Annotated in this window: 202 protein-coding genes and 1 tRNA gene (2 of these 203 cut by a window edge); 119 read left to right on the top strand and 84 right to left on the bottom strand. The window is 62.5% G+C overall.

Translation table 11 applies throughout. The features are described 5' to 3' along the window. The 9 genes from LDN70_RS17220 to LDN70_RS17180 form a co-directional block, all read right to left on the bottom strand. Positions 1–444 carry the 5' end (the start) of a transglycosylase domain-containing protein gene (locus LDN70_RS17220; protein ID WP_142937981.1) on the bottom strand. 1,737 nt of this gene lie to the left of the window's left edge, so 444 of the gene's 2,181 nt are visible here — the first part of the coding sequence; it begins with the start codon at positions 442–444; its stop codon lies beyond the left edge, outside the window. A 108-nt stretch (positions 445–552) separates the two neighbouring features. Then, the gene (locus LDN70_RS17215; RefSeq protein ID WP_165450172.1) at positions 553–1,053 is read right to left on the bottom strand and encodes a sensor histidine kinase; all 501 of its coding nucleotides are present in this window, start codon (positions 1,051–1,053) and stop codon (positions 553–555) included. 192 nt (positions 1,054–1,245) lie between these two features. Continuing rightward, positions 1,246–2,211 (bottom strand): glycoside hydrolase family protein, encoded by a 966-nt coding sequence (locus LDN70_RS17210; protein ID WP_223940892.1) that lies wholly within the window; start codon positions 2,209–2,211, stop codon positions 1,246–1,248. Between the two features lie 109 nt (positions 2,212–2,320). Beyond that, positions 2,321–3,904 (bottom strand): carbohydrate-binding domain-containing protein, encoded by a 1,584-nt coding sequence (locus tag LDN70_RS17205; RefSeq protein WP_223940891.1) that lies wholly within the window; start codon positions 3,902–3,904, stop codon positions 2,321–2,323. Positions 3,905–3,948: 44 nt separating this feature from the next. Then, positions 3,949–4,737, bottom strand: a complete 789-nt coding sequence (locus LDN70_RS17200; protein ID WP_142937983.1) for a polyphosphate polymerase domain-containing protein — start codon at positions 4,735–4,737, stop codon at positions 3,949–3,951. Beyond that, entirely contained in the window at positions 4,734–5,462 is a 729-nt protein-coding gene (locus LDN70_RS17195; protein WP_166842397.1) for a DUF4956 domain-containing protein, read from the bottom strand. Before LDN70_RS17195 ends, LDN70_RS17200 begins: the two co-directional genes overlap by 4 nt. Beyond that, positions 5,462–6,643: a bifunctional glycosyltransferase family 2/GtrA family protein gene (locus LDN70_RS17190; RefSeq protein WP_223940890.1), complete on the bottom strand. Its 1,182-nt coding sequence runs from the start codon at positions 6,641–6,643 to the stop codon at positions 5,462–5,464. Before LDN70_RS17190 ends, LDN70_RS17195 begins: the two co-directional genes overlap by 1 nt. Then, positions 6,640–7,626 carry a phosphodiester glycosidase family protein gene (locus tag LDN70_RS17185; RefSeq protein ID WP_223940889.1) on the bottom strand — a complete coding sequence of 329 codons (987 nt, stop codon included), beginning with the start codon at positions 7,624–7,626 and terminating at the stop codon, positions 6,640–6,642. The genes LDN70_RS17190 and LDN70_RS17185 overlap by 4 nt, the downstream gene beginning before the upstream one ends. A 22-nt stretch (positions 7,627–7,648) precedes the next feature. After that, positions 7,649–8,278 carry a DinB family protein gene (locus LDN70_RS17180; RefSeq protein ID WP_223940888.1) on the bottom strand — a complete coding sequence of 210 codons (630 nt, stop codon included), beginning with the start codon at positions 8,276–8,278 and terminating at the stop codon, positions 7,649–7,651. 169 nt (positions 8,279–8,447) lie between these two features. Between LDN70_RS17180 and LDN70_RS17175 the strand changes: the two genes are divergently transcribed. Together LDN70_RS17175 and LDN70_RS17170 are read left to right on the top strand one after the other, a co-directional pair. Next, entirely contained in the window at positions 8,448–8,768 is a 321-nt protein-coding gene (locus LDN70_RS17175; RefSeq protein WP_223940887.1) for an MmcQ/YjbR family DNA-binding protein, read from the top strand. 9 nt (positions 8,769–8,777) lie between these two features. After that, positions 8,778–9,086 (top strand): hypothetical protein, encoded by a 309-nt coding sequence (locus tag LDN70_RS17170; protein ID WP_223940886.1) that lies wholly within the window; start codon positions 8,778–8,780, stop codon positions 9,084–9,086. 72 nt (positions 9,087–9,158) lie between these two features. On the opposite strand, the gene LDN70_RS17165 is transcribed toward LDN70_RS17170, so the two are convergent. Genes LDN70_RS17165 through LDN70_RS17150 form a run of 4 tightly spaced genes read right to left on the bottom strand, consistent with a single transcriptional unit; the run spans position 9,159 to position 14,283 of the window. Then, on the bottom strand, positions 9,159–9,971 hold the full coding sequence (locus tag LDN70_RS17165) for a bifunctional allantoicase/(S)-ureidoglycine aminohydrolase (RefSeq protein WP_223940885.1): 813 nt from the start codon (positions 9,969–9,971) through the stop codon (positions 9,159–9,161). A gap of 14 nt (positions 9,972–9,985) precedes the next feature. Further along, complete coding sequence (locus LDN70_RS17160) at positions 9,986–11,248, bottom strand: DUF6986 family protein (RefSeq protein ID WP_223940884.1); 1,263 nt, start codon at positions 11,246–11,248, stop codon at positions 9,986–9,988. A 1-nt stretch (position 11,249) separates the two neighbouring features. Next, positions 11,250–12,848, bottom strand: coding sequence for a malate synthase A (gene aceB, locus LDN70_RS17155; protein ID WP_223940883.1), 1,599 nt, complete (start codon positions 12,846–12,848; stop codon positions 11,250–11,252). A gap of 34 nt (positions 12,849–12,882) precedes the next feature. Further along, positions 12,883–14,283 carry an NAD-dependent malic enzyme gene (locus LDN70_RS17150; protein ID WP_142937992.1) on the bottom strand — a complete coding sequence of 467 codons (1,401 nt, stop codon included), beginning with the start codon at positions 14,281–14,283 and terminating at the stop codon, positions 12,883–12,885. 220 nt (positions 14,284–14,503) lie between these two features. Here LDN70_RS17150 and LDN70_RS17145 point away from each other — a divergent pair, with 220 nt between their 5' ends. Continuing rightward, positions 14,504–15,259: an IclR family transcriptional regulator gene (locus tag LDN70_RS17145; protein WP_142937993.1), complete on the top strand. Its 756-nt coding sequence runs from the start codon at positions 14,504–14,506 to the stop codon at positions 15,257–15,259. A gap of 209 nt (positions 15,260–15,468) precedes the next feature. Here the strand turns inward: LDN70_RS17145 and LDN70_RS17140 are convergent, their stop codons facing one another. Further along, complete coding sequence (locus tag LDN70_RS17140) at positions 15,469–16,986, bottom strand: nucleobase:cation symporter-2 family protein (protein WP_187697098.1); 1,518 nt, start codon at positions 16,984–16,986, stop codon at positions 15,469–15,471. A gap of 176 nt (positions 16,987–17,162) precedes the next feature. Next, positions 17,163–18,077, bottom strand: coding sequence for a factor-independent urate hydroxylase (gene pucL / locus LDN70_RS17135; protein WP_223940882.1), 915 nt, complete (start codon positions 18,075–18,077; stop codon positions 17,163–17,165). Positions 18,078–18,447: 370 nt separating this feature from the next. Here pucL and LDN70_RS17130 point away from each other — a divergent pair, with 370 nt between their 5' ends. Further along, on the top strand, positions 18,448–18,624 hold the full coding sequence (locus LDN70_RS17130; protein WP_014922716.1) for a hypothetical protein: 177 nt from the start codon (positions 18,448–18,450) through the stop codon (positions 18,622–18,624). A gap of 182 nt (positions 18,625–18,806) precedes the next feature. Here the strand turns inward: LDN70_RS17130 and LDN70_RS17125 are convergent, their stop codons facing one another. Together LDN70_RS17125 and LDN70_RS17120 are read right to left on the bottom strand one after the other, a co-directional pair. Beyond that, positions 18,807–19,736: a type IV toxin-antitoxin system AbiEi family antitoxin domain-containing protein gene (locus LDN70_RS17125; protein WP_223940881.1), complete on the bottom strand. Its 930-nt coding sequence runs from the start codon at positions 19,734–19,736 to the stop codon at positions 18,807–18,809. Positions 19,737–19,889: 153 nt separating this feature from the next. Beyond that, positions 19,890–21,236, bottom strand: coding sequence for an 8-oxoguanine deaminase (locus LDN70_RS17120; protein ID WP_223940880.1), 1,347 nt, complete (start codon positions 21,234–21,236; stop codon positions 19,890–19,892). Between the two features lie 412 nt (positions 21,237–21,648). Between LDN70_RS17120 and LDN70_RS17115 the strand changes: the two genes are divergently transcribed. From LDN70_RS17115 to LDN70_RS17095, 5 genes are all read left to right on the top strand, one after another. Then, entirely contained in the window at positions 21,649–22,143 is a 495-nt protein-coding gene (locus LDN70_RS17115; RefSeq protein ID WP_142937997.1) for a nucleoside deaminase, read from the top strand. A gap of 15 nt (positions 22,144–22,158) precedes the next feature. Further along, complete coding sequence (locus LDN70_RS17110) at positions 22,159–23,715, top strand: NCS2 family permease (RefSeq protein ID WP_223940879.1); 1,557 nt, start codon at positions 22,159–22,161, stop codon at positions 23,713–23,715. A 346-nt stretch (positions 23,716–24,061) separates the two neighbouring features. Beyond that, positions 24,062–25,321, top strand: a complete 1,260-nt coding sequence (locus LDN70_RS17105; RefSeq protein ID WP_223940878.1) for an XdhC family protein — start codon at positions 24,062–24,064, stop codon at positions 25,319–25,321. Then, complete coding sequence (locus LDN70_RS17100; RefSeq protein ID WP_142938000.1) at positions 25,312–26,250, top strand: FAD binding domain-containing protein; 939 nt, start codon at positions 25,312–25,314, stop codon at positions 26,248–26,250. The genes LDN70_RS17105 and LDN70_RS17100 overlap by 10 nt, the downstream gene beginning before the upstream one ends. Further along, complete coding sequence (locus LDN70_RS17095; RefSeq protein WP_166842412.1) at positions 26,240–29,083, top strand: molybdopterin-dependent oxidoreductase; 2,844 nt, start codon at positions 26,240–26,242, stop codon at positions 29,081–29,083. Before LDN70_RS17100 ends, LDN70_RS17095 begins: the two co-directional genes overlap by 11 nt. Positions 29,084–29,164: 81 nt before the next feature. Here the strand turns inward: LDN70_RS17095 and LDN70_RS17090 are convergent, their stop codons facing one another. After that, entirely contained in the window at positions 29,165–29,632 is a 468-nt protein-coding gene (locus LDN70_RS17090; RefSeq protein ID WP_223940877.1) for a GNAT family N-acetyltransferase, read from the bottom strand. Between the two features lie 19 nt (positions 29,633–29,651). Continuing rightward, on the bottom strand, positions 29,652–30,290 hold the full coding sequence (gene nboR / locus LDN70_RS17085) for a nicotine blue oxidoreductase (protein ID WP_142938003.1): 639 nt from the start codon (positions 30,288–30,290) through the stop codon (positions 29,652–29,654). Between the two features lie 161 nt (positions 30,291–30,451). Here nboR and LDN70_RS17080 point away from each other — a divergent pair, with 161 nt between their 5' ends. Continuing rightward, positions 30,452–30,643, top strand: a complete 192-nt coding sequence (locus tag LDN70_RS17080; RefSeq protein WP_044569301.1) for a YegP family protein — start codon at positions 30,452–30,454, stop codon at positions 30,641–30,643. 85 nt (positions 30,644–30,728) lie between these two features. Here the strand turns inward: LDN70_RS17080 and aceE are convergent, their stop codons facing one another. Beyond that, entirely contained in the window at positions 30,729–33,494 is a 2,766-nt protein-coding gene (aceE, locus tag LDN70_RS17075; RefSeq protein WP_223940876.1) for a pyruvate dehydrogenase (acetyl-transferring), homodimeric type, read from the bottom strand. Positions 33,495–33,784: 290 nt separating this feature from the next. Here aceE and LDN70_RS17070 point away from each other — a divergent pair, with 290 nt between their 5' ends. From LDN70_RS17070 to LDN70_RS17050, 5 genes are all read left to right on the top strand, one after another. Then, positions 33,785–35,350: an NCS1 family nucleobase:cation symporter-1 gene (locus LDN70_RS17070; RefSeq protein ID WP_142938014.1), complete on the top strand. Its 1,566-nt coding sequence runs from the start codon at positions 33,785–33,787 to the stop codon at positions 35,348–35,350. Positions 35,351–35,428: 78 nt separating this feature from the next. After that, positions 35,429–36,190: an aspartate/glutamate racemase family protein gene (locus LDN70_RS17065; protein ID WP_223940875.1), complete on the top strand. Its 762-nt coding sequence runs from the start codon at positions 35,429–35,431 to the stop codon at positions 36,188–36,190. Positions 36,191–36,215: 25 nt separating this feature from the next. Continuing rightward, positions 36,216–36,983, top strand: coding sequence for an SDR family oxidoreductase (locus LDN70_RS17060; RefSeq protein ID WP_142938016.1), 768 nt, complete (start codon positions 36,216–36,218; stop codon positions 36,981–36,983). A 128-nt stretch (positions 36,984–37,111) separates the two neighbouring features. Then, complete coding sequence (locus LDN70_RS17055) at positions 37,112–38,122, top strand: endonuclease domain-containing protein (RefSeq protein ID WP_223940874.1); 1,011 nt, start codon at positions 37,112–37,114, stop codon at positions 38,120–38,122. Between the two features lie 179 nt (positions 38,123–38,301). Beyond that, a complete protein-coding gene (locus LDN70_RS17050) occupies positions 38,302–39,789 on the top strand; it encodes a cation:dicarboxylate symporter family transporter (RefSeq protein WP_142938017.1) in 1,488 nt (495 codons plus the stop codon). Between the two features lie 68 nt (positions 39,790–39,857). On the opposite strand, the gene LDN70_RS17045 is transcribed toward LDN70_RS17050, so the two are convergent. Continuing rightward, positions 39,858–40,256 (bottom strand): sterol carrier family protein, encoded by a 399-nt coding sequence (locus LDN70_RS17045; protein WP_223940873.1) that lies wholly within the window; start codon positions 40,254–40,256, stop codon positions 39,858–39,860. A 20-nt stretch (positions 40,257–40,276) separates the two neighbouring features. Next, entirely contained in the window at positions 40,277–41,293 is a 1,017-nt protein-coding gene (locus tag LDN70_RS17040) for an asparaginase (protein ID WP_166842419.1), read from the bottom strand. 34 nt (positions 41,294–41,327) lie between these two features. Between LDN70_RS17040 and purD the strand changes: the two genes are divergently transcribed. Continuing rightward, complete coding sequence (gene purD / locus LDN70_RS17035) at positions 41,328–42,686, top strand: phosphoribosylamine--glycine ligase (protein ID WP_187697100.1); 1,359 nt, start codon at positions 41,328–41,330, stop codon at positions 42,684–42,686. Between the two features lie 2 nt (positions 42,687–42,688). Continuing rightward, the gene (locus tag LDN70_RS17030; RefSeq protein ID WP_223940872.1) at positions 42,689–43,627 is read left to right on the top strand and encodes a phosphoribosylaminoimidazolesuccinocarboxamide synthase; all 939 of its coding nucleotides are present in this window, start codon (positions 42,689–42,691) and stop codon (positions 43,625–43,627) included. Positions 43,628–43,702: 75 nt separating this feature from the next. On the opposite strand, the gene LDN70_RS17025 is transcribed toward LDN70_RS17030, so the two are convergent. Further along, the gene (locus tag LDN70_RS17025) at positions 43,703–44,968 is read right to left on the bottom strand and encodes a helix-turn-helix domain-containing protein (RefSeq protein ID WP_024818003.1); all 1,266 of its coding nucleotides are present in this window, start codon (positions 44,966–44,968) and stop codon (positions 43,703–43,705) included. Positions 44,969–45,095: 127 nt separating this feature from the next. Between LDN70_RS17025 and LDN70_RS17020 the strand changes: the two genes are divergently transcribed. Further along, complete coding sequence (locus LDN70_RS17020) at positions 45,096–45,320, top strand: hypothetical protein (protein ID WP_142938020.1); 225 nt, start codon at positions 45,096–45,098, stop codon at positions 45,318–45,320. Between the two features lie 201 nt (positions 45,321–45,521). Here LDN70_RS17020 and LDN70_RS17015 read toward each other — a convergent pair. From LDN70_RS17015 to LDN70_RS16995, 5 genes are all read right to left on the bottom strand, one after another. Continuing rightward, a tRNA-Pro gene (locus tag LDN70_RS17015) sits at positions 45,522–45,598 on the bottom strand. A gap of 98 nt (positions 45,599–45,696) precedes the next feature. Next, a complete protein-coding gene (locus LDN70_RS17010) occupies positions 45,697–47,529 on the bottom strand; it encodes an ABC transporter ATP-binding protein (protein WP_223940871.1) in 1,833 nt (610 codons plus the stop codon). Beyond that, positions 47,526–49,325 carry an ABC transporter ATP-binding protein gene (locus LDN70_RS17005; protein WP_223940870.1) on the bottom strand — a complete coding sequence of 600 codons (1,800 nt, stop codon included), beginning with the start codon at positions 49,323–49,325 and terminating at the stop codon, positions 47,526–47,528. Before LDN70_RS17005 ends, LDN70_RS17010 begins: the two co-directional genes overlap by 4 nt. 165 nt (positions 49,326–49,490) lie before the next feature. Further along, positions 49,491–50,438, bottom strand: coding sequence for a metallophosphoesterase (locus LDN70_RS17000; RefSeq protein WP_223940869.1), 948 nt, complete (start codon positions 50,436–50,438; stop codon positions 49,491–49,493). Between the two features lie 2 nt (positions 50,439–50,440). Beyond that, a complete protein-coding gene (locus LDN70_RS16995; RefSeq protein WP_223940868.1) occupies positions 50,441–52,789 on the bottom strand; it encodes a transglycosylase domain-containing protein in 2,349 nt (782 codons plus the stop codon). On the opposite strand from LDN70_RS16995, the gene sp36 reads away from it, so the two are divergent. From sp36 to LDN70_RS16980, 3 genes are read left to right on the top strand one after another with little or no spacing between them, the layout of a single operon-like run. Next, positions 52,788–52,943: a Sp36 family protein gene (gene sp36 / locus LDN70_RS16990; RefSeq protein ID WP_011775990.1), complete on the top strand. Its 156-nt coding sequence runs from the start codon at positions 52,788–52,790 to the stop codon at positions 52,941–52,943. The genes LDN70_RS16995 and sp36 overlap by 2 nt on opposite strands. Positions 52,944–52,945: 2 nt before the next feature. After that, positions 52,946–53,482, top strand: coding sequence for a RidA family protein (locus tag LDN70_RS16985; RefSeq protein WP_142938025.1), 537 nt, complete (start codon positions 52,946–52,948; stop codon positions 53,480–53,482). A gap of 17 nt (positions 53,483–53,499) precedes the next feature. Beyond that, entirely contained in the window at positions 53,500–54,411 is a 912-nt protein-coding gene (locus LDN70_RS16980; RefSeq protein ID WP_142938026.1) for an NUDIX hydrolase, read from the top strand. Between the two features lie 95 nt (positions 54,412–54,506). Here LDN70_RS16980 and aroQ read toward each other — a convergent pair whose 3' ends face one another. Together aroQ and LDN70_RS16970 are read right to left on the bottom strand one after the other, a co-directional pair. Further along, complete coding sequence (aroQ, locus tag LDN70_RS16975; protein WP_166841849.1) at positions 54,507–54,971, bottom strand: type II 3-dehydroquinate dehydratase; 465 nt, start codon at positions 54,969–54,971, stop codon at positions 54,507–54,509. 129 nt (positions 54,972–55,100) lie between these two features. Beyond that, positions 55,101–56,285: a MarP family serine protease gene (locus tag LDN70_RS16970; RefSeq protein WP_223940867.1), complete on the bottom strand. Its 1,185-nt coding sequence runs from the start codon at positions 56,283–56,285 to the stop codon at positions 55,101–55,103. Between the two features lie 233 nt (positions 56,286–56,518). Here LDN70_RS16970 and LDN70_RS16965 point away from each other — a divergent pair, with 233 nt between their 5' ends. Further along, complete coding sequence (locus tag LDN70_RS16965) at positions 56,519–57,196, top strand: Crp/Fnr family transcriptional regulator (RefSeq protein WP_011775987.1); 678 nt, start codon at positions 56,519–56,521, stop codon at positions 57,194–57,196. Positions 57,197–57,296: 100 nt separating this feature from the next. Here the strand turns inward: LDN70_RS16965 and LDN70_RS16960 are convergent, their stop codons facing one another. The 4 genes from LDN70_RS16960 to LDN70_RS16945 all read right to left on the bottom strand — a co-directional run bounded on the left by LDN70_RS16960 (position 57,297) and on the right by LDN70_RS16945 (position 62,953). After that, positions 57,297–59,480, bottom strand: a complete 2,184-nt coding sequence (locus LDN70_RS16960; RefSeq protein ID WP_223940866.1) for an alpha-galactosidase — start codon at positions 59,478–59,480, stop codon at positions 57,297–57,299. Between the two features lie 154 nt (positions 59,481–59,634). Continuing rightward, positions 59,635–60,984, bottom strand: a complete 1,350-nt coding sequence (locus LDN70_RS16955) for an ABC transporter substrate-binding protein (RefSeq protein ID WP_223940865.1) — start codon at positions 60,982–60,984, stop codon at positions 59,635–59,637. A gap of 70 nt (positions 60,985–61,054) precedes the next feature. After that, complete coding sequence (locus LDN70_RS16950; protein ID WP_142938031.1) at positions 61,055–61,981, bottom strand: carbohydrate ABC transporter permease; 927 nt, start codon at positions 61,979–61,981, stop codon at positions 61,055–61,057. A 9-nt stretch (positions 61,982–61,990) separates the two neighbouring features. Then, on the bottom strand, positions 61,991–62,953 hold the full coding sequence (locus LDN70_RS16945; protein ID WP_464093493.1) for a carbohydrate ABC transporter permease: 963 nt from the start codon (positions 62,951–62,953) through the stop codon (positions 61,991–61,993). Between the two features lie 214 nt (positions 62,954–63,167). On the opposite strand from LDN70_RS16945, the gene LDN70_RS16940 reads away from it, so the two are divergent. Continuing rightward, complete coding sequence (locus LDN70_RS16940) at positions 63,168–64,367, top strand: Gfo/Idh/MocA family protein (RefSeq protein ID WP_223940864.1); 1,200 nt, start codon at positions 63,168–63,170, stop codon at positions 64,365–64,367. A gap of 14 nt (positions 64,368–64,381) precedes the next feature. Further along, positions 64,382–65,401: a LacI family DNA-binding transcriptional regulator gene (locus LDN70_RS16935; RefSeq protein ID WP_142938033.1), complete on the top strand. Its 1,020-nt coding sequence runs from the start codon at positions 64,382–64,384 to the stop codon at positions 65,399–65,401. Between the two features lie 29 nt (positions 65,402–65,430). On the opposite strand, the gene LDN70_RS16930 is transcribed toward LDN70_RS16935, so the two are convergent. From LDN70_RS16930 to acs, 4 genes are all read right to left on the bottom strand, one after another. After that, the gene (locus LDN70_RS16930) at positions 65,431–66,801 is read right to left on the bottom strand and encodes an FtsX-like permease family protein (RefSeq protein ID WP_223940863.1); all 1,371 of its coding nucleotides are present in this window, start codon (positions 66,799–66,801) and stop codon (positions 65,431–65,433) included. Continuing rightward, positions 66,794–67,540: an ABC transporter ATP-binding protein gene (locus LDN70_RS16925; protein WP_223940862.1), complete on the bottom strand. Its 747-nt coding sequence runs from the start codon at positions 67,538–67,540 to the stop codon at positions 66,794–66,796. The genes LDN70_RS16930 and LDN70_RS16925 overlap by 8 nt, the downstream gene beginning before the upstream one ends. 106 nt (positions 67,541–67,646) lie before the next feature. After that, entirely contained in the window at positions 67,647–68,435 is a 789-nt protein-coding gene (locus tag LDN70_RS16920; protein ID WP_166841862.1) for a DeoR/GlpR family DNA-binding transcription regulator, read from the bottom strand. A 178-nt stretch (positions 68,436–68,613) separates the two neighbouring features. Further along, positions 68,614–70,659 (bottom strand): acetate--CoA ligase, encoded by a 2,046-nt coding sequence (gene acs, locus LDN70_RS16915; RefSeq protein WP_223942676.1) that lies wholly within the window; start codon positions 70,657–70,659, stop codon positions 68,614–68,616. Positions 70,660–71,129: 470 nt separating this feature from the next. Here acs and LDN70_RS16910 point away from each other — a divergent pair, with 470 nt between their 5' ends. From LDN70_RS16910 to LDN70_RS16900, 3 genes are read left to right on the top strand one after another with little or no spacing between them, the layout of a single operon-like run. Beyond that, positions 71,130–72,659: a hypothetical protein gene (locus LDN70_RS16910; RefSeq protein ID WP_223940861.1), complete on the top strand. Its 1,530-nt coding sequence runs from the start codon at positions 71,130–71,132 to the stop codon at positions 72,657–72,659. Between the two features lie 11 nt (positions 72,660–72,670). Continuing rightward, positions 72,671–73,465 (top strand): endonuclease III, encoded by a 795-nt coding sequence (gene nth / locus LDN70_RS16905; protein ID WP_223940860.1) that lies wholly within the window; start codon positions 72,671–72,673, stop codon positions 73,463–73,465. Next, complete coding sequence (locus LDN70_RS16900) at positions 73,462–74,139, top strand: NUDIX hydrolase (RefSeq protein ID WP_142938038.1); 678 nt, start codon at positions 73,462–73,464, stop codon at positions 74,137–74,139. Before nth ends, LDN70_RS16900 begins: the two co-directional genes overlap by 4 nt. A gap of 15 nt (positions 74,140–74,154) precedes the next feature. Here LDN70_RS16900 and LDN70_RS16895 read toward each other — a convergent pair whose 3' ends face one another. Both LDN70_RS16895 and LDN70_RS16890 read right to left on the bottom strand, forming a co-directional pair. Then, positions 74,155–74,355: a YegP family protein gene (locus tag LDN70_RS16895; protein WP_142938039.1), complete on the bottom strand. Its 201-nt coding sequence runs from the start codon at positions 74,353–74,355 to the stop codon at positions 74,155–74,157. A gap of 185 nt (positions 74,356–74,540) precedes the next feature. Next, positions 74,541–76,232: a bifunctional 3'-5' exonuclease/DNA polymerase gene (locus tag LDN70_RS16890; protein ID WP_223942675.1), complete on the bottom strand. Its 1,692-nt coding sequence runs from the start codon at positions 76,230–76,232 to the stop codon at positions 74,541–74,543. 137 nt (positions 76,233–76,369) lie between these two features. Here LDN70_RS16890 and ssd point away from each other — a divergent pair, with 137 nt between their 5' ends. From ssd to LDN70_RS16855, 7 genes are all read left to right on the top strand, one after another. Next, positions 76,370–77,527, top strand: a complete 1,158-nt coding sequence (ssd, locus tag LDN70_RS16885; protein WP_223940859.1) for a septum site-determining protein Ssd — start codon at positions 76,370–76,372, stop codon at positions 77,525–77,527. Then, positions 77,524–78,852 carry a TadA family conjugal transfer-associated ATPase gene (locus tag LDN70_RS16880; protein ID WP_223940858.1) on the top strand — a complete coding sequence of 443 codons (1,329 nt, stop codon included), beginning with the start codon at positions 77,524–77,526 and terminating at the stop codon, positions 78,850–78,852. Before ssd ends, LDN70_RS16880 begins: the two co-directional genes overlap by 4 nt. A 131-nt stretch (positions 78,853–78,983) precedes the next feature. Continuing rightward, on the top strand, positions 78,984–79,646 hold the full coding sequence (locus LDN70_RS16875) for a type II secretion system F family protein (RefSeq protein ID WP_223940857.1): 663 nt from the start codon (positions 78,984–78,986) through the stop codon (positions 79,644–79,646). After that, positions 79,646–80,242: a type II secretion system F family protein gene (locus tag LDN70_RS16870; protein ID WP_142938042.1), complete on the top strand. Its 597-nt coding sequence runs from the start codon at positions 79,646–79,648 to the stop codon at positions 80,240–80,242. The genes LDN70_RS16875 and LDN70_RS16870 overlap by 1 nt, the downstream gene beginning before the upstream one ends. Before the next feature lie 160 nt (positions 80,243–80,402). After that, on the top strand, positions 80,403–80,834 hold the full coding sequence (locus LDN70_RS16865; RefSeq protein WP_142938043.1) for a DUF4244 domain-containing protein: 432 nt from the start codon (positions 80,403–80,405) through the stop codon (positions 80,832–80,834). Then, on the top strand, positions 80,831–81,214 hold the full coding sequence (locus tag LDN70_RS16860) for a TadE family type IV pilus minor pilin (protein WP_166841838.1): 384 nt from the start codon (positions 80,831–80,833) through the stop codon (positions 81,212–81,214). The genes LDN70_RS16865 and LDN70_RS16860 overlap by 4 nt, the downstream gene beginning before the upstream one ends. 74 nt (positions 81,215–81,288) lie before the next feature. Continuing rightward, positions 81,289–81,570 carry an Rv3654c family TadE-like protein gene (locus LDN70_RS16855; protein ID WP_464094740.1) on the top strand — a complete coding sequence of 94 codons (282 nt, stop codon included), beginning with the start codon at positions 81,289–81,291 and terminating at the stop codon, positions 81,568–81,570. A gap of 55 nt (positions 81,571–81,625) precedes the next feature. Here LDN70_RS16855 and LDN70_RS16850 read toward each other — a convergent pair whose 3' ends face one another. Together LDN70_RS16850 and LDN70_RS16845 are read right to left on the bottom strand one after the other, a co-directional pair. Then, on the bottom strand, positions 81,626–83,950 hold the full coding sequence (locus LDN70_RS16850; protein WP_502773822.1) for a DEAD/DEAH box helicase: 2,325 nt from the start codon (positions 83,948–83,950) through the stop codon (positions 81,626–81,628). Positions 83,951–84,052: 102 nt separating this feature from the next. Next, positions 84,053–84,745, bottom strand: a complete 693-nt coding sequence (locus LDN70_RS16845; protein WP_166841835.1) for a GNAT family N-acetyltransferase — start codon at positions 84,743–84,745, stop codon at positions 84,053–84,055. Positions 84,746–84,918: 173 nt separating this feature from the next. Between LDN70_RS16845 and trhO the strand changes: the two genes are divergently transcribed. Further along, complete coding sequence (gene trhO, locus LDN70_RS16840; RefSeq protein WP_223940855.1) at positions 84,919–85,815, top strand: oxygen-dependent tRNA uridine(34) hydroxylase TrhO; 897 nt, start codon at positions 84,919–84,921, stop codon at positions 85,813–85,815. Between the two features lie 8 nt (positions 85,816–85,823). On the opposite strand, the gene LDN70_RS16835 is transcribed toward trhO, so the two are convergent. Continuing rightward, a complete protein-coding gene (locus LDN70_RS16835) occupies positions 85,824–86,354 on the bottom strand; it encodes a DUF6023 family protein (protein WP_223940854.1) in 531 nt (176 codons plus the stop codon). A gap of 65 nt (positions 86,355–86,419) precedes the next feature. Beyond that, the gene (locus LDN70_RS16830; RefSeq protein ID WP_223940853.1) at positions 86,420–86,863 is read right to left on the bottom strand and encodes a DUF6023 family protein; all 444 of its coding nucleotides are present in this window, start codon (positions 86,861–86,863) and stop codon (positions 86,420–86,422) included. A gap of 152 nt (positions 86,864–87,015) precedes the next feature. On the opposite strand from LDN70_RS16830, the gene LDN70_RS16825 reads away from it, so the two are divergent. The 7 genes from LDN70_RS16825 (at position 87,016) to proC (ending at position 95,869) form a co-directional block, all read left to right on the top strand. After that, entirely contained in the window at positions 87,016–88,665 is a 1,650-nt protein-coding gene (locus LDN70_RS16825) for a DUF7059 domain-containing protein (protein ID WP_142938051.1), read from the top strand. Continuing rightward, positions 88,662–89,369, top strand: a complete 708-nt coding sequence (locus LDN70_RS16820; protein WP_142938052.1) for an ArsR/SmtB family transcription factor — start codon at positions 88,662–88,664, stop codon at positions 89,367–89,369. Before LDN70_RS16825 ends, LDN70_RS16820 begins: the two co-directional genes overlap by 4 nt. A gap of 123 nt (positions 89,370–89,492) precedes the next feature. After that, on the top strand, positions 89,493–92,216 hold the full coding sequence (gene topA, locus LDN70_RS16815; protein WP_166841834.1) for a type I DNA topoisomerase: 2,724 nt from the start codon (positions 89,493–89,495) through the stop codon (positions 92,214–92,216). A 66-nt stretch (positions 92,217–92,282) separates the two neighbouring features. Then, positions 92,283–92,717: an SseB family protein gene (locus tag LDN70_RS16810; RefSeq protein WP_142938054.1), complete on the top strand. Its 435-nt coding sequence runs from the start codon at positions 92,283–92,285 to the stop codon at positions 92,715–92,717. 89 nt (positions 92,718–92,806) lie between these two features. Beyond that, the gene (locus LDN70_RS16805; protein ID WP_142938055.1) at positions 92,807–93,931 is read left to right on the top strand and encodes a Ppx/GppA phosphatase family protein; all 1,125 of its coding nucleotides are present in this window, start codon (positions 92,807–92,809) and stop codon (positions 93,929–93,931) included. Position 93,932: 1 nt separating this feature from the next. Further along, a complete protein-coding gene (locus LDN70_RS16800) occupies positions 93,933–94,766 on the top strand; it encodes a sugar phosphate isomerase/epimerase family protein (RefSeq protein WP_166841831.1) in 834 nt (277 codons plus the stop codon). Positions 94,767–95,038: 272 nt separating this feature from the next. Next, positions 95,039–95,869 (top strand): pyrroline-5-carboxylate reductase, encoded by an 831-nt coding sequence (gene proC, locus LDN70_RS16795; RefSeq protein WP_142938057.1) that lies wholly within the window; start codon positions 95,039–95,041, stop codon positions 95,867–95,869. 69 nt (positions 95,870–95,938) lie between these two features. On the opposite strand, the gene LDN70_RS16790 is transcribed toward proC, so the two are convergent. Continuing rightward, the gene (locus tag LDN70_RS16790) at positions 95,939–96,577 is read right to left on the bottom strand and encodes a potassium channel family protein (RefSeq protein WP_011775951.1); all 639 of its coding nucleotides are present in this window, start codon (positions 96,575–96,577) and stop codon (positions 95,939–95,941) included. 40 nt (positions 96,578–96,617) lie between these two features. Next, positions 96,618–98,051 carry a TrkH family potassium uptake protein gene (locus LDN70_RS16785; protein WP_142938058.1) on the bottom strand — a complete coding sequence of 478 codons (1,434 nt, stop codon included), beginning with the start codon at positions 98,049–98,051 and terminating at the stop codon, positions 96,618–96,620. 102 nt (positions 98,052–98,153) lie between these two features. On the opposite strand from LDN70_RS16785, the gene LDN70_RS16780 reads away from it, so the two are divergent. The 3 genes from LDN70_RS16780 (at position 98,154) to gdhA (ending at position 101,619) form a co-directional block, all read left to right on the top strand. Beyond that, complete coding sequence (locus tag LDN70_RS16780) at positions 98,154–99,380, top strand: acetoin utilization protein AcuC (RefSeq protein WP_223940851.1); 1,227 nt, start codon at positions 98,154–98,156, stop codon at positions 99,378–99,380. 79 nt (positions 99,381–99,459) lie between these two features. Further along, complete coding sequence (locus tag LDN70_RS16775; RefSeq protein ID WP_223940850.1) at positions 99,460–100,074, top strand: ArsR/SmtB family transcription factor; 615 nt, start codon at positions 99,460–99,462, stop codon at positions 100,072–100,074. Between the two features lie 207 nt (positions 100,075–100,281). Then, entirely contained in the window at positions 100,282–101,619 is a 1,338-nt protein-coding gene (gdhA, locus tag LDN70_RS16770) for an NADP-specific glutamate dehydrogenase (protein WP_142938061.1), read from the top strand. Positions 101,620–101,699: 80 nt separating this feature from the next. On the opposite strand, the gene LDN70_RS16765 is transcribed toward gdhA, so the two are convergent. Next, positions 101,700–103,031 (bottom strand): alpha-hydroxy acid oxidase, encoded by a 1,332-nt coding sequence (locus tag LDN70_RS16765; protein ID WP_284705256.1) that lies wholly within the window; start codon positions 103,029–103,031, stop codon positions 101,700–101,702. 90 nt (positions 103,032–103,121) lie between these two features. On the opposite strand from LDN70_RS16765, the gene LDN70_RS16760 reads away from it, so the two are divergent. Continuing rightward, positions 103,122–103,820, top strand: a complete 699-nt coding sequence (locus LDN70_RS16760) for a FadR/GntR family transcriptional regulator (RefSeq protein ID WP_223940849.1) — start codon at positions 103,122–103,124, stop codon at positions 103,818–103,820. 16 nt (positions 103,821–103,836) lie between these two features. On the opposite strand, the gene LDN70_RS16755 is transcribed toward LDN70_RS16760, so the two are convergent. Continuing rightward, positions 103,837–104,868, bottom strand: coding sequence for a LacI family DNA-binding transcriptional regulator (locus LDN70_RS16755; RefSeq protein WP_166841818.1), 1,032 nt, complete (start codon positions 104,866–104,868; stop codon positions 103,837–103,839). 180 nt (positions 104,869–105,048) lie between these two features. Between LDN70_RS16755 and LDN70_RS16750 the strand changes: the two genes are divergently transcribed. Genes LDN70_RS16750 through LDN70_RS16730 form a run of 5 tightly spaced genes read left to right on the top strand, consistent with a single transcriptional unit; the run spans position 105,049 to position 110,993 of the window. Next, positions 105,049–106,461: a Gfo/Idh/MocA family protein gene (locus LDN70_RS16750; protein WP_223940848.1), complete on the top strand. Its 1,413-nt coding sequence runs from the start codon at positions 105,049–105,051 to the stop codon at positions 106,459–106,461. A 27-nt stretch (positions 106,462–106,488) separates the two neighbouring features. Then, a complete protein-coding gene (locus LDN70_RS16745; RefSeq protein ID WP_142938066.1) occupies positions 106,489–107,496 on the top strand; it encodes an NAD-dependent epimerase/dehydratase family protein in 1,008 nt (335 codons plus the stop codon). After that, positions 107,493–108,398, top strand: coding sequence for a 5-dehydro-4-deoxyglucarate dehydratase (locus LDN70_RS16740; RefSeq protein WP_166841815.1), 906 nt, complete (start codon positions 107,493–107,495; stop codon positions 108,396–108,398). Before LDN70_RS16745 ends, LDN70_RS16740 begins: the two co-directional genes overlap by 4 nt. After that, complete coding sequence (locus LDN70_RS16735) at positions 108,398–109,561, top strand: mandelate racemase/muconate lactonizing enzyme family protein (RefSeq protein WP_223940847.1); 1,164 nt, start codon at positions 108,398–108,400, stop codon at positions 109,559–109,561. The genes LDN70_RS16740 and LDN70_RS16735 overlap by 1 nt, the downstream gene beginning before the upstream one ends. Beyond that, positions 109,542–110,993, top strand: a complete 1,452-nt coding sequence (locus LDN70_RS16730) for an aldehyde dehydrogenase (NADP(+)) (protein WP_223940846.1) — start codon at positions 109,542–109,544, stop codon at positions 110,991–110,993. Before LDN70_RS16735 ends, LDN70_RS16730 begins: the two co-directional genes overlap by 20 nt. Positions 110,994–111,069: 76 nt before the next feature. Here LDN70_RS16730 and LDN70_RS16725 read toward each other — a convergent pair whose 3' ends face one another. Genes LDN70_RS16725 through LDN70_RS16715 form a run of 3 tightly spaced genes read right to left on the bottom strand, consistent with a single transcriptional unit; the run spans position 111,070 to position 115,519 of the window. Then, complete coding sequence (locus tag LDN70_RS16725; RefSeq protein ID WP_223940845.1) at positions 111,070–112,215, bottom strand: M24 family metallopeptidase; 1,146 nt, start codon at positions 112,213–112,215, stop codon at positions 111,070–111,072. Beyond that, entirely contained in the window at positions 112,212–114,275 is a 2,064-nt protein-coding gene (locus tag LDN70_RS16720) for a DUF6807 family protein (RefSeq protein ID WP_223940844.1), read from the bottom strand. Before LDN70_RS16720 ends, LDN70_RS16725 begins: the two co-directional genes overlap by 4 nt. Continuing rightward, complete coding sequence (locus tag LDN70_RS16715; RefSeq protein ID WP_223940843.1) at positions 114,272–115,519, bottom strand: acetylxylan esterase; 1,248 nt, start codon at positions 115,517–115,519, stop codon at positions 114,272–114,274. The genes LDN70_RS16720 and LDN70_RS16715 overlap by 4 nt, the downstream gene beginning before the upstream one ends. A gap of 370 nt (positions 115,520–115,889) precedes the next feature. Here LDN70_RS16715 and LDN70_RS16710 point away from each other — a divergent pair, with 370 nt between their 5' ends. The 3 genes from LDN70_RS16710 to LDN70_RS16700 all read left to right on the top strand — a co-directional run bounded on the left by LDN70_RS16710 (position 115,890) and on the right by LDN70_RS16700 (position 119,377). Beyond that, positions 115,890–116,834: a carbohydrate ABC transporter permease gene (locus LDN70_RS16710; protein ID WP_142938071.1), complete on the top strand. Its 945-nt coding sequence runs from the start codon at positions 115,890–115,892 to the stop codon at positions 116,832–116,834. Next, positions 116,827–117,765, top strand: coding sequence for a carbohydrate ABC transporter permease (locus tag LDN70_RS16705; protein ID WP_223940842.1), 939 nt, complete (start codon positions 116,827–116,829; stop codon positions 117,763–117,765). The genes LDN70_RS16710 and LDN70_RS16705 overlap by 8 nt, the downstream gene beginning before the upstream one ends. 235 nt (positions 117,766–118,000) lie before the next feature. After that, positions 118,001–119,377, top strand: a complete 1,377-nt coding sequence (locus tag LDN70_RS16700; protein ID WP_223940841.1) for an ABC transporter substrate-binding protein — start codon at positions 118,001–118,003, stop codon at positions 119,375–119,377. An 84-nt stretch (positions 119,378–119,461) separates the two neighbouring features. Here LDN70_RS16700 and LDN70_RS16695 read toward each other — a convergent pair whose 3' ends face one another. Further along, entirely contained in the window at positions 119,462–121,498 is a 2,037-nt protein-coding gene (locus LDN70_RS16695; RefSeq protein ID WP_223940840.1) for a beta-galactosidase, read from the bottom strand. A 206-nt stretch (positions 121,499–121,704) separates the two neighbouring features. On the opposite strand from LDN70_RS16695, the gene LDN70_RS16690 reads away from it, so the two are divergent. From LDN70_RS16690 to LDN70_RS16670, 5 genes are all read left to right on the top strand, one after another. Beyond that, complete coding sequence (locus LDN70_RS16690) at positions 121,705–122,991, top strand: ABC transporter substrate-binding protein (protein WP_223940839.1); 1,287 nt, start codon at positions 121,705–121,707, stop codon at positions 122,989–122,991. Between the two features lie 30 nt (positions 122,992–123,021). Continuing rightward, positions 123,022–123,972 carry a carbohydrate ABC transporter permease gene (locus LDN70_RS16685; RefSeq protein ID WP_166841807.1) on the top strand — a complete coding sequence of 317 codons (951 nt, stop codon included), beginning with the start codon at positions 123,022–123,024 and terminating at the stop codon, positions 123,970–123,972. After that, positions 123,969–124,892 (top strand): carbohydrate ABC transporter permease, encoded by a 924-nt coding sequence (locus LDN70_RS16680; protein ID WP_166841806.1) that lies wholly within the window; start codon positions 123,969–123,971, stop codon positions 124,890–124,892. The genes LDN70_RS16685 and LDN70_RS16680 overlap by 4 nt, the downstream gene beginning before the upstream one ends. A gap of 22 nt (positions 124,893–124,914) precedes the next feature. Further along, on the top strand, positions 124,915–125,556 hold the full coding sequence (locus LDN70_RS16675; protein ID WP_223942674.1) for a Poxvirus protein I5: 642 nt from the start codon (positions 124,915–124,917) through the stop codon (positions 125,554–125,556). 104 nt (positions 125,557–125,660) lie between these two features. Next, positions 125,661–126,935, top strand: a complete 1,275-nt coding sequence (locus LDN70_RS16670; RefSeq protein ID WP_223940838.1) for an MFS transporter — start codon at positions 125,661–125,663, stop codon at positions 126,933–126,935. 69 nt (positions 126,936–127,004) lie between these two features. Here the strand turns inward: LDN70_RS16670 and LDN70_RS16665 are convergent, their stop codons facing one another. Next, entirely contained in the window at positions 127,005–129,131 is a 2,127-nt protein-coding gene (locus LDN70_RS16665; protein ID WP_223940837.1) for a DUF6807 family protein, read from the bottom strand. A 264-nt stretch (positions 129,132–129,395) separates the two neighbouring features. On the opposite strand from LDN70_RS16665, the gene LDN70_RS16660 reads away from it, so the two are divergent. From LDN70_RS16660 to LDN70_RS16645, 4 genes are all read left to right on the top strand, one after another. Continuing rightward, positions 129,396–130,403 (top strand): acetylxylan esterase, encoded by a 1,008-nt coding sequence (locus tag LDN70_RS16660; protein WP_223940836.1) that lies wholly within the window; start codon positions 129,396–129,398, stop codon positions 130,401–130,403. A 220-nt stretch (positions 130,404–130,623) separates the two neighbouring features. After that, positions 130,624–131,760, top strand: a complete 1,137-nt coding sequence (locus tag LDN70_RS16655) for a 3-deoxy-7-phosphoheptulonate synthase (protein WP_223940835.1) — start codon at positions 130,624–130,626, stop codon at positions 131,758–131,760. A 154-nt stretch (positions 131,761–131,914) separates the two neighbouring features. After that, on the top strand, positions 131,915–132,127 hold the full coding sequence (locus LDN70_RS16650) for a helix-turn-helix domain-containing protein (RefSeq protein WP_017199160.1): 213 nt from the start codon (positions 131,915–131,917) through the stop codon (positions 132,125–132,127). Positions 132,128–132,292: 165 nt separating this feature from the next. Then, positions 132,293–132,391: a 30S ribosomal protein bS22 gene (locus tag LDN70_RS16645; protein ID WP_003792170.1), complete on the top strand. Its 99-nt coding sequence runs from the start codon at positions 132,293–132,295 to the stop codon at positions 132,389–132,391. A gap of 231 nt (positions 132,392–132,622) precedes the next feature. Here the strand turns inward: LDN70_RS16645 and LDN70_RS16640 are convergent, their stop codons facing one another. The 3 genes from LDN70_RS16640 to LDN70_RS16630 form a co-directional block, all read right to left on the bottom strand. Next, positions 132,623–133,585: a DUF559 domain-containing protein gene (locus LDN70_RS16640; protein WP_223940834.1), complete on the bottom strand. Its 963-nt coding sequence runs from the start codon at positions 133,583–133,585 to the stop codon at positions 132,623–132,625. 147 nt (positions 133,586–133,732) lie between these two features. Beyond that, complete coding sequence (locus tag LDN70_RS16635; protein ID WP_142938092.1) at positions 133,733–134,596, bottom strand: HAD family hydrolase; 864 nt, start codon at positions 134,594–134,596, stop codon at positions 133,733–133,735. Positions 134,597–134,691: 95 nt separating this feature from the next. Next, a protein-coding gene (locus tag LDN70_RS16630; protein ID WP_142937384.1) for an IS3 family transposase occupies positions 134,692–135,908 on the bottom strand; the annotation gives its coding sequence in 2 pieces (ribosomal slippage) (positions 134,692–135,644 and positions 135,644–135,908; 1,218 coding nt in all). Between the two features lie 229 nt (positions 135,909–136,137). On the opposite strand from LDN70_RS16630, the gene LDN70_RS16625 reads away from it, so the two are divergent. Both LDN70_RS16625 and LDN70_RS16620 read left to right on the top strand, forming a co-directional pair. Further along, a complete protein-coding gene (locus LDN70_RS16625) occupies positions 136,138–136,392 on the top strand; it encodes a glutaredoxin family protein (RefSeq protein ID WP_142938093.1) in 255 nt (84 codons plus the stop codon). Positions 136,393–136,468: 76 nt separating this feature from the next. Next, positions 136,469–137,176, top strand: a complete 708-nt coding sequence (locus LDN70_RS16620) for a redox-sensing transcriptional repressor Rex (RefSeq protein ID WP_223940833.1) — start codon at positions 136,469–136,471, stop codon at positions 137,174–137,176. Positions 137,177–137,223: 47 nt separating this feature from the next. Here LDN70_RS16620 and LDN70_RS16615 read toward each other — a convergent pair whose 3' ends face one another. The 3 genes from LDN70_RS16615 to LDN70_RS16605 all read right to left on the bottom strand — a co-directional run bounded on the left by LDN70_RS16615 (position 137,224) and on the right by LDN70_RS16605 (position 139,696). After that, positions 137,224–137,970, bottom strand: a complete 747-nt coding sequence (locus LDN70_RS16615; RefSeq protein ID WP_223940832.1) for a YhjD/YihY/BrkB family envelope integrity protein — start codon at positions 137,968–137,970, stop codon at positions 137,224–137,226. A gap of 261 nt (positions 137,971–138,231) precedes the next feature. Continuing rightward, on the bottom strand, positions 138,232–138,954 hold the full coding sequence (locus LDN70_RS16610; protein ID WP_223940831.1) for a hypothetical protein: 723 nt from the start codon (positions 138,952–138,954) through the stop codon (positions 138,232–138,234). Positions 138,955–139,144: 190 nt separating this feature from the next. Continuing rightward, positions 139,145–139,696, bottom strand: coding sequence for a YceI family protein (locus LDN70_RS16605; protein WP_024817916.1), 552 nt, complete (start codon positions 139,694–139,696; stop codon positions 139,145–139,147). Positions 139,697–139,903: 207 nt separating this feature from the next. Here LDN70_RS16605 and LDN70_RS16600 point away from each other — a divergent pair, with 207 nt between their 5' ends. The 10 genes from LDN70_RS16600 to LDN70_RS16555 all read left to right on the top strand — a co-directional run bounded on the left by LDN70_RS16600 (position 139,904) and on the right by LDN70_RS16555 (position 154,009). Further along, positions 139,904–140,569, top strand: a complete 666-nt coding sequence (locus LDN70_RS16600) for a histidine phosphatase family protein (protein WP_166841797.1) — start codon at positions 139,904–139,906, stop codon at positions 140,567–140,569. A 4-nt stretch (positions 140,570–140,573) separates the two neighbouring features. Further along, the gene (locus LDN70_RS16595) at positions 140,574–141,179 is read left to right on the top strand and encodes a TlpA family protein disulfide reductase (protein ID WP_142938097.1); all 606 of its coding nucleotides are present in this window, start codon (positions 140,574–140,576) and stop codon (positions 141,177–141,179) included. Positions 141,180–141,184: 5 nt separating this feature from the next. Then, positions 141,185–141,940, top strand: coding sequence for a cytochrome c biogenesis CcdA family protein (locus LDN70_RS16590; protein WP_166841796.1), 756 nt, complete (start codon positions 141,185–141,187; stop codon positions 141,938–141,940). Beyond that, entirely contained in the window at positions 141,940–143,655 is a 1,716-nt protein-coding gene (gene resB / locus LDN70_RS16585; protein ID WP_223940830.1) for a cytochrome c biogenesis protein ResB, read from the top strand. The genes LDN70_RS16590 and resB overlap by 1 nt, the downstream gene beginning before the upstream one ends. Next, on the top strand, positions 143,655–144,722 hold the full coding sequence (gene ccsB / locus LDN70_RS16580; protein WP_223940829.1) for a c-type cytochrome biogenesis protein CcsB: 1,068 nt from the start codon (positions 143,655–143,657) through the stop codon (positions 144,720–144,722). The genes resB and ccsB overlap by 1 nt, the downstream gene beginning before the upstream one ends. A gap of 210 nt (positions 144,723–144,932) precedes the next feature. Then, positions 144,933–147,065 carry an Hsp70 family protein gene (locus tag LDN70_RS16575; protein WP_223940828.1) on the top strand — a complete coding sequence of 711 codons (2,133 nt, stop codon included), beginning with the start codon at positions 144,933–144,935 and terminating at the stop codon, positions 147,063–147,065. Positions 147,066–147,068: 3 nt separating this feature from the next. Next, entirely contained in the window at positions 147,069–148,961 is a 1,893-nt protein-coding gene (locus LDN70_RS16570; protein WP_223940827.1) for a LuxR C-terminal-related transcriptional regulator, read from the top strand. A 172-nt stretch (positions 148,962–149,133) separates the two neighbouring features. Further along, positions 149,134–150,486 carry an IniB N-terminal domain-containing protein gene (locus LDN70_RS16565; RefSeq protein ID WP_223940826.1) on the top strand — a complete coding sequence of 451 codons (1,353 nt, stop codon included), beginning with the start codon at positions 149,134–149,136 and terminating at the stop codon, positions 150,484–150,486. Positions 150,487–150,635: 149 nt separating this feature from the next. Next, positions 150,636–152,537 carry a dynamin family protein gene (locus LDN70_RS16560; protein ID WP_223940825.1) on the top strand — a complete coding sequence of 634 codons (1,902 nt, stop codon included), beginning with the start codon at positions 150,636–150,638 and terminating at the stop codon, positions 152,535–152,537. Further along, on the top strand, positions 152,534–154,009 hold the full coding sequence (locus LDN70_RS16555; protein WP_223940824.1) for a dynamin family protein: 1,476 nt from the start codon (positions 152,534–152,536) through the stop codon (positions 154,007–154,009). The genes LDN70_RS16560 and LDN70_RS16555 overlap by 4 nt, the downstream gene beginning before the upstream one ends. On the opposite strand, the gene LDN70_RS16550 is transcribed toward LDN70_RS16555, so the two are convergent. Next, entirely contained in the window at positions 154,006–154,608 is a 603-nt protein-coding gene (locus LDN70_RS16550) for a hypothetical protein (protein ID WP_166841789.1), read from the bottom strand. The two genes, LDN70_RS16555 and LDN70_RS16550, sit on opposite strands and share 4 nt — an antisense overlap. 5 nt (positions 154,609–154,613) lie before the next feature. Beyond that, positions 154,614–155,054: a PLD nuclease N-terminal domain-containing protein gene (locus LDN70_RS16545; RefSeq protein WP_223940823.1), complete on the bottom strand. Its 441-nt coding sequence runs from the start codon at positions 155,052–155,054 to the stop codon at positions 154,614–154,616. Positions 155,055–155,141: 87 nt separating this feature from the next. On the opposite strand from LDN70_RS16545, the gene LDN70_RS16540 reads away from it, so the two are divergent. Further along, the gene (locus LDN70_RS16540; protein ID WP_142938107.1) at positions 155,142–155,453 is read left to right on the top strand and encodes a DUF4229 domain-containing protein; all 312 of its coding nucleotides are present in this window, start codon (positions 155,142–155,144) and stop codon (positions 155,451–155,453) included. A gap of 73 nt (positions 155,454–155,526) precedes the next feature. Here the strand turns inward: LDN70_RS16540 and LDN70_RS16535 are convergent, their stop codons facing one another. The 5 genes from LDN70_RS16535 to LDN70_RS16515 all read right to left on the bottom strand — a co-directional run bounded on the left by LDN70_RS16535 (position 155,527) and on the right by LDN70_RS16515 (position 159,826). After that, positions 155,527–156,408 (bottom strand): 1,4-dihydroxy-2-naphthoate polyprenyltransferase, encoded by an 882-nt coding sequence (locus LDN70_RS16535; protein ID WP_142938108.1) that lies wholly within the window; start codon positions 156,406–156,408, stop codon positions 155,527–155,529. Between the two features lie 60 nt (positions 156,409–156,468). After that, positions 156,469–157,608, bottom strand: coding sequence for an AMP-binding protein (locus LDN70_RS16530; protein ID WP_166841787.1), 1,140 nt, complete (start codon positions 157,606–157,608; stop codon positions 156,469–156,471). 8 nt (positions 157,609–157,616) lie between these two features. Continuing rightward, positions 157,617–158,567: a 1,4-dihydroxy-2-naphthoyl-CoA synthase gene (locus tag LDN70_RS16525; protein ID WP_223940822.1), complete on the bottom strand. Its 951-nt coding sequence runs from the start codon at positions 158,565–158,567 to the stop codon at positions 157,617–157,619. A 21-nt stretch (positions 158,568–158,588) separates the two neighbouring features. After that, a complete protein-coding gene (locus tag LDN70_RS16520; RefSeq protein ID WP_223940821.1) occupies positions 158,589–159,026 on the bottom strand; it encodes a VOC family protein in 438 nt (145 codons plus the stop codon). Between the two features lie 71 nt (positions 159,027–159,097). Then, complete coding sequence (locus tag LDN70_RS16515; protein WP_166841784.1) at positions 159,098–159,826, bottom strand: CPBP family intramembrane glutamic endopeptidase; 729 nt, start codon at positions 159,824–159,826, stop codon at positions 159,098–159,100. A 51-nt stretch (positions 159,827–159,877) separates the two neighbouring features. Here LDN70_RS16515 and LDN70_RS16510 point away from each other — a divergent pair, with 51 nt between their 5' ends. Genes LDN70_RS16510 through LDN70_RS16500 form a run of 3 tightly spaced genes read left to right on the top strand, consistent with a single transcriptional unit; the run spans position 159,878 to position 162,429 of the window. After that, positions 159,878–160,822, top strand: coding sequence for a metal ABC transporter substrate-binding protein (locus LDN70_RS16510; protein ID WP_223940820.1), 945 nt, complete (start codon positions 159,878–159,880; stop codon positions 160,820–160,822). Then, on the top strand, positions 160,819–161,553 hold the full coding sequence (locus tag LDN70_RS16505; protein WP_223940819.1) for a metal ABC transporter ATP-binding protein: 735 nt from the start codon (positions 160,819–160,821) through the stop codon (positions 161,551–161,553). The genes LDN70_RS16510 and LDN70_RS16505 overlap by 4 nt, the downstream gene beginning before the upstream one ends. Before the next feature lie 3 nt (positions 161,554–161,556). Beyond that, entirely contained in the window at positions 161,557–162,429 is an 873-nt protein-coding gene (locus LDN70_RS16500; protein WP_142938115.1) for a metal ABC transporter permease, read from the top strand. Here LDN70_RS16500 and LDN70_RS16495 read toward each other — a convergent pair. Together LDN70_RS16495 and LDN70_RS16490 are read right to left on the bottom strand one after the other, a co-directional pair. Continuing rightward, complete coding sequence (locus LDN70_RS16495) at positions 162,416–163,279, bottom strand: DUF4097 family beta strand repeat-containing protein (RefSeq protein ID WP_142938116.1); 864 nt, start codon at positions 163,277–163,279, stop codon at positions 162,416–162,418. The genes LDN70_RS16500 and LDN70_RS16495 overlap by 14 nt on opposite strands. Next, positions 163,279–163,788 (bottom strand): histidine kinase, encoded by a 510-nt coding sequence (locus LDN70_RS16490; protein ID WP_142938117.1) that lies wholly within the window; start codon positions 163,786–163,788, stop codon positions 163,279–163,281. The genes LDN70_RS16495 and LDN70_RS16490 overlap by 1 nt, the downstream gene beginning before the upstream one ends. Positions 163,789–163,992: 204 nt before the next feature. On the opposite strand from LDN70_RS16490, the gene LDN70_RS16485 reads away from it, so the two are divergent. From LDN70_RS16485 to LDN70_RS16470, 4 genes are all read left to right on the top strand, one after another. After that, on the top strand, positions 163,993–165,657 hold the full coding sequence (locus LDN70_RS16485; protein ID WP_223940818.1) for an ABC-F family ATP-binding cassette domain-containing protein: 1,665 nt from the start codon (positions 163,993–163,995) through the stop codon (positions 165,655–165,657). 139 nt (positions 165,658–165,796) lie between these two features. Continuing rightward, positions 165,797–166,144: a molybdopterin oxidoreductase gene (locus LDN70_RS16480; RefSeq protein WP_142938119.1), complete on the top strand. Its 348-nt coding sequence runs from the start codon at positions 165,797–165,799 to the stop codon at positions 166,142–166,144. Next, a complete protein-coding gene (locus LDN70_RS16475; protein WP_223940817.1) occupies positions 166,144–167,049 on the top strand; it encodes an NAD(P)/FAD-dependent oxidoreductase in 906 nt (301 codons plus the stop codon). The genes LDN70_RS16480 and LDN70_RS16475 overlap by 1 nt, the downstream gene beginning before the upstream one ends. 220 nt (positions 167,050–167,269) lie before the next feature. Continuing rightward, on the top strand, positions 167,270–168,733 hold the full coding sequence (locus tag LDN70_RS16470; RefSeq protein WP_142938120.1) for an amino acid permease: 1,464 nt from the start codon (positions 167,270–167,272) through the stop codon (positions 168,731–168,733). 183 nt (positions 168,734–168,916) lie between these two features. Here the strand turns inward: LDN70_RS16470 and LDN70_RS16465 are convergent, their stop codons facing one another. Continuing rightward, entirely contained in the window at positions 168,917–169,786 is an 870-nt protein-coding gene (locus LDN70_RS16465; protein ID WP_142938121.1) for a DUF1295 domain-containing protein, read from the bottom strand. Positions 169,787–169,880: 94 nt separating this feature from the next. On the opposite strand from LDN70_RS16465, the gene LDN70_RS16460 reads away from it, so the two are divergent. From LDN70_RS16460 to LDN70_RS16385, 16 genes are all read left to right on the top strand, one after another. Next, positions 169,881–170,360 (top strand): MarR family winged helix-turn-helix transcriptional regulator, encoded by a 480-nt coding sequence (locus tag LDN70_RS16460; protein ID WP_223940816.1) that lies wholly within the window; start codon positions 169,881–169,883, stop codon positions 170,358–170,360. Further along, the gene (locus LDN70_RS16455; RefSeq protein ID WP_223940815.1) at positions 170,357–172,225 is read left to right on the top strand and encodes an AMP-dependent synthetase/ligase; all 1,869 of its coding nucleotides are present in this window, start codon (positions 170,357–170,359) and stop codon (positions 172,223–172,225) included. The genes LDN70_RS16460 and LDN70_RS16455 overlap by 4 nt, the downstream gene beginning before the upstream one ends. Continuing rightward, positions 172,222–172,641, top strand: a complete 420-nt coding sequence (locus LDN70_RS16450; protein WP_142938124.1) for a DUF2177 family protein — start codon at positions 172,222–172,224, stop codon at positions 172,639–172,641. The genes LDN70_RS16455 and LDN70_RS16450 overlap by 4 nt, the downstream gene beginning before the upstream one ends. 45 nt (positions 172,642–172,686) lie before the next feature. Next, complete coding sequence (locus LDN70_RS16445; protein WP_142938125.1) at positions 172,687–173,145, top strand: SRPBCC family protein; 459 nt, start codon at positions 172,687–172,689, stop codon at positions 173,143–173,145. After that, positions 173,145–173,801, top strand: coding sequence for a pentapeptide repeat-containing protein (locus LDN70_RS16440; RefSeq protein WP_166841776.1), 657 nt, complete (start codon positions 173,145–173,147; stop codon positions 173,799–173,801). The genes LDN70_RS16445 and LDN70_RS16440 overlap by 1 nt, the downstream gene beginning before the upstream one ends. Positions 173,802–173,943: 142 nt before the next feature. Next, positions 173,944–175,170: a thiolase family protein gene (locus tag LDN70_RS16435; protein WP_223940814.1), complete on the top strand. Its 1,227-nt coding sequence runs from the start codon at positions 173,944–173,946 to the stop codon at positions 175,168–175,170. Continuing rightward, on the top strand, positions 175,170–176,000 hold the full coding sequence (locus tag LDN70_RS16430) for an enoyl-CoA hydratase/isomerase family protein (RefSeq protein WP_223940813.1): 831 nt from the start codon (positions 175,170–175,172) through the stop codon (positions 175,998–176,000). Before LDN70_RS16435 ends, LDN70_RS16430 begins: the two co-directional genes overlap by 1 nt. Next, positions 175,997–176,860: a 3-hydroxyacyl-CoA dehydrogenase family protein gene (locus LDN70_RS16425; RefSeq protein ID WP_223940812.1), complete on the top strand. Its 864-nt coding sequence runs from the start codon at positions 175,997–175,999 to the stop codon at positions 176,858–176,860. Before LDN70_RS16430 ends, LDN70_RS16425 begins: the two co-directional genes overlap by 4 nt. Positions 176,861–176,885: 25 nt before the next feature. Beyond that, positions 176,886–177,482 carry a GNAT family N-acetyltransferase gene (locus LDN70_RS16420; RefSeq protein ID WP_142938130.1) on the top strand — a complete coding sequence of 199 codons (597 nt, stop codon included), beginning with the start codon at positions 176,886–176,888 and terminating at the stop codon, positions 177,480–177,482. Positions 177,483–177,633: 151 nt separating this feature from the next. Continuing rightward, positions 177,634–178,554: an SGNH/GDSL hydrolase family protein gene (locus LDN70_RS16415; protein WP_166841772.1), complete on the top strand. Its 921-nt coding sequence runs from the start codon at positions 177,634–177,636 to the stop codon at positions 178,552–178,554. A 159-nt stretch (positions 178,555–178,713) separates the two neighbouring features. After that, entirely contained in the window at positions 178,714–179,451 is a 738-nt protein-coding gene (locus LDN70_RS16410) for a tyrosine-protein phosphatase (RefSeq protein ID WP_142938132.1), read from the top strand. Continuing rightward, positions 179,444–180,457, top strand: a complete 1,014-nt coding sequence (locus LDN70_RS16405) for a glycosyltransferase family 2 protein (protein ID WP_223940811.1) — start codon at positions 179,444–179,446, stop codon at positions 180,455–180,457. Before LDN70_RS16410 ends, LDN70_RS16405 begins: the two co-directional genes overlap by 8 nt. Positions 180,458–180,591: 134 nt before the next feature. Further along, a complete protein-coding gene (locus LDN70_RS16400) occupies positions 180,592–182,778 on the top strand; it encodes an MSCRAMM family protein (RefSeq protein WP_502773821.1) in 2,187 nt (728 codons plus the stop codon). 167 nt (positions 182,779–182,945) lie between these two features. Continuing rightward, the gene (locus tag LDN70_RS16395; RefSeq protein ID WP_223940809.1) at positions 182,946–184,856 is read left to right on the top strand and encodes a carboxypeptidase-like regulatory domain-containing protein; all 1,911 of its coding nucleotides are present in this window, start codon (positions 182,946–182,948) and stop codon (positions 184,854–184,856) included. Positions 184,857–185,067: 211 nt separating this feature from the next. Next, positions 185,068–187,167 (top strand): phenylacetic acid degradation bifunctional protein PaaZ, encoded by a 2,100-nt coding sequence (gene paaZ / locus LDN70_RS16390; protein ID WP_223940808.1) that lies wholly within the window; start codon positions 185,068–185,070, stop codon positions 187,165–187,167. 50 nt (positions 187,168–187,217) lie between these two features. Continuing rightward, positions 187,218–188,434, top strand: a protein-coding gene (locus tag LDN70_RS16385) for an IS3 family transposase (protein ID WP_223940807.1) whose coding sequence is annotated in 2 segments (ribosomal slippage) — positions 187,218–187,482 and positions 187,482–188,434 — 1,218 coding nt in all. Because the reading frame shifts where the segments join, the coding sequence is not laid out codon by codon here. A gap of 352 nt (positions 188,435–188,786) precedes the next feature. On the opposite strand, the gene LDN70_RS16380 is transcribed toward LDN70_RS16385, so the two are convergent. Genes LDN70_RS16380 through LDN70_RS16370 form a run of 3 tightly spaced genes read right to left on the bottom strand, consistent with a single transcriptional unit; the run spans position 188,787 to position 191,242 of the window. Further along, entirely contained in the window at positions 188,787–189,389 is a 603-nt protein-coding gene (locus tag LDN70_RS16380) for a TetR/AcrR family transcriptional regulator (protein ID WP_062071921.1), read from the bottom strand. 37 nt (positions 189,390–189,426) lie between these two features. Next, positions 189,427–190,776, bottom strand: a complete 1,350-nt coding sequence (paaK, locus tag LDN70_RS16375) for a phenylacetate--CoA ligase PaaK (protein ID WP_223940806.1) — start codon at positions 190,774–190,776, stop codon at positions 189,427–189,429. 7 nt (positions 190,777–190,783) lie between these two features. After that, the gene (locus tag LDN70_RS16370; protein ID WP_142938136.1) at positions 190,784–191,242 is read right to left on the bottom strand and encodes a hotdog fold thioesterase; all 459 of its coding nucleotides are present in this window, start codon (positions 191,240–191,242) and stop codon (positions 190,784–190,786) included. A 108-nt stretch (positions 191,243–191,350) separates the two neighbouring features. Between LDN70_RS16370 and LDN70_RS16365 the strand changes: the two genes are divergently transcribed. Beyond that, on the top strand, positions 191,351–191,929 hold the full coding sequence (locus LDN70_RS16365; RefSeq protein ID WP_142938137.1) for a GNAT family N-acetyltransferase: 579 nt from the start codon (positions 191,351–191,353) through the stop codon (positions 191,927–191,929). Here the strand turns inward: LDN70_RS16365 and LDN70_RS16360 are convergent. Further along, positions 191,922–193,475 carry a putative bifunctional diguanylate cyclase/phosphodiesterase gene (locus LDN70_RS16360; RefSeq protein ID WP_142938138.1) on the bottom strand — a complete coding sequence of 518 codons (1,554 nt, stop codon included), beginning with the start codon at positions 193,473–193,475 and terminating at the stop codon, positions 191,922–191,924. The two genes, LDN70_RS16365 and LDN70_RS16360, sit on opposite strands and share 8 nt — an antisense overlap. A gap of 2 nt (positions 193,476–193,477) precedes the next feature. Beyond that, the gene (locus LDN70_RS16355) at positions 193,478–194,530 is read right to left on the bottom strand and encodes a hypothetical protein (protein ID WP_142938139.1); all 1,053 of its coding nucleotides are present in this window, start codon (positions 194,528–194,530) and stop codon (positions 193,478–193,480) included. A 107-nt stretch (positions 194,531–194,637) separates the two neighbouring features. Between LDN70_RS16355 and LDN70_RS16350 the strand changes: the two genes are divergently transcribed. Next, entirely contained in the window at positions 194,638–194,808 is a 171-nt protein-coding gene (locus LDN70_RS16350; protein WP_017199100.1) for a hypothetical protein, read from the top strand. Positions 194,809–194,976: 168 nt separating this feature from the next. Here the strand turns inward: LDN70_RS16350 and LDN70_RS16345 are convergent, their stop codons facing one another. Next, the gene (locus LDN70_RS16345) at positions 194,977–196,620 is read right to left on the bottom strand and encodes an ATP-binding protein (protein WP_142938140.1); all 1,644 of its coding nucleotides are present in this window, start codon (positions 196,618–196,620) and stop codon (positions 194,977–194,979) included. A gap of 218 nt (positions 196,621–196,838) precedes the next feature. On the opposite strand from LDN70_RS16345, the gene LDN70_RS16340 reads away from it, so the two are divergent. Both LDN70_RS16340 and LDN70_RS16335 read left to right on the top strand, forming a co-directional pair. After that, a complete protein-coding gene (locus tag LDN70_RS16340; RefSeq protein ID WP_166841768.1) occupies positions 196,839–197,222 on the top strand; it encodes a DUF7793 family protein in 384 nt (127 codons plus the stop codon). A gap of 19 nt (positions 197,223–197,241) precedes the next feature. Further along, entirely contained in the window at positions 197,242–198,051 is an 810-nt protein-coding gene (locus LDN70_RS16335; RefSeq protein WP_223940805.1) for a class I SAM-dependent methyltransferase, read from the top strand. 60 nt (positions 198,052–198,111) lie between these two features. Here the strand turns inward: LDN70_RS16335 and LDN70_RS16330 are convergent, their stop codons facing one another. Beyond that, a complete protein-coding gene (locus LDN70_RS16330) occupies positions 198,112–200,331 on the bottom strand; it encodes a S9 family peptidase (protein WP_223940804.1) in 2,220 nt (739 codons plus the stop codon). A gap of 192 nt (positions 200,332–200,523) precedes the next feature. Between LDN70_RS16330 and LDN70_RS16325 the strand changes: the two genes are divergently transcribed. From LDN70_RS16325 to LDN70_RS16305, 5 genes are read left to right on the top strand one after another with little or no spacing between them, the layout of a single operon-like run. Further along, positions 200,524–201,321 carry a glycosyltransferase gene (locus LDN70_RS16325; RefSeq protein ID WP_223940803.1) on the top strand — a complete coding sequence of 266 codons (798 nt, stop codon included), beginning with the start codon at positions 200,524–200,526 and terminating at the stop codon, positions 201,319–201,321. After that, positions 201,318–202,781, top strand: a complete 1,464-nt coding sequence (locus LDN70_RS16320; protein WP_223940802.1) for a glycosyltransferase family 4 protein — start codon at positions 201,318–201,320, stop codon at positions 202,779–202,781. The genes LDN70_RS16325 and LDN70_RS16320 overlap by 4 nt, the downstream gene beginning before the upstream one ends. Before the next feature lie 40 nt (positions 202,782–202,821). After that, a complete protein-coding gene (locus LDN70_RS16315) occupies positions 202,822–205,854 on the top strand; it encodes a glycosyltransferase family 39 protein (RefSeq protein ID WP_223940801.1) in 3,033 nt (1,010 codons plus the stop codon). A 2-nt stretch (positions 205,855–205,856) separates the two neighbouring features. Then, a complete protein-coding gene (locus LDN70_RS16310; RefSeq protein WP_223940800.1) occupies positions 205,857–207,002 on the top strand; it encodes a glycosyltransferase family 4 protein in 1,146 nt (381 codons plus the stop codon). After that, on the top strand, positions 207,003–207,821 hold the full coding sequence (locus LDN70_RS16305) for a PIG-L deacetylase family protein (protein ID WP_223940799.1): 819 nt from the start codon (positions 207,003–207,005) through the stop codon (positions 207,819–207,821). Here the strand turns inward: LDN70_RS16305 and LDN70_RS16300 are convergent. Then, positions 207,813–208,733 (bottom strand): GGDEF domain-containing response regulator, encoded by a 921-nt coding sequence (locus LDN70_RS16300; protein WP_142938147.1) that lies wholly within the window; start codon positions 208,731–208,733, stop codon positions 207,813–207,815. The two genes, LDN70_RS16305 and LDN70_RS16300, sit on opposite strands and share 9 nt — an antisense overlap. Then, the gene (locus tag LDN70_RS16295) at positions 208,730–212,236 is read right to left on the bottom strand and encodes a hybrid sensor histidine kinase/response regulator (RefSeq protein WP_223940798.1); all 3,507 of its coding nucleotides are present in this window, start codon (positions 212,234–212,236) and stop codon (positions 208,730–208,732) included. The genes LDN70_RS16300 and LDN70_RS16295 overlap by 4 nt, the downstream gene beginning before the upstream one ends. A 218-nt stretch (positions 212,237–212,454) precedes the next feature. On the opposite strand from LDN70_RS16295, the gene LDN70_RS16290 reads away from it, so the two are divergent. The 3 genes from LDN70_RS16290 to lepB all read left to right on the top strand — a co-directional run bounded on the left by LDN70_RS16290 (position 212,455) and on the right by lepB (position 214,366). Further along, positions 212,455–212,877 (top strand): VanZ family protein, encoded by a 423-nt coding sequence (locus tag LDN70_RS16290; protein ID WP_223940797.1) that lies wholly within the window; start codon positions 212,455–212,457, stop codon positions 212,875–212,877. Between the two features lie 96 nt (positions 212,878–212,973). After that, the gene (locus LDN70_RS16285) at positions 212,974–213,615 is read left to right on the top strand and encodes a hypothetical protein (protein ID WP_223940796.1); all 642 of its coding nucleotides are present in this window, start codon (positions 212,974–212,976) and stop codon (positions 213,613–213,615) included. A 28-nt stretch (positions 213,616–213,643) separates the two neighbouring features. Beyond that, complete coding sequence (gene lepB / locus LDN70_RS16280; protein ID WP_223940795.1) at positions 213,644–214,366, top strand: signal peptidase I; 723 nt, start codon at positions 213,644–213,646, stop codon at positions 214,364–214,366. A 13-nt stretch (positions 214,367–214,379) separates the two neighbouring features. Here lepB and LDN70_RS16275 read toward each other — a convergent pair whose 3' ends face one another. Next, on the bottom strand, positions 214,380–215,360 hold the full coding sequence (locus LDN70_RS16275) for an LCP family protein (RefSeq protein ID WP_223940794.1): 981 nt from the start codon (positions 215,358–215,360) through the stop codon (positions 214,380–214,382). A 500-nt stretch (positions 215,361–215,860) separates the two neighbouring features. On the opposite strand from LDN70_RS16275, the gene LDN70_RS16270 reads away from it, so the two are divergent. Continuing rightward, the gene (locus tag LDN70_RS16270) at positions 215,861–216,874 is read left to right on the top strand and encodes a LysM peptidoglycan-binding domain-containing protein (RefSeq protein WP_223940793.1); all 1,014 of its coding nucleotides are present in this window, start codon (positions 215,861–215,863) and stop codon (positions 216,872–216,874) included. A 10-nt stretch (positions 216,875–216,884) separates the two neighbouring features. Here LDN70_RS16270 and LDN70_RS16265 read toward each other — a convergent pair whose 3' ends face one another. Beyond that, a complete protein-coding gene (locus tag LDN70_RS16265) occupies positions 216,885–217,481 on the bottom strand; it encodes an arsenate reductase/protein-tyrosine-phosphatase family protein (RefSeq protein ID WP_142938154.1) in 597 nt (198 codons plus the stop codon). Positions 217,482–217,670: 189 nt separating this feature from the next. Between LDN70_RS16265 and paaA the strand changes: the two genes are divergently transcribed. Genes paaA through LDN70_RS16235 form a run of 6 tightly spaced genes read left to right on the top strand, consistent with a single transcriptional unit; the run spans position 217,671 to position 222,591 of the window. Continuing rightward, positions 217,671–218,666, top strand: a complete 996-nt coding sequence (paaA, locus tag LDN70_RS16260; RefSeq protein ID WP_024817856.1) for a 1,2-phenylacetyl-CoA epoxidase subunit PaaA — start codon at positions 217,671–217,673, stop codon at positions 218,664–218,666. Further along, positions 218,666–219,097, top strand: a complete 432-nt coding sequence (gene paaB, locus LDN70_RS16255; RefSeq protein WP_142938155.1) for a 1,2-phenylacetyl-CoA epoxidase subunit PaaB — start codon at positions 218,666–218,668, stop codon at positions 219,095–219,097. Before paaA ends, paaB begins: the two co-directional genes overlap by 1 nt. A gap of 11 nt (positions 219,098–219,108) precedes the next feature. After that, entirely contained in the window at positions 219,109–220,026 is a 918-nt protein-coding gene (gene paaC / locus LDN70_RS16250) for a 1,2-phenylacetyl-CoA epoxidase subunit PaaC (RefSeq protein ID WP_223942673.1), read from the top strand. Between the two features lie 5 nt (positions 220,027–220,031). Then, complete coding sequence (gene paaD, locus LDN70_RS16245) at positions 220,032–220,589, top strand: 1,2-phenylacetyl-CoA epoxidase subunit PaaD (protein ID WP_223940792.1); 558 nt, start codon at positions 220,032–220,034, stop codon at positions 220,587–220,589. A gap of 8 nt (positions 220,590–220,597) precedes the next feature. After that, positions 220,598–221,803: a 1,2-phenylacetyl-CoA epoxidase subunit PaaE gene (gene paaE, locus LDN70_RS16240; protein WP_142938157.1), complete on the top strand. Its 1,206-nt coding sequence runs from the start codon at positions 220,598–220,600 to the stop codon at positions 221,801–221,803. A gap of 8 nt (positions 221,804–221,811) precedes the next feature. Further along, positions 221,812–222,591, top strand: coding sequence for an enoyl-CoA hydratase/isomerase family protein (locus tag LDN70_RS16235; protein WP_223940791.1), 780 nt, complete (start codon positions 221,812–221,814; stop codon positions 222,589–222,591). Positions 222,592–222,646: 55 nt separating this feature from the next. On the opposite strand, the gene LDN70_RS16230 is transcribed toward LDN70_RS16235, so the two are convergent. Beyond that, complete coding sequence (locus LDN70_RS16230; protein ID WP_223940790.1) at positions 222,647–223,096, bottom strand: hypothetical protein; 450 nt, start codon at positions 223,094–223,096, stop codon at positions 222,647–222,649. 12 nt (positions 223,097–223,108) lie between these two features. Then, the gene (locus LDN70_RS16225; protein ID WP_223940789.1) at positions 223,109–224,668 is read right to left on the bottom strand and encodes a chitinase; all 1,560 of its coding nucleotides are present in this window, start codon (positions 224,666–224,668) and stop codon (positions 223,109–223,111) included. A gap of 157 nt (positions 224,669–224,825) precedes the next feature. On the opposite strand from LDN70_RS16225, the gene LDN70_RS16220 reads away from it, so the two are divergent. Then, positions 224,826–227,195 (top strand): glycosyltransferase family 2 protein, encoded by a 2,370-nt coding sequence (locus LDN70_RS16220; RefSeq protein ID WP_223940788.1) that lies wholly within the window; start codon positions 224,826–224,828, stop codon positions 227,193–227,195. 74 nt (positions 227,196–227,269) lie between these two features. On the opposite strand, the gene LDN70_RS16215 is transcribed toward LDN70_RS16220, so the two are convergent. Continuing rightward, positions 227,270–229,738, bottom strand: coding sequence for a choice-of-anchor L domain-containing protein (locus LDN70_RS16215; protein ID WP_223942672.1), 2,469 nt, complete (start codon positions 229,736–229,738; stop codon positions 227,270–227,272). A 372-nt stretch (positions 229,739–230,110) separates the two neighbouring features. Further along, a protein-coding gene (locus LDN70_RS16210; protein WP_223940787.1) for a PQQ-binding-like beta-propeller repeat protein crosses the window boundary here: on the bottom strand, positions 230,111–230,686 show its final stretch. Its footprint extends 810 nt past the window's final position; only the last 576 of its 1,386 coding nucleotides appear in the window; its start codon lies beyond the right edge, outside the window — the gene reads right to left on this strand; its stop codon occupies positions 230,111–230,113.

Below are 230,686 nucleotides of genomic sequence, written 5' to 3'. Positions count from 1 at the left end.
GGTGACGTACTGCTGCGTCAAGGTGGAGGCGCCTTGCCGGGTGCCCTGTGTCAGGTTGGAACTCAGCGCCCGCATGATGCCTTGGGCGTCCACGCCCGCGTGCTCGTAGAAGCGGTTGTCCTCAATGGCGATGATCGCTTCGCGGATGAACGGGGACATCTCCTCCAGCGGGACCTTTACCCGGTTCTCCGCATAGAAGGTGGCAATGAGCTGCCCGTCCGCGGAGACCACGGTGCTGGAAAGCGAAGGTGAATCAACGTTCAGCTCGCTCGGCAAACTTTGATAGAACCCCAGGGAACCGCCCACGGTGGTGCTGGTGAAAGCAACCACGGGTGCCAGGAATCCTGTGATCAGAACTCCGCAGAGGGTGCTCACGAAGAAGAACCCGAAGACCCTCAAAAGGACCTTGCCAAGACCTATCTTTGGACCCTTGTTCCGCGCCATTTTCGTGCCAATCCGTAGGGATAACCCGGCTGAAAAGTAGCTATAGAATACGTCCGGCAAAGCTGCGCGGCTACGGGTTGGGCGCCCGAATATGGTCCCAAATAGGACTCAATCCAGCGGCAGAGTGACCCTCACACTGGTGCCCCGCCCAACCGCGGAGTCGATGTCTACTGTCCCGCCGGCGTCGTGTACTGCTATGGACATCAGAAGCAATCCGAATCCGTGCCTGCGGCCGCTGGGCGCGGCGTGGATTTCGAAACCGCAGCCGTCGTCCGTGATGGTGAGCTGGATGCCGTGGTAGACGGCGTTGAGTCGGACCGTGAGCTCGCTGGCATTGGCGTAATTGAGGGTGTTGCTGAAGGTCTCCTGAGCCACGTGATACAGGAGGGCGGCGGCTGAGGAGGAGATCTCGATGCCGTGGTGCGGGGTGTGCCAATGGACGGTGACGCCCTCGCGCCGAAGCGGTGCAGCAAGCCGGTCGATGCATCCGGCGACACCCAGCGCATAGAAATCCACGGGGTGCTGGTCCTGGATGATGCCTTTGATGGCTATCACCTCGGTGAGTGCTGATGCCTGTTCCATTGCTTCCCCCACATCGTTGTGTTTCATATCTGGAATTCGTTGCCGAAACCCCTTGGTATTGGTGCTTCGTGCTTCCAGCGTGGCGCTGCTATATCAAGGAAGCTTTTCGATTGGCTCAAGTTCGCATCAAGTTTGCGGGGAGCCTTAAGGGGGACGGCCTGCCCGTGTGGAGGCTCGACGGCGGCACGTCGCTTACCGTCGTCGAGCCCTGTTGCGAAGCTACGCGCTCTCGGGCTGCTTCAGTACCAGCAGGCTGTCCGCGTTCCGATCGCACTGCAGCACGCCCTCATGGACGGTGAGTTCGGCAACGAGCACCGATGACCGCCGGCTCTCGACAGTCGGGTGGCTCGCACCGGCGCGGCTGGGGTGCGTGAAGTAGAAGATCCATCCGCGGCCATGGTTGACAACCACGTCTGCGTGGAGGCCCGGCCCCACATCATCGGTCCGTGCGAAGGTGTCGCCGATGGCTGCGTCCAGGATGACCCCTTGTTTCTCCCATGAATCGAGATCGTCAGAGCGGTACACTTCCTGGCCGGACCACGTGTCCACGATCATCCAGTACCAGCCGCCCAGGCGGAAAACGTTGGCCCCTTCGTGGCCCGAGGGTGTGGTCAGTACGTGGCCCCGGACCTTCCAATCGAAGAGGTTGTCGCTGTCCGCCGCCCAGGTTTCCGAGCCTTGCACCTCGTCCTTAAACCACATGCGGAATCCGCCGCCGGGGAGTGGGTGCACGCAGGCGTCGATGACCCGGTTGGAGCTCAGCGGAACTAATCCGTGGTGGGTCCATGCCAGAAGGTCCGGGCTGGTGTAGTGGTGGATTTCCATGGAATGCGGATTGCCGTGGGCGGGGATGCCGCGGATGTAGCTGACGTACATGTGGAAAGTGCCCGCGTGCTCGAAGACTTCGGGTGCCCAGAAAGTGTTGTGGCCCCATTCGAAGTCAAGGCCCTCAAGGGTTCCGCGGTAGTCCCAGTGTGTGCCGTCCGTGGATGATGCAACTCCGAGCTTGGAACCGTAGAGCCAGCTGAGTCCGTCCTCGAACGGGACCGTGGTGCGGCGGTTGGTGTAGATCATCCACCAGGCCTGCTCGCGCGGGTTGTAGATGACGGTGGGATCTGCGGCACCGTCCTCGATGGGGTCCCTGAAGAGTGGTGACTTCACCGGGGATTGGGTTTGGTTGCTCACGTAGTTCCTTGCTGATGGGCTGTGTTAGCGCCAACAAATTAAACCTAAGCAACACTCTGAAACACGTCAATGGGGGACTGGTCCGAAATCCAGTCCCCCATTGTCTGACTTACCAGCGGCCGCCGCCACCACCGGGACCTTGGGCCTGCGTGTACTGGCCCGCGGTCGCGGTGCCTTGTTCTTCTGCGCCGTCGATGGAGCCTGTGGTGACGCCGGCTTCCGTGTCAGCACTGCCTCCCGTGTACACCGTGTACGTCGCACCGTCGGTGATCGCGGCGGAGGAGAACACCAGGGATGCGATGGTTTTGGTGGTCACGAATGTCACCACCACCGCTCCCGTGGCGTCTACGATGTGCACAGGCGTGCCGGAAGACACCGAAGAGTCGAAGGTCAACTGCACACCGGACTGCGTGGAAGAGGTGCCCGGGGTCACCGCCATTCCGGCACTGCCTGCCGCTGCTACGGTGCCGCCGGTCACGGTCAGTTCACCGTTCACATCCAAGGCCCCGTTGCCGTCGTTGGTGGGGCCGTTGACCACCACGGTCCCGCCGGAAATGCTGGCGTTGCCGTTGGAGTCCAGGCCGTCACCTTCTGAGTTGATGGTGAGGTTTCCGCCGGAGACGTCCACGGTGTAGTCGCCAACGGTCTCCCCGCCGCCCATACCGCCACCCATTGGACCTCCGCCGCCTGCCGTGCCCGCATCGGTACTGGTCGAAGAGCCACCCGAGGCGTTCACGCCGTCGTCGTTCGCTGTGACGGTGACGTCGCCGCCGGAGACCACAATGTGCTGCGCTTCCAGTCCTTCCTCCGACTCGGCCACGGTGACTGTTCCGCCGGAAACGGTGAGGGTGTTGAACGCCTTCACGCCGTCGTCGCCCGCGTTGACTGTCAACGAGCCGCCGCTGACCAACAGCCACCCCCGCCCCTCGTCGGTGTCGTTGTCTGCCTTCACGCCGTCACCGCCTGCGGTCACCTGGTACGCGCCGTCCAGCAGCACTGTGTAGTCCTTGCCGCGAATGCCGTCGTCCACGGCGTCCACGGTGACCTTGCCGGCAGCCATCACCAGGCCGTCCTTGGAAACGATGCCGTCGTTGGATTTCCCGTTGACGGTGAGGGCACCGGTCCCGGCGATGGTCAGGTCCGCCATGGAGTAGAGGGCTGCATTGGGGGAGTCCTCGCCCTGGTCGGCGTAGGTGGTGGCATCCGTTAACGTGTTGGTGCTGCCCTCGTCCAAGTACACGATCGCTTCGTCGGCGCTCTGCACTACAAACGGCGAGCCGGTGGAGTTGCCCAGTTCCACGCCGTCCAGAATGATGCGAACCGTATCCTCCTCACCGGCTGCAACCACGATCTGCCCGTCGCTCAGCGAGCCGCTGAGGCGGTACGTTCCCGCGGCGCTGATGGTGACGGTGTTGCCGTCTACAGCCACGCCGGTGGAGGACGACGACGTCACTTTACTGCCGCCGTCGGACAGGCTGATTGCCACTTCCGTTGCGGCGTCCCACGTGAGGTCGTCGCTGTCGTAGTGGGTGTCTTCTTCAATGGTCCCGGCCGTTACGGCCTGCTGGGTGGTGCTGGTTGACGTGCCGGTGGTGCCGGTGGACGTTGAGCTGGTGGCGGCCGTGGAGCAGCCGGCCAAGGAAATGGCCAGGGCGACGGCGGCAACGGAAAGGGAAGTGCGGAAGGAGCGCATAGTGGATTCCTAAGTCTGTGGAGGGAAAGTCTGTGGAGGGAATGTCAGTGGAGGGGGCGCAGGGGCATCCTGCGTCGAAGGGTTTGATTCCAGCGGTTGGCCGGAAGCTCGGGGTGGAGTGCGGCCATGCCGGTGGCGAACTTGGAGATGCGGCAAGGCCGGACGCCGTGTGCCCACAGGTGCTTGTCCAAAGGGCCGGGCGCTGAGCCGGACTTCGTCTCCACCACCACCGCGTTGTCCAAAACCCAGGGATGGCCGTCTGGGCTTTGCCACGTGACGTCGGAGTCGATGGTCGCGCGGCTTCCGGACTCGGGGAGGAAGAGTGTGGTGCGGTCGTAGCGGGTGGAAAGCACCGGCTCCAGCGGTCCGATGCTCATGTCACCGATGGCCGCGGCCAGCGTCTCATTCACGTAGGCCAGGCCCTCTTCCGTGAGCCGGTCCCGGTCGCCCAGCTCATAGGGGATGCGCTCCTTGACGGTGGCCTCGCGAGCGCCTTCGGTCTTCACTTCCAGGAAGCTGACCGCGCTGTCCAGGTAGGTGCGGGTACGGATCTTGAACCGCCTTCGCCTGCCGTGCGCGGCGAGCATGTAGCTGTCCAACTCGGCGGTGTCGAAGTACACGGAGTCGTAAGCGAACGTGCGGTTCCCTTCCATGTCCAAGACCCGGGCCTCGGAGCTGAAGGTGCTCAGGACCTTGCGTGCCGTTGCCGAAGGAACCAGATACTTTCGGTCCACCCGGGTCAGCAGGGCGGCTTCGGTAGTGAGCTCTTCAAGCCCGACGGCGGGAAGCTGGCTCAGTTGCGGGATGATCGGTTCGGCGTCGATGCGGCTCATGCGACACCGGCCGAGGTGGGTACGGATTGCTGGGTGTGCTGGGGTGCTGGCTGAGCGGAGTGAGCCGGCTGAACCGGCTGCGCGGACTGGGCCGGGAGTTCCTCCGGAGCCGGGGTCAACGCACCGGCTGGTTGGTTGAAGCCAAGCTGGGCGTGCCGCGGCTGGGATAGGTCCTCATGGAGGGGCCGCACCGCGTATCGTACGTCCACGATCGTTTTGTCGTTCACCAGGTCCAGTTCCTGAATGGTGGCCGAGTGGACAGTGCCGTGGAGGACTTCTTCCAGCCGGGCGTAGAGCTCGGGTTCGTTGTTGATGGCCCGGTCCAGCACCACCACCTGGTGGCGGTAGGCCGGGAGGACCCGGGGGTTGTCGCCGACGAACATCACCAGCAGGACCAACGCCATGAGGGACAGCGTCAGCCAGAGAGGTTCGACGCCGATGCCTGCGATCAAGCCCAGCGCCAACGCCGAGAAGTAGTAGGCCACCTCGTGCTGGGCCAGTTCCGTGGACCGGAGCCGAATGATGGAGAGAACACCAAACAAACCCAGCCCCAAGCCAACGCCTGCGGCCGAACCGGACAATGCCGTGGCGACTGCCAGGACGCCGACGTTCATGCCCAGGTAAGAAACAACCAGGTCGCGGCGCCTGTGCCGGCGGAGGTAGAGGGCAAGCGTCAAAATGGTGATGGCGGCCAGGTCTGCCGCGATGAGGATGATGGTATTCATCAGTTACTCCGGAATCTCTTGGGGGATTGATCTCCACTTTTCCCGACCATGCTGTGCTGAAACTGTGCCGGGACCAAGGCTGGGATATGTGTTTCGACCACGGTCGGTTCCAATGGTTTGGGCCCTGTTGTTTGGGCGGCGTGAACCGTTGACGCGGCATGTCCCTTGCGCGCAAACAGGAAGCGCTGTTGCACTGCATAGCTGACTCCCAGCAGCGTCATCTCGGTGGCAAGCTTGGCCAGCACGTCTGGAACGGCGAGGGAGGTGAGGGTCCACATAGCGGCGTAGTTTGCGGACAGGAGGACCACAACCAGCGCAACGTATCCTGTGGCGGCGGCGCGGAACGAGGTGTCCCTGCCGTGCTCAAAGACCATCCGGCGGTTGATGAGGAAATTCACCGTGGCACTGACCAGACGGGCTCCCACCACCGCCAGAAGCAGCGAGTCCGTGAACGCGCTGAAGATCAGGAACATCACCAGGTCCACCACGAATGCGGACAGCGAGGACCCCAGGAACTTCAGCAGCGGGGCGTAGATCCTGATGGAGTCGGCGATGGGCCGGAAATGCGAGCCCGAATTGTGGTCCAGGTAGACGGTTGCGATCTCCACTGTGACGATGCCGTAGCCGGCTTGCTTCGACTCGAGCAGCAGGTTCAGCTCGTACTCGTAGCGTTCGCCGCGCACGGTCAGCAACCACGGGAGCATGTCAGCCCGGTACCCGCGGAGGCCGGTTTGCGTGTCCGTGATCCCTTGGCCGGTGGCGAGCCTGAACAGACCCCGGGTCACTGTATTGCCGAATCGGCTCCGGGCGGGGACGTTTCCGGTGAAGTTCCGGCAGCCCAGGACCATTGCAGCCGTGACGTGACGGACGCGGTCGGCAACGGCAAGAATGTCGGCCACTCCGTGTTGGCCGTCGCTGTCCGCGCACACCACGTTGTGGCCGGGAAAACGCTCTGCGATGAAGGCAAAGCCACTCTTGAGCGCGTGGCCTTTTCCGCCGTTCACGTCGTAACTGAGCAGGTGGCACCCAAGCCGCGAAACGGCGTCGAACGTTTCCTGATAGTCCGGCCCTGAACCGTCATCCACCACCACCATGGTGAGCCACGGGTCAGCCGTCTGGAGGTTCCGCACAAGCGTGATGAGCTGGTGGTCCGGCTCGTAGGCCGGTATCAGGATGATCATGACTGGGCGATGTAGAGGATGTCCGAGGTGCCGCGCTCTTTGTTTTCGCCGAGCGGGTTGTTCACCAGGGAGCCGTTGAAGTACATGGTGGAGGAGCCGCCGCCGTCCACGTTGTACGCGGTGGTGGCGCCCAGGTCCTTCATGATCTGGGCCAGGCCGGACATGGTGACGCCGGAGCTGTAGCCGGGGCTGCGGCCATCCACCACCACGAACACCAGGTGGTTCTCATCGATGACACCTACAGCGGTGCGCGGCTGTTCGCCCTGGATGGAGTGGTTGCCGAAGTTCGTATCAACCTCCACGTCCTCGATGCCGGACGCGATCTGACCGTTGTCCAGCAGCGACGGCCCGAACGAGAGCGTGTTCCACACGCCGTCCGCGATGAGCTGATCAGCGGTAGTTGTGGTCTCGTCGTAAACCTTGACCGTGCCGTCCTTGTAGAACGCCAAGCCCGGCCGCGCGCCCTCGTCCCGGTACACCACGCCGTTACGGATCACGATGCCGGTGTCCCGGAAGCCGTAATAGTCGCCGTTGATCGCGAAAATGGCGTTATGGTCCTCGGCGATCGCGGATGTAGTTTCGGTGATGTTCTCGCCGTACGTGTCCTCGGCAAACGCCGACTTCAGCGTGGTGGCATCATCAAGCACGACGTCGGCAACGTAGTACGTCACGGTGTCGTCACCGGTGCCTGTGGTCACCGTGGAGATGGTGACCCCCGTGTCCCCGGAGGCGTAGGACGTATCGGTGACCACGGCGCTCGCCGACGTTTCTGCGGAAGCCTCATCCGCCGTCGTTGTTGTTGTGGTGCCGGCCTGGCTCGCCTCGTATTCGGAGACGTTGGTGATCTCAGCGTGTGGGACCACAAACCGGTCCAGGGCCCAGGCGGCGGCACCCCCGGCAGAGAGAGTGACCGCCAGAACGGCGGAGATCACGGCGCGCCGTGTCCGGCCGCCCTTACGGTGTTCAGTCTGTGGAGAAGTCATGCCTCATTTCTACGGAGCGAGGCTACGCCGGAGGTTTGCCCAAGATATGCGGGGGCTGTGAAGTTTCAGGTTTGCTGTGGCCCGCCTCCAGAGCTGCCTGTTCAATGCGTGCACGGTGGGCTGCCCATTCTTCCGTGGTCCGGCTGGGGATGTTCGGATCCCCAGGCCTCTGCCCCATGGAGCCGTCAATGAGTTCGCGGATGATGTCCGCGTGCCCAGCGTGCCGGGCTGTCTCAACACACATGTGAACCAGAATCTGGTGCAGCGTCACGTTCTTCTTCTCCTCCGACCACCATGGCACCGCACCCGGCGCATCCAAGGGGAGGGATTCGATGGTTTCATCGCTGTGTTTGGCGGAGAAATGATGGAGTTCCAGGATCTGCTCGCGTGTTTCGGTCACCGGCACCCACATATCGGAATCCGGTTCGGCATCCTCGGCCAGCCAGGGCAAGTCCCGTCCGCTGGGCCTGCCGAAGACTTCCCCGAAATACCCCAACTCCACGCTGGCTACGTGTTTTACCAGGCCCAGCAGGTTGGTCCCCGTGGGCGTCATGGGCCTCCGGGCATCGTATTCACTGAGGCCATCCAATTTCCCCAGCAGGTCCGCCCTGCGGAGTCGCAAATAAGTGAGCAGCGTGGCTTTGTCATCCATGGGTGCACTCTATCCACGTTCCCGCCCCGCCCCACCCGCCCCCGCGCGACTTCGCCGGAGCAGTGCGACTTCGCCGGAGAGGTCCGGCGGTCTCGCACACCTCCAGCGGTCAAGCACGTTTCCGGCGAAGTCGCTTGCGGCAGCATGAACGCCAATGCCACAGTGAACCATGGCCACAGAAGAGGATGTCAGGAGAATCTGCCTGGACATGCCGGGCGTCAGCGAACGACTGAGCTGGGGGCAGCCGGCATGGTTTGCCAAGTCCCTCATGGCACGGATCTGGGAAGAGGGGGTTGTCACGGTCAAGACTGATGAACGCGAGGCGCTCGCAGCCATGGAACCGGATACCTTCTTCTGGACCCCGCATCACGAGCAATCCCCGAAGCTCCTGCTGGTCCGGCTCGAACGAATCGAGACGGACGAGCTCGACGAACTGCTCCAGGAGTCTTACAGAATCGCCGGCGCCCCGTCGGGTCGGCACGCAGACTAGACTCGGGCCATGGGGGACAACAACACACTTGGGGAACACAACACACCGCGGCCTGCACGCAGAGTCTCTGCCGTCGTCGTGCCTTTGCTGGGCTTGATCGCCGTGATCGTGGGGGTGGTGGTGGCGTGGAACAACCAGAGCACGGACTTCGGCTGGTTCGCCTATGCGCCGCTGAGCGAGACAGTGTTCATCGGGAACGGCGCGGCCATGGTCAGCCAAGGGACGCAGCTCGGGCTCGCCGTGACAGTCCTGGGCCTGTTGGTCCTCGCGTTCTGGGCGGGGCTCAGAATCGGCCGCCGCCGTCACCAGAATCGCTGAGTTCGCCGGAGAAACGCTAAATCGCCGGATAGCTCCAGCGAACTGGCAGCTTTCCGGCGATCTCGGCGCACATCAGGTGAGCTTCACCTGGCGGTTCATGTCTTTGTACAGCAGGTAACGGAACTCGCCCGGACCACCCGCGTAGCAAGCCTGCGGGCAGAAAGCACGCAGCCACATGAAGTCGCCGGCCTCCACCTCAACCCAGTCGTTGTTGAGCAAGTACATGGCCTTGCCCTCCAGGACGTACAGGCCGTGCTCCATGACGTGCGTCTCCGGGAAGGGGATCACACCGCCGGGCTGGAACGTGACGATGTTGACCTGCATGTCGTGGGCGAGGTCGCTGGAGTCCGTGAAGCGCGTGGTCTTCCAGACGTCGTCGGTGTCCGGCATGGAGGTGGGCTCCACGTCCTTCTCGTTGGTGACGAAGGACTTGGCTTCGAAACCTTCAAGCCGCTCGTAGGCCTTGCGGATCCAGTGGAAGGAGACGATGTCGTTGGACACGTTCTCCAGGCCCCACTCTGAACCGGCGGCCAGGTAGGCGTACCCGCCCTCTTCGAGGTGGTGCAGCTCGCCGTCGAGGGTGAGGTTGACCTGGCCCTTGGTCACGAAGATGACGCCTTCAACGCCGGACTCGAACTCGGCCTTCGGTGCGCCGCCACCCGGAGCGATCTCCACGATCAGCTGGGAGAACGTGGTGGCGAAGCCGGAGATTGGCCGTGCGATGATCCACGAGCGCGTGTTGGAGAAGCCCGGCAGGTTGCTGGTGACGATGTCCGTCATGACGCCCTTGGGGATCACCGTGTAAGCCTCGGTGACGATGGCCCGTTCGGTGGTCAGTTGGGTCTGCGGCGGCAGGCCGCCCTGCGGGTAGTAGTACTTGCCCATTCGAGTTGCTCCTATCAGTGGGAAGTCGGTTGTGCGAGCCGCGGGTGCGCCAGCGCGGTCAGCTGTGAAAGTTCGACGCCGGCAAGCGCCTTGACCTCGTCGGTCCCCACTGCGCCACACTGGACGCCGCGGAGGACGAAGCCGGCCAACGCGCGGGCCGTGGCGGGCTCGTCCATGACGCCGCCTTCTGTGCGCTCCACGTAGTTGCGGAGGCGCAGGGCCGCGGCGGGCAAGCCTTCGCGGTAGAAAGCGTATGACGCCGAGAAGCGGCTGGGCAGCTGCGCGGCGTGGAGGTCCCAGCCCTGGTAGTAGCCGTTTTCCAGTGAGCGGCGGACCAAGCGGCCATGCAGCTTCCAGGCGTCTTCAACAGCGTCACCCACGGGGATGATGTTGGTGGAACCGTCGGACAGGCGGATGCCCGTGCCGGCGACAGCGAGCTGCATGACCTGCTTGGCGAAGTCGGCCACTGGGTGCTCCATGGACTGGTATTCCGCGGAAATTCCGAGCGAAGCGCTGTAGTCGTAGGTCCCGTAGTGCAGGGCGCTGATGCGGCCCGGAACCACGTGGGGGAGCTGCGCCACGGGAGAGTTCCCGTCTGCGCCGATGATGAGCTGCGGCGTTTCCACCTGCACCTCAAAACGGAGCCGGCCAGCGGGGAGTCCCAGGACTTCCTCAAGGCGGGACACTGCGAAGTCCATGGCCTGCACCTGGGCCACGGTGGTGACCTTGGGCAAGGTAAGGATCAGCCCTGCGGGGAGCTCCCCGGCGGCAGCCAACGTGGAGACGAAGAGGTCCAGCGTCCGCAGGCCACGGGCCCGAGTGGGGGCTTCGAAGCACTTGAAGCGGATGCCGATGAACGGCGGAGCTGTTCCGGCCGCAACTGCAGCGGCAACAGCCTGGGCGGCAGCAACGGCGTCGGCGTCTTCTGCCTCGTCGCCGCGGTCACCGTAGCCGTCTTCGAAGTCCAAACGCAGGTCCTCGATCGGTTCGGCAGAAAGCTTCGCAGCTACACGCTCCGCAACAGCAATTGCGAGGTCTGGCTCCTGGCCCAACAGCTGACCGAGCTTTTCCAGGCCACCGTGGGCCTCCGCCGTCGTCAGCGCCTGGGCGCCCCAGTCCGCCACGAAGGTGGGCGTGAAGCGGTCGGCCGGGATGTAGACGGTGTGGATGGGCTGGCGCGAGCCGTCGTCGCCGGGGTAGTTGCGGTCCAGCAACTGGTCCGTCGCCTCGAGCTGGGATTCGATGTGAGCCAGATCAGAGGAAGAGAATGAACCCATCTCAGCCCACCAACTCATACGCGGGCGTGGTGAGGAAGTCCGTGTAATCGTCGGACAAGCAGATGTCCTCGATCAGCTTGGACGCAGGCTCGTAGTACTTTGCGAAGTTCTCGTCGCCGAATTCAATGCGCAGGCGTTCGGTTTCCTCGCCCAGGATCCTGGTCACCAGTTCGCGGGTAACAGTGTTGCCCGTGTCCGCCAGGATGGACTTGTTCCGCAGCTGCTGCCAGACCTGCGAGCGGGAGATCTCCGCCGTCGCTGCGTCTTCCATCAGGTTGTGGATGGCAACTGCGCCGCTGCCGGAAATCCACACGCCGGTGTAGGCGACGGCGACGTAGAGGTTCAGGCGCAGGCCTGCCTCGGTGACGGTGCCGCCGGCGGAGGCGACGTCGATCAGCTGCTCAGCGGTGACGTTCACCTCGGGGCGCTGCTTGTCCAGCTGGTTGGGCCGGTCGCCCAGCACGGAGTCGAAGACTTCGCGACAGGTGGGGACCAGGTCCGGGTGGGCAACCCAGGAGCCGTCGAAGCCATCGTTCGCTTCGCGGGTCTTGTCGGCGCGGACCTTGTCGAAGGCTGCGGCGGTGACATCCGGCTGCTTGCGGTTGGGGATGACGGCGGCCATGCCACCCATGGCGAAGGCGCCGCGCTTGTGGCAGGTCTTGACCAGGAGTTCGGTGTAGGCGCGCATGAACGGTGCCGTCATGGCCACGGTGGCGCGATCCGGGAGCACGAACTCTTCGCCGGCATCACGGAAGTACTTGATGATGCTGAAGAGGTAGTCCCAGCGGCCGGCGTTCAGGCCGCTTGCGTGGTCACGCAGTTCGTACAGGATCTCGTCCATTTCGAACGCTGCCGGGATGGTCTCGATCAGCACGGTGGCGCGGACGCTGCCCTGGGGAACGCCGAGGTAGTCCTGTGCGAACACGAAGACGTCATTCCACAAGCGGGCCTCAAGGTGGCTCTCCATCTTGGGGAGGTAGTAGTACGGGCCGTGACCGTTTTCGAGCAACTGCTTGGCGATGTGGAAGAAGTGCAGGCCGAAGTCAACCAGCGCACCCACGGCGGGGGCGCCGTCGAGCAGTACATGGCTTTCCTCCATGTGCCAGCCACGGGGGCGGGCCACCACAACTGCCAGGGGAGCGTCCGTGCGGAGACGGTACTCCTTGCCCTCGGGGGAGGTGAAGCTCAAAGTGCCCCGGGCGGCGTCGCGGAGGTTGAGGATCGCGTCAACAACGTTGGACCAGGTGGGCGTGCTGGCGTCTTCGAGGTCAGCCAGCCACACCTTGGCGCCGGAGTTCAGCGCGTTGATGGCCATCTTGGCCGGGGTTGCCGGGCCGGTCATCTCAACGCGGCGGTCCTGCAAAGCTGCAGGTGCCTCGGCGACCTTCCAGTCGCCGTCGCGGATGTCCTGGGTTTCCGGGAGGAAATCGAGGCGGGAGGTGTCCGCAACCTGCTGGCGCTTGGCCTTGCGGGCCTGCAGAAGGTCATTACGGGTGCCGGCAAAGCGGGTGTGCAGTTCTTCGATGAAGGCCAGTGCCTCCGGGGTGAGGATCTCCTCGGCGCGATCGATCGGCCGGGGATCAGTGACTGTAATAGCCATGTGAGCGGATTCCTTTTTCTAGGGTGCGCTGGTGCTACAGCGCGCTGGCGGCGTTTGCGTGCGCGGCGGCTGCCACCGCAGCAGCAACATCGGCAGCAACATGGGGATCGAAGACGCTGGGGATAATGTAACTCGCGTTGAGCTCATCGTCAGCCACCCGGTTGGCAATTGCTTCGGCGGCGGCCACCAGCATGTTCGGGGTGATGTCCGAGGCCCCTGCGTCCAGCAGCCCGCGGAAGAAGCCGGGGAATGCCAGCACGTTGTTGATCTGGTTGGGGAAGTCGCTGCGGCCGGTAGCAACCACGGCTGCGTGCTTGGACGCTACAACGGGGTCAATTTCCGGGGTCGGGTTGGCCATGGCGAACACAATTGCGTCCTCGGCCATGGAGGCAACCTGCTCTTCGCCGATCACGTGCGGGGCGCTGACGCCGATGAACACGTCCGCACCCTTGAGGGCGTCATGCAGGCTTCCGGAGAAGCCTTCTTCGTTGGTGTTCGCGGCGATCCAGCTGCGGTGCTCGTCGCCGTATTCCTCGCCGGAGTGGATGGCGCCGGAACGGCCGGCGGCGATGATGTGCTGCGCGCCCTGGGCCTTGAGGAGCTGGATGATGGCCGAGCCGGCAGCGCCTACGCCGGAGACCACGATCTTGACCTCGGAGAGCTTCTTGTCCACAACGCGGAGGGCATTGACCAGGGCAGCGAGGGTGACAATCGCGGTGCCGTGCTGGTCATCGTGGAACACCGGGATGTCCAGTTCTTCGCGGAGGCGGTTCTCGATCTCAAAGCAGCGCGGTGCGGCGATGTCTTCGAGGTTGATGCCACCGTAGACCGGGGCCATGGCCTTGGCGATCATGATGATTTCCTCGGTGTCCTGGGTATCCAGGCAGACCGGCCAGGCGTCAACGTTGGCGAACTGCTTGAACAGTGCGGCCTTGCCTTCCATCACGGGAAGGGCTGCGGCGGGGCCGATGTTGCCCAGGCCCAGGACGGCCGAACCGTCGGTGAGGACGGCGATGGTGTTGCGCTTGACCGTCAGGTTACGGGCGGCGGCCGGGTCTTCTGCGATCGCCATGCAAACGCGGGCGACGCCGGGAGTGTAGGCACGCGAGAGGTCGTCGCGGTTGCGCAGGGCTACTTTGGGGACGACCTCGAGCTTGCCGCCGAGGTGCATGAGGAATGTGCGGTCCGAAACGTGCTGGACCGTGACGCCGTCGAGTGCGTTCAAAGCGTCCTTCACGCGGGCTGCGTGGTCGTCATCGGTGGTGTTGCACGTGACGTCAACAACGATCTTCTCGTGGTGGGATTCCGTGACGTCCAGCGCGGTGATTGCTGCACCGGCGGCGCCGACTGCTGCGGCAAGTTCGCTGGTTGCGGTGAAGCTCGACGGTGCGGCGACGCGCAGGGTGATCGAGTTTCCGGGGCTCGGATTCGCCATTGAAATTCCTCCTGTTAGGCCCGTTCCCGGGCCGCCGTTCCAACTGAATGTTTTCGTATTATGGATATTATTATCTACAAAGTGGAAACACAACCCCTTGCTTGGTCATGTTCGGTGTCATCGCGCAGCTTGCACGCGTGCTGTATGTTGGGTGTTCTAAGCAATTCTTTTCACGATGCGGATAAGAGTTGTCGGAATCTGAGTCATTGGAGACAAGGGAATGGCTGAAAAAGCCTCCGGAGGCGTGCAGTCTGTTGAGCGCGTCTTTGAACTGCTGGAATTGATCACGGACGCGGGCGGCGACGTCACGTTGAGCGAGCTCTCGTCGTCCACTGACCTGCCCCTGCCTACCATCCATCGCCTGCTCCGGACCCTGGTGTCCCTTGGCTACATCCGGCAGCTCCCCAACCGCCGCTATGCCCTGGGCCCGCGGCTCATCCGCCTCGGCGAAGGAGCCAGCAAGCAACTCGGCGCCGTGGCCCGTCCGCAGCTCAAGACCCTGGTGGAGCGGCTGGGCGAGACGTCCAACATGGCCGTCCTGGACTCGGACATGGTCATTTACGTGGCACAGGTCCCGTCCATGCACTCCATGCGCATGTTCACCGAGGTTGGCCGGCGCGCCCACACGCACGACACCGGCGTGGGCAAAGCAATTCTCGCCCAGCTGGATGACGAAGTGGTCCGTGGCATCGTGGCCCGCACCGGCATGCCCACTCCCACGGCCAAGAGCATCGGTGACATCGACTCCCTGCTTGCGGACCTGGCACTGATCCGTGAGCGTGGGTACTCCATCGACGAGGAAGAGCAGGAACTGGGCGTCCGGTGCTTCGCCATGGCCGTTCCCAACGCACCCACGCCCACGGCGATCTCCGTCTCGGGCCCGATCACACGCGTTGACCAGAGCTTCGCGGACCGCGCCGTGCCCATGCTGCGCGAGGCTGCCCTGGCGATCTCCGCGGAGCTCAACCAAAACTAACCCCCGCCTCCCGCGCGCGGAATGGCAAAAGATGGCAACGTTTCCCAGAAACATTGCCATCTTTTGTCGTTTCGGCGAGGTCCTGGAGCGGGCTAGTGGCCAAGCCGCAAAGGCGAGAGCCGCCGTCGTACATACCATGCCAAGGCGACAACAGGCGGCAGTGTCCCCCAAGGAAAACACTGCCGCCTGCTGTCATCTGCGGAAGGGTGCTAGTGCTCAGAAGCGCTGGACGTCTTGAGCGGGACTTCCTTGCCGTCGGCGTCAATCAGCTTGCCGTTCTCAAAGCGGTCGCCTTCGCTGAGGCACTTGATGTCCTCTTCGCTGACAACGCGGTCAGTGCCCGCCACAAACACCGACTGGTTGTCCGAGTTGCCGGCCTTGAAGTGGTTGAAGAGGATGTTCAGCAGGATGGCCATGACGGCAGCCGAGCTGATGCCGGAGTGGAAGATCGTGGCGAACCAGGAGGGGAACTGGTCGTAGAACTTCGGGGCGGCGATCGGGATCATGCCGAAGCCAATCGAGGCCGCCACGATGATCAGGTTCATGTTGTTCTTGTACTCAACCTTGGCCAGGGTACGGATACCGCTGGCGGCCACCGTACCGAAGAGCACGACGCCGGCGCCGCCCAGGACGGGCGTCGGAACCGCTGCGACTACTCGCCCAAGAATCGGCAGGAGACCGAGGATCACCAGGATGAGGCCGCCGGCACTGACCACGAAGCGGCTCTTGATGCCCGTGATGGCCACGAGACCAACGTTCTGGGCAAAGGCACTCTGCGTGAAGGAATTGAACAGCGGGGAGATGGCGCTGGAGAGCATATCTGCGCGGAGGCCGTCGCCGATGCGGCGTGAATCAACCTTGGTGTCCACGATCTCGCCCACTGCGATGATGTCTGCCGAGGTCTCAGTGAGTGTCACCAGGATGACGATGAGCATGGAGATGATCGCGGCGATTTCAAACGTGGGAGCGCCGAAAGCGAACGGCGTGGGGAATGCGACGATGTCGCCCTGGCCAACCTTGGAGAAGTCAGCCATGCCCGCAATCAACGCGATGATGGTGCCGATGACCATGGCCAGCAGGATGGAGAGCCGGGAGATGGCGGCGTTGCCAACCTTGCTCAGGAGCAGGACAACACCCATGGTTGCTGCGGCCAGGCCGATGTTGGCCATGCTGCCGTAGTTGTCAGCCTTGGCGTTGCCACCCATGGCCCAGTTCGCGGCCACCGGCATCAGGGTGAGCCCAATGGTGGTGATGACTGTGCCGGTAACTACGGGCGGGAAGAATTTGATGATCTTGGAGAACAGGGGTGTGATTGCCAGGCCAATCAACGAGGCAACAATCACTGATCCGAACACCGCTTGGATCCCGCCGCCACCTTGGACGATCGCCACCATGGTGGAGACTCCGGCGAACGACACGCCCTGGACCAACGGCAGCTGCGAGCCGAACCACGGGATGCCCACCGTCTGCAGGATGGTGGCCAGGCCGCCAACGAACAAACAGGCGGCGATCAACAGGCCGATGTCCTGTGAGTTCATGCCGGCCGCCGCGCCGATGATCAGGGGCGGGGCAATGATTCCGCCATACATGGTGAGGACGTGCTGGAAGCCGTAAGCGAAGGTGCTTCCGATGGAGAGTCGCTTGTCCTCGGGCCGCTCGGGTCGTCCTGCGCGTTCTGCGCGGGACGAGGTGGTATTCGCGGGGCGGGACTTCTTCTTGATGTTCATGGCAGACTTTCTGGGTTCATGGCAGACGTCTTCGTCTGGCTAACTGTGTCTGGCTAACAAATCTTTGGTTTTTGGGGTTGGCATTGTGTGCAGGTCCTGCCTTTACGGGGCGCCGTTGGGGGGACCTGCACACAAACCCTTGAGATGGTGCGGCTTAGTCCGCGTTTGGTGCGGGTTTAGCAGAAGCCGGCGATGCCGCTCCATGCCACCGGTGCAGCCTCGATGTTCTCGCGCTGGACCGTGGCTTCGATGAGGCCGTACGGGCGATCCGCGGCGAAGAAGACCTCGTTGGGGTTGTCCAAGCCGAACGGGCTCAGGTCAACCAGGAAGTGGTGCTTGTTGGGCATGGAGAACTTGATCTCATCCACTTCGCTGTGTGCTTCCAAGACCTTCTTGCCCATGTCGAACAGCGTCTGCTGCAGTGCGTGGGAGTAGTTCTCGGTGAAGCCTTCAAGCAGGAGTGCCTTGATGTCCTCGTAGCTCTTGTTGAAGTCCGTGCCGGCGAAGTCCACGTTGGTGTTGTAGCGCCAGCGGGCGGATACATCGGTGGCCAGGATGCGGTCGGTGGTCTCCGGCAGGGTGGTGTACTTGTCGCGCGGGTAGCCGACAAAACCGGACTGCGTGGTCTTCAGGACGGTCAGGTCCTTGAGGCCGCTGATGACGTGCGTGGTTGCGCCATCACGGACGACGACGGCGGTACGCACCTCTTGCCCGTTGCGGACGAAGCTGTGGTCGTGTCCCTCGCCGTGGGCCTGGATGCGATCCCAGCTGTAGGCTTCGGCTTCCCAGCGGCCACCGGTAACCCAGTCGAATCCGCCGGTGAAGTGGTCTGCGAGGCGAAGCAGGAAGGACTCGGGTGAGCCGATGCCTTCACGGGCGAAGGCGTAAACCGTGTTCTTCTGGGTGTCGGTGGCAACGACGTGGCCGTTGTCGCCTTCGAGGTGGGCCGCCTGGAAGTCACCGCGCAGCTGCGAGGTGACGTTCAAATCTTCGATGTGGTGGCGGTCGGTATCCCGGGTGACCTTGACGACGCGGACTTCTGCTTTGCCGTACTGGTTTTCGCCGAGGACGATGTTGTTGCTCATGGTCATATCCCAACTTCTGTGAGGTGGAACCTAGGTTCCATCAATGAAATTAAGCGCGTGTTTCCACTGCGTTTCTGGTGGAGCCGACCCAACAAAAAAGAGCCGACATCCATTGATGCCAGCTCATTACGACCCTGCCTGCTGCTCTCAGGTTACGTGACCTACGCCACGAACTCATTCGAGAGTAGCGCACTATTTCGTCTTGTGTATACGGGTTCCCGTGGATCGTTATGAACCATCCAAATGTGACCGGGGCAACTCGGTATGGCTTCTCGGGGGTCTTGACGGCTCGTTTCCCGACTGCCTACACTTTCCACATAACAATAAAAGTTTTCCGAAGAGCGGAAACTGAGTGCATGTGAAAGAGGAGGAACAGATGGACTCGAAGGATACGAACAACGTCGTGGAATTCCCGGCGCCGGGTCAGGAGCTGTACCTGCCTTTCGGTGCGACAGATCCGGACTTCTACATTCCGGCCGACTGTGACCGCAAAGCCGGCGGGTTCTCCCGTTGGCTGCGCGCGCTCCCTGTGTTCGGCCGGCAGCGCCCCTAGGCACTTAGGGGCGCGGACTCTGCGCAACAGAGCCAAAGAGGCGGGCGATACCTGGGGAGGTATCGCCCGCCTTTCCGCATGCTGCCTGCACCGCCTCCGCTCCGCCGCCCGTTTCGACCCTTCGCTGCGTAGGGTGCCGTGCGCGACATCGAGTGCGCAGCGAGCCCACGAATTGGGTGGCCCTATTCCTGGAGAGCGCGCAGGAGTCGAACCTTGAACTCGTGCTCGCGGAAAAGGTCCTGCCACGTGATCCGGATGAACCTCCAGCCGAGTTCCATGAGGGCCTTTTCGCGCTGGCGCTCCCGGTAGATCACTTCGTCGGTGGGGGCGTAGTCGAAGTACTTGACCTTCCCGTCAAACTCCAACGCCAACCTCTTCGCACGCCACGCGAAGTCCAGGCGGTGTTTGCCCTTATTGGTAATTACCTCAACTTGCAGCTCAGGCATGGCGATTCCCAGCCGTTGGATCAGTTCACGGGTAAGCGTTTCACCTGGTGATTCCGATTTTTGATCGGCATTCTCCAGAGCCCTTCGAAGATTAATGACGCCATTCCGCCCACCCAGGCTGTGGCACATGTCCTGCAAAACAAGGGCGTTGGCACCCATCCTGAGCGCGTGGTCCACCACGATGAGGCATTGCTTGAAGTTGAGCATGAGGCAACAGTCCACGACGGTTCGTTCCAGGGACGTGCATGGCATGCCCTGCACGGTTTCCACCTCTAGGGGACTCAATGCCCGCGTGTGTGGAATAACGTCAACGCCGTGCGAAGTGCGGGATGGGGTTGTCACGGTGTTGATGTGTACGCGGTCATCCACATCCCAGAGAAACAAGCCGTGGAGGCGGGCGGCGGAGGTGTGGCTGTAGACAAAGCCGCCGGCCGCCGTCGTGAGTGTTCCGTGGGCATGTGCGGCAATCAGCTGACGGCTTCGAATCCAGGGTTTCTGCGCCTCCCAGGTGCTGCCGCGGATGTAACAGCCTCGGCGAAGCCGGACCAAAACTCCGCTCCGCACCAAGGCTGCAATTTTCCGATCATTGAATCCGGCAGCGTGAAGTTCTTCTGTTCGCCACAGATCCATACCTTCAGGGAGTTTGCGCTGGGTAATCCTCGTCATCTGACCAGCCTCGAAGGTGCGCGGCTCGGGGAAAAGGATCCAATTGCCCTATGTGGAAAACGCCCGATTCGTGGAATCGCTGCGTGCTGTGCCGAACGCACGGCATAGTACGCAGCGAACCATCGAATCGGGCGAGGCCTCAGCGCCCCGGAGCTACCCCGCCACCAGCTTCCGGGCCGCGGCCGAGTGCTCGGCGATCAGCCCGGCCACATCCAGCCCTGGAATCGCGCCATCAACAACCCGCCAAACACCCCCAACCATCACACGATCAGCGCGGTCAGCCCCGCAGAGCAACAACGCAGCTACGGGATCGTGGCTGCCGGAGAAACGCAGCTCGTCCGGCTTGAACAGGGCGAGGTCTGCTTGGAAACCCGGAGCCAACTGGCCGATATCGGAGCGCCCCAGGACTGCGGCGGAGCCACGGGTGGCCCAGCCGAGTGCACGTTCCACGGGAACGGACGCTCCGTAGCGGAGCCGCTGCAAATACAGGGCCTGCCTGGCTTCAAGGATCATGTTGGAAGCGTCATTGGACGCAGATCCGTCCACACCCAGACCCACGGGAACACCCGCAGCCTCGAGTTCCAGGACCCGCGCGGTGCCGGATGCCAGGCGCATGTTCGACGTCGGGCAGTGGGCCACCGCTGTTCCGGCAGCACCCAACCGCGCAATTTCCTCGTCATTGAAGTGGATGCCGTGTCCAAGCCAGGTACGTGAACCCAACCAGCCCACGGACTCCAGGTAGTCCACGGTCCGCAGCCCAAACATGGACTGGCAGAAGTCTTCCTCGTCGATCGTTTCGGCAAGGTGAGTATGGAGCCGGACGTCGAACCGTTCGGCCATGGCAGCGCTTTCGGCCATGATTTCCTTGGTCACCGAGAATGGCGAGCAGGGGGCGAGGGCGATCTGAACAACTGCCCCGTCACCCGTCTCGTGGTACCGGCGAATGAGCCGTTCGCTGTCCGCAAGGATCGCCTCAGGTGACTGGACCGTGGTGCGGGGCGGCAGCCCGCCGTCGTCCTCTCCCAAGGTCATGGAGCCGCGGGTCAGCGTGGCCCGCATTCCGATGGCCCGGACTGCGGCCACTTCGATGTCGATTGCGTCTTCCATGCCGTCGGGGAAGAGGTAGTGGTGGTCGGCGGCGGTGGTGCAGCCTGAAAGCAGCAGCTCGGCCAGTGCCACTTGCACGGCTAGTTCGAGGCTGCGCGGGGTGAGCCGGGCCCATACCGGGTAGAGGTTCTGCAGCCAGGGGAACAGGGGCGCGTTGGCCACGGGACCCCAGGCGCGGGTGAGGGTTTGGTAGAAGTGGTGGTGCGTGTTGATGAGCCCCGGGAGAACCACGTGCCCGGATGCATCAAAAACGGTTGCGGGAGAAGAAGGTTGCCCGCCCGAAGGCACCAGCTCAATGATGGCGCCGGAGTCGGAAACCACCAGGCCGCCGCCGGCGTCGTGGTCATTTGCGGTGAAGATACCCAGCGGGTTCTTGATCCAAAGTGGGGTCATTGCAGGTTCCTTGTCTGGTCGGCATGTATGCGTTCCAGCTCAGTTAGGCCCTGTCTGCTGATCCAGGTTGCCGGACCGTCAGAACGCGGCCCAGTCCGAAAAGCGTAAAGTGCTCGACGACGGCAGTCAACGCTTGCGGGCGGGCTGCGGTCATATTCGGGCACCAGGACCGCAGGGTAAGTAATTTCGCATGACGAAATTAAGTTTTCAAAAAACTATGGCGCGGCTCACAAACCTGGTGCTACGCTCTAACTGCCAAAGGCGGGCACCCGGACCTCGGGAAGCTATCTACCAGGCGCAACTTAACCTTCATCGCACATGCTGAAGCCTGGTAACCAAGCTAACTGGAGCTCATCTCTGTAGCGCCCCCAAACAGGTCACCTGGCTTCCTCAGCACTAAGGAAGTCGCAACATGAGTACAACCGTCACGGCCGAGCAATTCCTGGCCACATCCATTGAGCTGGCAACAGCCAATGTCCTCAACAGTGGGGGCCCCTTCGGCGCCGTCATTGTCACCGCGGACGGACGAGCCTTCGAAGGCGTCAACCGCGTCACCGCCACGAACGATCCCACCGCACACGCAGAAGTCACGGCAATCCGTAACGCCTGCCGCGAACTGGGCACCTTCGATCTCAGCGGAGCAACCCTCTACACCAGCTGCGAGCCATGCCCCATGTGCCTGGCCTCCGCACTCTGGGCACGCGTTGACCGCGTGTTTTTTGCCGCAGACCGTCACGACGCCGCATCCGTTGGCTTCGATGACGCCGTCTTCTACGAATACTTCGAGAACGACAACCGGGACGCGCTGATGCCGGTAGCCAAGCTGGAACTGGGCGACCCCCAGGCTCCGGAGGCCCTCCAGCCGTTCACCACATGGAACACGCTTGATTCCAGGATTGACTACTAGGGCCCGGTGGCTGACATGACAATCCTGGACAATTCAGCTGAGAAGCAGGCTGCACTCTTTCCCAAGGGAGACGGCGCAGAGCCCACAGCTGCAAAGCACACGGCAACCGGCTTGGCAGATGGCAACAAGAAGCCCCCGGTGTCGAACTCCTTCCTGGATAAGTTCTTCCAGATCTCCAAGCGTGGCTCCACGTTGGCCCGCGAATTCCGCGGCGGCTTGGTCACCTTCTTCACCATGGCGTACATCGTCATCCTCAATCCGCTCATCCTGGGTGGTTTCTCGGCAGACAACGCCCCTGTGGACGTTGCCGGGGGGTGGCTGTCGGCTGCGCAAGTAGGCGCCGTCACCGGCCTGACCGCCGGCGTCATGACCATCATTTTCGGTCTCGTCGCGAACCTCCCGTTCGGCCTTGCCGCCGGCCTGGGCATCAACTCGTTCCTCGCCGTCGCGGTCATTCAGGAAGTCACGTGGCCCGAAGCCATGGGCCTGGTGGTTATCAACGGCATCCTGATCGTCATCTTCGGTGCCACCGGAGCCCGGACGGCGATCTTCAAGGCAGTCCCCAAGGAGCTCAAGGCCGCCATCACCGTTGGCATCGGCCTGTTCATTGCCTTCATTGGCTTCGTGGACTCCGGCTTTGTCCGCGCCACCACAGGCGGACCGCCGGTTCAGCTGGGGGACAACGGCTCCATCACGTCCATCCCCACCCTCGTCTTCATTGTTGGACTGCTGACCATGGGCATCCTCGTGGCACGCAAAATCCAGGGCGGCCTGCTGATCGGCATCGTCGCCACCACTGTCCTCGCCGCTGTAGCCGAGGCCGTGTTCCGGATTGGTCCCGGAAGCGCCCAGAACCCCGGCGGCTGGCACCTGAATGTCCCCATCCTGTCCAGCCAGCTGGTTTCGGTCCCGGATCTGAGCCTGGTAGGCCAGTTCGATCTGTTCGGCTCCTTCGCCAGGATCGGCGGATTGGCGGCCACCATGTTGGTCTTCACTTTGGTGTTCACCAACTTCTTCGACGCTATGGGCACCATGACGGGCCTGGCCAAGAGCGCTGGCGTGGCACACAAGGACGGTACGTTCCCCAAGCTGAAGTCGGCCTTCATTGTTGAAGGCATGGGCGCAGTGGTGGGCGGCGCAACGTCCGGTTCGTCCAACACCGTGTACATCGACTCGGCGGCGGGCATCGGCGAAGGCGCACGCACCGGCCTGGCCTCAGTGGTCACCGGCTTGCTGTTCCTGGGTTCCATGTTCTTCACACCGCTCACCTCCGTGGTTCCGCTGGAAGTTGCAGCTGCAGCCCTGGTGGTAGTGGGTGCCATGATGATGGCCCAGATCCGGGAGATCAAGTTCACCAAGTTCTCCATCGCACTCCCGGCGTTCCTGACCATCGTGACCATGCCCCTGACGTACTCCATCGCCAACGGCATCGGTGTCGGCTTCATCTCCTTCGCCGTCATTAGCGCGGCGTCGGGCAAGGCCAAGAAGGTCCACCCGCTGATGTGGGTTGTCACGGCGGGCTTCATCATCTACTTCGCCCGGGGCCCCATCAACGCCCTGATGGGCGTCTAACCAGGAGCCGCACCCCGCGCCGGCGGGCACCATTCCGGCACTCTGATCGACGGTCCGCCGGTACCCACCGCACGAATAGGCGTCCGCCGTCGTGGTCCTTCCCGCCTTTACGGACTGGAAAAGGCACGACGGCGGGCGGCGGCTGGTTACCGCGCGCTCCGTCAGGGAACGGGGGCAGGGAGATGAAGCCCTTGCCCCCGTTCCTATGAACTCTTGCTGATTGAACTTTTGCTGATTACCTGCGACTACCCCTCAACATCCTCTGTCAATGAGAATATGAGGCAAGATCGCGCACTGCTCCGGACGGGCCACCCCGCCGGGACACCTGGAATAAGGATGTGTTGCCATGCTGGATCTGATGCCTTCACTGGGCAGCTGGCGGCCTGCGGTCTCCGGCCAATTGTGTGCTGTGGCCACGATCGTAGGGACCGGCGGCTCCGTGCCGAGGCCCCTGGGGACTTCCATGATGGTCTCCGAAGACGGCGAAATCCTGGGCAGCTTGTCCGGAGGTTGCGTGGAAGGCGCCGTGGTGGAGGCGGCCTTGGAAGCAATGCGCGACGGCGGCCCTCGCCTTGAGTCTTTTGGCTACAGTTCCGAGGACGCGTTCGCCGTTGGACTCACCTGTGGAGGGGAACTGGAAGTCCACATCCAGCCGCTCATGGCTGGATCGCCCGAACTTTCCGTGTTTGCTGAAGCGAAGCGTCCAGCGGCCCTGATCCGCCGGCTCGATGCTGAGGGGGGAGTCATGGTGGTCCATGATCCTGTCCGGTTCCGTGCCATGGAATCCGAGGAACTCGCCAAATTGCTGGGCGACCACCCCTCCACACTTTTCGCTGCCGCTGCCCAGCTGGAGCCGCTGCTCCAAGGCGGCCGTGCCGGCCTGGTTCGCTTGGCGCCGCCGGAGGGATGCATCGATGGCTGGATGACCACCGAAAGGCTGGCCATGCCTCCACAGGAAGAAGCCCAGCCGGAGCCCATCACGCTGTTTGTCGAAAGCCGTTTGCCGGCAGCACGGATGCTGATCTTCGGTGCCAACGACTTCAGCGCAGCCCTTCTGCCTGCCGGGCAGCTGCTCGGCTACAACGTCACCCTTTGCGACGCCCGGCCTGCCTTCTCGACGCAGAGCCGCTTTGCCGGAGCAGAGCAAGTGGTCACCGAGTGGCCGCACCGCTACCTCGAATCGGAGGCAGCGGCAGGACGCATCGACGCCCGCACGGTGGTGTGCATCCTGACCCACGACCCCAAGTTCGATGTCCCCTTGCTCGAAAGCGCCCTCCGGTTGAGGCTGGCATATGTTGGGGCAATGGGCTCGCGGCGCAGCCACCGCCAACGGATCGACGCCCTGCTTGAGGCAGGCACGCCGTTGGAGTCCCTGGAACGGCTGCACTCGCCCATCGGCCTGAACCTCGGCGCCGTGACTCCTGCCGAGGTCGCCGTGTCCATCACGGCAGAAATCATCGCCCACCGCGGTGCCGGCGGACAAACCAGCACCCCCGGGTTTCCTTCCCTCAGGGACAGCACCGGCCCCATTCACCCAGCCCCGATTAGTCCAACCCCGATACAGGCGGCTGCCCAACACCTCACTCAGGAGGACCCATGGACATGAACACGATCGAGGCCGTGGTCCCCACCACGGACCCGGCACAATGGCGCGACGGCGACGCCTGGCTCGCCGGAGGAACGGTCCTCTTCTCCTACGGCAGCAACGTCCTGAAGCGGCTCCTTGACCTCGGCCAAGCAGAATGGCCCACTATCACTTTCACTGACCAGGGCGTCGAACTGGCCGCCACCTGCACTGTCGCGGAGCTCTACGCCCTGCCGCTGGCCGCGGAAGCAGCCAACCGTGAATGGCCCGGACTGGCACTGATCCGCCCGTGCTGCGACTCGTTCGTGGCCTCGTTCAAGATCTGGAACATGTCCACCGTGGGTGGCAACATCTGCACCGGCCTGCCGGCGGGGCCAATGACCTCACTCTGCGCAGGCCTGGACGGCGTCGCCACCATCCTCAGCCCGGACGGCAGCAGCCGGGATGTTCCGGTGGCGGATGTCGTCACCGGGGATATGCAGACTCTCCTGGCACCGGGGGAACTGCTCCGCAGCATCCATCTTCCCGCGTCCGCATTGTCCGCCCGCGTCGCTTTCCGGCGTTTATCGCTTAGCAACCTTGGCCGTTCCGGTGTGCTCCTGATCGGGCGGCTCGATCCCGACGGCGCCCTGGTCATCACCGTCACCGCGTCCACTAAACGGCCTGTGCAACTGAGGTTCCCCGCAGGTCAGGTTCCTGACGCCGGGACGCTGGCTGACGCCGTCGGCGATTCCATTCCGTGGCCGCTGTACCACGACGACATCCACGGGCTCCCTGCCTGGCGGCGGGACATGACGTTCAAGCTTGCCGAGGAGATCAGGGCGGAGCTGCTGGGCGAGTCCATGAGCGTGTCCGGTGATTTTTGGCCGCCGCATAACACCTCGCCCCAGCTGTCCACCCAGCCCACCACATCAAGCACCCAGCAGAAGGAGGCCCCGAATGGCAATTGAGATCAACGGAACTGCCTCGCAGGCCACCCCCCGCCCCGGCCAGTGCTTGCGCACGTTCCTCCGCGAAGAGGGCAATTTTGGCGTCAAGAAAGGCTGCGACGGCGGTGACTGCGGTGCGTGCACCGTGCACGTTGACGGCATGCCCGTCCACAGCTGCATTTACCCTGCTGTCCGTGCCGAGGGCAAAGCGGTCACCACCATCGAGGGCCTCGCCTCCGCTGATGGGCTGCACCCTGTGCAGGAGCAGTTCCTGGAGGCCCAGGGGTTCCAGTGCGGTTTCTGCACCGCCGGCATGATGATGACCGCTGCAACGTTCGACGACGAGCAGCGCGCCAACCTGCCCCGCAACCTCAAGGGCAATCTGTGCCGCTGCACCGGCTACCGCTCCATCGCGGACGCGGTCTGTGGCCACGGCAGCGATCACCAGCACGACGCCGGTGCGGACGTTTCGGGGGCCCAGACAGTTTCGGGGGCGCATTCCGTGTCGGGTACTCAGCCGCCAGTCGCTGTAGAAGCGACGCCGGGCCAGCTCGGCGACAACGTTCCGGCACCCGCCGGCCAGGCGATCGTCACCGGAACTGCCCGTTACACCCTTGATGTTCCGGCTGAGCAACTTCCGGGCTTGCTGCACATGAAGTTGCTGCGTTCGCCGCACCCGCATGCCCGGATCGTGTCCATCGACAAAGCGCCTGCTCTGGCAGTTCCCGGCGTCGTGGCGGTCTTCACTTATGAGGATGCTCCGCAGCTTCTGTTCTCCACAGCCCAACACGAGAATTACACGGACGACCCCGACGACACCCGTGTGCTGGACAACGTGGTGCGGTTCATCGGGCAACGGGTTGCAGCGGTGGTGGCTGAGTCCGTGGGCGCAGCCGAGGCTGGTGCGCGGGCCTTGGAAGTGCAGTACGAACTCCTGGAACCGGTGTTCACTCCGCAGGAAGCCATCCTCCCCGGCGCCCCGGCGATTCACGGTGAAAAGGACGGCGTCTTCTCCCGGATTTCCCGCCCGCATCACAACGTAGTGGCCGAGGTCCACGCCGAACTGGGTAGCGTGGCCGACGGCTTCGCGGCTGCCGACTTTATCCACGAGCACACCTACAAGACGCAGCGGGTCCAGCACGTGGCCATGGAAACCCACGCGTCCATTGCCTGGCTTGATGAGGATGGCCGCTTGATGATCCGGTCCTCCACGCAGGTTCCCTTCCTGGTGAAGAGGACCCTGAGCCGGGTGTTCAACCTGGCGCCGGAGACCATCCGCGTAGTTGCCGGCAGGGTTGGCGGCGGATTCGGCGGAAAACAGGAAGTCCTCACTGAGGATCTTGTAGCCCTCGCGGCCCTGGCCCTTCGCAGGCCGGTGCAGTTGGAGTTCACCCGCACGGAGCAGTTCACGTCAACCACCACCCGGCACCCCTTCACCATCAAGCTCAAGGCCGGCGCCAGCCGCGATGGGTATCTCACAGCGCTCCAGCTGGACGTCCTTACCAACACCGGCGCCTACGGAAACCACGCTCCCGGTGTGATGTTCCACGGCTGTGGAGAATCGCTGGCCGTCTACAAGTGTGTGAACAAGAAGGTTGACGCCCACGCGGTCTACACCAACACCGTCCCAGCAGGCGCTTTTCGGGGCTATGGGTTGAGCCAGATGATCTTCGCGATCGAGTCGGCCATTGACGAACTCGCCATCGGCATCGGCATGGATCCGCTCGAGTTCCGGCTCAAGAACATGGTTCGGCCCGGCGATCACATGCTCTCCACAACACCCGAGCCCGAGGAAGACGTCCACTACGGCAGCTACGGCCTGGACCAGTGCGTGGCGTTGGTCCGGGACGCGCTGGACCGTGGCAAGGAACGCTACCGCGCCGCGGGCTTGGATGATCTGGGGCCGGACTGGGTGGTGGGGGAGGGCTCGGCCTTGTCCATGATCGACACCGTCCCGCCCCGCGGCCACTTCGCCCACACCCGGGTGAGCCTGGAAGCGGACGGAAGGTTCGCCGTCGACGTCGGTACTGCCGAATTCGGGAACGGCACCACAACTGTTCATGCGCAACTGGCTGCCACCGCGCTGGCCACGACCGCGTCCAAAGTGACCGTGCGTCAGTCGGATACCGACCTCGTGGAGCACGACACCGGTGCGTTCGGTTCTGCCGGCACGGTGGTGGCCGGGAAGGCGACGCTCGGGGCCGCGCTGGAACTCGCCACGCGGATCCAGACGGTTGCGGCGTCGTTGACGGGAGCCGCCCTGACGGATTGCCGTTTGGTGGATGGCGCCGTTGAATGCGGCGATCGCACGGTGGAGCTGAAAGAAATCGTCGACGCCGCCCGGCTGCAAGGCGTTCGGCTCGCCACGGACGGCAACTGGGGAGGAACGCCGCGGTCGGTCGCATTCAACGTGCACGGGTTCAGGGTTGCTGTTAATACGGGAACCGGTGAGCTGCGGATCCTGCAAAGTGTCCAGGCCGCCGATGCCGGTGTTGTGGTGAATCCGCGGCAGTGCCGCGGCCAGATCGAGGGCGGCATTGCGCAGGCGCTCGGCGCGGTGCTGTACGAGGAAGTGAAAGTGGACGACGCCGGACGCGTCACCACGGACATCCTGCGGCAATATCACATTCCGTCGTTCGCGGACGTGCCCCGGAGCGAGGTCTACTTCGCAACCACTAACGACTCCACCGGCCCTCTGGGTGCAAAGTCCATGAGCGAGAGCCCGTTCAACCCCGTGGCTCCCGCCCTGGCCAACGCGATCCGCAACGCAACCGGAATCCGTTTCGGCGAGCTGCCCATCGCGCGGGACAAGATCTACCTGGCGCTCCGCGACCGCACCACTGCGCCCGTGTAGCCCAACTCACCCACCCACCCCGCAACCAACTGAGTCGCAGCAGAGCGCGTTTTGAGCCGTCAAAACGCGCTCTGCTGCGACTTACTTGGGTGAGACGGTGAGCTCCATGAACACGCTGTTGGGATCCAGGGTGTAGTCCCCGAACGGCGGGCACTCCGTAAATCCGTGCCGGGCATATAGCCTGCGGGCAGGAGCAAAGTAGTCTTCCGTTCCTGTCTCCAGGCTCACGCGCTCGTAGCCCCGCCGGGCCGCCTCGGCCACAATGTGCTCAAGCATCAGCGTGGCCACACCACGTCCGCGGGCACTGGCTGTGGTCCGCATGGACTTGATCTCGGCGTGCCCGGAAGAGAGCACCTTCAGCGCCCCACATCCCAGCAGAACCCCGTCCTCGCGTGCAGTCCAGAACGTGATCGACTCGTGCGACAACGCCGAATGGTCCAGGGCATGAACACTCTCCGCAGGGGAGGTGGCGAACATATCGGCCAAGTGCTCGCTCAGGAGCTGATGGACATCAGGGCGCGCGAGATCATCAGTTTCGATGCGGATCATGCCCCTAACTTACCCGCCTCTACCCGTCCAAAAGATGCAGTTGATCCTTGGTGTCCAGGTCTTCGCCGGAGCAGAGGTCGCTGCAGTCCACCAAGTCCACCAGGCCGGGATGCGCCTTGAGGAAGGAGCGCGCACCCGTGTCACCATTCGCGGCTGCGGCCGCTTCGGAGCGAAGCCCGACGTCGATAATCACCGGGTGCCTGCGTTTCAGGTGGCCGTGCTCATCAGGGTATGCGGCTGCGGTGACCCGGCCGGGACGGTGGCTGCCCAGCAGCCTGCTCACCGCCGTCGGGGTTAACCCGGGCTGGTCCACCAGCGCCACCATGATGCTGTTGCCTGGCGTGGCCGCGTCAATGCCGGCGCGGAAGGAACCGGCCATTCCTTTGGCCCAGTTCTGGTTCTCCACCACCGTATGAGTGCCCAAATCGGTGCTCCGCCGGACGTGGTCGGCCTCCGCGCCGAGCACCACCACAACTTCGCGGCAGCCGCCGTCGAACAGGGTGTCGGCCAAGACTTCCACCAAAGTCCTGCCCCGGAAGGGGAGCAGCGCCTTGGGGCCACGGCCCAGCCGTGTTCCGGCGCCTGCAGCGAGGAGCACGCCCGTGGTGGGGGCCGTGCCGGTGTCAGTCATATCCTCACGATACGCGCGGCGGTCCATGCGGTCTCTAGCTCCTAGGGGTTCTTTCCAAGAGATCTACCAATATCGGTTGTAGATTACCGATCAGTAGGGCTTTTGGTCGCCAGAAATGGCCGATATGGTCTTTGAGGGAGTTATGAAGTCAGCTCGGTACGCAATGTCGCGTGAAAGAACAGGGGAAAATGGCTGGCAGTTTTGAAATTCTCAAGGCAGGAACCAACTCATTCCGGTTCCGGCTGACCGCGGAGGATGGAACGGTTGTGGCAGTGTCGCCACAGTTTCCGAATCTGAAAGCTGTAGTGGCTGGTATCAACGCAGTTCGCGAGAACGCGGCAACCGGCTTCGTGGTTGATAGAAGGAACCTGGGCACCTGAGCCCGATTCCGCAAAACCCGTTCAACCACAAATTGGCGGCAGTGTTCTTCACGAACACTGCCGCCGCTTGTGTTGTGCGGGCTGTTTAGGCGTCGCCGCCTGCTCCGCCGGTAGTACCGGCGTTCACGTCCAGCAACTTGTAGCGGTCAATGGCGTACGACGGCGCGCCCTCCTCTACCTCGCCCCTCGCCGCCAGCAACTGCAGGGTTTTGGCGACGATGGAGTGGGTGTCGTTTTTGAAGTAGCGGCGTGCGGCTTGGCGGGTGTCGGAGAAGCCGAAGCCGTCTGCTCCGAGGGAGGCGAAGTCGTTGGGGATGAATTGGCGGATTTGGTCGGGGACGGCTTTCATGTAGTCGGACACGGCGATGACGGGTCCGGTGGTGTCTTTGAGTTGTTCGGTGATGAACGGGGTGCGGGCGGGTTGGCCGGGGTTGAGGAAGGCGTGTTCTTCGGCGGCGAGTCCGTCGCGGCGGAGTTCGTTCCAGGAGGTCACGGACCAGACTTCGGCGGCGACTCCCCAGTCTTCGTTCAGGATCCGGGCTGCTTCGATGGCCCAGGGCACGGACACGCCGGAGGCGAGGATGTTCGCGGTGGGCCGGTTTGAGTCGCCTTGCGGGGCTTCTGCGAGGCGGTAGATGCCTTTGAGGAGTCCGTTGATGTCGAGGTTTTCGGGTTCCGCGGGTTGGGTGATGGGTTCGTTGTAGACGGTGAGGTAGTACATCACGTTCCGGTCTTCACCGGTGCCGTCAGTACTGTCGGGTCCGTACATTTCTTCGAGGCCGTGGCGGATGATGTGGCCGATTTCGTAGCCGTAGGCGGGGTCGTAGGTTTTCACGGCGGGGTTGGTGGAGGCCAGGATGGGGGAGTGTCCGTCGGCGTGTTGGAGTCCTTCGCCGGTGAGGGTGGTTCGTCCTGCGGTGGCGCCGATGATGAAGCCGCGGGTCATTTGGTCTGCTGCGGCCCAGAAGGAATCTCCGGTGCGTTGGAAGCCGAACATGGAGTAGAACACGTAGATCGGGACCAGGGGTTCGCCGTGGGTGGCGTAGGAGGTCCCGGCGGCGGTGAACGCTGCGACGGCGCCGGCTTCGTTGATGCCGGGGTGGATCAGTTGTCCGGCGGGTGATTCTTTGTAGGCCAGGACGAGGTCGCGGTCCACGGAGAGGTAGTTCTGGCCTTTGGGGTTGTAGATTTTCGCGGTCGGGAAGAACGCGTCCATCCCGAAGGTGCGGGATTCGTCCGGGACGACGGGAACGAACCGGGCGCCGAAGTTCTTATCCCGCATGAGGTCCTTCAACAGCCGGACGAAGGCCATGGTGGTGGCGGCTTGTTGTTTCCCGGATCCGCGTTTGGCCACTTCGTAGGATTTCGCTTCGGGGAGGGTGACTTCGGTGTGGGTGCGGCGGCGTTCGGGGACGAACCCGCCGAGCTCTGCCCGGCGTTCCATGAGGTATTTGATTTCGGGGGCGTCCATGCCGGGGTGGTAGTACGGGGGCCGGTAGAGGTCAGCGTCGAGTTGGTCATCGCTGATGGGGATCCGGAGGTGGTCACGGAAGGCTTTGAGGTCTTCCATGGTCAGTTTCTTCATTTGGTGGGTCGCGTTGCGGCCCTCGAAGTGGGGGCCCAGGCCGTAGCCCTTGACCGTTTTGGCCAGGATCACGGTGGGTTTGCCCTTGAACTCGGTGGCTGCCTTGTACGCGGCGTAGACCTTGCGGTAGTCGTGACCGCCGCGTTTGAGGCCCCAGATCTGCTCGTCGTCCAAATCCGCCACCATGTCTTTGGTCTGCGGGGATTTGCCGAAGAAGTGTTCCCGGACGAACCCGCCGGACTCGGCCTTGTAGGTTTGGTAGTCACCATCGGGGGTTTCGTTCATGATTTTCACCAACGCCCCGTCCTTGTCCGCTTCCAGGAGGGAATCCCACTCACGGCCCCAGACGACCTTGATCACGTTCCAGCCCGCACCGCGGAAGAACGCTTCGAGTTCCTGCATGATCTTGCCGTTACCGCGGACCGGTCCGTCCAGGCGCTGGAGGTTGCAGTTGATCACGAAGTTCAGGTTGTCCAGGTTCTCGTTCGCGGCGAGCTGGAGCAGGCCACGGGACTCGGGCTCGTCCATTTCCCCGTCGCCGAGGAACGCCCAGACCTGCTGATCGGAGGTGTCTTTGATGCCACGGTTCTGCAAATACCGGTTGGACTGGGCCTGGTAGATCGCGTTCATCGGGCCGATACCCATGGACACGGTGGGGAATTCCCAGAAATCAGGCATCAGGCGCGGGTGCGGGTAGGAGGACAGGGCGTGGCCTTCTTTGGACTTTTCCTGACGGAACCCGTCCAAGTCCTCTTCCGTGAGGCGGCCTTCCATGAACGCCCGGGCGTACATGCCCGGCGAGGCGTGACCCTGGAAAAACACCTGGTCCCCGCCCGAGGGGTGGTCCTTGCCGCGGAAGAAGTGGTTGAAACCCACCTCATACAGGGTCGCAGCACCGGCATAAGTGGAAATGTGCCCGCCCACACCAATATCGGAGCGCTGCGCACGATGGACCATCACCGCAGCGTTCCAGCGCATATACGCACGGTACCGGCGCTCGAACTCCTCGTTCCCCGGGAACTGTGCTTCCTGGTCCACCGGGATCGTGTTCACATAATCAGTGGTCGTCACCATCGGCACACCCACCGACCTCGCACCAGCACGCTGCAACAACGAACGCATAATGTACTGGGCACGCTCGGTACCCTGCTCCGCGATCAACGCATCAAGGGACTCAATCCACTCCGCGGTCTCTTCCGGATCACGATCAGGCAGCTGGGCAGTCAACCCGCTGAGGATGTGTGAGGTCTCTTCTCCTGCAGCCACGTCCAACCTCTCTTCATTGAATGTCTGGGCGCTTGCTCTGTGGGGGCGCTCAAGGAATTTCGTATTGTGAGAATAAAATTCTGCAATTCGAGATTACGTCTGCTGATGGGCAGCGTCAACACGGATTGCGTAACCAAAACAGTCAACTGGGAAAGCAGTGCTCAAGCAACCGAATGTGACCCTGCATACACCGGGAACTCTTGACGTTACGTGACCTGAGTCATAAAGTGCTTTCACTATTCAATAACTAGATTCCGCATTATGGAATCAGTACGAAGTGGAGATCCACGATGCAGACGACTTCATCAGTCGGCGTCACTGAGACTCCGGGAGACAAAAACGCAGGTGGCCCCAACCACCCAGTGGTGGGAAACACTGACCTCTGCGCCATTGCTTCCGAAGCCGCAGGCCGTACCATCAGCCCCAGCCTTTACAACATTGACCTTGCGCCCACTAGGGCCAAGGGCCGCAAGTGGACCAGCTACAGCATCTTTACCCTCTGGGCCAACGACGTCCACAGCCTGGGTAACTATGCCTTCGCCATCGGCCTCTTCTCCCTCGGTCTGGGCGGCTGGCAGATCCTGGTAGCACTGGGTATCGGTGCCATTCTCCTCTTCGGGCTCCTGAACTTTTCCGGGTTCATGGGCGAGAAGACCGGCGTCCCTTTCCCGGTCATGAGCCGCATCAGCTTCGGTATCCGTGGAGCGCAGATCGCCAGCCTGGTTCGCGGCGCCGTTGCCGTGGCATGGTTTGGCATCCAGACCTACCTGGCCTCGGTGGTCCTTCGCGTGATGCTGGTGGCCATGGCTCCCGGTCTGAAGGACCTGGACAGCAACTCCATTCTTGGCCTCTCCACTCTGGGCTGGTTCTCCTTCGTGGCGCTCTGGATTGTCCAGCTGATCATTGTCAGCTTCGGTATGGAAATGATCCGTAAATACGAGGCCTTCGCAGGACCCATCATCCTGGTCACCATGGCCGCGATTGCCGTGTGGGTCTTCATCGAAGCCGGCGGTGCTATCCAGTGGAGCGGCATCAAGGGCCTTGAGGGGACCGAGATGTGGTTGACCATCTTTGCCGGCGGCGCACTGTGGGTCTCCATCTACGGAACGTTCGTCCTGAATTTCTGCGACTTCACGCGTTCTTCCGCCTCCAAGAAGTCAATCGTCAAGGGCAACTTCTGGGGCATTCCCATCAACATGCTGCTCTTCGGCGCAATCGTTGTGGTCATGGCCGGCGGTCAGTACAAGATCAATGGCACTGTGATCGAGAGCCCTTCGGACATTGTGGAGAGCATCCCCAATACGCTTCTGCTGGTCCTTGCCTGCCTGGCACTGCTGATCCTGACCATCGCCGTGAACCTGATGGCCAACTTCGTCGCTCCCGTCTACGCCCTGACCAACCTCTTCCCGCGGCACTTGAACTTCCGCAAAGCGGCGTGGGTCAGCGGCACCATCGGCCTGATCATCCTGCCGTGGAACCTTTACAACAACCCGATTGTGATCGTGTACTTCCTGGGTGGCCTCGGGGCCTTGCTAGGCCCGCTGTTCGGTGTGGTCATGGCCGATTACTGGCTGGTCCGCCGCGGCAAGGTCAACGTCCCGGAGCTCTACACCGAGGACCCCAAGGGTGCCTACTTCTACAAGCGCGGCGTGAACCCGAAGGCCATCATTGCCATGATCCCGGCCGCCGGCCTTGCCATCGCCATCGCCTTCATCCCGGGGCTGGCAGCAGCTGCCCCGTTCGCCTGGTTCATCGGGGCCGGCGTCGCTGCCCTGACGTACTTCGCTGTCGCGGATAAGAAGCAGGTCCACGAGGACGTATCCGGCGAGCCGATCGCCGTCGCGAGCACCCACTGACTCACCGAAAACATCAAGGCTCGCCCGTCCTCTCCGTTCCATCGGAAGAGGACGGGCGTTGCCGTCGAGAGGAAAACCATGCGCATCCTTGTAGCAAACGTGAACACCACCCAGTCCATGACGGAGTCCATAGCAGCCCAGGCCCGTGCAGCAGCTGCCCCCGGCACGGAAATTATCGGTATCACTCCGCGTTTTGGCGCCGACTCCTGTGAGGGCAATTTCGAAAGCTACCTCGCCGCAATTGCCGTCATGGATGCTGTGGTGAATTATCCCGAACCCTTCGACGCTGTCATCCAGGCCGGCTATGGCGAGCACGGCCGCGAAGGCCTCCAAGAACTTCTGGACGTCCCGGTGGTGGATATTACCGAGGCGGCAGCCAGCACCGCGATGTTCCTTGGACACAAATACTCAGTGGTCACCACGCTGGATCGCGCCGTTCCGCTGATCGAGGACCGCCTCAAACTCGCCGGCCTGGACGCACGTTGTGCTTCTGTTAGGGCCAGTGGCATGGCCGTGCTGGAACTTGAGGAATACCCGGAGCGTGCTGTTGAAGCAATCGTGAGCCAGGCAGTGCAAGCTGTTCAGAACGACAAAGCCGAGGTTATTGTCCTCGGTTGCGGCGGCATGGCCGGGCTGGACGAGCAGATCCGTCAACGAACAGGCGTCCCCGTGGTGGACGGAGTGGCGTCAGCGGTCACCATCGCCGAGTCCCTGGTCCGCCTTGGTCTGTCCACGTCCAAGGTGCGAACCTACGCCACGCCGCGCCCGAAGACTGTCATAGGCTGGCCGATAACTGCAGCCAAAGCCACAGCAGCCCAACCCGCTCAAGCTGCACACTGACTGCACCATCCTGAAAGGCAACCACATGACTGACTCCAGCCAGCCCACAAACCCGAGGGTCGCCGTCGTGACCGGGGCCGGTTCGGGTATTGGGCGGGCCGTCGCCAGGCTCATGCTCGCCGAAGGTTACCGTGTTGCGTTGGCCGGGCGCCGTGAGGCGCAACTGTTGGAAACCGCCGGCGGTCATGCGGAGGCGCTAGCGGTTCCGTGCGACGTAACAGTGCCCGACGACGTCGCACGCCTTTTCGCGGAGGTCCGCCAGCGCTGGGGTCGGGTTGATGTGCTGTTCAACAATGCGGGCATCTTCGGCCCGGCCGGCGACGTCGGCGAGATCAGCGTGGAGGACTGGGAAGCAACGTTGCGGGTGAACGTCACTGGTTCCATGCTGTGTGCGGCCGAGGCTGTGCGGACCATGAAGGCCCAAGAGCCGCAGGGTGGCCGCATCATCAACAATGGATCCATCTCCGCGCACTCGCCCAGGCCCAGGTCCGTGGCTTATACGGTCACCAAGCACGCGATGACCGGCCTGACCAAGAGCATCGAGCTCGATGGCCGGGAATTTGGCATCACGTGCGGGCAGATCGACATCGGAAATACGCGCACCGAGATCATGGACACCATCGGCGTCGGGTCCGGCGCGCTGCAGGCTGATGGCAGCCGCAAGGTGGAGCCCATGTTCCCTGTGGAGGACGCTTCCCGCGCCGTGCTGATGATGGCCAACATGCCGGCGTCGGCCAGTGTTGGATCCTTGGTGGTGACCGCCGCCGGCATGCCGTTCGTAGGCCGCGGCTAGCGAGTTTTTGTACACATAACGCCCTCAAAATAGCCCTTTACGGGCATCTGCTGTACAAAAACTCAGGTCTGACGCGAATGATCTGTGGATAACTCTTCGTCGCCTCGTTCGTTATGACTGAATGGGGCATGCGTCCGTTGTCTTCTCTTCCTCCCGCACTCTCTGACCGCGCCTTTACATTGGCTGAGGCTGATGAATTCGGCATTGCCCCGAAGCGACTGCGGGCATCGGACCTACTAGTGCCCAGCAGGGGACTCCGGCTGCCGCGGCGAGTGCAGACGTTGCTGGAGGTTGCCCGGCCACATCTTGACCTCCGTCAGGGTGATTTCCTGAGCCACATCAGTGCCGCGGAGGTGCTCGGCCTACCGCTGCCTGCTTGGGCGCAGTTCAAGCCCGACGACGGCGGCCCGGTGACCGCCGTCGTCGAACCTATCCCCTGGGGGCCAAAAAGCGGGCCCCATTTTCGGGAGCCGGGGCGATTCATCCATCTATCTCGGCCCAGGAACGGATCGCTGCCTCGGCGTAGGGGAGTTGCCGGCCATCGCCTGACGTTGAGGGACGGTGACCTCACAGACGAGGACGGGGTAGTTCTCACGTCTGTTGCGCGGACGTGGGTGGATCTGGCCTCGATGTTGCCCATGGAAGATCTGGTGGTGGTGGGCGATGCCATTGTCAGCGAACACGAACGCTCGTTCGGGCCGCCGCGGGTTCCCATGGTGTCTATGCCGAAGCTGCAACACTTCGTTGAAAAGGCTAACGGTATCCATGGCGTGGGCAAGGCACGCATCGCATTGGAACGTCTGCGTGTTGGCGTTGATTCTCCTCCGGAAACAAAGCTGCGCTTGATGCTGGAAGATGCCGGACTCCCTGCCTTCGTTCCTAACTGCAGGGTTGACGACGCCCTTGGTAGGCCGGTGTGGACGGATCTCGGATGCCCGGAGTATCGGACCTGCCTCGAATACGAGGGTCTGCATCACCTTTCTCCAGAGCAGCAAGCGCTGGATGCGTACCGGGATCAGCGCGTCTCTGAGGCCGGCTGGCGCCAGGTCAAGATCAACAAGGTGGACATGAAGCACGGGAGGAAATGGGTGGTGGCCCGCGTGGTTCAAGCCCTCCGGAAGCAGGGGTGGAGGTCCTGAGTTTTTGTACAGATCCGGCCCTTATGAGCTACTCATCAGGGCAGTAGCTGTACAAAAAACCAAATATGACTTCCGCATTATGGAAACAGAATTTCCCCTTGCGGAATGGTGTGACCAGGCTTACATTTGAAAAACCCCCTCAAAATGTGGGGCTGTTCCCAACTGATTGGTTCAGATCAATGAAGATCCCAGACTCCGCGGCGCTGAAGGCGAGTTCGGCCCCGCAGAAGAAAAAGCGGCTGTACAAGTCGCTCTTTTTTCAAATCCTGATCGCCGTCGTCGCAGGTGTACTCATCGGTCATTTCTGGCCGACCATTGGGTCCGCCCTCCGGCCACTGGGTGATGGATTCATTCAACTCATCAAGATGATCATCGCCCCGCTGATTTTCCTCGTGATCGTCACAGGCATCTCGGCAGTGGGCGACGTCAAGGCGGTCGGAAGGGTCGGGGTCAAAGCGCTCCTGTACTTCACCGGCGCCACTCTTTTCGCCCTCGTCTTCGGGCTCATCGTCGGAAACATCGTTCAGCCCGGTGCTGGCCTTAATATCGACCCCGCTACGCTCTCCCAGGACGCGCTCAACGCCAAGACCGGCAATGCGCCTCCCAAGGACGCCGCAGCGTTCATCCTGGATGTCATTCCCGTCAGCGTGATCGGTGCTTTTGCCAACAACAGCCTGCTTCAGGTGCTGTTCTTCTCCGTCTTCTTCGGCGCAGCCATCGTGGTCATCGGCCGCGAACGTTGCATGCCGGTCATCAGCCTCATGGAGACCGTCCTGGAACTGATCTTCAAGATCATGTCCTGGATCATGAAAGTGGCTCCCATCGGTGCCTTCGGTGCCATGGCATTCATCATCGGCCAGTACGGTCTGGGCACACTCAGTACCTATGCCCTCCTGATAGCCGCCTGCTACGGCGCAGCGATTGTCTTCATCGCATTGCTGTTCCTGGTGGCCTGGAGCTTCGCCAGGGTTCCGCTGTGGTCATTCCTCAAGTACACCCGCGAAGAATTCCTGCTGGCACTCGGAACAGCCTCCACGGAAGCTGTCATGCCGCGCATCATGACCAAGCTGACCAACGCCGGCTGCTCCCGTGCAACCACCGGTTTGGTAGTTCCCACGGGTTACTCCTTCAACCTGGACGGTGCCGCGATCTACCTGTCGATTTCGCTGCTGTTCCTGGCCCAGGCCTTCGGGCACAACCTCGATCTAGGCCAGCAGTTGGCGGCCCTGGGCGTCCTGCTCCTGACTTCCAAGGGCATGGCAGGCGTGCCGGGTTCGTCCTTCCTGGCACTCTCCGCCACGGCAGCAGCGCTGGGCATCTTCCCGGTGGCCGGCGTCGCACTCCTCCTTGGAGCCGACCGCCTCATGGACTCCATGCGTGTGGTGGTGAACCTGCTGGGCAACTGCGTGGCAACGTTCGTCGTCGCCAAGTGGGAGGGCCAGTTCGACCGCAGCGTCATGGTCCGCGCCTTCAACGGTGAGATCACCAATCATGACTCGGCCGTCATGCTCGGCAAGGAAGAAGTCTTCGAAGAGCAGGAACTCCAGCGCATCAGCGAGGGCCAGGAACCTTCGCCGAAGTTCCGCGGCGGTCCCTCGGCGGACGACATCCCGCAATTCGAAATGAGCAAGCGCGGGCAACCATCCACCCCGGTCTGCCCGGACTGACCGGATAGTTTTTGTACAGCTAATGCCCTTAAGACGCCGTCTTAGGGGCATTAGCTGTACAAAAACTCTTAGAGGGGGAGCATCTCCGAAAGATCGGCACGCAAGCCGGATGCACTCAGCCTGTGCTCCGAAACCGCGTCAGCCCACGCAATCCGTCCCGTCACCAGCGACAGCCAGGTGGCGGCGTCGCACTCGATCACGTTCGGGGGAGTGCCGCGCGTGTGGCGGGGCCCCTCCACGCATTGGGTGACGCCGAACGGCGGCACCCTGACTTCCACGGAGTTGCCGGGTGCGCGGGCGGTGACTTCCTCCAGGGAGTAGCGCACCGCCGTCGCAATTAAAGAGCGCGACGGCGGTGGCCCGGCAAGGCTGCCCGGCTCACCATCTGAAGGCTCGACGGCGGCCTGCCAGGCTGCCAGCGCGGCGCGGCCTTCCTCAATGTTGACGCGGCGACGTGCGACGGCCATGGGCGTTCTCCTCAGAAGTACTAGTCCAGCAGGGCGGAGACGGCGTGGCCCAGCCTGATCTTGCCAACCTCGTGGCCGCCGCCGAGTACGGGCTCAACCACCCGTTCCAGAACATTGGATACTGCCGGGATGTCCACGGCGCCGCTTACTGCAAGAAGAGTCAGCCCCACCAGGGACGTGGCCCGCAGGTTCCCGTCCAGCATTTTCACAGCTACGGTGGCACCGGTGGGGGTCGCGAGGACAAGGACGCCCTCAGCCCCGATTTTGGCCAGGACCTCGAGTTCTTCCATGACGATGGTGTTGGACTCGCCTTTGCCTTGGACGGCCCAGGGGTAATCCAGCATGGAGGTGGCAATGGTGGCGGCACGCGCATTGGACGATTTATCACCGGGGGACTTGGCCAGGCGGGAGTAAGCCCGGGCGAGGCCGGTCAGCGAAATGGCGGCAACGGGTGCGCCGCAGCCGTCGATGCCAAGGTGGGAGATGGTTTCGCCGCTGTATTCCTCAATCACGGAGCGAACACGCTGTTGAAGGGGGTGATTGGGTTCAAGGTAGCTCCGCAGGTCCCAGCCGTTTTCGGTGCACGCCCACAGGAAGGCCGCGTGCTTGCCGGAGCAGTTGAAAGCCAGCCTGGATTGGCCGCGTTCGGAGCGGACCAGCCAGTTTCTAGCAGTCTCATCCTGGGGCCAGGCGGTGGGGCATTGGAGGTTATCTTCCTTTACGCCCGCTGCTTTGAGCATGCCCTCAACAATGTCCATATGGTCCAGGGACCCGGTGTGGCTGCCGCAGGCTACAGCAACCTGTGCGCCACGGAGGGGCACGCCGGACTGCATGGAGGCCAGGGCCTGGAACGGTTTGAGGGTGGAGCGGGCCATGATGGGAGCCTCGATGTCGCCAAGACGGGTGACCACCGAGCCGTCGCCGGCAAGGACCACGGCCGCGCCGATGTGCCGGGACTCAATAAAGCCACTTCGTTCGATCACTGCCAGTTCCACCGCGGACTCAACGTTGAACGTTTCATGCGAACTTATGGGCATACAGCCAAGTCTAGAGGCGTGCAGGGTCCGGTGAATGACACAGCTTAGGCTGCTCGCCCTTCACAAAGTACCCTTGAGGACTGTGAAGGTACTCGTCATTGGCCCAGGCGGCCGCGAACACGCCATTGTCCGCTCTCTGCTTGAAGATCCGAACGTTTCCGAGGTCCACGCGGCCCCTGGCAACGCGGGCATCAGCAAACTTGTTCCCACCCATGCGATTGACGGGAACAACCCGGAAGCCGTGTCTGCCCTCGCCACCAAGCTGGGCGTGGACCTGGTGGTGGTTGGCCCTGAGGCCCCCCTCGCCGCCGGCGTTTCCGACGCCGTCCGCGAAGCCGGTATCCCGGTGTTCGGTCCCAGCAAGGAAGCTGCCCAGCTGGAGGCCTCCAAGGCTTTCGCCAAGCAGATCATGGCTGAAGCGAACGTTCCCACGGCCATGGCCCGCGTGGCCACCAACGCTGAGGAAGCCGCCGATGCCCTGGATACTTTCGGTGCACCGCATGTTGTTAAGGACGACGGCTTGGCCGCCGGTAAGGGCGTGGTGGTCACCAAGGACCGCGCGGAAGCCCTGGCCCACGCACAGGCCTGCTTCGACGCCGGTGGAACCGTGGTGATCGAGGAATTCCTTGACGGCCCCGAGGTCTCCCTGTTCGTCCTCTGCGACGGCCGCACTACCGTCCCGTTGTCCCCGGCACAGGACTTCAAGCGCATCTTCGACAATGACGAAGGCCCCAACACCGGCGGCATGGGCGCGTACACCCCGCTCGAGTGGGCTCCCGAGGGCCTGGTCCAGGAAGTCATCGACCGCGTGGCCCAGCCCACCGTGGATGAGATGGCCCGCCGCGGCACCCCCTTTGTTGGCGTGCTCTACTGCGGCCTCGCCCTGACGTCCCGCGGCACACGCGTCATCGAGTTCAACGTCCGCTTCGGCGACCCCGAGACCCAGGCCGTCCTGGCACGCCTCAAGACCCCGCTCGGTGCGCTGCTGCTGGCAGCTGCCAAGGGCGAACTGGACACCGCAGAAGAGCTGCGCTGGTCCAAGGACACGGCAGTCGCCGTCGTCGTCGCCGCCGAAAACTACCCGGACGCACCCCGCACCGGTGATCGCATCCGCGGCCTGAAGAAGGTTGACGAGCTGGACGGTGTCCACGTGGTCCACGCCGGCACCAAGCTGGACGACGAAGGCAAGGTGGTCTCCGCTGGTGGCCGCGTCCTCGCCGTGGTCGCGCTCGGTTCCGATCTGGTGGAAGCACGCGAAAAGGCGTACGACGGCGTTGAGCTGGTTCAGCTTGAAGGCTCACAGTTCCGTACGGACATTGGAGGCAAAGCCGCTCGCGGCGAAATCCGCGTGCCATACACCGCAACCGGAACCATCCCGAAAGTGCAGGCCTGAGCATGACTGAAGGACTTCCCACCGGCGGCTTTGCTGCCGAAGCCCTGGAGCTACCGGGCTGGACGCACGTCTACTCCGGCAAGGTCCGCGATCTCTACGTCCCCGCGGATGAAGCCATCACGGAAAAGATCGGCCAGGAATGCGTCTTGGTTGTGGCCAGTGACCGCATCAGTGCTTACGACCACGTGTTGAGCAGCGAGATCCCGGACAAGGGCCGCGTCCTGACGCAGCTGAGCCTGTGGTGGTTCGATCAGTTGGACGTTGAGCACCACGTGCTGGCGTCCACGGTGGAAGGTGGCGTTCCTGCCGCCGTCGAGGGCCGGGCCATGATCTGCAAGAAGCTGGACATGTTCCCGGTGGAATGCATCGCACGCGGTTACCTCACCGGTTCCGGCCTGGCTGAGTACAAGGAATCCCGCACGGTGTGCGATATCCCGCTGCCGGAGGGCCTGGTTGATGGCTCGCGCTTGGAGAAGGCACTCTTCACGCCCTCTGCCAAGGCCGAAGTGGGCGAGCACGACGTCAACATCACCTATGACGACGTTGTGGCCATGGTGGGCGACGACATCGCTGCCCGCCTCAGTGAGCTCACGCTGAAGATCTACACCCGCGCCGAGGAGATCGCCCGCGAACGTGGCATTATCCTGGCTGACACCAAGGTGGAGTTCGGCATTGACGCTGCCACTGGCGTGATTACCCTGGGTGACGAGGTCCTCACCCCGGACTCTTCACGGTTCTGGGATGCGTCCACGTACGCGCCGGGACAGTCGCAGCCTTCGTATGACAAGCAGTACGTCCGTGACTGGCTGACCTCAGCAGAGTCCGGCTGGGACAAGTCCTCTGACACCCCGCCTCCGGCTCTTCCCGCCGAGGTAGTTGAGCGCACCCGCGCCCGCTACGTCGAAGCGTATGAGAAGCTCACGGGCCGCACCTTCGCCTAACCGCACCCAACTGAGTCGCAGTTAAGCGCGTTTTGACCGCTCAAAACGCGCTTAACTGCGACTTACTTGGCTTAGTCAGGCCTGCGAGTGTTCCTTCGCGGCACGGCGCTCGGCCAAGCGGATCTCCAAGACCGCGTCCATGGCCTGCTGGACCCGGTCCGACGCTCCCGCCGCGCTGAAGTCATGCTGGGCCTCTTCCAGGAATTGGAGCGCCTCAGCGGCTTCCCCTGCTGCTTTCAAGGACTTACCCAACAGCAGCGACACTTCGCCGGCGGTGTGCCGGGCCAGCACCTTGCGGTCCGCGTAGATTTCGCGGAGCTTCTCCACGGCTGCAGGGATGTCCCCGGTCAAGTACAGCCAGCGGGCGCGGATGAACGCGACCTCCAACTGGTCTGTCTTGTTTCCGCCCACAATGGACAGCGCGAGTTCCGCTCGTTCAATGGCGGACAACGTTTCCGGTTCCACAATCCCGGAGGACAGTCGAACGGCTGCTGAAGCCTTGTTGAAGCGCGCCCACAGCTCAATGTCGTTGGCGGGGGAGAGGAGCTTGGCTGCTCGCTCGTGGTGCTTGATGCCCTCAACGTAGTCGTGGCGCATGAAGGCGACGTTGCCCACCACCCAGGCCACTTCGCCTGCCAGCTGCGACATGGAGTGCTCGTCCATGTGCTCAATCATCGCCAGACAGTATTCCCAGGCCTCGTCCAGTTTGCCGCTCTCGGCAAGAGCACCGATCAGCGCGCGGTGCGCACCAATAATGAGCGTGGAACCCTTGGGCAGCTGCTCGCTGAGCTTGACGGCTTGCTTGGCATGCTCGACGGCGGTGGCCAACTGGCCTTGTCCGTGACACACCGCGGCAAGCATCTGCCAGGCGCGAACTCCAAGGCCGGCGGACTCCGTGGCCATGGGGTGTTCCAGGAGGTGCTCAACAATCTGTTGGCATTCCTTGAGCTGCCCTTGCTTCATCACACACTCGGCCTGCATGTACGTCATGTTCCACCAGGCGCTGTTGTTCTTGGCCTCAAGAGCGATCTGCGCTGCGGTTGCTGCGTGGCTGGCGGCGAGTTGATAGTCGCGGAGGTCCCAGGCCTGCCGGGCATACAAGCCGGCGAGGACGTACTCGGCATCACTGACGGAGACTGGTTGGCTCCACGCTTCAAGTGCTTTGGGCGCCAGTTCCAGCCGACGGGCGAGTTCCTCGATGACCTCGGCCGTAGGCTCGCGGCGACCGGTCTCCAGCAGCGAAATATAGCTCGGTGAATACAGGTTCTTGCCTAGCTCTGCCTGCGTCAACCCACGTTCGAGCCGTTCGGCACGTAGCTTCTCGCCGAATCCGTTTCCCACGGGTCCCTCCTACAGGTGTCTTTTGACCAAAACCTTGACAGTCTCTGTGGAAAACATTTTACAATGTATGTCAACAGGGACCGTGCAATTTCCGTAACGAATCCGACTCGCATTGGGGTACAACATCATGTTCAAGAAAATCATTGCTTCAGTGGCCGTGGCGGGCGCACTGACGCTGGCAGTTGCGGCTCCCGGTGTAGTCTCTGCTGCTCCCGCGGCAGATTCCAGCACAGTAAGCGCCATTGGGAACTGGCCGGACCCTATGCGGTCCACCACCACGGCGCCCAAGAAGGACAAGTCCGAGACGACCATCTCTACGATGTCCATCGGCAACTGGCCCGACCCTATGTAAAACAATTGTAGTAAAAGAAACCCCGGAGCGTGACGAGCGATGCTCCGGGGTTTTCTTTGTGCCCTGCCTTCGGTGGCCACTGAAATCATAGTGAGGCGCGGCGGGGACGCCAATCGGCACGATAGTACATGTGGATAGGTGCGGTGAGTTGACAGACTTAAAACAAAAATGGCGCCGATTTCTCGACGCCATTTTCGTGTTTGGTCGGGATGACAGGATTTGAACCTGCGACCTCTTCGTCCCGAACGAAGCGCGCTACCAAGCTGCGCTACATCCCGATCCGCTGCGAAAGCAACTGTTCAAGAATAGCCGAAACGTCCCGTGATGCGAAATCGAGGAGCCGGTGTGCCTCGTCACAGCTGCGACGCTGCGAACGCTACACCAGCGAGTCCCGCCACGCCCCATGCAACTGGGCAAACCGTCCGCCACCGCTAATCAGTTCAGCAGGGGTTCCATCCTCCACAATGCGTCCGTCGTGGACCACCAAGACCCTGTCCGCCGTCTCCACTGTGGAAAGGCGGTGGGCAATGATGATCGCCGTCCGAGCTCCCCTTCCGCCGGCCACTCCCTCCAACAGTTTGGACAATCCCTGCTGGACCATGCGCTCAGAAGGGATGTCCAGGGATGACGTTGCCTCGTCCAGGATCAGCACAGCCGGTGCGGCCAGGAAGGCGCGGGCGAAGCCGATGAGCTGTCGTTGACCCGAAGAAACCCGGCCACCGCGCTTGTTGACGTCTGTGTCGTAGCCTTCGGGGAGGCTCATGATGAACTCGTGGGCTCCCACTGCTGCAGCGGCGGCCTCGATTTCGGACCGCGACGCCTCGGGCCTGCCCAAGGCGATGTTGTCCGCCACGGAGCCGCTGAAGAGGAAAGCTTCCTGCGTCACCATCACCACTGCACGGCGGAGATCCGTGGTGGACAGGTCCCTGAGATCAACACCGTCAAGGGTGATCGCACCGGAGGTGACATCGTAGAAGCGTGCCACGAGCTTGGCCAGCGTGGACTTGCCCGCTCCCGTCTGGCCAACCAGCGCAACAGTCTGCCCGGCAGGGATGTGCAGGTCCAGCTTGGGAACCACCACCTTGCCGTCGCTGTAGCCGAACTCCACGCCCTTGAAGTCGATTTCGCCGCGTGAGCTCTTCAACGGCACAGGGTTCTTCGGCGGGCGGACAGTAGGTATTTCCTCAAGAAGTCCGGACACCTTTTCCAGCGCTGCCTGGGCGCTCTGGAACGAGTTGTAGAACATGGCCATCTGGTCCACCGGCTGGAAGAAGCGTTTAGTGGAGAGGATCAGTGCCAGCAGGACGCCGACAGCCAAGTCCCCACTCAGCACGCGGAAGCCGCCAAACAGCAGGACCACGGCCACACAAACATTGCCGATCAGCACCAAGCCCGGCTGGAAAATGCCGTTCAGGTTGATGGAGCGGACGGTGTTCTTGCGGTAGTCCTCAGCCAACTCGCCGTAACGGGATGCATTCTCGCGCTCTTTGCGGAACGCCTTCACCGCACGGATACCGGTCATGGTCTCCACAAAGTGCACGATCAGGCGCGCGGACACCACGCGGGATTCACGGAACGCGATCTGCGAATGCTTCTGGTACCAGCGGGCAAGGAAGAACATGGGCACGCCGGCCGCGAGGACTATCAGTCCGCTTTGCCAATCCAGGGCAAAAACAGTCACAGCGGTGAACACCATGAACAGCATGCCGGAGGCCAAGGAGCTGACCCCGGAATCCAAGAGTTCACGCAACGCCTCAAGGTCCGAGGTTTGCCGGGCGATGATGCGGCCCGAGGTGTACTTCTCGTGGAACTCGAGGCTCAACCGTTGGGTGTGCCGGAAGACCCGCAGGCGCAAATCCAGAAGCATTGCCTGGCTGAGCCGGGCAGTGGAGGTCACATACAGCGCAGTCATCCCAGCAGTGGCGATCGCGGCCGCCAGGTACAACGAACCAGCAAGCACCAGGGGTCCGTTGTCGCCAGCCTGCAGCGCAGGCAGGGCGTTGTCGATGCCAAAGGCGATCAGCGCAGGCCCGGCAACCCGGGTGAGCTGCGAGACCACCACCATCGCAATCGTTAGCCAGAAACGCAGCCGCACGGGACGGATGAGTGAGGCAAGCAAGGTGAGCGACCGGCGTCGTACGGCTTTGCTGTCCGCTTTGGTGAGGTGTGTGTTGTCCTCGTTGGCCGTGCCAAAAGTTGCGGCGCTCATCGGCGGGCCTCCTCGGCTTCTTCGAGCTCGTCCAGTTCGGTGTCCAAGTCCTTCGGGCCGGCGTCCAGGCTGGCGATGACATAGCGGTAGTGATCGTTCTCGGCCAACAGTTCCGTATGGGTTCCGACGGCGGTAATGGTTCCGCCTTCGAGCAAGGCCACCCGGTCCGCCAAGGCCACCGTGGAAGGTCGGTGCGCAACGATCAGTGTGGTTGTCTCGCGGAGGACCTCGCGCAAACGGGCTTCCACGCGTTCTTCCGTGTTCACGTCGAGGGCGGACAAAGGATCGTCAAGGACCAACACCTTGGGCTTGGCGGCGATGGCGCGGGCCAGTGCAATGCGTTGCCGCTGGCCACCTGAAAGACTCAGTCCTTCCTCGCCGATCAAGGTGTCCACGCCATCCGGAAGTGAGTAGGCAAAGTGCGCTTGAGCCACATCCAGGGCCTCATCCAGGGCTGCGTCGCTGGGATCAGGGGCTCCGAGGAGCACGTTGTCCCGCACGGAACTGGAGAACAACGTGGTGTCCTCGAAGGCGACTGCCACGATTCTCCGGAGCTCATCGATGTCGTAGTCGCGGACATCCACGCCGTCGATCGTCACCGCACCCGAGGTCACGTCATACAGCCGGGGGACCAGCTGGAGCAGGGCGCTCTTGCCGCTACCCGTAATGCCCACCAGGGCCATGGTCTCGCCGGGGCGGATGTCCAGGGTGACGTCGTGCAGGAGGGTACCGCCGTCGTCGAACCCGAAACCTGCGTGCTCAAAGCGCAAGGCGCCCTTTAGGGTTTCCGGAACCGTGGCGTGGTCCGGGGAGGTGATGGTGTTTTCCGTGTCCATCACCTCGAAGTGGCGGTCCAACGCGGTCTTGGCGGTCAGCGCCATGGCCAGCAGCATGCCCGAGAATTCGACGGGAGTGGCCACCACCGCGGCTGTGGCAAAGAACGCCACCAGCGCGCCGATGCTCAGTTGTCCGTTAGCCACAAGCATGATGCCCACCACCAGACCGACGCCCAGCGCCAGCTCCGGCAGCAAAGTGACCACCAGCGTGAACCCGGCTTGCTGCTTGGCCTTGGCGATCTCGGTCTGACGAAGTTCCTCAGCCTGGCCGTTGAAGTTCTCAAGGGCTTCGCGGCTCCGCCCAAAAGCTTTCAGCACGCGGATGCCGTGGACGGATTCCTCCACGGTGGTGGCGAGGTCGCCGGCCTGGTCCTGACTGAGGCGGGTGACCAAGCTGAAGCGGCGGCGGAAGCGGAACGAGTTGATCATGATCGGCACGGCCGCTGCAAGGAAGATCAGTGCCAGCTGCCAGCTCATGGAGAACATCACGCCCACGCCGATGATCACCGTCAGCGTGGTGACTACCAACATGATGGCGCCGAACGCCATCCAGCGGCGCAGGAAGCTCAGGTCCGTCATGGCGCGAGAGAGCAACTGACCGGAACCCCAGCGGTCGTGGAACGCCACGGTGAGCTGTTGCAGGTGGCCGTAAAGGGTCACGCGCATCCGGGTTTCCACCGTGGTGGCGGGGTTGATGACGAACTGCCGGCGCAAGGCCACCAGCCCGGCTTCAGCAATGCCCAAGGCAAGAATCACGACGGCGGCAATCCAGACGGCGTCCGTGGAACCGCCGGGCTGCAGGGAGTTGTTGACCAGGACCCGCAGCACTTGCGGGATGGTCAGCGCGACGATGCTCGCCAGCAGGGCGCAGATGAGCCCCATGAAGAGTCGGGGGAGGATAGGCCGCACATGAGGGTACAGGCGGCCGACGGAGGTAAAGAAAGACGTTTGCTTGGACATGCCCGCTTCTCAACAGCTGGATCTTCAGATGGTGCGGAGGTAGTTTCCCGTAGCAACTACCCTATGCCATGGCGTGATTCGTTTCACAGGACAACGCAACGTTGGTGAAATGTTTGACCCAGTTATTGAGGATCGTAATGATCCCCTGGCTTGGCTGCGGGGTACCTAATTGCGCGGCGTGAGCGTCAGCAGCACGGCTTCCGGGCGGCAGGCGATGCGGACCGGTGCGAAGCGAGACGTGCCGATACCGCCGGAGACGTTTACCGGCGTCGTGAAGCTATCGCTTTCCCAATCGTGGAGGCCTTTGGCGCGCCACGTAGGAAGGTCGCAGTTGGCCACCAGCGCCCCGTAGCCGGGGATGCAGATCTGGCCGCCGTGTGTGTGGCCGGCAAGGACCAGGTCTGCTCCGGCCTCGGTGAAGTGATCCAGCACACGCTGGTACGGAGCGTGAATGACGGCCACCTTCAGGTGGGGGCGGGCGTCTTGGTTGACCGTTCCGCGGGGCCAGCCAGCATAGCGTTCACGGCCCAGGTGCGGATCATCAACTCCCGAGAAATCGAATCGCAAACCGTTCAGCACCACTGACTGGGCGCGGTTGGTGAGGTCGATCCAGCCGCCCATTCCGAACGCCGAGCGGAGCTTGGGCCAGTCAAGGGCGATGGGGTCGGTTCGCATCCGCGAAGGACCGCGGAAGTAACCCGCCGGGTTCTTGATTCGCGGGCCGTAGTAGTCGTTGGAGCCCGGTACGAATACGCCGGGGAACTCCAGCAGTGGTCGAAGTGCCTGGATCAGGGGGTCGATGGCTTTGGCGTGGCTAAGGTTGTCACCCGTGTTGACCACAAGGTCAGGCTTGAGGTCTGCCAGCGATTGCAGCCACTGCGTCTTCTTGTCCTGGCCTGGGACGAAGTGAATATCGCTCAGGTGCAGGACCCGGAGCGGCCCGGATCCCTCCGGAAGAATGGGCAGGGTTTCGTGGCGGACCTCGAACTGGTCCTTCTCCCACCAGCCGTAAGCGGCGGCCGCTGCACCTGCTGCTGCGCCGACGGCAGCAGTGACGGCGAAACCGCGCCCGACGGTGCGGACGCGGTTTGCCAATGAATCACTGAAGGTCATGATCAGTTCTTGTTGCCGTTGCCGTTGCCGTTGCCGTTGTTACCGTTCCCGTTGTTGCCGTTACCGGAGGGCGGGGCGGGGTTGGGCGCTGTTGACGGCGTGTTGGACGGGGAGTTGTTCCGCTGCGGCGCGGGAGCCGTACCGAGCAGGTTCGATGGCGGCTGCTGGAACGGGTTGGTTCCGTACGCAGGTGCCACAGCCAACATGTAGTTGGTGAACTGCGGACCGGCGATCATGTAACCGTCGATTGAGGGGTAAAACTTGCCGTTGATGGTCAGGTTGCGTCCGTAGCGCGACTGATCAGCCAAAGGATCGCCGAACCAGGAGGCCGTTGCCAAACCTGAGGTGTAGCCCACTACCCAGGTGGAGCCGTTGGTGTCGTTGGTACCCGTCTTTGCAGCCACCGGGAAGTTCTTGGAGTTCAGGGCCGGACGGATCAAAGAGCCGGAACCTTCATCCAGCACCTTGCCCATGGCGTAAGCAACGCCGCGGGCCACTTCAGGCTTTACGGCATCTTTACAGCTGGAAGACTGGGCAGGAAGCTGAGCTCCGGACTGGTCCTTCACCGAGGTGATGGCAATCGGCTCGCAGTACTTGCCGTCGGCTGCGAATGTTGCAAAGGCTGCAGCCATGGTGAGCGGAGCCGTTTGCGTTGCGCCAATGAGGTTTGACAACCGTGTCATGGGAACCTGGGGGTTGGGATCCGTGACCTTGCCCGTATTGTCACGCGTGGGAAGACCGCCGTGGATGCCGGTGGCGTCCACAATTCCCTGAATGCCACAGAGGTCAACCTGAGCAGCTGAAGCAAAAGTCGCGGTGTTGATGGAGTTCATGAGGCCATAGAGGACAGTCATGTTCCGGTAGTAGCCCAAGTCCGAGTTTTGCAGGTCAAAGCTTCCCGGCACGTTGGCGTCATAGAAGCCGTCCGTCGGTGTAGGACAGGTGTTCTTCCAAGGGAAGTTGACGCCGTATTTACGTTGGGCCGCGTTGACGTTCTGGTTCATCGACTTGCCCTCGTTCAGCCACTGGGCAAACGTGAAGGGCTTCATGGTTGAACCGGGCTGGAACCCGCCAATGCCATTGAGGTCATTTCCGTCGGCGTCGAGGACGTCCACGTTGAAGTTCTGCGTCTGATCGAACTTGCCCTCTTGAGGCAGCCACACAGTGTTTTGCGCCATGCTGACGATCTGGCCGGTGCCGGGCTGGACGGAGACGATCGAGGCGCCCCACTTGTCCGGGTTTGCGCCCGCCGTCGCGTCAACCTGCTGCTGAGCTACGTTCTGTGCTGTCGGGTCGAGGGTGGTCTGGATGGTGAGGCCGCCGCGCTGGACACGCTTGATGCGTTCTTCCTGGGTATCGCCGTAGGCAGGATTGTTGAACAGCAGGTGCAGCACGTAGTCACAGAAGTACGGCGCCATGGTGGCGTAGGCGCAGCCCTGGCGCGCCGGGGTGACCTGCGTGGTGACCGGGGTGGCAACAGCTTCGTCGTACTGTGCCTGGGTGATCTTGCCCTGATTGACCATGGCTGCCAGCACAAGATCACGGCGCACCTTGGCGTTGTCCGGGTTGGCAATCGGATCGAACGCAGAGGGGCTGTTCACAAGGCCGGCCAGGAGGGCCGCCTGCGGAAGAGTGAGGTCCTTGGCAGTGGTGCTGAAGAAGAACTTTGAGGCAGCTTCAATTCCGTAAGCGTCACGGTTGAAGAAGACGATGTTGAGGTAGCCCTCGAGGATCTGCTCTTTGGAGAACTTCTTCTCCAGGGCGATGGCGAGCTTCATTTCGCGGAGCTTGTCGCCCACGCCCTTGCCGCCACCGTTGAGTTTGACGTCTTCTTCGCGGTCGGACGCCACCAGGGACTCGTTGATGACGTTGTTCACGTATTGCTGCGTGATGGTGGACGCGCCCTGCTTGTTGCCACGGGCGGTGCTGACGATGGCTCGCATGATGCCGGTGGTGTCGATGCCGCCGTGCTCATAGAAACGGCTGTCCTCGATCGCGATGACAGCGTCCTTAATGAACGGGCTCATCGAATCCAAGGGAACCTTGGTCCGGTTCTCCGCGTAGATCGAGGCGATCGGCGTACCGTCCTTCGCCAGGATGGTGGTGTTCTGGCTGGGCGGATCCACCTGAAGTTCCGCCGGCAGAGTGTCAAAGAACTGAATTGAACCACTTGCGGCACTGCCCGAAACGGCGGCGGCGGGGACCAAAAGGCCCGCGACCAGGACGCCACAAATCGCGCTCACACCAAGGAAGCCTAGAATCTTTCCGAGGGTGGTGGCAGTGTCGAATAGTGGGTTCTTGCGAGTCACCATGTTTTCCACTTTACCGGCAAGGGCTAGGCTTTCTGTCATGACCAAATGGGAGTACGCCACGATTCCGCTCATTATTCACGCTACAAAGCAGATCCTGGACCAGTGGGGCGAGGACGGCTGGGAGCTCGTCCAGGTCGTCGGTGGACCCGATGGCAAAGGCCTCGTAGCATACCTGAAGAGGGAGAAGCAGTAATCATGACAACCCCCGCAGAAACCACGTCTGCCGCGGAATCCGGCGCCCCCACGTCTGCTGTTGAGCAGCGTCTGGCCGAGCTCGGGTTGACCCTGCCTGAGGTAGCCGCGCCGGTGGCTGATTACGTCCCCGCAATCGTTTCCGGTAACTACGTCTACACGTCCGGCCAGCTGCCCTTTATTAACGGCAAACTCGAAGCTACGGGCAAGGTGTCCCTCGGCGAGTTGGGCACGTCCGACGAACCCACTGTTGACCCGGAAGACGCCAAACGTTACGCCGCTCTCTGTGCCATCAACGCCCTCGCTGCAGTCAAGAGCGTCATCGGCGATCTGGACCGCGTCACCCGCATCGTCAAAGTTGTGGGCTTCGTAGCCTCCGAGTCCACCTTCACCGGACAGCCCGGCGTGATCAACGGTGCGTCCGAACTCCTGGGACAGGTATTCGGTGACGCCGGCAAGCACGCACGCTCCGCCGTCGGCGTTTCTGTCCTGCCGCTCGACTCTCCCGTTGAAGTCGAGCTCATCGCTGAATTCAGCTAAGGAACCGGTTCACCCACGTGCCACAGCTTGCCCGCCGTCTGTTTGTACTGCCCCCGGAACTCGAAGGGGCAGCACAAAACTGGCTTGAGCTTGGCGAACGGACCCCCAGGGCCGCCCGCTACGCCTCCTCCGTTGTGCTGTTGCGCGATTCGCCCACCGGCTTGGAAACCTGGCTTGGATACAGGCCGGGTTCCTCGCCGTTGGGCGTTGTCGCGTTCCCGGGCGGTTCTTTGGACCCGTCCGACGACGACCCCGTCGGCTGGTTGGGCCCGTCACCTCAGCATTGGGCTGAGCAGATGGGAACGGACGACGTCGGACTCGCCCGCCGTCACGTAGTGGGCGCCATCCGCGAACTCTTCGAAGAAACGGGTGTCCTGCTCGCAGGCCCTGACGCTTCTTCCACGGTCGAATCGAACTCCACCATTGACTGGATGCGCGCCCGCGAAGCCGTGGCCGCCCAGGAGAAGTCCTTCACGGAGATGCTTACCAAGCGCGGGCTGTCCCTCCGCACCGACCTCCTGAAACCCTTGGTGAACTGGCTCAGCCCGGACTTTGCGCACGCGCGTTTCAACACCCGGTACTTTGCCGCCACTGTCCCGGTGAACCAGCAGCCCAGCATCCTGGGCAGCAAGGGTGTGTGGGGCCGCTGGGTGTGTGCCTCCCAAGCCATTGCACTGCGGGACACCTCAGCACTTGGTGATGAGATAGGCCAGGAGAATACTGTGGGCCTCAAGCTCGGCCAGCTCCTGGTGCCGGGCTCGGAAATCATGCTCGAAAAAATGGCCAACGCCAACGGCTGCATCGCGTATCTGAGCTATAAGCGCAAAGCGCACGTGTACCAGGCGAAACTGGTGGATGAGGGTGGCATCCTCATGCTCGAGGTCGAAGCCGCCCGCACCGTGGCAGGGGAGCCCCAGCGCGAACGCTAGGCCTTCCGACGCTCTCTCACATCCCTCGTGTTTGAGGTCGACGCTCTCTCACATCCCTCGGGTTTGAGCCGGTCGCTCTCTCACCGGCAAAGTCGTTATATCGAGTCAGCCAAGTAATCGATGGCCAGTTTGTAGCCCAGAACCCCCGCACCCACGATGATCGCGTTGCACACGCCGGACAGGTACGAATGGTGGCGGAACTCTTCACGCTGGTGCACGTTGGTGATGTGCACCTCGACGGCGGGCAGCTGCACAGCCGCCAAGGCGTCGCGAAGGGCCACGGAAGTATGCGTGTAGGCGCCGGCGTTGATCACAATTCCGACGGCGGTGCCTCGCGCTGCGTGGATGGCGTCCAGGAGGTCGCCCTCGTGGTTGGACTGAACGCAGTCAACAGTGAATCCATGGGCGGCCGCAGCTTTCATGGCCAATTGCTCCACGTCAGCCAAGGTGGACGTTCCGTACTTCTCCGGTTCGCGGGTGCCCAGAAGGTTCAGGTTGGGGCCGTTGATCACAAGGATGGTGCCGCGACCGGTTTCGGTGGCAGGAGAGGCTTCAGTCATGACTCCCAATCTATAGCGGTGCGGGAGTGCGCGGGAATTGTGCCCACAGGGTGAGCGAGGGTGCCCTGAAAACAGTCACTATGTGAGAGAGCGACGTCCAAACAGCCGCGTGATGTGAGAGATCGTTAGCTATTTACGGGTGCACTGGCCAGCCGATACGGGACTGCTCAGACCGGGAGCCTGCGCAGCCACGGGTTCCAGGTCCGCCATGGTGAGCGCGAAGCCGAGAGCGGCGTCGGTGGTGGTCTTGGCGAAGATCAGGCCGGCCACCTGTCCCTGCGTGGTCAGCAGCGGACCGCCCGAGTTACCCGGCTGAACGTCGCCTGCCAGCCTGTAGACCAGCTCAGGCGAAGGATTGTTGCCATAAATGTCCGGAACCAGAATGGTTGAAATGCCTTGGACAGTGGCCGGCTTGGATTGGAAGGGACCGCCGTGCGGGTATCCCGCGAAAGCGGCAGAGCTGCCTGCGGGCAGGTCGGCACTCAAGGTCAGCGGGCTGGACTGCAGTCCGTCCACGGCCAGCACTGCGATGTCCCGCTGGGAGTCGAAGTAAACCACCCGACCCGGCAACGCGCCGCCGTCGGGCACTTCCACAACAGGCTGCGACACGCCCGCCACAACGTGCGCGTTGGTGACGACGCGCCCGGGCGAGACAACAAATCCGGATCCGGTCTGGTTCTGCCCGCACTCGAATGCGGTGCCGGCGATCTTGAGGACGGAATCCGCAGCCTGGTTCAGGGCAGGTGTGTCGGTTGACTCGTTGGGAACGGGCACCGGTGTGACAGGCCCGATGCCCTCGATGAGCTTAGGTATTCCGTCACCGATCACCGTGGACCGCAGCTGAGCCATGGTGCTCTTGACGGGCGTGGGCGTCAGGTTGTCGATGTAGCGAATGACGCGGGACTCGGCCAACTGCTGCGAAACGAACGGCACACCCAGAGAGCTGATGCTGAAGGCCAGCATGGACATCACCAGCGCCGCCACCACCACACTCACCACGCCGCCGATCAACCGGTCCACCGCATGCAGCGGATTGATCCGCACGGCGTGGCGGACTTTACGCCCGATCATGGTGCCCAAGCCATGCCCCAAAGCAATAAGCACGACGGCGGCACCCACCGTGGCGGTCAGCCTCCAACCGCTGTCGGTCACCCAGCCGCTGACGAGGGGCACGGCCATGAAGGCAGCAATAGCGCCGACGATGAATCCCGCGATTCCACCCAGCGTGACCATAAAGCCGTTACGCAGGCCATAGATCAGGTAGGACAGCAGCATCAGAATCAATGCCAAATCCAATATCGTCAAGCCAAACACCAATGCTCCTCACAGCCGGGTAGCGCCAATTCTAGGTGTCCACCCTGACAACCAACCGTTAGTCCGGTCACGATATGGGCCGTTTAGTCCGCTGTGAGAGGCTTCAGAGTGGGTCGTATGCCCCGAAATCCGCGCCATTTCAGCGTTTCACGTGCCAAGTACGTCACAGAAGCTTAAAAATTCTGAAACAATGGCCTGAGCGCCACGACCGAAACTTATATTCAGGAGATTTCATGGACATCGAGGTATTGCGCCGCGCACCCCTCTTCGCCACCCTTGACGACGACGCATTCCGCTTGCTGACGGACGAACTCACCGAGGTGGACCTTTCACGTGGAGCGTCGGTGTTCCGCGAAGGTGATCAGGGTGACCAGCTCTACTTCATCGTTTCCGGCAAGGTAAAGCTCGGCCGCACGTCCCCCGACGGCCGCGAGTCGCTTCTGGCCATCCTCGGCCCGGGTGAGCTCTTCGGCGAAATGGCGTTGTTCGACCCCAGCCCGCGTACCGCCACGGCCACCGCCGTTTCGGAAACCCGTCTGGCCGGCCTCAAGAACGAGAGCCTCAACGCTCTGCTCCGCACGCGTCCCGAGGTTTCCGCGCAGCTGCTGCAGGCTCTGGCCCGCCGCCTTCGCCGTACCAACGACTCGCTGTCCGACCTCGTCTTCTCTGACGTCCCGGGCCGTGTTGCCAAGGCCCTCCTGGACCTGGCGGACCGCTTCGGGCGTCCTGCCACCGACGGCGTTCTGGTTGCCCACGAGCTGACCCAGGAAGAACTGGCCCAACTGGTGGGCGCTTCCCGCGAAACCGTGAACAAGGCACTGGCCGAGTTCGTCCAGCGCGGATGGCTCCGCCTGGAAGCCCGCGCCGTGGTGATCCTGGACATGCAGCGCCTCCGCCAGCGCTCACGCTAAACAGCTACGAAAAAAAGCCGCCCCGGTTTCGCCGGGGCGGCTTTTTTGTCTGTGGATGTGAGAGAGGGTTCGGTTTTAGCCCGGGGGATGTGAGAGAGGGTCAGAGGGCCGTGAACCGCAGCAGGATGGCGTGCTCCGGGTTCAGGACGGGCATCGGAAGGCCTACCTCGGCCAGGAACCGACCCGTTGCTTCGGCCCCGGACGCCAGCCAGGGTGCCGGCTTGGCCTCAATGAACGTGTGCCCGTGGTCGGCGTCACCCGGGGAGGGGAAGATGGCTTCCACACGGTATGCACGCGAAGGATCCAACCCCGGAATAGCCACACGACCGGGCTTTTCCGTAAGGCCCGTCCGCGTCTTCACCACAGCGAAAAGCGCCGCCGTGGCACCCACCGGGGTGCCGCCGTCGGACTCGTTAGCGACCACGCCGTGCACCATCAGCGACTCGTCCGGCACATCGGCGCGCACCATCCGTCCACTGTGGATGAGTCCGCGGTGCTCCTTGTAGAGGCCGATGAAGCGCTTGAGTTCCTGACGCTCCGCCCCGGTGACGGAGCGGACATCCCACTCCATGCCGAAGTGACCGAAAAATGCCGTGATGGCACGGAATGAGAGGTCGTGCGTCCGCCCGGTAGTGTGCGATGTTGTGGGCCCAATGTGCCCGCCCACCAGCTCCGGCGGAACCACCATGCCGGTCCAGCGTTGGATGGTTTGCCGTTCCAAGGCGTCGTTGCAGTCCGAGGCCCAGATGCGGTCGGTCCGCTCCAGGATTCCAAGATCCACGCGGGCGCCGCCGGAGGAGCAGCTTTCGATCTCTACCCCGGGGTGTGCCGCTCGGAGCGCATCGAACAGCCGGTACGCCGCCAAGGTCTGTTCGTGTACCGAAGCCCGGCCCGCGTGGCCATGTTCCAGGAGGTCCCGGTTTTGGTCCCACTTGAGGTAGCTGATGTTATTCTCGCGCAGAAGAGTGTCCATGCGCTCGTAGATGTATTGCCACGCGTCCGGATTCACGAGGTCGATCACGTGCTGCTGCCGCCACTCAAGAGGCAGCCTGCCACCGTCCTTGTAGGACGTGGCTGAGGGCCCCACGATCCACTCCGGATGTGCCCGGGCGATGTCGGAGTCCAGGTTCACCATCTCCGGCTCCACCCAGAGCCCGAACTCCATGCCCCGGCTGGTCACGGCATCAATCAAAGGCGTCAGACCGCCAGGCCATACGGTTTCGTCCACGTACCAGTCGCCCAACCCGGCGTGGTCGTCACGGCGCCCGCGGAACCAGCCGTCGTCGAGCACGAAGCGCTCAACCCCAAGGTCGGCGGCCGACTCAGCCAGCTCGATCAGGGTGTCCAGGTTGTGGTCGAAGTACACCGCTTCCCAGGTGTTGAGGACTACTGGGCGGGCCTTACCGGAAACTGCCCCCACATGGTGTGGCCGCGAACGGAACCAGGCGTAGAAGGCCTCCGAAATCCCGTCCAAACCGCGGTCAGAGTATGCGGCAAACAGTGCCGGCGTGGTGTAGCTTTCCCCGGATTGCAGCACCACTTCGGCAGGTCCCAACAGCTCGGAGCCGCCCACCATGGTGCGGCCATCGGCAATGCTGTCCGCAAACTGCTCGTGGTTCCCGCTCCAGGCCAGATGTGTCGCCCACACCTTGCCGTGCCTGTTCCCAAAACCGGCAGTTCCAGCGGCGAGCAGCAGTGACGAGTCATGCCCGGTGCGGCCGTGACGGCCCGTGCGGACCCAGGTTCCCTGCTGAATGGTCCTGCGCTGCGGATGCCGCTCGCGGCACCAGCGGCCGGTCAGGTCCAGAAGTTCGACGGCGTCTGGCGCCACCGGGAGCATCGTCGCCAGTTCGTCTACTTGGAAAGGCGACGTGCCGTGGTTGCTGACCGTGTGCTTCAGTTCGAGAAGCCCGCCCGGGTGCAAGGTGAGGGTGGACGTGACGGTGATGCCGGCGTCGGGGTCCGCTTGGACAATCACCGCTGTGCCGCCATTCACCGTCGCACTCACAACCCGCAGGCGTACTGAGAAATCAAAGCCCGGCACGCCGTCCGTGAAGCGGTGCCCGCGAAGTCCTGGCCTGCCCTGCCACGATGACGATGCTTGGGGGAGGAGCCCCGCCGGGACGTTAGCGTCGATGGACGACGGCGGAATGGGCTCGTTGAGGATGGCAAGGTCAGGCAGTGTGTCGCCCAGATCGGCTCCCCAGTGGATGATCTCAGCCTCTCCGCGATGGGTGCTGATGACCAAGCTGGTACCTGCGGAACGGAGGTGGAGCGGTTGCATAAGGGTGGGTCGCTTTCATGTCGATGCGCCCCGAGGCGGGGCAGGTACGTGTGTTGCGAGGCCCGCTCCGCGGGATTCGGGTGGTTTATAACCCGCAGAGCGGGCCTCGCAACGGGATCTACTCGAGTTGAGTCTATGAGTGATGAGAGGCGTTCTACTTGAAGAGCGCGTTGACCTGTTCGTTCGCGGCTGTCAGCGAACTCGCCGGGGCCTTGCCGGCGATTACCGCGTCCACAGCAGGCTTCATGATTCCCGCAACCTTGGAGGCATTGTCCGTGATGGGAAGCATGAAGGTGGTCTTGTCCGCCACATGCTGGGTGAAGGCGCTGACATCCACGTTCTTGGCCTTGAAGGCCTCTGCAGCCTTCTCGGAGGAGGTGCTGATGGCCGGGAAGACCACGGCCTTGGAGGCCACAACGTCCTGGCAGGCGGTGGAGCCGAGGTATTCCACCCACTTGATGGCGGCGTCCTTCTTCTTAGTACCAGCCCACACGGAATCGGCCAGGCCGTTGAACATGGAGGCACGCTTGCCTTCGGGGCCCTGCGGTGTGGGGGCGATGCCGAGGTCGATTCCCTTGTAGCCGGTGTACTGGCCGATCATCCACGAACCGTTGCTGTTGATGGCTGCTTTGCCTGCTCCGAAGCTGTCGGCGGCGTTGGCGCCAACGGTGGTTTCAAGTTTGGGCATGTAGCCCTTTTCGGCGAGAGAGGCCCACCAGTCGATGGTGTCCTGGAGCCTCTTGTCGTCGTAGTTGAAATGGGTGCCCCACGGGTTCTTGTCGGTGGTGGTCCAGCCAGTGGTAGCGGAGAGGTAGCTCCACTGCGTCTGGCCGGCGTTCTCGGCATCGGAGCCGGGCAGGCCCAAGCCGTAAACGGCAACATTGTTCTTGTCGAAGCCTGCTTCGTCGCCGCGTTTGCCGTTCTTGTCCACAGTGAGTCGGGCGATTGCTTTCTCGTACGTTCCGCCGTCCTTCGGGTTCCAGGTCAGGGAGCCCATCTCTTCAGGGGTGATGCCGGCGTCGGTGGCCATCTTCTGGTTGAAGAACAAAGCCACGGTGTCCCAGTCTTTGGGCAGGCCGTAGCGCTTGCCATCTTGGCCAACCCAGAGGTCTGCGAGGCCTTCGTTGTACTGGGAAAGGTCTATCTTGTCCTGGGCGATGCTGTCGTCAAGGGCCACCAGTTGCTTGGTCTTGAGGAACTCCGGGTACTTGGAGAGGTGGTCCGTGAAGACGTCAGGTGCAGTGCCGGAGGCCATGCCGTTGGTGATCTTGGACCAGTAGTCATCCCAACCGGTTTGGGTGATTTTGACGGTGATGTCCGGATTGGCCTTGGTGAAGTCCGTGGCGCACTGCTGGTAGGCAGGGAGCTGGTTGGCGTCCCAGAGCCAATAACTGATCTCGCCCTTGGCGGCGTCTCCTCCGGAGCTTCCGCCGGCGCAGGCGGAGAGTGCGAGGACGGCGGCTGCTGCGACGGCGACGGCGCCGACTGCCTTCTTTTTCATCATGGTTGGTCCTTTCGGGACGGGAGGGTGCGAGCCGGCACAGGCCGGTTTTTGCGGGTGGAAAGAGAAAGAGCTATTTGGTGCCGTTGAAGCCGATGGAGTTGACAATCCGTTTGCCGAAGATGGCGAAGAGGATCAGCACCGGCGTAGCAGACACGAGCGTTGCGGCCATGAGCCCGGACCAGTCCGGTGCGCCTTGCGGGGACTGGGATTTGAAGACTCCGAGTCCCACGGTGAGCACCCTGGATTCCTCGGACGTGCCTACGAGCAGCGGCCAGAAGTATTCGTTCCACTGACCCATGAAGGTCAGAAGCGCCAGGGTGGCAATCGGGGCAGCGGCGTTGGGCATGATGATCTGGAAGAAGATCCGCCAGTGCTTTGCGCCGTCCAGCATTGCAGCTTCTTCAACTTCCCTGGACATGTTCAGGAAGAACTGGCGCATGAAGAAGATCGCGAACGGGGTCATGAACAAGTAGGGCAAAACGAGTCCGAGCATGGAATTCAGCAGGCCCAGGTTCTTGATGAGCAGGAAGTTGGGGAGGGCAGTGAAGATCGGCGGGACGAGCATGGTGGCAAGGAACAGCGAGAAGACTGCGTCGCGGCCTTTCCACCGGAGCCGGGAGAAGGCATAGGCGGCCATTGAGCTGAAGAACACGGCGCAGGCTGTAGTGATGCCGGAAAAGAGCAGCGAGTTCCAAAGGTACTGCCAGAAATTGATCGAAGCACCCGAGCCGCCTTCTGCGATAGCGTCGGCGGCACTTTGGAGGCCGAAGACCCGCTTGAACGCGCCAAGATTAAAGTCGGCGGGCAGCAGGTTGGCGGAGTTCGCTGCGAGGGAGCCGTTGGAAGACAGGGCCGTGCGCAGTACCCAGTAGAAGGGCAGGATGCTCACGGCGACGGCCAGGGCGAGGAGGGTCAGGGCGATGGCGCGGCGCCAGTTGAAGGGGCGGCTGAGCGGGCGACGCCGGCTGCCGTTCTTGGGTGAGGCAAGAGTGGTCATGGCGAGTCCTTAGTCCAGGTCCGACTGGTTGCCGCGGAGGAACTTCATCTGGATGAAAGCGACGATGGCGAGGATGAGGAAGAGGATCACAGCCAGGGCGGAGCCATAGCCGAAGTCCTGTTCATTGAAGGCGCGTTGATAGATGTAGAACTGCAGCACGCGGGTGGCGTTAACAGGACCGCCGGCCGTCGTGACGGCAACAGTGTCAAAGACCTGGAAAGAACCGATCACGGTTACTACCAGGACCAGTACCAGGACTGGCCGGAGCAGTGGCAGGGTGATCCGCCAGAAAGTGCTCATGGCCTTGGAGCCGTCGATGCTGGCGGCCTCATAGACACTGTTCGGGATTGCCTGGAGTCCGGCGAAGATCAGGAGAGCTGTGTAGCCCATGTGCCGCCACGTGTTGATGAGAGCCTGGGTGGGGATGGCCCATTGCTCGCTGCCGAAGAAGGCTACCCGGGGCAGCCCGGTCCATTCGATGATCTGGTTGATGATGCCGATCTGGTAGTCAAGCATCCAGAACCACAGGAGAGCCGCAATGACATTTGCCATCAGATAGGGCATCAGAAGCGCACCGCGGACGAGGGTGGACTTTGCGACGCGGTGCATCAGGATTGCAAGGCCCAACGCCAATGCCGTCTGAAGAACAATGTTGATCACCACGTATTCCGAGGTGACGCCCAAAGCGTTCCAGAACAGCGGATCCTTGGCTATGCGTTCGTAGTTCCGCGTGCCGATCCATTCCGGGTCGCCCAGGATGCTGTATTCAGTGAAGCTGAGGTAGATGCCCCGGATGGTGGGGACGAGGTAGAAGAGGATCAGTCCGAGCATCGCTGGAGCGATGAAGAAGAGTGCAACCTTGAGGTCCCCTACTCCGCGGAACCCGTCGGCTGGTTTCACCCGCTTGCGTGACTTCCGCGGCGCCCCGACGGAGGAGAGCTCCGGATCCGGTTGCTTGGTGAGCGTGGTCATCGTCGACCCTTTCGTGACTGTGATGTGCATAACAACTGGATGAGAATCTACACGAGTAGATTTGGTGATAGCAATAGCGGAGGCAAAATTTTGGTGAAAAATGTTCAAAGATGTTCTTTCTGTTGACTCGAGTAGATTCCGATGCAAAACTCGACAGGACAGTCACACAGGGACACAGCGGAGGCTGCTTTGGCAGTCCCAGGGAAGGTAAACAATGACGTTTTCGATCGGGGTTGTGGGTGCCGGGCAGTTCGGCAGCCAGTTCGCCCACCTGTTCAAGCTCCACCCGGGCGTCAGCGCGGTTTATGCAATAGATGAACTCCCTGAGCGGGCAGTTGCAGCGCAGGAACGCTGGGGACTGGACGGCGTAATGGGCAGCTTTGAAGAGTTGCTGGACTCCGACGTCGATGCTGTCGCCATCTTCACGCAGCGCTGGACTCACGGACCACTGGTAGAGCGGGCCCTGCGTGCTGGAAAGCACGTCTACTCAGCGGTGCCGATGGCCATATCCGAAGAGGAAATTGAACGGATCATTGAGGCCGTTCGAGAGACCAAACTGGTCTACGCCATGGGTGAGACCAGCTACTACAACCCCGCCACGGTCTTCGCCCGGCAACAACATGCAGCAGGTAAGTTTGGCCGCATCTTCTACACCGAGGGTGACTACGTCCACGACATGGACCTGGGCTTCTACGAGGCGTACCAATACAGCGGTGGTGATCGGTGGAAGGAAACCGCCAGCTACCCGCCCATGCTCTACCCCACCCACGCCATAGGTGGGGTCCTCGGCGCCGTCCCCGGCCATGCGGTCAGCGTCAGCTGCATCGGCGTGAAGGACCAGCACGGGGATGGCGTTTTTGATAAGGACGTCAGCATGTTCGCCAACGACTTCTCCAACGCCACGGCGCTGTTTGAAATGAACGACGGCGGCGCGATGCGCACCAACGAGATGCGCCGGGTGGGGTACCCCTCCCACATCCGGGAGTCCCGCTTCCGTTTCTTCGGCACCGACGCCAGCTTTGAGCAACTTGCCACCACCACCGTGTGGCAGGACAAGTCCACCGTGGAAGACGTGTCCGAGCAAGTGGAAACCAAGCCCACCATGTCCCTGGATGACCCGGCCCTGGCGGACGTGGCGCCGGAGCTGCGCGATGCCTTTATCTCCGGGCTGGCTCCGGTCCATGACCAGTCCAGGCTTCCGCAGGAATTCCTCGGAGCGCCCAACGGGCACGAAGGAAGCCACCAATTCCTGGTGGACGACTTCGTCACGGCCGTAAACAACCGCAGCCTTCCTCCCGTTAATGCCTGGGTCGCGGCCCGGTTCACGTTGCCGGGCATCATTGCCCACGAGTCCGCGCTCCGTGGCGGGGAGCGCCTTCCCATCCGCGACTTCGGTGATGCTCCCGTGGAGTAGCTAGCATTTACCTCATGACAACTTCGGCGGTACAAACCTCGCGCGGCCCGGTTACACGCAAAGACGTGGCCCGGTACGCCGGGGTGAGTACCGCCGTCGTGAGTTATGTGGTGAACGGAGGGCCCAAGAACGTGGCCCCGGGGACGGAAGCCAAGGTTCGCGAGGCCATCCGCGTCCTTGGATACCGACCCAACGCTGCGGCCCGTGCCCTGAAGTTGGGATCCAGCGAGACCATTGGCGTGGTGGTTCCGGACAACACCAACCCGTTCTTCACTCAGCTGGCCCACGCTGTGGAAGATGCGGCCGCGGAACTTGGCTTCGGCATGGTGCTCACCAACTCGGATGGAAGCCTTACCCGCGAACGCAAGAACATCCGTACCTTGGCTGCCCGGCAGGTGGACGGGGTATTCCTGGCCAGCTGCGTGTTCGATCCCGATGTCACGGAACTGGAGGCCTCCGAAATCCCCTCCGTTTTGTTGAATAACGCAGGCTCACCGCCGGGAATCAACAGTGTGGGTGTGGACCTGGAAGCCGGTGCCCGTGCCGCCGTGGAACATCTGATAGGCCACGGCCATACGAACATTGGCTTGGCGATCGGCACCAATACGGGGAACCAACTGGACGGGCGCGAAGTAGGCTGGCTGGCCACTTTGCGTGACGCCGGACTGCCGGACGGACCCATGCTTCACGGTCCCTTCACCCGTCCGGGCGGGTACGAGGTAGGCAAGCGTTTCCTCTCCATGGCCAACCGTCCAACGGCGATCTTTGCCAGCAATGACATGCAAGCCATCGGTATCCTCAGGGCGCTTCATGAGGCAGGCGTCAGGGTGCCCGAGGACCTGGCGTTGGTATCCTTCGACGGCTCCCTGGACTCCGAATACAGCTGGCCTGCGCTGACCACCGTTGCGCAGCCCGTCAAGGCGATGGCCGAAGCCGCGGTGCAGGCACTGGTGGGCAAGGGCCGTGGCGATGAGCTGAAACACCAGATCCTCTCCACCGAGCTGATCATCCGGCAGTCCTGCGGCTGCAAATAACCCGGGGATGACGACGGCGGTGGGCCGGGTTACGAATCCATGCTCGCGTAGCGCTCGGGGCGGGCCAGCACCTGGCTGATCTGCGCCGTTCCCGCGGCAACAGCCAGCCGGACCAGCAGGAAACCGGCGGCGAACACCCCACCGATGGTCAGGAACACCACGGGCTGGGTCAGCAGCACAGCACCCGTGAGCGGCAGGACCAGAGCAGCCGCCGCAGCCGCGGATATGCCGGCAACCAGAAACAGCGGCGACATGACGGCTTTGACCCTCGCCGCCACCATGAGTTTCTGCGGCATTCCAACACGGTCCAGTGCCACCAGGGTGGAAGCCCTGTCCAGCACTGCAGCTGCTTGGTTTACACCCGCAGAGCAGGCGACCATCAGGAACGAGCCCAGCAGGGTGATCATCACTCCGGTGTTGATGTCCCGGACAAGGAGCGTAGTTTCAGCGTCGCCCCCGGTTCCCATGGTGTCCGCCACCGCCATGCCGACGCCCACGAACACGCCCACAAAACTGGTCATCGCGACGCCCCCAACTTGCCGCCACGATTCTTTAGGGCTCTCCAGCACGGTCCGCGCGGCCAGCAGTTGCTCAGGCTTCTTGGCGTGTTTGAGTTGCGAGGACGCCCGCAGCCGCAGGATCCACGGTCCCATGAGGTTCAACGCCAGCAAAGCCAGGCCAAAGCAACCGCCCATCACCGCGATGATCACAATGAACGCGCCGAAGCTGCTGAGCATCCCCATAGCCACCACTCCGATGACCACCACCACAGCTGCGATGAGTCCGCGAACCCAGTGCGCGCCGTCGGCCGTTTGCCGGGTCCGGACGCCCAACGGCGTCACCACAACTTTCCGCAGCCCCAACGCGGCACTCGCCGCTGCAAGGACACAGACGGCCAGCACGCAGCCGAGGATGGACGGCACTGACAACCATGCATGGCTTCCTATTGCTTGTCCCCGGAACTGGATCAAACCCAGGAACGGCGCTGCGCAGGCGTATAGCCCCGCACCAGCCACAGCTCCCACGGCCGCGAGGACGGTTGACTCAATGACGGTCATCCAGACCACCGTGGCGCTGTTGGCGCCCAGCAACCGCAAGGATGCCAAACGGTCATCACGACGGCGGGCGGCGAGTCGGGCGGCCGAGGCGCCGAGCGTCAGCAAAGGGATGATCAGCAGCACCATGGCGACCACGGCCAAGGCCTGGTAGGTGCCCGCGATGTCGTCGGACCAGGACCAGAAAACCTGTGAACCACCGGCAACGGTGAGCAGCAGGGCCGTAACCGTCCCGAAAGCGAGGGTGGGGAGCCCGGCGTCGCGAAGACCGGCTTCCCGGAAGCTGCTTCCGTTGCTTCGTGCCAGGTAGGGGGTGAGGCGCAGGGCCATGGAGAGACTAGACATTGAAGGCACCCTTGAAGTTGGTGGTGGCTGGCGCGGCCGGGCCGGAAGCCGGAACTGTTCCGCTGTCTGCCACGATCCGGCCGTCGCGCAACTCCACAACGCGCTCGCACCGGGCAGCAACGTTGGGATCGTGCGTGACCACCAGAAGTGTCCGGCCGTTCTCAGCCACAGAGTGCAGGAGAACGTCCAGGACTTCGCTGGAGGTGGCCGAATCCAAAGCGCCGGTGGGCTCGTCAGCGAAGACAACCCGGGCCCCGGTGACCTGGGCGCGGGCGATGGCCACGCGCTGAACCTGCCCGCCGGAGAGTTCGCCCAAGCGGCGTTGTTCCATCCCGGCGAGGCCCAGGGCTGCCAACCATTCGGCGGCCCTGGTCTCTGAAGTATTGCGGTCCGTGCCGTTGAGCATCAGGGCCAGTGCCACGTTCTCCAAGGCAGTGAGTTCCGGCAGGAGCATGCCTTGCTGGAAGACGAAGCCGAACTCCTCACGACGCAGGCGGGACAGCGCAGCATCTCCCAAGGTGTCCAGCCGCAGAGGCGAGGACGGAGTATTCAAGGTGATGGCACCGGCGTCGGGCCTCAATATCCCGGCGAGGCAGTGCAAAAGGGTGGTCTTGCCGGAACCTGAGGGGCCGATGATCGCAATGGACTGGCCGGCGTTGGCTGTGAAGTTGACGTGGTCCAGGGCGATGCTGCCGGGGTAGTGCTTGGTGAGCTGCTGGGCGTGGAGGATGGCGTTCATATATCCAGCATCCCTGCGGGCGTTACTCCGCGGCATCAGTCCCGCGGCTGAAGTCTGCGGGGCGGCCTCCACCTGCGGTATGAGACCTATGTGTTAACTACGTGGTTCAGGCCTCGGCGATCCGCAGCTTGGCCACGTTTTCGGCCAGCACGCGCCGGGCGTCTTCACCAAGGAGCGAGTCCGTGATCAGCTCGTCCGCTTCTTCCAGCCGGGCGATCGAGGCGATGCCCACCACGCCCCACTTGCTGTGGTCGGCCAGAATGACTGTGCTCCGGGCGGATGTCATGAACGCTCGGTTGGTCTCGGCTTCCAGCAGGTTCGGAGTGGTAAAGCCGGCGTGGGCATCCATGCCGTGGACACCCAGGAACAGGACGTCCAAGTGGAGTTGCTTCAGCGATGACGTGGCAATGGGGCCTACCAGGGCGTCCGACGGTGTCCGCTCGCCGCCGATCAGGATCACTGTGGACCCGAAGCGTGCCGGGCCGGACGAGGAGCCGTGGTGGAAAAGATCGGCGATCCTCACCGAGTTGGTGACCACGGTGATGCGGGGCCCGTTGACGAGTTCCTTCGCCAAAGCCCAGGTGGTGGTGCCGGCGCCAAGGCCGATCGCCATGCCTTCCTGGACCAGGCTCGCGGCTTCCAACGCGATGGCGTGCTTCTCCGCGGGCAGCTGTGTGGACTTGAGTTCGAAACCGGGCTCGTGGGTGCTCGCATCGCCGGGAATCTTGGCTCCGCCGTGAATGCGCTCAACGCGGCCGGCTTCCTCGAGCGCTTCAATATCGCGGCGCACAGTCATGGGGGAGACGCCCAACAATTGCGCGAGGTCCGAGACCCGCACCACGCGTTCACGCTGGACGGCGTCGATGATGGCTGAGTGGCGTGCTGCCTGAAGCATCAGGGCCTTTCTGGGGAACCTCGTCAAACATGGGGCTGAGTCTGGCTCCAGTCTAGGGCGCACGGCACCAGCAGTACGGCAGGCCAGGCGCGTCAATGTCACCGCTGCGTCACGCAGGGTCCTTAACGCTCGACGGCGCCGCTCGCCTGGGGAGGTGAGCGGCGCCGTCGTGAATTACCTACTTGCGGAGGGAGTCCGCAATCTGGGTCATGATGCCGGGGTCTGCCAGGGTGGTGGCGTCGCCGGTGTCGCGGCCTTCTGCGATGTCCTTCAGGAGGCGTCGGACGATTTTGCCGGAACGGGTTTTGGGAAGTTCCGGGACGATCAGCAGTTGCTTGGGCTTGGCGATCGGGCCGATTTCCTTGCCTACGTGGTTGCGGAGTGCCAGGACGGTTTCGTCGCCGTTGTTCACGGCGTCACCGCGGAGGATGACGAACGCGACGACGGCCTGTCCGGTGGTCTCGTCAGCGGCACCTACCACGGCTGCTTCGGCCACGGACGGGTGGCTGACCAGGGCGGACTCGATCTCCGTGGTGGAGAGGCGGTGACCGGAGACGTTCATGACGTCGTCCACGCGGCCCAGGAGCCAGACGTCGCCGTCCTCGTCCTTCTTGGCACCATCACCGGCAAAGTACATGGCCTCGAAGCGGGACCAGTAGGTGTCCTTGAAGCGCTCGGGGTCGCCCCAGATGCCGCGGAGCATGGAGGGCCACGGTTCGCGGACCACCAGGTAGCCGCCTTCACCGTTGGCTACCGGCTGGCCGTTTTCGTCCACCACGTCCACGGCGATGCCGGGCAGCGGAACCTGCGCCGAGCCGGGCTTCGTGGCGGTGACGCCGGGCAGCGGCGCGATCATCTGCGCACCGGTTTCGGTCTGCCACCAGGTGTCCACGATCGGTGCCGGGTTGTCCTTCTTCTCGCCGTTCTTGCCGGCGTTGGCGCCTATGACGTCCCGGTACCACATCCACGCTTCGGGGTTGATGGATTCGCCCACGGAGCCCAGGACGCGGATGGAGGAGAGATCGTACTTGTCCGGGATGTCCCGGCCCCACTTCATGAACGTCCGGATCGCAGTGGGGGCGGTGTAGAGGATGGAGACCTTGTACTTTTCCACGATTTCCCACCAACGGCCCTGGTGCGGGGAGTCCGGGGTGCCTTCGTACATGACCTGGGTGGCGCCGTTGATGAGCGGTGCGTAGGTGACATAGGAGTGGCCGGTGACCCATCCGACGTCGGCGGTGCACCAGTAGACGTCCGTTTCCGGGTGGAGGTCAAAAACGGCCTTGTGCGTGTACGCGCCCTGGGTGAGGTAGCCGCCGGTGGTGTGCAGGATGCCCTTGGGCTTGCCGGTGGTGCCGGAGGTGTAGAGGATGAACAGCGGGTGCTCGGAGTCATGCCCGACGGCGGTGTGCTCGGTATCTGCCTTGTCTACGGTGTCGGACCACCAGAGGTCGCGGCCTTCCACCCAGTTGACGTCCTCGCCGTTGCGCTTGACCACCACAACGTTTTGTACGGTGTGGCCTTCTTTGGAGAGGGCTTCGTCCACCGCTGGCTTCAGGGCACTCGGCTTGCCGCGGCGGTAGGTGCCGTCCGCGGTAACAACGAGCTTGGCTTCGGCGTCCTCGATCCGGGAACGCAGCGCGTCCGCGGAGAATCCACCGAACACTACCGAGTGCACGGCCCCGATCCTGGCGCAGGCAAGGAGCGTGATCACGGCTTCAGGGATCATGGGCAGGTACACGGCCACGCGGTCGCCCTTGGCCACGCCCAGGGACTCGAACGCGTTGGCGGCCTTCTTGACCTCTTCGGTCAGCTCCGCGTAGGTGTAGCTGCGGGTGTCCCCGGGTTCGCCTTCGAAGTAGATGGCCACGCGGTCGCCCAGGCCGTTTTCCACGTGCCGGTCCAGTGCGTTGTAAGCGGCGTTGATCTCGCCGCCCACGAACCACTTGGCGAATGGCGGGTTGGACCAGTCAAGGGCTTCGGTGAAGTCCTTATCCCAGGTCAACAGTTCACGGGCCTGCTTGGCCCAGAACGCGGGACGGTCCGCTTCTGCCTCAGCATAGGCGTCGGCGCTTGCGACCGCGTTCGCGGCGAACTCTGCAGAAGGGGCGAACTTGCGGTTCTCGTGGAGGAGGTTTTCAAGCGCCTCGACGTGCGGGGCCGAACCGTTGTGAGCTGTTGAAGCTGCAGCGGTGGCCGTGGATCCGGTGGTGTCCTGGGACATGGTGAACCTCATCATTCATCGATCTTTGCTGCGCGGATCCTGACGTGAGGTCCCCGCCCGGGCCGTCGTCGGCGTCGAGCGCTTCCCCCAAGGGTCCGCAAAGTGCTGTCCGGCATCAACACTATCGCTTCAAGAAGTCGAACGTGGGCGTCGTCACAAATGCGGCCGTGAACGGCGCGGATTTAGCGACGAATGGCGGCTGTGGCGGTGGGGAACCGTTTACATGACGCACGACGGCGGCACCGGGCTGCCTTTGCTGGCGGGCTTACTGTCGGCCACATTCTGTAAGGAACCTTGGAGTTTGCTGTGGGCGAAGCCGTATGGCCGTTTTCAGCTAGAACCCTGTCAGGGGGGTGGCATAGGCTGAAGAAGTCTTGGGACGCACTTCTGGCGTGTCCGGTTCACTGCGGAGTCCCGCGGAGGTCGCCGGGCCGGACTGTCCAAGACGCCGCCGTACGAAGGAGATATAGATGAACCAGCTGAGCCCAGGCCCGCACGACTCACACCCGACGGGACCGGACACCGCGGCTGGAACGGTCACCGCTGCGGGTGGAAACGCTGCTGAAGGCACCGCTGTTGGGAATCCGGCGACGGGTACGTCCGGAACTCCTTTCAAGAAGGACACTGCTGCCAAGAACGATGCTCCTAAAAACGACGCTGCCAAGTATGACGCCGTCGCTGGGCCGTTCACCATCCGGGATCTTACTGTTTTCGGCTCCACGCTCCCGATGTTCGTTGCCTCGCTTCTGCCCATGTTCGGGGAGCGCTACAACCTGTGGAACCTGGGTAACTTGTTCTTCCTGCTGCTGGGAATCCTGCTGCCGCTGGTTGTGGTGGCTCTCTTCGTAGCCCGCAGGCTGCAGCCGGGTACTATCCTCCGCATAGGTTCGCTGTCCGTTGACCAGTTCGCGTCCGTGGTTGCCTCGTTTGCGTTCCCCTTGTTCTTCCTGACCATTGCCAACTCGTTCAACGGCAGCGTACTGCTGGGCCTGGTCGGCTCCGTGGGTCTGCTGGCAGCGACGGTTCTGGCCCCGCATCTTCCGTGGCTTTCCGCCGACTTCAAGGGCCGTGCTGAAACGCCGGCGCACGTGGTTGCCCGCGAAGCAGCAGTGCCCAGCCGCAAGCCGGCTGCTCCCAAAGCACCGAAGGCGCCCACCACACCCAAGCCCGCAGACGCCACAGGTTCAAGCGGCGGATTCCGGAGTTCAACCCCCGGATACCAGGGATCGGCACCCGGTTACCAGGCTCCCGCTCCGCACGTTTCCGGTACAGCGGCTGCAGCAGCCTCCACGGGTGCTCCCGGTGCAGGTGCCGCGACCGGCGCCGCAACGGGCGCAAGCCCCTTCGCTCCGCCGGCCAGCTACGGAACATCGCCGTCGCCGGCAACTGAAGCTTCCGCCGTCGTGCACGCAGCCGACGCCAAGCCTGCAGATGGTTCGGGCTACGCTAGCACTGGACCCACAGGAAGTGGGTCCGCTACTGGCAGCACCGCTGCCACTGAACCCGCTGCTGCCGCTTCGCCCGCTACGTCTTCGCCTGAGAAGGCCGAGCCCGTTGGCGAGCCTGGCGCTAAGGATGCCCACGTTCCTGCCACGGGTTCAGCGGCTCAGCCCGCCACTACCCAGCACACGGCCCAGCCCGCTACAACCCAGCACGCCGCTCAGCAGGCGGCCCAACCAGCGGCCCAGCAGCCGTGGGCTGCCACCATGGCAACGCCCATCGTTTCCGGTGATACGCGCAGGGTGAGCGACTCGATCGGCGCTACCGTGGACCCGGCCAGCCGACCGGAAGAGTCCGATTCGCCGCAGTATGAGGCTTTCTGGTTCGCTGTTGCACAACCCAGGATTGCGTACGAAGAACACTCGGGGACCCCGGCCTTCACCATCGAACCCGGTGGATGGGTTCTGGCCCTGGAAGACCGCGGCCATGAGTTCCTGGTACAGGACACCGACGGCAAGGTTGGGGTTCTTCGGGAGCTCAGCAACATCGAACGCGGCTAAGCAGGGACGCCGTGGCCATCGCCGAAGCTGGTTCGCTGCTCGCGCTCAAACGCCGGGCACGGAAGATCAATAGGGTTCTCGCGGAGAAGTATCCCTACGCGCATGCGGAGTTGGATTTTAGGAACCCTTTTGAACTGGTGGTGGCCACGGTCCTTTCCGCCCAAACCACCGATGTGGCGGTCAACCAGGTCACCAACATCCTGTTTGCCCGCTACCCGGATGCCCGCGCCATGGCTGAGGCGGATCCCCTCGAGCTGGAGACAATACTCCAGCCGACGGGCTTCTTCCGTGCCAAAGCACGGAACGTTTTGGCGCTCAGTACGCGGCTCGTAGATGAGTACGACGGCGTGGTCCCGGGACGTCTCGAAGATCTGGTGACGCTCCCGGGCGTCGGGCGCAAAACCGCCAACGTGGTCCTGGGCAATGCCTTTGGTGTCCCCGGGATCACGGTGGACACTCACTTCGGCCGGCTTGCCCGCCGATTCGGGTGGACGGCCTCGGACGATCCTGTGAAGATCGAGTTCGACGTCGCCGAACTGTTTGAACCCCGGGACTGGACCATGCTCTCGCACAGAGTGGTGTTCCACGGACGCAGAGTCTGCCATTCCAGGAAGCCGGCCTGTGGTGCCTGCCCGGTGGCAAGCCTCTGCCCGAGCTACGGCGAGGGCGAAACTGATCCCGTCAAGGCAGCCAAATTGTTGAAGTACGAGCTAGCGCCGGGCAGCGAAGCTTTGCTCGAGAAGCTCCTGGCCGAGACGCACAGGGCAGCGGAGATCCGCATGGAATCGCAAAGGAGGCCCGGGTGACCGCGCTTGAGGAACTGTCCGCGCTGGTTGCTCGCTTCGATGAGGGCCAACAGCAGCACTCGGCATTGTGGGAGCAGCTTCCCGTCACCCCGGAAACAAACCGCGCCGCGGCAGTCCTGATGCTTTTCGGTGTACTGGACAACATCCCTGCCGAGTCGGGGCGGCCAATAGCGCCGGCGGACCTCGATGTTCTGCTGCTGGAACGGGCACATACCCTGGACGACCATCCGGGTCAGGTGGCGTTCCCGGGCGGCAGCGTGGACGAGGAAGATGAGTCGATCGTCGCCGCAGCCCTTCGTGAAGCAGTGGAAGAAACCGGCTTGGATGCCAGTGGTGTCCGGGTTCTTGGAGTCATCCCGGAGCTTGGGCTCATCCGGAGCAACTTCCGTGTGACACCTGTGCTGGCATGGTGGGATGCGCCGTCACCGGTTCGCGTGGTGGACTACGCCGAATCCGCTCAGGTCTTCAGGGTACCGGTGCGCGACCTTTTGGACCCGGTCAACCGTGTCACTGCCACCATCTCGAGGTTCGGCCGCACCTATACCAGCCCAGGTTTCACCGTCAATGGTGTGCTCGTGTGGGGCTTCACGGGGATGGTCCTCAGTGGCCTCTTCGACGAACTGGGCTGGACAGTTCCCTGGGATAAAGACAAATTGCGGGACATAGACCTTTAGGTGGTCCGTCGAGGCTTACGCTGCCTCGCGGGCCGTCGTGGACCGGTCCACGATCAGACCGGTGGCGGCGTTTTCCCGTACGGCGTTGATGCCGGCCACAACACCCTCGAGGTGCGGGAACGTGGGTGACTCGGCAACCACCGTACCGTCGGCCGCTGTAAGGCGGAACCGGTAGCCCTCGGCATTGTCCTTGAGAATTTCAAACCTGCCAGCCATCGAATGCTTCCCCCTTGTGATGCTGTTTTGATTCTGCGGTGGACCAGCAAAAGTATCCACATCATGAAACTATCCAGAACCCGGGCGGAACCAAAGCTACTTTGCGGTACCTGTCATGGGCGGGTCATCCCGGCTCATATAGCGGGATGTGACTGGATAGTGCCGCTGCATCAGGCTATGGTCCGCTACTTCGCTTTGTCGTAGGAATCGACGACGGCCAGGCTCACTGGAAACTCCACAGGGATCCGTCCGAACATAAGTTCCTTCGCCGATGCTGCCGCTTCTTCGATGGCGCGGATACAGGCGTCCACGGCGTTCACTGGAGCGTGAATCATCACCTCATCGTGGAGAAAAAAGACGAGTTCACCGCTGGGTGAGCCTTCGGCGCGTAAGGTTCGCAGCCGTCGTCGTAATTCTGCCAACCAGCAGGCCGCCCACTCAGCAGCCGAGCCCTGCACCACGAAGTTGCGGGTGAAACGGCCCCGTGATCGGGCAAGATTGTCGGCGCGCCGCTGTTCCTCGGCGGTGGTGGATTGCTGGCTGCGCAGCCAGCCGGGCGACGGCGGTGGGCTGCTTCTGCCCAGCCGGGTGGTGACGGTTCGGCCTGCTTCGCCCTCGCGCGCTGCTTGCTCCACGAAGCCGACAGCGCGTGGATAGGTCCGCGTGAGCTGCGGCATAAGCCGCCCCGACTCGCCCGTGGTGGCGCCGTAAATAGCTCCCAGCAGGGCAATTTTCGCCTTGGCCCGATCACCCCCAAAGCCTTGGGCTGCGATGCCTGCGTAGAGGTCCTTGTCCCGTGCTGCCTCTGCCATTTTCGTGTCTTGGGCCAGCGCCACGAGAACACGCGGCTCCAGTTGGGAGGCGTCGGCAACAATGAGCTTGTGCCCGGGATCCGCATGGACCGCTGCCCGGATATTTCGCGGGATCTGGAGGGCGCCGCCACCGCGCGAAGCCCAACGCCCCGACACAACCCCACCCACCACGTACTCGGGATGGAACCGCCCGTCACGCACCCAGGCGTCCAGCCAAGACCAGCCGTTGGCGGTGTGCAGACGGGAGAGCTTCTTGTAGGCGAGCAACGGCTGGATGGCCGGATGCTTGGATTCCTGAAGCTCCCACTGCCGGGTGCTCTTAACCTCGATCCCGTTCCGGTGCAAGGCGCGCATGAGGTCCTGCGGGGAATCCGGATTCAGGCCGGGGGAGTTGAGGATGCTCCTGAGCTCGGCGCAAAGAGCCTCAAGTGCCGGTGGACGGTGCCCAAGCGGTGGCCGGGGCCCCAAAACATCGGCGAGGATCTGCTGATGCAACTCTTCTCGCCAGGGGACGCCGGCGTGCTGCATCTCCAGGGCGATCATCGCGCAAGCGGACTCAGCGGCGAGCAGTAGTTGGAGGCGCTGTTTCTGTTGGTGGGCTTCGGAGACTTGTGAGACCGCGTGCTGTTGCGCCGCGAATTCCTCCCTGAGTTCAGCCAACCCCACTTTGGGGTTGGACTGGGCCAGGTCCTCGAAGAGAGCGCCCTGGTCTGCGGGAGGCGGTGGGGGCTGAAGAGCGCGGGGTGGTGCGGAGTCGTCGTCCTGCGTGAGTTTGACCGCATACCGGGCATAATCCGTGTGCGCCGTGAATTCGGAGTGGGCAAGGATGGCTCCGCAGAGCGCGAGGTCGTGGCAACGCTCCAGCTCTATGCCATGGGTCAGCAGCTCCGAATACCAGTCCTGGGCGTGGTGCCACACCCAGCGGGGCCGCTGGGTTTCGAATTCACGCACGACGCCGGGCAACTCACCCCGGGTGAGGACGCGTGCGTCTGCAGTGGCCTTGCCGGTGGGGGAGATCCTTTGTATGGCTGCGCCTTGCTGGTGGGCGGCGAGCAGCAAATACATGGTGTCCATTCTGCCCTGTGCGGAGGTGTGCTGTTGCTGGGAGGACTGCTCCTCCACAACTTCCGGCCGCACTATGTTGTGCACATACGGGAATTCGAACCTTATGTTGGTTTGCCGATTCAACCAGTGTGGACGCCATGAGCAAGCGAGATCGTCGGCAGAGGCAACCCGCACACATCCAGCAGACCACTGACAATTACGGGCACCCCCACAAGAAAGCAGTTGAAGGGGACCCGGACGGATCTTGGCTGCCACGCGAAGCCGTCGGCATTCTGCTCGTTTCCGCTGACTCCTACCTTCAGGAAGAGGCCAAACGGATAGTCGCGGCTGCAGGGGGGAGTCTCCGTTTAGCCGCGGACGTGGCCGAAGCCGTCCACGGCTGGGACAATGCCGACGTCGTGTTGGTAGGCAGCGATATTCGCGACTTGCCGCCCAGGCGAAGGGCTCCTACGGTGTTGCTCGGCAAAGCCTCTGAAGGTGACGGGTTGTGGCGTCTAGCCGCTTCGCTCGGAGCTGAGCGCGTCGCAGTCCTTCCCGAGGCCGCCGCCTGGCTGGCCGAACACCTGAGCATGTCCGGCTCTCCGGATCCTGGCGGTACGGTGATGGGAATCATCGGTGGCAGTGGTGGGGCGGGAACTACCACCACTGCCATCTGGCTTGCCCAAGCTGCCGCCGGTCATGGCATCAGCACCATGCTCATCGACGGCGACCGCTGGGGTGGTGGCCTTGAGCTGGCGGTGACGGCTGACGAAGTTCCCGGTCTCCGATGGCCGGACTTCGCCGAAACCAGGGGCAGCATTGATCCATCCCAATTCCGGGATTCACTGCCGGTTGCCGGCGGCTTCGCCTACCTGTCCTGGCCTGGGACCCGTGAACCGGTCCACATCCCGGCGGCCGGCGCCGTGGCCGCTGTGGTTGACGCCGCACGCCGGAGCTTCGAGCTCATCCTGGTTGACATCGGACGCAGTGAGGAGGGACTGGGCACGCTCGCGTGGGACTGCGACAGGATCTTGCTGCTAACCAAAGCCCACCTCAAATCCGCAGTGGCGGCCGCGCGCGTCCTCAACGAACTTCCGCCCATAGATGCTGGACTTCTGGTCCGCGGAAGCGGCGCCACCTCTGTGGATGCTCCAGTGATCGCGGAGTCTCTGGGGTTGCCGCTGATGGGTGTCCTGCCGGAGATCCGTGGAGTTGCTACGGGCACTGAGCTGGGGCGATTGCTGGAAATCGGACGCAGGAAATCAATCAGCCGCTTCGCCGGGGCTGTGCTGGAACTGAGCGGCGGCGTCCAGTGAGCATCTTTGCCGAGGGGACCCGCCGCCGGCAGGGCCGCAGGCTGGACTCGGTCCTCCTTGAAACGGTGCGGGAATCAGTGCTCGCAGGGAGCGGACCCGTGACTCCCTCTACTGTCGCAGCAGCAGTGCAGGCTAGCGGCAGATTACTCGGGACTGCCGGAGCGTTGGAGGCGGCCGAATCCATCAACGCGGAACTGAACGGATTAGGGCCCCTCCAGCCGCTCGCACAAGATCCTGCCGTCACGGACATCTTTGTCAACGGCCCTGATTCCGTGTGGTTGGACCGCGGGAACGGCCTGGAACGTTCTTCAGTTCATTTCGACACCGAACAACAGATCAGGTCGCTGGCCACCCGCCTGGTCTCAGCCGGGGGAAGGAGACTGGACGACGGTTCCCCGTGCGTGGACGTCCGGCTCAACGGCGGATACCGGGTCCACGCAGTCCTCGCTCCCATATCAACGGCAGGGACGTTGCTGTCCATTCGAATCCGCCGGGACGAAGTGTTTACCCTCGCCGAGTTGCGGGAATCCGGCATGTTTTCGGAGCACGTTGAGTCGGTTCTTCGTGCCGTCATGGCCAACAAACTGAGTTTCCTCATTAGCGGTGCCACCGGCTCAGGAAAGACAACCCTGCTCTCCACCATGCTCGGGCTGAGCCATCCGGCGGAACGTTTAGTACTGATAGAGGACGCCGCAGAGCTCAACCCTGTTCACCCGCATGTTGTCACGCTGGAATCCCGCCACGGAAACCTTGAGGGCGGAGGTGCACTGGACCTCGGAGAGCTGGTCCGCCAAGCACTGCGCATGCGGCCGGACAGGCTGATCGTGGGGGAATGCCGTGGCGCTGAAGTCCGCGAATTGCTGACCGCACTCAACACTGGCCACACCGGTGGTGGTGGCACTATCCACGCCAACACCGCAGAGGCCGTGCCGGCACGGTTGGTGGCCCTCGGCGCCTTGGCGGGGTTGAACGCCGAAGCCGTTCGGTTGCAGGTCTCCAGCGCCCTTGACGTCGTGATCCACGTAGACCGAACACCATCGGGACGGAAGGTCGCGTCCATCGGAGTAGTCACAGACACACGGCAACAGCAAAAGGTTGTGCCGGCCCTCAGCTGGAGCCCGGCAGGAATGACACCAGGGCCGGCATGGCCGGAACTTGCCTCCCGGCTCTCGCTGGCACCGCTGGAGATGGACCATCTACCCGTACAGGAAGTCGACCGGCCGGAACCTGATGACCCGCCACGGCGCAGGTCCCGGAAGACGGCCAATCCAACATCAACCGGGTCACGTCCGGTGGGGATGCATAACTTCGGGGATATCCGGTGATTGGCCTCTTCGTCCTGGTTGCGGCTCTCGCGGTTTGGTTGCAGTTCACAGGCCACAGGGATGGAATCAGGCGTCTCCGGACGAGGCTGGGGGAACCAGCGGACCGGACCTTGCGCACCAATGCCCGTCCCATGACGCAGCGCGGAGGTCCAAGGCCGCGAAAGCGTCCGGAGCCCTTGTCACTTGTGGTGTTGGTGCAGCAGCTCGCAGCCCTCCTGCGCGGCGGACGGGGAGCTTTCAGGCTGTGGGAGGAGCTATGGATAGTCCACGGTGCAGGGCAGCTAGCGGAAAATGGCGCGGGTTCGGCAGCAGCAAAGGGAAACACCGGGCTTTCCCACCCCTCCCTGCAGGTTCTAGCAGCAGCGCGGGCAGCATCCACGGTGGGAAATTCGCCGGCCGAAGCCATCCGGGGCACAGCCGCAAAAGCGTATCCGCAACGCGGGAGTTCTGAGCGCCGCGTGTGGATGGAGTTGGCAGCCTGCCTGGACATCGCGGAGACCAGCGGCTGTCCGTTGGCTGACCTCCTCACCCGGTTTGCAGCGCAGTTGGAGGCCGAAGAGGACTCCGAGGCTGCCCGTCAGACGGCGCTCGCAGGCCCCAAAGCTACCGTGCGCCTGTTGTCATGGCTCCCGGTATTTGGACTGGGGCTGGGGGTGGCATTAGGCGTGGATCCGGTGGGGATCTTGTTGAACAACTTCCTGGGTGTTGCCACCTTCGCGGTTGGTCTGCTTCTCACAGCGGCGGGTCGTGTATGGTCATCGCGGCTGGTCGCATCCGCGATCGGAGCCTACTGATGCACCAGACGCCGGTGTTAGTGATGATCGCGGTCATGGTGCTCGCAGCAATCCTGAGCTTCGCGGCGCCCGCACGGTTGGGAACTCAGTTGCCGTCCCGGGGAAGGGACTCAGCAGCGGCGCAGGAGTCCTCCGCATCAACCCCACCGGAACAGGATGCAGACGGACTGCGCGATACGGCAATGATGCTGGAATTGGTGGCTTCCATGCTCGACGCCGGAGCCGGAATCGGGCGGGCATTGGAACTTATCGCCAAGTGCGCGTCTCCTCCCATCAGGCATTCTCTCCGGCCCGTTGTTGCCGCGCTGGCCCTCGGTGCCGACTGGGAGACTGCCTGGCGGACGCCCACCAAGCACGCCCCTGAAGTGGTCCGCCTCAAGGATGCGTTGGCTTTCGCGGCGCTGACTGGTGCGCCGTCTGCCTCTATCCTCTATGCACAAGCGGCGAGGGAGCGGCGCGAGCAGTTCCGGGCCGCGGAGAAGCGGGCAGCTGCCTTGGGCGTGAAGCTTGTAGTTCCTCTGGGTCTCTGCTCCCTGCCTGCTTTTATCTGCCTTGGCATTGTCCCGGTCCTGATCGCCATGCTCCCCTCGGGGTGAAACGTGGAGAGGGCCTTTAATGCCACAACCTTTCCTCCACACCCAGCGGGACGGGACGGGTTATCCACTTGCGGAGAGCACCCACTTCCGGGCCTTTCCGGACCACGGAAGAGTCGGTTCTGTCAGCAGAGAGCTGGCACTTTATGGAAAGGAAACCACCATGAAAACACTGTCCGCTACGCTTCCAGGCCTCCTGAGTGATATGCCGCGGGATCGGCCGGCTCCCGTTGAATTCCTTGGGGCTCCCTTCGAGGAACCACAGACGACCCAGCATGAGGAACTCTCCGAGTACGAGCTCGACCACAACGATCCCGAGCGATTCGGTTTCGAGGACGAGCTCCTGCAGTTAGGACTCGGCTTCGGGGATCTTGCGGAGTCCGAGGACGGCCCATGTGAGGACGAAGGCTTCTGGTCAAGGTTAAGCACACGGACAAAGCTGATGGGATCGGAAATGGGCATGGCCACGGCCGAGTATGCCATTGCTACCCTTGCCGCCGTAGGCCTGGCGGGTTTGTTGGTAGTTATCCTCCGGAGCGAAGAGGTCCGCGGCTTCCTGCTCAACCTGATCCGTACGGCGTTGTCCCTGCCATGACCGCTCTGCTGCCTGCCGACAGGAGATCCCGGAATGCAAAGGAAAAGGGTGCTGTCACTGCGGAGTTCGCGGTCGCTTTGCCGGCCGTTGTGTTGCTCCTGGCATTCCTGCTGGCAGGCGGCGCCGCAGGTATCACCCAACTCAGGCTGGAGGAGGCGGCGAGGGCAGGAGCACGAGCCTCGGCGCGGGGTGAGGCCTCCGGCTCGGTGGATGGGATCGTCAAGCGGCTTGCCGGGGGAGGCGTTACGTCGTCAATAAACGGGGACGGCGAGTGGGTCACAGTGACTGCTTCCTCGGCAGTTGGCGGGGCTTTGGGCCCGTTGATCCCATGGACGCTGAAGGCCTCGGCTACAGCACGGGCAGAAGTGGGCACCCCGTGAAAAACCTTTGGCCAAACACCGAGCATGAAGGCGGCGCTGGCACCGTGCTGGCGCTGGCCTTGGGCGCGGTGGTCATGCTGCTGTTGCTGGGCTTGCTCCTACTGGCGCAGGCCGGAGTGATGGCATCCCGGGCGGCGTCTGCGGCTGACCTGGCAGCGCTGGCCGCCGCAGATGCGGCCCGGGGGCTTACGTCCGGGGAGCCTTGCGCCGTTGCCGCAAGTGTGGCCGGGAAGCACGATGCAAAGATCACGTCCTGCAGTGTTGCTGGTGGGGTGGTGGAGGTCGGCACGGAGCTGGCCCATCCCTTCCAGTGGGGCGTTGCCACTGGCCGTGCACGAGCCGGACCTCCTCCTTAGCAGCTAACAGGGCCAAGCACACAGGCTTCGTGCCGGGCGGCTGGCTTCAGGGAATCTAGCTGGCGTCCTTCAACAGGACGTTCAGGAGGGTGATGGCGGCTGCCTTGTCCAGCGGGTTGTTCTTGTTGCCGCACTTGGGGGACTGAACACAGGACGGGCAGCCGGCATCACACTCACAGGCCTTGATGGCTTCCCGGGTGGCTGTCAGCCATATCTTGGCCTTCTCAAAGCCCCGCTCAGCGAACCCGGCGCCACCAGGGTGGCCGTCGTAAACGAAAATCGTTGGTACCCCTGTGTCGGCATGCAAGGCAGTGGATACCCCGCCGATATCCCAGCGGTCGCTGGACGCCACCAAAGGGAGGAGCCCAATTGCAGCATGTTCAGCCGCATGCAGCGCCCCGGGGAACTCCGCTTCCACCAGCCCGGCTCTGTGCAGCGAACGGTTGTCCACCACGAACCACACGGCCTTGGTAAACAGGTCCCTTGCTCGCAAATCGAGGGGTTCCTCGCCGAGGATCTCATTGGAAATCAAGGCCTTGCGTTGGAAGGAGACCACTTGGGTAGTTACTTTGACGTCCCCAAAGTGCACGGTGATGTCGCCCCACTGGACGGAACGGGAAGTTTCAAGGACCTCGATCTGGGTTACGTCCCGTGCCGTGGTGTAGAAGTCGGGGTTGACCCGGCGCACCATCACGCAGTGGTCGGCTTCGTTGAGGTCCTCCACCAGGTAGCTCTCGCCTTGATGGACGTAGATGGCACCCGTGTGCGCCTGGTAATGGGTTTGCGGCGAGTCCATGGTTCCCAGGAGGGACCCGGTTTCAGCGTCAACGATGCTGACAGGACCGCCGCCGTCGGCCCGGAGGTTCACCATGCCTGCGGCACTCTCAGGGTGGGTCCAGAACCATCCGGCGGGCCTCTTTCGAAGGTACCCCTGAACTACCAAACGGTCCAGAAGCCCCTCGGCAGTCGGCCCAAACAGGTCAAGCTCGGCGGGTCCGATCGGCAATTCGGCTGCTGCCGCGCACAGGTGCGGGCCAAGGACGTACGGGTTGCCGGGATCGAAGACGGTGGCCTCAACCGACACGTCAAAGATGGCCTCGGGATGGTTCACCAGATACGTATCCAAGGGGTCATCGCTTGCCACGAAGGCGGCAATGGCGTCCTGCCCTGCCCGTCCTGCTCGGCCGATCTGCTGAAAGAGCGAAGCCCGGGTGCCGGGCCATCCAGCTACCAGCACGGCATCAAGGCCCGAGATATCGATGCCAAGTTCCAAGGCGGAAGTGCTGGAGACCCCCAGCAATTGCCCTGATCTCAAAGCCTGTTCCAAGGCCCGCCGCTCCTCGGGGAGATACCCGGAACGGTAGGCGGCCACCCGGCCAGGAAGACTAGGGTCCACTTCGTCCAGCAGTCTTTTGGTGATGGACGCAATGGACTCGGCGCCGCGACGCGACTTGATGAACGCGATGGTCCTGACACGGGAAGAGACGAGGTTCGCCAGGATGTCCGCAGTCTCAGCTACGGCCGTCCTCCTCTGCTTGGCGCCGTTCTCGCCCTTGACGTCGGTGAGGGCCGGTTCCCAGAACGCCACCGTCGTGGAACCGTGGGGCGAGCAGTCTTCGGAAACTTCCCGGACGGGAGCGCCGATGAGCCGCCCAAAGGAAACCCCGGGGTCCGAGGCCGTGGCGGAAGCGGCAATGAACACCGGCTCGGGGAAGGAGGTCCCAGCCCCGTAGTAGGCGCAGATCCGGCGGAGTCGTCGCATCAGATTGGCCACGTGCGAGCCGAACACGCCGCGATAACTATGTGCTTCGTCTACAATCACGTAGCGCAGCCGCCGGAAGAACCTGGCCCACCATGTGTGGTTGGGAAGGATGCCGAAGTGCAGCATGTCCGGGTTGGCGAGGATGAAGTTGGCGTGGTCACGAATCCACCGCCGGGAGGAGACGTCAGTATCCCCGTCATAGGTTTCAGCCCGGACCGTGGGTAACTTCAGCGAGCGGATTGCTGCCAGCTGGTCTGCTGCCAAGGCCTTGGTAGGGGATAGGTAGAGCGTAACGGCGCCGTCGTCGTGGATCTTGCCGGGATCTGACAAGACCCGCAACTCGGAACGGTGTATCGCATCCAACGCCGGCAACTGGTAGGCGAGCGACTTTCCCGAAGCAGTTCCCGTGGCAATCACAACATGCTGTCCGGAATGGGCGAGGTCTGCCGCCTGGATCTGGTGCCGGTACGGTTCGTGGATGCCCAGGGAACCGTAGGCTGCCACAACGTCCGGATGGACCCAGCCGGGCCAGGGCTCATTGACCGCTTTCCGGGCGGGGATGGTGTGGACATGGCGCAGCTGCTCAGGGTCCGGCGTCCGGCCCAGCAAGGAGATCATTGAATTTGGTGCAGCCACCGAATCATTCTGTCACTGTGCGGGGACGCCAACAGCGGCACCCTGGGGGCGCCGCCGTCGGGCATTGCTTTTGGTTGGGAGGCTCTATGCTCCTGAGAGGTCCGATCCTTCGGTGCCGCTGGACATCATAAGGACGTGGCACACCACGTCCCATCCCAGATGGGAGTAGAGCTTTTGGCCGTCCAACGATGCCAGGAGCAGACCATTCTCCACATCGTGCGCGAAGGCTTGTGCCGCCAAGGCCTTCATGATGAAACTGCCCAAGCCGCGGCGTTGAAAATCGGGTTCGGTGACGATCTTGTCGAAGATGGCCGTGCCGTTGACCACATACACCCGGCCGCTGGCAGCCACCTGCTCGCCGGAATGGACCACCGCGTAATGGACACCGTTGGATTCCGAGGTAGCCAGCTCCAGATCGTCGTCAGGGAGCCACGGATCCTCGGCATCCTGAGTTTCCATGTCCACGATCATCATGGTCTGGGACGCGGAGGTCACCGTCAGTCCGCGCTGTTCAGCGAGGTATTTGTACCGTTGGACATCGTTGGTGAGGATCGTCAGGACCCGGGTTGGAGCTTCTGCCGTCTTGTCAGCCAGGACGGCGAATTCTTCGTCTGACGGATCGTGGGCGAAATACTCCCAGTCACCGGTTTTGTCGGCGCGAAGTGCGGCAGGGAAGCGGCCCTCTTGGCGTAGTTCATAGCCGCGGCAGCCGGACCAGCCGGCTACCCAGACTTCCAAGAGGTGCGCAATGTCTTCAACCAAGGCGTCTGGACTCATGTAGAGAGAGTATGCCAGCGCATCATGAAGCAACAGAGCCACGTCAGCCCGGGGATGGTTGCTTATGGAATTGTGACTTCCCAACCACGGTCCCTCAGGCAAACCTGCCCGGAACCCTGCTTGGAATCCGGCACGGGAGGCGAGGATTTTACTGCACCAAGTACCCTTTAATAGTGGCTCAGAACCGAATTGTGCTCTTCTATGGCTTTACTCCGATCGCCGACCCCGACGCCGTGCGTCTGTGGCAGCGTGCCCTCTGCGAAAAGCTGGGTCTCACCGGCAGGATCCTGATCTCAAAGGACGGCATCAACGCCACGGTGGGCGGCGAGCTCAACAACATGAAGCAGTATGTGAAGACCACCCGTGAATACAAGGGCTTTCATGGCATCGACTTCAAGTGGTCAGAGGGGGGCGCTGCAGATTTCCCGCGCCTCAGCGTCAAAGTGCGCGATGAGATCGTGTCGTTCGGTGCGCCCGGTGAGCTGAAGGTGGACGCCAACGGCGTGGTGGGCGGCGGAAAGCACCTCCAACCGGAGGAACTGCACGCATTGGTGGATGCCAAGAAGTCCAGTGGCGAAGACGTGGTGTTCTTTGACGGCCGCAACGCGTTCGAAGCCCAAATCGGCAAGTTCAAGGACGCAATCGTCCCGGACGTGGACACCACCCACGATTTCATCAAGGAACTCGATTCGGGCAAGTACGACTCCCTCAAGGACAAGCCCGTTGTCACCTACTGCACGGGCGGTATCCGCTGCGAAGTGCTGTCCAGCCTGATGGTCAACAGGGGCTTCAAAGAGGTGTACCAGCTGGATGGCGGGATTGTCCGCTACGGCGAGACCTTCAAGGATCAAGGACTGTGGGAGGGCTCTCTGTACGTCTTCGATAAGCGCATGCATGTCGAGTTCAGCGAGGAAGCCAAAACCATTGGTGAATGCGTCCGCTGTGCGGCTCCCACCAACAAGTTTGAGAACTGCTCAAACCTCAGCTGCCGTACTTTGACCCTTTACTGCGCGGAATGTGCCTCCAGCCCGGAAACACTCCGCTGCCCCGGAGGCTGCGAAGCCGCCTGACGGCCGGTTCAGAGGCGGCTCACCCGGTACGCGAAGTTGGAGTCCGATCTGGACCCCACCGTGATGGAGAGTACTGCGTCCTTTTCCAACTGGACTACGCTCACGCGGGCATTGGCGCACCCCAAGGTCAGATCCACCAGCTTGGCCTCGCCCAACGCGACGCTGAAGGTAACGCGGCGTGTTCCGCGGCATGCCAGCGTCACCGCGTACGTTCCGCCAGGCAGCTGCACAGTCTGCTCAGACTTGGACTCGCCGGGGTTGAGGTAGCCGCTGCTTGAGTAGAAGGACTGTCCCTGGGACTCAGGCAAAGCCATTTTGGCCCACTCTTCCAGTGCCTCGCCGGTGACTGTATCCTCCAGCGCGGGGTCGGGCGGAAGAACAACATTGCCGGCAGTGGATGTAGGGCTGGCATCCGGCCTGCCATCCTCGTCCAAGGTGTATTCGCAAGCCGTCAGACTGCTGCTCAGCGCAATAAGGATCACGACGGCGGCCCTCACCGGCCGTTGCGGCATCACCGAGCGAGCTGCCTTGCTGCCCATGGACTGACTTTACGCCCGTACAGCCGCAAGCCAAAGGCCTGCCGGGGGCGGGCATCGGCCAGGTCCTAGGCAGCAGCAGCGACCACGTGGTAGGCGAAGATCAGCGGGGCATCGACGCTACTTGTAGAGATGTTCAAAGTACCGGAAACGGGCATTTTGATCTTCACCACGTCAAGGCTGCCGTTGCAAGCGGCGGCCGCGTCTGCGATCTTGGTGCCGCCAGAGGAAACCGCAAAATAGGCTTTGCCGCCACCATCACACGCCATGGTAAGCGTGTAGCTTCCGGCCGGAACGTTGGGAGATTCCTTGACCAAGGGGTCACGGTTGAGGATTTTGCCGGAGTCCTCCAGCACTACGCCACTCGCCGCGGGGAGGACCTTTTCCTTCCAGGCAGGAACGTCGGCATCTTCGATATTAACCGGTGCCTGGCAGCCGCAGACTCCCAGCAGCGCCGCAGTGGTGATGGCAACAAGGCCCGCGCGGCGCCTTGTGGAGGAGAAGTTGAGCATGAATCCAACGCTACCGGGTTCCTGCAGGGAGCTTTGTCCACCCCTGCCCATTCCGCTTGGCCAGGTTCCCGATTGTCCACATAGGACCCGATTGTCCACATAGGACAGGTTCAGCATCCCGGGGCACCGCACGCCGCCCCTACACTTGCAAGGTGACTGACACAGCTTCCTCCTTTACCTCCGGCAACACTGACGATGCTCCCCGCAGCGACCAACCCCAACTGCTGTCGGCGCTCGCCGCGGACCTTCGTGCACTCTCCTACACAGTGGATGGTGTGGCTGAACTTCTGGGGACCTCCGCCTCTGAAGCACTCGGCAGGGACCAGCTCATCCCTGCTCTGCTGGCCAGCGAGCGGCACATGGACTCTCAGGACCCGGCCCTCCGATCGTCGGCAGTTGTCGTTCGCCTGTGGTTGTTGGCCGTTCCGCAGTCTGTGGCGGACATCGATTCCGCTCTCCCCGGCATCCGCACTCATGGGCTTGCGGAACTGGGGCTCGTCACAGTGGATTCAGGGGTGGTCAAGGCCAAAGTGGACCTGCGCCCTTACGGCTGGGACGCCAATGCAGACGGCAGTGGCGGCGCGGAACTCTGGGTTGCCAGCGACCTCGCAGCCCACCAACAGCCGGGAGTGTTGAGGCATGATCATGTCCTGGGGATCGGGCGCGCCTCCACCACGCTGGTGCAGACCACAGTCAGGAAGCACATCAAACGAGCGCTGGACGTGGGCACCGGCTGCGGTATCCAAACGTTCCACTTGCTCCATCACTGCGACCATGTGACGGCCACGGACATTTCCGAGAGGGCACTCGCTTTCACACGCTTTAATCTTCTGTTGAACGCTGCGGAACTGGAGCTGGACCCCGAAAACCTGGAGGGCAGGGTGAGCCTGCGGCATGGGTCGCTTCTGGAACCGGTGGCAGGGGAACAGTTCGGCCTGGTGGTGTCCAATCCGCCCTTCGTCATCACTCCGCGAACGGGTGGTGAATCCTCCTCCGACCAGTTCACCTACCGCGACGGCGGGCTTCCGGGGGACGACATCGTGGCTTCCCTTGTACAGTCCCTGGCGGAGGTCCTGGAGCCCGGCGGCATAGCGCAGATGCTGGGCAACTGGGAGATAACCTCTGGTTCGGACTGGAAGGACCGGCCCCAGGCATGGCTTAGGAACTCAGGTTTGGACGTCTGGTTTATTCAACGGGAACAGGTTGGCCCTGAGCAGTACGCGGAGACGTGGCTTCAGGATGCTTCCCAGAACCGCGAGGACGGGCAATACCAGGACGCGTACGCGGCATATTTGGATGATTTTTCTTCCAGGGACGTTGAGGGAATCGGATTCGGCATGATCTGGTTGCGTCGCCCGGCGCAAGCGCTCGGGGCCGTCATCAACCGCTTCGAGGAAATCACGTACCCGATCGAACAACCCATCGGTCCCCATCTCGGCGCCGCCGTGGAACGGGCTGACTGGGCTGCTGCACATTCAGTTTCCTTGGCGCACTTGGTGGTTGCCGAGGATGTCACGGAGGAAAGGCACCAACGTCCAGGGGCTGCCCATCCGGGGGTCATCCTGCTCCGGCAAGGGGCAGGGCTTCGGCGGACCAACCTGCTGAGCACCGAACTCGCCGGTTTCGTCTCCGCATGCGACGGCCAATTGTCCGTCCGGCAGATCACTTCGGCCTTGGTATCGCTCCTGGGCGGGGGCGAGGGCTTCGATGAAGAGGCTTTCCGCGAAGGACTCTTCCGCGACGTCACCAACCTGGTGTTGGACGGATTCCTCCTTCCGGACCCGGAGCAGGTGGGCGAATGATCCGGACTACGGCGCGCTCATCAAGTGCCGGACCTCCGGGAAGTGACCCTGACTACACTGATGAAGTGACTGTGAACAACGAAACATCCCAAGCGTCAGGAGACGTTCCTCGACGGAAACGTGCCGAGAAGACGGTTGTGATCACCGATCCCAAGGCCATCCGTGCTTTGGCGCATGCCGCCCGGCTGGAGGTCATCTCTGAGCTGTACGCCACACAGGTCAGCCACACAGCCACCGAACTCGCTGCCAGGACAGGCCTGACGCCCAGTGCAATGAGCTACCACCTCAGGGCTCTCCAAAAGTGGGGCATCGTGGCTCCGGCGGAAAATGCGGGCGACGCCAGGGAACGCCGCTGGAAGGCAGCGGGAACAGACTTCACCATCTCCGGAGGCAGCGTCGCCAGTCCTGAGATAGCCGTCGTGGACCTTGAGCTGGATGCCTTCCGACGCAGGGCTTCTGCATTCGCCAGGGCCCGCGGCGAACGCCGGCAGCGGGGGGAAACCGGGGAAGAACCGGCAGCGGTTGTTCTCTCCAGCAACTTGTTGTATCTGACCAACCCGCAGCGCAGGGAACTTTTGGACAGAATCCGCGCGGTTCTGCGGGAGTACGAACTTGAGGATCCCACTCAGATACCCGAAGGTGCCGAACGTGTGGCAACCTTGTGGTCAATGATCCCGGACGACCGCTTAGCGCCCGGTCAGTAACAGCCCGCCGGACCATCGAATGTCCGTCCTTGTTCCGCACCAGAACGCAGGATTCTGCAAACTATGGTGAACTAGGCCAATATGGGCACCAGCCCAATTACACATTTTTTCTGTAGGAGCACCGTGCCCAGCAAGGCAAAAACCGGCAAGAAACTCGTGATCGTGGAGTCTCCCGCCAAGAGCAAGACCATCGCCAAGTATCTTGGCGAGGGCTTCATCGTCGAGGCTTCGATCGGCCATATCCGGGACCTCCCGCAGCCATCTGACCTCCCTGCCGAACTGAAGAAGACCTCGCTGGGCAAGTTCGCAGTAGACGTCGAAAACGACTTCAAGCCGTACTACGTTGTCTCCCCGGACAAGAAGAAAAAGGTTGCCGAGCTCAAGGCCCAGCTGAAAGACGCTGACGCGCTCTACCTCGCAACCGATGGGGACCGCGAAGGCGAAGCCATCGCGTGGCACCTCCTGGAGGTCCTCAAGCCCAAGGTTCCCGTCTATCGCATGACGTTCGGTGAAATCACCAAGGAAGCCATCCACCGAGCCATGGACAACCTCCGTGACGTCGACACCGCTTTGGTGGATGCCCAGGAGACGCGTCGTATTCTTGACCGCCTCTACGGCTACGAGATCTCCCCCGTGTTGTGGCGCAAGGTGGCCCGCGGGCTCTCGGCTGGCCGTGTGCAGTCCGTGGTGACCCGCATGGTGGTGGACCGCGAACGTGAACGCATGGCCTTCCGCGCAGCGTCCTACTGGGATCTCACGGGCCAGTTCGGTTCGGACTCGGGTTCGTTCAAGGCAAAGCTTGCCGCCGTGGATGGTTCCAAGGTAGCCAGCGGCCGGGACTTCAATGACAACGGGCAGCTGACGTCCTCCAACGTGGTGCACCTCAACCAGGAACTTGCCACCTCGTTGGCTGCCGGACTGGAAAACGCTGATTTCCGTGTCCGCTCCGTAGATACCAAGCCCTACACCCGCCGCCCTGCCGCGCCGTTCACCACCTCCACCCTGCAGCAGGAAGCCGGCCGTAAGCTCCGCTTCTCCTCCAAGAGCACCATGCAGGTTGCCCAGCGCCTGTATGAAAACGGCTACATCACCTATATGCGTACGGACTCATCCGCCTTGAGCGATGAAGCACTCACCGCAGCCCGCCGCCAGGCTTCCGAGCTGTATGGTCCCGAGTACGTTCCCCAGAGCCCCCGCGTTTACGCGAACAAGGCTGCCAACGCCCAGGAAGCTCACGAGGCCATTCGTCCCGCGGGTGACTCGTTCCGTACGCCGGCGCAGGTTGCCAAGCAGCTGAGCGGTGACGAGTTCCGCCTGTACGAGCTCATCTGGAAGCGCACCGTGGCCTCCCAGATGGCTGATGCCAAGGGTTCCACTGCCACCATCCGCCTCGGCGCAGTGGCCGCTGACGGCCGCGACGCCGAATTCTCGGCTTCCGGTACGGTCATCACCTTCCCGGGCTTCCTTGCAGCCTATGAAGAGGGCAAGGACGAAAGCCGCGGGGACGATGATTCCGACGAAGCCCGTCGCCTGCCGAACGTTTCCAAGGATGATTCCCTTACGGCTTCGGAGATCGTGGCTGTCGGCCACGAAACGTCCCCGCCTCCGCGTTACACGGAAGCATCGCTGACCGCTGAGTTGGAAAAGCGTGGCATCGGCCGCCCGTCCACCTACGCGTCCACCATTTCCACCATCCAGGACCGTGGCTACGTCCGTAAGCAGGGCTCCGCTTTGGTTCCCAGCTGGATCGCGTTCTCTGTGATCCGCTTGCTGGAACAGCACTTCACGGATTATGTGGACTACGAGTTCACCGCAGACATGGAAGGGGATCTGGATAAGATCGCCAACGGCCAGGCTGTGGGCGCTGCCTGGCTCAAGCACTTCTACTACGGTGAAGATGCAGACCCCGGCCTGCTGAGCATCGTCAACAACCTTGGCGAAATCGATGCGCGCGAGATCAATTCCGTGCCGATCGCCGAGGGCATCACGCTGCGTGTGGGCAAATTCGGCCCGTACTTGGAAAGCTCCATCCCCACCCTTGATGCGAAGACCGGCGAAGTGGTTGAGTCCGCGCGGGCCAACGTCCCCGAAGAACTCGCTCCGGACGAACTCACGGCCGACAAAGCCAAAGAGCTCATGGAGACGGCGGCCCCCGAGGAACGGGTTCTGGGAACGGACCCGCACACCGGCCACACCATCGTTGCCAAGAACGGCCGCTATGGCGCGTACGTCACTGAGATCATCCCAGAGATGACCGAGGAACAACTAGCCAACCAACCGGTGGAGTATTACAAGAACGGCAAGCCCAAGCCTCCCAAGAAGCCGGTGAAAGCCAAGCCGCGTACGGGTTCCCTGTTCAAGTCCATGACCGTGGATACGGTCACCTTGGATGAAGCGCTTGCCCTGATGAGCCTGCCCCGGGTCCTCGGTGAGGACGCGGACGGCAACCCCATCACGGTGCAGAATGGCAGATTCGGTCCGTACCTGAAGAAGGGCACGGACTCCCGCTCCATAGGTTCGGAAGAGGAGATCTTCACGATCACCCTGGAACAGGCCCTGGAGATCTACTCGCAGCCCAAGCAGCGTGGCGCCCGCGCGGCCGTCCCGCCGCTGGCTGAGTTTGGTCCGGACCCCGTGTCCGAGAAGAACATTGTGGTGAAGGAAGGCCGTTTCGGCCCTTACATCACTGACGGCGTCACCAACATCACCGTCCCGCGCTCAACCTCACTTGAGGAGTTGACTCGGGAACAAGCCGTTGAGCTGTTGGCGGAAAAGCGTGCCAAGGGACCGGTCAAGCGGACCACCACCCGCAAGGCGCCGGCCAAGAGGGCAACAGCCAAAAAGTAGCTTGAATGACGGCCGGGGCAGCACTCACGAATTGCGTCCCGGCCGGCATCGTGGTCGAGTAGAACCATGACTGAACAGACCGTTTCACCGGATAGTGAACCCTTGAACGACCTCGAGGCCAAGCTGGCCTCGGCCGAACAGCCGGACGCTAACCCGGTGGACGTCATCCTCGCTTTCCTGAACAACGAGGTTTACCTCGTCAGCTCGGAAGCTGTGGACGGCCCGGACTCATCGGTGGAGCCCTTGGTGCTCTCGAACGCCGACGGCCAGCCTGTTTTGGCCGTCTTCAGCCACCCGAGCCGCGTCGATGACCGCTTCCTCGAGGCAGCCCCGCACGTTCTGGGCACCATGGGCTCTGCCATCCTGGGCAACATCGGGGACGAACTGGGCATGGTCATCAACCCCGGGAGCGAATTCGGCTTCGAAATCGATCCCGAGGGCATTGCCAACATTCGCCGCGACTTCAAGCGCGCCGACGAAGCCGGGGAGCCCGCCGAATAGGGCCCGCCCAAGCTGTCGGGAACCAATCGACCGGCGAAACGTCTTGGCTAAGTTGCTTCGCAGGCTTCGAATCGGTGAATAATGGCAGAATGCGTCTTGGCGTTCTCGACATCGGGTCCAACACCGTCCACCTACTGCTGGTGGACGCTCACCCTGGCGCGCGTCCGGTAGCTTTCGCTTCCCACAAGCGCCCGCTTTCTCTGGTGCAGTACCTCGACGGTGACGGCAACATCAACGACGCCGGACAGCACGAGCTCATTGAATTCGTCCTGGAGGCCTGGGAGTTCGCGGCCAGGCATAAGGCCGAGGACCTCCTTGCGTTCTGTACCTCGGCCATTCGGGAAGCAACCAATGGCCCCGAGGTTCTGGCCCGGGTCAAGCACGAAACCACGGTGACCCTCCAGGAACTTACGGGCAGCGAAGAAGCCTCCATGACGTTCTTCGCCGTACGCCGTTGGTACGGATGGGGCGCAGGTCCCATTCTTGACCTGGACATCGGGGGCGGCTCGTTCGAAATGGCGTATGGAACGGACGAACTTCCTGAGCACGCCACGTCAGTTCCCCTTGGTGCCAGCCGTTTGACGCGGGACTGGCTCCACGACGATCCGCCTACTGCCAAGAGCGTCAAGGAACTGCGCCGGTATATCCGGTCCACGTTGAAGCCCGTGGTCCGGGACTTCCACGAGCTGGGCCGGGCCAACTTGGTGGCTGGCACGTCCAAAACGTTCCGGTCGTTGGCGCGCATCGCCGGTGCAGCCCCCAGCGGGGCAGGACCGTACGTTAAGCGCGAACTCCACGCAGCAGATCTGGGACTGTGGGCGCAACGGATTTCGGCCATGACAGTGGAGGACCGGTTGTACCTTCCCGGCGTTTCCGACGCCCGGGCCCGTCAATTGCTGGCGGGAGCCTTGGTGGCTGAAGCGGCGCTGGAACTCTTCGAATTCCCCAAGATGGAAATTTGCCCCTGGGCCCTCCGCGAGGGCCTGATCCTGCGCCGCCTGGACCAGTTGGTCTTTGAGGAAGCATTGGACCCGGCGCCGCACGTGGGGAAGCGTAAGAAGGATAAGTCAAAGAAGAAGGCAGCAAAGGAAGCCGGCAAGGCTCCTGAAAAAGATGAAGAACCCCACCCGGGGTTCAAAGAATTCCCGGTCCCTGTCAACACACCGTCCCCAACACCGGTCCCAGCCCCTGTGGCAGGCGGGCTGGCCTCCTGAGATGAGCAACGACGTCGAACCTGAAGTGAATGCCCGCCAAATCCCCGTGGCGCTGTCCAGCGCGTCCGTGTATCCCCTGAGCGTCCATGACGCCTTCGCCGTGGCGCAGGATCTGGGCTACGAGGGCGTTGAGGTGATGGTCACCAACAATGCGGTGAGCCAAAACCCCGATGCCCTGATCCAGCTGAGCCACCGGTACCACCAGGAGATCGTCTCCATCCACGCGCCTACTTTGCTGTTGACGCAGCAGGTTTGGGGCACGGCGTGGAACAAGATCGAAAAGTCCTGCCAAATGGCCGCGGATGTCGGCTGCGACACCGTGGTGGTTCACCCGCCGTTCCGGTGGCAGTCCAATTACGCGGAGAACTTCGTAGAAGGCGTGCGTGAAATCGCTGCGAGGTACCGCGTTCGGATCGCCGTGGAGAACATGTACCCGTGGCGGGTCCGTGGGCGTGAGGCGGTGGCCTACCTACCGCACTGGGACCCGTTGGGCCAGGATTACGACGACGTCACGTGGGACTTCTCGCACGCTGCCACTGCCGGGGCCAACAGTTTGGAAGCCATCAAAGCGCTCGGGAACAAGCTCCGGCACGTCCATCTCACCGATGGCTCGGGTTCGGGCAAGGACGAGCATCTGGTGCCTGGCACTGGAACGCAACAATGCGCCGATGCCTTGCAGCACCTGGCCGCCACCGGTTTTGACGGCGTAGTAGTAGCGGAGATTTCCACCCGCAAGGCCAAGGTTGCGGGGGAACGTGAGGAAATGCTGGCTGAAACGTTGCGTTTCGCCCGGCAGCACCTCAGCGTGCCGTCGCTGCGCAGCGTAGACAACTAGCCGGCGTCGGGCGCTGGACCCGGCGCCCGACGCTGGAACGCTGTGTTAAAAGCGAAAGCACCGGCGGCCGAATCGGGAAATGGGGGAAAACCCGCCCGGCCACCGGTGCTGCTGGCGGACATCCCCATGCCCGCCTTCATCACTCGCACCCTCAATGAGGTAACTACTAAGTTACGGACCAAGCATGAGTGCTGCCTGCAATAACCTTGGGAGCAAGCTGGGAATCCGGCATTCGTTAGACCCCGTCCACGGCCAACTGCAATGATGGAGCCATGAGCAACCGAATCGCATTCCTTGGCTGTGGATCCATGAACGAGGCAATTCTGGGAGGCCTTGTCGCCGCCGGGACGGACCCTTCGGACATCGTCGCTACCGTGCGCCGTGCAGAACGCGCCGATGAATTGGCCCAGCGCCACGGGGTCATGGCCATTGCAGGCGAGGAAGAGCCGGACAACAACAAGCTGGCCACCAAGGGCTCGGGCATGGTCATCCTGGGCGTCAAGCCGGTGGGCATCCTTGACCTGGCCCGGGAGATCGGCCCCGCGCTGGCGAAGGACACGATCGTTGTCAGCGTCGCGGCTGCCGTCTCCATCGAACAGCTTGAAGCGGCATTGCCGGATGGGCAGCCGGTGATCCGCACCATGCCCAACACCCCCGCACGGCTGGGTCGTGGGGTCATCTCCGTCTCCCCAGGTACCCATTGCACATCTGAGCAGCTCGAAAGGGCCAAGACGGCGTTCGCCGGGGCGGGAACAGTGGTGGAGATTCCTGAAGAGCAAGTGGATGCGCTCTCTGCTATCAGCGGCTCCGGGCCGGCCTACGCTTTCTATCTGGCTGAGGCCATGGCTGCTGCCGGCGTCGAACTTGGCCTGGACCAGGAACTGTCCGTGATGCTCGCCCGCGAAACGGTGGCAGGCGCGGGTTTCATGTTGGCTGAGCCGGGAGCGGACCCCACACAGCTGAGGGTCGCCGTCACCAGCCCCAACGGCACCACCGAGCGCGCCATTGCGGCCTTCGACGACGGCGGCATCCCCAAGATCATCGCTGACGGTGCACGCGCGGCAGCGGCCCGTGCAGCTGAAATCACCAAGCAGCTCGGCTGATTTTTTGTACAGATAACGCCCCTAAAAGAGCGTCTAAAGGGCGTTAGCTGTACCAAAACTCCAGCTGGATTATGGCCGCGCCGCGAAGCGCTCCAGCAAGTCCACGTGTCCGGACACGATCAACATGTCGTGGCCGGACACCTTGGTTTCCGGGCGGGCGTAGGTGAAGTCCTCGCCCGGAGTTTTTACACCTACGATCGTCACGCCGTACTTCGAGCGGACTTTGGATTCTTCCAAGGTGAAGCCCACGGTCTCCTTGGGCGGGTACATCTTGACGATTGCGTAGTCGTCGTCAAACTCGATGAAGTCCAGCATGCGGCCGGACACCAGGTGTGCTGCACGGACACCGGCGTCGGCCTCCGGGTAGATCACGTGGTTGGCGCCGATCCGGGTGAGGATCTTGCCGTGCGAGGGCGTGATGGCCTTGACCCACAGGTGTTGAATGCCCAGGTCCACCAAGTTCACGGTGATGAGCACCGAGGACTCGATGGACGTACCAACACCCACCACCGCCGAACTGAATTCCTGGGCGCCCAACTGGCGCAGCGCATCGATGTTGGTGGCGTCGGCTTCCACCACGTGAGTGAGGACAGGGGCCCACTTCTGGACGAGGGTGCGGTCACGCTCAATAGCCAGGACTTCACGGCCCTGCTTGACCAGTTGCTCTGCGGTGGCGGAGCCGAAACGGCCGAGGCCAATGACCAGCACTGGTGAGTTGTGGGCGGGGCGGTTTGCTGCCCCTGTGCTACTAGCCAATGATTGGCCTCTCTTCCGGGTAGTGGTACAGCTGGCTGCGTTGGCGAAGGGCCAACCCGGCCGCCAGGGTTACGGTGCCTACGCGTCCTGCGAACATGAGGGCGGTCAGGACATATACGCCCGACGGCGGCAGCTCGGCACTGAGGTTAGTGCTCAGTCCCACGGTGGCGAAGGCGGATATGGATTCGAAGAGCACCCTGTCCAGGGAGGCGCCGCTGATGGAGAGCAACAGGAAAGCGGCAACTGAGACCAGGGTGGCTCCGGCCACGATCACGGAGATCGCCACGCGCATGGTTCCTTGGGGAATAGTGCGTCCGTAGACCTTAACGTCGGCGTCGCCGCGCGCTTCAGCCATGATGGCCAGGAACATCACCGCGATGGTTGTCACCTTGATGCCGCCTGCGGTGGACGCGGATCCGCCACCGGCAAACATGAGGGCATCGGTGAGGAGCATGGTGGTGGACTCCATGTGGTTTTGATCCACCAGGTTGAAGCCGCCGGAACGGGTCATCACGGAGGCGAACAAGGAATGGATCACTTTGTCGCCCATGCTCATGTGGCCGATGGTCCGTACGTTGTCCCACTCCATCAACGCCCACAGGACCGTGCCTGCCGCGAGCAGGATGAAGGAGACCTGGATGGTGAGCTTGGTGTGGAGGTTCCACTTCTTCCAGTTGAGCCCGTTCTGCTGCAGCACCATCACCACGGGGAAGCCAAGGCTGCCGAGGAAGACGCCCAGCATCAGCGGAATGAGGATCCAAAGATCTGTCTCGTAAGGGACGATGCCATCGGAGTGCGGCGTGAATCCAGCGTTGTTGAACGCGGAAATCGAGTAAAAAACGCCGTGCCACACCGATTGCCAGAAGCTCTCGCCAAGCACCATGAAGCGGGGGATCAGCACGATGGCCAGAACGGCCTCAATCACCACTGACGTTACGATGACGATCCGGAGCAGGGTACCCACCTCGCCGAGCCTGCCCGCGTTGTTCATGGCTTCCTGTGCGATGAGCTTGCCGCGCACGCCCAGCCGTTTGCTGACCATGAGGGCAAGCAGGGAGGCCAGCGTCAAGGTGCCGAGGCCACCAACGAAGATGCCGATCAGGATGACCAGCTGACCGAAGAAGGTCCAGTGAGTGGCGGTTGAAACTACAGTGAGCCCGGTGACGCAGACAGCGGAAACCGCCGTGAACATGGACTGGTGCAGAGGCGTGACCGTGCCGGCCGCTGAAGCGGCGGGCAAGGACAACAACCCGGTGAAAACCAGGATCACCACGGCAAAGACGGTCAACGCCAAACGCGCGGGCGAGGTGTTGGCAATGTTGTCGACGAAGTCGCGCACGCGCGTGAAGATCCAGAGACCTTCCCGCTCCTGCTGGTTGGGTTGCCAGTTGGTCGGGCTCGTGGACCGCGACTGGCTTTGAGACATGGCGCTCTTCCTCGGTTGAACAAGCTTTCCTGAGTAGTAAACCACTATTCCCGCGGCGTAACCGGGCGGAAGGGTACTCCGGGCTCAGGTAGCCTGTTCTGGATGAACTCAAGGCTTGGAACAACAGCTTCCAGCATTACGCGCTCCGCACTGCCAACGACGGTGGTGTGGGATGCAGCCATGACTGCCTACAACTTTGGTCCGGGTCATCCCATGGCGCCGCAGCGGCTTGAGCTGACAGCGCGGCTCGCCGAATCACTGGGCCTGTTCAACCACAACCATGTGGCCGTTCAGGCACCCAAGGTGGCCACCGACGTCGAACTTTTTTCCGTCCATAGCCGCGAATATGTGGAGGCTGTACGCCGGGTCAGTGCTGATCCCCTCGCTCCTGAGGAGGAGCGCGGACTGGGAACGGAGGACGATCCCGCGTTCGCTGGCATGCACGAGGCCAGTGCCCGCCTCGCGGGCGGTTCACTGGTAGCGGCTGAGGCCATCCTTAGCGGCCAGGCCGTGCGCGCTGTGAACTTCAGCGGCGGAATGCACCACGCAGCGCGCGAGCGGGCCAGTGGCTTTTGTGTTTACAACGACGTCGCGCTGGCCATCCAACGGCTGCTCGACGGCGGCGTGCAACGGGTGGTGAGCATCGACGTCGACGCCCACCACGGCGACGGCACGCAGAGCATTTTCTGGAACGACCCCCGCGTGATGACCATCAGCCTGCACGAAACCGGGCTCACCCTTTTCCCGGGAACCGGCTTTGCCAATGAAACCGGAGGCCCAAATGCCCCTGGGACAGCGGTCAACGTGGCACTTCCCGCCTTCACCGGCGACGCTGCCTGGCTCCGGGCTTTCCATGCGGTGGTGCCACAGCTTGTTGGGGCGTTCCAACCAGAAGTCATCGTCAGCCAGCACGGCTGCGATTCCCACCGGGACGACCCCCTGACGCACCTCAACCTCAGCGTTGATGGGCAGCGTGAGGCGGCCTCCGCCGTCGCCGGCCTCGCCGCCCGCTATTGCGACAACCGCTGGATCGCTACCGGCGGAGGCGGCTACGACGTCACCGGCGTTGTGCCCCGATCCTGGAGCCATCTGATCGGCATGGTGACCCAACGGCCGGTGCCGCTGAAAACACCCGTGCCGGAAGCGTGGCGGAATTACGTGAAGGAAACGTACGGCGTGTGGGCTCCGGAGTCGATGGGCGATGACGTGGACGTCTGGTGGCGCTCCTGGGAAGTTGGTTACGATCCCGCGGATGAGGTTGACCGGACCGTTATTGCCACGCGCAAGGAGATCTTCCCCCTCTACGGCCTGGATCCCTGGTTCGACTGAGCGGTGCCGGTCTGGCTAGGGCCTGTAGCGCCACGAAACAGGGATGCCAATTGGCGTATATGTCGCTAGGGTGTAAGGCATGGTGACTGACGACGTATTTGCCGTCATAGCTGAGGCAACCAGGCGCGACATCCTGGTCTCCCTCCGCTCTGGGGATAAAGCTGTAGGCGAATTGGTGGAAGAACTGGCTGCGAGCCAGCCCACCATTTCCAAGCATTTGAAAGTGCTCCGTGAGGCAGATCTCGTCAGCATGCGCGCGCAGGGCCAGAAGCGTTTCTATGCCCTGAATCCCAAGCCGCTGGCCGGCGTCGCCAGCTGGCTGGAAACGTTCGACGTCGGCACCCCGGCGCCCGCCGTCGTCGCACCTTCGGAGGTGCCGGCCGCAGCTGTGCCGGCCGCAGCAGTGCCGGCCGTAGCGGTGCCGGCCTCTGAGCCTTCCGCCGAGCCGGCGGCCGCTGAGTCTTCAGCCGTTGGTGCCCCCGCTCCGGAGGTCCCGCCTACCCGAGCGGACGCCGTAGGCCAAGCTGTCAAGGTTCACGCGAGCGGAACGCCGGTCACGTTGGATCCGTCCTCGGACGATACTGTGCCCCAACAGATCGGCCGAACCGTTGGCCGCGCTGCCACTAAGGCCGCTGATCTTTTGGCGAATCTTCCGAACCTGCCTAACCTTCCCAAGTTCGGCCGTAAGCGATAGTTGAACCCGACTTAACGTGATACTTATCACATTGTGAGTTTTTGTTAATCTAATGTTTCCTTGAGTTTTCAACGATTTTCTACAGTTGTGTTAACTCCGCGATCCGGGTCACATTGCCTCCGGGTGGAGATCCCACCTCCCTCGGTGCAACCATGAGCGGGACTGATCGTCTCGCCGCTGGCCGGCCCACTGAGGATAGGAAGACGCATGGATTCAAGGCTCGAAGCTGTCCGCGACACTGTGTTGGCGCGGAACCCGGGGGAGAAGGAATTCCACCAGGCCGTCACTGAGGTCTTTGAAAGCCTCGGCCCTGTGCACGATCGTCACCCTGAGTTCCTTGAAGGTGCCGTTCTGGAACGCCTGTGCGAACCGGAGCGCCAGATCATCTTCCGTGTGCCCTGGACCGATGATGCCGGCCGCGTCCACGTAAACCGCGGGTTCCGTGTGGAGTTCAACTCCGCCCTCGGCCCGTACAAGGGTGGGCTCCGGTTCCATCCCTCGGTGTACCTGGGAATTGTGAAGTTCCTCGGCTTCGAGCAGATTTTCAAGAACGCGCTCACCGGCATGCCCATCGGCGGTGGCAAGGGTGGCTCGGACTTCGATCCCCGCGGGCGTTCCGACGCTGAGATCATGCGGTTCTGCCAGTCCTTCATGACCGAGCTGTACCGTCACATCGGCGAGTACACCGACGTCCCGGCCGGCGACATCGGTGTGGGTGGGCGCGAAATCGGCTACCTCTTCGGCCAGTACAAGCGCATCACCAACCGCTATGAATCCGGCGTCCTCACGGGCAAAGGCATCTCATGGGGCGGTTCCCTGGTGCGTCCCGAAGCCACCGGCTACGGTACGGTGATTTTCGCCCAGGAGATGCTCAAAACCCGTGGACAGTCCTTCGACGGACAGCGCGTTGTGGTGTCTGGCTCGGGCAATGTGGCCATCCATGCAATCGCCAAGGCGCAATCCCTTGGTGCCAATGTGGTGGCGTGTTCGGACTCCGCTGGCTACATCGTGGACGAAGCCGGGATCGACGTCGCGCTTCTAAGCCAGATCAAGGAAGTGGAGCGTGGTCGCCTCACGGACTACGCCGCACGCCGGCCGGGCGCCAGTCATGTTGCCGGTGGTTCTGTGTGGGACGTGAACGGCACCGTGGCCTTGCCCTGCGCAACGCAGAACGAACTCGACGGCGACGCTGCGGCCAAGTTGGTGAGCAACGGACTGATCGCCGTGGCTGAGGGTGCCAACATGCCGTCCACACGTTCTGCCGTCTCCGTGTTCCAAGACGCCGGGATCCTGTTCGGTCCGGGCAAGGCAGCCAATGCCGGTGGTGTGGCTACATCTGCCTTGGAAATGCAGCAGAATGCCAGCCGTGACTCCTGGTCCTTTGAGCACACGGAGCAGCGGCTCACGGAGATCATGGTGGGCATCCATGATCGCTGCGCCCAAACCGCGGACGAATACGGTGCGCCCGGAAACTATGTGGTGGGCGCCAACATCGGTGGCTTCGTCAAGGTAGCCGACGCGATGCTCGCCCAAGGTCTGATCTAACACTTTTACCCAACTGAATAGCAGCAGAGCGCGTTTTGAGCCCTCAAAACGCGCTCTGCTGCTACTTACATGGGTGACGGTCAGCGCTGGAGTAGCCGCACGTGGTCCGGGTTCAGGTCCGCCACCTTGCTGACGCCCAGCAGCGCCATGGTGCGGGTCATGTCCTTCTCCAGGATCTGGATGGTGCGGTCCACGCCCTCACGTCCACCGGCCATCAGGCCGTAGAGGTAGGCGCGGCCGATCAGTGCGAAGTCGGCGCCCAGTGCCAGGGCTGCCACAATGTCTGCTCCGCTCATGATGCCCGTATCCAGCATGACCGCGGCCTTGCTGTTGTCCGCCTTCAGCGCTGCGGTAACGTCCGGGAGCAGGTGGAACGGAATGGGGGCGCGGTCCAGTTGGCGTCCGCCGTGGTTGGACAGGATGATGCCGTCGGCACCGTGATCCACAACCTTGCGGGCGTCCTCCACGGTCTGAATGCCCTTGACCACCAGCTTGCCCTTCCACGTTTCGCGGAGCCAGTCCAGGTCCTCGTAGGTCAGGGTGGGGTCGAACATGGAGTTGATGAGGTCAGCAACGGTGCCCGTGTACCGGGAGAGCGAGGCGAATGTCAGTGGCTCGTGGGTGAGGAAGTTGAACCACCAGGCCGGGCGGTACGAGGCGTCCAGCACGGTCTTGATGGTCAGTGCCGGCGGGATGGTCATGCCGTTGCGGACATCGCGGAGACGGGCGCCGGCAACGGCGGTGTCCACGGTGACCATGAGGGTGTCATTGCCGGCCTTGGCGGCGCGCTCGATCAGTTCCAGGGAACGGGCCCGGTCCGTCCACAGGTACAACTGGAACCAGTTCCGGCCGTTGGGGGCAGCGGTGGCCACGTCTTCAATGGACGCCGTGCCCATGGTGGACAGGGTGTACGGAATTCCGGCGGCTTCTGCTGCCTGGGAGCCTGCATATTCGCCTTCGGACTGCATCATGCGCGTGAACCCCGTGGGTGCGATGCCGAACGGAAGGCGTGATTCTTTGCCCAGGATGTCCGTACGGAGATCAATCTTCGAGACGTCGCGGAGGATGCCGGGCCGGAACTCTATGTCCTGGAACGCCTGGCGTGCACGGCGGAGAGTGATTTCTTCTTCGGCAGCACCGTCGGTGTAATCGAAAGGCGCCTGCGGGGTGCGGCGCTTGGCGATCTCGCGCAGTTCCCAGATGGTGCTGGCACGCTTCAGGCGGGCGGTCTTGCTGAATTCGGGCTTCTTGAACTGCATCAGCGGCGCCAGATCGGAGACCTTGGGTACGCGGCGCTTCAGTGCCGGTGGAAGCGCGACGGCGGGTCGCGGCTGTGCGGGACGGGTCACGGTTTCGTCGCTACCAGCATTGGCTGGCGCAGCCGTGATCTTGGGGTCGAGGGTGTCGGTCATGCGGTTCTCCCTTGAATTCTGTGGTCCTACCACTGTGGTCTAACCACACTGTAATCCATGTGGTTGGACCACATCAACTAGTATTCCGGTATGCGTACCCACGAGTTGGTCCTGCAATGGATCGAGAAGCAGCTGTCTGACGGAGACCTCGCCCTGGGGGGACGGCTGCCGGGTGAGCGCGCCATGGCCGAACAACTGCAGGTTTCCCGGACCTCGGTGCGAGAGGCTGTCAGGATCCTTGAGGCAATGGGCGTGGTCCGTGCCGGTGTGGGGTCGGGTAAGGACGCCGGCACGGTGGTGATCGCCGAGCCGGGGTCGGCTCTGGGGTCCACGCTAAGGCTTCATGTTGCTACGCGCCATCTCCCGGTAGCGGACATTGTGGAGACCCGCGTCCTGCTTGAATCCTGGGCTGCGGAACGGGCTAAGGTGGGCGTGCCGGAGCTGGAGGAAGCGGCTGCGCTCCTGGATGAGATGGATACGGCGCCTGACATCGACACTTTCCTGGCCCTTGATGCCCGGTTCCATGTGGCCTTGGCTCAGGCCGCGGGAAACTCGGTGGTCAGCGCGATGATGGCCTCGCTCCGGGGTGCGATCGAGAACTATGCAAGTGAGCTGACGGGACACCTCCCGGACTGGGAAACAACCTGCGCAAGGCTTCGCTCCGAACACCGTGCCATCCTCGCCGCCGTGAACATTCACGACGGCGGCAAGGCGGCTGAGCTTGTTGCAGCGCACATCCAGGGCTTCTACAAAGAGGCGGGAGTGGGCTCCAACCCATCGCCGAAGTAGAGTGCCCCGCGTTGTTTTAGGAGGCGGGCGTGAGTGCGGGCGCCGCGGTGCTCTTGCGGATCTCCACCCGGGGTGAGAACTCATCCTGCGCCTGGGTGGCAGTTTCGCCCGCCTGTTGTATCTGTTCGCGCATCCTCCGCCAGGCCAGGCTTCCGAGCTCGTTGATGGGCACAGCTGCCGTGGTCAACGGGGGCGTGGTGTATTTGGCGAACGGGATGTCATCGAAGCCGGTCACGGAAATGTCCTCCGGAACGCGGACGCCGCGCTCGTGCAAGCCGCTGAGCAGGCCCATGGCCACCAGGTCATTGAAGGCCAGGATTCCGGTGGCGCCGCTGGCGATGATGGCCTCGGTGGATTCGTGGCCGGAGTCGAAGTTGGAGCCACCATAGAGCATCTGCAGCTCGATTTCCGGGTGTTCTGTCCGGAATTGGTCCAGGCCAACAAGGCGCTGGCGGTTGGATGCGCTGTGCTCCGGGCCGGAGAGGAACACCAGGCGGCGGTGCCCGAGTGATACCAGGTGGTGGGCCAGTTCCTGGATGCCTTGCCCGTAATCCACGCTCAGGCTCGGCGTGTTGGTGGCAATGGTGGTGCGGTTGATCAGCACCAGTGGGTGCAGGGTGGGCGCTAGTTCTTCCAGCTCCGCATCGCTCATGCGGGGGGCGCAGAGCACTACGCCATCGCAGCGGCGTCGGGCCTCGCCGGCAAGGATGGCTTCTTCGCTGGTAACTTCCGAGGAATCAGCAATGAGGACGCGGTACCCGTCCTGGGCCGCGGCGATGCTGAGTCCACGGAGGATTGCCTGAAACGTGGGGTTGGCCAGGTCCGGAACTACGATCCCAATGGTGTCAGTTTTTCCGAGGGCCAGGCTGCGCCCCACCGGATTGGGCTGGTACTTCAATTCAACAGCGGCGGCCCTGACCCGTGCGGCAATGCCGGGGTCCACGGCGGCGTTACCGTTCATGACGCGTGACACGGTGGCGTGCGAGACGCCCGCCTTCTCTGCGACATCGGCAATGCCAACGCGCCTGTTGGTGTTCCTGCGTGCCATGTGGCCCCTTCCCATTGGTCGCCTCCCGCATGCTCCGTCGTTGGAGCAGTGGTTGACGTGACCACCAGAGTCTTGATACAAAGCTTATAACGCTCTGAGAAAACGCTTTCTCATGATTCTTCCCATACGAAGCCGGGCCGTCAAGCGGTTCACTCCTGCCTTTTGAAAGGGGCATTCAATATGGTCAACGTCGACTCAGCTGAGACCCAGACCGCATCTGCCGCACCCGCAGCCCAGACTGAAGGCCCCCACCGAACCCGGATAGCGCTCATTGGCACCGGTGGCCGCTCAGAGATGTACATCCGGGCCATCTACGGGCAGCACTCGGACGTCGCTGAACTTATTGCGCTTTCCGATGTCAACCAAGGCCGGGTGGACTTCTACCAGGACCTCATCAAGGAACTGGGCGGAACGGAGCCGGTGGCATCCTTCGAACCTGGCCAACTCACCAGCTTCATCCGGGCAAACGGCATTGAGCGGGTGATCGTCACTACGCCCGACTACACCCACGCGGACTACATCGTGGAGGCACTTGAGGCGGGTGCCGACGTCGTGGTGGAAAAGCCGCTCACCATCGACGTTGAGGGCTGCCGCCGGATCACCGACGCAGTGGCCAAGACGGGCCGCAACGTGGTGGTCACGTTCAACTACCGCTACTCGCCGCGCAACAGTGCGTTGAAAGAAGTTATCCAGAACGGCGTGATCGGGAAGGTAACGTCCGTCGACTTCAGCTGGGTGCTGGATACCGTGCACGGCGCTGACTACTTCCGCCGCTGGCACCGCGAGAAGAAGAACTCCGGCGGCCTGCTCATTCACAAGGCTTCGCACCACTTCGACCTGGTCAACTGGTGGATCAACGATGTTCCGGAGCGCGTGTTTGCCTCCGGTGGCCTGCGCTTCTACGGCGACAAGAATGCAGCCGAACGTGGCCTGGGAGCCCGTCCGGAGCGCGGCACCGTTGATGGCCTTGAGCACGATCCCTTCCGCTTGGACATGCGCGACGACGAGCGCCTGAAGGCCCTGTACTACGACAACGAAAAGTTTGACGGCTACATCCGCGATCAGGACGTCTTCACCGAGGGCATCACCATCGAGGACAACCTCGCCCTGGTGGTTGACTACCAGGGCGGCCCGACGCTGAGCTACTCCCTGAACGCCCACAGCCCGTGGGAAGGTTACCGCGTCACCGTCAACGGCACCGAAGGCCGGGCTGAGCTCGAAGTGGTGGAACGTGCCGCCGTCGAATCCAGCACCGATAAAAAGACCGTGGTGGACCCCAGCGCCACACCCATCGAAGAAGAAGACGCAGTGCGCCGAAACGGTGAACGCCTGGTGGTCCAGCGCCACTGGGAAGCTGCGTACGAAGTTCCGATCATCAACGGCGAGGGTGGCCATGGTGGCGGCGACAATCTGCTGCTCTCGGACCTCTTCAACGGTCCCGGCATTGACCCGCTGGGCCGCCCGTCCGGCTACATCGATGGGCTCCGGTCCGTGTCGGTGGGCATCGCGGGCAACAAGTCACTGGACACCGATCTTCCCGTCCGTATCAGCGAACTTGGCCTCGGCGCCGACCTCAGCCGCGGCCAGGACTGACCAGCCAACAGAAACCAGGAAACGCACATGAGCAGGATTTTTGTCACCGGCGGTTCCGGCCGGTTGGGCCGCAGCGTGGTGGCCGGACTGGCCCAGGCCGGCCACACCGTGATTTCGGTTGACCGGGATGCCATTCCGGCAGAGCACTTGCCGCCCGGAGCCGAGCAATACACCGCAGATCTGCTGGCGCCGGGGGAGGCGGAGCGGCTCATCCGCGAAACAGCGCCCGACGCCGTCATCCACCTCGCTGCTATTGCGGTACCTTTCAGCGCGCCCGAGGACGTCATTTTCAGCACGAACACCCGGCTCGCCTTTGCGGTTGTCAGTGCGGCCACTGACGCCGGTGTCCCGAAGATCGTGACGGCGTCCAGCCCCACCGCCCTGGGCTACGGTTCACCGGCCGGGTGGCTGCCGCCGTCGTTCCCCTTGGACGAGCAGACGCCGCCCAAGCCGTGGAACGCCTATGCGCTGTCCAAACTGATCGCCGAGCAAACCGTGCAGATGTTCGCGGCCGCGCAGGGCGAGAAGATCCGTTATGCGGCATTCCGCCCGTGCTACGTCATCTCGCCGGAGGAATGGGAAGGTGCGCTGACGCAGCAGGGACACACTGTCCGCGAGCGCCTGGATGATCCTGCGCTGTCCGCTCCGGCCCAGTTCAACTATGTTGACGCCCGGGACGTAGCCGATTTCCTGGATGTGCTCCTGGACAAGATGGACTCGATCCCCAACGGCGAGGTGTTCTTCGTTGGCGCGAAGGATGCCCTGGCCACGGCTCCGCTGGCAGAGCTCTTCCCGCGGTTTTTGCCGGGTAGCGGTCCCATCACCGGGCACCTTTCCGGCACCAGTCCGGCGTTTTCCATTAGTAAGGCCCGGGAATTGCTGGGGTGGGAGCCCAAGCGCTCGTGGCGCAGCGAACTCACGCCTCCCTACCAAGGCGCCGACACCGCGTCTGACCAAGAGAACCAACAAGCAGCACTCAATGACGAGAATCCCGCGCGCCTGGTGGCAGCGGGAGCAACAAAGGAGACCCCATGAACTTCGACGGCGTACTGTTCTTCCCCGTCACACCCTTCGCCGAGGACGGCAGCGTGGACGTTGCCCTGTTGAAGGAGCACATCACTTCCCGGCTTCCGTTCGGCCCGGGCGGCGTGTTCCCTGCTTGCGGCACCGGTGAATTCCATGCGCTCTCCCTGGATGAGATCCGCACGGTGGTGACCGCCGCCGTCGAGGCCGTTGCGGGAGCGGTGCCGGTGGTTTCCGGTGCGGGTGGTCCGCTGGGTCACGCGATCGCTGCAGCCAAGGTTGCTGAGGAAGCCGGTGCGGACGCCCTTCTGGTGCTCCCGCCGTATCTGGTGACTGGGCCTACCGATGGCGTGGTGGCTTACGTCGAAGCCATCGCGGCCGCGAGTAGCCTGCCGGTGATCGTGTACCACCGTGGGACTGCCAAGTTCACCGCCGAGGCCATCACCCGCCTGACGGCCAACCCCAAGGTTGTTGGATTTAAGGACGGGATCGGCGATGTGGGCCTGGCCCAGGAAATCGTGTCGGCCATCAACGCCAGCGGTCGCACCGACTTCGCACTCTTCAACGGCCTCCTCACGGCGGAACTGACCCAGGGCGCCTACCGCGGCCTCGGCATCCCGCTGTATTCCTCGGCTGCTTTCGCCATGGCCCCCGAAATCGCCAAGGCGTACTACGACGCCTATGTGTCCGGTGACGAGGAGCGCCGCCACGCGCTCCTTGAAGGTTTCTACGCGCCGCTGGTCCGGCTCCGCGACCAGACTCCTGGCTTCGGCGTCTCATTGATCAAGGCTGGCTTGCGCCTCGCCGGGCTTCCTGTCGGTCCGGTCCGCCCACCGCTGGTGGACCCCAGCGAGGAACAGCTCTTGGAGCTCAAGTCCATCCTGGCCAAGGGCCACGAGCTGGCCGGCCGCTGATGCCCGCCCGCATCACGGGCCTCTCCACCCGGCTGATCACGGTCCCGCTGCTGCGCAGCTGGGGCGTGGAGGCGCCGGAGAACCATGTGATTGTCACCGAGCTGACCACGGACGACGGCGGCGCGGGCCACGGCTTCTCGTGGACACCCACCATTGGTCCCCATGCGGTGAAGGCCCTGCTGGATCACGACATCGCCCCGTTCATCCTGGGTTTGGAAGCGAATCCGGAGATCGTGTGGGACCAACTCTGGAAGAGGCTTCACGAGGTTGGCGGGGGAGGACTGACCACCATCGCGATGGCCGGCGTGGACCTGGCGCTGTGGGACCTGAAGGCGCGGCAGGCCGGGACGTCCGTCACGGGGCTTTTGGGCCAGCGCCAGGAATCCGTGGAGGTGTACGGCTCCGGAGTGAACCTGCACTACACCTTGGAGCAGCTGGTGGAGCAGGCGCAGCGCTGGGTTGCTGCGGGACACAACGCGGTGAAGATCAAAGTGGGCAAGCCCGAGCTTCGGGAAGACGCCGAGCGCGTTGCTGCCGTCCGCCAGGTGATCGGCCCGGACCGGCTGCTCATGATCGACGCCAACCAGCGCTGGGACCTGGCCCACACGTTCCGTGCATTGGATATCTTGGGGGAGTACGGACTGGAGTGGTTGGAGGAGCCGATCCGTGCCGATGACCTGTGGGCCTACCGCCGCCTGCGCAAGCACTCCCCGGTGCCCATTGCCCTGGGCGAGAACGTCCACACCATCTACCGCTTCCGCGACTTCATCGAGGCCGAAGCGGTGGACATCATCCAGCCCAACATCGTCCGGGTGGGTGGTATTACCCCCTTCCGGAGAATTGTTGAACTGGCACGGGCCAACAGCATCCGGGTTGCTCCGCACCTTCTTCCGGAACTCTCCGGACAGTTGGCCCTCACCCTGGCTGAGGCCGTGAGCGTTGAAGACGTGGAGGATGCCTCGTTCCAGCAGCTGGGCATCCTGGCAGGACCTTCTCCGATCCGGATCCACAACAGCCGGCTCACCTCGTCCGGCCTTCGCGGGCTTGGCTTCGACTTCAGCTCTACGCCGCACACAGCAGGGCCGCACGCACCTGAGGCGGCAGCCCCAGAGCATTCCGCCCCTGAGAGTAAAGGAAACCGCATTGAGTACAGCAACTCTTGACCTGACCGCCGTTACAGCGGCAGCTACCGAGGCGGCAAAGGTGACCGCAGCGGCCTCCGACGCCGAGCGCGCCGCCTGGCTGACCGCCGTCGCCGACGCTTTGGACGCCAACGTCACCGAACTGGTGGCCATTGCCGATTCCGAGACGAGCCTTGGCACAGTCCGGCTCACAGGTGAGGTGGCGAGGACCAGCGGGCAACTGCGGTTGTTCGCCAACGTGATCACTGAGGGCTCGTACCTCGAAGCCGTCATCGACCACGCCGACCCAACGGCAACTCCGCCCAAGCCCGACCTTCGCCGCATCCTGCGTCCGATTGGTCCGGTGGCCGTTTTCTCGGCGTCGAACTTCCCGTTTGCGTTTTCCGTGGCCGGCGGCGACACCGCGTCCGCGTTGGCCGTTGGCTGCCCGGTGATCGTCAAGGCACACTCGGGTCACCTCCGCCTGTCCCAGCGGACCGCCGAGATCGTCACCGAAGCGCTGGCAAAGGCCGGAGCCCCGGACGGAATCTTTGCCCTGGTCAGTGGCCGGGAGGCCGGCACGGCACTGGTCCAGGATCCTGCCATTAAGGCCGTCGGCTTCACCGGCTCCATCCCGGGCGGGCGCGCGTTGTTCGATCTCGCGTCCTCCCGGCCGGAGCCCATTCCTTTCTACGGCGAGCTGGGCAGCCTCAACCCCGTAGTCATCACTGCGGACGCCCTCGCGGAACGAGGACAGCAACTCGCCGCCGGTCTGGCTGGGTCCTTCACCCAGGGCGCCGGCCAGTTCTGCACCAAGCCCGGGCTGGTCTTCATCCCCGAAGGCACGGACTTTGCTTCACACCTGGCCGAGGCCAGCAAGGACAAGCCCACCGCTGCCATGTTGACCGAGCGGATCGCAGAGGCCTACCCGGACGGGCTCCGTAACGTCGCAGACCAGCCGGGTGTCGCCGTCGTCAGTGGCACCGTCCAGCAGGACAGCCTGGCCGACGGCGCCGCGCCCGTGGTGTTCTCCACCAGCGCCGCCAACGTGTTGGCACGCCCGGATGAACTGTTGGAGGAGTGCTTCGGCCCCACCACGCTGCTCATTGAGTACGCCAACCAGGAAGAACTCTCCGCGGCACTCGCGAAGGTCCCTGGCAGCCTCACGGGCACGGTGCACGCCCAGCCGGGCGAGGATGTCTCCGCCCTTGTGGAGCAGCTCAGCGGTCTGGCCGGGCGGGTCCTGTTCGATGGCTGGCCCACGGGCGTCGCCGTGAACTGGGCCCAGCAGCACGGTGGCCCCTACCCGGCTACGACGTCCCTGTTCACCTCGGTGGGCGCTACTGCTGTGCGCCGCTTCCAGCGTCCGGTGGCTTACCAGGACGCCCCGGAAAGCGTGCTGCACCCTGCCTTGCATGACGCCAACCCGCTGGGCATCCCGCGGCGCGTGGACGGCGTACTCACGCTCAGCTAACCCCGGCTACCGCACCCGTAGGGCACACGAAAGGGGCGGGGTCACCAACACGGTGACCCCGCCCCTTTCGGGTTGCTTACGGGCGCAGCGTCAGCGGACGACGACGGCCGTCAACTGGGGTGGTCGGCCACCGTTCGTCGACGGTCAGGACGCGCATGCCGGATTCAGTGAGCAGCACCGTGTCCTCGATCTTCACACCGGGGCCGGACGGGTTCCACGTGAAAGGCTGGTTGAGCACCACGGTATCCGTAACGTCTGCGGTGACCCGGGGATCGCGCCCCGCATAGCCGGCCGGGCCGCCCTGGTGGTGAAGCGTCCACTGGTCCTCGCCAAAGCCGTGCCGGAGGTATGCCAGTTTGATCTCGGCGAAGATCTCATTGAGCCGGGCGCCGGGAACCGTCGCCCGGAGAATGTCCGCCTCAACTGCGGCGATGCGGGCCTCGGCATCGAGCTCCTGGGGAGTGCCGGCGTCGAATGCTACCCAACGGGTAACGTTGGCAACCAGTCCGTTCCGACGGGCGCAGACCACAGCCATGGCGCGGCGTCCGATGGGGGAGTGCGTGGCCAAGGGGTGGCGGAAGTCGCTGCGGGACGCTCCGTTGCAAAGGAGGACCAGCGGCTCGGCTCCTACCGAAACGATCCGCGCGGCCAGCTCCGAGACGAGCTGGAATTCCGTGGTTTCCGGCGTCGCAGCAGCAAGGACATCGGTCATGGCGGCGGCAGCATCGGCGGAAAGTTCGGCGTAGCGGGCCGTCTCGCCGGGAAGCAGTTGCTGCCGGGCCGCACGCAGTTCAGCGGTCACAGCCGCTTCCAGCAACGGGTCGCCGTCAAGGGCCAGCCCGGCCGCGAAGGCCTGCAACTGGCCATGCCAGGGAACCGTGTCAAGGCTGACGTCCTCGGGCAATTCTTCAGCTGCGATCCGGCCGGCCTCGTTGTTGAACGTGACCAGGTGATCACCGGTGCGGTCCACCAAGAGGGCGGCAATGGGGTCGCCGGCCAGGCTGATGTGCACGCGGCTGCCGTCCAAGTACCAGGTAAGGGCTGTGTTGGATGTCAGCAGCAGCGAGTCGCGACCCGCTGCGTCCATGATGTCCAACACCCGCCGGCGCTTCACTGCACGGTCGGCGACGTTGCCGGGCGCAGTCAGAGGGCCGGGTGCAGTGGGCTGGCTTCGCGCAGTGACTGCGGTCAGAGCTGGCGTGAATTGAGTAGGCGTGGTCATGCCGGTTCCCCCAAAGTTGTGATGAGTTGTTCAATGTCTTGTGTGGCCAGGAAGCCGTCCGTGATGAGGACGGTGACGGTTCTGTGGACAGGTTTTCCCGGTTCGGCGGTCACCGGGGTGTCCCAGGCCAAGGACAGCCCAACCCCGGGGTACCCCGAGTGCCGCACGAACCACGGATCCGGTGCCTGCGGTGAGGCAAGGAACACGAGGGTTGCCGGGCGTCCCAGCCCGGGGACGCCGGTGACGGGCGTAGCGGTGGCTGTGCCGGCGTCGAACGTTCCGGACCAAGCCAGCCATGGCGCCACGGTGCCATGTACGGCGTCCTCGCCCCGCGCGTCCGGTGTCCAAATAGTCGCGTCGCCAACCTTGGGGAGCCGCCAGAAGAAGCCGCCGTAACCACCTTGCGGCCGCCCGTTGGAGCCCGGGCTGCCCAGCAGCACCGGACGTCCCGTGGCTGAGTCCAGTGTGAAGTCCAGCGTCAGTTTCCACGTTGAATGTCCGACGGCGGACCAGCGCCACTCGCGCTGTTCGCGGAGCACGGGTGTGCCGTCCGGGCCGATCCAGCTCAGCTGTTCGCGCCTGTGTCCTTCACTGTGCTCCGCGGACTCTGTGACGATCCTGCCGTGATCCTTACGCCAAACGTACGCTCCGGCGTCGCGGGTGTAGGTCCGGCCGCCCCAGAAGTTGATGCCGTCCACGTCCTGGAGGGCCACTCCCGCCCCGAGGTGCCACACATGGTCCTCTGGCACGTGGTCCGTGACCACGGTTCCCGCCAGCGTCCGCACCGGGTGGAGGTAGGGGCGGGGGGAGGACGTAGGCCGGATCCGGGTCCCGTCCTGCAGGGTAGCGACAGGGACGCCATTAACGTGCAGAGTTTCATGGGCTTGCAGGGCGGGCTCGTCGGAAACGGTCCAGGGCGCTCCAAGCTCCGCGAACGTGGCCTGCCCCAGGGCTGCCCGGCGGATCAGCGATTCGATGCCATGGACCACGGGGTGGGCGGCGTCACCCTCACCTTCCCAGGTGATGAATTCCGGGTGGATCAGCCGGGGAGCATCTGCTGTGCGGATGGCCTCCAAGACAGAAACGTAGGCACCCGATCCGGACAGCGGGCTGAGCAGATCCCGCTCCGTGCGGGCGGCCAGCAGGTTCTCCAGCAGGTCGGTCCGCCCAAAGGTCTCCGTCCGGGTGCCTTGGGGGGAGGTAACCTCCACGCGGTCCTCCGTGTAGAAGAGGGTGAGCTGACCGAGAGTCCCGTCAATGGTGACCGTCGGCGCGGACTGCACGGGCGCGCACAGGGTCAGGGCGCACGTCAGCACAGTACTTCCCGTAATCCGGACCCGCACCACGGACGTGTCGTCGCTTTCGGTGTGGTTGGCGCGGTACAAGTCCGTCTCCACGGAATCAACGTCCGCCACAGTCCGCGCACCAGCTAGCCGGAGACCGGTAGCCACAGCATGTGCCAAGGCATTGGTGGCCACTCCGTCCACCACGTCGGTCCCGTTGAGGCCCCGCTTGCCGGCCCATCGTGACCGCTTGAAGTACGCCTTGTTCCGCAGCCACAGTCCGGTAGCGCTGATGCCTCGGACATCGCCGATCTCGCCGGATGCCACCACGGCCTCGATTGCGGGCAAAGCCTCCGAGCCCAGGCTCTGAAAACCCACCTGCACCAGACGGCCGGCGCTCGCAGCCGCCTCCATGAGCTCCTCGAATTGGGCCATGGAAGCCACCGGCGGTTTTTCCAAGTACACGTTGGCACCTGCGTTGAGGGCGGCGAGGGCAAGAGGTGCGTGGGTTTGGATGGGGGTGGAGACGATGACCACGTCCGGTTTGGTACCTGCAGCCAGGAGCTCGTCAAGGGAAGCGAAGACCTTCACCTCCGGGCCCAGCGTTCCGTCCGCCGGGGGCAGGGGATCGGCGACGGCCACCAACTCCAAGACGCCGTTGGCACTCAGCCTGCCGAGGTTGTCCAAGTGCCGTTCGCCGAAACCGTGCACGCCCACCAGCGCGATGCGCGGGAGCCGGGCAATGCGCTCGGTGGTGGCGGTCAGGGGTTGTGTCATGAGGCTGTCCTAGCGGGGTCAGGTGCGTGGGTAGCGGTGGTGGGGCGGGGCTGCAATGCGGAGGTGAGGAACGCGGCGGCCTCGTCCTGCATGGCCCGGGTGAAGACGTGTGGTTCCTGCCAGAAACTTCCGGTGTAGCGGGCGGGCATGCCCTCCACTAGATGCTGGTGCGCGTCGCGCATACCCCGTTCCGGGAACAGGGGGTCATCCAGGGCGTATTGGACCAGCACTTTTTCGGCAGTGGAACGGATGGCCAGGTCCGGCCAGTCACCCAGCCCGGCCAGGCCCGGAGAGTGCAGTAACCAGGAATGCGCGTCCAAGTATGAGGGCAGGAGTGACTCGAAGGTGGTCATCATGCACGTGACCACGTAGCTGCGGATCAGCGGGCTCAGGGCACCGAGTACCATCGCCCGTCCGCCCCCGCCGGAGAATCCCAGGCAACCGAGCCGATCCCTATCCACGCCCGGCAGGGACGCGAGGACACCCAGGGCCGCGAGGTCGTCATGCGCAACGGTCCCGGCCACGGTGGTCCCGATCAGCGTTGCGGCTTTCGCCACGGTTTCCTCGTGGGAAGCCGCCGCGGCGTCGTAATGTTCCGCCACGGAAAGTTCGACGCCGGCCTCCCGCCATAGTGCCTTCCGGCCGTTGACGGCGTTGGCAGTCCGCCACGGAAGGGGATCGAGTTCAAAGCGTCGGCTGCCCCACATGAAGGCATCGTGCGCAAGGACGGCAAAGCCCTGCCGGGCCAACCACGTGGCGAGTGCCCGGCCGCCGTAGAGCTTTGCCCTGACGTCCAGGGGCGGCAACGCAAGCGACGAAAAACCGGAGCCGACCGCCGCGGAGGTGCCGCCCTCGTTGCCTTCCGGGTTGTGTTCGAACCGCACCAGCCGCTCAGCGCCGTATGCCTTGATTCCGCCATGGCAGTGAAGGGCGAGCAGTCCGGGCTGCGGGCCGGTTGCCCCGGCGGGTCGTACGAACCAGGCGGATGTGGCAGGGCCGAAACCCAACTGCCACTGCAGATGCGAGGTGATGACGCCGTCGTGCTCCGATTCGGCAAGCACTGTGTACTCAATGTCTGGTATTACGGCGGGCACGCCAAGGGTGTCGGCAAGTTGTCTGGCTTCTGGTGGGCCGGCGGTGAGCTCGGCAGCGAATCGGTGCTTGGCTGCATAGGCCGGCCAATCCTCGTAACCAGCAAGTGCACTGGGTCGGGTGGGGGATGCTGCCATGTCAACGGTGGTCATGGCAGGCGGAGTCGGTGGGGAACAATAGTGTCCTGCCTTATCGATGCGGAAGGTGTGCTCCAGCGCACGCCGGGCTTCGTCAGCGTGGAAAAACAAGTTGGGGCGGTTTCCTAAGAAAACGCTTTCTCAAAAATTAGCAAAAGGCTGTACAAGGGTCAAGAAAACGTTTACTTTGATACGGAGCCGCTGAAACCCGGGACCTCGATCCTGGCACCTCAGGAGGGAACGCCGGAAGGTCGGCGTCCCGGAAGGCAAGTACCAACCAGACTCGATGTCCGTGGATGGCCACGATGACCAAAGGAGACCACATGGCCGCTGTACTACGCACGGGGACGCCGCGAAGCGTCCGCGGGCCTGTGAGGGGGAAGCGATGAGCGCTATTGGCGAACTCTCCACGATGACCCGCCGTAAGGGCCCTGCTACCAAGGAAGAGAAGAAGGCGAACGGCCGGGATAACAAGGCTGCGTATATCTTCCTCTTGCCGTGGTTGGTGGGCTTGGTGGCGATCACCATCGGTCCGATGCTGATGTCGTTGTATTTGTCCTTCACGGACTACAACCTGTTGCAGCCCCCGGAATGGGTGGGCCTGGATAACTTCGTGCGGATGTTCGGTGATGCGCGGCTTCACAACTCGCTCGGCGTGACGTTCACGTATGTGCTGGTGGGCGTGCCGTTGCAGCTGGCGGTGGCGTTGTTGATCGCGCTGGTCCTGGACAAGGGGCTGCGTGGCCTTCCGTTTTACCGTTCAGTGTTCTACTTGCCCTCATTGTTGGGCGGTTCAGTAGCGATTGCTATCTTGTGGAAGCAGATCTTCGGCACCACCGGCCTGGTGAACCAGGTCCTGGCGATGGTTGGCATCCAGGGGCCCGGCTGGATCTCGGATCCCGGGACCGCGCTGGGTTCGATCATCCTGCTGCACGTGTGGACGTTCGGTGCCCCGATGATCATCTTCCTGGCCGGCCTGCGCCAGATCCCGGTGATGTACTACGAGGCCGCCAAGGTAGATGGCGCCACCACGTTGCAGCAGTTCTGGCGGATCACGCTTCCGATGCTGAGCCCCATCATTTTCTTCAACCTGGTGTTGCAGATCATCGGTTCGTTCCAGTCGTTCACGCAGGCGTTCATCGTCTCCGGCGGTAACGGCGGTCCGTCCGACTCCACCATGTTCTTCACCCTGTACCTGTACCAAAAGGGCTTCGGCCAGTTCGATATGGGTTACGCCTCAGCGATGGCCTGGTTCCTGCTGGTCATCATCGGTGTCTTCACTGCCATCAACTTCATCGCTTCAAAGTATTGGGTGTTCTACGATGACTAAACTCCAGAGCCTTCCCGCAGCGTCTTCCTCCGACGCCAAAGCCGGCCAGTCCGGCAAGAGCCCGCGCCGCCGCGAATCCCGGGGGAACCTGGCCTTCAGCCGCTCTGCCCGGACCAAGGGCCTGATCAAACACGCCATCCTGATCCTTGTAGGCGGTGTGATGATCTACCCGCTGCTGTGGATGGTGGTTTCGTCCCTGCGCCCCAATGACCTCATCTTCCGCGAACCCGGCCTCTGGCTGGAGAACCTGGAAATGAGCAACTACACCGATGGCTGGTCCGCGCTGACTCACCCGTTCGGGCACTACATGATCAACTCCGCGATCGTGGTCCTGGGCTCGATCGTTGGCAACCTGGTTTCCTGCTCCATGGCCGCCTACGCCTTCGCCCGCCTGCAGTTCAGCGGTAAGAAACTCTTCTTCGGCATCATGCTCCTGACCATCATGCTGCCCTTCCATGTAGTGATCGTGCCGCAGTACATCCTGTTCTCCCAGATCGGCTGGGTGAACACCTTCTGGCCGCTGATCGTGCCCAAGCTCCTGGCCACGGACGCGTTCTTCGTCTTCCTCATGGTCCAGTTCATCCGCGGCATCCCCAAGGACCTCGACGAAGCCGCGCGCATCGACGGCGCCGGCCACCCCAGGATCTTCCTGCGCGTGATTCTGCCTCTGATGGTCCCGGCCCTGGCTACCACCACCATCTTCACGTTCATCTGGACCTGGAATGACTTCTTCGGCGCGCTGATTTACCTCACGGACCCGGACATGTTCACCGTTCCCGTAGCGCTCCGGGCCTTCGTTGACTCGCAGTCGGCAACCAGCTGGGGATCGCTCTTCGCAATGTCCATCGTGTCCCTGCTCCCCGTGTTCCTGGTGTTCCTCTTCGGCCAGCGATTCCTCATCAAGGGAATCGCCACCACCGGCATCAAGTAGGCCGCCGGCTTCTCTGAAGGGGGCGGTTGGTCCCGCCCCCTTTTGCTGGGTACCGCTGTAGGGCGTGCCCGTCGACGCCGGTGCGTGCCGCCCGCATGGCTGCGTGCCGCCGTCGACAATCCAACAACTAAGACAAGTTGATAGCTTGTAATACAAGACTGTGACTTGTATCATAATATTCAGTAAGAAAACGCTTTCCCAATCGCATCAGGATCAATGAAGATCGGAGACAACAGTGCCGGTACATCCCAAGGGTGAAGCAGTCGCCCCCGCAGAAGAGTCGGGAACCCCAGCCCTCAAGGCCCAGGCCCCCAAAGCAAGGCGTAGAGTTCGTGCCTCAGCCCTGGTGGCAGCAACAGCTGCTGCAGTTCTTGCCCTCACCGCTTGCGGCGGCGGGGGATCGGAGGCCAAGAGTGCTGACGGCAAGGTGGAGTTGCGCTTCTCCTGGTGGGGCAGCGACAAGCGCGCCCAGGTGACGCAGGCTGCCATCGCTGCCTTCGAGGCCGAGAATCCCAACATCAAGATCAAGCCGGAGTATGGCGACTGGAGTGGCTACTGGGACAAGCTGGCTACGCAGGTGGCAGCTAATGACGCCCCGGACATCATCCAAATGGACGAGAAGTATATCACCGAGTACTCCACCCGCGGAGCCTTGCTGGACCTCTCCAAATATCAGATCGATACCTCAAAGCTCGACAAGGCCGCGCTGGAAGCCGGACAGGGCGAGGACGGCCTGACCGGTATCGCTGCCGGCATCAACGCCGCCACTATCCTGGCCAACCCGGCAGTGTTCGAGGCTGCCGGAGTCGCTATCCCCGATGACAAGACCTGGACGTGGGAAGACTTCGAGCGCGTCGCCGCCGAGATCACGGCCAAGTCGCCCAAGGGCACCTACGGCGCAGCCGCTTATGGTACGGATGAAGCTTCCCTCGGGGTGTGGCTCCGCCAGAACGGCAAGTCCCTCTACACCGAGGACGGCAAGCTTGGCTTCGAGCCCTCGGACATCGCCCAGTGGTGGGGTTTCCTGAAGGAACTCAGCGAGAAGAAGGCTGTTCCCTCAGCGTCCGAGGTTGTTGAAGCCGAGGCCGCCCCGCTGGACCAGAGTGGCCTGGCTACGGGTAAGAACGGCTTGGCCTTCTGGTGGTCCAACCAGCTTCCGGCCTTGGAGAAGGCTGCAGGCGGAGAACTGCAGATCATGCGCTTCCCGTCCAAGACGGGCAAGGCTGAGGACTCCAAGCTCTGGTACAAGGCTTCGCAGTTCTGGTCCGCATCATCACGCACCAAGCACCCTGAAGAGACGGCCAAGTTCATCAACTTCCTGGCCAACGACGTCAAGGCTGGCGAGGCACTTCTGGCCGACCGCGGCGTGTACCCCAACTCGGAGGTCCGCGAGGCCATCGCTCCCAAGCTGGCCAAGGCCGACGTCAAGGTTGTCAGCTTCATTGACGCGATCAAGGACGAACTTGGAGAGGCTCCGGCGGCACCGCCGAAGGGTGCGGGAGCCATTCAGGAGATCATCAAGCGCTACACCTCGGAGGTCCTGTTCAACAGGCTTTCCACCGAAGAAGCCGGCAAGAAGGCAGTGGATGAAATGAAGTCCGCCATCAGCTAGCTTTCGCACCGTAAACCGCGCCCCGGGCGAATCATTCGTGATCCGTCCGGGGCGCGGTTTTTGCGTGTGCTGTCCCTTCTTGGGTCAGTCTTCCGCGATGACGGCCACGGCTCCGGCGGGTACCACCCCAGTGAAGCGTTCGCCGCTGAGCAGTTCGCCGCCGTCGGCCTTCACTGTGACGTCCCCCCGGCTGTGGTTGATGGCGAACAGGAAGGCGCGGCCGTCCGCGGCGCGCCGTCGGATAAGTTCGACGCCGGAAGAAACCTCAGCAACGGGTGTCACCCCTGCTTCGTCCATCAACCGGGCGGTAAGGGCGTCGATGCCTTCGGGGTCGGGGAGGGTTGCGAGGTACCAGGCTGAACCGGTGCCCACACTTCGCCGTGTCAGGGCCGGGACATCGGTGAGCGGGTAGTCGGCGAAGGCTGCCAGAACTTCTGTATCCCCGGCGGCACGCACGTTCTCGCTCCACACGGATCCCACTGTTCCGGAGGCAAATACCGTGCCGTCGCTCAACGTGACCGAGGTACCGGGGAAGAGCGGGTGGAATTCTTCACCCCGAACGCCCAAAAGTTCACGGAAAGCGCCCGGGTAGCCGCCCAATCGAACGTGGTCCCGTTCATCAACAATGCCGCTGAAGTAGCTGATCAGCACGGTGGCGCCACCCTCCGCGGCTGCCGCGATGGAGGCGGCCGCTGAATCCGTGACGGCGTACAACGTGCACACCAGGATGAGGTCATATCCGGAGATGTCCGATGACGGGTGCACGAAGTCCGCGGTGATCCCGCGCTTATAGAGGGAACGGTGGAACGCCCGCATGGTGTCCAAATACTTCAGTGAATTGCTCGGGTGTGAGTCCAGCTCGGAGGCCCACCAGGCTTCGTAGTCGAACACGATCGCGACCCGCGAGTCCACGCGGGAGCCTTTGACAGGTTCCAGCCTGGACAGCGCCTCGCCGAGGTCCACCACGTTACGCCACACCTGCGTGTCGCGGCCGCCGTGGGGGACCATGGCGGAGTGGAACTTCTCCGAGCCGGCCTTGCTTTGGCGCCACTGGAAGAACATGACGGCATCGGCGCCGCGGGCCACATGCGTCAGGGAATTCCGGAGCATTTCGCCGGGCATCTTGGGCTGGTTGTGCGGCTGCCAGTTAACCGCCGACGTCGAGTGTTCCATGAGGATCCACGGCTCACCGCCGGCTACACCGCGGGTCAGGTCCGCGCTGAACGCGAGTTCGATTTCCCGCTCCGGGTCAGCGGCCACGAGGTAGTGATCGTTGGCGATCACGTCCATGTCTTTGGACCAATCGAAGTAGTCCAGGGCCTTGGTGGCGCTGGAGACCATGAAGTTGGTGGTCGCCGGAACGTTGGGGGTGACGTCACGGATCACGGCCAGCAGCTCGCGGTAGTAGTCGATGAAGGCCCAGGAGTTGAAGCGCGCGAAGTCCAGCTGTTGCCCAGGGTTCAATGTAGTGGGAGCTGCGCCCGGCGGGATGATCTCGTCAAACGATGCGTAATGCTGGGACCAGAACGCCGTACCCCAGGCATCGTTGAGGGCCTCGATGGAACCGTAGCGCCGTTCCAGCCAAGCGCGGAAAGCGGTTGCGTCTTCCTCGCCATGGAACTCGCCAACGTGGCAGCCAAGCTCGTTGTCCACGTGCCAGAGTGCCAGGGCCGGGTGGTTTTTGTAGCGTTCGGCGATGACCCGCGTCATGGCGGTGGCGTACCTGCGGTACACGGATGACGACGGCGTGTAGTGGCGTCGCGAGCCCCGTTCCAGCCTGACTCCTTCCGCAGTGACGGGCAGGATCTCGGGATATTTGCGGGCCAGCCAGGCAGGGGGAGAGGCTGTGGCGGTTGCCAGGGCCACCTTAATTCCGGCTCCGTGGAGGTTGTCCATGACATCGTCCAACCAGCCGAAGTCGTAGTTCCCTTCAGTGGGCTCCAGGAGCCCCCAGGAGAAAATGCCGACGCTGAGGAAGTTGACCCCGGCTTCCTTCATGAGCTCAATGTCCTCAAGCCGGATGTCCTCCGGCCACTGCTCGGGGTTGTAGTCGCCGCCGTAAGCGAGTCCGTCGATGCTGTTCCAGACGGATGGACTGCGTGGGATTTCGGGGGAAGTCAAGGGGACTCCTTCGTCAGGTGGGCCGTGCTGGTACTGGAGGTACTGAAGGTATGAATGCAGCGTACCGGTCAAATTGCGATCTTTGGAAAACGCTTGCCCAGATCCGCCATTAGGGATATTGTATCGATTCAGAAGGAGTGTAAGCGAAGTCACTGCCACGTTGTAGAGAACTCGGAAGCTTGCACCAACTGAGCAAGGAGGCTCTTATGTTCGATAGAAGGAAATTCCTCACCACGGTGGCTCTGGGCACCGCATCTGCCGCGTTCCTGTCCGCTTGTGGCCAATCCTCAACGGCAGGACAGACGGGTTCCGCGGAGAACCCCGTCACCATCACCTACACCTGGTGGGGTAACGATGACCGTGCTGAACGCACCCGCAAAGCCATTGCGCTCTTCGAGTCCAAGAATCCGGACATCAAGGTCAACGGCAACTTCTCCGACTTCGCAGGCTACTGGCAGAAGCGTGCCACCGAAGCCGCCGGTGGTGGCCTGCCGGACGTGATGCAGTGGGACCTCTCCTACCTGCGTGACTACGGTCAGCGGAACCAGCTCCTGGACCTTGGCACCGTCAAGATCAACACGGACGCATTCGACAAGTCGCTCCTTCCCTCGGGCCAGATCCGCGGCAAGACCTACGGCATCCCCACCAGCACCAACGCCTTCGCGGTCTACTACGATCCCGCCAAACTCGCTTCCTTGGGAATCGCAGAGCCCGATGGCACCTGGAACTACAAAGAATTCAACACCTTCCTGGCCGAGGTTGGCGCCAAGGGCAACGGCACGTTGTTCGGTGGCACCGACTACACCGGCATTTGGTGGAACTTCAACATCTGGCTGCGTCAGAACAACATCCAGGCCTTCACCGAGGACGGCAAGCTTGGGTTCTCCAAGGACGATCTGAAGAAGTGGTGGAACCTTACCGCGGACCTGCGCGGTACCGGGGCAATTGTTGGCGAAGACAAGGCCACCCAGTTGCTGCCCAAGTCCCCGTTCGGATCCAATGTCACTGCCACGGAAGTTACGTGGGACAACTTCATGGCCGGCTACCTCGCTGACAGCGGTGCCAAGGAACTCAAGCTGGTTCCTGTCCCGTCGGATGACCCGGACAACCTGGGCCTGTTCCTCAAGCCGTCCATGCTCATGGTGGCCAGCGCCAAGACCAAGTACAAGGATGCTGCCGCCCGCTTCATTGACTTCATGGTCAACGATCCCGAGGTGGGCCAGATCTTCAAGACCTCCCGCGGTGTTCCTGCGTCCAAGACCCAACGCGACGGCACCACGTTCGACGGCACGGACAAGCTCGTGGTGGATTACGAGAAGTCCATCGAGAAGTACCTCAAGGACGCCCCCGAGCCGCCCATCGTCGGTTTCGGCACCCTGGAGTCCACGTTCAAGCGCGTCACCCAGGACCTCAACTACGGCAAGCTCACCGTGGACGGCGCAGTTGATGCGTGGTTCAAGGAAGCCGAAGACCTCATCAAGCAGAACGCCTGATACAGGCTTCATAACTGACGGACTGATCCTGTGACTCAAAGCCCAACCCTGAGCAGGCGCACCGCTTCCGCTCCCACGCCGCCGCGTAAATCGCGCCGGCGCGGGGCGGACGCCCGCGCCGGCTACACGTTCCTGTTGCCCTGGCTGCTGGGATTTATCGCCCTGACCGTAGGCCCGATGATTTCCTCGCTGTACCTTTCCTTCACCAACTACAACCTCTTCGATGCCCCCAAGTGGATCGGCTTCGATAACTACGTCAGCCTCTTCCAGGACGAACGGTTCCTGCAGTCGGTGGGCGTGACCATGCAGTACGTGGTCTTCGGTACTCCGCTGAAGCTCGCGGCGGCGTTGGCGATCGCGATGCTGCTCAACAGCAAACGCAAAGGCCAGGGCTTCTACCGGTCCTCGTTCTACGCCCCGTCCCTGATCGGCGCGTCGGTGTCCATCGCGATTGTCTGGAAAGCCATGTTCGGCGATTCCGGCCCCGTAGACCAAGGCCTGTCCTTCTTCGGGATCAACCTCGGCGGTTGGGTGGGCAACCCCAACATGACCATGGGCATGATGATCCTGCTGACCGTCTGGCAGTTCGGCGCCCCGATGGTCATCTTTCTGGCCGGCCTCAAGCAGATCCCTGCCGACCTATACGAAGCAGCCTCGATGGACGGCGCCGGCCCGGTCCGGAAGTTCATGAACATTACCTGGCCCATGCTCTCCCCGGTGATCTTCTTCAACCTGTTGATGGAAACCATCCACGCGTTCCAGATCTTCGCCTCGGCCTACATCATCTCCAACGGTGAAGGCGGCCCGGCAGGATCCACCCTCTTCTACACCCTCTACCTGTACTTGCGCGGTTTCTCCGATTTCCGGATGGGCTACGCCTCGGCGATGGCCTGGCTCCTGGTGATCGTGGTCGGCATCATCACGCTGATCTTCTTCAAGACCTCCAAGTCCTGGGTCCACTACAGCGGTGATGCAAAGTGACAACCATGGCAACCCCCACCCAGAACCAACCAACAACAACCACCCCGGCGCCGGTCTATAACCCGAAGTCCGAATCCACCACGGTCAAACGGATCAAGAGCACCATCTTCCACATCGTGGCCCTGGGCTTGGTGGCGATGGTCCTCTACCCGGCCCTGTGGATGATCTCCGCGGCGTTCAAGCCGAACTCGGAGATCGGCGGCGCCAACAACGCGCTGTGGTCCAACAATTTCAGCTTCGATAACTTCGCAACGGCCATGGAAGGCATCGGCGGGGTCTCCACCCTGACGTTCTTCACCAACTCGCTGATCCTGGCCGTCGGAGCTGTCGTCGGCACGGTCCTCTCGGCGTCCATTTCCGCTTACGCCTTCGCCCGGATCAATTTCCCCGGCCGTGGACTGTTCTTCGGCATGATGATCGCCACTCTGCTGCTGCCCTTCCACGTGGTCATCATCCCGCAGTACATCGTGTTCCAGCAGCTTGGCCTCGTGGACACCTACGTGCCGCTGCTGATCGGCAAGTTCCTCGCCGCGGACGCATTCTTCGTGTTCCTCATGGTCCAGTTCATGCGCGGCCTCCCGGCCGAACTGGACGAAGCCGCCCGCATCGACGGCGCCGGACACGTCCGGATCTTCGGGTCCATCATGCTCCCGCTGATGAAACCGGCCCTGATCTCCACCTCCATCTTCTCCTTCATCTGGAGCTGGAACGACTTCCTGGGCCCGCTGCTCTACCTGAACACTCCGGACAAATACCCGCTACCCCTGGCGCTGCGGCTCTTCGTGGACCAGACCCAGAGCTCGGACTACGGAGCCATGATCGCCATGTCCGTCCTGGCGCTCCTGCCCGTGCTGGTCTTCTTCCTGGTCTTCCAGCGCTACATCGTCGAAGGCGTCTCAACCCAGGGTCTCAAGGGTTAAGGAGTAGCAGAGAATGAGCACTATGAACGCCACAGGAAAGTCCTCGGGGAACCCCGGGATTCCGGTCAACCGTTTTGCCCTCTTTGCCGAGACCATCCTGGCGGGAGTCATCGTGCTCCTCCTTTCCGTGCCGTTGGTGACGGCGCCGGCTGCCTACGCGGCCGGCGTCGCGCACCTGGAAAGGCACCTCAGCGGCAGGGACGATTCCCTGCGAAGCCTGTGGGGCAATTTCCGCCGTGCGCTGCCCGGCAGTTGGAAGATCGGCATCACGACGGCGGCAGCCGCCGTCGTGATTGTCCTGAACCTGTTGCTCGCCCTGGTCGGTCAACTGCCCGGCCGGGCAGCGATCCTGCCCGCCACGCTGATCCTGGCTGCGGCCGGCGCCGTGCTGTTCCTGCGTATCGCTGCCAACTGGAGCGGGAGCGTGACTTGGAGCGGCGACGCCGACCAACAATCCGCCGACGTTCCCGGCCCGCAACGCTGGGCTGCCGCCTATGCCAACGCCAAGGCCGACTCGCTGCGGGACTGGACTGGCTCGCTGTTGTTGCTTGCCGCCGTCTTTATGGCCGTCGTCTTCGTGTGGATGCTGCAGGCCCTGTTCGTGATCGTCCCCGGGACCCTGGTTCTGGCCGCTGCCGCCATCAAAATCCGCGCCAATCGCTGAGTTTTTGTACACCTAATGCCCTTTAGGAGCGCCCTTAGGGGCATCAGCTGTACAAAAACTCCACAAGAATCCGTCCCGAACCGCTGAATCGAGCAGAACACTCCGTGTCGCCGCGCCCGTTCCCACTGCGCCCCAAATCCTCCACACCGCGAGCCCGCTCCACGGACAGCTGGCATTACCCGCTGAGACACCACAACTACCGGATCTTCGTCACTCTCTCCCTTGTAGGGAGTGGCGGGGTATGGATGCAACGCCTCGCCCAGGACTGGCTGGTGCTGCAGCTCACGGGCAGCCCAGCTGCCGTTGGTGTCGCCGTTGCCCTTCAATTCCTGCCCATGCTGGTGGTGGGTCCAATCAGCGGAGTGCTGGTGGACCTGTTCCCTAAACGCCGCATCCTTCTGGTTTGCCAGTCCGTCGCCGCGTTGCTGGCCGCAGCTTTGGCTGTGTGGAACGCGACGGGCGGCACGGACGTCTGGGTGGTCTATGCGTCCTGCATAGCCCTGGGAATCACCAGTGCGATCGATGGACCGGCACGGCAGGTCTTTGTCAACGAGGTAGTGGGCGACGCCGGACTGCCCGCCGCAATCGGCCTCAACAGCGCAATAGGGCAGTTGGGGGCCATGGCAGGCCCCGCTCTGGCAGGGGTAGTCATTGCCCAGGCCGGTTCAGCAGCGGCTTTCGCGGCCAACGCTTTGATAGGGGTTTCGGTCCTGGTGATGATCGCCTCCATCAGGCCCGGCGAACTGCACCATTCTCACCCGCCCACTGAGCCGGGTGCCCGGCGCGGCCAGATCCTGGCCGGTTTCCGCTTCGTCATCGCTCGTCCGCCCCTGCTGCTGACCATGCTGCTTGCGGGCTTACTGGGTGCCTTTGGCATGAACGGGCCCGTAGTCCTCGCCGCGTTCGCTGACGGAGTGTGGCATAGCGGTCCCGCAGGCTTTGGGCTCTTCAATACCGTCAGCGCCTTGGGCGCACTGGCAGGTGCGCTGGTGGCCACGCGCATCAAACGCTTTGGACGAAAAGGGATTGTGGCCAGCGCCGGGCTTTTCGGCTTGACGCAAGCCCTCGCTGCCGTGATGCCCACCCAGGAGTGGTTTGTGGTGATGCTCATTGTGGTGGGTTTCATGACCCTGGTGTTCCTCACGAGCGCGGCAACGGCGGTGCAGCTCGAGGCCGGCGCCAGCGTGCGTGGCAGGGTTCTGGCCCTGTATTTCCCGCTCCTGCTGGGTGGCCATGCTTTGGGCGGTTTGCTGGCCGGCTGGCTTACAGAAGACTTTGGGGTCCGCACGGGACTGGTTGTCACGGGCGCACTGGGCATGGTGTCGGCGGCAGTGATTGGCTTGCTGCTGTGGCTCTACTCGGCTCGCCGGCGCGCCTAGCCACCCCCCACAAGCCGGCTTTTGTCCGTCCTCCCTGTTGATGAAAAGTGACGAGGACGGACAAGCGCGCTACATCCTGACGCTGCCTACCAGGTCCTCGATCTCCGCTGCGTCCAAAGTTCCGTCGCTGATCCACACCGTGTTGGTCCGGGTGATCGAGTCACCTGCAGCCAGTTCTACGGCGGTGTCCCACGCCAGCGCCGAACCCACTGCGGGGTAGCCGCTGCACCGAACGAACCACGGGTCCGCCGACTCCAAAGGTGCGCCGAACACCAAAGTGGCAGGGCCGCCGTCGAACTCTCCCGTCCAAGCGAGCCACGGCGCCACCGAGCCGTGCACGGACGGCTCACCCTCGGCTGTGGAGGAGAAGACGCGCGGGGCGGTACAGGCTGGAAGCCGCCAGAAGAATCCGCCGTAGCCGCTGCCGGCGGCACCGTGCGAACCGGGACTGCCCAGCGAAACATCCACGACGGCGGTAAGCCGGGTCTGAATGTCGAGTCGCCATGTGCGGGCGTCCAGGGGCGTGCGGCTCAGGGAACGGCTTTCCTTCAGGACCAGTTCACCGTCTGCTGCGAGCCAGCTGAGGTCAAGCGTGGTGTGGTCTTTTTCCCGGGAGATGCTCGCCGTTTCGATCCTGCCGTGGTCCTTCAAGTCCACGTACCTGCCCGTTGTTCTGCGGTAGCTGCGGCCGCCCCAGAAGTTGCTGCCGTTGACGTCCTGCAGGGCAAATCCTGCGCCGAGGTGCCATACGTGGTCTGAGGGCAAGTGATCCGTAACCACCACGCCGGCTTGTGTGGTCACCGGGTGCAAGTAGGGCCTCGGGGCGAGATCCGGCTCGAGGGTGCTTCCGGAGCGCAGGACGGCGGCGCTGTTGTTGGAGGCGTCAGCGTTGGCGTTGGCGTCCACGTCAGGGGAGAAGAGTGCCTCGGCACCAGCGGTGACCGGCAGAGCCCAAGGAAGTCCCAACTCGGAGAAGGTAGCGTGGGCGCGGGTGGCGCGTTCCAGGATGTCCTCAATGTTCGGAATCACTGCGTGGGCTTGCTCGCCCGTACCCACCCATTTCACGCATTCCGTGGGAATCAGCGCAGGTGCCTCTGCTGTTCGGATGGCTTCCACTACCTTCATGAAGGCGCCGCTGTGATCGAGTGGGCTGAGCAGTGGCGTGCCGTGGGACAGGTGTTGGAGGAGGTTCTCGGTGAGATCGTCTCGACCGAACGTGTGAGCGGTTTCGCCCGCTTCGGTGCGGACCGTCACCCGGTCCTCCGTGTAGTGGAATACTGCCGTGCCTTCAGTGCCGTGGAGCGTGACATACGGTTCCACGGATTCGGTGGCGCACAGCGTGAGGGCGCAGGTGATGGGCAAACCGTTGATGGTCCGCATGCGGATCACAGAGGTGTCGTCCGCTTCGATGTCATTGGCGCGGTAGAGATCGGTGTCCACGGATACCAGATCCTCTGCTTCCCTCGCTCCGGCAATGCGGAGTGCGGTGGCAATCGCATGAGCCAGCGGATTGGTCGCCACGCCATCCACCACATCCACGCCGTCGAGGCTGCGTTTGCCTGCCCAGCGGGACCGCTTGTAATAGGCCCGATCCCGGACCCAGCGTCCCGTGGCGGAAATCCCCTTCAAAGTGCCGATACCCGGCAGCTCTTCCGCCGCATCCCCGCCGGCCAGCTTCTCCAACGCTGCCAAGGCATGGGATCCGAGGCTCTGAAAACCAATCTGAACGCTGCGGCCAGCCTTTGCCGCCGCTTCCTGGAGGCGGAGGAAGTCGCTCATCGAGGCAACCGGGGGCTTCTCCAAGTAAAGATCAGCCTCGGAAGCAAGAACGGACAGCGCCAACGGGGCGTGGGTCTGGATAGGAGTTGCCACGATGATGACGTCCGGTCCGTGCTCGCCGGCCAGCAGTTCGTCCAGATTGGCATGCACTGCCGTGGTGGCCGGCAAAGCTCCGGGTGCCGGCGGATTCGGGTCGGCCACGGCAACAAGGTCCACCATGCCCTGGCTGCTCAGCCGCTCCAGGTTGCGGAGATGGTGCGTGCCGAAGCCGTGCACGCCCACCAGGGCGAGTCGGGCGGGGGGAGTGGCGGGCCCAGTGGCACGTCCAGTGGCGCCGGCAGGCCCGGTTGACGCTGCAGTCCCGGTCGAAGGGGCAGGCCTGTTGGGTGTTGGGCTGCTGACGGACTTGGTGTCCATGGGCTCTCCTCGGCTGGCGCGGCGACGATGGCGCGTGACGCCGTCGTCTGGGTCTTCACAAAAGTGTTCGGGCGGGTTTAGGCTACACCTCAGCAAGCGCTTTCCCGTGGTTGGCTGTGTTTAGTTTAGCCTGAACCGACTCGAAATGTAACGATTCAAATTGAAGAACCATTTGAGTTCCTCATGACGTAGGATGTCCTCAATCAGCCTTCGACGTCAGCAGCACAGCCAGCACAGTCAGACCCACCTGAACCGGAATGGACCATGCCCCTCTTCGACCTCCCCCTTGACCAGCTCCGTAACTACTCCTCCACAGCCGTAGCACCAGCCGATCTCAGTGACTTCTGGGATCGCACCATCGCTGAGGCCCGGGCGCTCCCGCTCAATGCCGTGTTCGAACCCGTGGACAACTACCTCAGCGTGATCAACACCTTCGATGTCACGTTCTCCGGCTTCGGGGGAGACCGCATCAAGGGCTGGCTGCACGTGCCGTCACAGCTTGAGCCGGGCGAGCAGCTTCCCGTGGTGGTGGAGTACATCGGCTACTCAGGCGGGCGCGGCCTGGTCAACCAGAACACCCGCTGGGCCCAGGCCGGGTACGCGCACTTCATCATGGACACCCGCGGCCAAGGCTATGGCGGCGTCTCCGGAGACACCCCGGATCCACACCCCTCGGCGGGCGAGGTCAATTACGCCGGGCTCATGACCCGTGGGTCCGGGCACCAGGACGATTACTACTTCCGCCGGGTCTACGTGGACGCCTTCCGTGCGGTAGAAGCGGCACAGAACCATCCCGCCGTCGACCCTTCACAGGTAATCCTTACCGGCGTGAGCCAAGGTGGCGGCATTACTGTTGCCGCTGCTGGGCTGACCGCTGGAAGGCTCGACGGCGTCATCGCCGCGCTGCCCGACGTCCCATTCCTGCAGGACTTCCCCCGCGCGATCGACATCACCCCGCGTGGCCCGTACCCCGAGATTGCCGGATTCCTGGGCCGGCACCGCGAAAAGTATGAGCCCATGCTGGCAGTGCTGAACTACTTCGACGGCGTGCACTTGGGCCGTGCCGCCACAGTTCCCGCTCTATTCTCCGCTGCGCAAATGGATGACATCTGCCCTCCGTCAACGGTGTTCGCGAGCTACAACAGCTACGGCACAGGCTTCGGCGGGGTTGAGAAGGACATCGAGGTTTACCGCTTCAACAACCACGAAGGCGGGCAGGAACACCACTGGATCAAGCAGCTGCAGTTCCTGCGCAAACTACTGTCATCTTGATGGAAGCGATTTGCCCGCGATGAAGAACCGCGGTTATGGTGTGGCTATGACAAACCGTTGGTATGCGTATTTTTCGTTGGCTCTGGAGGGGCCCGCGTCTAACTGACACGCATCCAACTTTCCTTCAGAGCCAACAGGGCAGAGATTACTCTCTGCCCTTCGCCATATCCGGCGGGTTCTGACAAGGGGCCCGCTCCGCATCCCGGAACAGGACCCAGACATGACCAGCATCGCTGCAGAACCCACACCGCTCCACCCGGCTGATTCCGCCCAGCCCGCCACCTCCAACCTGCGGGTGGCCCGTTTCGAACCGCTTCCGGCGCCCCAGGACCTCATCGCCGAGTTGCCGCTGGACGCCCGCTCAGCTGCCGTCGTCGACCGCGGCCGTGACCAGGTCCGCGCCATCATGGACGGCGTGGACGATCGCCTGTTGGTGATTGTGGGCCCGTGCTCCATCCACGATCCCAAGGCCGGGCTCGAATACGCCCGCCGGTTGGTCAGCCAGGCCGAGAAGCACAAGGAAGACTTGCTGATCGTGATGCGGACCTACTTCGAGAAGCCCCGCACCACCGTCGGCTGGAAGGGCCTCATCAACGATCCCCACCTGGACGGCAGCCACGACATCGCCGCAGGCCTGCGCGCCGCCCGCGGCTTCCTCAAGCAGGTCGCCGCCCTGGGCCTGCCCACGGCCACCGAGTTCCTGGAACCCATCAGCCCGCAGTACATGGCGGACCTCGTCTCCTGGGGCGCCATCGGTGCGCGCACCACCGAAAGCCAGATCCACCGCCAGCTCGCCTCCGGTCTGTCCATGCCGATCGGGTTCAAGAACGGCACCGACGGCGACCTCCAGGTGGCCATCGACGCGTGCGGCGCCTCTGCCGCTGAGCAAGCCTTCCTGGGAATCGACGACGACGGCCGGGCAGCTCTCGTAGCGACCTCCGGAAACCCCGATACCCACGTGATCCTCCGGGGCGGACGCAAGGGTCCCAACTACTCTGCCGACGACGTCGCAGCGGCCTCGGGCAAGCTTGCTGCCAAGGGCCTCAACCCTCGCCTGATCGTGGACGCCAGCCACGCCAACAGTGGCAAGAGCCATCACCGCCAGGCCGAGGTTGCACTGGAAATCGGTGCGCAGCTGGAAGCAGGGGAGACCTCGCCGATTGCCGGTGTGATGCTGGAAAGCTTCCTTGTGGGCGGGGCGCAGAACCTGGATACCGCCCAGCAGCTTTCCGGGGAGCAGGAGCTGGTGTACGGCCAGAGCGTTACGGATGCCTGCATGGAGTGGGACGTCACGGCCTCGGTTTTGGATCAGCTCGCGGCCTCGGCACGCAAGCGTCGCGCGGTGGTCGCGGCGTAGTCCCGGTAACGCCGGGCAGATCTGTGTCGCTGGCTCTTTCACATTGGCCCCATCAGCCTCTAGAGTATCTAGCACATGGTTGTTTGATGGCTCAGCATCGGCACACAGTTCCACTGGGGGTGTCCTATCGTCTGAGAGCAAAGGAATATGGGAAATGTCCGCGGAGACTAACTTCTCGAATGCGCGTTTCATGACGGTGGCCGAGGTGGCCGACGTCCTGCGCGTTTCCAAAATGACCGTGTACCGCCTGGTTCACTCCGGAGAGATGCCCGCTGTAAGGTTCGGCCGTTCCTTCCGGGTTCCCGAAGAGGCTGTTGCCCAGTACCTCAAGGGTGCTGTGGTGGACGGACAATCCGAGACCGCCTGAGACTTGCCGCAGTCCGTCCTCCGGACCGTGGTCACAGGGTGCCTCTTTGAAGCGGTACTCTGTTAAGGAACGTTTTACGTCAATGTAAGAATCTGTCAGTTGTACTGTCTGCTTTCCGCGGATCGGTTCCAACAGACAGGAACTTCTAGTTTGTAAGGAACTTTCGTGGGTTCAGTTATTAAGAAGCGCCGCAAGCGTATGGCCAAGAAGAAGCACCGCAAGCTGCTTCGTAAGACTCGCCACCAGCGCCGCAATAAGAAGTAGAGATACTTCATCAAGCGTGAATGCCCGTTGCCTCTCGAGGTGGCGGGCATTTTTGCACCCCCGTCGCTCTCTCACATCCTGCGGGGTTTTTCCGGTCGCTCTCTCACGTCCTGCGGGATTTTTCCGTTCGCTCTCTCATGTCCCGCGGGGTTTTTCCGTTCGCTCTCTCATGTCCCGCGGGGTTTTTCCGTTCGCTCTCTCATGTCCCGCGGGGTTTTTCCGGTCGCTCTCTCACGTCCTGCGGGAAAAGCCTGAGCTGACGGCGGGATCCTGCCAGGCTGATCTCAGAGCGCGTTTAATCTTCCCAATGGCTGATGAAAAATGGTCCGCCAGGTCATCTTTTCCGAACTTGAGGACCGTCCAACCTGCTGCTTCGAATGCTTTGTCGCGTCGCCGGTCGCTAAATATCTGTTCCTGCTCAAGGTGATGGCCGCCGTCGTACTGTATCGCTACTCGCCGATCGCGGAAGCCCAGGTCCGCGGACGGGGAGAACGGGTCGCCCGGCCGGAGCTGTACCTGCAGCTCCGGTTCGGGAATACCAGCGTCCAGCATCGCCAAGCGGAGTAGCGACTCGGGTGCGGAGTCGGCGCCCACACGCATGAGGTCGAGTGCTTCTCTTGCCCGAACCACACCCTGCAGATTCTTGTGCCTATCCACCATTTTGCGGAGCGCCTCAAGTGTAGTGAATGGTGTATCGCGTTGTTCGAACTCCAGCCTGGGAGTGCGGATGAGTTCGTCGCCCATGCAGACGAGGTCGGGGACCGGAAGGCGTCTTGCGAGATCCAACCAAGTCCGCGATCGAGTGCTGATCCAGATGCCATGGACAAACTCGATCTCGTCCTCGGAGGCGACTACCGTGTGCCCGATCACTCCCTTGCGCCGAACTGAAGGGAGATGCCTCGGCTTGCTGAGATGCAATTCGTTGGAGTCCGACAACCAAGGCGGAAGACAGGATCCATGTAGCCTCGCGGCCGTTACATGTGAAATCCAAGCGCCAGGAGTTGCAGCTGAGAGCGCTCTTGCAGCCGCTGACAGGTCGAAATTCCAGTCGGAAGGTCGATAAACACCTCGGCTAACGCCATCAATCTTGGTTCGGTTCCTTAGGTGCGATCGCTTAAGGCCCGCAACCTCGGCCTCGTCGAGAGTGAAGGGTGCAACTGTCAGTTGCCGAGGAATCGGCGTGAAATTCTTCATACCGGCATTCTTGCCCAGATATGTTGAAGGCACCGGAAGTTATCCACAGGCTGTGTGAGGCCCGCGCGTGATGTGAGAGAGCGTTTGGTTTATGCACGCGTGATGTGAGAGAGCGCTGGGTTTATGCGCGCGTGATGTGAGAGAGCGTTAGACGTGGGGGCCGCGGAATTTCGCGAATCCGCGCCATAGACCGTAGACGGCTCCGCCGACGGTCGCGGCTTTGAGGCCGAATGTTGCGGCGCGGCGTCCGGAACGGAAATCGTAAACGGGCCAATTGTTTTCACGCGCATGCCGGCGCAGCTTTGCATCCGGGTTGATGACCACTGGATGTCCCACCATGGTGAGCAAGGGAATGTCATTGGCGGAGTCGCTGTAAGCCCAGCAATGGTCCAGGTCCAGCCCTTCGCGATCTGCAACGATTTGGACAGCGATCGCCTTGGCAGGTCCGTGCAGGATGTCGCCTACAAGCTTCCCCGTGTACACGCCGTCGTCCACCTCGCCCACGGTGCCCAGGGCGCCGGTCAGACCGAGCCGGGTGGAGATGACTGTGGCCACTTCGATGGGCGTGGCAGTCACGAGCCACACTTTACGGCCCACCCGGAGGTGTTGGTCGGCCAGCGCCTTGGTTCCGGGCCAGATCCGCGACTCGATCATTTCGTCGTAAACCTCTTCGCCCAAGGCCTTGATGTCCTCGACCGTAATGCCCGCAGCAAGTGTCAGCGCGGAGTCACGCACCGAATGGACATCTTCCATGTTCTCGCCGCGCATGACGAACTTGAATTGCTTCCAGGCGAATCCGGCGGCCTGCGAAAGAGTGAACGCTTTGCGCTCATACATTTTGCGAGCCACGTGGAAGAGGCTGGCACCTTTCATCAACGTATTGTCGACATCGAAAAAAGCGGCCTCGCCAGCGTACTTCCGCGCCATGTCCTTTTTGGCCGCGTCCCTCTGTACGGCGTCCTGCTGCACCAAGGCATCTGCGACCACGGCGGCGTTCTTCTCCTCGGGCATGCTTTGAGTCTAGTCAATCACCGGGGCCAGTGTTGAGGACGCACGGTGGCGTGCGGTCGTCAAGTTTTTGAGACAGGTCTCGTTGTTGTTTTTGGTTAGGCGGCCAGGGGTTGCTGGGCGCGGGTTTGGTAGTTGGTGTGGGCTTTGGCTGGTGGTATGCCGCCGGCTCGGCGGTTGGGCCGGCGGCGGTTGTACCAGCCCTCGATGTATTCCATGACACCGGTTCGGGCGGCGAGTCGGGAGCCGTAGCGTTGGTGGTGGTAGAACTCGGTTTTGAGGTGGGAGAAGAAGTTCTCCGCGACGGCGTTGTCCCAGCAGACCCCGACTTTCCCCATGGACTGCGTCACCGAGTTATCGCCGCACCATTTCTGGAATTCATCCGAGGTGTATTGGGTGCCCCGGTCCGAATGGAACACCACCGAGGCCCCGGTCAGGTGGCCGTGGTTGCGGGCCATTTGCAGCGCCGCGGTGCACAGGCTCGCGCGCATGTGCCCGGCCATGGACCAGCCGATGACCATGCCGGAGAAAAGATCGATCACCGTAGCCAGGTAGAGCCAGCCCTCACCCGTGCGCAGGTAGGTGATGTCACCGACCAGGCGGGTTCCGGGCACTGTTGAGGTGAAGTCCCGCTTGCCCTCTGCATCGAGCATGTGGTTCTCGATGTGGGCTGTTTTGGCCTGCGGATCCTGGACGGTAGTTGCCTTCCAGGCCTGGGTGCGGACGGCCCGCAGCCCGTGCTCACGCATGATCGCCCCGACAGTGGGGGCCGAGACCCGCACTCCCTTCTCGTTCAAAAGCAGGGTCAGTTGGTCCCGGCCGGCACGGCCCTTCTCCTCCTTATACAGCTCGGTAACCGCGGCGGCGAGATCCTGATGCCGTACTGCCCGCGGGGATGGCCCGGCCGGGTTGCGCCATCGGTAGAACGAGGCCCTGGAAACCTTCAACGCCCGGCATAGCCAGGCCACGGAATGGTTGGCCTTCTCCGCTTCGATGAACTCGTAGAAGTCCTCTACTTTTGCTTCGCGGCAAAGAAGGCGCTGACTTTTCCCAAGAACTCGACCTCGGCCTTCAATCTCTCGTTCTCAGCCAAGGCCTTCCGGTGTTCATCCCAGGACACCGGGCCCGGGTCCACAGGCTCTAGAGCAGGACCGTCCTGATGTTTTCCCCGGTGCCGATGAAGCCAGTTCCCCAACGTGCTCTCCTTCACCCCGAGCTCGTCAGCGACTTGCTTCACTGAACGATCCGAGGACAACACCAGCTGCACAGCTTCCTCACGGAAAGCCGCATCATATTTTCTTCTAGGACCAGTCATTCTGAAGTCGATCTCCCATCAACCTGTCTCAGAAAACCATACGGCCGCAGCGTCACCCACGGCGTGGGATGTGAGAGAGCGTTGGCGGGACGGGCTTGGGATGTGAGAGAGCGTTGGCCGGTCGGGCTTGGGATGTGAGAGAGGGACGGCGGAAGGGGGTGGGATGTGAGAGAGGGACGGCCGGAAGGGGGTGGGATATGAGAGAGCGTGGGGCCGGTACCTTTGAGACATGGCTATTCCCGACGTCGTTCTCCTCACCAAAGCTGACTGCCACCTCTGCACGGAGGCTCGTGCCGCCGTCGAGCGTGTCACAAAAAGTCTTGGCGTTCAGTGGACCGAGCAGAAGATTGACGGCGACCCCCAACTGCAGGAGCGGTTCGCAGAGGAGATCCCGGTGGTGCTGGTGGACGGTATCCAGCGCGATTTCTGGAAGATCGACGAGCAGCGACTTACCCGGACCTTGAAGAAAGTCCTGGAGGGCTGAGGGTGGGGTTACCCGCAGGTAATGGCTTTTGTTGAGTCCGCCCGAGGGTCATAGAGTGGAACAACAAAGCGACGCAATGGAGAATACCGTGACTGCGCTGGAACCGTCCCCGGAAGCCACAACCGGAGACAATGAGCCTGCCGCCAAGCAGATCCCGCCCGCGGCCGTGGCCCGGATGACCCTCTATTTGCGTGCGCTCAACTCTCTTCTGGCCGAAGGCGTTGAACGGGTTTCCTCTGAAGCACTGGCGGAAGCCTCGGGCGTTAGCTCATCCACGCTCCGCAAAGACCTTTCCTACGTTGGTTCCTACGGGACCCGCGGCGTAGGTTACGAAGTCCAGAACCTGAGCCGCCACATAGCAGCAGCCTTGGGGCTGACCCACGACTGGAAGGTGGCGATTGTGGGCGCCGGCAACCTCGGCAAAGCCCTCGCCCGGTACGGCGGCTTCGAGTCCCGAGGCTTCGACGTCGTAGCCATTTTCGACGCTGACCCCATGGTGATCGGCAATGAAGTGGGTTGGTTGCGGGTCAGTGACTCAGCCGAGCTGGAACGGGTCCTGGAACGGACCCACGCCAACATGGTGGTGCTGGCCCTGCCTGCCACGGTGGCCCAAGCCGTGTGCGACCGCGTCATTGCCGCAGGCATCCGGAGCATCCTCAGCTTCGCCCCGGTACTGCTGCAGGTCCCGCCGCACGTCAACCTCCGCAAGGTGGACATGGCAACCGAGCTACAGATCCTTGCCTACCACGCACAGCGGGCGCAGACACCGGGCCAGGCTGTTTAGCCTTCGCCGGGTCCGCGCCCGCGTGTACTGCTCGGAAGCGTGGGTGTTTAGCGCCCGTACGGATTCTGGTACGGGTTGCCGAAAGGCTGTGCCTTGCGGAAGTACGGCGCCGACGCCGGCAGGTACAGCAGAACGATCGCGGCAACACCCAGCAGGATCACAATGAGCTGCAGGACGCCGTAGGTGGCACCGAACTGGAACAAGCTGGTGAGGCCCAGAACAGAAATGGCAGCGAAGACCGTGCCCAGGATCCTTGCCCAGTTCTTGCCCTTCCGGACAGGGAAGGCAACCAGTGCGTAGAGGCCCAGGGAAATAAAGGCACCCACGATGGCACTGACGCCAATGACGCCACGCATGCCTTCCATGGACCCTTCAGGCAAATCGGTACCCTGCTGGGCCGCCTGCTGGTTCATGGCATTGATGAAGGCATCCGCACCGGTGGTGGCCAGGATAATCGAGCTGATGGCGGATAGAACTCCGGCGGCGATGATCATCCAGAAGGCGTAATTGACCATCTGCGGGACGGTGGTGGGTCCGGGCTGCTGGCTTGGCCAGTTGGTGTCCTGGCCGTACTGCGGAGCTGCGGGAGGCTGACCATACGGGGAGCCCTGCTGACCGTATTGCGGTGCGGCGGGGGACTGCTGACCATACTGCGGCGCGGCGGGAGACTGCTGGCCGTATTGCGGTGCGGCGGGGGACTGCTGACCGTACTGCGGTGCCGGGGGCTGGGAGCCGTTTGTGCCGGGCTGGTTAGTGTCGCCCGGGTTTGACGGCGGGTACGGAGGGTTGCTCATGGCATTCCTTTGCTTGTTCGACTGCTGGTGCGGCCGCCGGGATCAGCAAAACGACCCTGCCCCCAGCGTGGTTCTGCTACCACCGTACCTCCAGGTCCTTGCGCTGCAGACGATCACACGCAGGTATTTACAGCTGGCGGGAAAAATCATCATGTGGGCTTACGCCTTCATGATGAAGGCCGCGGGATCCCTGGGGATTCAACCGCGGCCTTCAGCCTGCATTTGCGTCGAAAACGCCCGACGGCGGCAGCTGGGTACGTGTCAGGCGTGGCCCTTGACCGCCTTGAACCACAGCTGTGAATTAGGTAGCCACATCAGTACCACGGCTACGGCGCTGACCAGGAAGCCGAACCAGTTGCCACCCAGGCCCATCCCTGAGCCTCCGCCGCTTGCTGCGCCGAAGATGGCCAGCAGGAGGGAGATGCCGGCCAGGATGGTCAGGGCGAGGCGTGCCCATTCTTTGCCTTCCTTCATCTTCATGGCCAGGACCACCTGGGCGGCAGAGACGGCCAGGGTGAGGAGTAGGAGGATCAGTGCGATGGCAGCGAATCCTGGAGCGAACGCGAAGGCGGCGATCACCGCGAAGAAGGCGATGAGGCCAAACAACAATCCCAGGAGACCGGAGATCACCCAGATGAAGTAGGAAACCTTCAGTTCCGTTGGCAGGCCCTGGGTTTTGAACATTCCCGAGAATCCGCCCTGGGGCATGACGTCGTTGAAGTTTCGCGGTCCGTCAGTGGGCATTTCAAAGTGGAAACCCGGCTGGCCGGGTGCGGGCTGGGCCGGTCCAGGCTGTGAGTATTGGCCGGGTTGCGACGGCGGCTGGTAACCCTGCGGTGGCTGGTAACCCTGGGGCGGTTGGTAGCCGGAGGGAGGGACGTCGCCGTGCTGCGGAGGTTGGGGACCCGCAGGAGGAACATTGCCGGGCTGCGGAGGCTGAGCGCCGGGCTGCTGTGGCTGTGGTGTTTCGTCTGGGGTACTCATGGCATCACTTTAGACCGCAGGTTGAAGGATGCATAGGAAATTCGGAGCTAACGCGCAGCTAAATACAGGCTTTTTGCCGAACAATTGCGAGGTGACTTCTCCCTACGCGAAACGGCGCCCCCACAGATTGGACTGTGCAGGGCGCCGATTGCGGACGCGGGCCGGCAGAAGCCGGCCGGGTGGTGAAGGACTACGCGGCAGCCGGTGCGATGAAAGCGAGTTCCAGGTTGATGACAACCTTGTCGCTGACCAGGACGCCACCGGCTTCGAGGACGGCGTTCCAGGTAAGGCCGAAGTCCTTGCGGCTGATGGTGGTTTCACCGGAAACGCCGGCGCGGGTGTTGCCGAAGGGGTCCACTGCTACACCGTTGAATTCGGTCTCGATGGAAACTTCCTTGGTCACTCCCTTGATTGTGAGATCGCCCACGAGGTCGAAGCTGTTTCCGTTGGCCTTGACGTGCCGGGACACGAAGGTGATTTCCGGGAACTTCTCTACGTCAAAGAAGTCTTCGCCCTTGACGTGCCCGTCGCGGTTGACGTCGCCGGAGTCGAAGCTGGCGGTCTGGATGGTGGCGGTGACCTTGGAATCGGTCAGGGTTTCGCCAACTTCCAAGGTGGCCGTGGCGTCCTTGAACTGGCCGCGGACCTTGCTGATGCCTGCGTGGCGGACGGTGAAGCCGATTTCGCTGTGGGAAGCGTCGAGGGTCCAGGTGCCGGTGGTGACGGAAGCGGGGAGAGTCATCATGGTGTTGCTCCTATATCAAGTGGTGGGTACTGCGTGCTTGTCCGGTCGAGCTCATTGCTTGAAGCGTCAACCGAGCTTCGTACCCAGTATAAACATGCATATGCATCTTTTATTCCAACTCCACGGAACATTTCGGGAAAACTTTGAGTTCTACTAGCGGTAGAAGATTTCGGATCGCCCCGCTTCTTTGAGAAACTGGTAAACATGCCCCAAGCAACTGTCCATCTGCTTCGCCATGGCGAGGTCCACAATCCCGACGCCGTCCTCTATGGCCGGCTGCCGGAATTCCACCTCTCAGAGCGTGGCCGGGAGATGGCCCGGATGTTGGCGGACCACTTCACGGCCCGCGCCAGTGAAGGTGCCAAGATTGTGCATTTGGTAGCCTCGCCGCTGACCCGCGCCCAGGAAACAGCCATGCCGACCTCCGAGGCGCTGAACCTGGACATCACCACGGATCCTCGCATCATCGAAGCCGAGAACCACTTTGAGGGACTCCATCCCACCAAGAGCGAGTTCCTCAAGCCCAAGCATTGGTTCTACTTCCGAAATCCCCTGCGGCCTTCCTGGGGCGAGCCCTACAAAGAGCAGGCGGCCCGCGTTCTGGCGGCTGTGGAAGACGCACGGGTGAAGGCGATCGAGCTCGGTGGCGACGGCGCTGAAGCCATTCTGGTGAGCCACCAACTTCCCATTTGGTCAACCCGTTTGACCGCTGAGGGCCGCCGCCTCGCGCACGATCCCCGCAAGCGTGAATGCACCCTCACCTCCCTGACATCCTTGACTTTGGACGATGCCGGCAAGATCGTGCGCGTCGAATACTCCGAGCCTGCTGCCGTTCTGCTCCCCGGCGCGGCGAGCACCCCGGGGGCATAGAGGCATGGACAACAATCTTTCACGCCGCGGCGTGCTGACCGCCGGAGGAGTTCTCCTGGCAGGACTGACCATGGGCCTGTCCGCATGCGCTCAGGAAGACTCCCTTGCCAAGCAGGCCAAGGCCGGCGATAACAAGAACTACGTGGCAGGCGACGGCTCGGTGACGGAATTCGCGAAGGCTGACCGCGCAGCTCCGGTGGCGCTCAAGGGCACTTTGTTTAATGGACAGACCGTCAAGCCTGAGGATCTCCAGGGCAAAGTCACCGTGCTCAACTTCTGGTTTGCCGCCTGCGCTCCGTGTCGCATCGAAGCTCCCCAGCTTGAAGCCCTGCACCAGGACTTCAAGGACCAGGGAGTCCAGTTCTTCGGCGTTAACCTTCGTGACGAAAAAGCCACCGCTGAGGCCTTCGACAAGACCTTCAACATCACCTACCCGAGCTTCGATGACAAGGACGGCGCAGTGCTGCTGTCCGTGTCCGGCATTGTCCCTCCAGGTGCGGTTCCCACCACCCTGGTCCTGGACAAGGAAGGCAAGGTTGCCTCCCGCGTGCTGGGCGAGATTGAGAAGAGCACCCTAAAGGCCCTCATCACCTCCGCAGCGGCGGAGTAGCACCCATGAACAGTCCATTCGCCGAGACGATCCTCAACGGATCACTGCTGCTGGCTGTGCCGGTGGCATTGCTGGCCGGGCTGGTCTCCTTCCTTTCGCCGTGCGTCCTGCCGCTGGTCCCTGGTTACCTTGGCTACGTCACGGGACTGACCGGCGTCGACCTCCAAAAGCAGCGGCGAGGCCGTATGCTGGCCGGAATCGGGCTGTTCGTCCTGGGATTCTCGGTGATTTTTGTCCTCTTGGGCGGTGCTTTCGGTCAGCTTGGAACGTTGCTGACGGGTCCGCAAAACGCCTGGATCACTCAACTGCTGGGCATCCTGGTGATCATCATGGGCGTGGTGTTCATGGGTGGTTTCGGCTGGCTCCAGCGGGACGCGAAAATCCATGCCAAACCGCCGGCAGGCTTGTGGGGCGCTCCGCTCCTGGGGCTGACGTTCGGCTTGGGTTGGGCGCCCTGCATTGGTCCGACGTACTCCGCGGTACAGTTGCTGAGCTTGTCCGGCGGTTCGTCGGCGGCCAAGGGTGCCCTCCTGGCGTTCGTTTACAGCCTTGGCCTTGGCATTCCGTTCCTCCTGATTGCGTTGGCTGTACGCCGGGGCATGGGAGTCATGTCCTTCTTCCGAAAGCATCGGCTGGCCATCCAGCGGATCGGCGGAGGCATTCTGATTTTGCTCGGCATCCTGATGGCCACCGGAGTGTGGGGAGCCTGGGTGACCGAGTTGCAGTACTGGTTCCAAAACGATGTGAAGTTGCCAATCTGATGAGCGAGTCCGTGAAAGCCAAGAAGAAGTCACCAGCCGCTGAGAACACAGCGGACGGAAAACTCCAGCAGGCCAAGTCCGAGGCTGCCCTGCCCGCGCTTGGTTTCAAGGGCATGCTCCGGTGGTCCTGGACCCAACTGACCAGCATGCGCACGGCTCTGTTCCTGCTGCTCCTGCTGGCCGTTGGCGCGGTCCCGGGTTCCCTGTTTCCGCAGCGGCCGGCCAATCCGGTGGTGGTTACTGACTGGATCAGGAACAACCCAACAACCGGCCCATTCCTGGACGCCCTCCAGATGTTCGACGTTTACTCCTCGGCCTGGTTCTCGGCCATCTACATCCTGCTGTTCATTTCCTTGATCGGCTGCGTTACTCCCCGCGCCATTGCCCATTACAAGGCCATGAAGTCTCAGCCGCCGCACACTCCCAGGCGCCTTTCGCGCCTGCCGGAATACGGCACTCTGGCGCTGCCCGCCGACGCCGGGATCCCGGCGTCGAAGGCCGTCACCGATGCCGCCGGGCTGCTCAAGAAGCGCGGCTACCGCGTGGAAGTCAGGGACGTCGACGGCGACCTGCCGTCCTTGGGTGCCGAGCGCGGCTTCCTGAAGGAAGTGGGGAACCTGGTGTTCCACACCTCATTGATCGGGGTGCTGGTGTCCGTGGCCATTGGTGGCCTTTTCGGGTACAGCGGCCAGCGGATCCTGGTGGAGGGCGACACGTTCGTCAACACCCTGGTGGGCTATGACCAATTCACTCCGGGTACCAACTTCCAGAGCAGTTCACTCCAGCCGTACTCCATGCAATTGGACAAGTTCGAGGCCACGTTCGATCGCGGTGAGTCTCCCGGCAAGGCCGGCCAGCCCATCGATTACACCGCTGAGGTGACCACCAAGGAAACCCCTGATGCGCCGGGCAAGAAGGAAACACTGAAGGTCAACGACCCCGTTTCCCTCGGAGGAACCAGCCTTTATCTCACCGGAAACGGCTACGCGCCCATGGTCACTATCCGCGATGGGGAGGGCAACGTCTCCTTCGAAGGGCCAGTGATTGCCAAGGTCCAGGGCGACAACTACTACTCGTCCGTGGTCATCAAGGTCCCGGATGCCAAGCCGGAACAGCTGGGCTTTGTGGGCTTCTTCCTTCCGACGGCGTTCGTTACAGAGACCGGCACCTCGTTCAGCGCTTCCCCGGAACTCTTCAACCCCCAGCTGAGCCTGAATTCCTTCTATGGTGACCTCGGCCTGGACAAGGGCGTGCCCCAGAACGTGTTCGAGTTGGATGTCAAGGACTTGAAACCCCTTAATGCCCGCGACCTCGCTGCGGGCGGCATCACCTTAACGCCCGGAGCCACCGTGGACCTGCCCGAAGGCAAGGGCAGCATCACGTTCGATGGCGTCAAGAAGTACATCGGCGTGGACATCCACCACAACCCCGGCCAGCTGTACGCCTTGATCTTCGGTTTCCTCGCAGTCGCCGGTCTGGTCATGTCGCTGTACATCAACCGCCGCCGCGTCTGGGTCCGCACCGGAACCCACTCCGATGGCCGCACCATGGTGGAATACGGCCTGCTGGCTCGCGGCGAAGACCACCGCCTCGCCGGTGAAGCAGCAGCCCTCCGCGAGATCTTTGCCCGGGAATGGAACATCCCGGAAACGCCGGCCACGCCGGACACCGCTACAACAACTGCAGGATCTTCCTCAACCTCGAAGGACCAGTAATGCCCGTCATCAACGAAACCCTGGGCCAGTACAGCGAGCTGTTCATGCTGTTGGCCGCCGGCACGTACACCGTGGCGTTCATCGCCTTTGCCTGGGACCTGGCCAAGAGCAGCAAGATGCTCCGCGCCGTGGACCAGAAGGCTGCGGCCAGCACCACCGACCACAAGGTGAGCGTTGCTGCGGGCCGCGTCGCGGCAGGTTTGGGAGGTCCCGACGCCGGTGGGCCGGCTGGTCGCGCCGAGCGTCCGACGTCGGGCCTCACCGTTGAGGGCGGTACCGCCGCCGGCGACATGAAGTACGCAGGCGCACGCCGCGCTCCTGCCCGCGTGGCCGTCGCGCTGACCGTGCTGGGTGTGCTGATCCATGGTGCGGGTGTGGTGACGCGTGCCTTCGGTGCAGGCCGCGTGCCGTGGGGCAACATGTACGAGTTCCTCACCACCGGTGCTTTCGTGGCAGTGGCTGTCTTCCTTATAGTCCTCATCCGTAGGGATCTCCGCTTCCTGGGCACGTTCGTGATCGGCTTGGCCATCATCATGCTGGTAGCGGCTTCGGCTGCTTTCTGGACTCCAGTGGGCCATTTGGTTCCGGCGCTGCAGAGTTACTGGTTGATCATCCACGTCTCCATCGCGGTGCTGTCCTCTGCACTGTTCACCCTGACGTTTGCCATGTCCGTGCTGCAGTTGCTGCAATCTCATCGCCAAAAGAACCTGGCTGCCGGCCGTGCGGACAGGTTGGGCTTCATGCGCCTGGTTCCGAACGCCTTGAGCCTTGAGAATCTCTCCTACCGCATTAACGCCATCGCTTTCATCGGCTGGACGTTTACCCTCATGTTCGGGGCGATCTGGGCCGAGAAGGCCTGGGGCCGGTTCTGGGGCTGGGACCCCAAGGAAGTGTGGACCTTTGTGATCTGGGTGGTCTACGCGGGCTACCTGCATGCCCGGGCCACACGCGGTTGGACCGGAACCCGTGCCGCATGGTTGTCAATTGTTGGCTACGCCTGCGTCATCATCAACTTCACGCTCGTCAATACCGTTTTCAACGGTCTGCACTCCTACTCGGGGCTTTAGGCCGAGGGGCCTGCCGCTTTGGCCCTCTGAGCAGGGGCTTTGCTCCTGCACGCGGATGACGGTCGCGGAGTATGACAAATCGGTGTAGCAATCATGACAATTTGGTGTTGCAACTAAGCCTTTTGCCCGTCAGGGGCAGGTGCTACCTTGTTCAGGACCCGCTTGTGATGCAGCCCGCTAGCGACGCGCCGTGACCTTTTCGAGGTAACCATGAGCTATGTTCTCGCCATCGATGTCGGAACAAGTTTTACCGCCGCAGCCCTTGTCAAGCCCTGCCAAGGACCCACTCCAACCCCTGAAATTCTCTCGCTGGGATTGCATGGCAGTGCCGTGCCCTCGGTGCTGTTTTATGCCGGCGACGGCCGGGTGCTGGTAGGAGAAGCCGCCGAACGTCGCGGTCTGGACGACCCCCAACGCATGGTGCGGGAGTTCAAGCGCCGCATAGGTGACTCCGTTCCCCTCGCTGTGGGCGAAAGCTGGCTGGCACCAGAGGACGTGTACGCCACCATGGCCCGATGGGTGGTGGATAAGGCCCAAGAGCGCGAGGGCACCGCGCCGACGTCGATCATCATGACCCACCCTGCAGCGTGGGGTCAGCACCGCACCTCACTGGTCCTGGCAGCGCTCACCATGGCAGGCCTGCAGGACATCACCCTGATCAGCGAGCCGGAAGCGGCTGCGCTGCACTACGCCTCCCAAACGCGCGTGGAGGACGGCAGCATTATCGCGGTGTACGACCTCGGCGGCGGTACGTTCGACACCGCAATCCTTCGCAAAGCCGGAGCGGGCAACTTTGAGCTATTGGGCCGTCCGGATGGCATTGAAACTCTGGGCGGCGCCGATTTCGACGCCGCCGTCCTGCGCCACGTCATGGGTCACCTTGGCGACGGCCCGGCCATGGACCCGGCCTCTCCCGAGACCTTGGCTGCACTGGCGCGGTTGAGGCGGGAATGCCGGGAAGCCAAGGAGGCACTCTCACTGGACAGCGAAGCCAGCGTGGCCGTATCCCTGCCCGGAACCCAGACGTCGGTGCGGCTGGTCCGCTCCGAATTCGAGGCGATGATCGAGGCCCCTGTCAGGGATACCGTGGACGCCCTCCAACGCAGCCTGAGAACCATCAACCTCCAAGCCCAGGATCTCAGCGCAGTGCTGCTCATCGGCGGGTCTTCCCGGATACCACTCGTGGCAGAGCTGATTTCCGTGGAACTTGACCGACCAATCGCCGTTGACGCCGATCCCAAATCGTCTATCTGCCGTGGCGCTGCTGTCGCTGGCCTGCTCTCGCAGGGGGCGGACGCAGTGGATGCCGCGGCAGCCTCGGCCACGGCCGCTTCAGCTCCGGCCGCTGCAGCCTTGCCATCCGGGCCTGTAAAAACAAGCGCGGCGGCTGCGATGCGGAGGCCGCACGTCCCGGGCAGGGCTCCGGCATTCAACCACCCCAAATCCAGTGTGACCACACCAGGCCGGCATGCCCCGCGGCCCCCCGTGCGGATGGCGGCAGCAGCCGCTGCGGCCGCTGCCGCGCTGACCATCGCGACTGCCACGGCGGCCCAAAGCCCCGCAGGCTCAGGACTGCTGGCCACCATGTTCGGCAATCAGGCAGCGGATGTCATGCGCGACGGCGGTGCTCAGGCAGCCGGGGCACAGGCTCCCGGCGCCCAAGGCAACGGCGCTGGAGGCGCAGGGGGTTCGATCCCGGTTGTCGGAGGACTGGCGGGCGGTCTCGAAGCGAGCGCCAGGGCGGGCGTCACGAGGGCTGGATCCAACGGAAAGGCGCCAGCCAAAGGTGCAAACACTCAGGGTACGAACCCCGGGTCAACCAGCGCGGGCACCGGTGGTACAGGAAGCGCCGGGTCCGGCTCCGGAACCACTGCCGGGACGGGAACCGGCGCGGCCGGCACCACCCCACCGGTTGCGCCGGGGGCGTCCACCCCACCGGCTGCACCGGCTCCGGGTACTCAGACGCCGGGTACCCAGGCCCCGGGTACCCAGGCTCCAGGTACCCAGACCCCGCCAGCGACCCCTGCACCTGATCCCACAGGAGGTGCCGCCAGCGGACCGACTCCGCCACCGACCACAACACCGCCAACGACCGAGCCCACCACCCCACCGGTAACAGAACCGACAACACCTCCGAGTACTCCCGCGGACCCAGTGACTCCACCCCCAACGCCGGAACCGACCGTGCCGGCGCCCGAGCCGACGGTGGTCCAAGACCCTCCACCCCCGGCACAGGAACCAATACTGCCGCAAGAGACCACACCGCCGGCCGTCCCTGACCCGGCTCCGTTACCAACGGAAACCAGCCCCGCTGCGGATCCGTCGCTGCTCTCGGCGGTCTAACCCATGACGGGACATGACCATATGCCCGGCCACTATGGTCCCGGCGCAGAAGATCACCCCCTCACAGAGACAACCGATACCTGGGACGCAGCAACGGCACGGTATGCCTTGCTGAAGGAAACTCCACCTGCCCGCACCCGTGCAATGCAAAAAGAGCTGGTGGACAAGACCATTCAGGACGGCCAGCACTTGGGGGAACTGGCCCGTGACCTTGCGCGGACGGGTTTCAAGGATCCCCGCGTGGTGGCTGAGCTCGAACGCTGCGCAGATGAAGCGCTGGAAAATGACCCGCGGCTGGCTGCAGAGCTCTACGCCGAAGCTCTTTTGGCCGGGGGTGACGAGGCCGCCAAGGCCGCAAGACGCGCCCAGGCTGCTGCCGCGACTGGTGATTTGGATGCTGCAGGCAGAATCGCGGACAGACTCCTGGCGGTGCCCGAGGCACCGGACCTGCGACTGGGAGTAGACGTAGCCTCGGCGGTCTGGGCGCAGCGCGGAATGCTGTCCCGGAGCGCCGATACTTACAGCTGGCTTGGGCCGAACAGGATCGATGGTTCGGCACCCCTTGCTGCTGTGGCCATGATCGGGACCGGAAATGCCGCGGCTGCCGAAGAGTTTCTGGCAGCTGCTCCGCCGAGCGGTTCTCCGACGCTCCTGGCAGTGGCGTTGTCACTGACACAGGAAGGGCTCCGCCGAACCTTGGGGCCGGCCCCGGAACTGGCGCTGCCTGAGCTCATCCGGGCCTCGGACATGATGAACGCGGCAGGCACAACCATCCCCCTTCCGGAAACACCCGGAGCCTTGGCAGCCTTATGCGCCCTCCACAGCGGGGAGCCGGAGGTGGCGGACACAGTGCTCAAAGCAGCGCTGGCGGCTGGTCAGGGGGGCGATGCAGCGCGACCACGGCTGTTCCTGTTGCGGGCGTGGTCCTCCATGCAACAGGACAACGCCGATGACGCCATCCTGGCCGTCAACGAGGCCCTCAAGGCCATCCCTTGGTCCTTGGCACCAAGGGATGGGTTCTTGCTTGCGGCACTGGAGGTGGGCCTTGCCCGGCGCGGCAGTGACATGCACGAGCTCGTGCTTGCCTGGGAGAGAGCCCGCGAAGCGATGATGCATGTGTCCGTGGATCTCTTCAGCCTCCTGCCGTGGGGCGAACTCATGATCACCGCGGCCCGGCTTCGGGAATCAAGGAGGGTTGGCCATTACCTGGACAACGCCTGGGAGCTGCTGGGCAGGCTGGGCAAACCGCCCTTGTGGTCCGTTCCATTGCACTGGGCGGCGGTGCAGGCGGCTTTGCTCAGCGAAGACCCCGCCGGACTGGCACCACACGCTGCAGCACTCGTGCGCGCCTCTGAACACAGCCATCTGGCGTCCGTGCTCGCCACAGGCGGCAAGGCGTGGGTCTCCGTCTTGGCAGGCCGATTTGAAGCGTCCGACGTCGAAACAGCGGCCCGTGGGTTGGCCGCCGTCGGGATGCCTTGGGAGGGCGCGCGCTTGGCGGGCCACGCCGCCGCGCACGCGGATGAGCGACGAGACATGGTGAAACTACTGGCGTGCGCCAGGGATATTCATCCCCAAAGTGCAGCACCGCCTGCCGGGGCGGCCCAACGGCCAGAGGACGCGCGCTCTAGCGCTACAGCTCAACCCGTCATGGACTTTGGCAATGGTGGTCCCGGAACTCCCGACACCTCAGGGCTCAGCGCCCGGGAACGTGAAGTGGGCCGACTCATCCTTGAAGGCAAGACCTACCGGGAGATCGGTGAGGCCATCTATATCTCTCCCCGCACGGCGGAGCATCACGTGGCACGTATGCGGCGACGTCTGGGAGCGGAAAACCGTTCGGAGCTCTTGGTCCGCCTACGGCTGGCGTTGGGGGAGGGGTACCCGCCTCCGTAGGCGGCATACCCCTTCACCCCCTAACGGGAAACCCCGCCATCCCCTAACGGTGGGTGACTGGGTAGGGGGACCACCCCCGATGCCCGGACCCCCGGCCCGGCAATACGTTGAATTCAAGCCCGGCAAAGGCGCCGGGCCAACCACACACCACAGAATTTGAGGGAGCACTCCAATGCCTACACTCGCACAACAGCTCGTGCAGTTCCTGATGAGCCTGTTCAATGATCCAGATGCCGCTGAAGAGTTCGTCCGTGATCCGGAAGCTGCGCTCGCTGCAGCGGGTTTGCGTGACGTCTCCTCGGCCGACGTCGACGCCGTTCGTCCGGTTGTCCTGGACTACGCACCCATCAGCGCCCGTTCCTCTTTCGACCGCGAATACAACACTGGCGGAAATCACGCTTCCACCGGTGGCGGGGGTGCCTGGGGTGGCCGCGACGACGATGATCACCCCCACGGTGGTGGCGGCGGTGGCGGCGGACGCCCGGACCATGATGACGACGATCACGGACATGGCGGCCACGGTGGCGGCGGCGGTGGCGGCGGCTGGGGTGGACACGACGACGACGATCACGGACATGGCGGCCACGGTGGTGGCGGGGGCGGCGACCACGGTGGCCACGACGGCGGCGACCACGGTGGCCACGACGGCGGCGGTCACGGTGGTGGCGGCGGTGGCGGCGACTGGGACGACCACGCACATGCCGTTCAGCAGCTGGTCCACGTGGTGAACAATTACTCCTACACCACCACCATCGACGACCGCGACACCATCACTGACCAGTCGGTGAACCAGAACATCTGGGCCGACGGCGATGTCACGCAACTCTTCAACCAGGACGCTGTGGTGGCCTCCGGCGACGGCGCTATTGCTGCCGGCGACGACGTCAGCAATTCGGGCAACACCACCACGACTACAACCACTACCACCACCGATGACCATTCAACGGATAACTCGGTGAACATTACGGAGTCCGGCGACGGTGATGTTGAAGTAGGCAACACGGACATTGAGGTCAAGGATTCGTTCAACGACAACTCCGATCATTCGGTGACCAAGGACTCCTACAACACCGATGTTGATGTTGATGTGGACATCGAGGACTCGTTCAACACGGACAACTCCGTGGACAACTCGGATAACTCGGTCAACGTCTCGGATTCGTTCAACGACAACTCGGACAACTCGGATAATTCCGACAACTCCGTCACGGACAACTCCGTGAACGTCACCGATTCGTTCAACGACAACTCCACGGATGTGGACGTCGAAGACGTTCAGCTCATCAACGAATCCATCGTTGTACAGGACAACGAGCTGGAAGTTGATAACTCCACCGACATCGACGTCGAGGACGTGCAGGTCAACTACGACTCCACGGTCATCCAGGACAACGAGCTGGAACTCGACTACACCAACGTCGAGGACAACACCGTCATCGCCGACAACGAACTCGACGTTGAGGTTGAATACAACGACATTGATGATTCGATCGTCGTCGCCAAGAACGATGTGGAAATCGACTAGCACCAGGAAGGTCCAAACGTCGTAAAGAATTTTTGACACAACATTTACGAAAACCCCAGCAGTGCCCGGCAGACGCCATAACGTTTGCCGGGCACTTCGTGGCCTCTTCACTGGAGCGGCGCTGGAAAACAAGGGACAAAGGACAGACGGTGACGGAAACAGGACGCATGACCATCTTGGTGGAACAGGGCATGGCGCTGGCAGGGGACCGGAACGACCTCCGGCGTCGTCTGGAAAATACCCTCACCCGCCTCAGCGATCCCAGTGTCCGTGTGATCGTGGTGGGCGAGTTCAAACAAGGGAAGAGCCAGCTCATCAACGCGCTGGTGAACGCACCTGTCTGCCCGGTGGATGACGACATTGCCACCGCCGTCCCAACAGTTGTGCGGCACGGGGACCCGGCGTCGGCGGTCGTTCTCGTTCCCGCCCAACAAAGCAGCGGACCGGAGGCCGAAGGAGATGCCGGAGGACGCGAAAACGGCTTGGAAAGGCAACCCGTCCACCTGGATCAACTCGCGGAATACGTCTCAGAGAAAGGTAATCCGGGCAACGCGAAGAACATCGTGGCCGCAGAAGTGTCACTGCCCCGGAAGCTGCTGAGCGGTGGACTGACGATCGTCGATTCCCCTGGCGTTGGCGGACTGGGCTCAACACACACACTGACCACGTTGACTGCCTTGCCATCGGCCCACGCCATGGTGTTCGTCTCCGATGCATCGCAGGAATACACCGAACCGGAGATGCGGTTCCTGAGTCAAGCGATGCGCATCAGCCCGAACGTCCTGTGTGTGTTGTCCAAGACAGATCTTTATCCCAGTTGGCGCCAAATCGCTGAGCTGGATCAAAGACACCTGGCCAGCGTCGGGCCCGATATTCCACTCTTTCCAGTGTCCTCGGAGTTGCGGCTCCATGCGGCGCGGCTGCAGGACCAGGAATTGAACGCCGAATCAGGATTTCCCGCGCTGATCGGCCATTTGCGGAACAACATTGTGGGCGGGGCGGCCAGGATGCAACGCAGATCCGTCAGCAACGACCTTTTGTCTGTCACCGAAAACCTTCGGCTGGCTTTGCAGTCGGAACTTGAAGCCTTGGAAAACCCGGCAGGAACACCACAAATGATCGCTGGCCTGAACGCGGCGAAGGAGGATGCGGACTCGCTGCGCAAACGCTCCGCCCGTTGGCAGATCACCCTCAATGACGGCATTGGTGACCTGATCGCCGACCTGGAGTACGACTTGAGGGACAGGCTCCGCCGGATACAACGCGAGGCCGAAACTGCCATTGATCAAGGGGACCCCGGACCCGCGTGGGAGCAGTTCACGCAATGGCTGGAACAGAGCACGGCAGCGGCGGTTTCAGATACCTTCGTGTGGACCAGCGAACGTGCGCAATGGTTGGCCACCCAGGTGGCGGAGCACTTCTCAGAGGAAGTGGTGGCCCTCCCCGCCTTGAAAGTGGCAGACACCGGCGGCGTACTGGACCCTGTAGCCGACATCCAGGAGATGCAGGATGGCAGGCTCGGGCCGCTGCAGAAAGTGCTGATCGGGATGCGCGGGTCCTACGGAGGCGTACTGATGTTCGGCCTCCTGACGGGCATCTTTGGGATGGCCCTTATCAATCCGCTATCGGTTGGGGCCGGCCTGATGCTGGGACGGAAAGCCTATAGGGAAGACAAAGAAGCGCGCCTGAAACAACGCCAGTCCGAAGCGAAGGTGCTGGTACGGAAGCACGTTGATGATGTTGTGTTCCAAGTGGGCAAGCAGCTCAAAGACAGGCTGCGGCTGGTCCAGCGTGCCACACGCGACCATTTCACGGAGATCGCCGAAGAGCACCACCGTTCCCTGACAGAATCCGTTGCGGCCGCACAGAAAGCGGCAGCCACGTACGCGGTTGAGCGGGACATGAGAATCAAAGAGATACGGAACCAGCTCAAAGCAGTGGACGCCCTGGCGAAGGCCGCGCATCAACTGCACCAAAAGCCACCCGCAACCGACCAGGCCAACAACCTGCCCCAATCCACCACGTCAACGTCGGCGGTCCCGGCGGGATGATGGACTCGGGCATCGCCGGAGCATCTGACCTGCTCCGGCAAGCAAGGGAGGTTTTCCAGCACGACGCAGCGGCTCTAGCGGTGGTGGAGGAGCTCGAGGGCAGACTGGAAGGGCCGTTGCGGGTAGCAGTGGCCGGTATGGTCAAGGCCGGCAAATCCACTCTTCTCAATGCGATCATCGGGGAAGAAATCGCGCCCACCGATGCCGGGGAATGCACCCGAATCGTCACCTGGTACCGGTACGGGCATACTCCCAGGATTACGCTTCATCCCATCATCGGGGAGCCGCTTGCGCTCCCGGTTACCCGTGAGGATGGCCGTTTGATCTTCAGCTTGGGCGATGTCCGGCCTGAGGACGTGGAACGCTTGGTGGTGGATTGGCCGGCAGCGAGCCTGAGGGAGCTGACGCTGATCGATACCCCGGGGATCGCCTCGTTGTCCCGGGATGTGTCAGGGCGCTCCGCAGAATTCCTCCTACCCGAGGACGCCCCCATGGCTGCCGATGCTGTCATCTATCTCATGCGGCATCTTCATGCCTCCGATGTCAGGTTCCTCGAGTCCTTTAAGGACACCGCCGCGGGTCAATCCGGGACTGTCAATGCGTTGGCGGTCCTGTCCCGGGCCGACGAGATCGGTGCGGGAAGAATCGACTCCCTCATCTCCGCCGCGGTGATCGCTGATAGATACAGCAGGGACCAGAACCTCAGGCCGCTTGCGCTGGGCGTCGTGCCGGTTGCCGGGCTGCTTGCGCAAAGCTCGCGGACCATGCGCCAAACGGATTTTGAAGCCATGCAGGTGTTGGCGCTGATGGACAGGAACCAGCGGGAAAGGCTGATGCTATCAGCGGACCTCTTTGTCCGGGCCAGCGAACCCGCTGAGCTGACACCGGAAGCCAAAGCGTTCCTCGTGCAAAGATTCGGCCTTTTCGGCATTCGCCTTGGTGTTGCACTGATCCGGGGCGGAATCAGCAACCCCACGGAACTAGCCCATGAGTTGGCACGGCGCAGCGGACTTGGCCAGTTGCTTCAGAATATCGCCTCTTTGTTCCAAGCCCGGGCGGACGCACTCAAGACTCGTGCCGCCGTCGTGGGTTTGGAAGCTTTGCTGCGCGGTTCACCGCGGGATACCGTGCTTCCGCTGGAAGCCGGCTTGGAGAGGCTGCAGGCTGGCGCGCACGAGTTCCGGGAGTTGAAACTCCTAGGGACGCTGCGAACGACGGGACTAAGCCTGACCCCGGAGTTGTCTGCGGAAGCCGAGCAGTTGGTAGGCGGCCACGGCAGTACCCCCCAGCTGAGGTTGGGCTTGGATCCCGGGGCAACCCCGGAGCAGATCAGTGAGGCGGCACGGAACGCCTTTAACCGTTGGCGGTTGATCGCGGAAAACCCGCTCACTGAGCCGGCCGCACTGGACGCATGCCGCGTAGTCCTGCGCAGTTGCGAAGGGATGTTGGCCGCAATTCCGGCCGTTCGCTAAGAAAACCGTTCGCTCAGCAGCCAGCTGGTGGTGGATGGGAGAAACAGCAGGATCAGGCCAGCAGCGGCCAGGATGAATTGGGCCGCCAAGAGCACAGTTGTCAGGACGCCATCGGCTCCGGGCGCCACCACGAAGTCGGCGGTGATGACGGTGACCACAGCGTGCAGGAGGACCAGCGGGGCCAAGGCCCAGCGCGCCCAGATGCGGCGTCTAAACAGGGCCGCCAGCAGGGTCGCTTCCATGGCCACCACCAGGGCCAGCATGGCGAGGCTTCCCAGGAACACCACCGCAGTGGCCCCCTCCACTGCATTGGCGTCGCCCTCGGGAACCATGCCTCCGATGACCCCCTTCAAGCGTTCGAAGTGGGAATCACGGCCCAGAAAGCCTGTGGCCACCACGGCTATCCCCGCCACGAAGCTGGCCACCCATAGTGAGCGCGACCATCGCGCTAGTGCGGGAGGTTTGACCACCGCTGCTATGGGCGGGGGCGTGGAAAGTGAAATGCCGGGGCGCGGCGGTGGTGCGGAGGGTGACGCGGGCCCGCTGACTGATGGCGTGGAGGAAGGTGTCTGCCGTGATCCATCAGCTTGCTGGGCCATGTTCCCTACTTCAGCTCGTCCGTATCATGCGGATCCGGCTCGGTACGCTTGGCATCGCCGGGTTTGAATCCGTTGTTTTTGGCGTCGCCGCTGCCATCGCCGGGCTTCTCGCCAAGATCGCGTTCCTTGGCTTCCAAGTCCGCTTTGAGCTTTTTCAGGCGATCGTCTTCATCCTGGTTACGGCGGCGGGTTTCCAGGTTGCGGAGGAATTCGGGGTCGTCATCCGGAGCTGTGGGCTGGCGTCGAACCGGTGCGGCTTTGGGTTTGTTGTAAGGGCGGCCGAAAATGAACCAGAGGATCGCGCCCAGCAGCGGGAGGACGATCATCACAATGATCCACGCGGGTTTGGAGATCCCGCGTGTCTGGTGGCCGTCGGTGCGGATGACGTCCACCAAGGCATAGACAAAGATGACCAATACAATGACGACGCCTACAACCCGGAGCATGCACCAAGTCTAGTCGCCGGAAGCCAATCACTGGACGCCCTCTTGCGGCTGTGATCAGAGTGCAACCATCCGGGCGGCTAAACTTGGATGGTGGCTTTCCTGAAGTATTCCCTCATCCGCCTGGCACTGTTCGTGCCGTTGTTCGTGTTGTTCGCCTTTTTGGGGGTTGGTTGGATCCTGGCTGTGGTGTTCGCCGGTCTGATTGCCTTCGCCATCAGCTACCTCTTCTTCCAAAAACAGCGCGACGCCGCCACTGCGGCCATGCGCGAGCGTTTCTCCGGGCGGGCCAAGCCGATTCGCACCGCGGGTGAGGTTGAAGACGCCGCAGCCGAGGACGGCTTGGTAGAGAAAAACCCGGACATCGCCGTTAACAACGACAAACGCCCGGGCTCTGTCTAGGAGTTTTTGTACAGCTAACGCCCCTAAGAAGGCTTCTTGGGGGCGTTAGCTGTACAAAAACTCGTATAAAGGTTTAGAAGCCGCGGCTTAGGATCAGCCCCAGCGAGAACAGCAGGCTGTAGCCGAGGTTGATCATGCCGGTCTGCTTGAGGACCGGGATGAGGCTCTTGCGCTTCTTGCCGTTCACCATCAGCCAGGCAGGCATGAGGCACGCGGGGATCAGCAGCAGGACAATGAGCATCCACGGTTTGGTGGGTGCCAGCACGATCACCAGCAGAATGGCGACGGCCAGCATCAGGACGTAGCTTTCACGGGCATGCCTGTCACCAAGCCGCACAGCAAGGGTGCGCTTTCCTGCTGCCGCATCCGTGGGGATGTCCCTCACGTTGTTGGCCATCAGCAATGCGCAGGCAATGAGCCCGGTGCCGATCGCACCAATCACCGCGGCGAGGCTGACCTGCCCGGCCTGGGTGTAGGTGGTGCCAAGGGTGGCCACAAGACCGAAGAACACGAAGACAAAGACGTCACCCAAGCCCAGGTACCCGTAGGGGTTCTTCCCGCCGGTGTATCCCCAAGCTGCCAGGACGCAGCCAATGCCCACCAGGATCAGCCACCACGTCTGGGTAATGATCACCAGGATCAGGCCGCAGATCATCGCCGCCCCGAAGAGCGCGAAGGCTGCCCATTTCACCTGTTCCGGTTTGGCTGCGCCGGAACCCACCAAGCGAAGAGGACCCACCCGGTCCTCGTCCGTCCCGCGGATCCCGTCCGAGTAGTCGTTGGCGTAGTTGACCCCGATTTGAAGCAAGAGAGCCACAAGTGCCGCCAGGATCGCGTTCGGCAGCCGGAAAGCCTGGAGCTCGTACGCCGCTGCCGAACCGATGAGGACCGGCGCAATCGCCGCGGGCAGTGTGCGGAGCCGGGCTCCTTGAATCCATTGTGCAGCTGTCGCCACGTGTAGTACCTCGTGTATTTCGCGGTTGATCTTGAGTCAGGCTCGGGAGGAAGAACGTGTCTATTGTCCCTGATGCAGATTGGAAAGCAGGTCAATCATGGCCATGCGGTCCGGTTTTCCGTTGGGAAGCATCGGCAGTTCCTTCTCGGCCAGCACCGTCTTGGGTGCAAGGACGCCCAGTGCCTCTTCGCGTCGGGCGGTGAATCCCTTCACGCCTTCGGGCGAGGGATCGGTCACGGCAACGTAGGCTGCCACGGCCTGGCCCCATTCGCGCGACGGGACGCCGGTCACGAAAGCCGCGGTGACGCCGTCGAGCTCTTCCAACTTGCCTTGGATGTATGCGGCGGAGGCTTTGACGCCGCCGGTGATGATCACGTCATCGGCGCGGCCCAGAACCGTAAGCTTGCCGTCGTCGGACAGTTCCCCAAGATCCCCGGTGATGTACCAGCGGGTCCCGTCTTCCTCGAAGAACGCAGCCTTTGAAGCCCGGGCAGCATCCATATAGCCTGCCGCCACGGTGTCGCCACCCAGCAGGATGCGGCCTTCCAGTTCGCCCTGGCCGATGCGGACCTCGACGCCGTCCAACGGCTCGCCGTCGTAGACGCACCCACCGCAAGTCTCGGCTGAGCCGTAGGTGGTCACCACCTTGAGTCCCTGCTCCCGGGCAGTGCTGAGGAGTTCAGCCGAAGCGGGTGCGCCGCCCAGCAGAATCGCGTTGAAGCGGCGCAGCACGGCGAGGGTTTCCGGCGCGGGGGAGTGCAACAGCCGCTGCAGTTGCGTGGGCACCAAAGAGGTGAACCGGATCTTGTCCGTGAGTTCCTCGGCCGCAGCGGTGAAGGCCTCAGGGGTGAAGCCGTTCGACTGGTCCATCACCCAAGGACGTGTGCCCGCATAGAGCGAGCGGACCAGCACCTGAACCCCGGCCACATACTGCAGGGGGAGGGCCAGCAGCCACTGGCCTTCGCCGCGGAGGGCCATGGCAGTGGACACGGAGGACGCAGCCAGGGCGTCAATGGTCAGAACGGTGGCTTTGGGCGTCCCCGTGGAGCCGGAGGTGCGGACCACAACGGCTGCCTCTTCGACGCCGGTCTCCACCGGAACCGCTTGCGGCTCGCCGAGTTCGTCCACGACGATTTCGACGGCGGGGCCCTCGCCGTGGAGGGCGGCCATCAGGGCTTTGAGTATGGGATCGATGTCCACCGGGTGTCCTAGAAGTAGTAAGGGAAGTTGGACCAGTCGGGATCGCGCTTCTGGAGGAACGCTTCTTTGCCCTCCACGGCCTCGTCCGTCATGTACGCGAGGCGGGTGGCTTCGCCGGCAAATACCTGCTGCCCGGCGAGGCCGTCGTCTGCCAGGTTGAAGGCAAACTTGAGCATGCGAATGGCCTGCGGAGATTGGCGGGCGATGTCCGCGGCGTATTCCAGGGCCACTTCTTCCAGCCGTTCATGATCCACGGCCTCGTTGACAGCGCCCATCCGGACCATGTCTTCGGCAGAGTATTCGCGGGCCAGGAAGAAGATCTCCCGCGCGGCCTTCTGACCGATTTGGCGGGCCAGCAGCGCAGAGCCGTATCCGGCGTCGAAACTTCCCACGGTGGCGTCGGTCTGCTTGAACTTGCCGTGCTCGCGCGAGGCGATGGTGAGGTCGCTGACCACGTGCAGCGAGTGGCCGCCACCGGCCGCCCAACCATTCACCACAGCGATCACCACTTTGGGCATGGTGCGCATGAGGCGCTGGACTTCAAGAATGTGGAGGCGGCCGGCGCGGGCGGGGTCTATGGTCTCCTGGGTATCCCCTTCGGCATAGCGGTACCCGTCCCTGCCGCGGATCCGCTGGTCTCCGCCGGAGCAGAACGAGTGGCCGCCGTCTTTCTCCGAGGGGCCGTTACCCGTGAGCAGGACGGTGGCGACGTCGGGTGTCATGCGGGCATGGTCCATGGCGCGGTAGAGCTCGTCCACGGTGCCCGGGCGGAACGCGTTACGGACCTCGGGGCGGTTGAAGGCGATGCGGACCGTGGGGAGGTCCTTGACGGAGCCGTCCGTTGAACGCTCAACCTGCCGGTGATAGGTCATGTCTTTGAAGTCGTCGAAGCCGGAAACGGTGCGCCAGCGTGAGGGGTCAAAGACGTCGGAAACCTTGGCAGGGAGTTGGTTGTTCACACCCTGAGTCTAGTAATGGCCTTAGCTGATGCAGAACTCGTTGCCCTCGGGGTCGGCCATGGTGTGCCATTCGTGGGGTCCTTGGTTGGCGGTCCATAAGTGTTTGGCACCGCGTGCTTCCAGCTGTTTACGCACGTCGTCCTTGTCACGGCCGTCCAGGCGGACGTCCCAATGGACGCGGTTTTTGACGGACTTTTGGTTGGGATCCGTTTGGAACAGGATCCGCCGGCCCGTCTTGGGGTCTTTGTCCTCGGCGGGCACAATTGCGCAGCCCTCGGCCCACACCAGCTTGCCCTTGTGGGTGATGGTCTGGGCCTCGGTGGCGTGGCCCTGCTCGATCATGGAGCGGATAAAGGCCTCGTCCTGGGGCTCCACGGTCCACTCAAGGGTTTCTGCCCACCAATCGGCGAGTTCGTGGGGCTTCTTGCAGTCGACTACTACCTGGATGTTCAGTGTCATGCCCTCAAGCTATTCCCGACTGCGGGTGGCCGGGTAGGGCCTTGCGGTCAGCTTCCGTCCGGGTTCCCGACTCAGTTGGGTAGGAGTTCGGGGGGAACAGCGTAGATCAGGACAACGGCCATGAGGTTCTTGGCGGCGTGCACAAAGTAGGAGAACATCAGGTTTTTCCCCGTCCACACATAGACCCCCACCAGCACCACGGCCATCCCCAAGTACGGTGCCAACGCGGGCAAAGCAAGCCCTTCGCGGCCCACCACGTGGATGGATGCGAAAACCACTACGGAGATCACGCAGCAGATCCAGATGTTCAGGTACTGCGACAACTTGCCGATCAGGAGGTGACGGAAGAGGTATTCCTCCACGAACGGGCCCAGGATCACCAATAGTGGCACCATCAACCACGCGGGGACCTGTTGCAGCATGCCCTGGATGCCCAGTTGGTTTTCAGAGCTTTGAACGCCTCCGAAGGCCGCCACCAGAAGTGCCGTAAGTATCAGCATCACCACGATGGCGAGCGGCACCATGCCCAGCGTGAACCACGGCCGGGTCCCCAGTATCTTCAGGTCGCGGCCGGCCACACGCCAGGCAGACGCCACGGAGAATATTCCGACGCCGGCATAAAAGATTGCGTTGACGGCAAACGACGCTGTGGCCGGGTTCGCGAAAAGCTGCAGCATCAGGAGGTTGAGCGTCTCACCGGCCAGCAGGAAGTAGGCCGTGAAGCCTACGTAGACGGCAACGGCGAGGCCGTCCAAGGCAGTGAACTTGAACTCAGGTGCCTTGGTGGAAAGAGTGCCCATATGACCAGCCTAGCTTTGCCGGGCGGCCCATGCGTCGCTACAATTTTCGGTATGCCTAACTTTCCGTTTCGGCGCGCCAAAGATGTCCGCCGTTTCGCTGCTGCCCTGACCGCAATCACACTTGCCCTGGGGGTCTCCGCCTGCGGTGGGAATTCCTCGGCCGGAGGCGATGACAAGCCGGTGGTGCTCACAACGTTCACCGTGCTGGCGGACGTTGCAAAAAACGTTGCCGGAGACAAACTGCGCGTAGAGTCCATCACCAAAGCCGGAGCTGAAATCCACGGCTATGAACCGACGCCAGGTGATATTCGGAAAGCCGCCCAAGCCGACCTCATCCTTGACAACGGGCTGAATCTCGAAGCCTGGTTCGCCCAGTTCGTCGAAGACCTTGATGTGCCGCACGTAGTAGTCAGCGATGGTGTGGAGGTCATGCCCATTGCCGAGGACTCCTACCAGGGCAAGCCGAACCCCCATGCATGGATGTCGCCCAAGAACGTTCAGATCTACGCCAACAACATGGCCACGGCTTTCGCCAAGCTGGACCCGTCCCACGCCGTCGAGTTCGAAGCCAACGCGAAGGCCTACAACACCCAACTTCAGGCCGTGCAGGACGAAATGGTGTCCAAACTGTCTGTACTTTCGGAAAAACAGAGGGCCCTGGTCACTTGTGAAGGCGCATTCTCATATCTGGCCCGTGATGCCGGCCTCAAAGAGGTCTACATCTGGGCCGTGAACGCAGAGCAGCAGGCCACGCCACAGCAGATCACGCGGGCCATCGAATTCGTCAAGGAGAACCAGGTTCCGGCCGTGTTCTGTGAATCCACGGTGTCCGACGCCCCCATGCAACAGGTGGTGGGTGCCACCGATGCCACGTTCGGAGGGGTGCTTTATGTCGATTCTCTCTCTGAAGCAGACGGCCCTGTCCCCACATATCTGGATCTCATGCGCCACGACGCCAAAATCATCACCACGGCACTGACAGGAGGAACGTCATGAGCACACCCGCCATTGCTGTTGAGGATGTCACGGTCCATTACGGTGAAGTTCTGGCCCTGGACTCCGCATCGCTTTCCTTGGAGCATTCGCGGATCTGCGGATTGGTGGGCATGAATGGCTCCGGCAAGTCCACTCTGTTCAAAGTCATCATGGGCATGGTCAAACCGGATTCCGGCAGGGTGCTCATCAACGGTCAACCTCCAGTGAAGATGCGCAAGGACGCGGGGATCGGCTACGTTCCCCAAAGCGAGGACGTTGACTGGGCATTTCCCCTGTCCGTCCGGGATGTGGTGATGATGGGCCGTTACGGGCACCTGGGATTCACGCGCCGTCCCCGCAAAGCGGACCGGGACGCCGTCGAGCATGCTTTGGAACGCGTGGAGCTGAGCGAGTACGCCGACCGGCAGATCGGTCAATTGTCCGGTGGGCAGAAAAAGCGGGCTTTCGTTGCCCGCGGCATTGCGCAAGGCGCCACCATGATGCTGCTGGACGAGCCGTTCGCGGGCGTGGATAAACGGTCTGAGGCTACTATCACCAGGCTGCTCCGCGAGCTTGCGGACAACGGAGCCACCATCCTCATTTCCACCCATGACCTCCATGCCCTGCCCCAACTCTGCGATGAAGCAGTGCTGCTGATGCGCAAGGTGCTCATGCATGGAAGCCCGGACACCGTGCTCCAGCCGGAGAACCTCGCCATGGCCTTCGGCCTCGATGTCATGAACAGGGGCTAAGCCATGGAATTCCTCCTGGAACCCCTCAGCTACGACTTCATGGTCCGGGCCCTGGCAACCACCGCCATCGCTGCGGTGGTATGCGCCGTCCTGAGCTGCTGGCTCGTCCTGATCGGCTGGTCCCTCATGGGCGACGCCGTCTCGCATGCGGTGCTTCCCGGCGTCGTCCTTGCCTACATCGTGGGTGCGCCGTTCGCGCTGGGCGCGTTGGTGTTCGCCCTGATCGCGGTGACGTTGATCGGCGTGGTACGGAATACCAGCCGGGTGAAGGAAGATGCTGCGATCGGCATCGTGTTCACCTCGCTGTTCGCACTGGGCCTGGTGCTGATCTCCGTGACCCCGAGCCAGACCGACCTGAATCACATCATCTTCGGAAACCTTCTGGGCGTCAGTGTTCCGGACCTCATCCAAGTGGTGGTCCTGGGTGTGGTGGCCTTCGCGATCCTGATCCTCAAACGCCGTGACCTCACGCTCTATGCCTTTGACCCCACGCACGCCCACGCGATCGGACTCTCTCCGCGCAGGCTCGGCGCCCTGCTCCTAGGGCTGCTGGCGCTGACCTCCGTGGTTGCCCTTCAGACTGTGGGTGTGGTGCTGGTGGTGGCCATGCTGATCATCCCGGGTGCCACCGCGTACCTGCTGACCGACCGGTTCGCCCGGATGCTGGTGATTGCCCCCGTCATTTCAGTGGTGTGCTCCGTGGCCGGCATCTACCTCAGCTACTATCTGGACACGGCTTCCGGGGCCATGGTGGTCCTTACTCAGGGAGTGGTGTTCGGCTTTGTGTATCTGTTCAGCCCGCGGCAGGGACTGATCGGTACGCGACTGGCCAAAGCCCGCAGGAAGCGGGCCCTCGCCACAGCTACCGCGCGCTGACAGGGGACCGCATCACCGCGATATCGCCATAGGCGTTGCGGGCGCGGATCTCCACTCTGTCCACGGTGTCGCCCGGTCCGTTGGTAGCTTCGAGGGCATTGCGCACACGTCCGTATTTGGTGCTGAGGTCGAGCCACGCGGCAGTGCCTTCAGACACACCCACGGCCAGCGTGCCGGCAGCAGTCTGAACTGTGAGGCTGCCGGCGGCCACTTCGCCCACGGTGACATCGCCGCTGGATGTTTTGACGGTGGTGGAAAGGCCGGCCCGTTCCAGCGAAATGTCGCCGTTGGCTGCGCTAACGCTCAGTTCTCCGGAAGCGTGGGCGATGTACGTATTGCCATTGCCGTTCTTGACGGTGGCAACTCCGTCCAGGTGATGGATGCGGATTTTTCCTGAGCCCGTCTTGATTCGGGACCGGCCCACAGCGTGCTCCACCGTGATGTCTCCCATGTCCGTGTGTGCCCGCAGCTCGCCGCAGTGATCGACGCGGATGTGGCCAAGGTCGGTTTTGAGGTCGGCTGCGCCGAATTCGCCTTCGCAACGGAGGTCTCCCATGGCGGACTTCAGCTCCAGGCTGCTGCCGGTAGGAACCTCCACCGTGATCTCTACAGCGCCGCCGTCGCTGAACCAGCTATGGCGGAACGATGGGTGAAGCCTTACCTGCAGGCGGCCGTCGGAGTAGTCCACGGTGGTCTGCTCGGCCATTTTGACGTCCAGGTTTCGTGTGGCCTTGCGGGGTTGGACCGTCACCTCGGTGTCGTGGCGATCTTGGGCTACCACCTGGATATCGCCGCGGACGGAGACGTCAATGACGACGGCGATTGGCTGGGGGGTCTGGAAGGTTGCCATTAGCGGGCCCATCCTGTGAAGTTTTGCTCGCCGGGTTCGCGGCGTGTGCCTTTCCTGGGCGCGTTGCCGCCGTTCAACGCTTCGGCGATGGTGCGGACCAGCCAGGAGTTCACGGAAAGGCTGTCCCGGCCGGCCGCCTCTTCAACTTGTTGCTTGAGCTGATCCGGAAGCCGGAGCGTGGTGCGCGAGGTACTGGTGCCATCAAAGTCTTCTGGTGCCATGGTGCCTTGGATGGTTTGTTCGATCATGGCCTCGAAGTCCCCGCCGTGCGGATTTGTGACCACGAATTCCGGGTCACGGCCCCGGAGCCTGACTTCCACGGACCCGGGAGCGAGCTCCAAGGTAATCTCGCTGGCGGCATCAGAGAGGGCCTCCAGGAGGATCAGACGGACCGTGGATTCGACAGCGGCAGTGAGGCGTTCGCTGAGGGCGCGAGCCTCCGGGCCGCCAGCCTCGGCGGCGGTCTCCAGCTGGTGCTGCACCGCCGTGATGTACTGGTTTAGCTGCATGACACCATTGTGACGCCATTTTGGTGTCATCACAATGGTATTTCGGAACAACTGACGCCAAGGGGTGTTGCGTCGGCTTGACGCATCCGGCTTCCGCCGTCAGGCTTGAGCAATGAAGTCTTGAGCGCAGCCCCCTCCCAACGGCTGCATCCCGAGTACCCACATGGCTTTCTGCCACCCACTGCGGACTTGCGAGGATTCCTCTTGACTAACCACCTGCACCTTTCCAGCGTTTCCCACGGCTACGGGGACCGCCAACTCCTGAATGCTGTTGACCTGGCCATCCACCACGGCGAACACGTCGCTATTGTCGGCGAAAACGGCGCCGGTAAATCCACCATGCTTCGCTTGCTGGCCGGTGTGGAGACGCCCGACGACGGCACGGCGGGTTTGTCCGGTAACCCCGGCTACCGCGTGGGTTACCTCGCGCAAACCCACGGGTTCTCCGAGTCCCTGACCGTAGGTGACGCCATTGATGCTTCCCTTGGTTCGCTGCGTTCCCTGGAGGCACGCATTGCCGAGCTCGAGTCGGGTTTGGCTGACGCCGATTCGGAGGATTTGGAGCTCTACGGAAGCCTGCAAACGGAGTACCAACTCCGTGAAGGCTACGCTGCCGAATCCCGGGTGGAATCAGCGTTGGACAAGCTGGGGCTGGGAGGCTTGGACCGGCGTCGAACACTGGGGTCTTTGTCCGGCGGCGAGCAGGAGCGGGTAGCGCTGGCCTGTCTTTTGGCCGACCCGGCTGAGGCCTTGCTGCTGGACGAGCCCACCAATCATCTGGATGCGAACGGCACGGCCTGGCTTGAGTCGAGATTGGCGGCGCATCGGGGCACGGTTGTGGTGGTCTCGCACGATCGCGTGCTGCTGCGGAAGGTGGCCAGCACCATCATCGAAGTTGACGCTGACCGGCGGTCCGTAAACCGGTACGGGAACGGATATGAGGGCTACCTCCGCGAAAAGGCGGCCGAGCGTGCCCGCTGGATCCAGGAATACGATCAATGGCTCGACGCCATGGCTGCTGAACGCCACCAGGCTGCCACGGTTGCAGATGGCATGGGCTATGGCCGCAAACGCGACAACGACAAGATGGCGTTCGGATTCAAGACCGGAACCTGGCAAAGCGCCGCGGCCAGTAAGGTCCGTAACGCCCAGGAGCGGCTGCGCAGGCTCGAGGACAACCCGGTGGATCGGCCACCAGTGCCGTTGAAATTGGCAGCACCGTCCCGGGCCGCGGCCGTGGCGGAGATTGCGTCCGCTCCCGCGTTGGAAGCCAGAGGTGTGAGTGTCCCCGGGCGTCTCCAGCCCACCGATCTTAGGGTGGAAACCGGACAGAAAGTGCTCATCACCGGCCCCAACGGCGCTGGCAAGTCCACGCTGCTGTCCGTCCTTGCCCGGACTCTGGAGCCCGCTGCAGGCACTGTGAACGTCAACGGCAAGGTGGGCTATCTGCAACAAGAACTCGAGGTGCCCGCCCGGCCCGGGCTGCGGCTGCTCCCTGCGTTCGCTGCGGGATTGGGCGGCAACATCGACGAACATGCTGAGGGGCTGCTGCGGCTGGGGCTGTTCCGGCCGGCCGAATTCCACGTTCCTGTGGGCGGTTTGTCCGCAGGTCAACAGCGCCGACTTGCCCTTGCCCGGCTTCTCCTGGGTGGATTCGACACCATGATCGTGGACGAGCCGACCAACCATTTGGCGCCGGTGCTGGTGGAGCAGCTGGAAGCGGCTCTTGCTTCCTTTGAGGGCACGGTGGTGATTGTGAGCCACGATCGTGCGTTGGGGGAGTGGTTCGATCGAAGTGCTTCCCACCATGCCCGCCCCGCTGCGGGCACGTGGGTGCGGTACGGGATGCAGGGCGGCGAATTGCAGTAGTCCCCCGGGCGGCTTCCCTGCCGGTGAGCTGTTGGCAAAGAGATGGTTACCGCATGGCCCGAAGGTGGAAACACGGCGTCGAGCGTCCTGAAACAGCGGCAATGGATCATGGAAGGGAACGGCCGAAAGGACTTGTCCCGTGATCATTCAGAATCTCTTCCTGCAGGGCATCTACACCTTTGACGGCGCTGGCCTGGACAAACCGGTGCCCCTCCATGCCGAGCTCTCCCACTTCGTGCCCGATGGCGTTATCAACCAGACGCTCTACTTTCGCGGGGGCAATTCGAGCCCGGAACTGGTCACCGTGGTGCTGATGCGGGACCGCATTCCCATGCGCTATTTCCCCATTGGAGCCAAGAGCGATGTTCATATCCCGCTCAGGGTAGTGGAAGACACCGAGGGCGGATCGGTGATTGAGCTTTTCATCGTGGCTCCCGTGGGAACCAGGGGATATGTGGTGGTGGACCTGGGGATGGTGGAGCACTGATGAGCGTGCTGGTGAAGAAGCGGCTGGTGGTGATCGGCAACGGCACGGCCGGCGCGCGGGCAGTGGAAGAGGTCCTGGCCAGGGGTGGCGCGGATCTTTTCGACATCACGGTGTTCGGCGACGAACCCTATGGGAATTACAACCGGACCAGGCTTGGGCGGGTGCTGTCCGGGAAGGAAAGTGAGGCGGACATACTCATCCATTCCCTGCCCTGGTACCCGGAGAACAACATCACGTTTCATGCAGGGGTCCGGGTGGAACGCATCGACAAGTTCAGCCGGCACGTCTTCGCCGCCGATGGCCGCGTTGTCCAGTACCACCAGTTGATCATCGCAACCGGCAGCCACCCGTTCCTGCCACCCATGGCCGGGCTCCACACTCCCAGCGGAACCATCCGCAACGGAGTCTTTACCTTCCGAAGCTTGGACGATGCCCGCAGGATGATTCAGTTTTCCGAGCAGAAGCACTACCGACGGGCAGCGGTGATTGGCGGGGACTCGTTCGGCCTGGAAGCTGCTGAGGGACTACAGACACGTGGTCTGGATGTTCAGGTTCTTACCGACAGCCGGGCCGCTGCGATTCTGGGTGCCGACAACATCACGGGGGTGAGCCTGCGCAACCAACCCGACATCGACTGCCACATGGTGGTGGTCTCCGCAGGCGTCCGACCGAACGTTGACGTCGCCGTCGTCAGTGGTTTGGCGGTTGAGCGCGGAATCGTGGTGGACGACCACCTGAGGGTGATGGACGAGGATGACATTTACGCTGTGGGCGAGTGCGCCCAGCACCGCGGTGAGGTGTACGGGATGGTGGCGCCCTTGTGGGAGCAGGCCGCCGTGTTGGCCGACCAGATCACGGGCTCGGATCGCAGCTCGATATACCTGGGAACCAGAGCCGCGGCGTAGCCGGAAGATGCCTTATCCGCACCCACCTGTTGCCTGCGTCACGGGCATTCGCGTTAATCCCGTAAGATAGACGGGTTGCGCGAAGCTTCGGCGTTCTGCGTCCTTTGTCACACTTCGGGCCCTCCAAAGAGGGAAAGATCGAATTTTGTGTGCCAAAGCCGCCTGTGTCCCGGCACTGGCGTAACACCTACAGCAACACCCCAACCCACAAGGAACAGCTGTGCCGCAAAGTACTCCCACAGATCTCCAGAGCCCCAAGGCCTCATCTGCAGCCTCGGACTCCAACCTCAGCGCCGAGGGATATCAGAAGACCCTGAGCCGCCGTCACGTCACCATGATCGCCATGGGTGGCGCTATTGGCGTCGGCCTCTTCATGGGCGCCGGTGGCCGCCTGGCCTCCACCGGCCCGGCCCTGATCTTCTCCTACGCCATTGCCGGCGTCATCGCATACCTGCTGATGCGCGCCCTCGGCGAACTCATCATGTACCGCCAGACCTCCGGCTCGTTCGTAAGCTACGCCGGCGAAATGTTCGGCAAGAAGGGCGCCTTCCTTTCCGGCTGGATGTACTTCATCAACTGGGCCATGACAGGCATTGCTGAGCTGATCGCGATCGGCCTGTACTTCCAGTTCTTCTTCCCCAACGTGCCCATTGAACTGTCCGCCATTGCCGCATTGGTGCTGCTGGTGGCCGTGAACCTGTTCAGCGTCAAGGCGTTCGGCGAATTCGAATTCTGGGCATCCTGCCTCAAGGTCGCGGCAATCGTGATCTTCCTGGCTGTTGGCACATTCATGGTGGTCACCAACGCCAAGGTGGGCGACGGAAACGCGTCTGTGGCCAACCTCTTCCACGAAGACGGTGGCATGTTCCCCAAGGGCGGCCTGGTGATGATCCTGGTCCTCAACGCCGTGATCTTCGCTTACAACGCCATCGAGCTCGTCGGCATTACTGCTGGTGAGATGGAAAACCCGGAACGCGAAGTTCCCAAGGCGATCCGCGCCGTCGTGATCCGTATTGTGGTCTTCTACGTCGGTTCGGTGACGCTGCTGGCTATGCTGCTGCCGTCCGACCAGTACGTGGCAGGCACCTCGCCGTTCGTTACCGTGTTCGGCCAGATGGGCCTCGGCTGGATGGGTGACGTCATGAACATGATCGTCATCACCGCCGCGCTGTCCTCCTGCAACTCGGGCCTGTACTCGATCGGCCGCATCTTCCGCACCATGGCCAACAACGGCCACGCTCCGCAATGGCTCACCAAGATGTCCACACGCCACGTGCCGTACGCGGCCATCCTGGCCATCGGTGGCGTGTACCTGGTGGGAATTCTCCTCAACATCTGGCTGGGCGGCTCGCATGCGTTCGACCTCGCACTGAACACCGCGTCCATCGGCGTGATCTTCACCTGGGGCTCCATCTTCGCGAGCCAGATTGCCCTGCGAAAGAAGCGCGGCAACGTCTCCAGCCTGCCGATGCCCGGTTCGCCGTGGACCAGCTGGCTCGGCCTCATTGCGCTGCTGGCCATCACCGTGCTGATTGGTTTCGATTCCATGACGGACAAGGAAACCGGCGAGGTCTTCCTGCTGGGCCTGTGGACCCTTGCCACGATCCCGTTCTTCGCATTGGTGCTGTGGCTCGGGTGGCAGAAGGTCAAGAACAACGAGCCCAAGAGCGAGTTGTTCAGCTAAGGCTCCAAACGCTTTAGACGCTTCAAACGTACGACGGCGCGTGCCTCCTTTCGGGGGCACGCGCCGTTTGCGTTTGCGGACCCCGGCGTTGTGAGGCCTGCTTTGCTCGTTATTCCTCGCGCATAGGGTGCAGAGCGGGCCTCGCAACGAGGGTTGTCGGCGTTGTGAGGCCTGCTGTGCGTTCTAGCCGAGCTTGGGGATCAACACCGGTGTGTTCTTCTTGTAAGCCTCGTACCCCGCTTCGCCGCCCCAGGTCTTGTCCGCCTTCTTCTCCAGCAGGGGGATGCCACTGACCCTGGTGAGGAGGAGGGCCACGAAGACCGGTGAGATCATGGCAACCCACTGCCAGCCTTGGAGTACGGGGATGGTGACGATCGCAACGCCAATCCAGAGCAGGATTTCGCCAAAGTAGTTCGGGTGCCTGGACTTGGACCACAGCCCAGTGGATATGAACTTGCCCTTGTTGGCGGGGTTGGCCTTGAACCGGCTCTTTTGCAGGTCGGCCACAATTTCGATGGCGAACCCGGCTGCCCACACTAAGAGCCCCACGATGGCCAGCCAGTCCACGGCCACCCGGTTGGTGCTTGTGATGGCCACCCAGGCGGCTGCTGCCGTGAAGACCACCCAGAGTCCCTGCATGGTCCAGACGTTCAGAAAGCGGATGAACGAGGGCTTGATCTCGTCGAATCGATCGTCCTTGCCTGCTTTGTGGATCCGCCGCGACAGGAAGGTGCCCAGGCGGAGTGCCCAAGCGGTCACCATGGCCGCGAGGAGCAGCGAGCGGGCGTCAATTCCGGGTGTGGCAAGCACCAAAAACACTGTGATGGCTACGTAGGTCAGCGAACCGGTGAGGTCGAAGAATTTTTCCGTCTGGGCTTTGAAGGACGGGATGAAGACGATCCATTGAATGATGAAGGCGGCGGCGACTGCTGCCGCAAAGAGTGGAATGCCTGCCAAGACTTGCCCATGCTGGCTTCCTGCCCAAGCGACCAGTGCCCCCAGCAGCACTACCACCGGAAGGGCAATGAGGCCCTTCCTGTCTGAATCCTTCACGGCGTGGTTCCTTTCGCGGTGGGTCCCTCGCGACGAGTCGTGAAGGATTACCTAGCCTGTTTGATGTTCAATCTATTTTGATTACTATATAACCATGCAAAACCATGAGAGTGCTACCGAAGGCTCGGAACATCCGGTTTCCCTGACCTTGCAGGGCCTTTTCGGCCTCGCGAACGAGACGGAACGTGAGGTAGCCCGGACTCTGGGCCTCAACCTCACCGACTACAGGGCGCTGACCGTCCTTGCTGACTCCGGACCCGTCACCGTTGGAGCACTTGCCGCGGACCTAGGTGCGACAGCGGCCACCACCACAGCGCTGGTCAGCCGCTTGGAATCGCATGGTTACGTTGAACGCATGCGCAGTACCGAGGACCGGCGCCAAGTGCACGTGAACGTTACAGAGGCGGCATCCAGCAAGGTCAAGGATCTGATGCTGCCATTGCTGTCCGCTGCCAGCCGGCAACTGGACGCATTGCCCCAGGACCGCCAGGAAGTCGTCACGGAATTCCTGGACGCCGTCTTGAACCTCATGCAGGATCACTTGCAAGCGATATCAACAGAGGGTGTCCGATGAGAGAATTCACCTCCCCGCCGTTGGTTGACGCCACAGTTCACCGCAATGCCACCGACCTTCTCATGCAACGTTTGCGGACAAGCCCAGGGCATGTCGCGTTCGAAGTCCGCGAGCCCGGTGCTGCCATCACCGATCCGTGGCGGCAGGTAACCACCGAGCAGTTCGTGGATGAGGTTCGCGCCTTGGCCAAGGGCTTCATCGCAGCCGGGATTCAACCGGGTGAGTCGCTGGCCATCATGTCCCCAACCCGTTACGAATGGGCGCTTGCCGACATGGCGGCGTGGTTCGCCGGCGCCGTCGTGGTTCCTGTTTATGAAACCTCCGCGGCACCGCAGGTGACAGCGATCCTTGCCGATGCCGACGTCCGGCTCGCCGTGGGGGGCAGCACCGAACACGCGGCGCTCTTGGAGCAGGGCTTCGCGGGAGCCGGACTGACGGCGTTGGGGATCTGGACCTTTGCTGCCCGGCCGGGCGCTGACCTGTCTGACCTGGTGGCGCGTGGCGCGGGCATTCCGGACCACACCGTGGAGGAACGGCGGCTCCTTGCTGACCTACATACCGTTGCCACCATCGTCTACACCTCCGGAACAACAGCCGCTCCCAAGGGTGCCCTGATCACGCACGGCAACTTTGTGGGACAGGTACTGAATGTGGCGGCCGCGTATACCGAGGTGGTCCGTGAAGGCGGCAACACCATCATTTTCCTGCCCATGGCGCATGTGCTGGCCCGCGGGCTGCAGCTGATCTGCCTGGCCAACGGCATGCGCATCGCCCACCTGTCCGATCCCCGCGACGTCGTGCCAGCCCTGGGTGCCCTGAAGCCCACGTTCCTGGTGGTGGTCCCGAGGGTCCTCCAGAAGATCCAGGCATCCGCGGCTGCTGCCGCAACGCAGAAACGTCTGGGGCGGGTGTGGTCTGCAGCGCAGCGCACCGCTGTGGAGTGGGGCAGGTTCGCAGAAGCGCACGACGCCGACCCCCGGCTGCGTGCCTCAGCCGGCCTCCGCGTCAGACGCGCCCTGTTCGACCGCCTCTTCTACTCGCGGCTGCGGCAGTTGGTGGGTGGGCGGCTGGACTACCTGCTATCCGGTGCAGGCGCCCTTGACGCCGAACTATCCCTGTTCTTCCGAGGATTAGGGCTTCCTGTGATCGAAGGCTACGGCCTCACCGAAACCACGGCACCGCTGACTGGCAACCTTCCAGGGGCCATCAACTCCGGGTCGGTGGGCGTTCCCATGCCGGGGACCACCGTCCGGCTCTCGGAACAAGGAGAAGTGCTGGCGCGCGGCGTGGGCGTTTTCTCCGGGTATCGCCGCGACGCAGACAACGCGGAAGCCTTCGTTGACGGATTCTTCCGTACAGGCGACCTCGGCGAACTGGACCACTTGGGCCGCCTGACACTGAAGGGTCGCATCAAGGATGTGATCGTTACTGCCGGTGGCAAGACCATCTCACCAGCCATCTGGGAGGGCTATGTAGAAGGTGATCCCTTGGTGGCCCACGCCGTCATGGTGGGGGAGGGCAAGCCCTATCTGGGCGGGCTGGTGCTCCTGGACCCCGAATCAGTGGCCGCATGGGCTGAGCGCGAAGGCATCTCCGATCTGAAGGGCCTCACGATTCCGGACGACGGCGGTGCTGTCCAGATTGACGACGTCCGGCTTCTGGCCGTGATTGGTAAGGCCGTCAGCGCTGCCAATTCCAAAATTGCCCGCTCCGAGCAGGTGCGCCGGTTCGTTTTGTTGCTGACAGACCTCAGTGAGGCCAACGGATTTGTCACTCCCACCATGAAGCTCAAACGGAGTGCTTTCACCAGCCGCGCAAGCCACATTGTGGAAAGCCTCTACAACCAGCCCCGGAGTCGAGCATGAAGCGGTGGTTGCTCGCCTACGCCCTGGCAGCAGTGATCTTCGCCGCGATCGATGTCGTCTGGATCCTCACTGTGGCGCAGCGGCAGTATCAGAGCCAGATGGGGCATCTCCTGGCAGCCAGCCCGCAGCCGGTCGCGGCCGTGCTGTTCTACCTCGTCTTCGTTGCGGGGATAGTGCACTACGGGGTGCGGCCCGGGAGGGCGGACTCGACGCTGCGCCGGCGGATCTTCGCAGGTGCCTTGTTCGGTTTCTTCACCTACGCAACCTGGGCGTTGACGGCGCTCGCTGTCCTCAAGGACTTCCCTGCCCTGGTGGCCTTGACTGACATCGCCTGGGGCGTTGGTGTGTGCGGTGTGGTCACGTGGCTTACGGTGGTGCTGCTTCGACTGATTCCGTGGGGGCGCCCGGCGTCTTAGGCCTTTGCGGTTTGGAGTGTCGGGGGTCGGGTCTAGGCTCGATGTATGGAACACACCACCACCTTGACGCAGCACGTCAACGCACGCCCGGAGAAGGTTTGGGCCGTCATTTCGGACATTCCCGGCTCGGCCGGCACGCTCTCAGGCATCAACTCAATCCAGATGCTCAGTGAAGGCCCCTACAGGGAGGGAACGCGCTGGAAGGAAACCCGGACCATGATGGGTAAGCAGGAGACGGTTGAGATGTGGGTTTCCGAGACTGACCCTCCGCGGAGCACCACGGTCAAGGCAGTTCAGGGCGGTGCGGACTACACCACCCGTTTCAACCTCACCGAGCGCGATGGCGGTACGGATCTGACCCTGACCTTCGGCGCCGAGGTGATCAATCCCTCGCTCATCAGCAAGGTGGGGATGGCCCTGTTCGGGAAGTTAGGGATGAGCATGACCCGTAAGGCTCTCAGCAAGGACCTCGCCGAGATCGCTGCCAAAGCGGAATCGCTCTGATGGCGGTTGCGAAGGTTGCCGCGCCCAAGATTTCGCCGGTGCGCCTGGATGAACTACGCGACGACGACGCCCCGGACTTCCAGCGTGGCGAACGGTACGACGGCGTCAGGCTCACCCGTGTTTCTGCCGACGGAGAGGAACTCAGCGGCGCCGATTTCATAGAGTGCGAGCTGAACGGGGTCTCCTTCAACGAGGCTCAGCTGCGGGGGGCAACGTTCCGCGAGTGCATCTTCTCCGAGCCGTATGCCCCGGTCTTCATGGCTGCGCGAACTTCCTGGCAGGACGTGGAGATCACCAACCCGCGGTGGGGGTCGGCCGAACTCTATGAGGGTAACTGGCGCTCTGTCAGAATCGACGGCGGCAAGCTGGACTATGTGAACCTGCGTGGTTCCAAGCTCATGGACCTTCAGATTTCCGATTGCATCATCAATGAACTTGATCTTGGCGGCTGCACGGGTACGCGGTTGGCCTTGAAGAACTGCACCATCGGAACGCTGGATGTCACGGGCGCCAAGCTGAAGGACGTGGATCTGCGGACCTCGGAGTTCCGCGGAATCAACGGATTGGCCGGACTGGCAGGAGTGGTGATCGACGACTACCAGCTGAGCCTCATGGCACCGCTACTGGCCGGGCATTTGGGAATTCGAGTGCTCTGACGCCGGCAGGGGCCGGTCTCAGCTGATCCGTAACTGAGGACTTCAACTGTTGACCGGCTCCCCGGGCCGTGTAATCTTTATAGAACGAACGGTCGGTATATTATTCCAGGCCGGTCCCTTTCACTTCGCGAAGGATGTTCTCATGGTCGAGGCTTTTCTTGTTGGCGGCGCACGCACGCCTGTAGGTCGCTACGCTGGGGCGCTGTCCTCCGTTCGTCCGGACGATCTCGCCGCGCTGGTGGTCCGGGAAGCGGTGGCGCGTGCCGGCGTCGATCCTGACACCATTGACGAGGTGATCCTCGGTAATGCCAACGGCGCGGGTGAGGAAAACCGGAACGTGGCCCGTATGGCCACCCTCCTCGCCGGACTTCCCCTCCACATTCCCGGCATCACAGTGAACCGCCTCTGTGCCTCGGGCCTCAGCGCCATCATCATGGCCAGCCATATGATCAAGTCCGGAGCTGCGGACATCGTAGTGGCCGGTGGCGTCGAGTCCATGAGCCGCGCACCTTGGGTACAGGAGAAGCCCACCACGGCGTTCGCCAAGCCGGGCCAGATCTTTGACACCTCCATCGGCTGGCGCTTCGCCAACCCGCTGTTCACCAAGGGCGAGCTGTCCCGCGACGGCAAGATGACCTACTCCATGCCGGAAACCGCCGAGGAAGTGGGACGGGTGGACAACATTTCCCGCGAGGACGCTGACGCGTTTGCCGTCCGCTCACACGAACGTGCGCTGGCAGCGATCGCGGGCGGTCGCTTCAAGGATGAGATCGTTCCTGTCACTGTAAAGACCCGTAAGTCGGAAACCGTGGTGGACACCGATGAAGGTCCCCGTTTGGGCACCACCATGGACGTGTTGGCCGGTCTGCGGCCTGTTGTTCCCGGCGGTTCAGTGGTCACGGCAGGTAACTCCTCCACACTCAACGACGGCGCATCAGCCATCATCGTTGCCTCCGAGGCCGCCATCAAGAAGTTCGGCCTGACACCCCGCGCCCGCATCGTGGACGGTGCATCGGCCGGCTGCGAACCGGAGATCATGGGAATCGGCCCGGTCCCCGCCACCCAGAAGGTCCTGGCACGCACCGGACTAACGGTCGGACAGCTAGGCGCCGTGGAACTGAACGAAGCCTTCGCCACGCAGTCGCTGGCCAGCATGCGTCGGCTCGGCCTGGACCCGGACATCGTCAACAACGACGGCGGTGCCATCAGTTTGGGGCACCCGCTCGGTTCCAGCGGCTCGCGTATCGCGATCACGTTGCTGGGCCGTATGGAGCGGGAGCTCGCCTCAACCACCGGACCTAAGCTCGGCCTGGCGACCATGTGCATCGGCGTCGGGCAGGGTACCGCGATGCTGTTGGAAGGCGTGTAATGGCCTTGGATACGAAAGACTTCACCACCCTCCTGATCGAGGAACGCGAGGACCGCCTCACTGTCTTGCTGAACCGTCCCGAGGTCCGTAATGCGATCGACCAGACCATGGTGGACGAGCTTCACACGGTTTGCGCTGAGCTTGAGCGGAACCCGAAAGTGCTGATCATTGCAGGCACTGAGGGTGTGTTCGCCTCCGGTGCGGACATTGGACAGCTCCGCGAACGCCGCCGGGACGACGCCTTGCAGGGGATCAACTCCACCATCTTTGTGCGCATCGCCAAACTGCCCATGCCGGTTATTGCGGCTCTGGACGGGTATTGCCTGGGCGGGGGAGCGGAACTCGCCTACGCCGCCGATTTCCGTATTGGCACACCGAGCGTTCGGATCGGCAACCCCGAGACCGGGCTGGGAATCCTCGCGGCCGCCGGGGCCAGTTGGCGGCTGAAGGAGCTTGTGGGTGAGCCGAAAGCCAAGGAAATCCTCCTGGCCGGTGCCGTTCTCCGTGCCGAGGAAGCCCTGCGCATCAGCCTCATCACTGAGATCCACGAGGCTCCCGAACTCATGGATGCAGCACACAAACTGGCGGACCGGATCGGGCGTCAGGACCCTCTAGCTGTGCGGATCACCAAATCGGTCTTCCACGCCCCGGCTGAAGCTCACCCGCTGATCGATACCCTTGCGCAGGGAATCCTCTTTGAATCCCAAGCCAAGTTTGATCGCATGCAGGCCTTCTTGGACAAGAAAACGGCCAAGGCTTCGCAAGACACCGCAGCCGCACCCGACACCGCTACCCACACCGCCGATTCGCAAGACAGGACCCGGAAATGACCCAAGCTCCCACCATCCCGAACGTCGTTGGAGTCCTTGGTGGTGGCCGGATGGGTGCCGGCATCGCGCATGCTTTCCTCACCAAAGGCGCCAATGTGATCGTTGTAGAACGCGACCACGAGGCAGCAGCCGGAGCCCAGGATCGCGTTGCTGACGCCGTCACCAAGTCAGTCGCCCGCCGGACCCTGAACGAATCTCACGAAAAGGCGATGTCCCGTTTCAGCACTTCCACGGACTACGAATCCTTCATTCATTGCGGCCTCGTTGTGGAGGCAGTGCCGGAGGACTTCGACCTCAAGGTCACAGCGCTGAAGGCCGTAGAGGAACACCTCTCAGCCGACGCCTACCTGGCCTCGAACACGTCGTCGTTGTCAGTGACCGGACTGGCCGACGAACTTCGCCGTCCGGCTAACTTCGTGGGGTTGCACTTCTTCAACCCGGTGCCCGCTTCCACCCTCATTGAGGTGGTTCTGGGCATGAAAACCTCCCCCGAACTCGCTGTGGCGGCCAAAAACTGGACCGAGGCACTCGGCAAGACCGCCGTCGTCGTCAATGACGCCCCGGGTTTCGCCTCGTCCAGGCTGGGCGTCGCGATTGCCCTTGAAGCGATGCGTATGGTGGAAGAGGGAGTGGCATCGGCGGAAGACATCGATGCCGCCATGGTCCTGGGCTATAAGCACCCCACCGGTCCGCTCAAGACCACGGATATTGTTGGCTTGGACGTTCGGTTGGGTATCGCCGAATATTTGCACGCCACGTTGGGCGACCGTTTCGCTCCGCCGCAGATCCTTCGGGACAAAGTGGCGCGCGGGGAGCTTGGCCGGAAGACCGGCAAGGGATTCTTCGACTGGAACCACTAACGGCCGGGCCGGTTAGGCTAACCGGGTGACTTCCATTGAACCCATCACCCTGACCGGCCAGTTCGTAACGCTGGAACCGTTGAGCCAGGAACACCATGACGGACTGGTAGACGCTGCACGCGACGGCGATCTCTGGAAACTTTGGTACACCTCGGTCCCCACACCCGAGGGTATGGCCGCTGAAATCGATCGCCGCCTGGGACTACAGGCAAAGGGATCCATGCTGCCTTTTGCGACGCGATCAAACCTCACAGGCGAGCTGATCGGCATGACGACCTATATGAATATCGACGCCCAAACACCTCGCTTGGAGATCGGATCCACATGGAACGCAGCGTCGGCTCACGGCACTGGCACCAACCCGGATTCCAAGCTGTTGCTACTGCGCCACGCCTTTGAAACCTTGGGCTGCCCCGCCGTGGAATTCCGCACCCACTGGATGAACCAGCAGTCCCGCGAAGCAATCGCCAGGCTCGGCGCCAAGCAGGACGGCGTGCTTCGAAGCCATTCCCGCAGTGCCGATGGAGCCCTCCGCGACACGGTGGTCTTCTCCATCCTCGACCACGAATGGCCAGCTGTTCGCAACGGGCTGGAATTCCGGCTGGCCAAGTACGGCGCATAGCTCGGCATGGTGTCAAGGTCTTTCCCCTGCACACCCTTAGGCGTAATCTTGCCAACACATTGCCCCGGTACACGGCCGAATGGTGGGCGAGCCGCGACTTCCGCACATGCGGGACCGGAGCCCCATCGAGCGGTAAAAAAGGGGATTCACCATGGCAACTCATCAAGGACGACGGCGGCACGCGGCTTTTGCAGGCGGGCTCGCCATTGTGGCACTTTGTTTAGGCTTCGTTGCCAGTCCAGCGACGGCCGCTCCACCGCCACCGGTCGACTACGTTGCGCTCGGGGACTCGTATACGGCGGGGACCGGGGCGGGCGGACTGTATCGGGACGCGGTTTGTTGGCAAAGCGAACCCGGATATGTTGACGTTGTGGCGGCTTCCGGTCGCGTGGATTTACTGAGCAATTTAGCCTGCCATGGTGCTTTACTGTCCTTTGATCCGCTGAATCCGAGCCCGTTCTACAACGGAGCTCCAACCGTTGTTGAGCAGATTTTCTCTGGCCAGGCTGACCTCCAAAAAGCCGAGCTCGTGAGCATTACGGCCGGCGCCATAGATGCCGGAAGCCTTCTTGCTTTGCAGGCCTGCGCTTCACCGGACACCGCCACGTGCGCGGGCACGGTTGCGGGGATCCGCGCCAACCTCGGCTCTGTTACCACTGCACTTGCGGGTACGTACGGGCTCATCCGTGCGGCGGCTCCCAACGCGACTATTGCCGTGATGGGCTATCCTCGCCTCTTTGATCCGAGCCAGGGTGATCTGGTTATCCCGGGCGTAACCGTTGTCCCTGTCGCTAACCAGGTCATGGCCAATAGTGCCGTTGATGATTTGAACAAGGCCATCGCAGCAGCCGTACAACTCAGCGGGAAGAACGTGGTCTTCGTCGACGTCACCAAGCGCTTCGGTGGACACGCCGTTAACTCCGCAGATCCTTGGATTGTGTTGGTCCCCGTTCCCGTGGCCCCGTTCGATCGTCTTCCGGACGCAAACTTCCATCCAAACGTGGCAGGGCACCAGGCCTATGCCTCAGCACTCATCTCCGCGGTGAAACCCGCTCAGCTGGCCAAGCGATAGCCCATTCGTAAGGGGCGAGCTCTCGGCGGTCATCGAAGGCTATGACGCCGAGAGCCAACCCCGCGTGCTTTCCCGCGACCGTCTCTCACATCCCGCGTGCTTTCCCGCGACCGTCTCTCACTTCCCACCCCATGGCGCCGATGTGCTTAGCTGGCTCCTATGGAAGGGACTACTTCAGCTCACCAGAGCGTCCAGTGGGACGGCGCCGTCAACGCTTGGCGAATCGCGGGGGACATTTACCGTATGGGTCGCCACGAATGGGTCACCGAGTCCGGTTGGCAGCAAATGTACGACGACGGCGTCCGCACCGTGATCGATCTCCGCGCCTCGCGCGAGCGGCGGCAACGCGACACCGACCCCCAGGTGCCTGACGAGGCGAAGGCGCGTATCGCCGTCGTGCATTGCCCGACGGAAGATCCGGACCATCAGGATTTCAGCGAACTTTTCGGCCCGTACCTCAAAGATCCCGCCCAGTATGGCGATTACCTCGAACTGTTCGCGGACAGGATCGCTGCAGTCTTCAAGGCGATTGCCGCCTCGCCCGGCAAAGTGGTGGTCCATTGCTCCGCGGGCAGGGACCGCAGCGGCATGATCGCGGTGATGTTGCAACGATTGGCCGGCGCCGACGATGAGGAGATCATGCACGGATACGTACTTGCAGCGCGGGGGATCAATGAGCGGCATCGTACGCACGGGGCGCCGCACGCCCACGATCCCTACCTGTCCCACGAAGACCTGGAGGCGATGCTGACCGATCGTCGGAACAGTCTGCGGGCCTTTCTTGCCACGTTGGACGTCATCGGGTTCCTGAAGGCCAACGGCGTCTCGGACAGGGAGCTGGACGCCGTCCGGGCCAAGCTGGGTGTACCTCCGCTGCTAAAATGGAGAGTTGACTAATTCCGAAACGGACGGACCAGAAATGACTTCCGGCGCCCGCGTCACTATCGTGACGCGAACCAAGAACCGACCCATCTTCCTGGCTCGGGCTTTGGACGACATCTTCGCCCAGACGTTCCAGGACTTTGAGCTGGTGATTGTTAACGACGGCGGGGACCCGGGCGACGTCGACCATCTCACCGCCCAGCGTTCGGAAGCCGAACGGTCCCGCATTACCACTCTTCACCACACAGAGTCAGCTGGCATGGAAGGTGCATCGAACGCTGGACTCAAGGCCGGTTCCGGCGAATTTGTGGTGATTCATGACGACGACGACTTCTGGGCTCCCGAGTTCCTGGCCCGCACAGTGGCCTACCTCGACGATCCCGCGCACGCTGCCGAAAGCGGCGTGATGGTGCGGACGGAAATCGTCATTGAAGAGCTTGTTGACGGCAAGATCGAGCCCATTCGCCGTGAGATCTTCTGGGCTGACATGCGGCAGATAACGCTGGCAGACATGCTCAAGATCAACCGTGCGGTCCCCATTTCTTTCCTGTACCGGCGCAACCTTCACGATCATGTGGGCTACTACAACGAGAACCTGCCGGTGGTGGGGGACTGGGAATTCCACCTCCGCGTCCTGAGCCACTCGCGCATCGGATTTCTCGACGGCGAACCGCTCGCCTTCTGGTCGCAGCGGCCCCAATCCGATGGTCATCACAGCAACAGCATCTTCGCGAAGGTTGCCGAACACGCCCAATACGATGCCTTGGTCCGTGACGACTACCTCCGCGACCAGGCCGCGCAGGGCGGACTTGGAGCCATGTTGTACCTGACTCGGGTGCTGTCAGAGCAGGAGGAACTCATCGTTACCCAGCAGCGCCGCTTGGATGAGTCCGCAGCCAAACTCGATCACATTCTGGAACGCCTCGAAGCGCTGAACCAGACCGTGGTGGTGCGGACCAGTGTGGGTGAGTTCCTGAAGAAGCCCATGCTGTTGGTGAGGAAGATGCTCCGCCGGAGCTAAGCGGTCACACAAGCGTTCTTCGCTCCATGTGTCATGTGAGCCTCGACTATCGACTGTGCTGTGCCTGAGGCCCTATGATCTCGGAAGGGCTGCTGATTAAGCGGCCCTTTCGTTCGCATAAATATGGGGGACCCATGAGGGGTTATTCTCGCGGCCGTTTTCGGCTCGCACTCACACTTTTAGCAGCACTCATTTTGGGTACATTCCCCGTCGGGCTCGCATCCCCAGCTTCAGCCGCGCCCGCGGGGAGCATTTCCGGAACTGTCGCGGTGCCCGCCGGTGTGGATGTTACCGCGGTCTACATTTATGCCGAAGGCGGTCCGACCTCTGCGAGCGCTCGGCCGAATGCCAGCGGCCAGTTTACTGTCTCAGGACTCGGAGCAGGCGAATATAGGCTGCGCTTTGTGAATTTTGCCTACGATCATCTGGTCATTCACTCCTACTACGGTAGTTTCAAATTTGATGATGCGACAAAGATCGCGGTGGCACAGGGTGCGGCGGTCACTGGAATCAATCACACGATGACCCCAGGTGGCAGAATCAAGGGAAGAGTGGCGATGCCGGCAGGTACCAACGCCGGAAATGTCTTCGTACATGCCAAGGTTCACAATGACTATCAAGCAGACAGCGATTGGTCATATCCCTCCGATGCCGAGGGTAACTTCGAGCTTGGTCCTTTGGCCCCTGGTGAATATGTTGTCTCATTTACGCAAGCTTTTGGCTCCGAACCTTTTATTGAGACGCACTATCCGGGAGTCCCCAACGGAGACTTGGCCACAAGGGTCAAGGTTGTTGATGGGCAGACAACTACCGGCATAAATCAGGTCTTGAGGAAGTCCGCATTGATTTCAGGGACCCTATCGAGCCCCGTACCGTTCGGCGGCACCGTTTTCGCAAAGCCGATCGGTGACCTCGGAAAGATGGCAGGATACGCCGCCGTTAAAGGTGGCTCTTACACCATCGGAGGACTTGAGGCGGGGACCTACAAACTTGAATTCCGTCCCGATGAGGCCACTTTTGCGTCCATGTGGCACGGCGGTGTTGCCGGACCGGCTGCATCACCATCTGTAACTGTTGGGAATGCGCAGCATCTCAGTGGACTATCGGACACAGCAGTAAAAGGGGCAACGATCAGGGGCTTTACGGCAGGTGACGTCAACTATCAAAGTGTGGACGTGGTCAACCTTGACGGCTCGCTCGCAGAATACGTCAACACGGTCAGGTTGCTCAAACCGGAGGAATACGCGGTCAGCGGGCTGTTTCCGGGGACTTACAAGGTCCAATTTAATCGCTACACCCATGACACTTACCGGACCGCTCAGGAAGGGCAGTATTACAATGCTGTGCCCGAAAGTGCCGGTCTGGGAAGTGCCGCCGCAATTACTGTTGCTCCGGGTCAAACCGTCTCGAATATTAACCAAGTGAGACGCGTCGGAGGAACCCTGACGGGCAAACTTATGGGTGCCAACGGCACGCCTTTGAAGGATGCATCAGTTCGGGTTTACAGCAAGGATGGTCTTCTGGTCGCCCGTCGCGGGACAACGGCAGCTGATGGGGCATTCAAAGTGACCGGGCTCAGTACAGGGCTCTATTTCGTGTCGGCTACACCTGCCGGTGAGTCGGGCCCCATCTACTCCGGCAATGTTCTCACGGAGGTCAATGCCCGGTCCGTTTCCGCGTTCGCAGGGCAAAACACCGACGTCGGAACATTGAGCTACGCCACCGCTTCGCAGGGCGTCCAGGGCTTTGATGATGTCCCGATCGGCGCACAGTTTGAGAATGAAATGCAGTGGTTGGCTGACAAACAGATATCCACGGGGTGGGAGTCCAACGGGACGAGGATTTATAAGCCGCTAACTCCTGTCAACCGTGATGCCATGGCGGCGTTTATGTACCGGTTGTCGGGCAAACCCGACTTCACGGCACCCAACGTTTCCCCTTTCAAAGACCTGCCGGTGACGGCGCAGTTCTACAAAGAGATCACGTGGCTTGCCGACAAGGGGATTTCTACCGGCTGGGAAGAGGCTGACAAGACCAGGACCTACCGGCCGTTGCATCCCGTGAATCGTGACGCCATGGCGGCGTTCATGTACCGCTTGGCTGGTGAGCCTGAGTTCACGCCGCCGGCGGAGTCGCCGTTCATCGATGTGTCCGTTGAATCCGAGTTTTACAAGGAGATCACCTGGCTCGCGGCTCAGGGCATCTCCACGGGTTGGGCTGAACAGGGAACCACCAGGTCGTTCAAGCCTTTGCTGCCCGTGAACCGTGATGCCATGGCAGCATTCATGTTCCGCTACAACACGAAGTTCGGCGTCAGCTAGCCAGAGCTTTCAACCGGAAAGGGTTGGTTCCGATGCATCCGGGACCAACTCTTTCGGTTTAAGAGCCAAGTTCAAACAACGGCGTTTAGAAGAGATCTATTTCTCGACTAGGATCGCGGAGGGCCGCCATTTGCGGCCCCTTCGTTCGCATGAAACATGGGGGACCCATGAGGGGTTATTCTCGCGGCCGCTACCGGCTCGCACTCACACTTTTAGCAGCACTCATTTTGGGTGCTTTGCCTGCAGGGATCGCATCCCCGGCGTTTGCAGCTGCTACAGGCAGTATTTCAGGAACGGTCACTGTGCCCGCGGGCGTGGATGCCACCAAGATAACTGTCTTCGCCGGCCCCGAAGTCGGTTATTACCAAACGGCGACTGTGGCGTCGGACGGAACGTTCACAGTCAGTGGACTTCCGGCGGGGAGCGTTTGGGTCAACTTCAACTACTTTCCCCAGCCTTCGCCGGTGGTGAATGCCCACTATTCAACATCCCCGGATGGTGCCAAGACCCTCGTTAGCGTCACCGGGGGTGCCACCACCACGGGCATCAACCAGACGCTGAAGCCAGCAGCCTTCATTTCCGGAAAGATCTCCGTTCCGGCTGGCTCTGCTGCCTTTACCGGTCAGGTTAATGTCATCAAGGGTCCTGACTACGCGAACAGCGGCTACGCGGGGAATGCATTTCTCCAAAGCTCGGACTCCGGAAACTATGTGGTGGGTGGCCTCGCGCCGGGCACTTACAAGATTCAGTTCCAAGCCCAGGGTGGGTGGGCGAACATGTGGCATGGCGGTGTTGCGGGAGTCGGGAGCTCACAGTCAGTGACGGTTACTGAAGGACAGCAACTCGCTGGTGTCCAGGACACTGCCGTTGCGGCTGCCACTATCGGAGGCTCCATCGCGGGTGCCCCCGCCCCTGGCCCCACTATGAGTGGTCCGGGCATGAGCATTACTGCCATTGCCCAAGACGGCACTGTTGCAGCGTCAACGGTCATGGAAACCTCCCAGACCACCTACGCGCTGAAGAACCTGCTGCCTGGCACGTATAAGGTTCAGTTCAATCGGACCAAGGGTTTCCTGTCCAAATACGAGGCACAGCTTTATAGGGATCTTCCCGAGTCCGGGGGCGCGGGTAACGCAACGCCGGTGACCGTGGCCGCCGGACAGGCCTTGAACAGCGTCAACGCAACCGTTCGCCAGGGCGGAACCCTTACGGGAAAGATCCTTGGATCCACCGGAGCACCCTTGAGCGGTGTCCGAGTCAACGTTTACACCAAGGACGATTCGCTTGTGACTCGTTTTTCCTACACCGCAGCGGACGGTACCTTCAATGTCACAGGCCTGACCACGGGACTCTACTTCGTGGTGGCTGAGCCCGAGGGGGCGGAGCCGATCTACTCCGGCAATGTCCTCACCGAGGCCAACGCCAGGTCTGTTTCCTCATTCGTGGGCCATAACACGAACCTTGGGACACTGAGTTACGCCACTGCCACGCAGGGTACTCGGGGCTTTGACGATGTTCCCCTCGGAGCCCAGTTCCAGGATGAAATCCTTTGGCTGGCCAACGCCGGAATCTCCACTGGCTGGGAAGCTAATGGGTCCAGGACTTACCAGCCCCTGACCCCTGTGAACCGTGACGCGATGGCTGCGTTCATGTACAGGTTGTCGGGTGAGCCTGAGTTCACACCGCCCGCAGTTTCCCCCTTCGCTGACCTCCCGGTTGATGCGAAGTTCTACAAGGAGATCACCTGGCTTGCAGACAAGGGCATCTCCACCGGTTGGGAAGAGGCTGACAAGACCAGGACATACCGGCCGTTGCAGCCCGTGAATCGTGACGCGATGGCTGCGTTCATGTACCGCTTGGCTGAGCAGCCCGAGTTCATTGCGCCGGCGACGTCGCCTTTCAACGATGTCCCCGTCGGCGCCCAGTTCTACAAGGAGATCACCTGGCTCGCAGCTCAGGGCATTTCCACGGGTTGGGCCGAAGGGGGTGGCAAGGCGTTCAAGCCTTTGCTCCCGGTGAACCGTGATGCCATGGCAGCGTTCATGTTCCGCTACAACACCAAGTTCGGATCCTCGTAGCCATACTGCGTGTGCCAGCAATGCGAAGGGTCGGTCTCCCGCTATGGAGGCCGGCCCTTCGCCGTATCCGGGGCGAGCATAAGAAATTCCTGCTGTACTCCACCGGGCATTCATGTACCCTGTATATATTACCGAACGGCCGGTCAGTAATGTTGGCTCCAGTCAGCAATGACCGTGCCGATTTCACGTGCCTTGGAAGGACCCGTCGACGATGACCACTACCGCAGTCGCCCCGGAAACCACAGCCGTTGCAACCGTTCCCAGCTACGTCCAGGATGCCTGGTGGACGCCGGCACCCGATGCCAAGAGAGTCCCGGTCCGTGATGCCAGCACCGGAGAGGTCCTGGCCAACGTCAGCACCGACGGACTGGACCTTGCCGCCGTCGTCAATCACGGCCGCACCACCGGCCAAACGGAACTTGGCAAGCTGACGTTCCACCAGCGCGCGCTCAAGCTCAAAGAGCTGGCCATGTACCTCAACGGCCGTCGCGAAGAGCTCTATGAATCCTCTTCGCAGAGCGGTGCCACCAAGATCGACAACATGATCGACATTGACGGCGGCATCGGCGTGCTCTTCACGTTCGGCTCCAAGGGACGGCGCGAACTGCCCAACTCGCAGGTTGTGGTGGACGGTCCCATGGAGACGCTGTCCAAGGACGGATCGTTCGTCGCCGAGCACATCTACACCCGGATTCCCGGCGTTGCCGTCCAAATCAACGCGTTCAACTTCCCGGTCTGGGGCATGCTGGAGAAGTTCGCTCCCGCGTTCCTGGCCGGCGTCCCCACCATCGTGAAGCCGGCAACGCCCACGGGCTACGTTGCCGCCGCAGCGGTCAAGGCAATCGTTGAGTCCGGCATCCTGCCCGCAGGTTCGCTCCAGTTGATTTCCGGTTCCGCCCGCACCATCCTGGACGAGCTCGACTACCGCGACCTCGTCTCCTTCACGGGCTCGGCATCCACTGCCAACTCGCTGAAGGGCCACAAGAATGTGGTCCAGGGCGGCGTCCGTTTCACGTCCGAAACCGACTCCCTGAACGCCGCAATCCTCGGACCAGACGCCGTTCCGGGCACCCCCGAGTTCGACGCTTTCATCAAAGCGGTGGTCACCGAGATGACCGTCAAGGCGGGCCAGAAGTGCACGGCCATCCGACGCGTCATCGTCCCGCAGGAGCTGACGTCCGACGTCGCAGCCGCCATCGGCGCGCGCATCAACGAGCGCGTCGTGGTTGGCGATCCCCGCGCCGAGGGCGTCACCATGGGCGCCTTGGCGTCGCTGGAACAGCTCGCTGACGTTCGCGCCGCCGTTCAGTCCATGCTCGACGCCGGTGGTGAGCTTGCGTACGGATCTCTCGATTCGCCGTCGGTCACTTCCGTCGGCGGCACCGTAGGCGTAGTGGAAGACGGCGCGTTCATGTCCCCGGTCCTCCTGAGCTGGGCAGACGCCGAAGCCGAAGAAGTTCACTCGTTGGAGGCCTTCGGGCCGGTTTCCTCAGTGATCGGATACTCGGATCTTTCCGACGCCATTCGCTTGGCAGCCCGTGGTTCCGGCTCGTTGGTGGCATCGGTCTGCACCAACGATCCCGCTGTTGCTCGGGAGCTGGTGCTCGGCATCGCTGCCCACCACGGACGCGTCCACATGCTCAACCGTGAAGACGCCCGGTCATCCACGGGCCACGGATCCCCGGTCCCGCACTTGGTCCACGGCGGCCCCGGGCGTGCCGGCGGCGGTGAGGAGCTTGGCGGTATCCGCTCCGTCATGCACCACATGCAGCGCACAGCCATTCAGGGATCACCGAACATGCTGACCGCAGTTACCGGTCTTTGGCACACCGGCGCTGACCGGAACTTCACCGTGGAGACCGAAGGCGAGCACCCCTTCCGGAAGCACCTGTCCACGTTGCGGATCGGTGACGCCGTGCGTTCGGAACTCCGTGAGGTCACTCTCGAAGACATCACTGCCTTCGCCAACTCCACTGGTGACACGTTTTACGCGCACACCAACCAGGAAGCCGCAGAAGCCAACCCGTTCTTCCCCGGCATCGTGGCCCACGGCTACCTGCTGCTGAGCTGGGCTGCCGGACTCTTCGTTGAGCCCGCTCCGGGTCCCGTGCTGGCCAACTATGGCCTGGAGAACCTTCGCTTCATCACCCCTGTTGCCGCCGGCGACTCCATTCGGGTCACGCTGACAGCCAAGAAGATCACGCCTCGCGAGACCGACGAATACGGAGAGGTAGCCTGGGACGCCGTCCTGACCAACCAGAACGACGAAATTGTGGCCACCTACGATGTCCTGACCCTCGTGGAGAAGTAACTGCGGCCGTATGGTTTTCTGAGACAGGTTGATGGGAGATCGACTTCAGAATGACTGGTCCTAGAAGAAAATATGATGCGGCTTTCCGTGAGGAAGCTGTGCAGCTGGTGTTGTCCTCGGATCGTTCAGTGAAGCAAGTCGCTGACGAGCTCGGGGTGAAGGAGAGCACGTTGGGGAACTGGCTTCATCGGCACCGGGGAAAACATCAGGACGGTCCTGCTCTAGAGCCTGTGGACCCGGGCCCGGTGTCCTGGGATGAACACCGGAAGGCCTTGGCTGAGAACGAGAGATTGAAGGCCGAGGTCGAGTTCTTGGGAAAAGTCAGCGCCTTCTTTGCCGCGAAGCAAAAGTAGAGGGCTTCTACGAGTTCATCGAAGCGGAGAAGGCCAACCATTCCGTGGCCTGGCTATGCCGGGCGTTGAAGGTTTCCAGGGCCTCGTTCTACCGATGGCGCAACCCGGCCGGGCCATCCCCGCGGGCAGTACGGCATCAGGATCTCGCCGCCGCGGTTACCGAGCTGTATAAGGAGGAGAAGGGCCGTGCCGGCCGGGACCAACTGACCCTGCTTTTGAACGAGAAGGGAGTGCGGGTCTCGGCCCCCACTGTCGGGGCGATCATGCGTGAGCACGGGCTGCGGGCCGTCCGCACCCAGGCCTGGAAGGCAACTACCGTCCAGGATCCGCAGGCCAAAACAGCCCACATCGAGAACCACATGCTCGATGCAGAGGGCAAGCGGGACTTCACCTCAACAGTGCCCGGAACCCGCCTGGTCGGTGACATCACCTACCTGCGCACGGGTGAGGGCTGGCTCTACCTGGCTACGGTGATCGATCTTTTCTCCGGCATGGTCATCGGCTGGTCCATGGCCGGGCACATGCGCGCGAGCCTGTGCACCGCGGCGCTGCAAATGGCCCGCAACCACGGCCACCTGACCGGGGCCTCGGTGGTGTTCCATTCGGACCGGGGCACCCAATACACCTCGGATGAATTCCAGAAATGGTGCGGCGATAACTCGGTGACGCAGTCCATGGGGAAAGTCGGGGTCTGCTGGGACAACGCCGTCGCGGAGAACTTCTTCTCCCACCTCAAAACCGAGTTCTACCACCACCAACGCTACGGCTCCCGACTCGCCGCCCGAACCGGTGTCATGGAATACATCGAGGGCTGGTACAACCGCCGCCGGCCCAACCGCCGAGCCGGCGGCATACCACCAGCCAAAGCCCACACCAACTACCAAACCCGCGCCCAGCAACCCCTGGCCGCCTAACCAAAAACAACAACGAGACCTGTCTCAAAAACTTGACGACCGCAGTCCCTCTCTCACATCCCTCGGGTTTGGGCGGGTCCCTCCTGCAACAAACAGCAAAACGCCTTTCCACTCAGATGTGGAAAGGCGTTTTGTCGTTCAGGACGAGGGCGGCCGATACGAATTTCACGACGACGGCGGCCCAGGGCATCGTCACGCCCGCCACCGTGGGATGTGAGAGAGGGATGGCCGAGAGGGGGTGGGATGTGAGAGAGGGATGGCCGAGAGGGGGTGGGATGTGAGAGAGGGATGGCCGGGAGGGGGTGGGATGTGAGAGAGGGATGGCCGAGAGGCGGCGGGATGTGAGAGAGCGTCAGGCGGCCGTGTGGAGGCCGTCGAAGGCCATGGTGATCACGTCGTCGGCGAGCTTTTCCGGGGACAGCGAGCCGCCGGGCTTGTACCACTCCACGATCGAGTTGATGGTGCCGAACAGCAGGCGTGTGACGGTGCGCGGATCAATGTCCTGGCGCAGGGAGCCGTCTTCCCGGGCAGCGGCAATCAGCTCGGCCACTTTGTGGTCGAAGGCGCGGCGGCGTTCCAGGGCGTTGCGCTCGATCTCCGTGTTGCCCCTCAAACGCAGGAGCAGGGTCACGAACGGCAACCGGTCCACCAGCACGGCAATGGTCTGGCGAAGCACGAACTCCAGCCGCGCATCAGCAGGCCCGGATGTAGCGGACGGCTCCTCCAGGATGGCTTCCAGGCCACCCAACGCGTGGTCCAGGGCGAGCTTCAGCAGATCGCCCTTGGACGGCACGTGGTGGTAAATGGCTGACTTTGAGATCCCGAGGTTCTCAGCCAGGATGCCCATGGACGTTGCGTCGTACCCGTGGCGGTTGAAGACGTCGACGGCGATGCGGAGCACCGACTGCTGGTCATAACCGGGCCGTCCGCGCTTGGTGGTGGTCTCAGTAGGCATGCTGGCATTTTCTCACGATCTCAGTGGTGGAAGGTGCTCAGCCCTTGGGTCGCATGTCGTAGATCCGGCGAAGCTTGCCGTTGGACCGTTCCAGGGAACCGGGCTCTACAACGTCTACTACGCAAGATGACCCAACGTGAATCTTGATCTGCTCGCGCAAGGTGTGTGCCGCCGTTGTGCCTGCCTCGGACGGGACGTTCTCGCGGCGCTCGATCTTGACGGTCAGCGAATCCATGCGCTTGCCTTCGGGGCGGGTGATTTCCAGCTGGAAGTGCGGGCTGAGCTCCGGGATGCGGAGCGCGATTTCCTCGATCTGTGACGGGAACAGGTTCACACCACGAAGGATGATCATGTCGTCGCTGCGGCCGGTGATGCGGCCCATGCGGCGGTGCGCGGGACGTGCGGTTCCGGGGAGCAGGCGGGTGAGGTCCTTGGTGCGGTAGCGGATGATCGGCAGCGCTTCCTTGGTGAGGGAAGTGAAGACGAGCTCGCCGGGTTCGCCGTCGGCCAGGACTGTGGAGTGGTCGAACGGATCGATGATTTCCGGGCGGAAGTGATCCTCCCAGATGTGGCAGCCGTCCTGCGTCTCAACAGCTTCGCCGGCCACGCCAGGGCCCATGACTTCGGAGAGGCCGTAGATGTCCGAGGCCTTGATGTTCATGGTGGTTTCCAGCTCGTGGCGCATCTCTTCAGTCCACGGTTCGGCGCCCAGAACGGCGTACTTGAGCGACGTTGACGTGGGGTCGATGCCTTGGTGCAGCATGGCATCGGCGATGGTCAGCAGGTATGTGGGTGTGGCCAGGATGGCGTCCGGCTTGAAGTCCTGGATGAGCTGGATCTGGCGTTCGGTCTGGCCTCCGGAGATGGGAATGACGGTGCAGCCGAGCGCTTCAGCGCCTGCGTGCGCGCCCAGGCCGCCGGTGAACAGGCCGTAGCCGTAGGCGTTGTGGACCTTCATGCCGGGGCGGACACCGGAGGCGCGGAAGGAACGGGCTACCAGGGTTGCCCAGTTGGCGAGGTCGTTCTTGGTGTAGCCAACAACGGTGGGCCGGCCGGTGGTTCCGGAGCTGGCGTGGATGCGTGCCACTTGGTCCTGCGGGACGGCGAACATGCCAAAGGGGTACTCCAGGCGGAGGTCTTCCTTGGTGGTGTACGGGAATTTTCCAAGGTCGCTGAGCTCGCGGAGGTCCGAGGGGTGCACGCCGGCCTCATCGAACTTCCGTTTGTACAGCGGCACGCGATCGTAGGCGTACGTCACCGTGTGCTGGAGGCGCGTGAGCTGCAGGGCCTCGAGTTCGTCGCGGGAGATGGTCTCTTCACGGTCCAGCACGGCGTCGGCCTCCTTGGAGGAGGAAGCTGCGGGTGCGGCCACGGTGTTCTGCGTCATGGGATTCCTACTTCTTGGAGATGGTGCGGCTGCGGCCACGGAACTCAGCAATGAGTTCTCCGGGCTCGGTGTCGGGGGCGGCGTCGGCGTTGGTCGCGTAGATCTGGATGTCGTAGAGGCCGCTTCGGCCGGTGCTCGCACGGCGGTTGGCGACGGCGGTGATCACCTGGCCTTGGAACGCGGGCTTGATGAAGTTGATGTCGACGCCGGACGCCACCGTGATGTTGGCGGCTTGCTTGGGCGTGGGGTTGGCCGGGTTGCAGGCCAGGGCGAAGGCTGTGTCACCGAAGGCGAAGATCATTCCGCCGTGGGCCATGCCGAATCCGTTGAGCATTTCCTGACGGAGGTGCATGCGGATGGTGGCGTGGCCGTCGTCGAGTTTGAGGACCTCAATGCCCATCCATTCAGACGCGTAGTCGTTCGTCAGGATGTGGTGCTGTGCACCGGAGAGGGTTGTTTCAACCATGCGTCATTGCCTCCAGCTTTATTTACCGAATGTTCATTAGGTAATCCCAGATCGCGCCACGTGTCAAGGCTGGACCACGAATCGCCTGCACCTAGTAGCCTCGGAAGCATGCCCGAAATTGAGCTTCCCATCACCACCGATCGACTCATCCTGCGGCGCTTCGAGGCCGAGGACCTTGAGCGGTTCCATGGATACCAGTCCCTTCCCCAAACTGCGCGGTTCCTCCTACGTAACGAGCTGAGCAAAACCAAGTCCATGGAAGTCCTTGGCCGCTACGCGAACTTCGAGTTCCAGCAGGAAGGGGACTGGGTGTGCCTTGCCATCGAGCGCCAGGACCATCCGGGTCTGATGGGCGAGGTTGTGCTGAAGTGGCTTGAAGGAACCGGGCAAGCTGAGCTGGGCTGGATCCTCCACCCTGATGCCCAGGGCCACGGAATCGCCACTGAGGCAGCGGAGGCCGTGCTAAGGCTGGCCTTTGAGAAACTGTCATTCCACCGCGTGGATGCCAAGCTGGATGCCCTCAATGAAGGATCTGCCGGCGTCGCCAAACGCCTGGGTATGCGGCTTGAAGCAACTCTGGTGGACAACTGGCACTACAAGGGCAAGTGGGCCACGGAGAACATCTACGCGATCCTGGACTCCGAATGGCGCACCCGGCACCACCCTTGGACGCGGACCATCAGCTGACGGGCCAGGTCTTGTGGTGCTTCAGTTGTTCGGTCAACTGCGCCTCAGGCAGCGGACGGCTGAAATAGTATCCCTGGCCGCTGGTGCAACCGATGCTCAGCAGATACTCCGCTTGCTCAGCGCTTTCGATGCCTTCCCACACTGCCGCCAGTCCGCAGGCGCGGATCAATTGCAGGACAGCAGCCAGGAGAGCCGGTTGCGCGGGGTCGCTGCCCAAGGCCGAAAGGAGCGTCCGGTCCACCTTGACCGTGTCCACGGGCAGTTGGCGCAAGTAACTGATGGAGGAGTAGCCCGTGCCGAAGTCGTCGATTTCCAACCCCACTCCGAGGCGCCGGAGGCTGTTGAGCGTGTAACGGTCCAGGTCGTTGCCTTGAATAACAGCACTTTCGGTCAGCTCCAGGACCAGCAGCGACGGGTCCAGTCCGGCTGAAGAGAGGGCCTCGCGTACGTCCTCAATGAACTCCAGCCGCTGCAGGTCCGCCGCTGAAACATTGATGCGCATGCTGAAGTCGTGGGCCGAGGTCAGGGGGTCGCTGCGCCATTGTTTCAACTGCTCGACGGCGGTGCGGAGCACCCAGCCGCCCAGATCGGAAATCATGCCCGTTTCCTCGGCAATGGGGATGAACTCGTCGGGCATGATGATCCCACGGGTGGGGTGGTTCCACCGGACCAAGGCTTCCACGCCCTCAATCCCGCGGGTGTCCAGCCTGATGATCGGCTGGTAATAGAGCACCAACTGAGAACCGGCGATCGCCTCTTTGAGTTCGCCCACCATCTGATTCCGCATTTGCCGGGCAAGCAGCATGTCAGGTTCGAACACCTTGAGCTTGCCGCGTCCGTTGGCCTTGGACTCGTACATGGCAATGTCCGCTTCCATCATGAGTTCCTCCGCACGATGGCCAGGATCGGCCATTCGAAGACCCATGCTGACCCCGCAGCGAAGGTGTTGGCCCTCAATCTCCATCACATCCGCCACAGCGGTGAGGATACGGCTGCCGATGGCGCTGGCCTCCGAAGGCGTCACGCCGGGAAGCAGGACAGCGAACTCGTCGCCGCCCATGCGCGCCACCATGTCCTGTTCGCGAACCGCGCCGCTGATACGCGTGGCTACTGTTTCCAGGACCTTGTCACCGATGGTGTGCCCCAGGGAATCGTTGATGGCTTTGAACCCGTCCATGTCCAGCAACAGGATTGCGGGCCGTTGGTTGCCCAGCACGCCATGAGCCTGGGCCTCGCTCAGGGCGTTGGCGAAAGCGGAGCGGTTGCTCAAGCCTGTCAGGGGATCGGTCATTGCCATCCGCTGCATTGCCAGATGGGCTTCATTGAGCTGCCGTGTGCGGGCCTGCACCCTTTGCTCGAGTTCTTCGTAGACGATCTGCAGGTCTTCGGCCAAGAGGTTGGTCCCCATGATCACGGCGTCAATTTCGTCCCGGGCATCGGATACTTCAATCCTGGTGTGCAGGTCACCCGCGGCCAACCTCACGATGCCCTCAAGAAGTAGCCCCAAGCGGGGGTCGTTCGCGGAGTACGATTCTGCGTCAGGCATGCTCACTCCCCGTGTGGCCCGCCCCGGCGACTGACACTTTGCCGAAGGTGTTCGCGGACGGCTGCGCTGCGCTCCGGCAAGGCGGCCTGTTCGAAGAGTATGGCTGCTTCTTCGAATGCCGTGAGGCTTTCTTCAAGTCGTTGTGATTCCAGCAAAGTCCGCCCAAAAAGAAAATGCGCTTCGGCGGATGTTTGCGTAGCCAAAATAGAGGAGCGGGCACACAGCGGTTCCAGGATGGCCAAAGCTTCATGCATATCACCGGCCAGGTAATTCCAATGAGCGCGGACCAAGGACATTTCCAGGTGGTCCCGCTCGGATCCACCCACAATGTCGGTAGCCAGTTCTGCCCGCTCAATGCAGCGAAGTGTGGCCGCGTCACCGAGTTTTGCCTGCAGGCGCATTTCGGCTGAAGCGCGGTTGAAACGTGCCCACAAATCAACATCTTTGGACGGTGAAAGCCTTTCGGCGGCCAGATCGTGGTACCGGCCCCCATCCGCTACCCGGTCCGCCAGAAAAGCAACGTTACCGATCACCCAATAACCCTTGCCCGCTGTGTCTTCATCAACGTCGTCGGTAATCAAGGTCTCCAGGACAAGACATTCCCGCCATGCATCATCCAGCAGCCGGCTCTCCGCCAAGGCCGCGATCAGGGCGCGCTGGGCCAGGACCTGGACGTAGAGGAGATCGGGGTCCGCGGCAGCGAGTTTTGCCGCGTCTGCTGCCACGGTTGCAGCTTCGGCAAGCCGGCCTAGGCCTTGCAACCCAATGGCCACCATCGTTCCAGCCTTGGCCCCGAGCTCGGGGGAGGTAGCGGTAAGACTGTGCTCATTCAGTGTGATGGCCAGTGCCAGATATTCTTCGATGCTTCCTTGATCGCGCAGGCACTCCGCCTGCAAGTAGCGCATGTTCCACCAAGCGGTTTCGTCGCCGGCGTCGCGGGCCAGTTCGGCAGCCTCTGCAGCCAGACTGAAGGCCTCGTCAAAGTCCCGCACCTTCCATTTGGCGCGTGCATTGAGTCCGGCAACAAGGTGGGGGGCCAGGTGTGGACTTTGCATATGCCCATTATCCATGTCATTGCGGAAGAAAAGCTCGTATAGTTTGCCCCGTGACTTTATTCAAGTCACGGTCAACAAATTCGCATCAGTACGAAAGGGCATAGCGGATGAAAAAATTTGCGGCAACCCTGCTCATGGCGGCGGTTCTGGCAGTCACCGGTTTCGCTGCCCCGGCCAATGCCGAGCCTACGCAGGACAGCACGGCAATTGGCTGGTGGCCGAACAGCACCACCACAGGTAAGACGAACACCACCAGCATCGGTTGGTGGCCGAACTAAACATTGGGGGAGCGCCTCTCAAGGCCTCATTAGCTGAATTGATGCCCCGGGCTGCTGCCCGGGGCATCAGTTTTGTTTCGCCGGATGTCGACTATTAGTGACGGGAGCCCAAATTTTTTGGGCCCCGCGTTGACTCGGATGTCACAGCCGCTGGCTCGCAATTCACAACTACGGCCCGCCCACCGGCAACTCCACCGACACCGTGGTCCCGGACCCAAGGATGGAGTCGAAGGCCATACGTCCCATGTGACGGCTGATGATGTCATTGGCGATTGCCAGCCCCAGTCCGCTCCCCGGCACTGCCGCTGAGGTGGCGTTGGAAGCGCGGTAGAACCTGGTCAGGATGTGGGGGAGGTCGTGCTCAGGGATGCCAAGGCCGTTGTCCGCTATCCGGACGAGGGCTGCGGGGCCGCCATCCTCGAACGCGGACATGGCGCTGGTGATGCCAACGCGGCCGCCCTCGGGGGTGAACTTGATGGCGTTGGCCACGATGTTCGTGAACACCTGTTCCAGCTTGGCTTCGTCTGCCGTGACCTCAATGTCCTCGGCGGCCTCCGTGAAGGACACGGAAACGTGGCGGGATTCGGCCAGGGGACGGAGCGTTGCCACCACCACTTGGAGGAGTTTGTCTATATCAACCGGTTTAAGGTCCAAGTTGCTGCCGTCCTGCATGGACACGGTGAGCATGTCCTCAATCAGCCTGCGCAAGCGATTTGAGTTCCGGGCAATGACTTCCAGCATTTTCCTGATGCCGTCGGGAACCGGGCCGCCGGAACCGTCCTGGATCATGTCAAGGTAGGCGGTGATGGACGTCAGGGGCGTCCGCAGTTCATGGTTTACGGTGGCCAGGAAGTCAGTCTTGGCCTTATCGAGCTGCCTTAGCTGGTGCAGGACGCGCTGTTGGGCGCTGATGAGGTGGCCTTGGATGAGCCCGTGGGCTACGTTTCCGGCGACGTGCTGCATCAAGGCGATTTCCGGGCGGGTCCAGTCGTGCCGCTCCTTCACCGTGGACAAGAGGATGATTCCCATGGCGGAGGCGCCTTCGCCCACGGGGAGCAGCACAGTGGAGACCGGCTTGAGCTCTCCGGACCATCCCCTCAGTGCCTTTGCGATTTCTGAATCGGGGAATTCGCGGTGGTCCTCCACAGCCAGGACATCGGCGTCGGACCATAGCTTGTTGGCCGTCTGGGTGATGATGTCCCCGCTCTCGCCTAACTTGGCGGGCAGGAGCGGCAGACCGGGCCGGTTCCATTGTGCCCGGATACTGGGTACCCGTTCATCACGGAAAGTGGCGAACCAGACGTGGTCCACGTCCAAGGCCTCACCAAATCCTCGAACCACGTGCTCTGCGATGAGTTGCGGATCGTTGGTCTGCCGGATTGCCGAAGAGACGTTGCGGAGGCTTTCCCGCAGCGCTTCGACTTCGCCCCGGGAACGTGAGCGTTCCCGTGCCCGGCCAATCAGGGTCTCCACCCGGTGGACCAGTTCCCCTGGACGCGGGGGGTTGATGACGTAGTCCGCTACGCGCCAGGACTCCACTTCTTCAAGGTCCACGGACTCCTGCTCATCAAGAAGGAGCAGCACGGGAGCTCCAAGGATGCCCAGTCCATGAGCGAGAGCGTTCTCCGCCACCACCACCGAGGGGTGTTGCTGTTGAAGGTGGTGGGCCATGGACGCAGAATCCTTGGCAGAAAAAACCTGGAAACCCGCGGCGTGTAGCGCGGATGTAGTGGCCGCCATGCGGTCATGGTTGGAGTCCGCTACGACTGCCGAACGCGAGGCATGCTGTTCCCCGGCAACGGTCTCGCCCACTGAGCCCCTTCCGTTCCACCACTGGTGCGCATTATTTCAGGATTTGGCAACACACTATCAGCGGCATCGCGGCCAGCGGCCGCCCAACCGGAAATGAGCTTTTGAGTCGCGGGTCACACCTTTACTTTGGCTCCGGGATTAGACAGCCTTGAGGGAATGAGCGAGGGGCGATCCATTCCGGGTTTCCCTGCAGCTGCCTTGAATGTGCGAGGAGAATTGTGGACCACCCAGCTACACCGCAAGACCACCAGGAAGTGATGTTCGAATTGGAGCTCGAACAGCCAGGGATACTGCGCCTGACATGGCCGCGTGGCGCCCGGATCCAGGAACGGGACGCGCAGAGGGCCATGGACAAGGTCAACGAACTCTGCGGAACGGACAGGCACCCCATGATTGTTGACATGGCAACAACGGACGATGTCACCAGGGGTGCCCGATCAGTTTTTGCCAAACCCTGCCAGGCCTCCCGGATCGCTCTCTGGGGTTCATCCCCGGTGGACAGGGTTATTGCCAATTTCTTCCTGGGCATCATGAAGCCGCCATGCCCTACCAAGTTCTTCACGTCCGAAACAGAAGCGTTGGAGTGGCTGGTGGAGGCGTAGCGCCCCATATATTTGGAGCATGATCTCCGCTCTCCGAAAGTACCTGCTGATACCCCGGCTCATCAGGCTTTCCTCGGCCGCCCCCAAGGATCCGCTCACGGCCTGGGACCAGTATTGGGGCAGAATCCGTTCCACCGGTGCCGCCGGCGATGTCCTGTGGGACTCGGGAAGCGCTCATGAATTGAACAGCTATCTTCCCCACCTGCAGCTGTTGGATCCTACGATCCCCATAGTGGATGTTGGGTGCGGGAACGGCAGTTTCACCCGGCTACTGGCCCAGCATTTCCCGCACGCATTGGGGCTCGACTACTCCGCCAACGCAGTGGACCGCGCACGGCAGGAAGCAGCAGGAATCACGACGGCGTCGTTCGCCGTGTGCGACATGACGGCACCTGACGCTGCGCAGACGGTGGGAAAGGCCCTTGAAGCTGCGGGCTGGACGGGAAACGCAAACGTGTTCATCCGAGGTGTTCTGCACGTACTGGACCGCAATGGCCAGGCCGCTTTGGCCGCAAACCTGCTGCCCGTCGTCGGGGCCCGCGGTGGCGTTTTCCTGGCCGAGACCAACTTCCCGGGCACCCCCGTGGACTATGTCAGCCACCTCGGGGCCACACGGAAATTCATTCCGGCTCCGCTTGAGGGAGCCATCCGGGGACTGCCTATGCCTGGCCGCTTCGGTGCTACGCAACGGGCAAAGGCCTTCCCGACGGCGGATTGGAACCTCGTGCGGGACGGTTCAGCGAGCATCGAGACACGCCCGTTGAGCAACCCAACGTCTCCGGATCTCATCCCTGGCTACTACGCACTGCTCAGGGCGCACCAAAGCTGAGGTTAGCGCAGCTGATGCCCCCGGACAGGCTTCATGAGGGCATCACCTGTACTAAAACTCTTATTTGAGTCCGGCCCCGGGGAGCAGCTCCGTGGCACCGAGGGAATCGGCGATGAATGCGTAATCCCAAGCCCGCTCGCGCCACTGAACGTACCGGCCCGATGCGCCGCCGTGGCCACCATCCATTTCGATCTTCATGACGATCGGCTCGGAACCGGTGGATGCGGAGCGCAGTGCCTGCACCCACTTGGCCGGTTCAACGTACAGCACCCTGGTGTCGTTGAAGGACGTCACGGCAGCGATCTTGGGGTAGGCCGCAGCCTTCACATTCTCGTACGGAGTGTAGGACTTCATGTACGCGTAGGCCTCGGGGTCCGTGATGGGGTTGCCCCATTCCTCCCACTCCAAGGCTGACAGCGGAAGCTCAGGGTCCAGGATGGTGGTCAGAGCATCCACGAACGGTACCTGCGCCACCACGGCAGCGTACTTCTCCGGCGCCATGTTGGCCACCGCACCCATGAGCAGTCCGCCGGCGGATCCACCCATTGCAGCAATACGCGAAGGATCAACCCAGCCGGAGCCTGCCAGCCAGTCCGTGGCCGCAATGAAGTCGGTGAACGTGTTCTTCTTGGTGAACTTCTTGCCATCCTCATACCATGTGCGTCCCAGTTCACCGCCCCCGCGGATGTGGGCAATAACCATGACGATTCCGCGGTCCAGAAGGGACAAGCGGGCCACGCCGAAGCCGGGATCCATGCTCATTTCGTACGAGCCGTAGCCGTATACCAAACCAGCGGCGGTGCCATCCTGCTTGACCGACGCGTGACGAAGCACTGACAGCGGGACCTGGGTGCCGTCGTCGGCCGTTGCCCATTCGCGGGTGGCGACGTAATCCGCTGCCGAGTAGCCACCCAACACAGGGCTTTCCTTGCGGAGCAGCAACTCGCCACGGGGCTGTTCGGCTGTAGGCAGGACGAAGTCGTAGACGCGGGACGGCGTGAAGTACGAGGTATAACCCATGCGGATCACCGGGGCTTCGTAATCAGAGCCGGCAACACCTGCAGTGTAGAGCTCCTCATCGAAGGCAGGCTCCACGGGCGTCCCCTGAGCCGCCGTGCCCAAGCCTGCCAGCGGAATCACCTGCACGCGCTCAATGGTGTCCTTGCGGACGGACAACACCAAGTGCGTGGACGTCACTCCCGCGCCGTTGACACGAACGGCGTCGGAGTGCTCGACGACGGTGCGCCAGTCCTGCTCAGCCAGCGGCTTGGTGAGGTTGGCCGGGTGCACCAGGCTCACCATCGAGTTGATGGCGTCTTTGTTGTGGGTGAGGAGCAGTGTTTCCTTGCCGTCCAGCAGGAAGGGCTCAGCCTCGTAGAGAACCTTGTGGTCGCGGGAGATGACGGTGGTGAGTCCGGCGTCGTAGTCCTCGAAGCGGAGCAGCCGCGTTTCGCTGAACTCGGAGCAGCCGACGCTCAGCACCAAGTGCCGGCGGTCGGAGGAGAGGTCGAAGCCGAGCCACATGGCGACGTCGTCCTCCTGGTAGATGACTTCATCCTCGGCCACAGGCGTACCCAGCCGGTGTGCCTTCACCTGGTAGGGCCGCCACGAATCATCCACAACGGTGTAGAAAAGGCGGGTTCCGTCCGGGGAGAAAGCAACCCCGTAGAAGATGTCCTCGATGATGTCCGGAAGGAGCTCGCCAGTGCGTAGATCCTTGATCCGCAAGGTAAAGCGTTCGTCTCCGGAGTTGTCCACCGCGTAGGCGTACAGGTTGCCGTCGACGGTCACGGCGGCACCGCCGACGCTGAAGAACGGCTGGCCTTCTGCCTCGATATTGCCGTCCAGGAGTACCTCCTCGCCGGGAAGAGCGACGCCGGCGTCAACTGCCGGGGGAGTCCAGTCCGCCACAGGATCGCCGGTGTTGTTGGCCAGGACGCGGCACTGGATGCTGTACTCCTTGCCCTCCACCGAACGGCTGTAGTACCACCAGCCATCCTTGCGGCTGGGTACGGAGAGATCCGTTTCCTGGGTCCGGCCCTTGATCTCCTGGAACATGGCCTCACGCAGTGGCTCCTGGTGCGCCGTGACCGCTTCCTGGTAGGCATTCTCTGCTTTGAGGTGGTCAACAACCTCGGCTGATTCCTTGTCCCTGAGCCACTCATAGTTGTCCACGAAGACATCGCCGTGATGCTCGCGGCGGGTGGGGATCTGCTGGGCGACAGGAGGCTGGAGTGTAGTTTCCTTGGCAGCGGCAGGGACGGAAGAAGTGTGGCTCATGTGGCCACTCTATAGACGGGCTCTGACACAGAACCAGCAATTTCGCTCAGAGCGGCCGGGGTGCGGGCGAATTGTGAGAGTGGCCCATGACTTGGAGCACAACGCGCCGGACCAGCGTCATGAGTTGCCTGGTGGCGCCACTCCATAGTGCGAGCACGATTTACGCCCCGTTCCCGGATATTGGAGATTCAAATGGTTCCGCTTCACGCGCATAGTGTTCAGATCGGCAGGAGGGAAAGTTTTCAGGCAAAGCGGCATCCAGACTCTTTGCGTCGCTCCTACGTAGATCTCGAAGTCATTATCCCGGCTTACAACGAGGCCTCAAGGATCTCCGGCACCCTGACTCAAACCGTGGATTTCCTGGCAGTTCAGCCATGGTCTTCGCGCATTGTGGTGGTTGATAACGGCAGTGTGGACGACACCGCTTCGGTTGTCCGCCGGATCTCCCGGGAGAAGGGAGACTCTGTGCCTATCTCGCTGGTGGGCTGCTCCCGTCGCGGAAAGGGGGCGGCTGTCCGGCGCGGCCTCCTGAGCGGGACGTCCAAGTACACGGGTTTTTTTGACGCCGACCTCGCCACTCCTTTGGAAACGCTCACATTGGCCATGTCTTACCTTGCCGGCGGCGTGGCGGCGGTGATCGCCTCCCGTTACGCCCCGGGTTCCACCCTTGTTGTGCCTCAACACCTTGGGCGCCGAATGGGTGGCACGGCCTTCCGGGCACTGACCAAGTCAAAGGTCAAAGGCATCCAGGACACCCAGTGCGGGTTCAAGTTTTTTGAACGTGACGCGCTCACGGCTGCCATGGTGCAGTGCCGCAGTACCGGATTTGCCTTCGATGTTGAACTGCTCCTCAGGCTTCAGGACAACGGCGCCGGCATTGTGGAACTGCCCGTGGCATGGACCGATGGGGCAGAGTCCACGTTCCGCCCCTTCCAGGACGGAGTTGCCAGCTTTGCCTCGGTGATCCAACTTCAGAAAGCAGCATCATGACGGACTCCCCAACTGACATGAATTCACCCACCATGCTCGCTGGAAAGCACGTGTTGGTTCTGAATTGGCGCGACGTCATGCACTCCCAGGCCGGCGGTGCCGAGCAGTACATGCATGAAATCTCACGCCGATGGGTGAACAGCGGAGTTCGTGTCACGTGGTTTACGGGGCGCGATGCCGGCCAGGCGGCCGAGGAGATCATTGACGGCATTCGCGTTCTGCGCGGCGGCGGAGCGCTCTCCCTTTATGGACAGGCAGCACTGAGGCTCCTGCGCACCAACGGACGGTTCGATGCTGTGGTGGATTGCCAAAACGGAATCCCGTTCTTCTCTCCGTTGTTCCTGCGCAGAGACATCCCGATCGTCCATCTGGTCCACCACGTTCACCAGGATCAGTTCCGCACCCGGTTTTCTCCGCCCATGGCCGCCGTGGGCCGCTTTCTCGAAAGCACCGGCGCCAAGACGGTCTATGGGCAGCGAGCCATGGTGGCAGTATCCCCTTCCACGCGCATGGAATTGCGGAAGCTCGGATTCTCGGCCCCCATCCATGTGGTGCCGAACGGAACCATCGATATCCCGCCGGCTGTTTCCACGCGGGCCGCTGAGCCCACCATCGCCGTCGTGAGCCGTTTGGTGCCCCACAAACGGTTGGACCTCCTGCTGGGCCAGTTTGCTGTTGCGGCGCGGAAGCTTCCGCACCTGCGCATGGACATCGTCGGTGACGGGCCGGAGCGGGCACGGCTGCAGCAACTGGCAATGGATCTCGGCCTGGTCCACGCCGTCACCTTCCACGGATACCAATCCGACGACGTCCGTGATGCTTTGCTGAGCCGCTCCTGGATGACGGCTTCCACGTCCGCTTCCGAAGGCTGGGGTTGCTCGGTGATTGAAGCAGCAGCCTGGGGAGTGCCCTGTTTGGCTTTGAGGGTTCCGGGTATCAGGGATTCCGTGGTGGATGGCCGTACCGGATGGCTGGTGGACAATCCCAAGGATTTTGGCGCCGCCATAGTTGATGCAATGACCGAGTTGGCTGCGCCGGAGGCCGCCATCATCGTCTCCGGTGAGTGCCGTGAATGGGCCCGTTGCTTTACATGGGACCGTAGCACCAAGCTGCTCACCGGGGTGCTGTTGGAGGAAATCATGATGCAGCGGGACGGCGGAGACCCCCTGGCCCGCCACTCGGATCTTTCCACTCTGGTTCAGTACGAATTACCGGTTCAGTTTGAGGAATCCGGCGATGCCCATTTCGCCGCAGCACTGAGGCCGACGGATGAGTATGCAGTGGCTGACGGCAACGTATCCATCATCATGAAAGGCCGCGATGAATTCGAGGCCTCCGCTGCGATGAAACGGCTCGGGGTGGTTTCCGCGGAGATCCACTCCGCGGGACACGGTACCCTGCTTGCCGGGCCAGGGAGTGTCTTCGCCCCGGCCGATGCCCTCGATGGTCGGCAACGGTAACTGATCAGTGGTTGTATCCGATCAGACAATGACCCCGATAGTGAGCTTGAGACCCAGGGCGGAAGGTAGGAAGGGGACTCCGCATCAGGACGTCAACATAGCCCAAAACGGTGGCTTCCTTGCTGTGTCAGCCGGCCTCGTGGGAGTGGTGAGCTATGCGTGTTCCCTGCTCATGGCCAACATGCTGGGCACAGCGGACTACACACAATTTGCGGCCGCCGCCATGATCCTTGGGGTGGTGGGAATCGTTGCCAACGCGCTGGTGCCGCTGCCTCTGTCACATGTGGTGGCCGTACACCGGCAGGGGTCCCGGGAGCGGCAGGACGGCGTGGCCTTCTCGGTGTTCGTGTCCTGCCTGGCCGGACTGGTCGCCGCCACCATCACAGGCAGCGTGACGCTAGCCATTGCTACGCCGGAGCTGGCTGCTGCGGTGGCTCTCGCCGCTTTTGCCATTTTCGTGGTGAACGCGCCCGCCGGTTGGCTTCAGGGGGAGCTGCGCTTCACGTGGTACGCCGTGTCCACCATGGGCGAGGTGGTCCTGCGGTTGCTCTTCAGCCTGCTGGTCATTGTGATGGCATGGGGCGCAGGGGGAGCGGTCCTCGGCTTTGTGGTGGGTTGCCTGGCACCGTTGGTGGTGCCGTGGGGCTTCTATCAGGATCTCCGCTGGCGTCCCCGGGTGTTGCTTCAGAAGTGGCGATGGGCTGAAACCAGTGATATCGCGTCGGTCCTGTGTGTGGTGTCCGTGCTGGTGGGTGTGGATGTGGTGGTGGTCGGCTTCCTGGATAACGGCTCTGTTGACGCGGCCGGATTCCAAGCGCTCGCCACCATCGCCAAGGGCCCCGTCTATGTGGCCGCGGGCACGGCATTGGTAGCATTCCCGCTTTTGCGCGCCCCCGGCGTGAAGCCTGGCGAGGTGCTTGGTGCTTCCTTTGCCTCCTTCGGGCAGCTTGCGGTGGTGGCCTTCGCCATCATCGCTACTGCTCCGCCCATGATGTCCGGGCTGGTTGTTCCGCAGAAGTACCACGGCTCGCTTGGCCTCCTGCCATGGCTGGCGGCTTCCGGCCTCGGCTATGCCGTTCTGATGGTGCTTTCCACCATCCTCCTTGCCATGCGCGCTTACCGTCGCTGCCAAATAGGTCTGGCGTGTGCCTGTGCCCTGGTGATTGGCGGCCTGTGGATTGGTTGGCAGTTGAACGCTGTCACGGGCATGGCCGTTGGCTCGGCTGTTGGCGCGGTGATGGCTGGCGTGGTCCTCGCAGTCTTGGCGCGTCCTGTCCTGGCTGCGGCCCGCCCCGGACGTGGTGCCGGCACGTTCCTGGTCCTGGCCGGCGTCCTGATCGTGATCCTGGCATTCGTCGGGAAGGTGCAGCCCTTGGTCTGGTTTGCTGTCGCCGCCATCAGCGGGATCACCGTTCTTGCCTACCAGCGTGGCATTTTGCCGCACAGGAATGACTTAAGAATTTCCCGACGGCCTCAGGTTGGCAGGCGCAGCAAGGCTTCAGGCCGCCGGGCCAAGCCTCAACCGCTGTCCCCTGGCCCTGTGCGCGGGTGGAGGCGCCGGGGGCGTTCCAGCAACCTGACAGCATTCATCGCTGTGGTTGTTGTGGCGTTCGGCGTCCGTGCCCTGGGCCTCGAGCGTGGCTTCGAGCTGTGGGTGGACGAGATGTTGTACGTCCGGCTCGGTGAGTCCGTGGCCGCCGGAGAGTTCCCCACTTTGCCGGACGGGCCTTTCTTCCTCCACCCGCCCGGGTACTTCCTCCTTGAAGCCGGGGTGGTGAAGATTTTTGGGATTACCGGCCAGATCATTGAGGTGACGCTTCAGTTACGTTGGCTCAATGCGGTGATGGGTGCTGTAACAGTGGGTCTTGGCTTCCTGCTGGTCCGGAAACTGGCAACTCCTACCGCCGCCTGGCTCACGGCGGTGCTGCTGGCGTTCGAGCCGTTTATTTTGCGGAACAACAGCCATGCATTCCTTGAAACCACGGCCATGGTGCCGGGGCTGGCTGGGCTGCTGCTCCTGGTCTCACCCCGGGGTTCGCAGCACAAACCGTTTTCCTTCCTCAGGCTCGCAACAGCTGGGCTCTTGCTGGGGTATTCCATCCTTTGCAAGGACTTCTTTTTGATCTGCACGGTGGCGCCGGTGGTTGCGGCAATGGTGTGGAAGAAGTCGTTCCCTTGGCGGAAGGGGCTGGTGGTCACAGGATTCGGCTTTCTGCCTTACGTGGCCTATCTGGTGGTGGTGGCCGCACACGGGCACTTTCCTAGCTGGGTGTGGGCCAAGAGCAATGGTCTGGTGCGCATGTCCGGCGTGGAGAAGACCACCGGGTTCACTTCCGAGGGCTCACCAAGCATCGTGTCCAGGCTCATCGAACAGAGCGGGCATTTTGGGACCAGCTATTTCTTGTTGGGTCTTTGCCCGGTGGTGGGTTTGCTCTTGTGCTTCAGCCACCACCCCGGTCGCCGTCTCATGGGGTTGGCCGGTGCGGCTCTGGGTGCAGCGGGCGTATACAGCGCAGTGTTCGGCACTTTTGAGGAACAGTACGGATACGGCGTCATGGTGGCCGGAGCCATTTGTTCAGTGCTGGTGGTGGTGGAAATCCGGGAGAGGTACCCCAAAACCCGTCTAACCCTGGCTGTTATCAGTGTCTGCTACGTCGTGCTGACCGTGATCTTGGGGCTTCGCACGGCACTAACCCTGGATAACGGCTTCGTCCGGGCAAATGATTGGATCCAGGCCAACCTTCCTGCCGACGCCAGGATCAGTGTTACCAACAGCACCGGTCACTTTGCGTATATGCATGATTCCCGGTTCGGGATATGGCCCTCCGCACCACTAATGAAACAGAACGGCGTGAGTTACATCCTCACCCAGTCCAAGCCCACCAGCCAAGGTTACGGCTATGCAAACCCCACCATGCTCGCCTGGCTGAAAGAGCATGCGACTCCCATGGTCACAACGGCCGGCCCCACCAATGGGGAAACCACTATCTGGTTGGTGGATCCCGCCGCCCTTGATGTGGCAGCTGAGGATGGCATCGGCGAGCCTTCGAAAGAATTCGGGACGGAAAAATAGCGATGAAAGTTTTGCATCTGGGCTTCGAGGATCCCCGCATGCCCGGGGCAGGGGGAGGGTCTGTGAGGACCCACGAAATCAATCGCCGCCTGGCGGCACAGGGCTTCCGCATCACTGTCCTGACCACCCGGTATCCCGGCTGGCAGGAGCGTGTGGAGGACGGCGTGCATTATGTCCCCATCGGCATCGGATCGGGAAAGAACCGTTTGACCAGGTTGGTTGCCTATGTTGTCCGGCTGCCGTTGGAGGTACGGAAACGCCGTCCGGCTGCCGAGCTGGTGGTGGAGGATTTCTTTGCGCCCTTTTCCACCATGGCCGCACCCCTCTGGACCAAACGCCCCACCATCGGCGTTGTCCAATGGCTTCACGCGAGGGACAAGGCGCGGCAGTACAAGCTACCTCTGCACTGGATAGAGCGGCTGGGCGTCCGGAAATACCGCAGGCTCATCTCCGTGTCCCAGGGCATCGCGGCCCGGCTCAAGCAACTGAACCCGGACGTGCAGGTGGATGTGATCGGTAACGGCGTGGACCCAGGTATATGGAACACTCAGCCGCACCTGGGACAAGATGTCCTCTTTCTGGGGCGCTTGGAGTACGGGCACAAGGGCCTGGACCTCCTTCTGGAAGCCTGGGCTATCGCCTGCGAGCAGGTGGAGGGTAACTTGCTGATTGCCGGCACGGGCCCGGACGAAGAACGGTTGCGCACGTCCATTCAGCAAGCGGGTCTCTCCGATCGCGTGCGGATGCTCGGATGGCTGTCCGGCGACAAGAAGTTTCAGGCACTCAGCGACGCCCGTTTGTTGGTTGTGCCGTCCCGGCACGAGACCTTCGGACTGGTGGCCATCGATGCCCTTGCGGCAGGCACTCCGGTGATCGCCTTTGATATTCCCTGCCTCAAGGAGATCGTCCCGCCGGGCACGGGGTGGATCGTGGAAGCGTTCGATGTTAAGGCCCTGGGAGAAGAGATTGCCCGCCGCTATTCACAGGCGGGGTTGGCGCACGTGGCTGAGCAGGGACGAAAATTTGCCGCCGGTTATAACTGGGATGCGCTCGCCGGGATGCAGGCGCGGACCTACCACAGCGCGCTTGCCCACCTCAATGAACTTCAAACCCGGCAGCAGCCTGTCCGCCACGTTGAAAGGTCCTGAATGCCGTTTCCGTCACGAGTTGAACGTTCCATGGCAGGCGACGCGCCGTGGCTGTTTTTGTCACCCCATCTTGATGATGCTGTGTTGTCATGCGGTGCGCTGATTGAAGCACAGGCCCGAGGACGCGAGATTATCGTGGCCACGATCTTCACCGAGGCAACACCGGCACCGCTTACGCGCGCAGCACGGTCCTTCATGCGCCAATGCACCGTTCCGGACGCCGGGGAACTGTTCCAGGCGAGACAGTCCGAGGACCGCGCCGTCTTGGAGGACATGGGAGTGCAATCCATACATTTGGGGGAGGTGGACGCACTGTTCCGACGCCGACGCAAGCCATTAGCGATGGGGAGCAGCGCATGGGACCGGCTGCTCCCGGAGCTGACGCACCGGTACCCCACCTACAGGTTTGATATCGCGCACGGAAGGGTCGCCAAAGGGGATCGGACACTCATCCGCCAGCTCCGCACCGACGTCGCAGTTCTCATGGCGCAAACCCAAGCCGAGCTGTTGTTTTGCCCGGCGGGTGTGGGGAAGCACGTGGACCACCTCATCACTCGCGAGGTAGGCAAAGGACACCCTGAGAACGTGGTGATGTATTCAGACTTTCCCTACGATCTGACGGCCGGCCCGGATGAACGGTACTTGTCCGCTATGGGATTCGTTCCGTGGGCCTGGGACGAGGGCCTTGACGCAAAACCCGGGCGCATCAGGCAATACCCCACACAGGTAGATGCACTGTTTCCCGGCGGAGTGATCCCACTGAAACCGGAAACATACTTTGTGCCCGGCCGTGGCGGGCCTAGGGCGCGGTCATTCTGAGCGGAGGGCACCAGCCAAGGACACCCGGTTCCGGCCGGAGGCCTTTGCCGCGTAGAGCGCCAGGTCAGCTTCACGCAGGAGTTGTTCGGTTCCTGCCCGGTGACCGGCGGTAAAGGCGGAGATTCCAGCGCTGATGGTCAGGACGCCGTCGGGATCGCCGGAATGTTCAATCCTCAAGTCCTGCACTGCGGACCGGACACGCTCCATGACAGTCCTTGCGCCGTCCACATGCTGATCGCGCAGGACAAGGAGAAATTCCTCGCCGCCAAACCTGTAGACGGCATCGGACTTTCGTACCGCGCCGGCCAGCGTCGACGCAATGGCAATCAGTGCGGCGTCGCCCGCCTGATGGCCGTAGATGTCGTTGTAGCTTTTGAAATTGTCCACATCCACCATGGCCAGGCAATAGTCGTGATCCTTGTTGCCCCCGCCGTGCAGCGTGCCGAGGTCTTCGGCCAGCTTCAGGCGGTTGTGCAGTTTGGTGAGGGGATCGGTCCGTGCCTGCTCTGTCAGCGCCGAACGGTACCGGGCAAGGTCCGCGTGCAAGGAGGTAATGCGGTGGGCCGCAAGGAGACGGATGTGAAGGCTGAACGGATCCAGTGGTTTGGTGACGTAGTCGTCAGCTCCGGCTTCCATTCCGGCCAGAACGTCTTTCCGTGAACCGTGGGAGGTCACCAGGATCACGTAGGTGTAGCTGTCGGCCTCGGCCGCACGGATGGCGCGGCAAAGATCCAGCCCGTTGAGGCCGGGCATCATGAGGTCTGTCACCACAGCTTCGGGGCTGTGTTCCTTGTAGAGTTCCCAGGCCGAGTCGCCGTCCACGGCCACGATGCATTCATGGCCGGACTGTTCCACGGCGGCTTTGGTGATCATCCTGGAGATCTGGTCGTCGTCAGCGATGAGGATTTTCATGACGTTCCCCGCAGTGGTGCTTCCCGCACGTGTGCCCCCGTTAGTGTTCGTTCAAGTGCTTCGTCCACGCGCGTGAGTTCGGCGCGCAATTGGTCCAGTATTGGCAATCCGCTGGCTCCAAGGTCTGGTCCCGCAACGTGGCCCAGCCGTTCCAGTTCCTTGCACAGGCCGGCGGCACCGGCTGCTCCTATATTGGCGGACGCGCCGGCAAGCTTGTGCGCTGCGGCCTCCACCCTTGCGGCGTGCCCGGTGTCCAGCGCCCATCGCAGGGTGTCCAAAGCTCCTTGGGAATCCTGCCGGAAAGCCTTCACGGCTTCAGGCAACAAACCCAAACCGTCGGCGGGCCCGAGTTCGCGGAGGATCTCCAGTCGCGCCAGGTCAAGGACAACAGAGTCCGACGCCGGTGCTTCCGCCGGCGCCGCAACAGCGTCCACCACGGCGTCCGGCGCCGCAACAGCGTCCACCACGGCGTCCGGCGCCGCAACAGCGTCCAGCCCGCCAGCCGCCGTCGACTCTTGCTCTTGTTGCGGTACCCAGCGCGAGAGGACCTCAGAGAGCTTGGTCAGATCCACGGGCTTGCTGATGTAGTCATCCATGCCAGCAGCGAAGCAGCGCTCGCGGTCCTCGTCCAGGGCGCCGGCCGTCATGGCGATGATGGGGATTCTGGCGGCGTGGCCGTTGCGGGCACGGATGGCCCGGGTCGCGTCGAAGCCGTCCATGACCGGCATGTGGCAGTCCATGAGGACCGCTGCGTACTTGCCGGACAGTGCCGCGGACACGGCTTGCTCGCCGTCGTCCACAATATGTACTTCGTAGCCGAGGCGGTTGGCCATTCCGCGCGCCACCAACTGGTTTACTTCGTTGTCTTCGGCCACCAACAGCGTCCCGAGGCGGGGCCTGGGATCCGAAGTTTCAACAACGGCAAGCACCGGCGGTGAAGCCGCACCAGCGCTCTTGGTGGCCAGCACGCGCAGGAGGCGGTTGTAGAGCTCGGAGCTGCGGACGGGTTTGGTGAGGTATTCGCGGATTCCGGCTGAGGTGAGGTCGCTTCTTTCCACCTGCATGGTGGAGGTTAACAGGATGATTCCCGGGCCGCCGGAGCCGTTGGCGTCGTTCTTGATGTTGCGGGCAAGTTGGAGCCCATCGGTGTCGGGCATGCACATGTCCACCACCGCGATGTCGTACGGGTGGCTTGTTAGGGCAGCGGCACGGTATTCGTCCAGGGCGGACGCAGCGTCGGCAACGGAGACGGGAAGCATGCCCCAACTGGCCAGTTGTGTTTCCAGCACCAGACGGTTGGTGGCGTTGTCATCCACCACCAACACCCGGCGGCCGGCCAGCGTGACAGGTAAGTCTTCCGTGTCGGAGGAGGCCGGGCCACGGGGCAGTTCAAGGTCGAACCAGAACCGGCTGCCCACTCCGGGCTCACTGTCCAGTCCGATCTTGCCACCCATGACTTCGGTGAGGCGCCGGGAGATTGCCAAGCCGAGTCCGGTTCCTCCGTAGCGGCGGGTGGTGGAAGCGTCTGCCTGGGCGAAGGATTCGAAGAGCCTTTGATGATTCTCGGCGCTGATGCCAATGCCGGTGTCCCTGACCTCGAAGCGAAGTGATGCGTTGTTCGCGTCCTGGGCGAGGACTGAGACCTGGACTTCCACTTCGCCGGTGGGGGTGAACTTGACGGCATTGGATGACAGGTTCAGCAGAATCTGCCTGATGCGGCCGGCGTCGCCCATCAGACGTGCCGGCACATCCGGGTGGCAGTAGGAAATGAGCTCCAGGTTTTTCCCCTGTGCAGCTTCCACCACCAGCCCCGCTACTTCCTCCACTAACGCACGGGGGTCGAAGACGTTGATGTCCAGGTCCACTTTCCCGGCTTCCAGCTTGGAGAAGTCAAGGATGTCGTTGATCAAGGTCAGCAGGACCTCGCCGGCGCCTTTGACTCCTTGGGCGTACTGCCTTTGTCCTTCGCTGAGGGGCGTGTCCATCATGAGCGAGGTCAGGCCGATCACCGCGTTCAGTGGGGTGCGGATCTCGTGGCTCATGGTGGCCAGGAACTCGGACTTGAGGCGGCTGGACTCCAACGCTGCCTCGCGGGCTGTCAGTAGTTCTTTCTCGGCAGCTTTGCGTTCGGTGATGTCGCGGGAGATGGTGGCCACGCCGCGGATGCCGGATTCACCCCGCACCGGGGACAACGTCACGGACACCGGAATGACTTCGCCGTCGCGGCGTCGCCTCTGGCTTTCGTAGTTCTGCACCTCACCGCTTTGTGCGGTGCTTTCCAAGGCGAGGCGTTCGTTCTCCATCAGTTCCTGCGGAACGAAGAAGTCTCCCTTCCGTCCGATTGCTTCAGAAGCTGGGTAGCCGAAGATCCTCTCGGCACCGGGGTTCCAACTGGTGATCACGCCGTCGGGGGTTTCGCCGATGATGGCGTCGCCGGAGGAATTCACGATCGCCCCCAGCCCCTCCAGCTCTGCGGTGCGTTCGGCCACTTTCGATTCGAGGTCACGGGTCAGCGTCACATTTTCGACGACGATCAGCACCTGCCGCACCATCACAAAGACAATCACCACCAGCCCGGTGAGCAGCAGGACGCGGTCCTCCCCGATGGGGCGGCTGCGGGAGAAGAACACGGCACTGAACACGGGCAGGTAGGGAAGCAGCTCAAGGGCTGCGGCGTAAACCCGCCCGTCTTTTTGCGTGGTGCCGGCTTCCGGAAGCAAGGGGCTCAGGGCCACCAACAGGAAGGCCAGTACCCACCCCAACGCCAAAGGGGATCCCGTGACACCGGATACGCCTTGGAGCGTGAAACTCATATACGCCATATCCGTGATGGCGAGGACCCAGAAGCCAATTCCCAGGCTCAGCCAGGGAAGCCTGCGGCCCCGGGCTGCGCGCATGGTCAGGACGATCACCACGGAGACCATGAAGACGTCTGCGATGGGATAAGCCATCTGTGTGGCCTGGGCAAAAGCGTCCTGGCCGGTGGCCCCGGCCAAGGGTCCCAGCACGGAGCTCCACGCAATGAAGAACGTAGAGCTTGCCACTACTCCTGCGTCCAGGATGGTGCGACGCAGCGGGATGCGGCGCCCTTGGCCTTTTAGCAGCAGCACTAATCCGATGGAGGTGGGCAGCGCGTACCAAACAAAGCCGACATCCGCGAAGGACGGGAAAGGGTACTGGTGGTTCAGGGTGATGCCGTTGATGGTCCAGACTGTTTGACCGGCGCTCCAGATGGCCAGGCCGGCCACGATGAACCAGCGACCCGGATTGTTGTCCGGGTTTCTCCGGCCAGCAAGGGCAGCGAGGGTATGGGTTGAGAGCGCGGTGAGTGCAGCCAGAAGGATTGCCAGGTCGCCGGCGAGTTGCGCCGTCGTGGTTCCTGATCCGCTTGCCAGACCGAAAGCCAGCAAAACCAAACAGACCCCAACAGGCACCAGGAAGAGCGGCCAACCATGCCGCAAAGCCGGGCGCGTATGAAGAACCCCGTGCTTCACTCCTGCCACTGAACCCCCGCCTTCAAAAGTGGCCCCACCAAAAGCGAACAAACGCGTTTATCCAGCGCTGAGGAGAGCATACGCCGAAAAGCCCGGTTGAGGGATGGATCACACTCATAGTCCATGCGTGTTGGGCCACCAGGGCGGCAGCCCGTTCACTCCTATAGTTGGTGTAGTTCACTGCCGCAAACCCCAGACGGCGCCGGAAGCCTCAGGAAAGGCCAGAAGTGCTTGTACGGCAGTACGCCACGTGGTGGCTAAAGACCCTTTTCATCGCCTACCTGGTTGCGCTCGCATTTGTTGTCTTCCTGCCCGCACGCGAAGCCAGCACGGTCACAGGTTTTGTGGGGGTCATTGCCGGCTGGCTTTCGGTTCTCGGCATTCCACAGGAGGCGGCGGGCATCGGAGTGGAATTCATGGCGAACATCGTCATGTTTGTCCCTTTCGGGGTGTTTGTCCGGCTGCTGAAACCAACGCTGTGGAAGTGGTGGCCGCTTGCCCTTCTCGCTGCTGCATCGTCCGGGACCATCGAAGTCGTTCAATTGCTGATACCTGGGCGGGTGACTGCTTGGTCGGACATCGTTGCCAACACCTTGGGGGCCTTGGCGGGCCTGGTGGTAGCCAAGAGGCTCGCGTCCACTATCCGGTAGAAGCGGGCGGGACAGCCTAGCCCTTCCTACTACAGCAGCTGTTGCCCTGCGTCCCGGGTATCGTAACGTCGGCTCAAAATGAGTGAAAGAAGAGCGATGAGCAACGAAGGTACCGTTTCCAAGCCGCATGCCCGTCGCGCTGTGGTTAAGGGCGTGGCATGGTCCATGCCCGTCATTGCTGCCGCCGTTGCGGCCCCCGCTGCGGTAGCCTCCGTGAACACCCTGGGCCTTGCCTTCACAGCTTCCTCCACATCGCTGCTCAGCCTCCGGCTACTGGACGGAACCAGTGCACTCACGGCCCAGTCATTGGTCACCGTCCCCACCATCCTTACCCTCACCAACGGCCCCGGCGCGGTCACGGACAACGCTCTGGTGACAGTGTCGATTTCCCGCCCTACCGGCATCAACATCCCGGTTGGCCGAGCTCGCGGATTCGGTGTGTACTCCTTCAACGGGACAGCCACCACCGCCGGCCAGCGCACTACGACGTACCAGTCCGCGCCGGTCATCGGACAGTACGGCTTTCCCTCCACCACGTGGAGCAACAGCGTCCCCATCACGGTGGCGAGCAACGGCACACTGAATCTGCCGATAGTTTTCGGATTGGCAGGCACCAGCACCGGCGTATCCGTCAATTTGCTGGCGTCATTCCCGGTCACCGTGACCGTGGTCATTGGGGGTCGCACCCTGATCGCAACCAGTAGCATCTCCGTTCCGATCGGTGCGGGCATCCTCTAGACCTTCAACGCTGATCCTTTCCGCAAACATGACTCCCAAGACGGTGAAAGCCCGTACGCTGCTCCGCTCGCCATGGATTCACGTCCTGCTCGCACTGATGGCGGTGTCGCTGGTTCAGGGATTCCTTGTGAAGGTCTACTCGGTGCCGTCGGGCTCCATGGAGCAGACACTCAACGTAGGTGACCGGGTGCTGGTCAACCGCACCGCTTACACCGGCTCGGAACCCAAACGCGGCGACGTCGTTGTTTTCAGGAAACCGGCGGGATGGGGGCCAGCGCCCCAACGCGGCACCCTGCGCACAGGAGTTGGCGGGTTTGGTGAGGTGACCGGAATCGGCCCCGCCAACACCGAATACCTGGCCAAGCGGGTGGTCGGTTTGCCCGGCGATGCTGTGGAATGCTGTGACGTCGGCGGACACGTCACAGTCAATGGTGGGGCCGTTGCGGAACCCTACGTTTTCGAGGATCTCGCGTTCATTACCGGCAGCACGGACTGTTCGACGACGGTGAGGTCGCCGCGCTGCTTCGGGCCCATCCTTCTTGGCGAGGATCAGTACCTGCTCTTGGGCGACCACCGCTCCCGGTCCGAGGATTCCGTTACCGCCTGCCGGGCCGCGGGGTCAACGGGTAGCTGCGTCAAGACTGCCGGCCGCGCAGACATTATTGGCCGTGTGGACGGATTCCTGTTCCCGTTCACCAAGTGGGGAAGCGCCCACACCATCACACAGCCCCTCACCAGCGCCCAGCGATGAGGGCCCGATTTGCTCACTGTCCTTTATCAAGGGCATGCGCCACGATGTACGTGCCCAATTGGTCCTTGGAGAGTGCGGTGGCGATGTCCGCGATCGCCGTGGTGTCAGCCAGGACAATCGACTGCCCGTCCGCTGAGGTTCCCGTGCCAAGGGTGGGAAGGGTAAACATCACTATGTCCTGGGCCCGGACATCCTTCATGGACAGGGAGAGACTGCCGATCGCAGCAGCATCAAGGTTCTTATCCACGCTCACGAACGGGGACACCGCCGAGACCATGTTGCTGATGGTCACCGGATTGGTCAGTGTTTCGCGGGCAATGATTTTGCCCATCACGGACTTGAGGTATCCCTGTTGGTTTCGCACACGTTGGTAGTCGCCGTCACTGAACGCCAATCGCTCACGGACAAAGGCGAGGGCTTCATCTCCATCAAAGGTCTGCTTGCCAGCCTTATAGGTCTGTCCGGCCATGGGTCCTGAGCTTGGCGCAAACGGAATCTTCACGTCCACCTCCACGCCGCCAAGAGCATCGGTGAGGCCCTTGAAGCCCTCGAAATCGATCATGGCTACGTGGTCGATGCGTTGATCAAAAAGCGTCTCCACAGTTTGAACCATCAGGGGGACACCACCGTAGGCGAGGGCGGCGTTGACCTTTGATTCGCCTTTTCCGGGAATATCAATCCACAGATCCCGCATCAGGGATATTGCATAGGCTTTTTTTCGGTCGGCGGGAAGGTGTACCAACATTAGAGTGTCGGCGCGCTGGTTAGTTGCGGCATTGGTTTCAACGTCCACGTCAGAACCGCGTGTATCACTGCCCATCACAAGAATGTTCATTGCCGTGTTGCCGTCGGCTTTCTGCGGCCGGGTGGACTCTTCAGGAAAGGCATTCTCAATCCTGGTAGAGCCTGAGTTGAAAGTTTGTATCAGCGTGAATACATAGGCCCCGGCAATAAGCCCAACAACAAGCACTGCCGCCGCGAATCCTAAAAGCACATTCCTGGCGGTCTTCCTACTCTTTGGACTGTGTGAACGTCGTTCCGCGGAGCGGTTTCGGGCAGGGGTGGGGAGCGTCATGTGTTCCTTGGTGTTGGCAGCAGCAGCGAGGGCTTGGCCCAACGTACTGCGGCGGAGCGCTGACGAGCCGATTGCTGATCCGTTTGATCCATGCCCGGGAATCAACGATTACTGCCTGCTGGACGACGTTCCAGGCCGGTTGGAGCAAGTAGTCCATTTCCGGAAACTGCGTAATGCCCAAGTAACCGTTCCGGCCCTTGGGAGGAAAGTCGAGTAGTTCCTACTCGTGCACCGGGAACAGCCCATTCCTACTATTGAAATTCGTAGGGTTATTGCACTTCCGTTCCTCCGGCTCAGCGGTGGACTGCACCCCCGCCCTTTGTGGGTGGTGCTCCTCCCAATACGTAGCTGCGCTTTCTCATTTGGGCCAAGATCGGCCTGCATTGCGCGGTCCAGAGCCATGGATTCCGGGGTTTCCCATGAATATGAATGACTTAGATCTTCAAACTTCCCTCACAACCAAGAGCGGTGGCGATGTTCGGCAGCCGCAGTCCACAAAATCCAAGCTGTTGATTGCCGGCGCAGTGCTCGCGATATTAGCTCTGATTCCCTTGCTTTTCGGCGTGGTGAACTGGGCGACGCAACCGGCAGGTGATGTTGACCAAACTGTTTCGCAGGACCAAGTCCCGTTCTCCAAAGGCGACGGGGCCCAACCGCCTGCAGCCCTGCCTGTCCAGGACGTGGAAGCAGAAGCTGCGCCGCCCGCAGCTGCAGTGCCCGCAGCGGTTCCTGCACCCGCAGCCCCGGCGCCGGAACCCGCAGCGCCGGCTCCGGATGCTGTGGAGGCACCGATAGTGGCGGCCGTCCCTGCAGCGCCGGCTGGTGACCCCAACCTCTACACGGTTGCTTCGGGGGACACGGTTGGTTCCATAGCTTCCCGCTACGGTGTGGATGTTACTGCCATGTTGGCTGCCAACGGACTCAGCGCCTATTCGGTGATCGTGCCGGGACAGGTCTTGAAGCTCACCGGACCGCCTGTGGCGGTAGTCGCACCAGCACCAGCACCGGCTCCAGCCGCTCAGGCTGCACCTGTCCAGGCACCAGCCGCGGCCGCTCCCGCTGCTGCCGCCCCAGCTCCGGCACCCGCTCCCGCTCCGGCGCCCGCCGTCAGGACCATCTACGTAGCAGGAGCCGGCGGGCAATCCATGGTGGATGCTTGCATCGGGCCGATTCACTACACGCCTACCAACGCCTACGCCACGTTCATCACGGAGCACGATTTCTGCGGAGGTTGGGGACGGTTCTCCGGCATCAGCGTGGGTGAAACCGTCTCCATTCCGGGTTACGGAACCTTCACGGCCACCGGCAGGGGCCAGGTACCCAATCCGGGAAGCACCAATGATGTGGCAGCAGTCTTCGGCGGATTTCCCGCAGTGGTCCTGCAGACCTGCATCCCGGGCACCAGTCAGATGCTGGTGATTGCGCTCAACTAATCAGGAAATACTAGGCCGGCGCCGTCAGGCGCGCGAACCGGAGGATGCCCAGGATGGCCGGGGCCAGCTCATCCTCCATCTGGTGGTAGACCTCTTCCGATCGTCGGTAGGGGTCTACCACGTCGTTGTCTGCAGGATCGGAGGGCAACGCGAGGTGGCGGACTGAGGCCGCGCGGCTGGGAAGTGCGCGCCAAAAGTCCGTGATGTCTTCGGCCGGGGGAGTATCGCCACGGTTCTCCAGCACCGCCAGCATCCGGGCAAATTCGCGGACGGTGAAGGTGCGCTTCAACAGGGACGCATCCAGCTGAAGGACCTCGCCGCGGTGCTTGGATGTCATGGCCAGCACCAGGTCGGTTTCTTTGAGGATCCGGGGGGTCAGTTGCCTGGCTGCGAAGTCGTCAGGGCTGCCGCGGAATGTGCTGATGATTTGGGCTGAGAGCGGCTGGATGGGTTCTCCCACCATGGCCCGCGTTCCGGCACTGCGAACCTCAAAGGAGCCGGGGCTTACCTGGTTGAGCCCCGTTTGCAGCAACCGTTCGGCCACGGGGGAGCGGCAGATGTTCCCTGTGCAGACGGTGAGAATCCTGAACGGCTGGGGCGATTCCACGTAAGGCTCTTTTCTAGCGTTGATGGGGGACAACTGGGGTCCCACCCCAAGTTAACACGGCGGGCAGCGCGGATCTTGTCAACAACGCGGAGCCGCTGAATCAAGTCCAAACGCGGGAACGAACGCTTGACTGAAATCACCCGCTCCGCATATTCTGAACGAACGGTCGGTAATTTATTAGGAGCAACCATGGCATCGCAGAATCTGCAGTCAGTGCCCGCTGAGCTGTCCCCGGAAGAGCAGGAGCGGGAGGCGGCCGGTCAGGCGTATTTTGATCGCATCATTTCGGAGGACTCGCGCATTGAACCGCGCGACTGGATGCCGGCGGCTTACCGCAAGACTTTGCTGCGCCAGATCTCGCAGCACGCACACTCGGAAATCATCGGCATGCAGCCGGAAGCCAACTGGATCACCAGGGCGCCGAGCTTGAAGCGCAAGTCAATCCTCATGGCCAAAGTTCAGGACGAGGCCGGTCATGGCCTGTACCTCTATTCGGCCGCTGAGACCCTGGGCCAGTCCCGGGACCAGATGATGGAAGACCTGATCGCCGGTAAGGCCCGGTACTCGTCCATCTTCAACTACCCCACGATTTCCTGGGCAGACATGGGAGCCATCGGTTGGCTTGTTGATGGCGCTGCCATCTGCAACCAGGTGCCCTTGTGCCGTGCCTCGTACGGTCCTTACGGTCGCGCAATGGTGCGCATCTGCAAGGAAGAGTCGTTCCACCAGCGCCAGGGTTTCGAAATCCTGCTTGAACTCTCCAACGGCACACCTGCCCAGAAGCAGATGGCCCAGGATGCAGTGAACCGCTGGTACGCACCATCTCTGATGATGTTCGGCCCGCCGGATGACGATTCACCTAACTCCAAGCAATCCATGGCGTGGAACATCAAGCGCTTCAGCAATGACGAGCTGCGCAGCCGGTTCGTGGGCATGATGGTGGAGCAGGTCCGGGTACTCGGCCTGACCCTGCCTGATAAGGACATCCGTTTCAACGAAGAAACCAAGAAGTGGGAGCACGGACCTTTGGACTGGAACGAGTTCAAGGAAGTCCTGGCCGGCCGCGGTCCCTGCAACTCGCAGCGCGTCGAGCGCCGCCGCGAGGCACACGAAAATGGTGCCTGGGTTCGCGAAGCCGCCGTGGCCTACGCCCGCAAGCAAGCACAGAAAGAGAACGCAGCATAATGGCTCCTCACGGTAACCCGGAAGCACCGGCCAGCGCCGCCAGCGAAATCAACCGCGAGGCCCCCAAGGTTGCGGCCACCACCAACGTTGAAAGCACGACGACGGCACCAGCCTCAGGCCCGGACGTCGCCTCGCATGGGGCAAAGGAAGAGTCTCCCTGGTCACTCTGGGAGGTTTTTGTGCGCTCCAGCCGCGGCCTGTCCCACGTGCACGCCGGTTCCTTGCACGCACCGGATGCGGCCATGGCCCTCCGGAATGCCCGGGACCTCTACACCCGCCGCAATGAAGGTGTCTCCATTTGGGTTGTCCCGGCCGAGGCGATTTCCTCCAGCGATCCCGATTCCAAGGGTTCCTTCTTCGAATCCCCGCAGGGCAAGGATTACCGCCACGCAACGTACTACACCAAGAGTGAGGGCGTGAAGCACCTGTGACTGCCAAAGACGTGAGCACCAAAGATACTGACTTCGCAATCGAAGGCCACGGCGACATCTCCGTTGGCGTGCACGGAGCAGGTGCGTCCGGCGACGGTTCGGCAAGCGCCACCCGCATCACGCCGGGCAACGCATTGCGCCCGGAGGACATTGCCCTTGAGATCAGCCGGGGACAGGTCAAGCCCACCGACGATGTTGCAGAGTTTGCCCTGCGCATCGGCGACGATGGCCTGATCCTCGCCCAGCGCCTGGGCCACTGGATTTCCCGGGCCCCCGAGCTTGAGGAAGACATTGCCCTCGGCAACATCGCACTGGACCAGTTGGGCCATGCAAGGTCGTTCCTGACCTATGCCGGTGCCGCCTGGGGCAAGTCCGAGGACGACCTCGCGTACTTCCGCCGCGAACACGAATTCCGTTCCGCCCACCTGTTTGAGCAGCCCAACGGCGACTTCGCGGTGACCATCGCCCGGCAGTTCATTGTGAGCTTCTACCAGTTCGAGCTCTACACCAAGCTCATGGAGTCCACCGATCCCACCATCGCTGCCATCTCCGCGAAGGCCGTGAAAGAGGTGGATTACCACCGCGACCACAGCGCACAGTGGGTGCTTAGGCTCGCCGGCGGCACTGATGAGTCCCGTGCACGCATCATCCAAGGCTTCAAGCTGGTGTGGCCGTATGTGGACGAACTCTTCGAGGATGACGATCTCACCACCCGCCTGGCTGAAGCTGGAGTTACTGTTCAGCCTTCCAGCCTCCGTGCGGAATTCGATCGCCTCACCGGCAACATCCTGGCCGAGGCAGAGCTGGAAGTTCCCGGTGTCCCGCAGTCATTGGGCGGCGGGCGGCACGGCAAGCACTCCGAGTTCCTGGGCTACATTCTGGCTGAAATGCAGGTCCTGGCCCGCGAGCATCCAGGCGCGAGCTGGTGACCAGCATGGCGATGCAGTCAAAGACGGCTGAGCAGCGGGCCTGGGACATCGCGTCCACGGTCTGCGATCCGGAAATCCCGGTCCTCACCATCGAGGACCTGGGGATTCTCCGCGGCGTGCGGGTTGTTGAGTCGCCTGAGGCGGCCACCGCAGATGGCCAGCACGACGGCGGCACCTCAACTACCGCCGTCGAGGTCACCATTACGCCCACGTACTCGGGTTGCCCGGCGATGGATGCCATTGGTGACGACCTGCGGACAGCCTTCCAGAAGGAGGGCTACGCGAGCGTGCACGTGAACCTGGTGCTGTCTCCGGCGTGGACCACTGACTGGATGACCGAGTCCGGCAAGGCCAAGCTGGAGGAGTACGGGATTGCCCCGCCCAGCGGCATGGCTGCCGCCGGGGGCCATGCCGGTCCTATTCGCCTGAGCCTGGCTGTGAAATGTCCGCAGTGTTCGTCGTTGAACACCAAGGAAATCACCCGCTTTGGTTCCACGTCCTGCAAGGCGTTGTTCGTCTGCCAGGACTGCAAGGAACCGTTCGACTACTTCAAAGTCCTCTAAGGAATTCCATGACCACCGAAACCCAGACGGCCAGCCGCCGTCGTGCGTCTTTCCACAACCTGACCGTCGCGGAAGTCCGGCGCCTCACGGACGATGCCATTGAGGTCACGTTTGGTGTTCCGGCCGAGCTTGCCGGGCAGTACGACTACCTCCCGGGGCAGTACGTCGCCCTGCGCGCCACGCTGCCGGATGAGAACGGTGAGCCGCACGAGGTCCGCCGCAGTTACTCGATTTGCGCAGAGCCGCGCAGCTTTGAGGACGGCAGCAGCGAGATCCGCGTGGCCATCAAAAAAGACCTGGGCGGCCTTTTCTCCACGTGGGCCAACGCCGAGCTCAAAGCCGGGGATGTCCTGGATGTGATGAGCCCGCAGGGTGCGTTCATCTCCCGGCACGGCAGAGACGGCGCCTCGGTTCAGCACAACGTCATGAACTCCATGAACCACCCGGAGGAGCTGGCGGGGGAGCCGGGCAACTTCGTGGCGATCGCCGCGGGTTCGGGCATCACGCCGGTCATCGCCATCGCCCGGACGCTGCTGGCCGCCAATCCGGAGACAACTTTTGACCTGGTGTACGCCAACAAGGCTGCCATGGACGTGATGTTCCTCGAAGAGCTGGCGGACCTGAAGGACAAGTACCCGTCCCGCCTGGCATTGCACCACGTGTTGTCCCGCGAGCAGCGCATTGCACCGCTGATGACCGGACGTATCGATTCCGAGAAACTTCAGGCCCTGCTCAGCAGTGCCATCCGTGCCGAGGACGTGGACGAATGGTTCCTGTGCGGGCCGTTTGAGTTGGTCCAGTTGTGCCGCGACACCCTCGCTGCCCGCGGCGTGGAGCCCGAGCATGTTCGGTTCGAGCTGTTCACCACGGGCCGTCCGGATCGTCCCGAGGGCAACGCCGGCCGCCCGGTTGTGGAGGACGAGTCGCAGGACACCTACAAGATCACCTTCACCCTGGATGGGTTGACCGGTGATGTTGCCAGCCCCACCCACGCCCGCGAGTCCATCCTCAACGCTGCATTGCGCGTCCGCCCTGACGTTCCGTTCGCGTGCGCCGGCGGCGTTTGCGGCACCTGCCGTGCCAAGCTGATCACCGGTACGGTGACCATGGATGAGAACTACGCCCTTGAACAGGACGAGCTGGACAAAGGCTACGTCCTCACCTGCCAGTCCCACCCCACCAGCGAAGAAGTTACCGTCGACTTCGACGTCTAAGGAGTCCCATGATCGAGCTCTCCCTTGCCAACGGCATTGCCGAAATCGTCCTCAACTACCCGGACAAGCTGAACTCGCTCAACGAGGACGCGCTTGCCCAGCTGGACAAAGCGTACGACGACGCTGCTACCGCCGCCTCACGCGGTGAGGTGCGGGCGCTGCTGCTTCGCGGAGAAGGCCGCGCCTTCTGTGCCGGGCGCGACATTTCAGGGGTGACACCGGAAACCGATGATGCCCAGGCTTATCTTGGCGGACTTGTTGAACCGCTGCTGAGGAAGATGGCTGCGTTCCCGGCGCCCACGTTTGCCGCCGCGCACGGCGCCTGCCTGGGGGTTGGGCTGGGACTGCTGCTGGCCACGGACGTGGTGTACGTGGCGGACAACGCCAAGTTCGGGTCCCCGTTTGCGAAGCTTGGGGCCACGTTGGACTCGGGCGGGCACTGGTACTTCACGGAACGTCTGGGCATGCACCGCACGCTGGACCTGATCTACACCGCGGACCTTATTTCCGGGGCGGAAGCCGTGGAGCAAGGAATGTTCAGCCGGGCGATGCCGGCCGATGTTTTGCTGGACGAGACGCGGGCTATTGTTGCGCGCGTTGCCGTTGGCGCCACTGAGGCCTTCAATGCTTCGAAGGAACTGGTGGCGCACATCCGCGATCAGCGCCTGGGCCTGTGGGCATCCATGGCCGAGGAAAACTCGGAACAGGCACGGCTCTGCAAAACCGACGATTACGCCGAGGGTTTCCGTGCGTTCCAGGAGAAGCGGGCTCCCGTATTCAAGGGGTGACTGGTGGCCGTGGCCGCGACTACCGAAACTCTTCATGCGCTGAGAAGGTTCGGATTCACCAACTGAAGGTGTTGGTGATTGCACGGTCGGTCTTGTAGTCGGCCTTATCCGGATAGGCCCAGCGAAGGATTTTGTACTCGTCTCCCCGCTGTATCGCTTCAATGGCAACAAACTCTTGGTTTCCTGCCCGGTTGAACTCCACCACTATTCCGAGAATCTTTTCTTTCCCGGGGATCAGCTGGTAGATCTTGGGCACCCACATTATTGGCTCTTGGTTGGCCTCTTGCTTGGCAGCTGCTTCCGCTTCGCTCTTCTTACAGTCCTCCACGCTTTGTTCACTGGAACTGTCCAGGTGCTCGCAGAATTTGCCGTTGTGACCCGCCAATGAGTAAGCGAAGGTGGTGCCGAGATCGCTGGCTTTGGCGTCGTCGTGCCCCTGAGCGCATCCACTCAGGACAAGGGTGGCCGCTGCAAGCAATGCCACCGCTGTCAGGTACTTCCTCATGCTGTGTTGCTCCTATTTTGCTGCCTGGCCGGCAAGCACCTTGGCTAATTCTTCGTTGCCTAGTTTCATCCATGCCGAATCCGTTGAGCCTTGCAATGCGGCTTCCGGACTCTGCGTTTGGACCCACCATTTGGCTTCGAAGACGCGCTGGTCCAGCATCACCCGGTCGCCCTTGTGGTAGACGGTTGTGGCAGACCACGCAGGGTAAGTTCCTAGGGGCACAGTGACCTCAGGCTGGGGCCGGTCGCCGGGCAGGACGGGCCCGATCAGTTTCCAAGGGGCCGCTGCCCGGTCCGGGACGGGGTCATTGGGAACGTCCTCTTTTGTCCACCACTTGGCCTCGTAGACGTTGCCTTGCCACACGATCCTGTCCGACTGCACGTATGTGGCTACCGGCGACCACACCGGGTAGGGGCTGGTGGTTGGGTCATCCACTACGGCGGTGGCAGTGGTGGTTGGCAGCATCGGGCTGGGTGAGGATGTTGCTTTGGAGCCAATGTCTGTACCCAGGACGTCGGAGAAACGCGCGGCGCCTTGTGGCACACCGCTGCAGGCGTCGGACACCACAGTCAGGGTGGGGTAGTTAGGCCCGCATTCGGCATCCCGGTTCAAGGACCACATGGACATGCGGCCAACACCCTTGCTCTGCGCGAAGTCGTGCAAACCCTGGGCGTCGGACAGGGTGAACACGTCAGCCACAATGTCGTTCTGGCCGATCATGGGAGTCAGGCCGATCTTGCGCCACAGGGTCTGTGCACCAAGACTCTGCTTCGCCGCCGAGTACGCATCGTCCAACTGGGCATGCGTTGCCTCGGCGGCCGCGATGGAGGCCTGCAGCATCGACTGCCCGGCCACCCTGCTTTCGCCATAATCCATGGTCATGATGTTCACACCGGCCAGTTCCACGCCGCCGGAGAGCATCTGAGCGACGGCGGCCGTCCCGTCCGCGGTCAGCCCCGATGGGGCCACGGGTAACGTCAACCAAACGGACAGGCTCTTGCCCTCGGCCTGCCGGTCTTTCTGTAGAGCGGAGATGGCTTTGGCTTGCCGTGCGATGGCTGCATCGTCTGTCAGGGCGGTGCCCTCGATGTCCAGGTCAATGGTGTTGAGCTCGTAGCGTTCAACCACAGTCGAATAGGCCTGCTGGAGCCGTTCGTCGTCCCTGCACGCGGTGGCGAGTTCCTGGTTGGATAACCCGCCGAAGGAAACGGCGATATCGCCGCCGGTTTGCCGGAGGCGGGCTATGCGCCGGTCAAGATCAAGGTCTGAAGCGGCTGCGTCCAGGCTGTAGAAGGATCCCCAGGAGGGGGTGCATCCGTCCTTGGCATCGGCCACGATGAAGGACAGGACTACTGATTTGCTGGTGGCGCCGGCCGGTTGCTCAAACGCGTACCGGGGTGTTGCCGTCACATCAACGTATCCCATGAAATGCGATGGTGACGCTGCCGCGGCACGGGTATCGGTGTAATTACGCCAGGAAACGACGCCGGCACCTACAACTACCGCTATGACGGCCAGCAGCACGGAGAGCCGAACCCAGGACAACTTTCGCCCAGGAAAGTGCTTCGACATTATTCCCCCAACATAATAAATTTCCCTGGACCGCATTGGAATCCAAGGCTCCTGTTATCGATTACTATAAGGGCAATTGGCGACGCTTCTGCCACGGAAGCGTACGTTCAACCGGCTATGCGGCCGGAAGGCGCGTTTCGCAGTCTGATGGGGAATAATGACGGACCAGTTGGTTGATTTATCCGACGTCGAGCGGGATCCCAAAGAGCATCCTGCGGACCGTCCGGAAAATGCAGGTAGGAAGAGGCAATGGGGGTCTGAGCGGCGGTCTGAACCGTTGGCTATTGTTCATCCGACGCCGTCTTCCCGGAAGATCGTGCTCGGCAGGCTCGCCATGCTTGTGACGGTAGGGGCTTGGCTCTACTACGTGGTTTCCACCATTATTCGGCAGTTTGTTGACAACCCGAACTCGGGATTCCGATTCGGATTTGAGTCCATTTCCTACCTCATTGTTGTGACGTTCTTGACCTTTTCCGCCTTGATGTACCTTATGGCGCGGCAAGGGGCGCTGTACCGGTTCAAGGAGCATCGCAGGGTACCCCGAGGCGAACTTGACGCCCACTTTGCCAACTATAAAGAGGCCGTGACGGTGTTGGTGCCCTCCTATGCCGAAGAACCGCAGGTGGTCAGGGGAACGCTGTGGTCGGCTGCACTCCAGGAGTTTCCGGATTTGCGGGTGGTCTTGCTCTTGGACGATCCACCGCACCCTACTGAGCCGGAAAAGATTCACCGCCTTGAACAGACCAGGGCGCTGGCGGGTCAGATCGCGGATGCTTTGTCCTCCCCGGCGGAACGTGCGAACAAAGCCCTGAATACCTTCCGGGAGAGGCGCGGATTGCTCCTTCAAGAGGGGAGCCGGGGCGTAAATCAAGCAGACAAAGCCCATGAGCTCGGTCTCCTGATTGCGGAATATGAAGCGGCCGTGGAGTGGCTGGAAGCGATGGCTGAAGCCGAGACTGTAGAAGACCATGTGGACGAGTTCTTTGTGGACCTGGTCATCATGGGACTGGCACGTGAACTGAGGCTCGTTCTGTTGGCGCTGGACGCCGCAAAAGCCCAAAACACGGCGCCCAGCCCCGAACGGATGGAGCAGCTTTACCTACGGCTCACGTGGATTTTCAATGTCCGCACTGAGACTTTTGAACGTAAGCGCTACGCCAGCCTTTCCCACGAGGCGAACAAGGCCATGAACCTCAACGCCTACATTTCCCTCATGGGTAAGCGGTGGCGGCGGGAAGAGACCGCCGGGGGCGTGGTGCTTCGCCCGTCCCTGGTTCCGCGTGAAGACGATGTGTTGGTTCCGGACAGCACCTATTTGCTGACCTTGGACGCCGATTCTCTACTGCTGCGGGACTACTGCCTGCGGTTGGTCTATTTCCTGGAATCTGCGGGCAACGAGCGTGTGGCAGTTACGCAGACCCCGTATTCGTCGTTCCGCGGTGCGCCAACCCGCATCGAGAGGATTGCCGGTGCCACCACGGATATTCAGCACATCCTCCATCAAGGAATGACGTTCCATGGAGCCACTTTCTGGGTGGGTGCCAACGCGATTATCCGCAAATGCGCCATTGAGGACATCGTTGAAGTTGAAACGGTTGGCGGGTTCGAAATTCGAACCTATATTCAGGACCGGACCGTCATTGAGGACACGGAATCCAGCATTGACCTGGGAACCCACGGATGGACCCTGGTGAATTATCCCGAGCGCTTGAGTTACAGTGCCACGCCGCCGGACTTCGGTTCCCTGGTGGTGCAGCGTCGTCGCTGGGCAAATGGCGGACTGCTGATCCTTCCCAAGCTCTGGAACCAACTCTCGCTGCGGCGAAGTCAACGCCAACGGATACTGATCCGCGAGGTTCTCCTGCGCGTCAATTACATGGCGTCTATTACCTGGGCCAGCTTTGGGCTTCTATTCCTCTTGGCGTACCCCTATGACAGCAGGCTCCTCAGCCCTGCAGTCTTCATTGCCGCCCTGCCGTACTTCCTCTGCATGGGGTCGGACCTCCGCGATTGTGGCCACCGCTTCAGCGACATATTCCGCATCTATGGCTTCAACCTCATCCTGCTGCCGGTCAACCTGGCCGGTGTTTTGAAGTCTCTCCAGCAAGGCCTCACAGGGGACAAGATTCCCTTTGTCCGAACCCCCAAGGTCAAGGACCGCACAGCAGCCCCCGCCATCTACGTTCTCATTCCCTACGCAATCGTCGCGTTCTCTGTCCTGACGGTTTGGCGGGACGCCCAACAGGGCAATTGGGGCAACGTCGCTTTCGCCTCACTGAACGCGGTGTTGGCCATGTGGTGCATCCAGGCATACATCGGCTTGTGGAACTCCGTGGTGGATGTTGTCCTAGGGGCGGTCAACTGGCTTTACGTTGAACCGAAGAAGAAGGTCAAGCCGGAATCGTTGGTTGTTCCCAAGACTCCCGAGGAAGTGGATTGGGAATCCATCCTCTACCACGGTGACCGCCGGCTCAACCGTGACCTCCGCGGCGGGACGGACCGCCGTCGTCGAATTTCACTGCGGTAGTCGATTTACGGAGGCTTATCAAAAAAACAGGGCCTTCCGCCTGATGGCGGAAGGCCCTGTTTTGCTGATCGGATCTAGTCGGACCAGATGCCTCCGTCGAGCAGCGCAACTGCACTGTCGAGGATGCCGTCGCTGGTATCAGCCACCGCGATTTCCACCGTGACAGGGACGCCCGGCTGCACAGGAACGGAGCACGTGAGGGCGGTGGTCATACCGTCCATGGCGGTGTTGAATCCGCTTGCTCCGGCGGTGTTGTCAATGTAATAGCTTTGGTTCGTGTGATCGTTGACGTTGTTGACGCTGATCGGGGTTTGTGTCCCGGGTACCAACGCGCAGTTGGTGCCGTTGACAAAGACGCCCATGACGTCGTTGTAGTTGCTGCCTACATACTCCGGGTATTCTTCGCTGGCGAAGAAATACCGAACGTGGAGGGTATCACCGGAGGGAACTACTTTTGCCCAGTAAGAGGCTGCATCGAACGTGGGCAGACCTCCAATGAATTCGGACAATGTGGTGTTACCAGGGGTTCCCAAATCGCTGGAAGCCTCCTGTCCAGGTGTTCCCACAGAGTTCTGCATGTTGCCTGTTGACAGGATCCACGCAGCACCACCGGGGCCGTAGTCAGTGGCCCGGCCCCACTGGGATGAGTCCCCGGCGCCGCCCTTTTCCTGTACGGCAATGCCGTCACCGAAGACTTCTTCGGTGACGTCCTCAACCGGCGGCGTCACGGGCTTGCAGAGGTCGCCTTGCCAGAGGACAAGGTTCTTGGTGAGTTCCTTCTTCCACTCATCTGTCAGCTTCATGCCAAAGACCTCGACGCCGGCAATCACGCCTATCCGCCCTGCCAGTCCCACCTCGTGGGCGCACGTTTCAGGCCCGGTGGCGTACTTTGCATAGGCATCGAAACCACCCGTGAGGCCAGCAATTCCGTACAACTTGGCAGTCAGTGTGGGGCCGATGGTTACGGAAGACTCGCTGGTCAACTGCGGTCCTTGGAACGTTGCCTCAGCGTTGCCGCCGTACTCAGCTACAGGCTGGAAGTTGCCTTCCTTATAGGACATACCAACCGTGGTGGTGGCAGATGCCGCCGCCGTGACGAACGTATCTGCCGTCCATTCGCTCTTGGCCTTGAGATCAATGGAGGAAATGAACTGGATTTCCACAGGCACAGGTCCCACTTGGACGTGAGCCCAGGTGTTGACGGTTCCCAGGTTCTTCTCGGCCGTTCCGGTCAAAGTACCCGTTGCCCTGGCTGTCGTTTCAGCGGACAAGCCCGTGTCCAGCGTGAATTTTGCCTGCTTTAGTGAGGCCCAGTGGATATCTACTTCCGCGTTTACATTGGAACTGACGCCGAATTCGCTGCTGAGTGCCAGCGTGCCGGTGCCTTCTACATCCACAGTCTTCCACGCTGTGCCGGTTACGGATTTACTCAGGGTGTCGGAGAACTTGAAGGTCTTTTCGAAAATGGGCAGCGACACGTCACTGGCTGTGGCCAGTTCATCTGCCGGAATTCGCCCGCCATTGCGGTTGAAAGGAGCAGCGGATGCCTGGGCGTTGTCGATCACTTCGACGCCGTCGGCGGGAAGGAACTCTTGCTTGACGATGGTGGTGGTTGGCGTCACCAGGCCGTTGGTGTCGTAGATGGCGTCAGGCAGGGTGGCTTGCTGAACAACGGCAGTTTGTTTGCCGTCGGGGGCATTAGTGACCTGCTGGACCCGAACCAGCATCCCGTCAGGGGTGAATTCTGAGAATCCGGATACAAGTACGTTTCCGGGATCGATATCCGGGGCCCCCGCTCCTACGGAGTTGAAGGTGATGGTGGTATCGCCCTGAACGTACTTCTGTGCCAAGGCGACGCTGTCAATGATGAGCGTATCCGGCGAGGTGACCACGCCATCCTTGGCTGGCGGCAAAGACAGCCGGTAAAGATAGGCCGCCATGGCATCACGATTGATGGGCGAAAGGGGACGGTAAGAAGCAGTACCGTCTCCGTTGTCCCAACCCGTAGCGATTCCCTTCGCATGGAGCCAGGAAATCTCAGTGTAGAACTGCGTGGTGCTGCTGATGTCAGAGAACGGAGGCGTTGTTGGTGCTTGGAATTCAGGCTTATTTTCAAAGCGATAGAGGAAGGCCGCCATCGCATCCCGGTTAATCGCGGATGTGGGCCGGTACTCCCGTTTGCCGTTCCCCACGTCCCAGCCAGTGGAGATTTGTTGCTGATGCAGCCAAGCCATTTCCTTGTAATGCTGCTGGCCCGGACTGACGTCTTGGAACGGCGAGGTGCCGGGTGCCGTGAACTCAGGGCTGCCTGCTAGCCGGTAGAGGAATGCCGCCATCGCGTCACGGTTTATGGCAGTGAGGGGGCGGTATGTTCCATCGGACCAGCCGGTGGAGATTCCCTCATTTGCCAGCCACGACATTTCTTTAGCGAACATCATGCCTGCGGGGACATCGGTGAAAGTAACGGCTTTTTCGGTTTCACCAGCGGCGGTAGCTGCTGTCTGGCCTGTGAGGACCAACGAAGCACAGAAAAAACCAACCATCACGGTACGGCTGGAACGGGAAAAGCGTTGCCTCTTTTGATGCCCCGCAGGGGGGATAGGCATGGTGGGGTAAGGCGATCTGCTCAAGGGGCGCTCTCTCATATAACGTCATGTGGCCGTCACCAATTGCCTCACTGGTGATGGACCTGGGTGCGAACGAAAATTGATGTGTTGCTTTAGTTGCAATACTGAGCTATTGCTTTGGGTTGGAATCAGCGTCTTTTCACGGGGTGTGTAAATCTGCTGGTGCGGTGATCATAAAGGCTTTTTAGTAAATAAGTCCATAAGGGCGGTAGATGTTAATTTCCAGCAAACGGCTGGTTGCCCGTCAGCCTGGGCACCCACTGCGTCCGTTTCCGCCGCCACCCTGAGTCAGGGAAGCTTGAAGCCGGAGAGGGCGCCATTCCGGGCGAGGACGGCAACGCCTTCGTCAGTGGTAGGAATGTCGCGGAGTGTGCCCATGGTCAGCGCTGGTACGGCCTTCGCGCTCCTATCGCAGGGGTAGAGCGTTGACCCCCCGGTTCCCAGGTTTCCTTCGGGTTGAACGGGGAAAGGGGCGCCGGCTGGCAGGGGGTACGTGGCCGCTTCGGAGCAAAGGAACACGTCATCCTTCGTCGCCGCCCGGCTCTCTCCGCTAAGGGTGTTAACCATGGTCATGCCATCAGGGCCGCCGGTCAGCAACACGTCTCCCCGGCTCGGCGAAGGAACCAACAAATCTGTAGCTGCTTTGATGGGTGTGGATGTTGTATGCCACTTTGCCTCGCCCGAGACCGGGTCATAGCCCACCAGCTTGCCTTCAGCATTTTGGTAAGTTCCGCCTGGTACAGCCATGGTTCCTTGGGTGTATTCGCAGCGAACCGGGAACGCATTGCCATCCATAAGCGTTGTTTCGGTCTTTCCCACACCGCTGGAGCACCATTTTTCGGAGCCCTCAGCTGTCCACAGTTT

This window comes from Arthrobacter sp. StoSoilB22 (assembly GCF_019977315.1).
Lineage (GTDB): Bacteria > Actinomycetota > Actinomycetes > Actinomycetales > Micrococcaceae > Arthrobacter.
This window is presented reverse-complemented; position numbering and strand designations above follow the sequence as displayed.

What these genes read in the sequence shown, in the direction of transcription:
- LDN70_RS16710 (WP_142938071.1), top strand. Translation starts at nt 115,890, where the DNA reads ATGAGCGCTATTGGCGAACTCTCCACGATGACCCGCCGTAAGGGCCCT.
- LDN70_RS16705 (WP_223940842.1), top strand. Translation starts at nt 116,827, where the DNA reads ATGACTAAACTCCAGAGCCTTCCCGCAGCGTCTTCCTCCGACGCCAAA.
- LDN70_RS16995 (WP_223940868.1), bottom strand. Translation starts at nt 52,789, where the DNA reads ATGACAGAAAGCCTAGCCCTTGCCGGTAAAGTGGAAAACATGGTGACT.
- LDN70_RS16830 (WP_223940853.1), bottom strand. Translation starts at nt 86,863, where the DNA reads ATGCTCAACTTCTCCTCCACAAGGCGCCGCGCGGGCCTTGTTGCCATC.
- LDN70_RS16575 (WP_223940828.1), top strand. Translation starts at nt 144,933, where the DNA reads ATGAGCTATGTTCTCGCCATCGATGTCGGAACAAGTTTTACCGCCGCA.
- LDN70_RS16910 (WP_223940861.1), top strand. Translation starts at nt 71,130, where the DNA reads ATGAACCAGCTGAGCCCAGGCCCGCACGACTCACACCCGACGGGACCG.
- LDN70_RS16305 (WP_223940799.1), top strand. Translation starts at nt 207,003, where the DNA reads ATGCCGTTTCCGTCACGAGTTGAACGTTCCATGGCAGGCGACGCGCCG.
- LDN70_RS16330 (WP_223940804.1), bottom strand. Translation starts at nt 200,331, where the DNA reads ATGAGCCACACTTCTTCCGTCCCTGCCGCTGCCAAGGAAACTACACTC.
- LDN70_RS16445 (WP_142938125.1), top strand. Translation starts at nt 172,687, where the DNA reads ATGGAACACACCACCACCTTGACGCAGCACGTCAACGCACGCCCGGAG.
- LDN70_RS16590 (WP_166841796.1), top strand. Translation starts at nt 141,185, where the DNA reads ATGAACAGTCCATTCGCCGAGACGATCCTCAACGGATCACTGCTGCTG.
- LDN70_RS16400 (WP_502773821.1), top strand. Translation starts at nt 180,592, where the DNA reads ATGAGGGGTTATTCTCGCGGCCGTTTTCGGCTCGCACTCACACTTTTA.
- LDN70_RS17175 (WP_223940887.1), top strand. Translation starts at nt 8,448, where the DNA reads ATGGCCACAGAAGAGGATGTCAGGAGAATCTGCCTGGACATGCCGGGC.
- LDN70_RS16600 (WP_166841797.1), top strand. Translation starts at nt 139,904, where the DNA reads ATGCCCCAAGCAACTGTCCATCTGCTTCGCCATGGCGAGGTCCACAAT.
- aceB (WP_223940883.1), bottom strand. Translation starts at nt 12,848, where the DNA reads ATGGCTATTACAGTCACTGATCCCCGGCCGATCGATCGCGCCGAGGAG.
- LDN70_RS16495 (WP_142938116.1), bottom strand. Translation starts at nt 163,279, where the DNA reads ATGGCAACCTTCCAGACCCCCCAGCCAATCGCCGTCGTCATTGACGTC.
- LDN70_RS16230 (WP_223940790.1), bottom strand. Translation starts at nt 223,096, where the DNA reads ATGAGGAAGTACCTGACAGCGGTGGCATTGCTTGCAGCGGCCACCCTT.
- aroQ (WP_166841849.1), bottom strand. Translation starts at nt 54,971, where the DNA reads ATGACTGAAGCCTCTCCTGCCACCGAAACCGGTCGCGGCACCATCCTT.
- LDN70_RS16215 (WP_223942672.1), bottom strand. Translation starts at nt 229,738, where the DNA reads ATGGTTGGTTTTTTCTGTGCTTCGTTGGTCCTCACAGGCCAGACAGCA.
- LDN70_RS16520 (WP_223940821.1), bottom strand. Translation starts at nt 159,026, where the DNA reads ATGACACTGAACATCCAGGTAGTAGTCGACTGCAAGAAGCCCCACGAA.
- LDN70_RS16950 (WP_142938031.1), bottom strand. Translation starts at nt 61,981, where the DNA reads ATGACCACTCTTGCCTCACCCAAGAACGGCAGCCGGCGTCGCCCGCTC.
- LDN70_RS17150 (WP_142937992.1), bottom strand. Translation starts at nt 14,283, where the DNA reads ATGGCGAATCCGAGCCCCGGAAACTCGATCACCCTGCGCGTCGCCGCA.
- LDN70_RS16665 (WP_223940837.1), bottom strand. Translation starts at nt 129,131, where the DNA reads ATGGACACCAAGTCCGTCAGCAGCCCAACACCCAACAGGCCTGCCCCT.
- LDN70_RS16490 (WP_142938117.1), bottom strand. Translation starts at nt 163,788, where the DNA reads ATGCAGCTAAACCAGTACATCACGGCGGTGCAGCACCAGCTGGAGACC.
- LDN70_RS16865 (WP_142938043.1), top strand. Translation starts at nt 80,403, where the DNA reads ATGAAAACACTGTCCGCTACGCTTCCAGGCCTCCTGAGTGATATGCCG.
- LDN70_RS16505 (WP_223940819.1), top strand. Translation starts at nt 160,819, where the DNA reads ATGAGCACACCCGCCATTGCTGTTGAGGATGTCACGGTCCATTACGGT.
- paaZ (WP_223940808.1), top strand. Translation starts at nt 185,068, where the DNA reads ATGACCACTACCGCAGTCGCCCCGGAAACCACAGCCGTTGCAACCGTT.
- LDN70_RS16945 (WP_464093493.1), bottom strand. Translation starts at nt 62,953, where the DNA reads ATGACCACGCTCACCAAGCAACCGGATCCGGAGCTCTCCTCCGTCGGG.
- LDN70_RS16750 (WP_223940848.1), top strand. Translation starts at nt 105,049, where the DNA reads ATGGTCAACGTCGACTCAGCTGAGACCCAGACCGCATCTGCCGCACCC.
- LDN70_RS16550 (WP_166841789.1), bottom strand. Translation starts at nt 154,608, where the DNA reads ATGGCCCAGCAAGCTGATGGATCACGGCAGACACCTTCCTCCACGCCA.
- purD (WP_187697100.1), top strand. Translation starts at nt 41,328, where the DNA reads ATGACACAGCTTAGGCTGCTCGCCCTTCACAAAGTACCCTTGAGGACT.
- LDN70_RS16895 (WP_142938039.1), bottom strand. Translation starts at nt 74,355, where the DNA reads ATGGCTGGCAGGTTTGAAATTCTCAAGGACAATGCCGAGGGCTACCGG.
- LDN70_RS16430 (WP_223940813.1), top strand. Translation starts at nt 175,170, where the DNA reads ATGGCCTTGGATACGAAAGACTTCACCACCCTCCTGATCGAGGAACGC.
- LDN70_RS16365 (WP_142938137.1), top strand. Translation starts at nt 191,351, where the DNA reads ATGCCCGAAATTGAGCTTCCCATCACCACCGATCGACTCATCCTGCGG.
- LDN70_RS16410 (WP_142938132.1), top strand. Translation starts at nt 178,714, where the DNA reads ATGGAAGGGACTACTTCAGCTCACCAGAGCGTCCAGTGGGACGGCGCC.
- LDN70_RS16455 (WP_223940815.1), top strand. Translation starts at nt 170,357, where the DNA reads ATGAGAGAATTCACCTCCCCGCCGTTGGTTGACGCCACAGTTCACCGC.
- LDN70_RS16225 (WP_223940789.1), bottom strand. Translation starts at nt 224,668, where the DNA reads ATGTCGAAGCACTTTCCTGGGCGAAAGTTGTCCTGGGTTCGGCTCTCC.
- LDN70_RS17185 (WP_223940889.1), bottom strand. Translation starts at nt 7,626, where the DNA reads ATGACTTCTCCACAGACTGAACACCGTAAGGGCGGCCGGACACGGCGC.
- resB (WP_223940830.1), top strand. Translation starts at nt 141,940, where the DNA reads ATGAGCGAGTCCGTGAAAGCCAAGAAGAAGTCACCAGCCGCTGAGAAC.
- LDN70_RS16800 (WP_166841831.1), top strand. Translation starts at nt 93,933, where the DNA reads ATGAGCAACGACGTCGAACCTGAAGTGAATGCCCGCCAAATCCCCGTG.
- LDN70_RS16875 (WP_223940857.1), top strand. Translation starts at nt 78,984, where the DNA reads ATGACGCAGCGCGGAGGTCCAAGGCCGCGAAAGCGTCCGGAGCCCTTG.
- LDN70_RS17180 (WP_223940888.1), bottom strand. Translation starts at nt 8,278, where the DNA reads ATGGATGACAAAGCCACGCTGCTCACTTATTTGCGACTCCGCAGGGCG.
- LDN70_RS16610 (WP_223940831.1), bottom strand. Translation starts at nt 138,954, where the DNA reads ATGAGTACCCCAGACGAAACACCACAGCCACAGCAGCCCGGCGCTCAG.
- LDN70_RS16220 (WP_223940788.1), top strand. Translation starts at nt 224,826, where the DNA reads ATGACGGACCAGTTGGTTGATTTATCCGACGTCGAGCGGGATCCCAAA.
- LDN70_RS17070 (WP_142938014.1), top strand. Translation starts at nt 33,785, where the DNA reads ATGCAGACGACTTCATCAGTCGGCGTCACTGAGACTCCGGGAGACAAA.
- LDN70_RS17145 (WP_142937993.1), top strand. Translation starts at nt 14,504, where the DNA reads ATGGCTGAAAAAGCCTCCGGAGGCGTGCAGTCTGTTGAGCGCGTCTTT.
- LDN70_RS17055 (WP_223940874.1), top strand. Translation starts at nt 37,112, where the DNA reads ATGCGTCCGTTGTCTTCTCTTCCTCCCGCACTCTCTGACCGCGCCTTT.
- LDN70_RS16380 (WP_062071921.1), bottom strand. Translation starts at nt 189,389, where the DNA reads ATGCCTACTGAGACCACCACCAAGCGCGGACGGCCCGGTTATGACCAG.
- LDN70_RS16300 (WP_142938147.1), bottom strand. Translation starts at nt 208,733, where the DNA reads ATGAAAATCCTCATCGCTGACGACGACCAGATCTCCAGGATGATCACC.
- LDN70_RS16930 (WP_223940863.1), bottom strand. Translation starts at nt 66,801, where the DNA reads ATGTCTAGTCTCTCCATGGCCCTGCGCCTCACCCCCTACCTGGCACGA.
- LDN70_RS16360 (WP_142938138.1), bottom strand. Translation starts at nt 193,475, where the DNA reads ATGCCTGACGCAGAATCGTACTCCGCGAACGACCCCCGCTTGGGGCTA.
- LDN70_RS16690 (WP_223940839.1), top strand. Translation starts at nt 121,705, where the DNA reads ATGTTCGATAGAAGGAAATTCCTCACCACGGTGGCTCTGGGCACCGCA.
- LDN70_RS17115 (WP_142937997.1), top strand. Translation starts at nt 21,649, where the DNA reads ATGAGTACAACCGTCACGGCCGAGCAATTCCTGGCCACATCCATTGAG.
- LDN70_RS17095 (WP_166842412.1), top strand. Translation starts at nt 26,240, where the DNA reads ATGGCAATTGAGATCAACGGAACTGCCTCGCAGGCCACCCCCCGCCCC.
- LDN70_RS16775 (WP_223940850.1), top strand. Translation starts at nt 99,460, where the DNA reads ATGGTGACTGACGACGTATTTGCCGTCATAGCTGAGGCAACCAGGCGC.
- LDN70_RS16870 (WP_142938042.1), top strand. Translation starts at nt 79,646, where the DNA reads ATGCACCAGACGCCGGTGTTAGTGATGATCGCGGTCATGGTGCTCGCA.
- LDN70_RS16890 (WP_223942675.1), bottom strand. Translation starts at nt 76,232, where the DNA reads ATGTATTTGCTGCTCGCCGCCCACCAGCAAGGCGCAGCCATACAAAGG.
- LDN70_RS16715 (WP_223940843.1), bottom strand. Translation starts at nt 115,519, where the DNA reads ATGACCACCGTTGACATGGCAGCATCCCCCACCCGACCCAGTGCACTT.
- LDN70_RS16325 (WP_223940803.1), top strand. Translation starts at nt 200,524, where the DNA reads ATGGTTCCGCTTCACGCGCATAGTGTTCAGATCGGCAGGAGGGAAAGT.
- LDN70_RS16735 (WP_223940847.1), top strand. Translation starts at nt 108,398, where the DNA reads ATGCCCGCCCGCATCACGGGCCTCTCCACCCGGCTGATCACGGTCCCG.
- LDN70_RS16965 (WP_011775987.1), top strand. Translation starts at nt 56,519, where the DNA reads ATGGACATCGAGGTATTGCGCCGCGCACCCCTCTTCGCCACCCTTGAC.
- LDN70_RS16415 (WP_166841772.1), top strand. Translation starts at nt 177,634, where the DNA reads ATGGCAACTCATCAAGGACGACGGCGGCACGCGGCTTTTGCAGGCGGG.
- pucL (WP_223940882.1), bottom strand. Translation starts at nt 18,077, where the DNA reads ATGACCATGAGCAACAACATCGTCCTCGGCGAAAACCAGTACGGCAAA.
- LDN70_RS16660 (WP_223940836.1), top strand. Translation starts at nt 129,396, where the DNA reads ATGCCCCTCTTCGACCTCCCCCTTGACCAGCTCCGTAACTACTCCTCC.
- LDN70_RS16845 (WP_166841835.1), bottom strand. Translation starts at nt 84,745, where the DNA reads ATGAGTCCAGACGCCTTGGTTGAAGACATTGCGCACCTCTTGGAAGTC.
- LDN70_RS16235 (WP_223940791.1), top strand. Translation starts at nt 221,812, where the DNA reads ATGATCGAGCTCTCCCTTGCCAACGGCATTGCCGAAATCGTCCTCAAC.
- LDN70_RS16725 (WP_223940845.1), bottom strand. Translation starts at nt 112,215, where the DNA reads ATGACCACGCCTACTCAATTCACGCCAGCTCTGACCGCAGTCACTGCG.
- LDN70_RS16620 (WP_223940833.1), top strand. Translation starts at nt 136,469, where the DNA reads ATGGAGAATACCGTGACTGCGCTGGAACCGTCCCCGGAAGCCACAACC.
- LDN70_RS16960 (WP_223940866.1), bottom strand. Translation starts at nt 59,480, where the DNA reads ATGCAACCGCTCCACCTCCGTTCCGCAGGTACCAGCTTGGTCATCAGC.
- LDN70_RS16460 (WP_223940816.1), top strand. Translation starts at nt 169,881, where the DNA reads ATGCAAAACCATGAGAGTGCTACCGAAGGCTCGGAACATCCGGTTTCC.
- LDN70_RS17050 (WP_142938017.1), top strand. Translation starts at nt 38,302, where the DNA reads ATGAAGATCCCAGACTCCGCGGCGCTGAAGGCGAGTTCGGCCCCGCAG.
- LDN70_RS16310 (WP_223940800.1), top strand. Translation starts at nt 205,857, where the DNA reads ATGAAAGTTTTGCATCTGGGCTTCGAGGATCCCCGCATGCCCGGGGCA.
- gdhA (WP_142938061.1), top strand. Translation starts at nt 100,282, where the DNA reads ATGGATTCAAGGCTCGAAGCTGTCCGCGACACTGTGTTGGCGCGGAAC.
- paaE (WP_142938157.1), top strand. Translation starts at nt 220,598, where the DNA reads ATGACCACCGAAACCCAGACGGCCAGCCGCCGTCGTGCGTCTTTCCAC.
- LDN70_RS17160 (WP_223940884.1), bottom strand. Translation starts at nt 11,248, where the DNA reads ATGGGTTCATTCTCTTCCTCTGATCTGGCTCACATCGAATCCCAGCTC.
- LDN70_RS16760 (WP_223940849.1), top strand. Translation starts at nt 103,122, where the DNA reads ATGCGTACCCACGAGTTGGTCCTGCAATGGATCGAGAAGCAGCTGTCT.
- lepB (WP_223940795.1), top strand. Translation starts at nt 213,644, where the DNA reads ATGACTCCCAAGACGGTGAAAGCCCGTACGCTGCTCCGCTCGCCATGG.
- LDN70_RS16605 (WP_024817916.1), bottom strand. Translation starts at nt 139,696, where the DNA reads ATGACTCTCCCCGCTTCCGTCACCACCGGCACCTGGACCCTCGACGCT.
- LDN70_RS16720 (WP_223940844.1), bottom strand. Translation starts at nt 114,275, where the DNA reads ATGACACAACCCCTGACCGCCACCACCGAGCGCATTGCCCGGCTCCCG.
- LDN70_RS16595 (WP_142938097.1), top strand. Translation starts at nt 140,574, where the DNA reads ATGGACAACAATCTTTCACGCCGCGGCGTGCTGACCGCCGGAGGAGTT.
- LDN70_RS16850 (WP_502773822.1), bottom strand. Translation starts at nt 83,950, where the DNA reads ATGATCTCCTTGCTGGGCCGGACGCCGGACCCTGAGCAGCTGCGCCAT.
- LDN70_RS16540 (WP_142938107.1), top strand. Translation starts at nt 155,142, where the DNA reads ATGGTGGCTTTCCTGAAGTATTCCCTCATCCGCCTGGCACTGTTCGTG.
- LDN70_RS17105 (WP_223940878.1), top strand. Translation starts at nt 24,062, where the DNA reads ATGCTGGATCTGATGCCTTCACTGGGCAGCTGGCGGCCTGCGGTCTCC.
- nboR (WP_142938003.1), bottom strand. Translation starts at nt 30,290, where the DNA reads ATGGACCGCCGCGCGTATCGTGAGGATATGACTGACACCGGCACGGCC.
- LDN70_RS16935 (WP_142938033.1), top strand. Translation starts at nt 64,382, where the DNA reads ATGACAACTTCGGCGGTACAAACCTCGCGCGGCCCGGTTACACGCAAA.
- LDN70_RS16435 (WP_223940814.1), top strand. Translation starts at nt 173,944, where the DNA reads ATGGTCGAGGCTTTTCTTGTTGGCGGCGCACGCACGCCTGTAGGTCGC.
- LDN70_RS16985 (WP_142938025.1), top strand. Translation starts at nt 52,946, where the DNA reads ATGACAACCCCCGCAGAAACCACGTCTGCCGCGGAATCCGGCGCCCCC.
- paaK (WP_223940806.1), bottom strand. Translation starts at nt 190,776, where the DNA reads ATGACGCAGAACACCGTGGCCGCACCCGCAGCTTCCTCCTCCAAGGAG.
- LDN70_RS17040 (WP_166842419.1), bottom strand. Translation starts at nt 41,293, where the DNA reads ATGCCCATAAGTTCGCATGAAACGTTCAACGTTGAGTCCGCGGTGGAA.
- LDN70_RS16510 (WP_223940820.1), top strand. Translation starts at nt 159,878, where the DNA reads ATGCCTAACTTTCCGTTTCGGCGCGCCAAAGATGTCCGCCGTTTCGCT.
- LDN70_RS17045 (WP_223940873.1), bottom strand. Translation starts at nt 40,256, where the DNA reads ATGGCCGTCGCACGTCGCCGCGTCAACATTGAGGAAGGCCGCGCCGCG.
- proC (WP_142938057.1), top strand. Translation starts at nt 95,039, where the DNA reads ATGAGCAACCGAATCGCATTCCTTGGCTGTGGATCCATGAACGAGGCA.
- LDN70_RS16475 (WP_223940817.1), top strand. Translation starts at nt 166,144, where the DNA reads ATGAGCGTGCTGGTGAAGAAGCGGCTGGTGGTGATCGGCAACGGCACG.
- LDN70_RS16745 (WP_142938066.1), top strand. Translation starts at nt 106,489, where the DNA reads ATGAGCAGGATTTTTGTCACCGGCGGTTCCGGCCGGTTGGGCCGCAGC.
- LDN70_RS16320 (WP_223940802.1), top strand. Translation starts at nt 201,318, where the DNA reads ATGACGGACTCCCCAACTGACATGAATTCACCCACCATGCTCGCTGGA.
- LDN70_RS16920 (WP_166841862.1), bottom strand. Translation starts at nt 68,435, where the DNA reads ATGCTTCAGGCAGCACGCCACTCAGCCATCATCGACGCCGTCCAGCGT.
- LDN70_RS17120 (WP_223940880.1), bottom strand. Translation starts at nt 21,236, where the DNA reads ATGACCCCACTTTGGATCAAGAACCCGCTGGGTATCTTCACCGCAAAT.
- LDN70_RS16650 (WP_017199160.1), top strand. Translation starts at nt 131,915, where the DNA reads ATGTCCGCGGAGACTAACTTCTCGAATGCGCGTTTCATGACGGTGGCC.
- LDN70_RS17030 (WP_223940872.1), top strand. Translation starts at nt 42,689, where the DNA reads ATGACTGAAGGACTTCCCACCGGCGGCTTTGCTGCCGAAGCCCTGGAG.
- LDN70_RS16440 (WP_166841776.1), top strand. Translation starts at nt 173,145, where the DNA reads ATGGCGGTTGCGAAGGTTGCCGCGCCCAAGATTTCGCCGGTGCGCCTG.
- LDN70_RS16640 (WP_223940834.1), bottom strand. Translation starts at nt 133,585, where the DNA reads ATGAAGAATTTCACGCCGATTCCTCGGCAACTGACAGTTGCACCCTTC.
- LDN70_RS17100 (WP_142938000.1), top strand. Translation starts at nt 25,312, where the DNA reads ATGGACATGAACACGATCGAGGCCGTGGTCCCCACCACGGACCCGGCA.
- LDN70_RS16270 (WP_223940793.1), top strand. Translation starts at nt 215,861, where the DNA reads ATGAATATGAATGACTTAGATCTTCAAACTTCCCTCACAACCAAGAGC.
- LDN70_RS16740 (WP_166841815.1), top strand. Translation starts at nt 107,493, where the DNA reads ATGAACTTCGACGGCGTACTGTTCTTCCCCGTCACACCCTTCGCCGAG.
- LDN70_RS16925 (WP_223940862.1), bottom strand. Translation starts at nt 67,540, where the DNA reads ATGAACGCCATCCTCCACGCCCAGCAGCTCACCAAGCACTACCCCGGC.
- LDN70_RS16370 (WP_142938136.1), bottom strand. Translation starts at nt 191,242, where the DNA reads ATGGTTGAAACAACCCTCTCCGGTGCACAGCACCACATCCTGACGAAC.
- LDN70_RS16500 (WP_142938115.1), top strand. Translation starts at nt 161,557, where the DNA reads ATGGAATTCCTCCTGGAACCCCTCAGCTACGACTTCATGGTCCGGGCC.
- LDN70_RS16785 (WP_142938058.1), bottom strand. Translation starts at nt 98,051, where the DNA reads ATGTCTCAAAGCCAGTCGCGGTCCACGAGCCCGACCAACTGGCAACCC.
- LDN70_RS16565 (WP_223940826.1), top strand. Translation starts at nt 149,134, where the DNA reads ATGCCTACACTCGCACAACAGCTCGTGCAGTTCCTGATGAGCCTGTTC.
- ssd (WP_223940859.1), top strand. Translation starts at nt 76,370, where the DNA reads ATGAGCAAGCGAGATCGTCGGCAGAGGCAACCCGCACACATCCAGCAG.
- LDN70_RS17005 (WP_223940870.1), bottom strand. Translation starts at nt 49,325, where the DNA reads ATGTCCAAGCAAACGTCTTTCTTTACCTCCGTCGGCCGCCTGTACCCT.
- LDN70_RS17000 (WP_223940869.1), bottom strand. Translation starts at nt 50,438, where the DNA reads ATGACCTTCAGTGATTCATTGGCAAACCGCGTCCGCACCGTCGGGCGC.
- LDN70_RS16675 (WP_223942674.1), top strand. Translation starts at nt 124,915, where the DNA reads ATGAACGCCACAGGAAAGTCCTCGGGGAACCCCGGGATTCCGGTCAAC.
- paaA (WP_024817856.1), top strand. Translation starts at nt 217,671, where the DNA reads ATGGCATCGCAGAATCTGCAGTCAGTGCCCGCTGAGCTGTCCCCGGAA.
- LDN70_RS17140 (WP_187697098.1), bottom strand. Translation starts at nt 16,986, where the DNA reads ATGAACATCAAGAAGAAGTCCCGCCCCGCGAATACCACCTCGTCCCGC.
- LDN70_RS17065 (WP_223940875.1), top strand. Translation starts at nt 35,429, where the DNA reads ATGCGCATCCTTGTAGCAAACGTGAACACCACCCAGTCCATGACGGAG.
- LDN70_RS17080 (WP_044569301.1), top strand. Translation starts at nt 30,452, where the DNA reads ATGGCTGGCAGTTTTGAAATTCTCAAGGCAGGAACCAACTCATTCCGG.
- LDN70_RS16450 (WP_142938124.1), top strand. Translation starts at nt 172,222, where the DNA reads ATGAAGCGGTGGTTGCTCGCCTACGCCCTGGCAGCAGTGATCTTCGCC.
- LDN70_RS16545 (WP_223940823.1), bottom strand. Translation starts at nt 155,054, where the DNA reads ATGCTCCGGGTTGTAGGCGTCGTCATTGTATTGGTCATCTTTGTCTAT.
- LDN70_RS17110 (WP_223940879.1), top strand. Translation starts at nt 22,159, where the DNA reads ATGACAATCCTGGACAATTCAGCTGAGAAGCAGGCTGCACTCTTTCCC.
- LDN70_RS16425 (WP_223940812.1), top strand. Translation starts at nt 175,997, where the DNA reads ATGACCCAAGCTCCCACCATCCCGAACGTCGTTGGAGTCCTTGGTGGT.
- LDN70_RS17010 (WP_223940871.1), bottom strand. Translation starts at nt 47,529, where the DNA reads ATGAGCGCCGCAACTTTTGGCACGGCCAACGAGGACAACACACACCTC.
- LDN70_RS16555 (WP_223940824.1), top strand. Translation starts at nt 152,534, where the DNA reads ATGATGGACTCGGGCATCGCCGGAGCATCTGACCTGCTCCGGCAAGCA.
- LDN70_RS17195 (WP_166842397.1), bottom strand. Translation starts at nt 5,462, where the DNA reads ATGAATACCATCATCCTCATCGCGGCAGACCTGGCCGCCATCACCATT.
- LDN70_RS16615 (WP_223940832.1), bottom strand. Translation starts at nt 137,970, where the DNA reads ATGAGCAACCCTCCGTACCCGCCGTCAAACCCGGGCGACACTAACCAG.
- LDN70_RS16765 (WP_284705256.1), bottom strand. Translation starts at nt 103,031, where the DNA reads ATGACCGACACCCTCGACCCCAAGATCACGGCTGCGCCAGCCAATGCT.
- LDN70_RS17090 (WP_223940877.1), bottom strand. Translation starts at nt 29,632, where the DNA reads ATGATCCGCATCGAAACTGATGATCTCGCGCGCCCTGATGTCCATCAG.
- LDN70_RS16355 (WP_142938139.1), bottom strand. Translation starts at nt 194,530, where the DNA reads ATGCAAAGTCCACACCTGGCCCCCCACCTTGTTGCCGGACTCAATGCA.
- LDN70_RS16335 (WP_223940805.1), top strand. Translation starts at nt 197,242, where the DNA reads ATGATCTCCGCTCTCCGAAAGTACCTGCTGATACCCCGGCTCATCAGG.
- LDN70_RS16810 (WP_142938054.1), top strand. Translation starts at nt 92,283, where the DNA reads ATGACTGAACAGACCGTTTCACCGGATAGTGAACCCTTGAACGACCTC.
- acs (WP_223942676.1), bottom strand. Translation starts at nt 70,659, where the DNA reads ATGTCCCAGGACACCACCGGATCCACGGCCACCGCTGCAGCTTCAACA.
- paaD (WP_223940792.1), top strand. Translation starts at nt 220,032, where the DNA reads ATGGCGATGCAGTCAAAGACGGCTGAGCAGCGGGCCTGGGACATCGCG.
- LDN70_RS17125 (WP_223940881.1), bottom strand. Translation starts at nt 19,736, where the DNA reads ATGACGAGGATTACCCAGCGCAAACTCCCTGAAGGTATGGATCTGTGG.
- LDN70_RS16835 (WP_223940854.1), bottom strand. Translation starts at nt 86,354, where the DNA reads ATGGGCAGCAAGGCAGCTCGCTCGGTGATGCCGCAACGGCCGGTGAGG.
- LDN70_RS16625 (WP_142938093.1), top strand. Translation starts at nt 136,138, where the DNA reads ATGGCTATTCCCGACGTCGTTCTCCTCACCAAAGCTGACTGCCACCTC.
- paaB (WP_142938155.1), top strand. Translation starts at nt 218,666, where the DNA reads ATGGCTCCTCACGGTAACCCGGAAGCACCGGCCAGCGCCGCCAGCGAA.
- LDN70_RS16805 (WP_142938055.1), top strand. Translation starts at nt 92,807, where the DNA reads ATGCGTCTTGGCGTTCTCGACATCGGGTCCAACACCGTCCACCTACTG.
- LDN70_RS16755 (WP_166841818.1), bottom strand. Translation starts at nt 104,868, where the DNA reads ATGGCACGCAGGAACACCAACAGGCGCGTTGGCATTGCCGATGTCGCA.
- LDN70_RS16515 (WP_166841784.1), bottom strand. Translation starts at nt 159,826, where the DNA reads ATGGGCACTCTTTCCACCAAGGCACCTGAGTTCAAGTTCACTGCCTTG.
- LDN70_RS16570 (WP_223940827.1), top strand. Translation starts at nt 147,069, where the DNA reads ATGACGGGACATGACCATATGCCCGGCCACTATGGTCCCGGCGCAGAA.
- LDN70_RS17205 (WP_223940891.1), bottom strand. Translation starts at nt 3,904, where the DNA reads ATGCGCTCCTTCCGCACTTCCCTTTCCGTTGCCGCCGTCGCCCTGGCC.
- LDN70_RS17020 (WP_142938020.1), top strand. Translation starts at nt 45,096, where the DNA reads ATGTTCAAGAAAATCATTGCTTCAGTGGCCGTGGCGGGCGCACTGACG.
- LDN70_RS16940 (WP_223940864.1), top strand. Translation starts at nt 63,168, where the DNA reads ATGACGTTTTCGATCGGGGTTGTGGGTGCCGGGCAGTTCGGCAGCCAG.
- ccsB (WP_223940829.1), top strand. Translation starts at nt 143,655, where the DNA reads ATGCCCGTCATCAACGAAACCCTGGGCCAGTACAGCGAGCTGTTCATG.
- LDN70_RS16395 (WP_223940809.1), top strand. Translation starts at nt 182,946, where the DNA reads ATGAGGGGTTATTCTCGCGGCCGCTACCGGCTCGCACTCACACTTTTA.
- LDN70_RS17060 (WP_142938016.1), top strand. Translation starts at nt 36,216, where the DNA reads ATGACTGACTCCAGCCAGCCCACAAACCCGAGGGTCGCCGTCGTGACC.
- LDN70_RS16635 (WP_142938092.1), bottom strand. Translation starts at nt 134,596, where the DNA reads ATGCCCGAGGAGAAGAACGCCGCCGTGGTCGCAGATGCCTTGGTGCAG.
- LDN70_RS16655 (WP_223940835.1), top strand. Translation starts at nt 130,624, where the DNA reads ATGACCAGCATCGCTGCAGAACCCACACCGCTCCACCCGGCTGATTCC.
- LDN70_RS16860 (WP_166841838.1), top strand. Translation starts at nt 80,831, where the DNA reads ATGACCGCTCTGCTGCCTGCCGACAGGAGATCCCGGAATGCAAAGGAA.
- sp36 (WP_011775990.1), top strand. Translation starts at nt 52,788, where the DNA reads ATGACCAAATGGGAGTACGCCACGATTCCGCTCATTATTCACGCTACA.
- LDN70_RS16855 (WP_464094740.1), top strand. Translation starts at nt 81,289, where the DNA reads ATGCTGCTGTTGCTGGGCTTGCTCCTACTGGCGCAGGCCGGAGTGATG.
- LDN70_RS16350 (WP_017199100.1), top strand. Translation starts at nt 194,638, where the DNA reads ATGAAAAAATTTGCGGCAACCCTGCTCATGGCGGCGGTTCTGGCAGTC.
- LDN70_RS17170 (WP_223940886.1), top strand. Translation starts at nt 8,778, where the DNA reads ATGGGGGACAACAACACACTTGGGGAACACAACACACCGCGGCCTGCA.
- LDN70_RS17130 (WP_014922716.1), top strand. Translation starts at nt 18,448, where the DNA reads ATGGACTCGAAGGATACGAACAACGTCGTGGAATTCCCGGCGCCGGGT.
- LDN70_RS16285 (WP_223940796.1), top strand. Translation starts at nt 212,974, where the DNA reads ATGAGCAACGAAGGTACCGTTTCCAAGCCGCATGCCCGTCGCGCTGTG.
- LDN70_RS16780 (WP_223940851.1), top strand. Translation starts at nt 98,154, where the DNA reads ATGAACTCAAGGCTTGGAACAACAGCTTCCAGCATTACGCGCTCCGCA.
- LDN70_RS16955 (WP_223940865.1), bottom strand. Translation starts at nt 60,984, where the DNA reads ATGATGAAAAAGAAGGCAGTCGGCGCCGTCGCCGTCGCAGCAGCCGCC.
- LDN70_RS16820 (WP_142938052.1), top strand. Translation starts at nt 88,662, where the DNA reads ATGATCCGGACTACGGCGCGCTCATCAAGTGCCGGACCTCCGGGAAGT.
- LDN70_RS17215 (WP_165450172.1), bottom strand. Translation starts at nt 1,053, where the DNA reads ATGAAACACAACGATGTGGGGGAAGCAATGGAACAGGCATCAGCACTC.
- LDN70_RS17190 (WP_223940890.1), bottom strand. Translation starts at nt 6,643, where the DNA reads ATGATCATCCTGATACCGGCCTACGAGCCGGACCACCAGCTCATCACG.
- LDN70_RS17165 (WP_223940885.1), bottom strand. Translation starts at nt 9,971, where the DNA reads ATGGGCAAGTACTACTACCCGCAGGGCGGCCTGCCGCCGCAGACCCAA.
- LDN70_RS17200 (WP_142937983.1), bottom strand. Translation starts at nt 4,737, where the DNA reads ATGAGCCGCATCGACGCCGAACCGATCATCCCGCAACTGAGCCAGCTT.